This is a genomic window from Hungatella sp. SL.1.14 (genome assembly GCF_024460495.1).
Classification (GTDB): domain Bacteria; phylum Bacillota; class Clostridia; order Lachnospirales; family Lachnospiraceae; genus Hungatella; species Hungatella hathewayi.
On sequence record NZ_JANFYJ010000011.1, the window covers coordinates 1 to 189,597 of the forward strand.

General features: G+C 49.3%; 154 protein-coding genes, 8 tRNA genes and 1 rRNA gene. 128 read left to right on the forward strand and 35 right to left on the reverse strand.

The features are described 5' to 3' along the window. From NE473_RS13190 to NE473_RS13225, 8 genes are all read left to right on the forward strand, one after another. A 23S ribosomal RNA gene (locus tag NE473_RS13190) occupies positions 1-112 on the forward strand; the annotation flags it as partial. Between the two features lie 106 nt (positions 113-218). Then, positions 219-291: transfer RNA gene (locus NE473_RS13195), tRNA-Asn, on the forward strand. A gap of 49 nt (positions 292-340) precedes the next feature. Continuing rightward, positions 341-412: transfer RNA gene (locus NE473_RS13200), tRNA-Glu, on the forward strand. A gap of 38 nt (positions 413-450) precedes the next feature. Beyond that, a tRNA-Thr gene (locus tag NE473_RS13205) sits at positions 451-523 on the forward strand. A gap of 37 nt (positions 524-560) precedes the next feature. After that, a tRNA-Ile gene (locus NE473_RS13210) sits at positions 561-634 on the forward strand. A 28-nt stretch (positions 635-662) separates the two neighbouring features. Beyond that, positions 663-736 (forward strand) — tRNA-Asp (locus tag NE473_RS13215). 72 nt (positions 737-808) lie between these two features. Continuing rightward, positions 809-881: transfer RNA gene (locus NE473_RS13220), tRNA-Val, on the forward strand. 22 nt (positions 882-903) lie between these two features. Beyond that, a tRNA-Leu gene (locus tag NE473_RS13225) sits at positions 904-989 on the forward strand. 99 nt (positions 990-1,088) lie between these two features. On the opposite strand, the gene NE473_RS13230 is transcribed toward NE473_RS13225, so the two are convergent. Further along, positions 1,089-1,913 carry a C45 family peptidase gene (locus NE473_RS13230; protein WP_055649841.1) on the reverse strand — a complete coding sequence of 275 codons (825 nt, stop codon included), beginning with the start codon at positions 1,911-1,913 and terminating at the stop codon, positions 1,089-1,091. A 231-nt stretch (positions 1,914-2,144) separates the two neighbouring features. Continuing rightward, positions 2,145-2,543 carry a PaaI family thioesterase gene (locus NE473_RS13235; RefSeq protein WP_055649842.1) on the reverse strand — a complete coding sequence of 133 codons (399 nt, stop codon included), beginning with the start codon at positions 2,541-2,543 and terminating at the stop codon, positions 2,145-2,147. A gap of 250 nt (positions 2,544-2,793) precedes the next feature. On the opposite strand from NE473_RS13235, the gene NE473_RS13240 reads away from it, so the two are divergent. The 9 genes from NE473_RS13240 (at position 2,794) to NE473_RS13280 (ending at position 13,405) form a co-directional block, all read left to right on the forward strand. Beyond that, positions 2,794-3,978 (forward strand): acyl-CoA dehydrogenase family protein, encoded by a 1,185-nt coding sequence (locus NE473_RS13240; protein ID WP_022032660.1) that lies wholly within the window; start codon positions 2,794-2,796, stop codon positions 3,976-3,978. Positions 3,979-4,100: 122 nt separating this feature from the next. Beyond that, entirely contained in the window at positions 4,101-5,327 is a 1,227-nt protein-coding gene (locus NE473_RS13245) for a CaiB/BaiF CoA transferase family protein (protein ID WP_055649843.1), read from the forward strand. Positions 5,328-5,366: 39 nt separating this feature from the next. After that, positions 5,367-6,509 (forward strand): acyl-CoA dehydrogenase family protein, encoded by a 1,143-nt coding sequence (locus tag NE473_RS13250; RefSeq protein ID WP_022032658.1) that lies wholly within the window; start codon positions 5,367-5,369, stop codon positions 6,507-6,509. Between the two features lie 21 nt (positions 6,510-6,530). Next, positions 6,531-7,319: an electron transfer flavoprotein subunit beta/FixA family protein gene (locus tag NE473_RS13255; RefSeq protein WP_055649844.1), complete on the forward strand. Its 789-nt coding sequence runs from the start codon at positions 6,531-6,533 to the stop codon at positions 7,317-7,319. 25 nt (positions 7,320-7,344) lie between these two features. Beyond that, positions 7,345-8,355: an electron transfer flavoprotein subunit alpha/FixB family protein gene (locus NE473_RS13260; protein WP_022032656.1), complete on the forward strand. Its 1,011-nt coding sequence runs from the start codon at positions 7,345-7,347 to the stop codon at positions 8,353-8,355. Positions 8,356-8,443: 88 nt separating this feature from the next. Continuing rightward, positions 8,444-10,138, forward strand: coding sequence for an AMP-binding protein (locus NE473_RS13265; protein ID WP_055649845.1), 1,695 nt, complete (start codon positions 8,444-8,446; stop codon positions 10,136-10,138). After that, positions 10,131-10,688 carry a hypothetical protein gene (locus tag NE473_RS13270; protein ID WP_055649846.1) on the forward strand — a complete coding sequence of 186 codons (558 nt, stop codon included), beginning with the start codon at positions 10,131-10,133 and terminating at the stop codon, positions 10,686-10,688. The genes NE473_RS13265 and NE473_RS13270 overlap by 8 nt, the downstream gene beginning before the upstream one ends. An 84-nt stretch (positions 10,689-10,772) precedes the next feature. Next, positions 10,773-12,083: an SLC5/6 family protein gene (locus tag NE473_RS13275; RefSeq protein WP_242866105.1), complete on the forward strand. Its 1,311-nt coding sequence runs from the start codon at positions 10,773-10,775 to the stop codon at positions 12,081-12,083. A 20-nt stretch (positions 12,084-12,103) separates the two neighbouring features. Further along, a complete protein-coding gene (locus NE473_RS13280; protein WP_006770739.1) occupies positions 12,104-13,405 on the forward strand; it encodes a GntP family permease in 1,302 nt (433 codons plus the stop codon). A gap of 117 nt (positions 13,406-13,522) precedes the next feature. Here the strand turns inward: NE473_RS13280 and NE473_RS13285 are convergent, their stop codons facing one another. After that, positions 13,523-14,410 (reverse strand): LysR family transcriptional regulator, encoded by an 888-nt coding sequence (locus NE473_RS13285; protein WP_006770743.1) that lies wholly within the window; start codon positions 14,408-14,410, stop codon positions 13,523-13,525. A 224-nt stretch (positions 14,411-14,634) separates the two neighbouring features. On the opposite strand from NE473_RS13285, the gene NE473_RS13290 reads away from it, so the two are divergent. Then, complete coding sequence (locus NE473_RS13290; RefSeq protein ID WP_070102782.1) at positions 14,635-15,636, forward strand: MBL fold metallo-hydrolase; 1,002 nt, start codon at positions 14,635-14,637, stop codon at positions 15,634-15,636. Between the two features lie 281 nt (positions 15,637-15,917). Continuing rightward, a tRNA-Arg gene (locus tag NE473_RS13295) sits at positions 15,918-15,991 on the forward strand. A gap of 78 nt (positions 15,992-16,069) precedes the next feature. Here the strand turns inward: NE473_RS13295 and NE473_RS13300 are convergent. Beyond that, positions 16,070-16,780 (reverse strand): ATP-binding protein, encoded by a 711-nt coding sequence (locus tag NE473_RS13300; RefSeq protein WP_055649847.1) that lies wholly within the window; start codon positions 16,778-16,780, stop codon positions 16,070-16,072. Positions 16,781-16,920: 140 nt separating this feature from the next. On the opposite strand from NE473_RS13300, the gene NE473_RS13305 reads away from it, so the two are divergent. From NE473_RS13305 to NE473_RS13350, 10 genes are all read left to right on the forward strand, one after another. After that, positions 16,921-17,571, forward strand: coding sequence for a Crp/Fnr family transcriptional regulator (locus NE473_RS13305; RefSeq protein ID WP_006770748.1), 651 nt, complete (start codon positions 16,921-16,923; stop codon positions 17,569-17,571). 280 nt (positions 17,572-17,851) lie between these two features. Further along, entirely contained in the window at positions 17,852-18,670 is an 819-nt protein-coding gene (locus tag NE473_RS13310; RefSeq protein ID WP_256265276.1) for a serine hydrolase, read from the forward strand. A gap of 2 nt (positions 18,671-18,672) precedes the next feature. Further along, positions 18,673-19,758 carry a dipeptide epimerase gene (locus NE473_RS13315; RefSeq protein WP_006770751.1) on the forward strand — a complete coding sequence of 362 codons (1,086 nt, stop codon included), beginning with the start codon at positions 18,673-18,675 and terminating at the stop codon, positions 19,756-19,758. A 66-nt stretch (positions 19,759-19,824) separates the two neighbouring features. Beyond that, on the forward strand, positions 19,825-21,780 hold the full coding sequence (locus NE473_RS13320) for a peptide ABC transporter substrate-binding protein (protein ID WP_256265277.1): 1,956 nt from the start codon (positions 19,825-19,827) through the stop codon (positions 21,778-21,780). 171 nt (positions 21,781-21,951) lie between these two features. Next, positions 21,952-22,893 carry an ABC transporter permease gene (locus tag NE473_RS13325; RefSeq protein WP_039890261.1) on the forward strand — a complete coding sequence of 314 codons (942 nt, stop codon included), beginning with the start codon at positions 21,952-21,954 and terminating at the stop codon, positions 22,891-22,893. Then, complete coding sequence (locus tag NE473_RS13330) at positions 22,890-23,903, forward strand: ABC transporter permease (RefSeq protein WP_256265278.1); 1,014 nt, start codon at positions 22,890-22,892, stop codon at positions 23,901-23,903. Before NE473_RS13325 ends, NE473_RS13330 begins: the two co-directional genes overlap by 4 nt. Before the next feature lie 39 nt (positions 23,904-23,942). Continuing rightward, positions 23,943-24,995, forward strand: coding sequence for an ABC transporter ATP-binding protein (locus NE473_RS13335; protein WP_006770755.1), 1,053 nt, complete (start codon positions 23,943-23,945; stop codon positions 24,993-24,995). After that, positions 24,992-25,924: an ATP-binding cassette domain-containing protein gene (locus NE473_RS13340; RefSeq protein WP_256265279.1), complete on the forward strand. Its 933-nt coding sequence runs from the start codon at positions 24,992-24,994 to the stop codon at positions 25,922-25,924. The genes NE473_RS13335 and NE473_RS13340 overlap by 4 nt, the downstream gene beginning before the upstream one ends. 169 nt (positions 25,925-26,093) lie before the next feature. Continuing rightward, positions 26,094-27,083 (forward strand): C40 family peptidase, encoded by a 990-nt coding sequence (locus tag NE473_RS13345; RefSeq protein ID WP_022032644.1) that lies wholly within the window; start codon positions 26,094-26,096, stop codon positions 27,081-27,083. Between the two features lie 76 nt (positions 27,084-27,159). After that, positions 27,160-28,005 carry a serine hydrolase gene (locus tag NE473_RS13350; RefSeq protein WP_055649852.1) on the forward strand — a complete coding sequence of 282 codons (846 nt, stop codon included), beginning with the start codon at positions 27,160-27,162 and terminating at the stop codon, positions 28,003-28,005. Here the strand turns inward: NE473_RS13350 and NE473_RS13355 are convergent. Further along, the gene (locus NE473_RS13355; protein ID WP_256265280.1) at positions 27,996-28,889 is read right to left on the reverse strand and encodes a tocopherol cyclase family protein; all 894 of its coding nucleotides are present in this window, start codon (positions 28,887-28,889) and stop codon (positions 27,996-27,998) included. The genes NE473_RS13350 and NE473_RS13355 overlap by 10 nt on opposite strands. Before the next feature lie 195 nt (positions 28,890-29,084). Here NE473_RS13355 and NE473_RS13360 point away from each other — a divergent pair, with 195 nt between their 5' ends. The 15 genes from NE473_RS13360 to NE473_RS13430 all read left to right on the forward strand — a co-directional run bounded on the left by NE473_RS13360 (position 29,085) and on the right by NE473_RS13430 (position 44,968). Continuing rightward, a complete protein-coding gene (locus NE473_RS13360) occupies positions 29,085-29,852 on the forward strand; it encodes a M48 family metallopeptidase (RefSeq protein ID WP_318273034.1) in 768 nt (255 codons plus the stop codon). After that, positions 29,818-30,993, forward strand: a complete 1,176-nt coding sequence (locus NE473_RS13365) for an MCP four helix bundle domain-containing protein (RefSeq protein ID WP_006770762.1) — start codon at positions 29,818-29,820, stop codon at positions 30,991-30,993. Before NE473_RS13360 ends, NE473_RS13365 begins: the two co-directional genes overlap by 35 nt. Next, complete coding sequence (recJ, locus tag NE473_RS13370) at positions 30,944-32,656, forward strand: single-stranded-DNA-specific exonuclease RecJ (RefSeq protein ID WP_256265281.1); 1,713 nt, start codon at positions 30,944-30,946, stop codon at positions 32,654-32,656. The genes NE473_RS13365 and recJ overlap by 50 nt, the downstream gene beginning before the upstream one ends. Before the next feature lie 25 nt (positions 32,657-32,681). Further along, on the forward strand, positions 32,682-33,809 hold the full coding sequence (locus NE473_RS13375; protein WP_256265282.1) for a Gfo/Idh/MocA family protein: 1,128 nt from the start codon (positions 32,682-32,684) through the stop codon (positions 33,807-33,809). A 270-nt stretch (positions 33,810-34,079) separates the two neighbouring features. Next, complete coding sequence (glyA, locus tag NE473_RS13380) at positions 34,080-35,327, forward strand: serine hydroxymethyltransferase (RefSeq protein ID WP_006770765.1); 1,248 nt, start codon at positions 34,080-34,082, stop codon at positions 35,325-35,327. Between the two features lie 197 nt (positions 35,328-35,524). Next, complete coding sequence (locus NE473_RS13385; RefSeq protein ID WP_256265283.1) at positions 35,525-36,601, forward strand: MerR family transcriptional regulator; 1,077 nt, start codon at positions 35,525-35,527, stop codon at positions 36,599-36,601. A gap of 479 nt (positions 36,602-37,080) precedes the next feature. Further along, entirely contained in the window at positions 37,081-37,260 is a 180-nt protein-coding gene (locus NE473_RS13390) for a hypothetical protein (RefSeq protein ID WP_006770768.1), read from the forward strand. 138 nt (positions 37,261-37,398) lie between these two features. Continuing rightward, the gene (locus NE473_RS13395; RefSeq protein WP_055649982.1) at positions 37,399-38,262 is read left to right on the forward strand and encodes a PhzF family phenazine biosynthesis protein; all 864 of its coding nucleotides are present in this window, start codon (positions 37,399-37,401) and stop codon (positions 38,260-38,262) included. 52 nt (positions 38,263-38,314) lie between these two features. Next, positions 38,315-39,004, forward strand: coding sequence for a hypothetical protein (locus NE473_RS13400; RefSeq protein ID WP_055649859.1), 690 nt, complete (start codon positions 38,315-38,317; stop codon positions 39,002-39,004). Positions 39,005-39,103: 99 nt separating this feature from the next. Beyond that, positions 39,104-39,619 (forward strand): GH25 family lysozyme, encoded by a 516-nt coding sequence (locus NE473_RS13405; RefSeq protein WP_055649860.1) that lies wholly within the window; start codon positions 39,104-39,106, stop codon positions 39,617-39,619. A 98-nt stretch (positions 39,620-39,717) separates the two neighbouring features. Next, the gene (locus NE473_RS13410; protein ID WP_055649861.1) at positions 39,718-40,278 is read left to right on the forward strand and encodes an RNA 2'-phosphotransferase; all 561 of its coding nucleotides are present in this window, start codon (positions 39,718-39,720) and stop codon (positions 40,276-40,278) included. Between the two features lie 13 nt (positions 40,279-40,291). Further along, positions 40,292-41,173, forward strand: coding sequence for an SDR family oxidoreductase (locus NE473_RS13415; RefSeq protein WP_055649862.1), 882 nt, complete (start codon positions 40,292-40,294; stop codon positions 41,171-41,173). 280 nt (positions 41,174-41,453) lie between these two features. Then, entirely contained in the window at positions 41,454-42,218 is a 765-nt protein-coding gene (locus NE473_RS13420; protein ID WP_055649863.1) for an FAD binding domain-containing protein, read from the forward strand. Between the two features lie 3 nt (positions 42,219-42,221). After that, the gene (locus NE473_RS13425; RefSeq protein ID WP_006770775.1) at positions 42,222-42,683 is read left to right on the forward strand and encodes a (2Fe-2S)-binding protein; all 462 of its coding nucleotides are present in this window, start codon (positions 42,222-42,224) and stop codon (positions 42,681-42,683) included. An 8-nt stretch (positions 42,684-42,691) separates the two neighbouring features. Then, on the forward strand, positions 42,692-44,968 hold the full coding sequence (locus tag NE473_RS13430) for a xanthine dehydrogenase family protein molybdopterin-binding subunit (protein WP_055649983.1): 2,277 nt from the start codon (positions 42,692-42,694) through the stop codon (positions 44,966-44,968). Between the two features lie 195 nt (positions 44,969-45,163). Here NE473_RS13430 and NE473_RS13435 read toward each other — a convergent pair whose 3' ends face one another. The 4 genes from NE473_RS13435 to NE473_RS13450 form a co-directional block, all read right to left on the reverse strand. Then, positions 45,164-46,069: a glycine betaine ABC transporter substrate-binding protein gene (locus tag NE473_RS13435; protein WP_070102779.1), complete on the reverse strand. Its 906-nt coding sequence runs from the start codon at positions 46,067-46,069 to the stop codon at positions 45,164-45,166. Positions 46,070-46,150: 81 nt separating this feature from the next. Next, complete coding sequence (locus NE473_RS13440; protein ID WP_006770780.1) at positions 46,151-46,873, reverse strand: ATP-binding cassette domain-containing protein; 723 nt, start codon at positions 46,871-46,873, stop codon at positions 46,151-46,153. A 28-nt stretch (positions 46,874-46,901) separates the two neighbouring features. Then, a complete protein-coding gene (locus NE473_RS13445) occupies positions 46,902-47,546 on the reverse strand; it encodes an ABC transporter permease (RefSeq protein ID WP_006770781.1) in 645 nt (214 codons plus the stop codon). 190 nt (positions 47,547-47,736) lie between these two features. Then, a complete protein-coding gene (locus NE473_RS13450) occupies positions 47,737-49,155 on the reverse strand; it encodes a cell wall-binding protein (RefSeq protein ID WP_006770782.1) in 1,419 nt (472 codons plus the stop codon). Between the two features lie 381 nt (positions 49,156-49,536). On the opposite strand from NE473_RS13450, the gene NE473_RS13455 reads away from it, so the two are divergent. The 7 genes from NE473_RS13455 (at position 49,537) to NE473_RS13485 (ending at position 55,808) form a co-directional block, all read left to right on the forward strand. Then, entirely contained in the window at positions 49,537-51,435 is a 1,899-nt protein-coding gene (locus tag NE473_RS13455) for a BglG family transcription antiterminator (protein WP_055649865.1), read from the forward strand. Beyond that, entirely contained in the window at positions 51,429-51,881 is a 453-nt protein-coding gene (locus NE473_RS13460) for a PTS sugar transporter subunit IIA (protein WP_006770786.1), read from the forward strand. Before NE473_RS13455 ends, NE473_RS13460 begins: the two co-directional genes overlap by 7 nt. Then, positions 51,878-52,141: a PTS sugar transporter subunit IIB gene (locus NE473_RS13465; RefSeq protein ID WP_006770787.1), complete on the forward strand. Its 264-nt coding sequence runs from the start codon at positions 51,878-51,880 to the stop codon at positions 52,139-52,141. The genes NE473_RS13460 and NE473_RS13465 overlap by 4 nt, the downstream gene beginning before the upstream one ends. 41 nt (positions 52,142-52,182) lie before the next feature. After that, positions 52,183-53,466 (forward strand): PTS ascorbate transporter subunit IIC, encoded by a 1,284-nt coding sequence (gene ulaA / locus NE473_RS13470; RefSeq protein ID WP_006770788.1) that lies wholly within the window; start codon positions 52,183-52,185, stop codon positions 53,464-53,466. Positions 53,467-53,537: 71 nt separating this feature from the next. Then, positions 53,538-54,455 carry a phosphotriesterase family protein gene (locus tag NE473_RS13475; RefSeq protein ID WP_055649866.1) on the forward strand — a complete coding sequence of 306 codons (918 nt, stop codon included), beginning with the start codon at positions 53,538-53,540 and terminating at the stop codon, positions 54,453-54,455. An 11-nt stretch (positions 54,456-54,466) separates the two neighbouring features. Beyond that, entirely contained in the window at positions 54,467-55,087 is a 621-nt protein-coding gene (locus tag NE473_RS13480; protein WP_055649867.1) for a bifunctional 4-hydroxy-2-oxoglutarate aldolase/2-dehydro-3-deoxy-phosphogluconate aldolase, read from the forward strand. A 4-nt stretch (positions 55,088-55,091) separates the two neighbouring features. Further along, complete coding sequence (locus tag NE473_RS13485; protein ID WP_055649868.1) at positions 55,092-55,808, forward strand: creatininase family protein; 717 nt, start codon at positions 55,092-55,094, stop codon at positions 55,806-55,808. A 69-nt stretch (positions 55,809-55,877) separates the two neighbouring features. Here NE473_RS13485 and NE473_RS13490 read toward each other — a convergent pair whose 3' ends face one another. Further along, entirely contained in the window at positions 55,878-60,128 is a 4,251-nt protein-coding gene (locus tag NE473_RS13490; protein WP_055649869.1) for a 2-hydroxyacyl-CoA dehydratase, read from the reverse strand. 269 nt (positions 60,129-60,397) lie between these two features. On the opposite strand from NE473_RS13490, the gene NE473_RS13495 reads away from it, so the two are divergent. The 6 genes from NE473_RS13495 (at position 60,398) to NE473_RS13520 (ending at position 68,725) form a co-directional block, all read left to right on the forward strand. Beyond that, entirely contained in the window at positions 60,398-61,339 is a 942-nt protein-coding gene (locus NE473_RS13495) for a magnesium transporter CorA family protein (RefSeq protein ID WP_006770799.1), read from the forward strand. A 33-nt stretch (positions 61,340-61,372) separates the two neighbouring features. Further along, a complete protein-coding gene (locus NE473_RS13500; protein ID WP_006770800.1) occupies positions 61,373-62,218 on the forward strand; it encodes a rhomboid family intramembrane serine protease in 846 nt (281 codons plus the stop codon). Between the two features lie 18 nt (positions 62,219-62,236). Beyond that, a complete protein-coding gene (gene pyk / locus NE473_RS13505) occupies positions 62,237-63,673 on the forward strand; it encodes a pyruvate kinase (RefSeq protein ID WP_055649870.1) in 1,437 nt (478 codons plus the stop codon). Between the two features lie 35 nt (positions 63,674-63,708). Next, positions 63,709-64,977 carry a diaminopimelate decarboxylase gene (locus NE473_RS13510; RefSeq protein ID WP_006770802.1) on the forward strand — a complete coding sequence of 423 codons (1,269 nt, stop codon included), beginning with the start codon at positions 63,709-63,711 and terminating at the stop codon, positions 64,975-64,977. A 407-nt stretch (positions 64,978-65,384) separates the two neighbouring features. Continuing rightward, complete coding sequence (locus NE473_RS13515) at positions 65,385-66,095, forward strand: Bax inhibitor-1/YccA family protein (RefSeq protein WP_022032621.1); 711 nt, start codon at positions 65,385-65,387, stop codon at positions 66,093-66,095. Positions 66,096-66,256: 161 nt separating this feature from the next. Beyond that, the gene (locus NE473_RS13520; RefSeq protein ID WP_055649871.1) at positions 66,257-68,725 is read left to right on the forward strand and encodes a transporter substrate-binding domain-containing diguanylate cyclase; all 2,469 of its coding nucleotides are present in this window, start codon (positions 66,257-66,259) and stop codon (positions 68,723-68,725) included. Between the two features lie 87 nt (positions 68,726-68,812). Here NE473_RS13520 and NE473_RS13525 read toward each other — a convergent pair whose 3' ends face one another. Then, entirely contained in the window at positions 68,813-69,973 is a 1,161-nt protein-coding gene (locus NE473_RS13525) for a M20 family metallopeptidase (protein ID WP_155521581.1), read from the reverse strand. Between the two features lie 99 nt (positions 69,974-70,072). On the opposite strand from NE473_RS13525, the gene NE473_RS13530 reads away from it, so the two are divergent. After that, positions 70,073-70,963 carry a S8 family peptidase gene (locus NE473_RS13530; RefSeq protein ID WP_022032618.1) on the forward strand — a complete coding sequence of 297 codons (891 nt, stop codon included), beginning with the start codon at positions 70,073-70,075 and terminating at the stop codon, positions 70,961-70,963. A 98-nt stretch (positions 70,964-71,061) separates the two neighbouring features. On the opposite strand, the gene NE473_RS13535 is transcribed toward NE473_RS13530, so the two are convergent. Together NE473_RS13535 and NE473_RS13540 are read right to left on the reverse strand one after the other, a co-directional pair. Next, entirely contained in the window at positions 71,062-72,360 is a 1,299-nt protein-coding gene (locus NE473_RS13535) for a DEAD/DEAH box helicase (RefSeq protein WP_022032617.1), read from the reverse strand. A gap of 191 nt (positions 72,361-72,551) precedes the next feature. Further along, a complete protein-coding gene (locus NE473_RS13540) occupies positions 72,552-74,015 on the reverse strand; it encodes an SLC13 family permease (protein ID WP_006770811.1) in 1,464 nt (487 codons plus the stop codon). Positions 74,016-74,190: 175 nt separating this feature from the next. Here NE473_RS13540 and NE473_RS13545 point away from each other — a divergent pair, with 175 nt between their 5' ends. The 3 genes from NE473_RS13545 to NE473_RS13555 all read left to right on the forward strand — a co-directional run bounded on the left by NE473_RS13545 (position 74,191) and on the right by NE473_RS13555 (position 77,359). Further along, positions 74,191-74,871, forward strand: a complete 681-nt coding sequence (locus NE473_RS13545) for a Crp/Fnr family transcriptional regulator (RefSeq protein ID WP_256265284.1) — start codon at positions 74,191-74,193, stop codon at positions 74,869-74,871. A 32-nt stretch (positions 74,872-74,903) separates the two neighbouring features. Then, a complete protein-coding gene (locus tag NE473_RS13550; protein ID WP_006770813.1) occupies positions 74,904-75,359 on the forward strand; it encodes a hypothetical protein in 456 nt (151 codons plus the stop codon). A gap of 134 nt (positions 75,360-75,493) precedes the next feature. Beyond that, the gene (locus NE473_RS13555) at positions 75,494-77,359 is read left to right on the forward strand and encodes an aryl-sulfate sulfotransferase (RefSeq protein WP_256265285.1); all 1,866 of its coding nucleotides are present in this window, start codon (positions 75,494-75,496) and stop codon (positions 77,357-77,359) included. Here NE473_RS13555 and NE473_RS13560 read toward each other — a convergent pair. Then, complete coding sequence (locus tag NE473_RS13560) at positions 77,349-78,218, reverse strand: AraC family transcriptional regulator (RefSeq protein ID WP_055649873.1); 870 nt, start codon at positions 78,216-78,218, stop codon at positions 77,349-77,351. The genes NE473_RS13555 and NE473_RS13560 overlap by 11 nt on opposite strands. Before the next feature lie 151 nt (positions 78,219-78,369). Between NE473_RS13560 and NE473_RS13565 the strand changes: the two genes are divergently transcribed. From NE473_RS13565 to rny, 4 genes are all read left to right on the forward strand, one after another. Continuing rightward, the gene (locus NE473_RS13565; protein WP_055649874.1) at positions 78,370-81,447 is read left to right on the forward strand and encodes a glycoside hydrolase family 2 TIM barrel-domain containing protein; all 3,078 of its coding nucleotides are present in this window, start codon (positions 78,370-78,372) and stop codon (positions 81,445-81,447) included. A gap of 380 nt (positions 81,448-81,827) precedes the next feature. After that, positions 81,828-82,928, forward strand: a complete 1,101-nt coding sequence (gene recA, locus NE473_RS13570) for a recombinase RecA (RefSeq protein ID WP_055649875.1) — start codon at positions 81,828-81,830, stop codon at positions 82,926-82,928. Between the two features lie 39 nt (positions 82,929-82,967). Then, entirely contained in the window at positions 82,968-83,585 is a 618-nt protein-coding gene (locus NE473_RS13575) for a regulatory protein RecX (protein WP_022032611.1), read from the forward strand. Positions 83,586-83,733: 148 nt separating this feature from the next. Continuing rightward, positions 83,734-85,293 (forward strand): ribonuclease Y, encoded by a 1,560-nt coding sequence (gene rny / locus NE473_RS13580; RefSeq protein ID WP_006770821.1) that lies wholly within the window; start codon positions 83,734-83,736, stop codon positions 85,291-85,293. An 85-nt stretch (positions 85,294-85,378) separates the two neighbouring features. Here rny and NE473_RS13585 read toward each other — a convergent pair whose 3' ends face one another. The 5 genes from NE473_RS13585 to NE473_RS13605 all read right to left on the reverse strand — a co-directional run bounded on the left by NE473_RS13585 (position 85,379) and on the right by NE473_RS13605 (position 90,515). Beyond that, positions 85,379-87,154, reverse strand: coding sequence for a cache domain-containing sensor histidine kinase (locus NE473_RS13585; RefSeq protein WP_055649876.1), 1,776 nt, complete (start codon positions 87,152-87,154; stop codon positions 85,379-85,381). Next, a complete protein-coding gene (locus NE473_RS13590) occupies positions 87,138-87,941 on the reverse strand; it encodes a response regulator transcription factor (RefSeq protein ID WP_242866106.1) in 804 nt (267 codons plus the stop codon). Before NE473_RS13590 ends, NE473_RS13585 begins: the two co-directional genes overlap by 17 nt. A 79-nt stretch (positions 87,942-88,020) precedes the next feature. Further along, positions 88,021-89,181 carry a peptide-methionine (S)-S-oxide reductase MsrA gene (gene msrA / locus NE473_RS13595; protein WP_055649878.1) on the reverse strand — a complete coding sequence of 387 codons (1,161 nt, stop codon included), beginning with the start codon at positions 89,179-89,181 and terminating at the stop codon, positions 88,021-88,023. Positions 89,182-89,205: 24 nt separating this feature from the next. Then, the gene (locus NE473_RS13600; RefSeq protein ID WP_055649879.1) at positions 89,206-89,796 is read right to left on the reverse strand and encodes a redoxin family protein; all 591 of its coding nucleotides are present in this window, start codon (positions 89,794-89,796) and stop codon (positions 89,206-89,208) included. 20 nt (positions 89,797-89,816) lie between these two features. Beyond that, the gene (locus NE473_RS13605) at positions 89,817-90,515 is read right to left on the reverse strand and encodes a cytochrome c biogenesis CcdA family protein (protein WP_055649880.1); all 699 of its coding nucleotides are present in this window, start codon (positions 90,513-90,515) and stop codon (positions 89,817-89,819) included. A 240-nt stretch (positions 90,516-90,755) separates the two neighbouring features. Here NE473_RS13605 and NE473_RS13610 point away from each other — a divergent pair, with 240 nt between their 5' ends. The 3 genes from NE473_RS13610 to NE473_RS13620 are packed head-to-tail and all read left to right on the forward strand — an operon-like array spanning position 90,756 to position 92,946. After that, positions 90,756-91,061 (forward strand): hypothetical protein, encoded by a 306-nt coding sequence (locus tag NE473_RS13610; protein WP_022032605.1) that lies wholly within the window; start codon positions 90,756-90,758, stop codon positions 91,059-91,061. A gap of 50 nt (positions 91,062-91,111) precedes the next feature. Then, on the forward strand, positions 91,112-91,795 hold the full coding sequence (locus NE473_RS13615; protein WP_055649881.1) for a response regulator transcription factor: 684 nt from the start codon (positions 91,112-91,114) through the stop codon (positions 91,793-91,795). Further along, positions 91,789-92,946, forward strand: a complete 1,158-nt coding sequence (locus NE473_RS13620) for a sensor histidine kinase (protein ID WP_055649882.1) — start codon at positions 91,789-91,791, stop codon at positions 92,944-92,946. Before NE473_RS13615 ends, NE473_RS13620 begins: the two co-directional genes overlap by 7 nt. Positions 92,947-92,966: 20 nt before the next feature. On the opposite strand, the gene NE473_RS13625 is transcribed toward NE473_RS13620, so the two are convergent. Together NE473_RS13625 and NE473_RS13630 are read right to left on the reverse strand one after the other, a co-directional pair. After that, positions 92,967-94,397 carry a GntR family transcriptional regulator gene (locus NE473_RS13625; protein WP_055649883.1) on the reverse strand — a complete coding sequence of 477 codons (1,431 nt, stop codon included), beginning with the start codon at positions 94,395-94,397 and terminating at the stop codon, positions 92,967-92,969. A gap of 42 nt (positions 94,398-94,439) precedes the next feature. Next, positions 94,440-97,292, reverse strand: a complete 2,853-nt coding sequence (locus tag NE473_RS13630; RefSeq protein ID WP_187383015.1) for a response regulator — start codon at positions 97,290-97,292, stop codon at positions 94,440-94,442. 168 nt (positions 97,293-97,460) lie between these two features. On the opposite strand from NE473_RS13630, the gene NE473_RS13635 reads away from it, so the two are divergent. From NE473_RS13635 to NE473_RS13690, 12 genes are all read left to right on the forward strand, one after another. Next, entirely contained in the window at positions 97,461-98,375 is a 915-nt protein-coding gene (locus NE473_RS13635; RefSeq protein WP_055649885.1) for an AraC family transcriptional regulator, read from the forward strand. A 119-nt stretch (positions 98,376-98,494) separates the two neighbouring features. Then, a complete protein-coding gene (locus NE473_RS13640) occupies positions 98,495-98,734 on the forward strand; it encodes a hypothetical protein (protein WP_022032600.1) in 240 nt (79 codons plus the stop codon). 247 nt (positions 98,735-98,981) lie between these two features. Beyond that, positions 98,982-99,944, forward strand: a complete 963-nt coding sequence (locus tag NE473_RS13645) for an AraC family transcriptional regulator (RefSeq protein ID WP_055649886.1) — start codon at positions 98,982-98,984, stop codon at positions 99,942-99,944. A gap of 102 nt (positions 99,945-100,046) precedes the next feature. After that, positions 100,047-100,925, forward strand: coding sequence for a helix-turn-helix domain-containing protein (locus NE473_RS13650; RefSeq protein ID WP_055649887.1), 879 nt, complete (start codon positions 100,047-100,049; stop codon positions 100,923-100,925). Positions 100,926-101,146: 221 nt separating this feature from the next. Beyond that, positions 101,147-102,811, forward strand: coding sequence for a methyl-accepting chemotaxis protein (locus NE473_RS13655; RefSeq protein ID WP_055649888.1), 1,665 nt, complete (start codon positions 101,147-101,149; stop codon positions 102,809-102,811). 18 nt (positions 102,812-102,829) lie between these two features. Further along, positions 102,830-103,195: an ACT domain-containing protein gene (locus NE473_RS13660; protein WP_006770858.1), complete on the forward strand. Its 366-nt coding sequence runs from the start codon at positions 102,830-102,832 to the stop codon at positions 103,193-103,195. A gap of 492 nt (positions 103,196-103,687) precedes the next feature. Beyond that, on the forward strand, positions 103,688-104,185 hold the full coding sequence (locus NE473_RS13665) for an RNA polymerase sigma factor (RefSeq protein ID WP_055649889.1): 498 nt from the start codon (positions 103,688-103,690) through the stop codon (positions 104,183-104,185). After that, complete coding sequence (locus NE473_RS13670; RefSeq protein ID WP_148510141.1) at positions 104,163-105,158, forward strand: zf-HC2 domain-containing protein; 996 nt, start codon at positions 104,163-104,165, stop codon at positions 105,156-105,158. The genes NE473_RS13665 and NE473_RS13670 overlap by 23 nt, the downstream gene beginning before the upstream one ends. Before the next feature lie 87 nt (positions 105,159-105,245). Further along, positions 105,246-105,932 carry a response regulator transcription factor gene (locus tag NE473_RS13675; protein WP_055649891.1) on the forward strand — a complete coding sequence of 229 codons (687 nt, stop codon included), beginning with the start codon at positions 105,246-105,248 and terminating at the stop codon, positions 105,930-105,932. After that, positions 105,919-106,956: a sensor histidine kinase gene (locus NE473_RS13680; protein ID WP_055649892.1), complete on the forward strand. Its 1,038-nt coding sequence runs from the start codon at positions 105,919-105,921 to the stop codon at positions 106,954-106,956. The genes NE473_RS13675 and NE473_RS13680 overlap by 14 nt, the downstream gene beginning before the upstream one ends. Positions 106,957-107,038: 82 nt before the next feature. After that, a complete protein-coding gene (locus NE473_RS13685) occupies positions 107,039-107,719 on the forward strand; it encodes an ABC transporter ATP-binding protein (RefSeq protein ID WP_022032593.1) in 681 nt (226 codons plus the stop codon). Positions 107,720-107,721: 2 nt separating this feature from the next. Continuing rightward, on the forward strand, positions 107,722-110,325 hold the full coding sequence (locus NE473_RS13690; protein WP_055649893.1) for an ABC transporter permease: 2,604 nt from the start codon (positions 107,722-107,724) through the stop codon (positions 110,323-110,325). A gap of 77 nt (positions 110,326-110,402) precedes the next feature. Here the strand turns inward: NE473_RS13690 and NE473_RS13695 are convergent, their stop codons facing one another. Continuing rightward, positions 110,403-111,425, reverse strand: coding sequence for a PTS sugar transporter subunit IIC (locus NE473_RS13695; RefSeq protein WP_039890294.1), 1,023 nt, complete (start codon positions 111,423-111,425; stop codon positions 110,403-110,405). Positions 111,426-112,107: 682 nt separating this feature from the next. Here NE473_RS13695 and NE473_RS13700 point away from each other — a divergent pair. The 11 genes from NE473_RS13700 to NE473_RS13750 all read left to right on the forward strand — a co-directional run bounded on the left by NE473_RS13700 (position 112,108) and on the right by NE473_RS13750 (position 123,323). Next, positions 112,108-113,601 (forward strand): YjjI family glycine radical enzyme, encoded by a 1,494-nt coding sequence (locus NE473_RS13700; protein WP_055649894.1) that lies wholly within the window; start codon positions 112,108-112,110, stop codon positions 113,599-113,601. Beyond that, on the forward strand, positions 113,598-114,467 hold the full coding sequence (locus NE473_RS13705) for a YjjW family glycine radical enzyme activase (RefSeq protein WP_055649895.1): 870 nt from the start codon (positions 113,598-113,600) through the stop codon (positions 114,465-114,467). Before NE473_RS13700 ends, NE473_RS13705 begins: the two co-directional genes overlap by 4 nt. Positions 114,468-114,515: 48 nt before the next feature. Further along, positions 114,516-115,622, forward strand: coding sequence for a BMP family ABC transporter substrate-binding protein (locus tag NE473_RS13710; RefSeq protein ID WP_148510139.1), 1,107 nt, complete (start codon positions 114,516-114,518; stop codon positions 115,620-115,622). Positions 115,623-115,656: 34 nt separating this feature from the next. Further along, positions 115,657-117,192 carry an ABC transporter ATP-binding protein gene (locus tag NE473_RS13715; RefSeq protein ID WP_055649897.1) on the forward strand — a complete coding sequence of 512 codons (1,536 nt, stop codon included), beginning with the start codon at positions 115,657-115,659 and terminating at the stop codon, positions 117,190-117,192. Beyond that, positions 117,185-118,309 (forward strand): ABC transporter permease, encoded by a 1,125-nt coding sequence (locus NE473_RS13720; protein WP_006770878.1) that lies wholly within the window; start codon positions 117,185-117,187, stop codon positions 118,307-118,309. Before NE473_RS13715 ends, NE473_RS13720 begins: the two co-directional genes overlap by 8 nt. Continuing rightward, the gene (locus NE473_RS13725) at positions 118,302-119,222 is read left to right on the forward strand and encodes an ABC transporter permease (protein WP_022032586.1); all 921 of its coding nucleotides are present in this window, start codon (positions 118,302-118,304) and stop codon (positions 119,220-119,222) included. The genes NE473_RS13720 and NE473_RS13725 overlap by 8 nt, the downstream gene beginning before the upstream one ends. Before the next feature lie 585 nt (positions 119,223-119,807). Continuing rightward, positions 119,808-120,527 (forward strand): Crp/Fnr family transcriptional regulator, encoded by a 720-nt coding sequence (locus NE473_RS13730; protein ID WP_050797730.1) that lies wholly within the window; start codon positions 119,808-119,810, stop codon positions 120,525-120,527. A gap of 26 nt (positions 120,528-120,553) precedes the next feature. Then, entirely contained in the window at positions 120,554-121,336 is a 783-nt protein-coding gene (udp, locus tag NE473_RS13735) for a uridine phosphorylase (RefSeq protein WP_055649899.1), read from the forward strand. 40 nt (positions 121,337-121,376) lie between these two features. Then, positions 121,377-122,084, forward strand: a complete 708-nt coding sequence (gene deoD, locus NE473_RS13740) for a purine-nucleoside phosphorylase (RefSeq protein ID WP_055649900.1) — start codon at positions 121,377-121,379, stop codon at positions 122,082-122,084. A gap of 74 nt (positions 122,085-122,158) precedes the next feature. Beyond that, a complete protein-coding gene (gene deoC, locus NE473_RS13745) occupies positions 122,159-122,827 on the forward strand; it encodes a deoxyribose-phosphate aldolase (protein WP_055649901.1) in 669 nt (222 codons plus the stop codon). 46 nt (positions 122,828-122,873) lie between these two features. Beyond that, positions 122,874-123,323: a cytidine deaminase gene (locus NE473_RS13750; RefSeq protein ID WP_022031331.1), complete on the forward strand. Its 450-nt coding sequence runs from the start codon at positions 122,874-122,876 to the stop codon at positions 123,321-123,323. A gap of 95 nt (positions 123,324-123,418) precedes the next feature. On the opposite strand, the gene NE473_RS13755 is transcribed toward NE473_RS13750, so the two are convergent. Beyond that, positions 123,419-123,991 carry a DNA-3-methyladenine glycosylase I gene (locus NE473_RS13755; protein WP_055649902.1) on the reverse strand — a complete coding sequence of 191 codons (573 nt, stop codon included), beginning with the start codon at positions 123,989-123,991 and terminating at the stop codon, positions 123,419-123,421. A gap of 107 nt (positions 123,992-124,098) precedes the next feature. After that, a complete protein-coding gene (locus NE473_RS13760) occupies positions 124,099-125,022 on the reverse strand; it encodes a LysR family transcriptional regulator (protein ID WP_055649903.1) in 924 nt (307 codons plus the stop codon). A gap of 214 nt (positions 125,023-125,236) precedes the next feature. Here NE473_RS13760 and NE473_RS13765 point away from each other — a divergent pair, with 214 nt between their 5' ends. The 13 genes from NE473_RS13765 (at position 125,237) to NE473_RS13825 (ending at position 139,521) form a co-directional block, all read left to right on the forward strand. Then, complete coding sequence (locus NE473_RS13765; protein WP_055649904.1) at positions 125,237-126,070, forward strand: alpha/beta hydrolase; 834 nt, start codon at positions 125,237-125,239, stop codon at positions 126,068-126,070. A 21-nt stretch (positions 126,071-126,091) separates the two neighbouring features. Beyond that, entirely contained in the window at positions 126,092-126,925 is an 834-nt protein-coding gene (locus NE473_RS13770) for an alpha/beta hydrolase (RefSeq protein ID WP_055649905.1), read from the forward strand. A gap of 116 nt (positions 126,926-127,041) precedes the next feature. Next, positions 127,042-127,806, forward strand: coding sequence for an alpha/beta hydrolase (locus NE473_RS13775; protein ID WP_242866115.1), 765 nt, complete (start codon positions 127,042-127,044; stop codon positions 127,804-127,806). Positions 127,807-127,819: 13 nt separating this feature from the next. Further along, positions 127,820-128,656, forward strand: a complete 837-nt coding sequence (locus NE473_RS13780) for an alpha/beta hydrolase (RefSeq protein WP_055649907.1) — start codon at positions 127,820-127,822, stop codon at positions 128,654-128,656. Between the two features lie 20 nt (positions 128,657-128,676). After that, complete coding sequence (locus NE473_RS13785; RefSeq protein ID WP_055649908.1) at positions 128,677-130,032, forward strand: hypothetical protein; 1,356 nt, start codon at positions 128,677-128,679, stop codon at positions 130,030-130,032. A gap of 26 nt (positions 130,033-130,058) precedes the next feature. Continuing rightward, complete coding sequence (locus NE473_RS13790; protein ID WP_055649909.1) at positions 130,059-131,696, forward strand: ABC transporter substrate-binding protein; 1,638 nt, start codon at positions 130,059-130,061, stop codon at positions 131,694-131,696. A gap of 11 nt (positions 131,697-131,707) precedes the next feature. Further along, positions 131,708-132,667 carry an ABC transporter permease gene (locus tag NE473_RS13795; RefSeq protein WP_055649910.1) on the forward strand — a complete coding sequence of 320 codons (960 nt, stop codon included), beginning with the start codon at positions 131,708-131,710 and terminating at the stop codon, positions 132,665-132,667. A 6-nt stretch (positions 132,668-132,673) separates the two neighbouring features. Then, positions 132,674-133,546: an ABC transporter permease gene (locus NE473_RS13800; RefSeq protein WP_055649911.1), complete on the forward strand. Its 873-nt coding sequence runs from the start codon at positions 132,674-132,676 to the stop codon at positions 133,544-133,546. 18 nt (positions 133,547-133,564) lie between these two features. Continuing rightward, the gene (locus NE473_RS13805; protein ID WP_055649912.1) at positions 133,565-134,551 is read left to right on the forward strand and encodes an ABC transporter ATP-binding protein; all 987 of its coding nucleotides are present in this window, start codon (positions 133,565-133,567) and stop codon (positions 134,549-134,551) included. Beyond that, positions 134,551-135,510 (forward strand): ABC transporter ATP-binding protein, encoded by a 960-nt coding sequence (locus tag NE473_RS13810; protein ID WP_118040711.1) that lies wholly within the window; start codon positions 134,551-134,553, stop codon positions 135,508-135,510. Before NE473_RS13805 ends, NE473_RS13810 begins: the two co-directional genes overlap by 1 nt. A gap of 69 nt (positions 135,511-135,579) precedes the next feature. Then, complete coding sequence (locus tag NE473_RS13815) at positions 135,580-136,725, forward strand: lactonase family protein (RefSeq protein WP_055649914.1); 1,146 nt, start codon at positions 135,580-135,582, stop codon at positions 136,723-136,725. A 29-nt stretch (positions 136,726-136,754) separates the two neighbouring features. Next, positions 136,755-138,134 (forward strand): MATE family efflux transporter, encoded by a 1,380-nt coding sequence (locus tag NE473_RS13820; RefSeq protein ID WP_055649915.1) that lies wholly within the window; start codon positions 136,755-136,757, stop codon positions 138,132-138,134. Between the two features lie 310 nt (positions 138,135-138,444). Then, positions 138,445-139,521, forward strand: coding sequence for an ethanolamine utilization protein EutH (locus tag NE473_RS13825; RefSeq protein ID WP_055649916.1), 1,077 nt, complete (start codon positions 138,445-138,447; stop codon positions 139,519-139,521). Between the two features lie 108 nt (positions 139,522-139,629). Here NE473_RS13825 and NE473_RS13830 read toward each other — a convergent pair whose 3' ends face one another. After that, the gene (locus NE473_RS13830; protein ID WP_055649917.1) at positions 139,630-142,695 is read right to left on the reverse strand and encodes a lectin like domain-containing protein; all 3,066 of its coding nucleotides are present in this window, start codon (positions 142,693-142,695) and stop codon (positions 139,630-139,632) included. A gap of 165 nt (positions 142,696-142,860) precedes the next feature. Between NE473_RS13830 and araA the strand changes: the two genes are divergently transcribed. The 7 genes from araA (at position 142,861) to NE473_RS13865 (ending at position 161,148) form a co-directional block, all read left to right on the forward strand. Next, positions 142,861-144,363 carry an L-arabinose isomerase gene (gene araA / locus NE473_RS13835; RefSeq protein WP_148510138.1) on the forward strand — a complete coding sequence of 501 codons (1,503 nt, stop codon included), beginning with the start codon at positions 142,861-142,863 and terminating at the stop codon, positions 144,361-144,363. A gap of 65 nt (positions 144,364-144,428) precedes the next feature. Next, a complete protein-coding gene (locus NE473_RS13840) occupies positions 144,429-146,048 on the forward strand; it encodes a xylulokinase (RefSeq protein ID WP_055649985.1) in 1,620 nt (539 codons plus the stop codon). A gap of 41 nt (positions 146,049-146,089) precedes the next feature. Beyond that, entirely contained in the window at positions 146,090-146,779 is a 690-nt protein-coding gene (locus NE473_RS13845; protein WP_055649918.1) for an L-ribulose-5-phosphate 4-epimerase, read from the forward strand. Beyond that, complete coding sequence (locus NE473_RS13850; RefSeq protein WP_055649986.1) at positions 146,766-147,941, forward strand: GntR family transcriptional regulator; 1,176 nt, start codon at positions 146,766-146,768, stop codon at positions 147,939-147,941. The genes NE473_RS13845 and NE473_RS13850 overlap by 14 nt, the downstream gene beginning before the upstream one ends. A gap of 599 nt (positions 147,942-148,540) precedes the next feature. Continuing rightward, positions 148,541-153,256 carry an Ig-like domain-containing protein gene (locus tag NE473_RS13855; protein WP_055649919.1) on the forward strand — a complete coding sequence of 1,572 codons (4,716 nt, stop codon included), beginning with the start codon at positions 148,541-148,543 and terminating at the stop codon, positions 153,254-153,256. A 13-nt stretch (positions 153,257-153,269) separates the two neighbouring features. Continuing rightward, positions 153,270-160,025 carry a polysaccharide lyase family 8 super-sandwich domain-containing protein gene (locus NE473_RS13860; protein WP_172682246.1) on the forward strand — a complete coding sequence of 2,252 codons (6,756 nt, stop codon included), beginning with the start codon at positions 153,270-153,272 and terminating at the stop codon, positions 160,023-160,025. 76 nt (positions 160,026-160,101) lie between these two features. Further along, complete coding sequence (locus NE473_RS13865) at positions 160,102-161,148, forward strand: hypothetical protein (RefSeq protein WP_022030050.1); 1,047 nt, start codon at positions 160,102-160,104, stop codon at positions 161,146-161,148. Between the two features lie 91 nt (positions 161,149-161,239). Here the strand turns inward: NE473_RS13865 and NE473_RS13870 are convergent, their stop codons facing one another. Further along, positions 161,240-162,481: an MFS transporter gene (locus NE473_RS13870; RefSeq protein ID WP_022030049.1), complete on the reverse strand. Its 1,242-nt coding sequence runs from the start codon at positions 162,479-162,481 to the stop codon at positions 161,240-161,242. Positions 162,482-162,816: 335 nt separating this feature from the next. Here NE473_RS13870 and NE473_RS13875 point away from each other — a divergent pair, with 335 nt between their 5' ends. After that, positions 162,817-163,650, forward strand: a complete 834-nt coding sequence (locus NE473_RS13875) for an AraC family transcriptional regulator (protein ID WP_006774209.1) — start codon at positions 162,817-162,819, stop codon at positions 163,648-163,650. Positions 163,651-163,680: 30 nt separating this feature from the next. Here the strand turns inward: NE473_RS13875 and NE473_RS13880 are convergent, their stop codons facing one another. Further along, complete coding sequence (locus NE473_RS13880; protein WP_242866107.1) at positions 163,681-165,051, reverse strand: MATE family efflux transporter; 1,371 nt, start codon at positions 165,049-165,051, stop codon at positions 163,681-163,683. Between the two features lie 581 nt (positions 165,052-165,632). Between NE473_RS13880 and aspS the strand changes: the two genes are divergently transcribed. From aspS to NE473_RS13935, 11 genes are all read left to right on the forward strand, one after another. Further along, on the forward strand, positions 165,633-167,045 hold the full coding sequence (gene aspS, locus NE473_RS13885; RefSeq protein WP_055649921.1) for an aspartate--tRNA(Asn) ligase: 1,413 nt from the start codon (positions 165,633-165,635) through the stop codon (positions 167,043-167,045). A 53-nt stretch (positions 167,046-167,098) separates the two neighbouring features. Then, a complete protein-coding gene (gene gatC / locus NE473_RS13890) occupies positions 167,099-167,428 on the forward strand; it encodes an Asp-tRNA(Asn)/Glu-tRNA(Gln) amidotransferase subunit GatC (RefSeq protein ID WP_055649922.1) in 330 nt (109 codons plus the stop codon). An 11-nt stretch (positions 167,429-167,439) separates the two neighbouring features. Continuing rightward, positions 167,440-169,023 carry an Asp-tRNA(Asn)/Glu-tRNA(Gln) amidotransferase subunit GatA gene (gene gatA / locus NE473_RS13895; RefSeq protein ID WP_055649923.1) on the forward strand — a complete coding sequence of 528 codons (1,584 nt, stop codon included), beginning with the start codon at positions 167,440-167,442 and terminating at the stop codon, positions 169,021-169,023. After that, the gene (gene gatB, locus NE473_RS13900; protein WP_055649924.1) at positions 169,024-170,454 is read left to right on the forward strand and encodes an Asp-tRNA(Asn)/Glu-tRNA(Gln) amidotransferase subunit GatB; all 1,431 of its coding nucleotides are present in this window, start codon (positions 169,024-169,026) and stop codon (positions 170,452-170,454) included. 81 nt (positions 170,455-170,535) lie between these two features. Continuing rightward, positions 170,536-171,825 (forward strand): aspartate aminotransferase type Ic, encoded by a 1,290-nt coding sequence (locus tag NE473_RS13905; protein WP_055649988.1) that lies wholly within the window; start codon positions 170,536-170,538, stop codon positions 171,823-171,825. A 210-nt stretch (positions 171,826-172,035) separates the two neighbouring features. Further along, on the forward strand, positions 172,036-174,309 hold the full coding sequence (locus tag NE473_RS13910; protein ID WP_148510137.1) for a helix-turn-helix transcriptional regulator: 2,274 nt from the start codon (positions 172,036-172,038) through the stop codon (positions 174,307-174,309). Between the two features lie 204 nt (positions 174,310-174,513). Continuing rightward, entirely contained in the window at positions 174,514-176,592 is a 2,079-nt protein-coding gene (locus tag NE473_RS13915; protein WP_022030349.1) for an alginate lyase family protein, read from the forward strand. After that, entirely contained in the window at positions 176,589-178,304 is a 1,716-nt protein-coding gene (locus NE473_RS13920) for a type 2 periplasmic-binding domain-containing protein (RefSeq protein ID WP_055649926.1), read from the forward strand. Before NE473_RS13915 ends, NE473_RS13920 begins: the two co-directional genes overlap by 4 nt. A gap of 66 nt (positions 178,305-178,370) precedes the next feature. Then, positions 178,371-179,321: an ABC transporter permease gene (locus NE473_RS13925; protein ID WP_022030351.1), complete on the forward strand. Its 951-nt coding sequence runs from the start codon at positions 178,371-178,373 to the stop codon at positions 179,319-179,321. Positions 179,322-179,332: 11 nt separating this feature from the next. Further along, positions 179,333-180,226, forward strand: a complete 894-nt coding sequence (locus NE473_RS13930; protein WP_022030352.1) for a carbohydrate ABC transporter permease — start codon at positions 179,333-179,335, stop codon at positions 180,224-180,226. 47 nt (positions 180,227-180,273) lie between these two features. Further along, positions 180,274-181,431: a glycoside hydrolase family 88 protein gene (locus NE473_RS13935; RefSeq protein ID WP_055649927.1), complete on the forward strand. Its 1,158-nt coding sequence runs from the start codon at positions 180,274-180,276 to the stop codon at positions 181,429-181,431. Positions 181,432-181,447: 16 nt separating this feature from the next. Here the strand turns inward: NE473_RS13935 and NE473_RS13940 are convergent, their stop codons facing one another. From NE473_RS13940 to NE473_RS13955, 4 genes are all read right to left on the reverse strand, one after another. Further along, positions 181,448-182,326, reverse strand: a complete 879-nt coding sequence (locus tag NE473_RS13940; protein ID WP_055649928.1) for a LysR family transcriptional regulator — start codon at positions 182,324-182,326, stop codon at positions 181,448-181,450. A 128-nt stretch (positions 182,327-182,454) separates the two neighbouring features. Next, positions 182,455-183,003 (reverse strand): GNAT family N-acetyltransferase, encoded by a 549-nt coding sequence (locus tag NE473_RS13945; protein ID WP_055649929.1) that lies wholly within the window; start codon positions 183,001-183,003, stop codon positions 182,455-182,457. Positions 183,004-183,166: 163 nt separating this feature from the next. Further along, a complete protein-coding gene (locus NE473_RS13950) occupies positions 183,167-184,363 on the reverse strand; it encodes an NADP-dependent isocitrate dehydrogenase (RefSeq protein ID WP_006774195.1) in 1,197 nt (398 codons plus the stop codon). Positions 184,364-184,476: 113 nt separating this feature from the next. Further along, a complete protein-coding gene (locus NE473_RS13955; RefSeq protein WP_055649930.1) occupies positions 184,477-184,896 on the reverse strand; it encodes a metal-dependent transcriptional regulator in 420 nt (139 codons plus the stop codon). 202 nt (positions 184,897-185,098) lie between these two features. Between NE473_RS13955 and NE473_RS33135 the strand changes: the two genes are divergently transcribed. Together NE473_RS33135 and NE473_RS13965 are read left to right on the forward strand one after the other, a co-directional pair. Further along, positions 185,099-185,470, forward strand: coding sequence for a FeoA family protein (locus tag NE473_RS33135; protein WP_055649931.1), 372 nt, complete (start codon positions 185,099-185,101; stop codon positions 185,468-185,470). Continuing rightward, a complete protein-coding gene (locus NE473_RS13965; protein WP_243110866.1) occupies positions 185,461-185,625 on the forward strand; it encodes a FeoB small GTPase domain-containing protein in 165 nt (54 codons plus the stop codon). Before NE473_RS33135 ends, NE473_RS13965 begins: the two co-directional genes overlap by 10 nt. Positions 185,626-185,645: 20 nt before the next feature. Here NE473_RS13965 and NE473_RS13970 read toward each other — a convergent pair whose 3' ends face one another. The 4 genes from NE473_RS13970 to NE473_RS13985 all read right to left on the reverse strand — a co-directional run bounded on the left by NE473_RS13970 (position 185,646) and on the right by NE473_RS13985 (position 188,625). Continuing rightward, positions 185,646-187,037 (reverse strand): recombinase family protein, encoded by a 1,392-nt coding sequence (locus NE473_RS13970; RefSeq protein ID WP_256265287.1) that lies wholly within the window; start codon positions 187,035-187,037, stop codon positions 185,646-185,648. 179 nt (positions 187,038-187,216) lie between these two features. Continuing rightward, a complete protein-coding gene (locus NE473_RS13975; protein WP_147348788.1) occupies positions 187,217-187,519 on the reverse strand; it encodes a hypothetical protein in 303 nt (100 codons plus the stop codon). A gap of 75 nt (positions 187,520-187,594) precedes the next feature. Next, complete coding sequence (locus NE473_RS13980) at positions 187,595-188,122, reverse strand: ImmA/IrrE family metallo-endopeptidase (RefSeq protein WP_182283937.1); 528 nt, start codon at positions 188,120-188,122, stop codon at positions 187,595-187,597. 167 nt (positions 188,123-188,289) lie between these two features. Continuing rightward, on the reverse strand, positions 188,290-188,625 hold the full coding sequence (locus tag NE473_RS13985) for a helix-turn-helix domain-containing protein (protein ID WP_256265288.1): 336 nt from the start codon (positions 188,623-188,625) through the stop codon (positions 188,290-188,292). 159 nt (positions 188,626-188,784) lie between these two features. On the opposite strand from NE473_RS13985, the gene NE473_RS13990 reads away from it, so the two are divergent. The 3 genes from NE473_RS13990 (at position 188,785) to NE473_RS14000 (ending at position 189,467) form a co-directional block, all read left to right on the forward strand. Next, a complete protein-coding gene (locus NE473_RS13990; RefSeq protein WP_118078077.1) occupies positions 188,785-189,000 on the forward strand; it encodes a helix-turn-helix domain-containing protein in 216 nt (71 codons plus the stop codon). A gap of 122 nt (positions 189,001-189,122) precedes the next feature. Beyond that, positions 189,123-189,272 carry a hypothetical protein gene (locus tag NE473_RS13995; protein WP_155521547.1) on the forward strand — a complete coding sequence of 50 codons (150 nt, stop codon included), beginning with the start codon at positions 189,123-189,125 and terminating at the stop codon, positions 189,270-189,272. 39 nt (positions 189,273-189,311) lie between these two features. Beyond that, on the forward strand, positions 189,312-189,467 hold the full coding sequence (locus NE473_RS14000; RefSeq protein ID WP_182464868.1) for a hypothetical protein: 156 nt from the start codon (positions 189,312-189,314) through the stop codon (positions 189,465-189,467). The last annotated feature ends 130 nt before the right edge of the window (positions 189,468-189,597 follow it).

Below are 189,597 nucleotides of genomic sequence, written 5' to 3' on the forward strand. Positions count from 1 at the left end.
TATCCCATCGCAAGAGTAAGACCCCTTGAAGACGACGAGGTAGATAGGGCAGAGGTGGAAGTGCGGTAACGTATGGAGCTGACTGTCACTAATAGGTCGAGGGCTTAACCAAGTTGGTTTAGGAAAAAGAGGAAATAAGAACGGATGAAAAGATATGTACAATGTGTGGTTTTGAGGGTATATGCCTTGCCAAAAGGATTATCTTCATGGTATAATAATCCTCGATAGCTCAGTCGGTAGAGCACGCGGCTGTTAACCGCGCTGTCGTAGGTTCAAGTCCTACTCGGGGAGTTTAGAAATACTGATAAGTATTTCTAACGCATCAGATGCGAATTAATAAGGCCCCATGGTCAAGCGGTTAAGACATCGCCCTTTCACGGCGGTAACACGAGTTCGAATCTCGTTGGGGTCACTTATTCCACCGGATATCAGTGAGGCGGAATGGAATATGCCGATGTGGCTCAATTGGCAGAGCAGCTGATTTGTAATCAGCAGGTTATCGGTTCGAGTCCGATCATCGGCTTTGTAACAACTAAATAGTAATCAGATTACAATATTTAGGACCTTTAGCTCAGTTGGTTAGAGCAACCGGCTCATAACCGGTCGGTCCTGGGTTCGAGTCCCCGAAGGTCCACTAACACTGAACTAAATATTTGAAATCTGGCCTGGTGGCTCAGCTGGTTAGAGCGCCGCCCTGTCACGGCGGAGGTCGTGGGTTCGAATCCCATCCGGGTCGTTTGCATGAAATCGTTGATGCAGCATTTATTACCAGCATATGTTGTATTGTTTCAATGCATGTTACAAAAAAGGGATCTTAGCTCAGCTGGGAGAGCATCTGCCTTACAAGCAGAGGGTCACAGGTTCGAGCCCTGTAGGTCCCATTTTCATGAGAAATCATGATATGCCGGCGTGGCGGAACTGGCAGACGCACAGGACTTAAAATCCTGCGGGCCTAATCGCCCGTACCGGTTCGATTCCGGTCGCCGGCATGAATTAAAAGCTTGAAATTCTCTGTTTCAGAGGGTTTCAAGCTTTTTTGTATTTGGCGGGCCATGCCCTGTTATTCAGGAATTTCCATGGTATGGTTTTCACTTATATAAGCGAAGAAGATCATTCACAAGTACTTCTTCCTTTGTAAATGGAATTTTATGATTGCTTAAGAATCCATCGGTTGACTGGATTGTTTTTTCGATAACAGAGATTTTCCATTTTTTGCTTAAATCTTTTTTAAAACTGATATAAATTTCGTTTTTTAATGGTTCATATACGATGGAACACAGCGTATTCTTCTGACTGGTTCTACTTAAAACTTCAAAGGCTTCATTTATTCCAAAGCTTTGAATATGCTTCTGTATAGATTCATAGGCACAAACATATCTGTCAGCTCCGATCCCGGACACTTTACGATAATCTTCGTCTTTAAAATTCCCATTTGGAAAATTAGTCATGACAATAAAATCATCAGAAATAGGGCTTATTCTATTTGTATCCCCTCCTTCTTCCAGAATAAATGCATCACCACTTTTATCAGCAATCATAGTATGCAGCCCTAAATTGGGGTACAGTGGATTTCTGGGATACGAGATCACTCTTTTATTGAGAATTTCGAAAGAATCAGATGATTTTTTTGCTTTCTTTAGTACTTCATCGAGAAGATCAAAGGCATACCAATCATTTTCATCACAGCCTGATTGAAAGTCCGGACCATAATCTACTGCCTGTGTGCAGATAAAAAGGCCTTCGCTGTTAAAACCGGCGATATCCCTGTATTTGTTTTCTAACAGGGCTGAAAAGTAAAATAAGTCCCTGTCGTGATAACGATTGATTTTTAGTTTTAAAGCGATTTCATCGGTATCGAAATTCATACCGTAAATTGCCTTTTTCTGATGGTATACTGCAAAACTTGTACACATTTTAGAGCCTCCTTTTCATACATAAGTATGTCATATAATATGCTTAGAGCATTTTGAAATTATTACGCTGTTTTACCATTGGATTCACCACTTTCTTAAGTTTCTATCTATATGATATCATTGGCATCTTACTGGTTCAACCTACAACATGTTTCTGAAGCGAAAATGCGCTGCTTAAGCTTATATGGTGTACTAATTTGGTTCTGAAATGTATGACAGCCGGATGGAGTACTAGACCGGTGCGATTAAAAACATCGTAAAGTTTGCGGATGCCACCAGCTTGTCGGCGTCATTGGTGACGGTTACCTGATTGACAACGGTTTTCCTGCCTTTGTGTATGGCGTTGGATTCTATATAGATGGTTCCGGTATTTACCCCTCTTAAAAAATTGATGCTGCTGCATTCCGTGACATTGGTGGTCTCATAGGCGTAAGTGGACATTCCTGCGGCCATATCGCAGAGAGAGAATAAAAATCCACCGTGAACATTTCCGTAAAGGTTTAAGGCTTCCTGAGTAATTTCCATGGAGAGTTTCGCATGGCCCGGAGAGATCTCCAGAAGCCTGGCGTTTTCTATGCCTCCGATTGGATGAATATGTCTCAGGATGCCGTCCATTATCTCTGATCTCATATATGCATACCTCCTCGTTATGAGCACTTAGCGGACGTCTTTTCGAGCTTAGTGCAGTGACTCCAAGCTATACTATATCATTGCAAAAATCCATTTACAACGGAAAAAAGGAATTATAGGTTTTAACTATCAATTATCGGAATTATCGCGGTCAGGACCGATTGGATATTTCCTTCGCTGCAGGCTATAATGGATTTATCAAGATTGTTAAAAAAATATTTAACAACAATAAAGAAGGAGGATATATCAAATGAGCAAATTATCCAATGAAGAATTCCAGGCGTATTTAAAGCAGATCCGTGAGCTGGCAGAGGGGCCCCTTGAGGAAATCCAGAAGGAAGTGGAAGTAACCAATAAGTTTCCTCAGGAGTTCTATGATTTGGCAATCCAGAACGATTTATACCGTTGCTCCCTTCCGGAAGAGTACGGCGGATACGGATTGAATGAACTGGAAATTTTACAGGTTCAGGAAGAGTTCTCCAGAGGACCGGGCGGAATGAGAATGCATCTTCACTATGCAATGGATTTGAACTGGAGAATTCTCGATGATTACGGCAGTGAAGAAGTAAAGGCAGAGTATATGCCGAAGTTCCAGAACAAAGAGGTATTTACCTGCTTCGCACTGACAGAGGCGACGGGAGGTACCGGCGCTGACTTACATACCATTGCAGTGAAAGACGGCGATTCCTACGTTTTAAACGGTGAAAAGACACTGATTTCCCATACCGACTGCTGCGAATTTGCTTACGTAATCGCGGTGACTAATCCGGAGTCCGATAAGAATGACAGACTGTCCGCATTCTTTGTACCGATGGACGCTCCAGGATTTGAGGTAATCAACATGCCTCATATGATGGGATGCCGCGGAGCCGGCCATGGCGAACTGAAATTTACTGACTGCCGCATCGATAAGAAGTACCTCTTAGGCAAAGAGGGTCAGGGACTGGAGATTGCCATGCACTCCTTATCCGTATCCCGTGCTCATATCGCTGCCAGCAACTTAGGTATGGCACAGAGAATGCTGGAACTGTCCTTACAGTATGCCGCTGACCGCGTAACCTTCGGAAAGCCGATCGGAACCCGTCAGGCAATCCGCTGCAAGATTGCCGATATGTCCATGATGGTACACGCTCTTCGCTGCATGGTTTACGATTTTGCTAAATCATACATGGAGAATCCGACTGGAGAATATATCGAAGAAAAAGCTGCCATGTGTAAGCTGTACAGTATCGATACAACCAGAAGAGTCAGTGATGAAATGCTGGAAATCTTTGGTGGTGTCGGATACTTTGAAGACTGCAAGTACGGCCCGGTTGAACGTCTCTACCGTGACTGCCGCGCGATGTGGTTAGAGGAAGGGGCCCCGACCGTACAGAGAATTACAATTTCCAGAAATACCATTAAGCACGGTGCTCATATCGAATACGTAATCTAACCCTTACCGAACGATGCTCCGGGCAAACCGTTTTGACATCGAAGATATCTGACACAAAAGGGTCATCAGGTTCAACATACTCCGGACCTGGAGACCCTTTTCCCATATATGGAGGAAGAAGAATGAAACCATTAGAAGGCGTAAAAGTAGTGGATTTAACCACGTATCTGGCGGCTCCTACGACGGTTCGCGTACTTGGCGAATGGGGAGCCGACTGTATCAAGATCGAATCACACAAAGGAGATCCTGCCAGGACTCAGGGCGCCGTGTTTAATATGCCGTTTACCGATGACGAGAATCTGGCCTTTGATGTGGCAAACTTAAATAAGAAATTTATCACTCTGAACCTGAAGACAGAAAAGGGGCTGGAGGTTTGTTATAAGCTTCTGGAGGAAGCCGACGTATTCGTGACCAATACGAGAACGAAGTCCCTGGTAAAGCTGGGACTGGACTACGATACCTTAAAAGAAAAGTTTCCGAAGCTGATATTTGCCCAGGTTTTAGGATACGGCGAAAAAGGGCCGGAGAAGGATACGGCGGGCTTTGATGTGACCTGTTACATGGCGAGAGGCGGCGTATTCGGAACTACGGTAAACCGCGGTGACGCACCTATGATACCTACCAACGGGTTTGGCGATTTTCAGGTAGCTATGGCGCTGGCTTCCGGTATCTGTGCGGCTCTGTACCGCAGGGAAAAATCCGGAGAGGGAGACAAGGTCACCATCGGACTGCATCACGCGGCTGTTTATGCGCTGAGCACCGGCCTGATCTCCGCACAGTACGGAAACCAGTACCCGAAGAGCAGAAAAGAAGTTCCCAATCCATTTAACAATGTGTTCCGAACCAGGGACAACAAGTGGGTCTGCATCTGCTGTCCGGAGTACGACCGTGATTATGAAAAAATGTTCACGCTTCTGGGCTGTCCGGAAATGCTGGAAAAAGAGCAGTACCGTCACTGCGCGGATGTCAACAACAACCATTTAAATAAAGAAGTGACCGATGTGCTGGATGCAGCCATTGCAAAGATCGACAGAGAAGACTTAATGAAGATGTTAAAGGCGAATGATATGCCGTGTGAAGCCGCCTATGAACCATTGGATATCTATGAGGATGAGCAGGCCTGGGCCAACGATGTGCTGACAAAGATTCCTTATCCGTCAGGCGGAAAGATCATGCCCACCAACCCCGTAGGCTTCGCATCTCTGGGCAAACCGGACTATGTGATCGGAGGCATGCAGGGCGCCCATACGGTGGAGATTATGAAGCAGCTGGGATACAGTGACGAACAGATCGGGGAAATCATTGCATCCGGAGCAGCAGAAGGCGCGACAGGACTGAAACCACTGTAATGTAAAACGACCAACCAGAAAGGGGAAAGTGAAAATAACATGAGCTTACTTTACACCGATGAACAGAAAGCACTGCTTGCTCTCGTAAGGGAGATGGCGGAAAATGAAATAAAACCTCATGTAAAGGACGCGGACGAGAAAGGGGAGTGTCCGAGAGAGCTGTTTCAATGGGGATTTGATATGGGACTTCACATGCTGGAAATCCCGGAGGAATACGGCGGAACCGGTTTAAGCTATGAGACCACCGCCATGATTTTTGAGGAGCTGGCAAAGGTGGACGCGGGCTACGCCATCACCTTTGTAACCACGTTCGTGGCACTTAGAAATGTAATCCTTGCAGGGACAAAGGAGCAGGGACAGTATTTTGCGGATAAGATTGCCCCCGGCGGATTTGCCGGATTTGCCCTGACGGAGCCCAACGCCGGTTCCGATCCTGCGGCGATGCGCGCCACCGCTGTGAAGGACGGGGATGAGTACATTTTAAACGGTACAAAGACGTTCATCACCAACGGGGCCCTGGCAGATGTCTTTGTGGGATTCTTTAAGACGGATCCGGCGGCAGGCCACAGAGGAATATCAGCATTTATTGTTGACGCGGATGCAGCCGGTGTTACTGTGGGAGCACACGAGAATAAGATGGGACTCAGACTGTCGAATACAACGGATTTGATCTTTGAAAATGTCCGGGTCAGGGCATCCGCCATGGTAGGCCCTGAGGGATCAGGCTTTAAGCTGGCTTTAAACGCTCTCAACTTATCCAGAGCCTTTGTGGCAACCCTGGCTGTCGGAATCATGCAGCGTGCACTGGATGAATCCGTGAAGTATGCCAGAGAAAGAAAGCAGTTTAATACTCCTATTATTAAATTCCAGATGGTACAGCAGATGCTGGCTGACATGGCAATCAAAATTGAAGCATCCAGATGCCTGGTCAACAATACCATGCGGATGATGGATCAGGGAATCATGGTGCAGAAGGAAGGCTCCATCTGTAAGACCTTTGTGTCCGACTGTGCTCAGGAGGTGACCTCCAATGCGGTCCAGATCTTTGGCGGATACGGCTACAGCAGGGAGTATCCGGTAGAAAAACTGATGAGGGACTGCAAGGTATTCCAGATTTTTGAGGGAGCAAACCAGATTCAGAGGATGACCATTGCAGGTGTGTTGGAAAAGGAATATAAGTAAAAACTGCCAGGAGGGATGAAGATGAATATCGTTGTTTGTATAAAACAGGTTCCGGATACCACTGAGATCAAGATCGATCCGGTGAAAAATACGCTGATTCGTACCGGCGTACCGAGTATCATGAACCCTTTTGATAAAAATGCACTGGAAACAGGCCTTCAGCTGAAGGACCGCTATGGTGGAAAAGTGACCGTGATTTCCATGGGACCGCCTCAGGCGAAGGCAGTGCTCCGGGAAGCGCTGGCCATGGGCGCAGATGAAGCGTATCTCGTTACCGACCGCGCCTTCGGCGGTTCTGATACGTACGCCACCAGTTATATTCTGTCTCAGGCGATTCAGATGCTGGGTGAATTTGATGTAATCCTGGGCGGCAAACAGGCCATCGACGGAGATACGGGACAGACGGCCCCCAGTATTGCAGAACATTTGGGCGCGGTCAGGCTGACGTATATTCTCGATATGGAGGTCGAGGGCGATAAGGTGATCGCCAGGCGCCAGGTGGAAGAGGGCGTGGAGATCATAGAGGCCAGCCTTCCGGTGCTTTGCACTGCGACAAAGGAGAGCAATAAGCCCAGATATGCTACCATCAAAGGCGTTCTTACTTCCTTAAAAGCAGAGATCGGAGAGATCACTCTGGCGAGCCTGCCAGGGTCCGATACGACCAAGATGGGGTTAAAGGGGTCCCCCACAAAGGTAAAAGCAACTTTTACACCAAAGAGAAATGCTAACTGTATGAACATTGAAGGCAGCAGCCCGGCGGAGACCGCAGGGACCCTGATTGACAGGCTGGCAGAGGCAAAGGTACTTTAAGGACGGCAAAAGGAGGTCGCGAGAGATGAGTTTTGATACATGTAAGGACGTATGGGTATTTATCGAATGCTTCCAGGGGCAGCCTAAAAGCGTGGGCCTTGAGCTGCTTGGCCAGGGGCGAAAGCTGGCGGATGGCTTAAAGCAGAAGTTATGTGCCGTAGTCATCGCAAAGGATGTGGATGAGGCGGTGAAGGAGGCCGGAGAGTACGGCGCGGATAAGATTTATGTGGTAAAGGGGGACGAATACGAAAATTACTCCGCTGACGCTTATGGAAATGTATTCTTAAAGCTCTGCGAAAAGTATGAACCCAATACGATTCTGGTGGGGGCAACCGTAAACGGCAGGGATTTGGGCTCGAAGATTGCAGTCAGCCTGCGTACAGGGCTGACTGCAGACTGTACGGCGCTCAGCGTCGACGAGGAGAGCGGTAATGTGGTCTGGGAACGGCCTGCATTTGGCGGAAATCTTTATGCACAGATCCTCTGCAGCGAGACAAGACCGCAGATGGGAACCTGCAGACCGGGGGCGTTTAAAAAGCCGGAAAAGGTGATGGATAACAGACCGGAGATCATTGTGGAGCCCATCCACACACCGGAAAGCGAGATCAGGACGAAGGTGGTTGATTTCATAAAGGCGTGCGAGGACAACGATATCCCGCTTCAGGACGCGGAGGTGATCGTATCCGGCGGCCGCGGTATGAAGAATGGAGAGAATTTCAAAGTATTAAAGGAACTGGCTGACGTGCTTGGCGGAACGGTCGGATGCTCCAGAGCGGCAGTCGATTCAGGGTGGATGCCGCAGTCTAAACAGGTAGGGCAGACGGGCACTACGGTAACTCCGAAGATCTACTTTGCCTGCGCCATATCCGGCGCTGTCCAGCATGTGGCGGGCATGAGCGGTTCCGGAACCATTGTGGCGATCAATAAGGATGATACGGCGCCGATCTTCGAGGTGGCAGATTACGGCATCGTAGGCGATGTGTTTGAGATTGTTCCGGCTCTTGTGAAGGAATTAAAGGCGAGACAGCAGGGGTGATGGAACGGATCTCCGGACATCCCGCAGTACATGCGCGGATGGCGTGCGGTCCGGCAGGAGGCGCACAAAAAGGGATAGGAGACGGGTCATGACTGATGAGATTAAGATCAATGCCATCCAGCGGGAAAAGTATCTTTCCAAAGGTTACTGGAAGGATATTACGCTGCTGGACTGTTGGAGAGAATCCGTGACGAAGTATTCCGAACGGGAATATGTGGTGGATGACAGGGGAAATCGGTATACCTACCGGCAGATGGACGAGGCCGCATCGAAAGTGGCGGCCTTTCTCCGGGAACAGGGGGTTTTGCCGGGAGACGCGGTATCGTTCCAGCTCCCCATCTGGAGCGAGTTCGCGGTGGTGACGATCGCCTGCTTTATGACCGGAGCCGTAGCCCATCCCATCGCCATGTCCTATGAGGAAAAGGAACTGATCCGGAGCATGAATTTAACAGAGTCAAAGGTTTACTTCGGCCCCTCCTTTTTTCATAAGACGGATTATGCGAGCCGGATTCTGGCTGTGAGAGAATCCATTCCGTCGCTGTCCTGTGTCGTCATTGTGGGCGGTGAAAAGCCGGATGCCGGAGCGATCGCCTCGTTTCAGGAAATACTGGACAGATGTGATGCGGGGACCGGGAGTATGGAGACAGACCAGGCGGAGAGCGGGCCGGCAGACTTGGACCGGGCGGAGACCAGGCGGACCGGAGAGGATCTGGCGCTGATACTCTGCACCTCCGGGACGACCAGCGGGACGAAGGGAGTTCTGCTCACCCACAATAATATCCGTTACAGCGAGGAGGTATTTACCAGGGAACTGGGGCTGACCAGTGAGGACATCATGTTCATGCCTGCGCCGTTAAATCATGCAACCGGCTTCCATCACGGGCTGATCGCTCCCATGCTGATCGGAGCGAAAGTGGTGCTTCAGCAGAAGTACCGCTGCCGTGAGGCCATTGATCTGATGAATCGGGAGCGCTGTACTTTTTCTATGGGAGCTACGCCATTTATCTATGATATTCTCCGGGAACTGGAGAACGGCGGCGGAGAACTGCCGTTCCTGAAGCTTTACCTCTGCGGCGGCGCTCCGGTGCCGGGCTATATGGTGCAGAAGGCGTGGAGCTTCGGAATTCTGCTCTGTGAGGTCTACGGTTCGACGGAAAGCGTTCCCCATGTGTTTGTACGGCCCGAGGAGGCGCTTACATTAAACGGAACCACGTCCGGCCGGCCCATCGAAGGCGTTGAGATCCGGGTTGTGGATGACGAGGGTAACGACGTACCGCCCGGGGTACCGGGAGAGGAGCTTTCCAGGGGACCCAATGTGTTTGTGGGATATCTAAAGGATAAAAGAATCACGGACGGCGCGCTGGACGATGACGGCTGGTTTCACAGCGGTGATTTATGCGTCATGGATGAGGCGGGTAATATTCATATTATTGGAAGAAAGAAAGATATGATTGTCCGCGGCGGAGAGAATTTGAATTCCAACGAGATTAATGACCGGCTGGAAGGCTGTCCGGGAATGGGCGACCACACGGTGATCGGAATGCCGGACGACCGGCTGGGCGAGAGAATCTGCGCTTTTGCCGTTCCGCTGCCGGGATTTGAACATTTAAAGCTGGAGGATGTGACCGGATGGCTTTGCCGGAACGGCGTCCCGAAACGGTTCTGGCCGGAGAGACTGGAACTGATCGACCGTATTCCCCATACGGGCAGCGGGAAAGTAAAGAAGTATCTGTTGAAAGAGGAACTGGAAAAGAGAATGGAGGGGCCGGAGCACAATGATTGAACAGAAATTTGGACCGAAAAGATGCCGGGATACCAGAAAACCTCGCGCGGATCAGTGTCCGGAGGTCGTGTTTTACCGCTGCAGAAGCTGTAACAGCTTATTTCCAGTTACCGGGGGCCAGGCGCTTGAGGAGAAGAAGATTTTCTGCTGCAGTGAAGAAGCAGAGCGCCTGGTGCCGACAGACGCCGGGGAGGCAAAGGAGATTTTAGAACTCAGTTACCAGATTACCGGCGGCTATAACGACAACGCGGTAAAGGTATCGTGGAAGACGAAAAAACAGGATTGCGTACCGGAGTGGATCTATTTGAAGACCTTTACGGGCGGTTATTTAAAATATGTGAGGAAGGAAAAACGTTCCCCCATGGTATTTGCACTGGCAGATACGGATGCGTTCTGCTACTGCGATGAAGATCCCTGTCTGGAATGCGTGTTCCGCTGTAAGAGGGGCTTTGCGGTTTACGCATATTCTGAGGGGACCGGACTATTGGAAATGCCGCTGGACAGAATGACGGCACACTGGCAGACACGGGAAAAGGAAGCGGAGAGGTAGGGGATTTTTTTAGATTCTTTTGTTAATAAATTAACAGAACTCATGCAATGATGTCTGTTAAATATAAGCGAGGAGGGTTTACGTATGAAAAGCGAAAATGTTGGAAGCGGTGGGACAGCTGTAGACTGGAGAGCTGTGCTGGTGTTTGTATCCATTGCATTCAGCTCGCAGTGCGGAGGCGGTTTTGCGTCAGGCTCCACACCCTGGACTTATTTTTTCCGGAACACAGGATTTTACGGTATGCTTCCGGAGGTGACACAACCGTACTTCTGTCTGCTTATGCCTCTGGTGGTGGCGGCGATCAACTGCTTTATCATCTATTTTTTCATGAAGTTCGCCATGGATTTCAGAACCTTCGACTATGGGAATTTCCTTGAAAAATACGGCTCCAGATTCTGGGGAGGCGTGCTGGCAAAACCGATGCAGATCGTGTATGAACTGAATTTTAACTGGCTGCTCATCGTATGTATGGCACTGGCCTATTCCACCTCCGGCTCAGCCCTTAAGGAGCTGACGGGGATTCCGTACATATGGACCACATTTATTGTGGGAATTATCATGTTTCTTCTATGTATGAAAGGTACGGAGCTGGTACGGAAAAATGCGGTCTTCATGAGTTCTGTTATCTTTATCGCCCTGGTTGTCGTTCACGTTCCGAACCTTATTTTCAATATCGGAAGCGGAAAACTGGCAAACGAGATGGCTGTTATGAGCAGCAGCATGGAGGCCGGGATCGCATCGGGCGCAGGCAGCTTTTTCAAATATCTTTTCATTGCATTTGTATGGGCCTATATCTTTTCCGGTCAGAATCTGGCTGGATTCGGCGCGTACGTCAATCATGCGCAGCTGTTTGATAATAAGAAAACTCTGCGATGGGCGGTGATCCTGTCCGTGATTGTAAACTGGGTATTCCTGGAGATGAACGCCATAAACCTGGCGGGAAACTACAGTGCGGTTTACGATGGATGGGCAAACGGAAAAGCCGTGTATACAATCATGGTGGTACAGAACGGCTGGGCGGGCGGCGCCGTCAGGGCAATTTCCCTGACGCTGCTTACCATAGCAATCTTTTTTGCAACGATCTCCACGGCGATCAACTATGCACAGGGCTTTAATGACCGCGTTCTGAACTGGTATCAGAAAAAGACCGGGGAAGATCCGAAGGTCTCCGAAGCCAGGCGCAACCGGCGGGGAGCTGTCCTTACTTTTGTCTATATCTGTCTTACCTGGGTGATTTCCCAGGCAGGGCTTACGACCCTGGTATCGAAAGGACTGACTGCGGCATCCTATATCAATTTATTCACCCTCATCCTTCCCACGGTGATGAATGTGATAATCGGATGGCCGGACAGAGAGTATGACAGCGGCAGGAAAGTGCAGGCCGGAACTAAATAATAAATGATGGAGGTGTTTTTATGTTAGCAACAATGGGGCTTATCTTTGCCATTGCGCTTTTAGTAGTCATGATCATCAAGGGGATTGACATGATCTGCGCCACCGTGATAACGGCGGTAATTATCTTATTAAGCAGTCAACTTAGCCTGTCCGACGGTCTTCTTACCACATTTTCCGGCGGTGCCGGAGGTTTCGTAACTTCCTGGTTTCTGATCCTGGGTATGGGAGGTATCTTCGGACAGCTGGTGCTGGAAACCGGACTGGCCACCAAAATTGCCAAATGGCTGACCCAGAAGCTGGGAGCCAGGATGGTGGGCCTGGTCATCCTGATCTGTACCTTTTTTATTACTCTTTTAGGCATCAACGGCTATATCATGGTGTTTGTACTGTATCCGATCGCTGACAATCTGCTTCGTGAAAATAAGATGGACCGCCGGCTGCTTCCGTTTATGCTGCTGGGCGGCGGAGCTTCTGCCAATGGATTTATGTATACCCTGGATATCTGTAATGTCCTTCCCAGCGGATATCTGGGAACGTCACTGGGATCGGCGCCGTTCTTATCCCTGGTATTTACCGCGATTGTGGCTGTGTGTTATTTTGTATATTTCAACTATGCCCAGGCCCAGAGCCACAAGAAGCATACGAATGAGGAGCTGCTGGCCATGTATACCAGCTCCAATAAGGTTATGAGTGATGAAGAGCTGCCCGGCATCGGAATGTCGGTACTGCCGTTTATTGTGGTATTCGGCATCGTAGTGGCCACCTCCAGCTGGGGAACCTCCACGAGTATTCTGTTTTCTTTGACCGTGGGAATCCTGCTGATCATGGCGACCCAGTTTAAACATATCGAGAACATCAAGGCCTCCGCTAAAACGGGCGCGGGATCCGGACTGAATTCCATGCTGACTGTGGCGGCGGTTATGGGACTTTCCAAGGTGCTCAGCCTGTCGCCTGCGTTTCAGGCGCTGCAGCAGGCCGTGTTATCCATGAATATGCCGGTGTACTTAAAGGCGTATTTCGGAACTGCTGTTTTGACCGGTCTGACCGGGTCTGCGATTTCCGGGGAAACGATTTTCCTGGAGAGCTTTGGCCAGGCGTTTGTGGATATGGGGGTCAATGTCCAGGCCCTGCACAGAATCGTGACAGAGTCAGCCCTGATTTTAAATAAGCTGCCGAACTCCTCCGTGGCAATACTAACCATGTCCATCTGCGGTTGCAGCTTAAAAGAAAGTTATAAGCATGTGATTCTGGGGACTATGATCCCGGCGGCAGCAGCAGGTTTGGTGATTGCTTTGATGGCTACCTTTGGTATTACATTTTAGAAAATTGTGAGTATGAGAAAAGGAACCGTTCCTCTGTTCCGAGAGCAGAGGGCGGTTCCTTTTTTGCGTGACAGGACGGTGATCAGGGCAGAACAGAAAGCAATTTTCAAATACGCTCTAGTCCGGCATGTTTAAGCAATTGGCAACCATAAAGTTTGCAAAGGCCTCCACGGCGGAGGTGATGAAGTTTTTCCTGCTGTATACCATGTAGATCATGCGGGTATCTTTGGGGACGTCGAGGAGCCGGACTTTGGAAAGGTTGTTAAACTGCCTTAAATAAGGGGTGTCGGCTACAATGGCTACCTTCGAGGATTTGGATATTCTGCCTGCAATGGAGATTTCATCGTCATAGGAATAGACAGCCTCCACTCCCTTTTCTTTCAGCAGCCTGCGGACGACCTTGCCGATGGGAATCGTATCCCGGTAGGTGGTCAGCCTGTAATCCTTTAAGTCGGACAGATACATGGCGCCCCGGTCTGCCAGCGGGTGGTTGTCCTGGACAATGGCGATCAGTTCCTGATAGGTAATGGGAACAAAGACCAGATCGGGCATGTCATCCACCATGGAACAGAAGCCGATGTCATATTTGCCGCAGGAAACGCCCTGTGCCACCTCAATGGACATTCCGTGGTAGATATTAAGCGTGGCAAGAGGATTCTTCTGCTGATAAAGATCCAGGGCCTCCGGTAAAAAGTCGCCTAACAGGGTAGGAATGCAGCCAATATCGATGGAGCCGCTGATGTGACCGGATTTCTCCTTGATCAGGGAGATGCCGTGTTCCAGGATACTCAGGGATTCGCTGACGTACTGGTAAAACTCTTCTCCGTATTTGGTGAGTTGGATATTACGTCCCTTTTTCTGGAAAAGGGATACCCCGAGTTCCTTTTCCAGAGATGCGATGGAGTCGCTTAAGCTTGGCTGAGTGATGTAAAGCGCTTTGGCTGCCTCGGTGTAGTGCTGAACTTCTGCCAGTTTTCGAAAATAGTACAATTGTGGTAAATTCATAATCCCCTCCAATTAATCGATATATTTATTATACAGGATTAACAATGGAAAAGCCAGTACCTGTATTGGCACCAGCAGCAGTTTTGAAGGTATTGGTAAACCAGAGCCATTGAAAAATCAGGAGAGACCGTGGCAGTCCGGAATTCTATTTGACATTTGTCCGGAAAGTTTTTACAATGGAGATTATTAACGGTAAACAGCAGCGATGTGAGGGGGAGAACGATATGCAGGAAATTTACCACAATATATTTCAGGAGACGATTTCCTATTCTGACCGTCACATGAGTCCGCGCAATCTCTATCTGATCCGGCAGCCGGGACGCAGTCTGATGGTGGATACCTCCTTCCGGTTTGAACGGGACTGGGAGATTCTGCGCAGCATGGTGGAGACGCTGGGAGTCTCCTATAAGGACCTGGACGTGTTCATTACCCACGACCATCCGGATCATACGGGGCTGGTACCGGCTTTGCAGGAGCTTGGAGCCAGCGTGTTTATGAATCCGGAGGAGACCAGGAAGCGGGCAGATCTGCTTCACTGCTATCTGGCGGATGAAGCGTCGCGCATTCAGAATCTGCGTATCGTGGGTGTGACAAAAAAGGATACGCCGGAGGTCTATCAGGCTATTATGGAATATACCGGCCGCGCTTATGCGGAACGTGGAAAAGCCCAGGATTTCAGCTTTATCCCGGTCCATCCCGGCGAGACCCTGGATTATGGGGAGTATGTATTCGATGTCGTTTCTTTAAAGGGCCATACGTTCGGGCAGTGCGGGCTCTATGAGAGGTCACATGGATTCCTGTTTTGCGGGGATCAGATTATGACGACCATTGTGCCGATTGTGGGCAGCCAGCAGAAGGATCTGGGACTTTTAAAATGCTATATGGAGTCCCTTGGCTATATGAAACACCGGTATGCGGACTGTCGGATTCTGCCGTGCCATTACGGTCCCATAGAGGATGTGGGAAAGGAAGCCAACCGGATTATTCTTGGCTATCTGGATAAATGTGAGATCATGAAGAGGATACTGGAAGAGGATGGGGGGCTTATGACCACCCGGGATGTCGGCGTCCGGGCCTACGGAAGAAGCCAGGGGCCGCCGGACTACCGCCATTTCGTCTCCTGTACCCAGATTTGGGCGAAGACATTCTCCTGCCTGGAATTTATGTATGGCGAAGGGCTTGTGGAGAGAATCGCGCGCGATGGGATTATTTACTGGAAATTATGAAAAACGATTGTAAATGTCCCATTTATTCCAATTTTCTTGTCAGCAATGAGTCCTTTGATCCTTGAGGGTTCTAATGAAAGCCCAGATGTCAATGAAAACCGTAAAACAGCCATCGCCATCGGGGAAGCAGCATACCCAATGGCTTTCTCATTATCTACAAGTTTTCTCGGTATAATCGGGACATTTTCATTTGTGAATCACAAAAAATAAAGAAAAAAACAAAAACCAGTTGACAAAATGATTGCTATCGGCTATACTTAATACCGTTGCGAAAGCAATATGCGCCGATAGCTCAGCTGGATAGAGCGTCTGGCTACGGACCAGAAGGCCGCGTGTTCGAATCATGTTCGGCGCATTAATAAAATCAAGGGTTTTAAGTAAAAAAGACATCCGGTTGCGGGTGTCTTTTTTCTATGGTATCTTTAATCTGTCTTTACAGCAAATTCCCATCAATCCCTATGGTAAACACATTACAGGGAATATCTTTCCCGCTGTTTTCGACTGCCCGTTCTACCGCGAACGTTATTCCGCCGCAGCAGGGAACTTCCATGCGGGTTACCGTTATGGAGCGGATGGTATTTTCCCGCAGGATTTCCGTCAGCTTATCGGAGTAATCGGTGTTGTCTAATTTGGGGCAGCCGATCAGGGTGATGTGGTTCCGGATGAAATCGTGATGAAAATTCCCGTAGGTAAAAGCGGTGCAGTCCGCCGCGATCAATAAGTCGGCATTGTCAAAATAGGGAGCGTGGACAGGCGCCAGTTTGATCTGAACAGGCCATTGGGACAGGCAGCCCGGGACTTCTTTTATTCCTGATGGATTCTGAGCGGTGCTGCCGGATAAGGAGCGGGAGGCAGCAGAGGGACAGGCGCAGCTGCTTTCCCGGCCTGCCTGTCCTGCCTGATTCCGGGCCAGTTTGGCCTTCTGTACAGCCGCGTGGTCGTAGGCAGGCGCTTCGCGCTCTGTAAAGGAGATAGCCCCTGCAGGACAGGCCGGCAGACAGTCTCCCAGACCGTCGCAGTAATCCTCTCTTGTCAAAACTGCTTTTCCGTCTGTCATCTGAATCGCGCCCTCGTGGCAGGCTTCGGCACACAGCCCGCAGCCGGTACAGGCATCTGTATCAATGTGAATGATTTTTCTTATCATAGTTTTTTCCTCCTTGACTCGATAGAGGTATCATACTATACTGAAACATAAAAGTATGTTGTTTTTGCAACGAAATAGAAAAGAAATTGTAAAACAGACGGGAAGTAATCGAATAAAAAAGATTGGTGTGGAGGAGTACGATGGTTTCACTGTTTGACGGAATTGAAAATGGGGAACTGGAGCAGCTGCTTCCGTGTCTCGGCGGCAGAAGAGTCCGGTTTGATGAGGGAGATTATATTTTTATGGCAGGAGGCCGGGCGGATCAGGTTGGCATGGTCTTATCGGGCAGTGTGCTGGTGTTTTCCGATGATTTCTGGGGAAACCGGACGATTATGGCCCATGTGGAGCGGGGCGGTCTGTTTGGGGAGGCGTTTTCCTTTGCTCGTGTGGAAGCCCTGCCGGTCAGCGTGACTGCTGCGGAGAAGACTGAGGTGCTCTTTATAAACTGTGAGCGAATGATTACGGTATGTCCGTCCGCATGTGAGTTCCATAACCGTCTGGTCCGTAATATGCTTAAGATCCTGGCGGAAAAGAATATGGCTCTGACACAGAAGATCGGCCATATGGGAAAACGTTCAACCAGGGAAAAGATTCTCTCCTATCTCTCGGAGCAGGCAGGGAAGGCGGGAGGGGAATCCTTTTCTATCCCCTTAAACCGGCAGGAAATGGCGGATTATCTGGCCGTGGACAGGAGCGCCTTGTCGAAGGAGCTGGGGCGGCTTGAGAAGGAAGGGCAGATATCGTTTCACAAGAATCAGTTTCAGCTGTTGAAAGCGCAGCTTCAGGAGTAGTCTCCCCACAGCGGTGCAGGAGGAGAATCCTGCGGAAAATGGCTGTAAATTACCGGAAGAACGGGAAATATTGCTTGCTTTTTTTGTGAAATTTATTATACTTATACATAAGATTATATTTCATAAAGAATACGGATCGGTCGCAAAATCAGGTGCAATGAGGTAGCTGTAGGTGGTAGGTGCAGTGCCTCTTTTTTTCTATATGAAATGTTGACTGCGGCCGCGGCCCGCGCAGTGCGGATGCGGACCGGAACAGACAGGAGAGGGGACTGGAAGCGGTATGACAGAGGGCATAAAGCCAGAGGCGTCAGGGCTGGATACAATAGAACTCAATGTGACAGATCAGATAAAAGGTCTTCCGGGAAAGACGGGATTTTATTATGAAAATCTTGTGACCGGTGAACGGGCGGCGTATCACGAGGAGGAACGGATGATGGCAGCCAGCGTCATCAAGCTGTTTGTGATGACAGAGGCATTTACAAGGTTTGAAGAGGGGACTCTGAGTCCGGACAGGATCATCCGCATGAGGCGGGAGGACTGTGTGCCGTCCTGCGGGGCACTTACGTATCTCCATGACGGAATCGAAGTGACGGTTCTTGATCTCGTGACACTGATGATTATTTTCAGCGATAATACGGCGACGAATGTGCTCATCGATCTTTTGGGAATCGAGGAGATTAACCGCACCATCAGGCAGCTGGGATACCGCGATACGGTGCTCCGGCGGAAGATGTACGATACGGAGAAATCGAAGCAGGGAATCCAGAACTACATAACGGCGGCGGAGACGGGACGTCTTCTGCGGGAGATGTATCAGGGACGGCTGGTGAGCCGGACGGCCAGCGAAGCGATGATTTCTATTTTGAAGAACCAGCAGCTGTGCAGCAAAATACCGTTTTATTTACAGGCGCTGCCGGAGGAACCGGAAATCGCCCACAAGACGGGGGAGGACTGCGGAATTACACATGATGTTGGAATTATATATGCAAAACAGCCATTTATCGTGTGTTACTGTGGAAACGATACCGACACGCCGGCTTACGAGCGTGTGATGGCGGAGACGGCTCTGTGGCTGTATCATAGAAATTCGGAGGTTTGAGTATGAGAATAGCGAAGATCGAGACGGCGGAGGTGAATATTCCGCTTGTGACACCGTTTAAGACGGCTCTGCGGACCGTGAACAGCGTGAATGATATTGTGGTCAGAGTGACCGCGGATGACGGCAGAATGGGCTTCGGAGAGGCCCCTCCCACAGCTGTGATAACCGGGGATACGAAAGGATCGATCCGGTGTGCCGTGGAGGAATTTATCGCTCCGAATCTGATTGGAATGGAGATCGATAACCTGGACGGCATGATGAAAAAGCTTCACGGCTGTATTGTGAAGAATACGTCGGCCAAGGCGGCTGTGGATATGGCGCTCTATGATCTGTATGCCCAGTCCTGCAGGAAACCGTTGTATCGGGTTCTGGGAGGCAGCAGGACAGAAGTGGAGACGGATCTGACCATCAGCGTCAACGGTGTGGACGAGATGGTGGAGGACAGTTTAAAGGCGGTTAAACAGGGCTTTCGGATCCTGAAAATCAAGGTGGGAAAAGAAGGCGTAAAAGATATTGAAAGAATCCGGGAGATTCGGGCGGCTGTAGGCCCGGAGATCCGTCTGCGCATCGACGCCAACCAGGGCTGGACGGCCAAGGACGCTGTTCGCATTATCAGGGCCATGGAGGATTCGGGAATTGAGATGGATTTAGTGGAACAGCCGGTGAATGCCCACGATTTTGACGGGATGAAGTTTGTGACGGCCAATGTGGCCACGCCTGTTCTGGCGGATGAAAGTGTGTTTTCACCGGAGGATGCGGTGCGGATTATCCAAAACCGGGCGGCGGATCTCATTAATATTAAGCTGATGAAGACCGGCGGAATTTATGAAGCGCTGAAGATCTGCGCCATAGCGGAAAGCTATGGTGTGGAGTGCATGATCGGCTGTATGCTGGAGAGTAAGATCGCGGTCAGCGCGGCGGCTCATCTGGCGGCGGGGAAGGGGATTATTACCCGCGCGGATTTGGATGGCCCATCGCTCTGTTCCGTGGATCCTTATACGGGAGGGCCGGTTTATGAAGGCGCGATGATCCGAATGAACGAGAATGACGGGATCGGCATTACAGGAGTTCCCGGGTTTGAGCCGTAACCGGCCAAAGTGTATAAGAACTAATCCCGAAAGGGTTAGAAATATTAGGAACATGGAGGATAACTTATGAAGAAAAGAAGATTGACTGCGGCACTGCTCTGTGCCGTTCTTGCTGCTTCGACCGTGCTCAGCGGATGCGGCGGTAAAAAGACGACGGAAGGCGGAAGCACCGCCCAGGCCGGAAATGAAGCCGGGAAAAATGAGAACGGGAATGGCGAAGACGGGGGAAAGCCGGTCGTGTATAAGGAGCTGTACTCGGGGGAGGTTGCGACATTAAATTATCTGGTCTCTGCGTCAGAAGCCGATTTTAAAACGGCAGCTTACTGTATCGATACTCTGATCGAGTATGACAGTGAAGGCAAGATTCGGCCGGGCCAGGCGACGGAGTGGGAATATGACGAGCCGTCTAAGACGTGGACCTTTCACTTAAGAGAAGCCAAATGGGTGGATAACACGGGAGCACCGGTAGCCGATGTGACGGCACAGGATTACGTCGACGCCATCAAATACCAGCTGACACCGGAATATGAGAGCGGTATTGTACAGAATCTGTTCGGTGTGATTGCAAATGCCAAAGAATATTACAACGGTCTTGTTTATAACGGCGGAGCCGATGATGACGGTGTGGTATGGAATGCCATTGATTTTTCAGAGGTCGGAGTGAAGGCTGTGGATGACCATACGCTTACCTATACGCTGGAAACAGAAGTTCCGTATTTCCTGTCTTCTCTGGCATATATCGTCTACATGCCTGCTTATGGGCCTCAGCTGGAGGAACTTGGCAAGACGTTTGCAACGGATGCGGATAAGATGTACTACAACGGCTCTTACTATATGTCGGAATTTTCTCCTCAGGAGCGCCGGATTTACAAAAAGAATACGTTAAACTACGATGCAGATATCGTTTATATTGATGAAATTCAGAAGATATACAATGCGGAAGCAAATACCATTGGGCCGGAGATGATCAAGCGAGGCGAGATCGATTACGCGATAATCACAGCTGATATTCTGGACGACTGGCTGAGCAACGAGGACACAAAGAACCTGATCAGCCGTGAGCGGCCGAAAAACAGCTACTCCTATTTCTACTGCTTCAACTTTGATCCGCAGTTCGATGCGGAGTATGAGCCGGATAACTGGAGAAAGGCTGTAAATAATGAGAATTTCCGGAAGGCCCTTTCTTCCGCGCTGAATAAGACCAAGGAAGTAGCCGTGCTGGAGCCGAACGTTCCGGAAGATTACGTGATCCATACCATCACTCCGGCGAAGTTTACCTATAATGCAGATGGAACTGATTTTACTGAGATTGGCGATATGGCGGCTCTGGGAGATACCTTTAATGAGGCAAAGGCTGTGGAGTACCGTGACTTAGCAAAGAGTGAACTGGCGGCCGAAGGCGTTACCTTCCCTGTTAAAGTTCTTCTGCCGTACAATCCAACCGAGGTCAACTGGGATAAGGAGTGTCAGGTAGTGGAACAGCAGATGGAATCACTGCTGGGAACTGATTTTATCGATATTATCGTGCAGACTGGTCCAACCGACGGGTTCCTGACTGAGATCCGCCGCAACGGAAAGTACGCAATGTTAAAGTGTAACTGGGGCGCCGACTACGCGGACCCGGAGACCTGGACCGATCCGTTCTACCAGGCGAAAGGCGAAAATGGCTACGATCCGGGCTACAAGTACGCCAATCTTGCGAAAGCCATCGAGGATGGAACACCATCTGCGAATGCGGTGTTAGAGTACTTTACGACGATTGAGGAAGCCAAGGACATCAAGGTGGATATCAACGCCCGTTATGAGGCATTCGCCAAAGCGGAAGCCGCTCTGATTAATCATGCGCTTGTCGTGCCTTTCAGCATCAGCGTAAGCAAGTATCTTGCGACGAAGATCAATGTGTTTGAAGGCCAGTATGCGCCGTTTGGTGTGTCCAACTTAAAGTATAAGGGCCAGCATCTGCAGGATCATTACATCTCAATGGAAGAGTTTGAGGCGAATAAGGAAAAAGCAGGCCAGTAAAACCAGAAAGAGCGGATACTTGCCGGAATTTTACATTCTGGCAGGCATCCGCATCACTGCGGAAATACGTAAAAATGTTCTCGGAAATAGATGTAGTTTACGCATTTGCCGATGACATCTGCTTCCGAGAGGGTTTTTAGAAAAAGAAATTACAAAGGAGTTATGTTGCTGATGCTAAAATATCTAGGTAAAAGAATTGCCCGATCATTTCTTACTCTGATCATTATTCTGACTGTCGTTTTCTGTCTGCTGCGTCTGATGCCGATTGAAGGCTATTTCACCAATTTTGATAAGCTGACCCCACAGCAGATCCAGGTAAGCTTACAGGAGATGGGACTTACGGATCCGCTTCCGGTGCAGGTGGTACGCTTCTTTAACGACCTGGTGCACGGAGACTTAGGGGTATCCAGAATTTACCGGGCGAATGTGCCGGTAGCGGAGATTCTGGCCGATAAGGTTCCGGTGTCTATTAAGCTGGGCGTCCTGTCCATGATTGTTTCGCTGTTTGTCGGGCTTCCCATGGGAGCGCTGATGGCCAGGTACAAGTACAGATGGTTTGACAAGCTGGGGACGTTATTTATCGTCTGTATCCAGGCGGTTCCTGCGGCGGTCTACTTCCTTTATATCCAGCTGTACGGAACGCAGGCGCTGGGAGTCGGTCTGCTGTTTCAGATCGACGATCCGAAGTACTGGATTCTTCCGGTCGTCTCCATGTCTTTAAATAATATCGCATTTTACGGCATGTGGCTGAGACGCTACATGGTGGATGAGAGCAATAAGGATTACGTAAAGCTGGCCAGGGCAAAGGGCATGTCCGAGGGCGGCGTCATGTTTAAGCATATTTTCCGAAATGCCTTTGTTCCGCTGGCCCAGTACATACCGACCGCATTTTTAAATACGGTCATCGGCTCCATCTATATCGAATCCCTGTACAGCATTCCGGGAATGGGCGGCCTGCTCGTCACAGTGATTAAGAAGCACGACAATACCATGGTTCAGGGAATTGTGCTTCTCTATGCCTGCGTCGGTGTTATGGGTCTGCTTCTCGGCGATATCCTGATGGTTCTGCTTGACCCGAGAATCAGCTTAAGCAAAAAGGGAGGTGACAGATGATGAAGCAGTTTTCTTACCGCCATACGAAAGAGGCAGAGCTGATGGACAGCATGGAACGGGCGGCAAAGGGCGCTCCACAGACGGATGAAGAGCTGTTCTCCTTCGCCGGTTTTAACGAAGCGGAGGTGGAGCGGACCGGCTACAGCAACTACTCCTACTGGAGCAGCACGTTCCGGGCTTTCTTAAAGAATAAGGGGGCGGTTGTTCTTCTCGTTCTCCTGCTCCTTCTTCTGGCCTTTACCTTTATTCAGCCGCATCTTCCGGGCCAGTATGACCCGAATACGATCGTCAATGATGAGGCGGGAATGCAGTATCGCAATATTCCGCCCGGAGACCAGTTTATTCTGGGAACCAATTCCATCGGCCAGGATCTGTGGGCCAGAATCTGGGCGGGAACCAGGACGTCCCTGCTGATCGGCTTATCGGTGGCGCTGGCGGAAGCGCTGATCGGCATCACGGTCGGCGTCATCTGGGGGTATGTGCGGAAGGCTGATTTTATACTGACTGAGATTTATAATATTATCGACAACATACCGAATACCATTGTTCTGATTCTGATTTCCTATATTTTGAAGCCGGGTGTGAAGACACTGATCTTCGCCATGTGCCTTACGGGATGGATTCAGATGGCGCGTTTTATCAGAAACCAGATTCTGATTATCCGCGACAGGGATTACAATGTGGCCAGCCGTTGTCTCGGCACGCCGACGGCGAAGATTATCATAAAAAACCTGCTTCCTTATCTGGTGTCGGTTATTATGCTGCGTATGGCGCTGACGATTCCGTCCGCCATTGGAAATGAGGTTTTTATCACGTACATTGGTTTGGGGCTTCCGGTCAACATTCCAAGCCTTGGCAACTTAATCAATGAGGGCCGCGCCCTTATCACCAGCCCGGCGCTTCGTTACCAGCTGGTATATCCCACCATCATTCTTTCGTTTGTCACTATTTCGTTCTATATTATCGGCAATGCGTTTTCCGACGCGGCTGACCCGAAGAACCATGTATAGAAGACAGGACAGAACGGATCGATCAGAAGGAGGAACGGAATGCCAGAGAAGATACTGACGGTAGAAGATTTAGAGATTAAATTTGAACTGAGGGGAAAGACTCTGCATGCAATCAGAGGAATTTCCATGGAATTACACAGAGGAGAGATCCTGGCCATCGTGGGAGAGTCGGGAAGCGGGAAATCCGTGTTTACCAAGTCCTTCATGGGACTTCTGGACCAGAACGGCCATGTGACGGCGGGAAAAGTCACGTACTACGGTGCGGACAACAGGGAGCCGGTGGAGCTGACTTCACTGAAAAAGGAAAAGGAATGGCTGAAGATCCGGGGACGTGAGATCGCCATGATCATGCAGGACCCCATGACCAGCTTAAGTCCGTTAAAAACGATCGGTGTGCAGATCATGGAGGCGGTGCTGCTTCACCAGAATGTGAACCGCGCCGAGGCAAAGGCCAGAACACTGCAATACCTGGCGGATGTGGGAATCAGCGAGCCTGAGAAACGGTTCGGCCAGTATCCCCATGAGTTTTCCGGCGGCATGAGGCAGCGTGTGGTAATCGCCATCGCCATTGCCTGCAATCCGCAGATTTTAATCTGTGACGAGCCGACGACGGCGCTGGACGTGACGATCCAGGCACAGATTCTCGATCTGATCAAGGAACTGCGCCACAAATACCATTTATCCGTCATCCTGATTACGCACGATCTGGGCGTGGTCGCCAATATTGCGGACCGTGTGGCCGTGATGTATGCGGGAGACATTATCGAGATCGGGACGGGCGAGGACATTTTCTATGACGCGAGACACCCGTATACGTGGGCGCTGCTCTCGTCGCTTCCGCAGGTGGGAGTGAAGGGAACGGATCTCTTCTCGATACCGGGGACGCCGCCCAACTTATTTACGGAGATAAAGGGGGACGCGTTTGCACCGAGAAATCCGAAGGCGTTAAAGATCGATTTTATAAAACAGCCGCCGTATTTTGACGTGTCACCGACCCATAAGGCCAAGACCTGGCTGCTCGATCAACGGGCACCGAAGGTGGAACCGCCTTCCGTGGTTGAAAAAATCCGAAACGGAGGTCTGTTTTCATGAAAAGAGAAGTATTATTGGATGTAAAGGATTTGGACGTCACGTTCGGTGAGCGGAAGAAACGGTATGAGGCGGTCAAGAAGGTCAATTTCAAGATCTACAAGGGAGAGACCTTCGGACTGGTGGGAGAATCCGGTTCCGGTAAAACGACCATCGGCCGGGCAGTCATGAGAATTATCCCGTCTTCCGGCGGGGATATCATCTATAAAGGCGAGAAGATCAACGGCAGAATCTCCAGAGAGCTGGACAGGAAGGTCATGGGGGAAATCCAGATGATCTTTCAGGACCCTCAGGCTTCGCTGAATGAGCGGGCCAAGGTGGATTACATCATCAGCGAAGGCCTGATGAACATTGAGAAGGGGATCGGCGAGAAGGAACGGAAGAAACGGGTGGACCAGGCCCTCCTCGATGTGGGTCTGCTGCCGGAGTTTGCCAGCCGGTTCCCCCACGAGTTTTCAGGAGGTCAGCGGCAGAGAATCGGTATTGCCAGGGCACTGATTATGAATCCGGAGTTTATCATTGCGGATGAGCCTATCTCTGCACTGGACGTGTCGGTCCGGGCGCAGGTGTTAAACCTTCTGGCGGATATGCAGAAGAAGAGGGGGATCACCTATCTGTTTATCGCACACGATCTGTCGGTCATGCGGTTTATCACGGACAGAATTGCGGTCATCAGAAAAGGGGAGATCGTGGAAATGGCTGAGACGGAGGAACTGATTACTCACGCCATTCACCCGTATACGAGGGCGCTGCTGTCGGCGATCCCCATGCCGGATCCGCGGCATGAGAAGGGAAAGAAGCTTCTGGTCTATGACGCCTCCATGCATCACTATGAGACGGATAAGCCTTCCTGGCGGGAGGTGAGGCCGGAACACTATGTGCTGGCTAACGGCAGTGAGTATGAAGCTTATAAGAAGTTGTACCGGGATTAGGCGCGGAGGAGACCTTCGCAGAAATCATAGAAAAGGACTATATGGAACGAGAAGAGAGGCAGCAGGAAGGCGGCGTGCAGAAGGCGGAAATGAATTTCCAAACAGGCCCTGGCGCTGCCTTTCCTGTGGCTCGGGGAAATATGTGAAGTCCGGAACAGGAGATGGAACGATGCAGTATGGAATTGTGATACAGCCGGTTGCGACTATTTATGAGATTCCGGCAGAGACCGTAGTGAAGGATGGGATGGTGCTGTCCGCCATTGCGGATGAGGCGATGTATGGAACGGGGCTTGCGATTACCGGGGCGGAGGTTATTGAACCGGAGGTTACCGGGGCGGCGGTTAACGGTCCGGAGGCTGCCGGGATGGCGGTTATCGGGAGGGAGACCGATGAGACGGGGCAGAGGACGGAGATGAACCGTGGATATCTGCCGGTGCGTACGTTTTATGGTTATACGGGCTATGTGCGGAAAGAAGCGGTGCGGCTGGTCTCTTTAGAGGAAATGATGGCATGGGAGGAAGGCGGTCTCATGGTGACCACGGCTTTCTGCGTCGATGTGGTGTCAGTGCCCAAAGTGCAGGGAGTCAGGCTCGTCAGCCTGTTCCGTGGTTCGCTGGTGAGTGTGATACCGTATGAATGCGGCATAGAAGGCTGGGGGAAGGTGAAGCTGGCAGACGGCCGTTTTGGATACATCAGGGAGCAATTTCTGGAAAACAAAGAGTTTTCGCAGGCCGGTTTGTGGACAGAGACGCTTCCGCAGAAGAAAATTGTGGATAAGGAGGCGTTTCGCCGGGCCGTGGTGGAGACTGCAAAGACGTATCTGGGGATTCAGTACCGGTGGGGCGGCCGTTCCACCGCCGGGATCGACTGTTCCGGGCTTACCTCGGTAAGTTATATGATGAATGGAATTCTGACCTGGCGGGATGCGAAAATCGTGGAGGGATATCCGGTCCGTGAGATCGCAAAGGACGAGATGAAAATGGGGGATCTGCTCTATTTTCCGGGACACATTGCCATGTATATGGGAGATGGAAGGTATATTCATTCCACCGGAAAGGCGGGAAGCGGCGGAGTGGTGATCAACAGCCTGAATCCGGAGGACGCGGATTTCAGAGCCGATCTGGCGGAGAGCCTGTATGCGGCAGGAAGCATTTTCTGACAGGACCATGCGTTCCGGGAGCGGATAAGCAGCGCAGCACGGGTCTGCGGCACAGAAACGGAAGAGGAGAAAGAGAATGGATAAGAGACTGACGATAGAAAAACGAATTGAAGCGGAGCTCATGAGTTATGATGGAACAATGGGCATTTACGCCGATGATTTACATGGAAATATAATTGCCATCGGCGCGGATGAGGCGTTTGAGACGGCCAGCACCATAAAGACGTATATTCTGGCATGTCTGTTTGATCAGGTGGAAAAGGGGAAAGCCAGCTTAGAGGATATGGTGGAATTTAAGGAGGAACACACAGTAGACGGAAGCGGAGTTCTGTGTGCTCTGGAGCCGGGAGCGGTACTGAGGGTGAAGGACGCCGCCACCCTGATGATCATTGTAAGCGACAATGTGGCGACGAACATGATGATTGACTATCTGGGGCTGGATACGATCAACGCCTGCATCCGCGGACTGGGCTGCAGGGACACCGTGCTGTATAATCCTCTTCATTTTGAGCGGTATGACAAGCTGGGAACTTCGACTCCCAGGGATTACGCCAGCATTTTTACGAGGCTGGCGGCGGGGACTTTAATCAGCCCGGAATCGGACGCAAAAATGCTGGAGATCTTTAAGAAGCAGCATTACAACAGCATGATTACAAAGGATTTCCCGGCAGTTTACATGGACAGCGACAATACGGATGACGTGATGGTGACTGTGGCTTCCAAGAGCGGCAGCATGAATGCCTGCCGAAATGACGGCGGAATCATATACACTCCGTACGGTCCGTATGTGCTGGTGATGTTCAACAGGAAATTCAGCGACGCCATGTACTATCCGGCGCATCCGGCGACGGTATTCGGAGCCAGAGTGAGCCGGCTGCTGTTTGATCAGTTCATTGCGCTGGAAGGCCGTTTTCAGCCGTAAGACTCAAAACCCGCATGGTGGCACAGGATATCAAAGATCTTTTTTTCCTGACAGAAGAACTGGCAGCGGACCTGGCAGGCCGCACTCTCTTTTATGGTGCGGCTCATGCTTCCGAAGGAGGGAGCGGCCAGGGACAGAGGCTGGTCCTTGATCAGGTTGACGTGAAGCATCAGGCCGCCCTGGCTGACCAGAAGCTCGCGGGCGGTGAATTCCAGGATTTTGAGCCCCTTGTAGGTGGCCAGGCGGTATTCTTTTCCGCGGAAGAAGACCGAACCGACAGAGCCGGTGAAATGTGTCCCGGCAAAGGGAATATCAGCAACGGAAAGCATGACGCAGCAGGGCGCTTTCGTCTTCTTATCAGTCCAGGTACACTGGGTCCATACGTACCGGGAGGGGAAGGAACGGCCCCAGTCTTTTTCGATGTAGCCGAGACCTCCGTCAAAATTCAGCTTTTTCCCGTTCAGGATCAGCTGGCCGGACAGGCGGTGGGAGAGACTTAAGACGCCGTGGCGGCACTGCATGAACGGAACGGCGCAGAAAGGCCCCATAATATCGTAACCGGGTGGTGTAAACGGCCCGTAAGAGAGGTGACCGGTCAGCGTCACCTCTTTTGCGGCAATATCCAGATGGATGCCCTGTTCAGAAAAGGTTGAGGTGCCAAGGTTTACATAAAAAAGACTGGAGGCCGCCTGGAACTGGCCGGCGGAGAATCGGATAACCCACGATTCGGTATTGGTGACAATCTGAAGAGAAGCGGAGGGGTTTCCCTGCCTGTCGATGTGGTATGCCGGAATCAGTGCGAGTACGCCGTCAGGAGACTGATGTTTTAAGTACCAGCCTTCGAAGAAGGAATGTTTTTTATGATAACCGTGAAAATATTTCATAAGGGGAACCTCCGTATGTTTTCGTTATTTTGGCAGATAGTACCATGTTATAGTCTGTCCAGGCACGGCGGAAACATTCACACTTGTTTCTTTTGACATTATCCGCTATAATGTGACATACAGGCCGTGAGAATGCGGTATGTACCGAAGGAAAATGCAGGACTGAAGCATGACAGAAAAGAATGTGAAAATAAAATGAAAACTGAAAAACAGGCGCTGCCTGACCAGGGGATACTCATCTGTGAAGATGGGGATTTTTTCCCTTACAGGATCGTGAAATCCGCCAGGCGCACGATGGCGGTCTCCGTAACCAGGGCGGGAGAGATTGTCGTGCGGATACCGGAACGGCTATCGTGGAAGACCGGCCATGAGTTTGCGCAGCGGAATCAGGAATGGATCTTTGCGCACGCTTCCAGAATCAGGGAAGATTTGGAGAAACGGGAGCAGTTTCACTGGACGGAGGGGGCGGAACTGCTCTTTCATGGAACTTTAAAAAAACTTCATTTTGAACAGGATTATGAGACGGAACGGTTCCGGGTATGCGATACCGGCGATAAATTTCTGGTATCCGGCCCTTTTTCGGGCAGGGATGATGACGAGCCGCTTGTGAAGGCGGCCATGGAAAGCTGGTATCGGAAACAGGCGAGGCGTTTCCTGGAGGAGAGAACTGCCTGGTGGGCGGATCAGATGGGAGTTTCGTATCTGCGAATCGCCATACGGGATCAGGCCACCCGGTGGGGAAGCTGCAGTGTCCGGGGAAATATCAATTATAATTGGAAGCTGGTGCTTCTTCCAGTGGAACTGACGGATTACGTGGTAGTGCACGAACTGGCTCATCGCACGGAGATGAATCATTCAAAGGACTTCTGGAAAATCGTTGAGAGAGAACTGCCGGATTACCGGCAAAGAAGGAGAAGACTTAAGGGTTATGAAAGTGAAATCAATCAGAAATATCAGTATTAAAACAAAGCTTTTGTTTCTGGGAGGAGTCAGCATTCTGGGACTCGTGTTTATCGGAGCGGAGTCCATTATCACGGCGAGACAGATTAACGAGGCCAGCACGGAGATTTCCCAGTCCTGGGTTCCGGCGATCATCATCGCGGAGGAACTGAACACCGAGACATCGGATTACAGGATCAAGGAATTTTACCATGCCATTACCCACGACCAGGAGACCATGGATCATCTGGAAAAAGAGATGATGGCTGTCCGTGATGAGATCGACGCGGCATTTACGGAGTACGAGCAGTTTTATATTACGGATGAGACGGACCGAACGCTGATGGAGAACGCCAGGGCGTACTGGGATAAGTATCTGGAATACAGTGACAGGCTTCTCCCCGTCAGCCGGGGCAATGATAACCAGGAATCGCTTAAGATGATTATCGGAGAGTCCAGGCTCTTATTTGACGAGGCCAGCAGCAACTTTTTAAAGATGGCGGAATTTAACCGTCTCGGAGCCGAGGCGGCCAGTGTCCGGGGCGACCAGCTTTACGTCAGACTGGCCAGGGTGAAGATCGTGTCCATCTGTCTGATTGCTTTGGTGATTACACTGCTTGTCATCTACATCATTATTGCGATTGACAAGCCGGTGAAGGCGATCGTTGAGGGGACCAGAAGGGTTTCCAACGGCGATTTAGACGTGTACCTTCCCTACGATTCTGAGGATGAGATCGGAATTCTGACGGATTCCGTGAACCAGCTGATTGAACGGCTGAAGAATATTATCGACGATGAGAAATACCTTTTCCGCGAGATCGGAAGTGAGAACTTTGAAGTGAAATCCACCTGCGAGCAGGCCTACAGGGGGGATTTTGCCCCCATTCTGTATTCGATTGCCAGCCTGATGAGCAGACTGGATATCGCGAAACAGAAGAAGGAAGAGCTGAAGAAGCGGCTGGAAGAACAGGTCGCGGCAGAGATGCTGGCAGAGAAGAAGCTGAAGGAAGAGAAAACGCTGGCGGAGGAAGGAAAGAAGCTGGCGGAAGAGAAGACACCGGCAGAAGATAAGAAAACGCCTGATGCAGATCAGGCTGGTGAGGAGACGAAAAAGGATGGCAGCAGAACGATGGATGCTTCAGACGAAGAAGGCAGACTTTCATGAGATGGCAGGAATCCATCATATTACGCCGGTAACAGCGAGAATTATCCGAAACAGGGATATTGTGGGAGCGGAAGCGGTAGAGAAGTATCTCCGCGGATCGCTGAAGGATCTGTACAGTCCTCATCTGTTAAAGGATATGGATCTGGCGGTGGAGATTCTGAAGGGAAAGACAGAGCAGGGAAAACGAATCCGCATTGTTGGAGATTACGACATAGACGGTGTATGCTCTACCTATCTGCTTTACCGGGCGCTTACAAGAATCGGGGCCAATGTGGATTATGAAATTCCGGACCGGATTAAGGATGGTTATGGAATCAATGAATCCATCATCCGCGCCGCGGCTGATGACGGTGTCGATACCATCCTGACCTGTGACAACGGAATCGCCGCTGTAGAGCAGGTCAGACTGGCGAAGGAACTGGGGCTTACCGTGCTGATTACGGACCACCATGATATCATGCAGGAGGAGGGGGGCGACGTGCTTCCGCCTGCGGATGCGGTGGTCAATCCCAAGCAGAGCGGATGCAGTTATCCATACCCTGAGATATGCGGCGGAATGGTAGCCTATAAGCTTGTAAAGGCTCTCTACGAGGCGTTTTCCGTTCCGGAGGAGGAGTGGCTGTCCATGCTGGAATTTGCGGCGATCGCCACGGTAGGAGATGTGATGAAGCTGCGGGACGAAAACCGTATCATTGTCAAAGAGGGCTTAAAAAGAATTGCGGATACGAAGAGTATCGGCCTTTTAAAGCTGATTGAGCGGAACGACCTGGATAAAGACCATATTTCTGCGTATCACATCGGGTTTGTGATCGGTCCCTGTTTAAATGCCGGAGGAAGACTTCAGACAGCCAAGCTTGCGCTTGCGCTGCTGCTGTGTGAGGACGGGGAAGAGGCGGACCGGCTGGCTATGGAACTGAAGGAGTTAAATGACCAGAGAAAAGATATGACGAAACAGGGAACCGAGGAAGCCATTGCTCAGGTGGAACAGTGTTACCGGGCTGATAAGGTGCTGGTGGCATACCTGCCGTCCTGCCACGAATCGCTGGCGGGAATTATTGCCGGACGGCTGCGGGAGCAGTATCAGAAACCGGCCTTTGTGCTGACCGATGGGGAGGGCTGTGTGAAGGGCTCCGGACGTTCCATCGAGCAGTACCATATGTTTGAAGGACTGGTGAAGGTCAGGGATCTTCTGCTTAAATTCGGAGGTCATCCCATGGCGGCAGGGCTCTCGCTGGAAAAGGAGAACATCGATGAATTCCGCCGCAGGCTCAACGAGGATGCAGAACTGACAGAGGATGATTTTGTCCGAAGGATCTGGATTGATGTTCCCATGCCTTTCGACTACATAAGCGAGCCTCTGATTGAGGAGCTGGAGCTTTTAGAACCCTTTGGACAGGGCAATGAAAAGCCGCTGTTTGCACAGAAGGGGCTTCACATCAGAAGTGTGCGTGTGCTGGGAAAGAACCGGAACGCCGTGAAGTTCTCACTGGCTGATGAAAAGGGGAGCCCGATGGATGCCATGCTGTTTACTGACGGCGATACATTTTTAGAGGAACTGGGAAACCGCAGGGTTATTGATGTGATTTATTATCCGACGGTGAATGAATACAATGGCAGCAGAACGCTGCAGGTTATAATCAAAAACTACAAAATACCGGTATAGTCAAAAGGAGCAGGGGTGCAGGACGATGGAGAAAATCAGGGCCGCAGTGGTTGGATTCGGCGGTATGGGCCGCCAGTACGTACAGATGCTTGATAACGGTGAAATCGATGGTATGGTACTCGCTGGAGTATGCTGCCGGAATGAAAAGGGGAAGAACGAGATTAGGACAGCTTATCCGGGAGTGTCGGTCTATCCGAATGTGGAGGCGATGTTTGGCTGTAAAGATGAATTTGACGCGGCAGTTGTTGTGACGCCTCACGCCACCCATGTCGAGATTGGAAAAATGGCGGCCGCTGCGGGAAAACATATTTTGCTGGATAAACCCGCAGGAATATCGACGAAGGAAGTGAAGGAACTGTTAGACGCGGCAGAGCGCGCAGGGGTCAGTCTGGGTATGATTTTTAATACGAGGATGAACCGCGTGTTTTTCCGGGCCAAGGAGATGATTGAGCGTGGAGAACTGGGACGGCTGAACCGTGCCGTGTGGATTTCCAATATCTGGTTCCGGACTCCGGCCTATCATAATTCTGCTTCCTGGCGCAGCACGTGGGCAGGGGAGCACGGAGGTCTTCTGATTAATCAGAGTCAGCATTTCCTCGATGTCTGGCAGTGGCTTTTTGGCATGCCGGATCACGTCCTGGCAACCGTGGAATGCGGAAAGTACAGCGATATTACGGTAGATGACAGTATGGATGTTCAGTTTTTCTATGACAATGGGCTTCACGGAACCTTTATTGCCTCCAGCGGGGAGTATCCGGGAGTCAACCGGCTGGAAATCTGGGGGACAAAGGGACGACTGTGCATCGAGGACAGCAGCCAGATACTTTTTGATGAAAATGTGGTGCCAACGGATGAATTCAGCAGCCGGAATCAGGAAATCTACGGGATGCCGGAACACCATGCTAGGGAGATTACGGTGGAGAAAAAGGGCGCTGAAGGGTATCAGAAGATCTTCCAGAATTTTACGGATCATTTGAGATATGGGGAACCGCTGCTTGCGACGGGGGAGGATGGACTGCGCGGGGTGATGATTGCGAATGGGGCGTATCTCTCCTCCTGGCTGAAGAAAAAGGTGGACTTCCCGATCGATGACGAGCGCTATGCAGCGATGCTGGAGGAGAAGGCAGCGGAAGAACGAAGGGCTGGGAAATAGTACGGTGGCTGCTTTCCAGTTAAGAGAAGAAAAAGGCCATCCGGGTTTGATGCAAATATCCTCTGAACAGGGCCGTGCATGAAGCTGTGATAGGATTAGAGGAGTTACGATCCTCAAAGATGATAACGGCCCGGAAAGAACTTGACAGCCTCATTAAAAATGTTTTATAATCAACCTCAACGGAAAGAGGCGCTGGTGCAGGGAAGAGTCCCTCTGCCAGCGTCTTTGTGCAACTGTTAAATTGAAAGGGAAAAGAGAGGGAAAGTGGACATGGTCAATGAAGTAATGAAGTTTATCACCAGCTATGACAAGGAAGTGGGCGAGGCCATTGAACTGGAGTGTGCGCGCCAGAGAAGAAACTTAGAGCTGATCGCGTCGGAGAATATTGTATCCGAGCCAGTCATGATGGCGATGGGAACCGTTCTCACCAACAAGTATGCGGAAGGTTATCCAGGAAAGCGTTACTATGGCGGCTGCGAGGACGTGGATATCGTGGAGAATATCGCTATCGAGCGTGCGAAGAAGCTGTTCGGCTGTGATTACGCCAATGTACAGCCGCATTCGGGCGCGCAGGCCAACATGGCGGCGTTTGTAGCCATGGTACAGCCGGGCGATACCGTGATGGGCATGAATTTGAACCACGGCGGTCATTTAACACATGGAAGTCCAGTCAACTTTTCCGGTCTCTATTTTAATATTGTTCCTTATGGTGTTAATGACGAGGGATTCATCGATTATGACGAGATGGAGCGGATCGCCATTGAAAACAAGCCGAAACTGATCATCGCAGGCGCAAGTGCTTACGGAAGAACGATTGATTTTAAGCGGTTCCGTGAGGTTGCCGATAAGGTGGGCGCTTATTTAATGGTCGATATGGCTCATATCGCGGGCCTGGTGGCAGCAGGACTTCATCCGAGTCCGATCCCGTACGCGGATGTCGTGACGACTACGACCCATAAGACTCTTCGCGGACCGAGAGGCGGAATGATTCTGGCGAATAAGGAAGCTGCTGAGAAATTTAATTTCAACAAGGCTATCTTCCCAGGTACCCAGGGCGGTCCTTTAGAGCATGTCATTGCAGGCAAGGCAGTATGCTTCGGGGAGGCACTTAAACCGGAATTTAAAGAGTATCAGGAGCAGGTAGTGAAGAACGCGAAAGCGCTGGCCGCGGCTCTTGTGAAGCAGGGCTTCAACATTCTGACCGGCGGTACGGATAATCATCTGATGTTAATCGACTTGCGCGGTATGGAAGTAACCGGTAAAGAGCTTCAGAACCGTTGTGACGAGGTTTATCTGACTCTGAACAAGAACGCGGTTCCGAACGATCCGAGAAGCCCATTCGTGACCTCCGGCGTCCGCGTCGGAACTCCGGCTGTAACGTCCAGAGGACTGAAGGAAGAGGATATGGAGAAGATTGCAGAATGCATCTGGCTGGCTGCGACTGATTTTGAGAACAAGGCAGACTATATCAGAGCGGAAGTGACGAAAATCTGTGAGAAATACCCGATTTATGAATAATCGGTATCTGATGAAAAAAGACAGATAAATGAGAGAGAGGCAGGCCGGAGGCGTGCGGGTTCCTGGAACGGGGATCTGTGTGGCTCCGGCCCGTTGTATTATGGGCATCAGGTTAACTGCCCGCTTGACATTCACCCTGGGCGAAGCTCTATACTTACGTTGTCACCGGGAAAACGGTTGTTAAGGAGGATAAAACGATGTTTAAAATCAACGAGGCGGCTGATATGCTGCATGTGAATCCAAACGCACTGCGTTTTTATGAAAAGAAGGGAATTATCGCACCACACAGGGATGAAAATAATTATCGAATGTATACAATGGATGATATTACAAGGATCCAGATGATACTGCTGTACCGGCATATGGGATTTTCCATAGAAATGATCCTGAAGCTGCTGGAGCAGGAGGAAAGTCCGGTCGATCTATTCTTCCGGCAGTATGATATTTTAAACCGCCATGTTCATTCCATGAGCCTGATCCGGAATTCCCTGGCAGGCTGCATCGACCGGATGCTGGAGGAGATGAGCGAACCGGAAGCGGAATGTACGGGTGCTGACACCTTAGTTTCTGCAGGCGCAGTTGCGGAATTGGAGAAAACCGCGGCGCTGCTGGCTGGCATGGGGAAGTGGGAGGACCGCTGGAATTTTGACAGCTCCGCCAGCCATTATGACGATATGGTAAGGCGTGGGGTAAATGGGCTTGCGTTTTACGAAAATTATGAAACGGTTTTAAATGAGACTGCACGTCTGGCTAAGGAACACGGGGGTATGATGGCGGAAATAGGAGTCGGCACGGGAGAACTGGCAGGACGGCGGCTTTCTGATTGTGATATTACGGGGATCGATCAGTCGGTGAATATGCTTAAGGAAGCAAAAAAGAAGTTTCCCAGACTGAAGGTGAAGCTGGGAACATTTTTGCAGCTTCCATTGGATTCCGGGAGTGTGGATACCGTGGTATCGTCCTATGCGTTCCACCATTGCAATGAGGAGGAGAAATTCCTGGCGGTCAGAGAGATGGTCCGGGTTTTGAAACCGGAAGGGCGTGTCGTGATAGCGGATCTGATGTTTGCCGATCAGGAGGCAATGCAGAAATTTGCAGAGCGCTGTTCTGACTCGGAACGGGAAGATTTGGAGGATGAGTATTTCGCATGCGTGGACCGGCTGGAGGTCATGTTGGAGGCGATGGGATTTGATGTCAGACATGAACAGGTGGACGCGTTAATATGGATTGTGAGCGGCGATCTGAAGGAAAAGGATCATCAGAAAGGACAATAGAGGGCGGGGCGGAGCAGCTGTGGTTATCTGCTGCAGCGGATTGAGATGGCGAAACTCTGTGCAGACTAACAATAAATAGTTTTGCATCAAACGTGGTAGTAATATATTAAAAATTACGGTAGAATGGATTTATAACAGCCAATGAGGCCGCGATGCAGTGAAAACGGTATAACCGGCGTTTGCAAAGAAGTGAGACGAGATGGGCAGATATCATGCAGTATGGAAATATGTATACGGAGCAGACCGTTATTTTTTGAGAAAATCAGCCTGCCTCACTCCGCTTTAAGCGAAAGCACATTTTAACAAAGTAAGCAAGGATTTTCCTATCCTCTAGGGTGGTGAGATGAATTGCCAGAAACAAATGAAACGACAGTGGTGGGGGGAGAGAAATCACTATCCTCCACTGCCATGAGGTCGATTATGCGCAAACATAATGTGCGGTCGTACTTCGACAATATACCTGGTGAGGAGTGAAACAAATGAAAAAAGTGGAGATAATGAGCATAGCTGTTTTTATTGTTACACTGTTAATTATGGGGATAAACATGTTTATCAGGCCTCTCTCGGACTGGCTTGTGAGAGTGGATGGGATTGTCATGCTGATCAGTGCAGCAGTCGTCGTTTACATGGCTGTCCAGAGTCATAATGAAAAAATATGATTTTTCATGTTTTCTGCCGGAAGCCGGACGTATTTCTGCGGAATGACAGAAGCCGGAAGGAATATGGCTGGCGGAACGCTCAGCAGGCCGGATCAGGCTGCGTATTCAGCACAGTGTTTTAACGAGAGGGAAAGGATTATGCATTTCATAGATGTCTGCGTTGCAAGTGCATTCAGCAAAAACAACAGGGGAGGCAATCAGGCCGGTGTAGTATTACAGGGAGCCAGTTTAAACAGGAAAGAAAAAATGAGGACAGCACATCAGCTGGGATACTCTGAAACCGCCTTCCTTTCTCAGTCAGAGCTGGCAGATTACAAATTGGAATATTTTACACCGACGGGGGAAGTTCCATTGTGTGGACATGCGACAATTGCAGCGTTTGTTGTTTTAAATTATTTCGGACAGTTGAAAAAGTGTGAGTATACGATAGAGACGAAGTCAGGAATATTGAGCATAGCAGTTAAAGACGGCGGGGTAATTTTTATGCAGCAGAATACCCCGGAATTTTACGAAACGCTGGAATTGGCTGACGTTGTGGACTGTCTCGGTTTCAACGCAGACACCGCTCCCGGGAATCTGCCTGTTCAGATTGTATCAACAGGTTTAAGGGATATCATCGTTCCGGTTGAGAATCCGTTGGTATTGGAGACTATGGTTCCTGATTTTGCTGCTGTATCAAAACTCAGCCAGAAATGGAACTGCGTTGGGATTCATGCATTTTCTCTTGTGGAAGATGGAAAACTAACTGCTGTATGCAGAAATTTTGCACCCCTGTATGGAATTGACGAGGAATCTGCAACCGGAACTTCCTGTTGTGCGCTGGCCTGTTATCTGTATCAATACGGGGTGAAGCGAAATCAGTATGTGTTTGAACAGGGACACAGCTTAAATCGTATATCGGAACTGTATGTTTCTGTGAATGCCGGCGATGATACTGTTGACGGCGTTTGGATAGGCGGTTGCGGATATCTGGAATCACTGAAAACGATTGAAGTGGAATGAAAATGGGATTGATGCGGCGGGAAGGTGAATACTCCCGGGAAAGGAAACGGATATGGCAGCAGGTTTCATGCTTACGGTAACACTCTGTCTTCTGATTCTGTCTGCCGCTGTGTTGTTTGTCTTGATACAGCTTGTGAAACGGCGCGCAGCTGCGGCGATTGAGGATATTATGGGAGTGGAGGAAGGTGAATGTGTCCCCAAACTGGAACAGGTACGGCTTCTGAAAGAATTGGGGATATCCATTGTTCCGGAAGAGGGGGAACAGGAGTTTATCCTTGGGCTGACACCTTCTGAAAATGAGTATCTGGCCAGTCATCCGTACTACGGCTTCTGTATTCTGGCCGGAAGCAGGAATGCTCTGAACTGTGTCTTCTCCACCGGAGACAGGGAATGCATCTACCAGTGGGATTCTTATGGAAAGATTTTAAAGGGACTTAAGGCAGTTTCCGGACTGCCGTTTGAGGAAATCAGCGGAATGGAGCGTTATGCGGTTACATTCCGGCTAAACGGACGTGATTACAGTTGGAAGGCCAGGAAGAACGGTGACTGGATGGATACCGGAATGGCAGGATATTTAAACCGGATTCTGGACCGGCAGAACTGTTTTGGAGACCGGAGGTTTTATCTGGATAACAGCCATGAAGCGCCATTGTATTTATATGCCTCCGGAGCCATGGCGGACGAGGTTAACAGGAAAACAGGCCTTAAGTTCCGGCCGGCACGGACGGCTCATTCCCACTAAGGCAAAAGAGGAGGATGGAAGTGGGATCAGAAAAATCCGACACAGCAGAGATGGAATATGGAATGGTTAAGAGCAGAAGAATAAAAAAACGGTTAAAACTTGCAGGAGCGGTTTGCGGAGAACTGGGAAGCGGCGAAAAAGACGGAACTGAGGATCGGCGCATACCATTTTTTCAGTTTTGACAGCCCCGGAGAGAGTCAGCTGAAACATTTTACTGAGACAGTACCGGCCTTTGATAAAATGCTGCCTCCGGTGGTCGACTTCGAATTTTATGGCGATAAGAAAGTTAATCCTCCTGATCAAGAGGCGGTTTGTACACAGCTGGAGGTGATGCTGCAAGGGCTTGAAGCGTATTATGGCGTAAAACCGGTGATCTATGCGACGGAAGATACTTTGCAGTTTTATCTGGAAGGGCGATTTGAGGAGTATCCCCTCTGGATCAGAAACGTGGTAAAGAAGCCGGATACCGGTAACCGCGACTGGCTGTTCTGGCAGTATACGAACCGGAAGCGGCTGGATGGATACGAGGGAGATGAGACGTATATCGATGTCAATGTGTTTTGCGGCAGCCGGGCCGATTGGGAGCTCTGGTCAGGGAATTTTAAAATGGAGTGAAATTTACAGGATGGGCTGTGAATGTTTCCGCTATGAGCCGCAGTCCGGCAGCGACGGCCGGTATCAGACGGTTCTGGAAGTACAGGAGAGAGTAAGCAATGGATAAGAAAAACGATAAAATGAAGAAAATGAGTGTATTTTTAAGTCTGGTTCTCCGTCATCAGCCCGATGCGGTCGGCATTACGCTGGATGAACACGGATGGGCTGATGTGGAGGCACTGATCGAGGGATTTCAGAAGACGGGAAGGCCTCTGGATCTGGAGATGCTGAAGGAGATTGTGAGGACGGATGAAAAGGGGCGTTACAGCATGAGTGAGGATGGAACGCTGATCCGGGCAAATCAGGGACACAGTATTCCGGTGGATGTGGAGCTTAAGGAAACCAAACCGCCCAAAGTGCTGTTTCATGGAACAGCAGAGCGATTTCTTCCCTCCATTATGACACAGGGATTAAAATCCATGAGCCGGCTGTATGTCCATTTGTCGGCGGATTATGATACCGCGGTAAAGGTTGGGAAAAGGCATGGAAAACCGGTGGTACTGAGCGTCGATGCGGAAAGAATGGCGAGAGACGGAGCGGTATTTTATCTGTCTGAAAACGGGGTGTGGCTGACCGGACCGGTGGACAGCAGATATCTGGAAGTCATGGCCGGAGAATGAAGAAGGAGACAACATGGAGAGATGGATGGTGACAGGAACAAACGGATTTTTAGGCTCCAGGATTATGGAATATTATCAGGATAAATACGAAATAACAGGGGCAAACCACGGAAATCTGGATATCACGGACGAGGGGGCGGTGACGTCATTTGTGAAGAAGGCCAGGCCGCGGCTGGTCATTCATTGCGCGGCCATATCCAATACCGGAACGTGCCAGGAAAATCCGGGGTTATCGGAGGCTGTCAACGTGAAAGGGGCCGTGAATCTGGCCAGAGCATGCCGGGAGACGGGAAGCTGTCTGATTTTTATGAGTTCGGATCAGATCTATGCGGGAAACCGGACCATGGAACCGGGGAAAGAGGAGAATACTCCGGAACCGGTCAATGTATACGGCCTTCACAAGCGGCAGGCTGAGGACGAAATCATGGCAATACTCCCGGAGGCAGTGTGTCTCCGCCTGCCGTGGATGTATGATTTCCCGTGGCGGGGGTTAAAGAGCAACAGCAATCTTCTGGGAAATCTGCTGAAGTCGCTGATTCATAACCGTCCACTGACGCTTCCTGTTTATGATTACCGGGGAATTACCTGGGCCATGGAGGTCGTGAAGCATGTGGAAGCGGCGGGAGCACTGCCCGGCGGTGTCTATAATTTTGGAGGAGGCAATACGCTTTCCACGTATGAGACGGCGGGAAAGGTGCTGTTGATGGTGACAGAAGGGGAGGACAGAAGCGGACTTCTCATTCCGGACCGGGAACGGTATGCCGGACAGCCCAGGAATCTTCTGATGGATACGGAAAAAATACGCGGCTTCGGGATTATATTTCCAGATACGGTGGAAGGATTTCAGAGATGTTTTGAGGAGAGTCCGGAATATATGCTGGGGATGATCCGGTAGCAGGACAATGGCTTTGCGCGGGAAAAAGGCAGCAGGACGGCGATGAGGGCAGGCGCTGGCGGAAAAGTGACTGAACATCACGGTGAATCCTCATGGAAAAGTCAAAAAATGTAGAAAAACAGCGGAAAACAGAAGAATTGATTGTCAAAGCCGGAGAGAGTATGATATACTTTTTGCGGCTTTGTGTCTGTGGGTCGTAAGACAGCGCGAAGCCGGATGCGGAATATTGCATTGTGAAGCTGCAAAAGAGGGAAAGCTTTGGAGTCAGGAGGAAATTCTGGTGGTAAGGTTTAAAAATTACGTAAAGGCAGGAAGCCTTTCAGAGGCCTACGAACTGAATCAGAAAAAGAGCAGTATTGTAGGCGGCGGTATGATGTGGCTGAAGCTTCAGAACCGCGTGAAAATGACACTGATCGATTTGTCGGGACTGGGGCTCGATACGATCGAGGATACGGAAGAGGAATTCCGGATCGGCTGCATGTGCACTCTGCGCATGCTGGAGACACATGAAGGACTGAATACATATTTTCAGGGAGTTTTTAAGGAGTGCACGCGGGCGATCGTGGGCGTTCAGTTTCGGAACGGGGCGACTGTCGGAGGCAGTGTGTTCGGAAGATTTGGCTTTTCCGATATCATGACCTGTCTGATGGCGCTCGATACGTATGTGGAGCTCTATCAGGGCGGTGTCGTGTCCCTGAAAGAGTTTAACCACATGAAATACGACCGCGATATTCTGGTGCGCATTATCATAAAGAAAGACGGCAGAAGGGCTGCTTACGCGGCTCAGAGGCGGTCTGGGACTGATTTTCCGCTGATTGCCTGCTGTGTGGCGGAAAAAGAGGGGACATGGTACGTATCGGCAGGAGCCAGGCCTTCCAGAGCGGAGGTGGTGGAAGCCGCGGCAGTGGACGGAAGAGTGGACTGCCGCGCTGTGGCGGAGCGTTTCCGGTTCGGAGACAATACGAGAGGAAGCGCCGAATACCGGAAGCATCTGACGGAAGTTTACACAGGGCGGCTGATCAAGCTGCTCGGAGGGGAGGTATAGACCGTGGAGATAGAATTTACGTTAAATGGAAAAGTGACCTATGCGGAGATTAAGGACGATACGTCCCTCTTCGATTTACTCAGGGCCAAAGGGTGCTACAGTGTAAAATGCGGCTGTGAGACGGAAAACTGCGGCCTGTGCACCGTTCTGGTCGATGGGAAATCGGTGCTCTCCTGCTCCATGCTGGCGGCCCGTGTGAATGACCGGGATGTGGTGACGCTGGAAGGCGTTCAGAAGGAAGCGGAAGAGTTTGGAATGTTTCTGGCCGGAGAGGGAGCAGAACAGTGTGGATTCTGCAGCCCGGGCCTGATCATGAATGTGCTTGCAATGGAAAAGGAACTGAACCATCCGGGAGAGGACGAGATCAAAGAGTATCTGGCAGGCAATCTCTGCCGGTGCAGTGGTTATATGGGGCAGATGAGGGCCATCAGAAAGTATCTGGCGAGGGGAGGAGAAGCGAGATGAATATGGAAATGCATGCGGTAAATTCCCCCGTTATCAAGGTGGATGCAAAGGCGCTGGTAACAGGTAAGCCTGTCTATACGGATGATTTAGCGCCGAAGGACAGCCTGATTGTCAAGGTGCTTCGGAGTCCTCACGCTCATGCGCTGATTCGGGAAATCGATGTGAAGGCTGCCTCCGAGGTGGACGGGATCGCCTGTGTACTGACTTATAAGGATGTGCCGGATCAGCGTTTTACCATGGCGGGGCAGACGTATCCGGAGCCCAGCCCCTATGACAGGCTGATTCTGGATCAGAGGCTGCGTTTTGCAGGCGATGCGGCTGCGATCGTGGCGGGAGAGACAGAGGAGGCGGTGGACCGCGCTCTCCGCCTGATTAAGGTGGAATATGAGGTGCTGGAACCTGTTCTCGACTTCCGGCAGGCAAAGGACAGTGAGATTCTGGTTCATCCGGAGGATAACTGGAAGAGTCTCTGCCCGGTAGGCGCGGATAACAGACGCAATCTGTGTGCCTGCGGCGGCGAGGAAAACGGCGATGTGGACGGCACACTGGAGAAATGCGAGGTTGTGATCGACCGCGTCTATCATACCAAGGCGAATCAGCAGGCGATGATGGAGACGTTCCGTGCATATACGTATCTGGATACATACGGCCGCTTAAATGTGGTGGCCTCCACCCAGATTCCGTTTCATGTGAGAAGAATTCTTGCCCATGCGCTCGACATTCCCAAATCCATGGTGCGTGTGATCAAGCCGAGAATCGGAGGCGGATTCGGAGCGAAGCAGACCGTGGTGGCGGAAGTTTACCCGGCGATCGTGACGATGAAGACGGGAAGGGCGGCAAAGATGGTCTATACCCGCTATGAATCGCAGATCGCCTCATCTCCGCGCCATGAGATGGAGATTCATGTACGTCTGGGGGCGGACGCGGAAGGAACGATCAAGGCGATTGATGTCTACACTTTATCCAATACGGGTGCGTATGGAGAACACGGTCCGACAACGGTAGGCCTTTCCGGCCATAAATCCATTCCGCTTTACCGGACTCCGGAAGCGTTCCGGTTCCGTTACGATGTGGTCTATACGAATGTCATGTCCTCCGGTGCTTACCGCGGATATGGAGCGACACAGGGAATATTTGCAGTGGAATCAGCGGTTAATGAACTCGCTGCCGCGCTTCACATGGACCCGGTGGCACTGCGGGAGAAGAACATGGTGAAGGAAGGCGACGTAATGCCTGCCTACTACGGAGAGAAGTTAAACAGCTGTGCGTTGGACCGCTGTATGGCGAGAGCGAAGGAAATGATCGGATGGGATCAGAAATTCCCGCGTGTGGACATGGGAAATGGTAAGGTTCGCGGAGTCGGCGTCGCCATGGCCATGCAGGGCTCATCCATTTCCAATGTCGATGTGGGCTCTGTAGAAATCCGCGTGAATGATGACGGTTTCTATACCCTGATGATCGGGGCTTCCGATATGGGGACCGGTTGTGACACGATTCTTGCGCAGATGGCAGCAGACTGTCTGGAATGTGACATGGATCAGATCGTCGTGCACGGTACTGATACAGACGTATCCCCCTATGATTCCGGCTCTTATGCCTCCAGTACTACGTATCTGACTGGTATGGCGGTGGTGCGGGCCTGTGAGGAATTGAGACGGAAAATTGTGGATAAAGGCGCGGAATATTTGAACTGCTGTGGAGAAACACTGGAATTTGACGGTAAACGGGTTTATCAGCCGGATGGAGAGTTGGAAATATCCTTAAAAGATATCGGAAACCGCGTTATGTGCTTTAATGAGAAAATGCTGTCAGCCGGTTACACCCACACATCTCCGGTATCCCCGCCTCCGTTCATGGTGGGAATGGCCGAGGTGGAAGTCGATACGGAGACGGGAGACGTCAGGCTGATTGATTATGCGGCCGTCGTTGACTGCGGAACCGTGATTAATCCGAATCTGGCCAGAGTTCAGACGGAGGGCGGAATCGCCCAGGGAATCGGCATGGCGCTCTATGAGGATATTACCTATACAGAGAAGGGAAGACTGATTGAGAATTCTCTCATGCAGTATAAGCTTCCGACCAGACTCGATGTGGGGAATGTCCGGGTGGAATTTGAGAGCAGCTATGAGCCGACCGGCCCGTTTGGAGCGAAGTCCATCGGTGAGATTGTGATTAATACTCCGTCACCGGCCATCGCAGGCGCGGTGGCGAATGCGGTGGGCGTGCAGATACGGGAGCTGCCGATTACTGCTGAAAAGGTGTATAAAGGAATGCGTGAATTGTAAAATAAAAGAGAAGCCGGGGCGGAATATGAGAGGTTTTCCATGTTCCGGCCCGGTTTTTTGATTTTATTTTTGAAAAGTATGGCATGGAAATTTTCCGGTATCATAAAATCTGGTATGTGGCAAAAGGCAGCTTCAGTGTCAAAAACCCCGCCGTTAACGGCGGGGTTTTTGACTGATGATTGTGAATTCCTGAGTCTAGTTTAAAAGTCCTTTTTCTGTTAAAAAGTCTTTCGCAACCTCTTTTTCATCCTTCTGTTCTACTTCCACAGCATAGTTCATGGCGCGCATCTCATCGTCGGAGATCTGGCCGGTCAGCTTTTCCAGGGTTTCGCTCAGTTTTGGATATTTCTTTAAGGTATCCTGGCGGACTACAGTGGCGCCGTAATAAGTGGCGAAAATATGCTGGTCATCTTCAAGCAGGGATACATCAGCCACACTTAACTGGGCATCGGTGGTGTACGCATTGGTGACATCGATCTGCTTGTCGGCCATGGCCGTGTACTTTAAGGCGATATCGATATCCTTGACATCCTTAAAATTCATGTTATAGGCGGAAGCAAGATAGTTAAATCCATCTTCCCGTTCCATGTAGTCGGGATTCCCGCCGAATACCAGCTGATCGGATGCAGCAGCCAGATCCGAGAAGGTCTTAAGGGAATACTGGTCGGCAGCTTCCTTTCTGACAGCCAGGACGTAGGAATTCTGGAAGCCGTAGAGGCCGGTCCAGTGAAGCCCCATCTCTTCATAGCCCTTCTGGAGATTCGCGTAAAGAACATCGGGATCGTTCTCCTGTTCCTTCTTTAATACGGTGAGCCAGCCGGTTCCCGTGTATTCCGGATATAAATCAAAATCACCCTTTAACAGCGCCGGCTGAATGTTGGTGGTTCCGCCGCCGACCCCTTTGGTAATCTCTACTTTTACACCGAGATCATGCTCGATTAACTGGCCGATAATCTCGGTCAGAACATACTGCTCCGTCATGGGCTTGGATGCGATCTTTATGGTCCCCTGTTCCTTTTTTGCGCATCCGCCGAGAGACAGCGCCGCGATGGCTGCGGTACCTATGACTGCTGCAGCAGCTATTTTTTTCCATTTTTTCATTTCTGGATCCTCCTGTGATCGTTCTGTCATTTCTGCCCCTCAAGACTCACGGGGGCTCTATATAAACGCAGCGGCCTTTCCCTAACCGGCTACCAGCCGGCGGACAAAGTCCGTTGCAGGATGTTCTAAAAGTTCGGTGGGAGACCCGTCCTGAATGATGTTTCCGTGATCCATGACGAGGACACGGCTGCCAAGCTTTAATGCTTCCTTGATATCGTGTGTGACAAAGACGATGGTTCCGCCCAGTTCCTCGTGGATTCGAAGGATCTCCTCCTGAAGACGCCTGCGGGTGATCTCATCGACTGCGCCGAAGGGCTCGTCCATCAGGATGATCTTCGGTGAATTCATCAGCGCCCTGGCGATGCCCACTCTCTGACGCTGACCGCCGGACAGCTCGCTGGGATAGCGCTTCAGCATATCCGTATCCAGACCAACCGTCCCGGCAAGCTGCCGGGCACGGGCGGCGATGGCTGCTTTGTCCGGAGACTTATAGAGATTCGGTACGTAGCTGATATTCTTTTCAATCGTCATGTGGGGGAAGAGGCCGATCTCCTGGATGACGTAGCCGATGCCGCGACGGAGTTCATTGATATCCGTCCGGGATATATCCGTGCCGTTGATGGTCACGGTTCCCTGCTCCGGTGTCAGCAGGCCGTTCATCAGCTTCAGCGCAGTGGTCTTGCCGCAGCCGGAGCTGCCGATCATGGTTAAAAATGTGCCCTGTTCCACACTTAAGTTAAAATGTTCCAGGATCCTGTTGGGTCCATAGGACATGGTGATATCCTTTAATTCGATGACGTTCATACGATAATCCTCCTTACGGCCATCTCCTTTATGGAGCCAGATGCCACTTCTTCCGAATATGACGTTCAATATAAGCCACCAGCTGATCGGAGGCCAGTGCCACGATGGCGATTAAGATACTGCCGGCATACGTCATGGCGGCGTTGTTCGTGGTGATGCCGCGGTAGATGGCCACCCCTAAGCCGCCTGCCCCGATGTAGGAGGCGATACCGCTGAGTGAAATCGTCATGACTACCATACTGCGGAGTCCCGCTACGATGACAGGAAGCGCCAGCGGAAGCTTGACCTTGTAAAGAATCTGCCAGGGCGTGCTTCCCATGCCCTTTGCCACCTCGATGGTGGAGGCTTCAATAGTGGTGATGCCGGTGTAGGTGTTCCGGACCATGGGCAGCAGCCCGTAGATGGTAAGCGCGATGGTGGCCGTCTTATTGCCGATGCCGGTAAACGGGATTAAAAAGCCCAGCATGGAGATGGAGGGAATCGTATAGGCCACGTTGATGATCCCGATGATCCATGTGGCGAATTTCCTGTGTTCACTGATTAAAATACCGAGAAACAGGCCGATGGTACCCGAAATAAGAATCGCTGTCGATGCAATCTTTATATGCTGGAGAATCAGCTCCTGGAAGAACGGCCAGCGTTCCACATAGAGAGAAAAAATTCCGTGAATCATGAGATAGACCTCCGTTTGTCGTTGGTATGAGTCCTGTATGCAGCAGAACACACGTTCTAAGTATTATACTACAAAAGTGGTGGGGAAGCAACCAGATTCTGGAAAAAATAACAGGATGAAAAATGAGGTCTGCCGGATTGGCAGACCCCGTTTCTATTTAGAAAAGAGTGCTTGTGATGGCGGAATTTCGTTATTCTTTTTCATAACCTTCATAGGTGACAATACCCTGCTTATTGGTGCTGAAGTACTTGTCGTCACCGTTCTTTAAGTTCTTTTTGCCTTTGGCAAGTTTTCCGGAGGTACCGATTAAGTAATCCTTGCCGTCATATTCGACAACTTCGTATTTTGCGTCACGGTCAGCCTTCAGCAGGCGGCCCTTGATGTAGATGGAATCGTCGTAGATACCGTTGTAGCCGGCGCCCTTGTCACTGCCGGACTTGCGGAAGTTGTAGGTGTATTTCTCACCGTCGATATCGATCGTGGTCTTGCCGGTAGCCATAACGCCTTCCTTAGGAGAATCTCCGAAGTAGTAAACGTCACGCTCGTCGTCGGTATCCGGAAGGTCGCTTTCTGACTCGATCTCTTCATAGGTCTCGATCTTCTTGTTGTCATCGAAGGTCAGCATATAGAGGCCGTGAAGCATTTCGCCCTTTTCGTTGAATGCGTAGCGGTAATTGTTGATTGTCTTAATCTGGCTCTTAACGAGTTCGCCGTTATTCTGGGCGTAGAACCAGTATTCGGTGCCGTCGTCGTAAGCTTCAGGATCTACTTCGACGCCTGGGATAGTCTTAAACCAGCCCTTTGCCAGCCAGCACTGCTCAGGCAGGTTGTAATATAAGTTGCTTCCGCTTGCAGCTGAGGTAGAAGCCTTGGCGTACCATTCAGATTCTGCCGCACCGTTTTCGTTGAAGCGGTACTTGAGACCGTTGATGGTTTTTGTGGTCTCTTTTGTTTTCTTGCCGTTAGAGCCGAAGTAGAACCAGTAGGTTCCGTTGAAATTATCGTCTTCCGTGTCGGGATCCTCTACTTCCTGCAGGCTCCATGCGTTGATGACCTGCGCACCGTCGTCAGAGTTGCCGCAGTAGTATACGCCCTCTCTCCATGCATCATCACCGGTGATTCGTTCGGAATCCTCGCCGACCCAGCCGAAGAGCATTCTTCCTTCTGAGTCAAATGCATATTTTTTCCATTCTCCATTGGCCTTGCGGATCGACTTAAACGAGGTCTTTCCGGAACTGGAGGCCTTGTAGGCTTTTCCATTGTTCTGGAAGTAATACCAGTAGGTATCCGGTGAATCTTCCTCTTCATAATCAGAAGCGATTTCACGCCATTCGTTGGAAACCATGGCGCCTACGGAGTTGACGTAGTAATAGTTGTCGTCATCCTCAATCAGGCTGCTTTTTGCCATGTCTCCGTTGGAGTCGAGATAAAACCAGTTGTCACCCGACTTCTTCCAGGAATCGGTAACTCTGTTTCCGCTGGAATCTAAATAGACCCAGTTGTCGCCTTCCATGGACCAGCCCTGGGCTGCGAATGCTGTCATAGATGCGCCTATGGTTAAGAGCGCGGCAGCGCATGGAATAATCCATTTTTTCATCTGTCTCTTCATAAATTAATTTCCCCTTTCAAATGAAAATCATATCCTTTCATCAGCGCTCCTGCTGATAACACGACTTTAAACCATGGACTTACTCCAAGGTCAAGCGGAGTAAAAAAGGCGTAAGAATGCGTAAGAAAATAAGAGAAAATTAAGGGAAATGAAGCTTGACACTGGAGCTGCTCCATCGTTTAAAATAAATGTTTTTTCTTTCTTCCTGCCGGTCTGGTTCCAGAATTCTCTCCATAAAATTCTAGTTCCTTTGTGTTAAGATAGATTTATAATCATGATGTCACTTACTAACCGTCATTTGTTGAAATCGACATCTTATTGTCAGATTATTATAATAATGATACAGGAGACAGGCAGGGCTGCAACAGAGAGGAAAATAATATGTACACAAAAACATTTCAGGTTGTCCAATACCTGGCAGACACTCTGGAGAGTTATGTCACCTCCGGACAGCTGGGAGCCCATCTTGGAGTCAGCAGCAGGATGATTCTTCGCTATATCAAAGAAGCAGAAGCTCTGGGAAAGGAAAACGGTTTTGAAATCCGTTCCTATAAGGGAAGGGGGTATCAGATAAAAATTACAGATCAGGCGCGCTGCCGGACATTTTTTAAGGATATGGGAAGCCATGCAGGCAGTCAGGGGGATGAGCTGATTCGTGAAATGGTGAGACGTATCCTGATCAGTGACGGATGCAAGATGGAGGAGCTGGAAGAGCTGTTTCATTACAGCCGGTCCAGTATGTCCAGAATTACAACGCTGTCGAATTCCTATCTGGAGAATTTCGGCCTGGAGCTGTTCAGTAAAGCCTATACGGGACTCTACATCAGCGGAAATGAAATCAGCATCCGGGACTGCATGTATCATCTGCTGGAGAAGGCAGGGGATGAAAAGATCTGGGACTCTCTGGACATCCGGGAAGTACCGGAGAAAGACATCAGAAAATGGATCGGCAGATGCCTAAAAAAATACGGAATATCCGCAAAGGAAAAGGAAGAACAACAGTTTTTCAAATACCTGGCCATCACCATCAAGCGAATCTCTCTCGGAAAGGAGATTTATTTCGGCTATCTGGCTCATCTGGACGGAAAAGAACCGTTTAAGGAGCAAATGAAGACGACGCGATTTCTGCTGAAGAAGTACTTTCCGAAAAACAGGCTGGAAGGGGAGTGCATGTATTTAACCCTGATCTGGATGCAGACCCTTGGCGGAAACTGCCGGTTCAACCAGATTGATGAACACAATCTCATGTTTTTCCATGGCCTGGTTATGAAGGGGATGAAAAAAATCCGGAATAACTACGGTGTGGATTTGAGCGGCGATGAAGCGCTGGTCAACGGTCTGATCCTCCATGTGGCATCCAGCTACGGGAAGTATCTGGTACATATGGAGACGGAGAATCCGTTCTATGAGGAACTTCAGAAAATATACCCCACTGCTTACTACTATGCCATTGAACTGGCGGAATGTATTACGGAGTATACAAAACAGAATCTCTCTGTTGGAGAACTGGGATTTCTCACCATGTATTTTGCGTCTTCCCTGGAGCAGGAGAATAAAATCCGTAAGTTTAAGACCGCTTTCATCAGTGAAACCATGCCGGGAGCGGCACGCCTCTTAAAGAGCCGGCTGGAACAGATCTATGCCGGACTGGAAGTCCTGGACATCGGAGAGGCAGGGGAAGGAAATGCGCTGCCGGAGGAGGCGGATTTTTATATCACGATGCTTCCCACCGGCAGGGAGAACGTCCTGGGAAAGGAAGTGGTTACCGTCAGTCCGTTTCTGAATGAAAAGGACCAGATGAGGATCAATGCGGCCCTGACGCGGTTGAAAAGGAGCGGTAGTCTGGAATCCCTGTGCGGGAGGGACAGCTTTTTTCTGTGGGATAAGCCTGTAAGAAAAAAAGGAGTGCTTACGAGAATCTGTGATCTGATGATTGAGCAGGGGAGGCTTAAGGAAGAAGAAAAGAATGCCGTTATGAAGCGGGAAAGTCTGGTATCGACAGAGATATCGCCGTTTGCGGCGCTGCCTCACTGCCTGATTGACGGAGAGAGCTTTTTTGTATTCGTACTGATGAAAAACCCTGTTCCATGGGGAAAGGCCAATGTGAAGCTTGTGATTCTGGGCTGCTTTAAAAGAGGAGATGAAAAAATCAAGGAAGTGCTGGAACGGTTGTTCCTGATGGTATCGGATGAACAGTGGATCAATAAACTGGCCGGCAGTAAATGCTATGAAGAATTTGTTACATATTTAAAGGAATTTGATGGAGGGTACTTATGCTGACAGACATATTGACAAAGGACGTAGTCCGGCTGGATGTGGAAGGACTTACAACACCGGAGGAAGTAATTCATTTTAGCGGTCAGCTATTAGTGAACAGCGGGAAAGTGAAGGAAACTTATATTGTAAAAATGGAAGAGGCATTCCATGACCTGGGTCCATATATGGTTATGGCACCGGGCATTGCAATGCCTCATGCGAGACCATCGGGAGATGTGTCTGAGCCCTGCATCAGCTTCATCAGGCTCAAAGATCCTGTATCGTTTCATCACCCCTTTAATGATCCGGTAAAACTTGTATTTACACTGGGCGGTGTGGAAAATGACAGCCATCTGGCGTTACTTCAGGAACTGGGGAGATTTCTGGAGGATGATAAGGTCAGAGAACGTCTTTTAACAATCACTTCCTATGAGGAACTGGAAAAATTAACCGAAAAGGAGAGTTTATGAGAGTTATAACAGTGTGTGGAATGGGATTTGGAACCAGCCTTATGCTTCTGATGACCATAAAGGATATCGGGAAGAAGCATCATGTGACAGTGGAAGGGGAAGCAGTGGATTTAGGCTCTTATAAAGGAAAGACCTGTGATCTGATTGCGGCTTCCTCGGAGATCGCGAAACAGATCGTGGCCGATGTGCCCGTTCTGCCGGTTACAAATTTACTTGATAAAAAGGGGATTGAGGAATTGATTCTTCCTTATATGAAATAACCTGTGAAATGACTGCGGAAAGATAAAAGGAGAAGAACAGTATGATAAAATTTTTAGTTGATTTCTTAAGCCAGCCTACGGTTGTATTAGGCCTTGTAGCGATGATCGGTCTGATCGCCATGAAAAACAGCGTATCAGACGTTATTTCAGGAACCTTTAAGACAATTTTGGGATTTCTGATACTGAGCGCGGGATCAAATGTCATTGTGGGGGCCCTGGTTCCGTTCAGTTCCATGTTTAACAGTGCTTTCGGCATGGCGGGGATCGTGCCCGAGGATAATTCCCTGGTAGCAGCAGTACAGACAGTATTGGGATTTGAGACTCCTCTCATCATGTTGTTCTCATTCTTAATCAACCTGCTGCTGGCGCGTATTACGCCCTTTAAGTACATTTTCCTGACTGGCCACATGATGTTTTCCTTTGCGGGAACTATGGCAATCGTTCTGGACCAGATGGGGATCCGGGGCTGGGAGGCTGTGGCCATCGGCTCAGTCGTCCAGGGAATTTCCATGATTGTATTTCCGGCTATTGCCCAGCCATTTGTCAGAAAGATTTTAAAGACGGATGAAGTGGCGTTTGGCTTCTGGGGAAGCTCCCTTGTCTGTCTCAGTGGATTTGTCGGCGGCCTGTTCGGGAAAAAAGACCGTGACCCGGAGCAGGATACGTGGGAAAAGGTCCATGTATCCGAAAAATTTAATTTTCTGAAGGACATGTCAATTCTTATGGCTATTGTCATGATTGTCGTGTACATCCTGACCGCACTGATTGCAGGCCGCGAGACGGTGACGGCGCTGTCCGGCGGACAGAACTACATCATCTATACCCTGATCCAGGCTCTCACCTTTGTGGCGGGCGTACTCGTCCTCTTACAGGGGGTCCGCATGTTCTTAGGTGAAATTATTCCCGCATTTAAGGGCATCAGTGAGAAGCTGGTTCCCGGAGCCAGACCGGCTCTCGACATCCCGATTTTCTACAGCGTCGGACCGATGGCGACCACGGTTGGTTTCCTGGCGGCGATGGTGGGCGGTATCATCAGCACCATGATTACGACCAGGATGAACGTAGTCGTGCTTCCGGGAGTGATCGGCCTCTTCTTCATGGGCGGCGCGGCAGGCGTGTTCGGCGATAAATTAGGCGGCAAAAAGGGCGCTGTGGCAGCAGGCCTCTTCCTCGGTGTTTTCTTCACGCTGATTGTGGCGGCTGCATACCCCTTCGTCAATGTAGGTGCTTACGGAGTGGAAGGCTTATGGTTTGCTTCGACGGATGCCATTATTGTGTCGGTGCTGATGCGCCTTGTGGGCATGGTGTTTGGAGTCCCGCTGTAATTTAGAACGCAGTACTGCTGTATGGAAAGAACTTAAATTTGGAAAAAAGGACTTGGAAAGAAGGTCGCAGAATGGAAAAATTTGCAAGAACAGTTTTAGGTGACATAAAGGGAGAGGATATGGGATTTACTTATCCTCATGAGCATCTCCACGCGGTTCCGCCGCCATGCCAGAAGGACAGGGATTTAGAGCTGAGCAGCTATGAAAACAGCGTGCAGGAGCTGTTTCATTTCAAGGAAGTCGGGGGAAGCACCCTGGTGGAGGCCTCTACGCTGGACTATGGCAGAGACTTAAAGGTTCTGAAACGGATGGCACAGGAGACAGGGGTCCATATTATCGCAACCACTGGTTTCAATAAGCATATCTACTACCCGCCGTGGGTGGCGGAAACGTCTATGGAAGAGATCGCGGGCATGCTGGCAAAGGATGTGATGGAAGGGGGCGACGGATCGGATGCGAGAGCCGGCTTCATCAAAATCGGCACTTATTACAATATGATTCATCCGCTGGAGAAGAAGACGGCAATTGCGGCGGCAACCGCCCAGAAACTCTGCAATGCACCGATCTGGGGCCATACGGAGGCCGGCACCATGGGAATGGAGGTGCTGGACATCCTGGAAAATGAGGGCGTGGATTTAACCACTGTGGCCCTGGGCCATCTGGACCGCAATCCGGACGAGTACTATCTTCTTAAGCTGGCCGACCGGGGAATCTATATTCAGTTTGACGGACCCGGAAAGGTGAAATACCATCCCGATTCCACGAGAGTAGCCCTCATCCGCTCCCTGATCGGGCATGGTTACGGCAGGCAGCTGCTGATATCCGGAGATATGGGACGCGCCTCCTATTTAGAGGCTTACGGCGGAGGTCCGGGATTCCGCTTTATCAGGACAAAATTTATCGCCCGTCTTCTGGACGAGGGAATCAGCCAGCAGGATATTGACACGATCTTTATCGAGAACCCGAAACGGTGGCTGGCCGTATTTTAAGGAGGACGCACATGATTGAATCTATAAGGCTCATGGCAATTATCCGGGATGTGGAGCCCGTTTATGCGGCTCCGATTGCAGAGACGCTGTTGAGTGAAGGAATCACCGGTATTGAAGTATCCTTAAGCGACCCGGAAAAGGGATTTGGCTGCATCGAGCAGATTCAGAAGAAGTATTCACCGGGCGGAATCTGCTTAGGGGCAGGGACGGTTACAAAGAAAGAGGAGGTGGACCGGCTGGCGGCCATGAAAATCCCTTTCTTTTTAACGCCGGGCTACGATGACGATCTGGTGGCTTACGGCCTTTCAAAGGGGCTGGAGGTTCTGCCCGGTGTTCTGACGCCGGGAGACGTCCAGAAGGCGCTTAACAGAGGCGTCAGGCGTCTCAAGCTGTTTCCGGCCGATGCCTTTGGAATGTCTTATATTAAAAGTCTGAAGGGACCTTTTCCGCAGGCAGAGTTTGTGGCTGTGGGAGGTGTGAATGAGACTAATGTGTCCCAGTTTCTGAAGGCAGGTTTTGTCGGCGCGGCCGCCGGCAGCAATCTGGTGCCAAGAGGAGCGGCAGATGGGGATCTGGAGCTGATCCGGCAGAAAGCCCGGCTGTACGTCCAGGCAATGAAAAGGGAGGTATAAAGCGATGGCATTTATCGTCCAGAATATGACCTGGCCCATGGTGAAAGAACGGCTGGAGGTGTGTTCCACCGCCATCGTACCCATAGGCTCCACGGAACAGCACGGCTATCACCTCCCTCTGGGAACCGACGTTTTCCTGGCGGAACATCTGGCACGGCTCATATCCGACCGTACCGGGGCGCTGGTATTTCCAACACTCAATTTCGGCTACTCCTGGGTATGGCGCGACCGGATTGGCACCGTATCCCTTCCTCAGGACCATTTGCAGCTTGTTTTAAAGGACATCGTGAAATCCGTGGAGCGGTACGGCGTGACGAAACTCGTCTTTTTAAACGGCCACGAGGCCAACGGCGCTTCCATGAAGTATGCGATCCGCGATATTCAGGATGATACCCCGGTAAAAGTTCTGGGAATGTTTTATCCTGGACTGCAGGCCATTTACGACAAATATATGGAGAGTCCCACCTGGGGAGGCATGTTCCATGCCTGCGAATTTGAGACGTCACTCATGCTGTCTGCCAGGGAGGAGCTGGTCCACATGGACTTAGCTCAGGCCGAGTATCCGGACAGGCCGCCCCTTTACGGGATGGACAATACCTCCATCGGCGACTTGAGTGTGTCCGGTACATACGGCGATCCCACGGCAGCGGCCAAGGATAAGGGGGACCGCATGTTTGAGGAGTTTGCCGCGAAAGCAGCGGAACTGATTACCGGGCAATAAAGAATAAGATGTGTAGCATCGAAAAAAAAGGCTGCAGCAGGGATTAAAAACTCTGCTGCGGCCTTCTTTTTATTTCGTATCCTGCACCCGCATATTCTTCTGCGCAGTAGACAGCATCAATTTAATTCTGTTTAACTGATTCACTTCACTCGCGCCGGGGTCGTAGTCCACAGCGATGATGTTGGAATTCGGATATGCCTTTCTGAGCTCTTTGATGACGCCCTTACCTACAATATGGTTCGGGAGGCACCCAAATGGCTGCGTGCAGACGATGTTGCCGACGCCGCTGTGGATAAGCTCCAGCATCTCTCCGGTTAAGAACCAGCCTTCGCCGGTCTGGTTGCCGATGGAGACGAAGTCTTTGGCCATTTCCGCCAGGTTCGCAATCCGGGCGGGGGCGGTAAAGTGTTTGCTCTTCATCAGCTCCCTGCGGGCGGCCTTGCGGAAATACTCCAGAAGGGAGATGCCCATGTTGCAGAGGCTGGCGCTCGATTTTTTTCCGCCTAAGTTGGCTGCCTTAAAGTTGCTGTTGTAGAAGCAGTATAACAGGAAGTCCATCAGATCGGGCATTACGGCCTCGGCACCCTCAGATTCCAGCAGCTCCACGATGTGGTTGTTGGCCAGCGGTGAGAACTTGACGAGGATTTCCCCGACGATTCCCACCTTCGGCTTCTGAAGTCCTGATATCCTGGGCAGCTCATCGAAATCCCGTACGATTCCCGAAATATTGCGGGAAAACTCCATCATGTTCGGAACGCGCTTCGATAAGGATTTGATGCACCGCGCCTTCCATTTCTGGTGAAGCGCATTGGCGGAGCCGGGCTCCTTCTCGTATGGCCTTGTGGCATAGAGCACCCTCATGAAAATGTCGCCGTAGACCACAGCCTGCATGGCTTTAGTAAGCAGCGGCAGCGTGATGGAAAAGCCGGGGTTCGTCTCCATGCCGTTGGCATTGACGGAGATGACCGGAATCTGTCCCATTCCGGCGCGCTCTAAGGCACGGCGGATAAAGCCGATATAGTTGGACGCGCGGCAGCCGCCTCCGGTCTGGCTCATGAAAATGGCCGTATGGTCTAAATCGTATTTGCCGGACAGCAGGGCGTCCATGATCTGGCCGACCACGATTAAGGACGGGTAGCAGGCGTCGTTGTTGACGTACTTTAATCCTGTGTCGATGGCGGAACGGTTGTCATTCTGCAGGACCTCCACTTGATAGCCGAAGGAGCGGATGGCCGGTTCGATTAAGTCAAAATGAATCGGCGACATCTGCGGGCAGAGGATGGTGTAGTCCTTCTTCATGTCCTTCGTAAACGTGATGCGGTGGTAGGCGCTGGAAACCACCTTCCGCTCATAGTGCTTCTTATCGCGTACGCGCAGGGCGGCAATGAGAGAGCGGATACGGATTCTGGCGGCCCCCAGGTTGTTGACCTCGTCGATCTTGAGCACTGTATAGATCTTTCCGGAGCCGGTTAAGATATCATTTACCTGGTCCGTGGTGACGGCATCGAGGCCGCATCCGAAGGAGTTTAACTGGATCAAATCCAGGTTATTCTGCGATTTTACGTAGCTTGCGGCGCGGTAGAGTCTGGTATGGTACATCCACTGGTCAGTGACCACCAAAGGCCGTTCGATCTCACCCAATTGGGAGATGGAGTCTTCTGTCAGAACCGCAAATCCGTAGGAGGTGATCAGTTCCGGGATACCGTGGTTGATCTCCGGGTCCACATGGTAGGGACGGCCCGCCAGTACGATGCCGCGGCGGTCGTTTTCTTTCATCCACTGAAGTGTTTCCTCGCCCTTTTTCTCCATGTCCCGGCGGGAAGCAAGAAGCTCCTCCCACGCCTTGTGGGCGGCTTCCTTCACCTCATCGGCGGGAATCTGGAACTCTTCGTTAAAGACTTCAATCAGCCGCTTCGTCAGCACCTCTTCGTTGGTAAACGCCATAAAAGGATTGAGGAAACGAACGTTTTCCGTATCCAGCTCCTCCACGTTGTTTTTGATATTCTCGGCGTAGGACGTGACGATCGGACAGTTGAAATGGTTGCCGGCGTCAGGCGTCTCATTGCGCTCGTAGGGAATGCAGGGATAAAAAATCGTCTTAATCCCCTGCTTGATCAGCCATTCGATATGGCCGTGGGTGATCTTGGCCGGGTAGCATTCCGATTCGCTGGGGATAGATTCGATTCCCAGTTCGTATATTTTCCTGGTGGACTGCGGAGAAAGGACCGTGCGGAACTTCAGCTCCTTTAAAAAGACAGCCCAGAAGGGGTAGTTTTCATACATGTTGAGTACCCGGGGGATTCCCAGGACGCCTCTGGAGGCTAAATCCGCGCTCAGCGGCTCGTAGTCGAACATGCGGTGATTCTTGTAATCAAACAAGTTTGGGATTTCCCTCTTGGCGCGCTCCTTGCCTAACCCTCTTTCACAGCGGTTGCCGGTGATGAACTGCCGCCCGCCGTCGAACCGGTTGATCGTCAGAACGCAGCTGTTGGTGCAGCCCTTGCAGCGCGTCATGGAGGTCTCGTAGTGGAGACTTAAAATCTTTTCCATACTCAGCATGGACGTGGCTTTCGTCTCATCGTACCGTTCCCTGGCAATCAGCGCAGCTCCGAAGGCGCCCATGATGCCCGCAATGTCGGGTCGTACCGCGTTGCACTCAGCGATCTTCTCAAAACTTCGTAATACTGCGTCATTGTAAAAGGTGCCGCCCTGAACGACGACGTGTTCTCCTAAATCGGAGGCGCTGGTGATCTTGATTACCTTAAATAAGGCGTTCTTGATGACAGAGTAGGCGAGACCGGCGGAAATGTCGGCCACGGACGCCCCTTCCTTCTGCGCCTGCTTTACGTTGGAGTTCATGAACACGGTACAGCGGGTTCCAAGATCCGTGGGATTCTTTGCGAAAAGCGCTTCCTTTGCAAAGTCTTCCACACTGAAATTCAGGGAATTGGCAAATGTCTCGATGAAGGAGCCGCAGCCGGAGGAGCAGGCCTCATTTAACTGGACGCTGTCCACGGTGCCGTTTTTGATGCGGATGCACTTCATATCCTGGCCGCCGATATCCAGAATGCAGTCTACGTCCGGCTCGAAAAATGCCGCGGCGTAGTAGTGGGAGATGGTCTCCACTTCCCCCTCGTCTAACAGGAATGCGGCCTTTAACAGCGCCTCGCCGTACCCGGTAGAACAGGAGTATACGATCCGGCTGTCTGCGGGAAGACGGCTGTTTATCTCACCCATGGCGCGAATTGCCGTGGCCAGCGGGCTTCCGTTGTTGCTGCTGTAAAAGCTGTAGAGGAGTGTTCCATCCTCACCGACTAAAGCCACCTTGGTAGTGGTGGAACCGGCGTCGATTCCCAGGAAGCATTTCCCGTGGTAGGAGGACAGATCACTCTTTGTCACGCAGTGGTTCTCGTGACGCTTTGTGAATTCATCGTAGTCCGCCTGGTCCGCAAACAGCGGCTCCATGCGCTTTACCTCGAATTCCATCCGGATTCCGGAGGATAAACGGGTGATCAGTTCTTCCATGGACAGAAGCGCGCCGCGCTCTTCTGCGTTTAAGGCCGCGCCGATGGCGGCAAATAAATGGGAATTCTCAGGGGCGATAATCGCATCTCCGCTTAAGTGCAGCGTGCGGATAAATGCCTTCCGGAGCTCCGGCAGGAAATGAAGCGGACCTCCTAAAAATGCCACATTGCCTCGGATGGGCTTTCCGCAGGCCAGGCCGCTGATGGTCTGATTCACCACCGCCTGAAAGATCGAGGCGGCCAAGTCTTCCCTGGTAGCGCCCTCGTTGATGAGAGGCTGGATATCAGACTTTGCGAAAACGCCGCAGCGGGCCGCAATCGGGTAGATCGCTTTGTAATCCGCCGCGTATTCATTCAGTCCGGCAGCATCCGTCTGCAGGAGCGCAGCCATCTGGTCAATAAAAGAACCGGTGCCGCCTGCGCAGATTCCGTTCATACGCTGGTCAATGCCTCCGGTAAAATAGATGATTTTTGCATCTTCTCCGCCAAGTTCGATTGCAACATCGGTCTGTGGGGCATAATCAGTAAGAGAAGCGGCTACCGCAACGACTTCCTGAATGAATGGAATCTCCAGGTGCTTCGACAGCGTAAGGCCGCCGGAGCCGGTAATGGCAGGCCGCAAGTCCATGGGACCGAGTAAATCGCAGGCTTTTTTCAAGAGGGCTGCCAGAGTTTCCTGTATATTGGCAAAATGCCGTTCGTAATCAGCGAACAATATGTGATGATCACCGTCCAGTATTGCAATCTTAACGGTGGTAGAACCGATATCGATTCCTAGCGTGTTATATGTATTCATATGCGCGGGGATTCTCCCCTGCCTCCTTTGTGTATAAGTAAGTTGTCGGTCACTGTTCACGGAGTAAACAGTAACAGTTGTCGGGCTCACCGCACCCAGTTTAACATAAAATAAGAAATAATACAATCGCAGCTCTGTGTTAAAAAGTGTTAAAATATAGTAAAATTTGTGTAAGATCGCCAAATCTGTTTAAAGTTCGTTTGACAAAAAAGGGATCGGACTCTATAATGTATAAGTCTAAGTATGCCAAATAAAGGGGGAAGTAGCTCATGATTCGTATTTTTAAAACAGAGAACGGTCTGATTCACCAGAAGGATGAACTGTCACCAGGATCCTGGATCGCGCTTACCAACCCGACGGCAACGGAGATTCTGGAGATTGCCAATACGTACGGGATCGATCCCGATGATTTAAGGGCGCCTCTGGATGAGGAAGAGCGTTCCCGTATTGAAACTGAGGATAATTACACCCTGATTCTGGTGGATATTCCCAGCATTGAGGAACGAAACGACAAGGACTGGTATGTGACGATCCCCATGGGCATCATCACAACGGAAGAGGTCATCATCACGGTCTGCCTGGAAGAGACACCGGTACTGGGGGCGTTTATGGACGGCCGTGTGAGAGATTTCCATACGTATATGAAGACCAGGTTCATTCTGCAGGTACTGTATAAAAACGCATCGCTTTTCCTTCAATATTTAAGGATTATTGATAAGAAGAGCGGCGTGATCGAGGAAAAGCTGCATCAGTCCACGAAAAACCGGGAACTCATCGAGCTTCTGGAGCTGGAGAAGAGCCTTGTATACTTCACGACCTCCTTACGGTCCAATGAAGTCGTCCTGGAAAAACTGATGAGAAACGAGAAAATCAAGAAGTATCCGGAGGACACGGATCTTCTGGAGGACGTTATCATCGAGAACAAGCAGGCCATCGAGATGGCCAACATTTACAGCGGAATTTTAAGCGGCACCATGGATGCATTTGCTTCCGTCATTTCCAACAACTTAAATATCGTCATGAAATTCCTGGCGACCATCACCATCGTCATGTCCATACCGACCATGGTGGCCAGCTTCTACGGAATGAACGTGAACTCAAGGGGAATGCCGTTTGCGGACAGTCCTTACGGATTTGTCATTGTCATGGGATTTACGCTGGTGCTGACGCTGATCGTAGCCTGGATCTTTTCCAAAAAAGATCTGTTCTGATCTGTTATCAATGTATGTGAGAAGGATGGAAGAATGAAATTTTTTTACAATTTTGAGCGGAAGTTTAAACGTTACGCAATTCCCAATCTGATGTATTATATTATCCTGATGTATGGCGTGGGTCTCTTAATGGAGATGTTTGCCCCGGGATTCTACTGGCGGTTTTTGTCGCTGGATGCGCAGGCAATTCTGCACGGTCAGATCTGGAGAATTGTGACATTTATGATTTACCCGCCGGGCGGCGGGATATTTGGAAGCCTGATTGCCATGTATCTGTACTATATGGTAGGAAATACTCTGGAACGTGTATGGGGGGCATTCCGGTTTAATGTGTATTTCTTCATGGGAATTATCGGCCATGTGGCGGCGTCGCTGATTCTTTATGTGTTCTTTGGCACGCCGGTGTATCTGACAACTGAATTCTTAAACTTTTCCCTGTTTTTCGCGTTTGCCGCGACCTTCCCGGATCTGGAATTTCTGCTGTTTTTCGTGATCCCGATCAAGGCCAAATGGCTGGCCCTGTTTAATGGAATCTATTTCCTGTACGGCTTTGTCAAAGGTGGAACGAGCATTCGTGTGACCATCGTACTGTCTCTGTTAAACTTCATCCTGTTCTTCTTCATGACGAGGAACTTTAACCGGGTGAATCCGAAAGAGATCAAGCGCAAACGGGATTTCCAGAGGCAGACGAAGATCATGCCCCAGGGAAGCACCCATCACAAATGCGCGGTCTGCGGAAGAACGGAGAAGGACGATCCGAATTTAGAATTCCGTTACTGTTCCAAATGTGAGGGCAGCTATGAATACTGTTCCGAACATTTATATACACATAAACACGTTACCCGGGAGGAAGACGAAGCCCGGAAAACCATGAATTGATCAGTTTGGAGGAAATCAATGAAAAAAACGAAAATTATCTGCACCATGGGACCGAATACCAATGACCGCAATTTAATGAAGGCACTTGCCGAGAATGGCATGGATGTTGCAAGATTTAATTTTTCCCATGGAGATTACGAGGAGCAGAAAATGCGCCTTGATATGTTAAAGAGTGTCAGGGAAGAGCTGGATTTACCGATCGCAGCCCTGCTGGACACAAAGGGACCGGAGATCCGTACCGGCGTCTTAAAGGACGGAAAGAAGGTAACCCTGAAGGAAGGCCAGACGTATACGCTTACTACCGACGACATCATCGGAGACGAGACGATGGGACATATCACCTATGAGCGTCTTCATGAGGATGTAAAGGCAGGCAACAAGATCCTGATCGACGACGGACTGATCGAACTGGATGTAGTAGAAGTGAATGGAAACAACATCGTCTGCACCGTTGTCAACGGCGGCGAGCTGGGCGAGAAAAAGGGCGTGAATGTACCGAATGTAAAGGTAAAGCTTCCGGCGCTGACAGAGAAGGATAAAGCCGATATCTTATTCGGAATCGAGCAGGGCTTTGATTTCATCGCGGCGTCATTCGTCAGAACCGCAGCCGCTATTCTTGAAATTAAGGAAATCCTTTCCGAGCATGGTTCCAACATGGCTGTCATCGCGAAGATCGAAAACGCGGAAGGCATTGAGAATCTGGATGCGATCATCGAGGCCAGCGACGGCATCATGGTAGCCCGCGGCGACATGGGCGTGGAGATTCCGGCTCAGGAAGTACCGTATATCCAGAAGATGATCATTGAAAAATGCAACGTGGCCTGCAAGCCGGTTATCACCGCAACCCAGATGCTGGATTCCATGATCCGCAACCCGCGTCCGACGAGAGCCGAGGTTACCGATGTGGCCAATGCCGTATACGACGGAACCGATGCGGTTATGTTGTCCGGCGAGACCGCCATGGGCAAGTATCCGGTGGAAGCGCTGTCCATGATGGCGTCAATCGTGGAGGAGACGGAGAAACATCTCGATTACTCCGCATACCGGCAGCGCCGCGTTTCAGCTGCCAATGTACACAATATTTCCAATGCAGTCTGTTCTTCTTCCGTGGGAACCGCCCACGATTTAAATGCAAAAGCCATCGTTGCACCGAGTATCACCGGCTTTACGACGAGAATGCTTTCCAAATGGAGACCGGAGGCCCTGGTAATCGGTCTGTCCCCCAGCTCGTCCGCAGTGCGTCAGATGCAGCTCTACTGGGGCGTTAAGCCGTTCCATGCGAAACGTGCAGAGTCCACCGACGTTCTGATCTACTCCTCTATCGAGCTGTTAAAGGCTAAGAATATCGTGAAGGAAGACGATCTGGTCATTGTTACAGCCGGGGTTGTAAGCCCGACGAGCAAGCATGAGCCTGCAGCGCATACCAATATTCTGCGGGTGGTAACGGTAGACTAATCCGGTTACAGGCAGCAGAAGGAGGTAACGAGGCTTTGGAGAAAAGACCATTTGTAACGAAAGAGAAACTGGAAGAGATTGTAAAACAGTATCCAACCCCATTTCATATTTATGATGAAAAGGGAATCAGGGAGAATGCGAAGAAGCTGAAGGAGGCGTTTGCATGGAACCCTGGCTATAAAGAGTACTTTGCGGTGAAGGCAACCCCGAATCCGTTTATATTAAATATTCTGAAGGAATTCGGCTGCGGAACAGACTGTTCTTCCGAGACGGAGTTAATGATGGCGGATGCCCTGGGATTTTCCGGCTCTGATATCATGTTTTCGTCCAATGACACGCCTGCGGAAGAGTTTCGGTTTGCCCATAAGATCGGAGCGATCATCAATCTCGATGATATCACCCATATCGAGTATCTGGAGAATGCCATCGGGGAGATCCCGGAGACCATCAGCTGCCGTTATAATCCGGGCGGCGTGTTCAAGATCAGCAACGATATTATGGATAATCCCGGAGATTCCAAGTACGGTATGACGACGGAGCAGATGTTCGAGGCGTATCAGGTGTTAAAGGAAAAAGGCGCGAAGCATTTCGGAATTCATGCATTTTTAGCCAGCAACACAGTGACGAACGAGTATTACCCGCTGCTTGCCAAAATCTTATTTGAGCTGGCGGTGAAGCTCAAGGAGGAGACCGGGGCCCATATTCAGTTTATCAACTTATCGGGCGGAATCGGAATCCCGTACCGTCCGGATCAGGAGCCGAATGATATCATGGCCATCGGCGAGGGCGTTAGAAAAGCGTACGAGGAGATTCTGGTGCCTGCAGGCATGGATGATGTGGCAATCTATACGGAGCTGGGCCGCTACATGCTGGGTCCCTACGGCGCGCTGGTGACAAGGGCCATTCATGAGAAACACACGCACAAGGAGTACGTGGGCGTGGACGCCTGCGCAGTGAACTTAATGCGCCCGGCCATGTACGGGGCGTACCACCATGTGACGGTCATGGGGCGTGAGAACGATCCGTGCGACCATAAGTATGACGTGGTCGGCTCGCTCTGTGAGAATAATGACAAGTTCGCCATTGACCGGATGCTGCCGGAGATTCACAAAGGAGACTTACTCTACATTCACGACACGGGAGCTCACGGGTTTGCCATGGGATATAATTACAACGGAAAATTAAAATCAGCCGAGCTTCTTCTGAAGGAGGACGGTTCCGTGGAGATGATCCGCAGGGCGGAGACTCCGAAGGACTACTTTGCGACATTTGATTTCTGTGATATTTTAAAGGATTTACTTTAATTGATAAAACAACCCCGTGTGCCGGTCCTGGCTTCGGGGTTGTTTTGGATTTTGGAACGGAGTTTAACTGAAAACAGAAAAATCCCTGTGTCTTACGACACAGGGTTGATTTTTCTTTAGGATTTTCGGATTTTCAAAAAGGGTGAAAGGATAATTTGTTACTTTGTGCATTTCTTATGTACTTAGTATAGCATACTGATCCTGGAAATGTTTGTATATTGTTTGAATAGATTATGAAGATTTTCTTAATTCCCATCCCATTTCCATAAATCCCGGATACCCGGGAGTGCGGCATCTCCCATCGCATTAAAAATGAAAAGTTAAAAAAGATAACGGTTTTTTTACAATTCATAGACATTTCCTATGAAATATAGTAAACTATAAAAAAAAGAGAGGGGATTATACATATGGATTATAATTCAACAAATCAGCCTTACGTTTATTCCGACAGCACCAGCGCAGAACCGCTGGGGAAGTACACTGCAAAGACCTTCGGCTGGATGTTTGCCGGACTTCTCATCACATTCCTGGTGGCCGCGTTTGGATATACGACTGGAACGATCATCTATGTATTTGCGGTTCCTTACGCGTATCTGCTTCTGGGTGTGGCGGAGATCGCGGTCGTTTTATTCTTATCTGCGCGAATCCATAAGATGTCCGTCGGCACGGCGAGAGCGCTGTTCTTCACGTATGCGGTTTTAAACGGCGTTGTTTTTTCGGCTTACTTTCTCATGTACGATATGGTTGATCTGATTCTGGTATTTGGCGCAACCTCCATTTTCTTCGGTGTTATGGCTGTGATTGGATACGTAACCAATGCGGATTTCAGCCGTATCCGCAACTTCCTGATGGGCGGACTGATTTTCCTGGTTGTATTCTGGCTGCTGTCCATGTTCATCAATCTGGGACAGTTTGAGATGATCGTATGCTACATCGGTATCTTCATTTTCCTTGGATTTACCGCGTATGACACACAGAAGATCAGGGCTTACCACCAGTATTACGCGCAGGATCCGGAGATGGCGGCAAAGGCGTCTATCTTTTCCGCACTCCAGTTATATCTGGATTTTGTGAACCTGTTCCTGTATATCATCAGAATTGTGGGCAGACGTAAATAAGAATCGTATCAGTCAGGCGGTCCTGTGAGGGCCGCCTGTTTTCGTATTTTGCCCGTTTTTCGGCTTAGACGGAGGGAAAATTCCGGAAGTGTTTGACGATCCGGCAATTCTGACTTATGATTGGATATAAGAATAACGTTTGATGTGCAGGGGGAAAAGACATGGGTGGCAGAAGATGGCGCGGCAGGATAGGAATACTGTTTACGGTCCTGTTCTGCCTGCTCCTGTTTTCCTTTACAGCCAGAGCTGCAGAGAACGGCTCCAGGGTTGTGCGGGTAGGGTATCCGGTCCAGCAGGGATTTACGGAGATCAGTGAAGATGGGACTTACAGCGGATATACGTATGAGTACCTGCAGGAGATTGCGCGCTATACCAATTGGGAATATGAATTTGTTACAGTGGAGGGGTCGCTGGATGAGCAGTTGTCCGGACTGCTCACCATGCTCAGGGACGGGGAAATTGATTTGCTGGGGGCCATGAATTATTCGGAAAGGCTTGCAGAGCTCTTTGACTATCCCGAATACAGCTATGGAACGGCTCATAAGACGATATCCGTCCTGAAGGATAATCTGGAGTACACGGAATTTGATTACGACTCATTTGATGACATCCGGGTTGCTGTGGTCAGCTTTGACGGTCAGGAAGATGAAAAGTTAAATGGTTTTGCAGACATGAACGGCTTTCGTGTGAATCAGGTGCTGTGCAGTACCGGGGAAGAACAGATGGAGCTGCTTAAGACGGGGAAAGCGGATGCGGTTCTGAGTATGGATGTCAGCTTAAGCGACCGCGAGCTCCGTGTGATTTCCAGGTTTGATTCCCGTCCTTTTTACTTCGGGGTGACGAAGGGAAATCAGGCGGTGGCGGGAGAACTGAATAAGGCCATGGAGATTATTACCTCCACCAATCCGTTTATGACTGCGGAGCTTAACAGAAAATATTTTACCGGAGAGGACGGGCTGGTACTTTCGAACTCGGAAAGGGAGTACATCAGCCGGAGGGGAACCGTCAGGGCTGGCGTAATGCTGGGACGGGCACCGCTTCAGTACCAGGCAAAAAACGGGGAGATCAGGGGGATTTCCATCGAGGTGCTTAAGTACATCGAGGAGCAGACCGGATTGTCTTATGAGATTGTTCCCTTTCATAACTGGGAGGAGTATTCCAGAGCAATGGAGGACGGTGCCGTCGATCTGGTGGTCGGCATCGCGGGTGACTATGAGGTAACCGGGGCCGAAAGCTGCGCGCTTACGCTTTCCTATCTGTCTGTCCCTCTGCAGCTGATTATGAATGAAAATGTAAAGGCGCTTGCGGACTTATCGGGAAAAAAGCTGGCGCTTCAGAAATCACTGCTGACGGAGCAGAGCCTTCAGGGAGAACTGCATTATTATGACAACGTAGAAGAATGCATGGAGGCAGTCCATAAGGGGGAAGCGGATTACTGTTACGGCAACAGCTATGCGGTTCAGTATTATATGGCTGACCACAATTATAAAAATTTATTCACGTTTGCACAATCGGAAAACTGGACGCAGAAATACTGTTTCGGAATCAGGAGACCGGTGGATATTACGCTGCTTTCAATCATGAACAAAGTGATCCGGGTACTTCCGGAGGAACAGGTAAACCGTTTCCTGTATCAGAATGCGTATGATGCGGGAAATCTGACCTTTTCCGAGTATGTGATGAGAAATCCGGAGCAGAGCATCCTCTATCTGGTGCTTTTCTGGCTGCTGGTTGTCACCGCGGTGCTCATAACCGCTGAGATCCTGAGAAGAAGAAATATGGCCAGGAAGGCGCTGGAGAACCAGCGGTATGAACAGCTCAGCCAGCTGTCCAACGAGTTTCTGTACGAGTATAATATCAGGGAAGGCTGTTTAAACCTGACGGAACAGACGGCCGGATTTTTAGGGTGTGAGAAGAAGATACGCCGTCCTGAGGCGTTGAAGCAGAAGTATCCGGTCTTTGGCTATATGATATCGCAGGAGGAGAACCATACGGAGCATGAATGCCTGCTTCCGGGAGGAAATGTGCGCTGGCTGAAGGTGATCTCCAAAATGGTTACCGATACTTCTGGAAGGCCGTGGTACGCGGTAGGGAAGCTGGTCGATATTCAGACGGAGCGGGAAATCAAGGAACAGCTGGAAGCGAAGGCACAGACGGACAGCCTGACGGGAGTATACAATTCGGCCACCAGCCATCAGCGGATGAGGCAGGCGCTGATGGCGGAGGGACGGGATGGTTCGGGAGCCATGATCATCATGGACATCGACTATTTCAAGCAGATTAACGACTATCTGGGGCATTATACGGGGGATCAGGTGCTGAAGGAGACGGCCGGGATTCTAAAGGCCTGTTTCCGGGCGGATGATATCGTCGGAAGGCTGGGAGGCGACGAATTTGTGGTCTTCCTGATGGAAGTGAACGACCCGGATCTGGTGAAGCAGCGCTGTACCGAGGTGCTCGACCGTGTGAAGAACGTGACGATGGAGAAACACGGGCAGGAAGTGACACTGAGTATCGGAGCGGCCATGGCAGGCGGTGAGACGGATTATGACGTGCTTTACCGGAAGGCGGACCAGGCGCTGTATCAGATTAAGAAGAATGGCAGAAGCGGAGTTCTGGTCGTTGAATAAAAGAGAGACGGGCCCGCTGAAATCCTGATGAAAACAGGGGATTTCAGCGGGCCCTTTGCGTGAAAACAGTCTGATGCCGCTCGGATATCAGAACAGCAGGTTATCAGCCAGCCTCGTAAGGACCTCCTCGCAGCGCAGAATATCCTCACACGGTACGTATTCATCCGGTTTATGTGCCAGCTCCAGATCACCGGGGCCGTAGGACATGCAGTTGTGATTGCCGAGTGTTCCGGCGATGACTGCGGTATCCGTGTAGCCGGGGAAAAAGCTTACCGGTGCCGGTTCGCCGGTAACCTCTTCACAGGCTCTGGACAGTGCATTTAAAAGAGGAGACTGCTCGTCTTTTTCGACATAGGGGCGGTTGCCGGTGATCTGATACGCTGCGGTGATGCCCGGAATCTCCTTTATGGCGGCAGCGATGGCGTCTTCCACGATCGCTGCCGCACCTGCCGTGTCTGTCGGTGGAACGAGACGCATGTCAATCCAGACCCGGCAGGAATCGGGAACCACATAGGGGCGGTAGCCGCCCTCAATCTGTCCGAAGGTCACGGTGGAAGCACCGAGATCCGGATGAACCGGGCAGGCGGCGATCCGGCGGCGTATGGCGGCAATGATCTCTGCCATGGCAGCTATGGCGTCTGCGCCTTTCCATGGGGTACTGGCGTGAGCCGTGATTCCGTTCACGGTAATTTCAAACCAGGTGCGGCCCTTGTGGGCGACTTCGATCTGTCCGTTTGTGGGTTCGGTATCCAGAACCCAGGAGTCTTTGGAGACCCAGCCGTCTGCAATGGCGGCCTCAGCCCCGCGCATGAAGTCTTCCTCATCCACGGTTCCGATGAAGACGAGGGAACGTCCGGGCTTTTTCCCGTTTCGGGCTTTGAGGGCCATGGAGGTAAAGGCGGACAGTGCACAGGCAAGGCCGGATTTCATGTCGCACGCGCCCCGGCCGTAGATGCGGCCCCTGATGACTTCGGCGCCGAAGGGGGAGACGGTCCAGCCCTCTCCCGTGGTGACGGTGTCCATGTGGCAGATGTAGACGAGAGCGGGAGCGTCCTCCTCTCCCTCCACCTTCGCCATGATGTTAAAACGGCCCGGAAGGACCTCTTTTTTTATGACGGGGACGCCCAGATCTTTCAGGTACTGGAAGATAAAGGTCCCGATCTCACCTTCACAGGCGCCGGGATCGGTGCTGTCGATGCGGACCAGCTTCATGGTCAGCTCCATGGCGTCAGAATTGTGGTTATCCATAATACGATTCTCCTTTTTTTCAGTTATTTCCATTATAGGGGTGAAACATGGGAATGTAAATGGAATATCCTAATAAAAAAGGAATCAGGTAAATGGACTGTGAACCATGCGAGAGAAGTAATCCGATGTGAAGCGGCCTACCGTATGGGCCTGACGGGCCGCGGAATCGGTGTGGCCGTGCTGGATACGGGAATTTATCTTCATGAAGATTTTGAACATAGAGTAGCTGCGTTTGCGGATATGGTACACCGGAGACGGGAGCCGTATGACGACAACGGTCATGGAACGCATATTTCAGGAATTATCGGCGGAAGCGGGACTTCCTCCGATGGAAGATATCAGGGGGTGGCGCCGGAATGCCATATCATTATGGTCAAGGTGCTGGATCAGAAGGGAAACGGATACGCCTCCGATGTCCTGGCGGGGATCAAATGGATCCGGGAGAACCGGGAACGGCTGGGAATCCGGATTGTGAATATATCGGTCGGCTCTTTTACGAAGAAGGGCATGAGCGAAAACTCTGTCCTGGTGCGGGGCGTCAATGCCGCCTGGGATGACGGTCTGGTGGTCTGTGTGGCCGCCGGCAACATGGGGCCGGGAAAGAACACCATAACCACTCCGGGAATCAGCCGGAAGGTGATTACGGTGGGCTGCTCCGACGACTATAAAGAAGTAAATGTAATGGGAAACCGTATGATCGACTATTCCGGCAGAGGCCCCACAGGAGCCTGTATCTGTAAGCCGGAAATCATTGCTCCCGGAGCCGGAATCATCAGCTGTGCCCCGGAAACGGGGGCCTACCAGTCCAAAAGCGGTACCTCCATGTCCACGCCTCTGGTATCAGGGGCGATTGCACTTTTACTGCAGAAATATCCTTATATGAGCAACCGGGACGTAAAACTCAGGCTGAGAGAGAGGGCGGTGGACTTAGGACTGCCCATGAATCAGCAGGGCTGGGGAATGCTTGATGTGGAACGGCTGATTGAATAGACGGAACGGCCAGGAACCGATAAAACAGAGACCGGACAGATGGCGAATGCCTTCTGTCCGGTCTCTGTTGTTTTATTCTGGAACAATCAATACGGGACTCATTTAGCGGCGGTTCGTTTGCCGGCGGAGGCGTTCACGGAAACTCTCGTTCGGGGCCTGGCCGTCTGAGCAACCTTGCTTTTTTGCGGACGTTTTGCATCGTTTCTTCCGGTGTTCTTTACCGGCCGGGGCTTCGTCTCTTTCTGGGGAACGGTGAATACGGTCATGGGGAACGGATGGTCTTTTACGACCGGAATCTTTTTTCCAATCAGCTTTTCGATATCCTCCACGTATGCTTTTTCTTCGATGTCGCTGAAGGAGATGGCCCGTCCGCCGAGACCTGCCCGTCCGGTTCTGCCGATCCGATGGACATAAGTTTCGGGAACATTAGGCAGATCAAAGTTGATCACGCAGGAAAGCTCTTCGATGTCAATACCCCTGGCGGCGATATCAGTTGCGGCCAGCACCCGTACCGTTCCCGCCTTAAACTGGCTGAGCGCTTTTTGGCGTGCGCCCTGAGATTTATCGCCGTGAATGGCGGCGGCATTGATCCGGTTTTTTGTTAAAAATTTAGCTATTCGGTCAGCACCGTGTTTGGTGCGGGTGAAGACAAGGGTCGAGGTGATGGCTTCGCGTTTCAGCAGGTGGACCAACAGCGCACGCTTATTCTCTTTATCCACATAGTAGAGGGAATCTTCTATCAGATCCACGATGGAGGAGACGGGAGTCACTTCCACGACGGCCGGATTGTGCAGGAGCTTTTCGGTCAGTGCCTGAATCTCGGGGGGCATGGTTGCCGAGAACAGCAGAGTCTGCTTTTTGACCGGAAGCAGTGAAATAATTTTTTTAACGTCATGGATAAAGCCCATATCCAGCATGCGGTCCGCCTCGTCCAAAACGAACATTTCCACATGAGACAGGCTGATCTCGCCCTGATGAATCAGATCATTCAGACGTCCGGGGGTGGCTACCAGAATGTCAATGCCGCGCTGCAGCTCTTTGATCTGGGGAACTGCGGAGACTCCGCCGAATATGACGGCGCATCTTACCGGAGTATGGGAACCGTATTCTTTGAAATTTTCTGCAATCTGCAGCGCCAGTTCCCGCGTCGGGGTGAGAATCAGTGAGCGGATCACCCGTTTTGAATGTTTTTTGTCAGATGGCTTCATCAGGTTCTGGATAATCGGAAGGGCAAATGCGGCGGTCTTTCCTGTACCTGTCTGGGCGCAGCCCAGAACATCCTTCCCGGCCAGAACGTGTGGAATTGCTTTTTCCTGAATGGGGGACGGGGTGGTATAGCCCTTCTCCTCCAGTGCTTTTAACAGTGGTGCTGATAGTTGTAAGTCTTTAAATGTCATGTATTTATAGTTTCCTTTTCTTCTATGACTGATAATGGTGAACGCCTAATATTATCACAGATCGGTGGAAAATACCAGATGTAGTGAAAAAAAAAGAAAGACGGGAAGCGCTGCAGAGCCGCAGGATTCCCGTCTTTCTCATAATTCCGGCACTGTACTGTACTGCACAGTGCCGGATTCGTCAGCTGTCATTACCGAATCAGCATATTAGCCACCGGCATGCTGACTAGCAGCACAATTGCCAGTTCTATCGCGACAAATATGGTCGTATATTTATAAATTTCCCCGGATTTCAGCCAGTCCTTGTTGCCGAAAAGCAGTGCGGCGAACGGAGATGCTGCCGGTGTGACGGCCGCGGAGGAGAGTACGAATAATATCATCATGGACACCACCGGAGCGGAGTTCATTCCCGTCGCCATACAGAAGGTTGCGATAACCGGCTGCATTAAGAGGCCGATTACGAAGCTGTTGCACACATTGGTTAAGACCACGGTAAGAATCATGATGATCACGGCGAAGGCGGAAGCCGGAACGTTCTGGAGCACAGGCATCAGCACGGTGTTTAAGAACGCGGATACGCCGGTGCTTTCATTGGTCAGCGCATTTCCCAGCAGGATTGCGGAAGCGATGAGGAAGTAGGTACTCCAGGAGAATCTTTTCATGGTGCTGGAGAAATCCATCAGCGGTTTTTTTGAAATCCGGATCGCGCATAACAGGAACACGTAGAAAGCGGCGATGCCGTATGTATTTGCTTTTACGAAGCGTCCCACCGGATGAGCGGGAATTACACTTGGAATTAAAAGGATCAGGATGAACACGGTGAAGGAGACTGCAATGAATTTCTGACGCAGGCTCATTGGCGGAAGCGGATTCTTGTTTAACGTTTCCATCTTTAATTCTTTCAGTTTGCTGGTATCCGGTCTCAGTACAAACTTGCAGAACAGGACCAGTACGATGATACAGACGGTTGCGTGGATCAGACCGGTAAGCAGATAGCCTGCGTTATTGATCTCGATTACCGCCCCCATGTTGCCGGTTACGGAAGCGTAATTGCTGATGAGGGCGAGTCCGTTGCCCATGAACGGCGGGATCGGGAAGCCCAGCAGAGTTGCTACCGTGACAAGAATCAGCATAATAGTCGGGAACTTGTCGTGTTTCTTGAGTCCAACGGTTTCAAAAATATCATAAAGGATGGGGCAGAATAAGAAGATCGGGGTAAAACCGCCCATGAACGCACCCATGAGCATGGAGCCCAGCATGATAAAGAACGCCAGCACCCAGGGACGGCCGAGACAGATCTTCCTGGTCAGGAAAAAACGGCCGCAGTATTCTGTCAAGTTGTTTTCGATGAGACAGTTGATCGCTGTCAGCAGGAAGAGGACCTGAACGAGAATCGGATTGCCAAATGTAGCGGTCAGCACTTCGTTCATGGTACTGTACCCGGTAAGCCCCACCAAAAAGATAGAGAGAATACTGGAGATAATCGGGTCAGACGTCGTCCATAAATACAGGGTGCCGATGAAGATACCCAGAATCTCCATGCCGATCGGCGTAATACAGGGCAGCTGGATCGGAAGAAAACGGAACAGCAGCATGATGCCGATTCCGATTACCAGATGAATGGAATAAAAATCCTTTTTTTTCGTTTGTGCCATAATGGACCCCCTAGTGTTATACTTTATTGTTTTATATTTCTTAAAAATATGATAATATATTAACAAACAGTAAAATATAGTCTTGGTTATATTTTTATTCCAATATTTGTAAAAAGATATAATTAGGAAATCATCATACAGAAAAGCGACAAATTGACGGGAGGGCTTCGGCGGTATGGATCAAAACGGAGTAAAACAATATTTTGAACGCTACGGCATGAGAATTGAAGTGAAGAGGGAGACATCGATCTGCAACCCCAGACTGTCCGACTCCTATATCTATTATCTGGTGGAAGGCATCGCCAGCCTGACCTCTCTCACCATGGACGGAGAGGAGAAAGACTTTATCTATTTCCCCCACGATCATCTCCTGGGGTTTGCTCCGGCCCTGATGCGCCACTACAGAAAAGTCCGCGGAGAGGATTATACACTGTCCGGGGACGACTGCGTACAGGAAAAAATTCCGTTCGGCATCGATACAAAGACGGACTGTGTCTTCTACCGTCTGGATGAGAGAACCTTTGAAACCCTGCTGGAGGAAGATGCCTGCTTCCTTTCCTACATCATGGAGGCGGTGACCTGCAACTACGTCACCCTGGTCCGCAAATTCCACGATACCCAGGAGGAATGTGCCTCAAAACGTCTCTACAAATGGTTCCTGGCCTTCAGCAGCCGCGAGGGCCAGTACCGCGCCGTTCCCCACGGCTTTACCTACGCCGAGATTGCCAAATACCTGGGAATGCATCCGGTCACCGTCTCCAAACTGTCATCTGCCCCGAAAAAATCGGGGATCATCAAAAAAGAAAAAGGCCGTATCCTCATCATTGACGAGGCACGCTTAAAAGCTCTTATATAACTATATTTTTATCCCGAAGGAGGAATCATCATATGCAGGATTTTATGAAAGCCCTGACCAGCGAAAGAAAAAGTACGGCGCTGCCTGAAGAGTTTGATTATTTTGGGAAACTGATCGGCAGCTGGCAAATTAACTATGTTGAGAGTGACTCTTCGCGCGTAATCAAAGGCGAGTGGCATTTTTCCCGGGTTCTTGAGGGGATGGCAGTACAGGACGTTATTATTCTGCCTGATTATGAATACGGAACCTCACTTCGTATCTTCAATCCCGACACACACGCCTGGGATGTCGCTTATGGTTATACGGGAAACATAATACGGCTGGAAGCAAGAAAGCAGGGGGAAATGATCGTTCTTACTTTCACTGGTGATGAAAGGAGAAAGTGGGTTTTTACTGAGATTGGTGAGCATAAATTTCACTGGCAGAATATTACTGTAAAAGATGACGGTGAATGGCTTATCAATGCAGAGATAGATGCGGAACGATAAAACCGGTTTTCAGGAGCTCAGGCAATAAAAAATCCCAGGAATATAGTCAAGGCTAAATTTCTGCCTTCTCCCTGTATGTTATACTTTTGTCAAACAAAAATCCGGCAGAGGCCGGAAGAAGGAGAAGAGAATTTATGGCAGGAGCAGTCTACTCATTTGAAGAACACATGATTAAAAAACAGGCCAGAGCGGAGGAGGCAATGCTTAAAGAACTCCGTTCCGGAGCGTATACCATCGACAATCCGCTGGTATCGTACAACCTTTATCTGATTAATCCGCTTTCCGCGGTAATCTCCTTTTATACAGAGGAAGAGACCGCCGTTACAGTGACCGTACTTGGCAAGGCGAAGGAAGGCAATATTACACATACGTTTCCGCGGGCAAAGGAGCATGTGCTGCCGGTGGTGGGGCTTTATTCCGGATATGTAAACCGGGTGGAGATACGGGAATACCGCGGAAAGGTACATACGGTAGAGATCGAGGTGCCGGATGTATTTGACGGAGATTCACCGCTTGAATCCATGGATACGACACCGGAATACTTACAGGATGACTGTATTTTCCTATCGCCGTCGGGGGCAGAGCTGGCGGTGGCCTTTGACTATGCGGGAGATGTCAGGTGGTGCTTAAACATCAAATGCGTCTTCGATATGAAACGACTGAAAAACGGCCATATTCTCATGGGAACAGACCGTCTTGTGCAGATGCCGTACTATATGTCCGGCATGTATGAGACCAGTGCCTGCGGAAAGATCTATCACGAATACCGCCTGCCGGGAGGTTCCCACCATGATGCGTTTGAGATGCCGGACGGCAGTCTTCTCTGGCTGACCGAGGATCTGACATCGGACACCGTGGAAGATATGTGCGTGCTGATTGACAGGAACACGGGCGAGATCTTAAAGACCTGGGATTATAAGAATTTTCTGGAGCCGGGACTGGGAAAGAGCGGCAGCTGGTCGGAGAAGGACTGGTTCCATAACAACGCGGTGTGGTACGATGAGAAGAGCCACAGCCTGACATTTTCCGGCAGACATATGGATTCCATCGTGAATATCGATTTTGAGACCGGAAGGCTTAACTGGATTCTGTCTGATCCGGAAGGCTGGCCGCAGGAGTGGGTGGACCGTTATTTCTTCAAGCCTATCGGAACCGACTTTGAATGGCAGTATGAGCAGCACGCCTGCTTAATCACGCCGGACGGCGATGTGATGTGTTTTGACAACCATCACTGGGGTTCCAAGATCAGGGAGAACTACCGCGCCGCTAAAAATAATTATTCCAGAGGCGTGCGCTACAGAATCAATACAAAGGATATGACGATTGAGCAGATCTGGCAGTACGGAAAGGACCGGGGGGCGAAGTTCTTCTCCCCATATATCTGCAACGTGGAATATTATAATGAAGGCCATTACATGGTTCATTCCGGTGGAAGCGCCTACAATAAGGACGGCGAGATTTCCGAATCTCTGGGTGCGCTGGAGCAGAACATGGGCGGCACGCTCTTTGCCACAACGGTGGAACTCTGTGACGACAAGAAGATGCTGGAGCTGCATACCAAGGGCAATTATTACAGAGCTGAGAAGATGAAGCTGTATGCGGAACAGGGGAATTTAGAACTGGGTGAAGGTTCTGTTCTGGGAGAAATGGGCGTGACGAAGGAATTTGACACAGACATCCCTGCGCCGGTGAGCAGCGAACTGATCCCGGACCGCTATGAGGCAAGAATTGAGGATGAGGACGACCGCTTCACCTTCCACGCGAAATTCGAGAAGGGTCAGCTGGTCATGCTCATGCTGGAGAAGGGCGAGGAGAAGCACCGTTATTATATTTCCACTACAGCGGTTTCCCACAAGGCCATGTGCTGCGGAACGTTCCTGGAGTCCGACGAGCGCGTGACAAAGACCAATGTGAACAAGGCCGGAATGAAGGGGACGTACGAAGTGTTTGTAGTGATTGACGATATCAAGTATCCGTGCGGAGTATCCATTAAGTGCTAGTGTGTGCAGATGGCAGGACTTTCCGGTAGGCAGCCGGTGAAAGTCCTGTCTGTTTTTTAAAGATTCTGCTGAAATACAGCGGATTTTCATAGCCGATGATGGAGCCGATCTCACTGACCGGGCAGTCGGTGCTTTCCAGAAGCTCCTTTGCCTTATTGATCCGTATGGAGGTCAGATACTGAAGCGGCGGGACGCCCACGTACTGCTTGAAACTCCGGATAAACCAGCAGGTGCTCATGTGAAGACTGGCCGCGTAATCGGATATATCGATGTCCGCAGAGAAATTTTCATGAAAGAAATGGACCGCGTGCTCCATTTCTTTTTGTATCTGCGGTTTATTCTTTCCGCCCTCCGCGATCTGGCGCTCCACGGTCAGAAGAAGCTCTTTAAAATACAGCGAGGAGAAATCACCGCTCAAGGGGCGCGGCAGCTGCAGCTCACGGATCATGGAGAGAAAGAGATCCTGATAGCGGGAGGCGCATCCGGTGCGCAGAATGCGGCAGTCTTCGAGGCTTAAGCCGGTTCTGGAAAGAAGGTCTGCCGCCTCGTATCCCGTGAAATGAACCCAGAAGACTTCCGGTCTGTCCTCCAGGAGATACGTATACTGCTGATATTCTCCAGGACCATATAAAACCATGTTCCCCGCGGGAATGGTGACGGCGGCGCCGTTTAAGACGAATTCGGCTTTTCCGGAAGCAATGTAGAGAAGCTGGTAATCGGGGCGGCCGGTGGCCCTGATGGTGGTCAGGGAGAGACGGGTCAGCAGGCGGTAGACACCGCAGCAGTTGATCCGCAGGGGGATCGTATCATCTTCCAGATCCGCGTCGGCGATGTCTAAATATCCGGTATTGGTATACATGCGTGTGTTCTCCTTTCGGGGGCGGTGGCTCTTTGCTTTTTGTTTCTACAATTGTATCATTTTGTGCATGTTTTGTCTAACGAAGGATATGGATTTTTCAGCCTTCTATTTTATAATAAAAGAAAGAATGAAGGAGGAGGATTGAAAATCCATGATAATACCGAGACATTACGAAAATCTGCATGTGCTGCATGAGAATACGGCGGCGAACCGGTCCTATTATATTCCGGCTGAAGAACGGTTTGACGATCTGGTGGAAAACAGGGAGCATTCCGGACGCTTCCAGCTGTTGAACGGAATGTGGGGGTTCCGGTATTTTGACAGTATATATGATTTAAAGGATGAATTTTACAGGGAAGGATATGGGGAAGAGGGCTTCGGAGAGATACCGGTGCCGGGCTGCTGGCAGAATTACGGTTTTGACAGCCATCAGTACACGAACACGAGATATCCGTTCCCCATGGACCCGCCTTACGTTCCTGAGGAAAATCCCTGCGGCGCTTATATCCATCATTTTGTCTATGAGCCGGATGAGGCGGCGCCAAAGGCGTTTTTGAATTTCGAGGGTGTGGATTCCTGTTACTATGTATGGCTGAACGGAAGCTATGTGGGATACAGCCAGGTGTCCCACGCTACCGGTGAATTCGATGTAACCCCCTATATCCGGGCCGGGGAAAATAAGCTTGCGGTTCTTGTCTTGAAATGGTGCGACGGCAGCTATTTAGAGGACCAGGATAAATTCCGCATGAGCGGTATTTTCCGGGATGTCTATCTGTTAAAGAGGCCGGAACAGGGGATCTTTGATTATTTCCTGAAAACGCGGATTGACGGACAGCAGGCAGAGATCAATGTGTCATTTACGTTCTTTGATGAGAAGATGCCGGTCAAGTGTTCTGTATACGATCAGGAGGGAAGTCTTTCAGCACTGGCGGAAGATGTGCCGGGAGATGATGGATTATCCCTTACGTTAGATCAACCGGTTCTGTGGAACGCGGAACAGCCCTTCCTTTACACGGTGGTTTACGAGTGCGGCGGAGAGGTCATCACAGACCGCCTGGGAATCCGGGAAATCAAAGTGAAGGATGGAGCCGTGCTGGTCAATGGAACGAAAATCAAATTTCGCGGTGTAAACCGCCATGACAGCGATCCGGTCACCGGATTTGTGATCAGCCTGGATCAGATGAAGAAGGATTTCCAGGTGATGAAGCAGCATAACGTCAATGCCATCCGCACCAGCCATTATCCCAACGCCCCGCAGTTTTATCAGCTCTGTGATGAGCTTGGATTCTATGTGATCGACGAGGCGGACAATGAGAGCCATGGAACCAACGATATCTACATGGAAGACGACCACGAGGCAGGAAGAAGAGAGCGGTGGAATCATGCGGTTTCCGACAATCCTGCGTTTACAGAGGCCACGGCAGACCGTGCAAAGCTTCTGGTGGAGCGCGATAAGAACCGTCCCTGTGTCCTTATCTGGTCTATGGGAAATGAATGCGCCTACGGCTGTACCTTTGAGGCGGCTTTGGCCTGGACAAAAGCGTTTGACTCTACGCGGCTGACTCACTATGAGAGCGCACGATACAGAGACAGCAACAAAACGTATGATTTCTCTAATATTGATTTATACAGCCGGATGTATCCGCCTCTGGAGGACATTCATGAATATTTTGCCGGGAATCCGGAAAAGCCGTTCGTGATGTGTGAATACTGCCATGCCATGGGCAACGGGCCTGGGGATTTTGAGGACTATTTTGAAGTGATCGAACAGTACGACGGCCTCTGCGGCGGATTTGTATGGGAGTGGTGTGATCACGGAATTTACCAGGGCAGAACCCCGGAGGGGCGCGCCATGTATCTCTATGGCGGCGACCACGGCGAATATCCCCACGACGGTAATTTCTGTATGGACGGACTGGTCTATCCGGACAGAACGCCTCACACGGGCCTTAAGGAACTGAAAAATGTAAACCGGCCGGCGAGAGTCGTTTCCTTCTGCCAGGAGAAGCGGGAAGCCATCATTCATAACTATCTGGATTTTACCAGTTTTAAGGAATATGCGTCTGTCGCGTGGGAAGTGACATGCGACGGAGTGTGCATCGCAGAAGGGACGCTGGAGGGAGACGCAGTGCCGGATATTCTGCCCCACGGGGAAGCCGCTGTCCGTCTGGATTTTGAAGTGCCGGAGGCAGGAAAATGTTTCTTAAAGCTCCGTTATATCCGCAGAGAGAGCACCAGACTGGTGGCTGCCGGTACGGAGCTGGGCTTCGATGAAATCCCGCTGAAGAACGAAGACGGAAGAAACCAGACCGTTCTGCATCTCCTGAAACGGTGCGGGGAAACATGTACGGGCAGTAGGGAGCCCGGCCTGTTTGCGGTAAAAGAGGACGATCGCCGTCTCTATGTGTCCGGCCCGGATTTTGCTCACGTCTACAATAAGCTGACCGGCGTTCTGGAAGAGATGAATGTCAATCAGTGCCGTCTTCTGGAACGGCCCATGGAATACAATCTATGGCGGGCACCTACGGATAACGACCGCTATTTGAAGCTGAAATGGCAGAAGGCCCATTACGACCTGACGTATTCGAGGGCGTATCAGACGGATTACGCTGTCACTGCAGAAGGCGTGCGCATCCATTCGGTGATTGCGATTCTTTCACCGGTGATCCAGCGGATTTTAAACATGGAGGCAGACTGGCTGATCGGGGCGGACGGAAGAGTGGATATAAACTTAGCTGTGAAGCGTGATACAGAATTGCCGGAACTTCCGAGATTTGGTCTCCGTTTATTCCTGCCGAAGGACATGGAAGACGTTACCTACTGCGGACTGGGACCGGTGGAGAGTTACAGGGACAAGAGGAGAGCCTCCAGCCATGGACTGTTTACCGCAAATGTGGCCGCGCTTCATGAAGACTATATCCGTCCCCAGGAAAACGGAAGCCACGATGACTGCGATTTTGTAACGCTGACTGGCCGGAGAGCCGGCTTAACGGCAGCAGGAGATCAGACCTTTTCCTTTAACGCCTCCGTGTATACCCAGGAAGAGCTGACAGAGAAAAATCATAATTATGAGCTGGTCCGTTCCCCTTATACCGTGCTGTGTCTCGATTACCGGATGAACGGCATCGGCTCCAACAGCTGCGGCCCGAGGCTGCTTGAGAAATACCGGCTGGATGAGGCGGAATTTACCTTTGGAATCAGTCTGATTCCGGAAGGCAAAGCGGAATGATGGGATTTAAAGAGAAATAACAGATAACAGAGATGATACCGGAACAGTCCAGGCTGTTCCGGTATTGTTTTGGCATGAGAAAGATTTCAGAAAATACCGATTGCGCGAAGAACGCGGCTATGGTATAGTAGAGGGGTATCGGAGAACGTTCCGTTTTCCATTTCTGCAGTTCACCGGCAGTTCGCCGCAGTTTCAGAGAAGCTACAAAAGAGAAAAGAAAACAGGGGGAGTGATGTGTTTTGAGGGGAAGACAGTAGGGATTTTTTTGTGCTCAGCGGCAGAAAAACGCGGGAATTCAGGAAAATTCCAGTTGACATTTAGGGACAAGTATACTATGATTATAGACAGGAAAAGAACGTTTGTTCGCATTGGAGGATAACATGAATAAAGATGATAAATTAAAGGCGCTTGATGCCGCCATTACACAGATTGAGAAAGCGTATGGCAAGGGTTCCGTGATGAAACTGGGAGACGGCAGTGTGAATATGAATGTGGAGACGATCCCTACCGGTTCCTTAAGCCTTGATATTGCTTTGGGACTCGGAGGAATTCCGAAGGGAAGAGTCGTGGAGATCTACGGTCCGGAATCCAGTGGTAAGACGACTGTGGCGTTACATATGATTGCAGAGGTACAGAAGCGCGGCGGTATCGCAGGTTTCATCGATGCGGAGCATGCCCTCGATCCGGTCTATGCGAAGAAGATCGGTGTGGACATTGATAATTTATACATCTCTCAGCCGGATAACGGAGAACAGGCGCTGGAGATCACAGAGACGATGGTGCGTTCCGGTGCGGTAGATATTATCATCGTGGACTCGGTTGCGGCCCTCGTTCCGAAGGCGGAGATTGAAGGCGACATGGGTGACTCCCATGTAGGCCTGCAGGCTCGTCTGATGTCCCAGGCGCTGAGAAAGCTGACCGGTGTCATCAGCAAGTCTAACTGTACCGTGCTTTTTATCAACCAGCTGCGTGAGAAGGTGGGCGTTATGTTCGGTAACCCGGAGACGACGACCGGCGGCCGTGCGCTTAAGTTCTATGCATCTGTCCGTATGGATATCAGAAGAATCGAGTCCTTAAAGCAGGGCGGTGAAGTCGTTGGTAACCGTGTCCGTGTGAAGGTTGTTAAGAATAAGATCGCTCCCCCATTTAAGGAAGCAGAGTTTGATATCATGTTTGGCAGGGGAATTTCCAAGGAAGGCGATGTCCTCGATCTGGCGGTGAAGGAAGATATCGTGGAGAAGAGCGGTGCCTGGTTTGCCTACGGCGGAGCGAAGATCGGACAGGGCCGTGAGAATGCCAAGATTTATCTCCAGGATAACCCGGCTGTCTGCGAAGAGATTGAGAATAAGGTGCGCGCCCGTTACGGACTCGGTGAAGACGGTGCGGCTCCGGAAGGTGCTCCGGCAGACGATGCCTCCACAGGGGAAGCAGCTCCGGAAAAAGAGAGCAAGAGGATTAAGGCCGAACCAAAAGAGTCATAAAACCGGCGAATAAATTAATAAGAAGAGTAAGGGGCAGGCATGACAGTTACGGAGATCATACCCCTTGATAAGCGCAGGAGTAAAGTCATTCTGGATGAGGACTTTGCTCTTGCGCTTTATAACGGGGAAATAAAAAGGTATCACATGGAAGCAGGAGAGGAGCTGCCGGAGGAGACGTATCGGGAGATCCTGGAAGAGATTCTGTTAAAGCGCGCGGTGGAGCGGGTCTGTTACCTGTTGAAATCTTCCGATAAGACGGAACAGGAGCTGCGTCAGAAACTGAAGGACGGATATTATCCCGGGGAAGCCATCGATTACGCCATCGAATTCCTGAAGAAGCACCGGTACATCAATGATGAAGAGTATGGAAGGCGCTATGTGGAGTACCATTCTGCGAAGAAGAGCAAGCGGCAGATTCAGTACGAGCTGCAGAGAAAAGGGCTTACAAAGGAGGCGGTTTCCGATATTTTGGAGGAACACCCGGTGGATGAGGAAGCCCAGATCAGAGATTATATGAGAAAGAAAAGGCTGGAACCGGAGGCCATGACGCAGGAAGAACGGAGAAAAGCCATGGCAGCGCTGGGAAGAAAAGGATTTTCCTTTGAGACGGTCAACCGGGTTTTAGGCAGCAGATACAGTGATGACGGAGCATTTTGAAGAGAAAAAGAGGCGTGACAGGGCAGTTACAAAAATATGTATAAGTATACTGGAAACAGCGGTTAAATACTTGACATAATGTATAAAACAGTTTAAAATTGTAGTGTTGTATTGATGTACAATGAAAATTAAATAAGGAGGTGCTCCTGTGTCAGTATCAGTATTCACGGCTGCATTGATTGCAATCGTCGCGTCAGTTGTAGTTGCTTTTATTGCCTGGACTGCTGCCATCGCGTATCGTACCAAAACGTATGAGAGCAAGATTGGTTCTGCAGAAGAAAAATCCCGGGAAATAATAGATGAAGCATTAAAAACCGCTGAGACAAAGAAGCGCGAAGCTCTCCTTGAAGCAAAAGAAGAGTCTTTGAAGACTAAGAACGAACTGGAAAAAGAGACCAGAGAAAGAAGAGCTGAGCTTCAACGTTATGAAAGACGAGTACTAAGCAAGGAAGAAAACCTGGACAAGAAGTCCGACGCAATGGAAAAAAGAGAAGCAGGTCTTGCTGCTCGAGAGGAAGCCCTGAATAAGAGAAACGCCGAAGTAGAGTCTCTCTATGAAAAAGGGATACAGGAACTGGAAAAGATTTCCGGATTAACCTCCGAACAAGCAAAAGAATATCTTTTAAAATCTGTTGAAGATGATGTAAAACATGACACTGCGAAATTAATCAAGGAACTCGACAACAAAGCAAAAGAGGAAGCCGATAAAAAGGCAAGGGAATATGTGGTGACAGCCATCCAGAGATGTGCTGCGGACCACGTTGCAGAGACGACAGTTTCCGTTGTACAGCTTCCGAACGATGAGATGAAAGGCCGAATCATCGGACGTGAAGGGCGCAACATTCGTACGTTAGAAACCCTGACGGGCGTGGAACTCATTATCGATGATACCCCTGAGGCGGTTGTATTATCCGGATTTGATCCGGTTCGAAGAGAAGTAGCCAGAATCGCATTGGAACGGCTCATTGTGGACGGACGTATTCATCCGGCCAGAATTGAGGAAATGGTAGAAAAAGCACAGAAAGAAGTGGAGACCAACATGCGTGAGGAAGGTGAGGCCGCGGCCCTTGAGGTCGGTATTCACGGTCTGCATCCGGAACTCATCAGACTGCTTGGTAAACTGAAGTACAGGACAAGCTACGGACAGAATGCATTAAAGCATTCCATCGAAGTGGCCCAGTTATCCGGCCTTCTCGCCGGAGAGATCGGGCTTGATGTCCGTATGGCTAAACGTGCCGGTTTATTACATGACATTGGGAAAGCCGTTGACCACGAGATGGAAGGTTCCCATATTCAGCTGGGAGCGGAGCTCTGTAAGAAGTATAAAGAGCCTGCGGTTGTGCTGAATACAGTAGAATCCCATCACGGTGACGTTGAACCACAGAGTCTTATCGCCTGCATCGTACAGGCGGCGGACACGATTTCTGCCGCAAGACCGGGTGCAAGAAGAGAGACCCTGGAAACATATACAAACAGATTGAAACAGTTAGAAGATATTACAAACTCCTTCAAGGGAGTCGACAAGTCCTTCGCCATCCAGGCGGGACGCGAAGTTCGGATTATGGTAGTACCGGAACAGATTAACGATGACGGAATGATCTTATTGGCGCGCGATATTTCCAAGAAGATTGAAGAAGCCCTGGAATATCCGGGACAGATTAAGGTCAACGTAATCAGAGAGTCCAGAGTTACCGATTACGCGAAGTAATCGTTCGGAGTGAAAGATAAATGCCCTAAAACCCGTAAGAATGTAGTGTTCATGCGGGTTTAGGGCATTTTTTATGTCCAGACCATTACTGCTGTTTAGGCTGTCTATGAGAAGAACTGTTTGATGAAGAGACCGGACTGCTGAACAGCTGCTTTCCGACCGTAAGCTCCACCCGGCAGCCTGCCCCGGGGGCGGAGTGTATGGTCACCCCATATCCCGGTCCGTAGTAAAGTTTGAGTCGTTCGTCTACATTCTTAAGCCCTACTTTACCAGGACGCGAGGGGTTATCCGCCGCAGCCGCATCCGGGCGGCAGCCTGCACCGTTGTCTGAAACTGTAAAGATCAGCTTTTCTCCTTCTTCCTGCACGGTTATCGTGATCTGGCCGGGTCTGTCCAGCGGTTTGATTCCGTGGTAGATACTGTTTTCTGCAATGGGCTGGAGAATGATTTTGGGAACCGTGTAGTCCAATACCTCTTCGGGTGCATGGATTGTATAGTTCAGTTTGTCTCCATACCGTTCCTTCTGTATATACAGATACTGCCGAACGTGTTCCAGTTCATCCCCCACGGTAATCAGTTCCCGGCCTCCGCTTAGCGACAGACGGAAAAAGGCGGCCAGAGACTTGGTAAGGGCAATGACCCTGGTGCTGTCGTTGAATTCTGCCATCCAAACGATGGTATCCAGAGTATTATAAAGAAAATGAGGATTAATCTGGCTGACCAGGGCGTTAAGCTCGGCATGGCGCAGTGTCTTTTCCTTGTCCGATATCTCATCCATCAGGACGCGGATCCGGTGAATCATCCGGTTATAGTTGCCGGCCAGCAGTTCCACTTCATAAAAACTGTTTTTCCGAACACGCACTTTTGCCAGCTTTTCAATCTCGTTCATCCCTCGTTCCAGGTCTGCCATAGGGGTAGAAAGACGGCGGGTGAAGAGAATTCCAATTAAAAGAACTGCGATAAAAAGCAGACCGCCCGTCAGAAGGACCGCTTCAAAAAGCTGCCGTTCCAACATCTTTAAGGTGTCTAATGACACCACACCAACCATGGTCCAGCCGGTTTTTTCGATCTGGGTCTGGCAGGTGAGAAGATTCGACTCTTTATCGTAACCGTCTCCTGCGGACTGGATTTCCAAAAGCTGCACCTGCTTGTCAGGATCAGAGAAATAGCTGGTATCCTTATGATAGACCGGCTCCCCTTTGTCATTCAGGAGGAAGACGTAGCCCTCCCTGCCTAAATCCAGGCTGCGCAGATGGTCTTCGATGACGCTGTATTCCATATCCATTAGGAGAACCCCCAGATTGTCACCGGAATCTCCGGTGATTTCAGTGCTTACAGAGATTACCCAGTTATCTTTGTCAGAAGAGAAGCTCTGCATCCTGGCACCGGTGAGAACCGGCATTGTATTGTGGATGGACTCGATATACCAGTCTTCCTTCATCATGTCACTGGAGACGGACATATCTAAATTTTTCTCATTGGAAAGGATTCGCCCGTCCTTGGATACGACAACGATGGATTTGATGGAGGAATCGTTTTGAAGCAGTGTATCAATCTGGGACAGCAGTCCGGTACGCAGGCTCTCTTCATCGTCTGACAGATACTGTCGGAGCGATGGACTGCCGGCGAAGACGTTGGATTCCCCTTTGACACGTGCAATGTATGTTCCGATATTGGCGCCGCTCATCTCCAGCAAGTCATGGGTTTTGGAGATTGTCTCGCTCATCAGCAGATTTGATGCGAACCAGTAGACGGCTCCGCTGAGAAGCAGTATGACAGTCAACCCTGCGCCGAGGAAGAACAGGGAGAGCTGAACGCTGAAGCGGCGGCTCCAGTCCCGGAGCTTAAATTGTTTCCCCATGCCCGGCCTCCGATCTGAATTCTTTTGGAGTTTTCTTGTATTTGCGCCGGAAACATACGCTGAAGTAGTTGGGATCGTCAATGCCAACTGCCGCCGCAATCTCATAGTTCTTCATCTGCGTGGACAGCAGAAGGATTTTTGCGCGCTCTAAACGGAGGTCGAACAGATAATCCCTGAAATTTTCGCCGAAGCACCGTTTGAAAAGCGTACTTAAATAACTGATATTATATCCCAGCTCTGCAGCCATGGTGCTGAGGGAAAAATGGGAATCGGACAGGTGTTCTTCCAGGATACCGGCCATCTGGGTGCGGATGCCGGAGTCATCTTCCGTACCGGCATTTCCGGCCAGTTTATCGACGGCCTGACGTACTGCTGCGAAATTGTCCGCCTCTTTTTTCTTTTCGACGAGATGGAAGAGCAGCTTCTGCACATCGTCGCGGGACAGGGGTTTTAACGCATAGTCATCCACTCCGATTTTGATTGCGCGTATGGCGTAGTCCAGGTAATCGTAACCGGTGAGGATGGCTATTTTTATGGAAGGATCCAGCTCCTTTGCCAGCCGGCAGAAATCGAGGCCGTTCATCTTTGGCATATTGATGTCTGCCAGAATTAAGTCGATACGATGGCTGCGGACGGCCTCCAGACCCTCCTCGCCGTTCTCCGCCTCAAAGAACTCATCTATTCCGAGACGGTCAAAATCAATAAAAGCCCGTATGCCACGGCGGATAAGACTTTCGTCCTCTACTACCAGGAGATGATACATGGCGCCGCCTCCCTTCTTTTCCATTCTGTATTTGTATCATTATATAGCGCCGGGACGAAGATAGCAAGTCTTCCGGTCCCGGCGTTATCGTTCTATGGCCGTATTACATATCAAACAGTGATTTAAGATAGCCGTAGCCTTCCGTCTCCAGATCGTCGAAGGGGATGAAGCGGATCGAAGCACTGTTGATACAGTAGCGAAGTCCGCCCAGATCTTTCGGTCCGTCATCAAAGACGTGGCCTAAGTGGGTATCTCCGGCACGGCTGCTTACCTCTGTCCGCTTCATATTAAAACTGGTGTCGGTATGTTCTGTTACGACCTCAGGAATGATTGGTTTTGAAAAACTTGGCCACCCGCAGCCGGATTCAAATTTGTCCTCGGAACTGAACAGCGGTTCCCCTGTGACCACATCTACATAGATCCCCTTGTCAAATGTGGCGGCGTACTCGTTGGTATAAGGGCGCTCCGTGTCATTATTCTGAGTCACCTGGTACTGGATATCAGTCAGTTTTTCTTTCAATACCTGATCGTCAGGAACCGGATAATCTTCAGGCCGAATCAAGACGGAGAGATCATCGGACATGCCAAGCCCTTCTTCCCCGATGAATTCATCTGCGGCGTTTAAGTTGATGTGGCAGTAGCCGCCCGGATTCTTATCCAGATAATCCTGATGATAGTCCTCTGCCAGATAGAACTGATTCAGGGGCAGGATTTCTGTGACGACCGGATCCTTATAGTTCTCCTTCTGGCGGGCAGCTGCAGACTCGACGATGGCTTTATCTGCTTCATCCACATAATAGATGCCGGAGCGGTACTGGCTCCCGCGGTCATTTCCCTGACGGTTGATACTGGTCGGGTCAACGACTTTGAAAAAACCGTCTAACAGCTGTTCTGTGGAGATAAGGGCAGGGTCATAGACGACCTTGACCGTCTCCGCATGGCCGGTATTGTCATAGCAAACCTGCTCATAGGTTGGATTTTCCGTATTTCCATTGGCGTATCCTACGTCGGTATCACGTACTCCGGGCAGTTTTTTCATGTAGGCCTCGATGCCCCAGAAGCAGCCGCCGGCCAGGTAAATGGTGTGTAAATTGTCGTTGTTCATCATGGGTTCCTCCTGTTTTTGTTCCATGGACATAGTATCTGCTGTTTTCCCTGTATTAACAGCGCCGGTATTCAGCGTGGAGGCAGAACAGCCTGTGAGCAGAGCCATGGCGGCAGCCATAATGCCCATGCCCATTGATTTTTGCCAGTTTTTTTTCATGATACATGCTCCTTTCTATCCCGATTATTTTACAGATTCGAAAACTGTTTTAATCGTCTCATTGTCCGCATGGCTTGGAACTAACCTGACCATCACACCGTCAGAACCGATATATTCTGATGTGGGATAGCCGCGCACACCGGCCTGTGTCCCGTAAGCCCCGTCTGTGTCGAACAGAACTGTGATATGTTCGGTGTTTTCAACACCGGAAAACCATTTTTTGAAATCTTCGGTATTCTTTTCCCCCTTCTGCCCGGGGGCTACAATGGTTAAAACTCTAAAATCATTTTCTTCCGAGGAGAGCGTGTTGATATCCTCTAAGCCGCCCAGGCAGATCGGGCACCAGGAAGCCCAGTATTTCAGATAAACTTTTTTCCCATTAAAATCAGAGAGCTTAACCGTATTGCCGTCCAAATCCATCATTTCAAAGTCAGGCGCGGGGGTTTTCGGATTCAGCATTTCGGAAGTACTTTCCTTCCTCATCTCTGATTCCTCTGCCCCCATGGATTGAGAGGCAGCAGACCCGGTTTTTACCACAGTTCCGGCGCCGCAAGCGGTTAGAGAAATCAGTAAAAATACGGAAACAGCACCTGTTAATAAATTTTTTTTCCTCATAGTTTCTCCTTTCTGCTGTGTTAAACAAAGACAGTCAGAATACTGCCCAGATGATCCGTCATCAGTAAAAATCCCATCAGAATGATGATAACACCGCCGGCAGTCTTAATTTTTCCAAGGTGCCGATGAAGTCTTGTGACCTTCGCCAGCAGTACATCGGAAAAGAGAGACAGTGCCAGAAATGGGATCAGGAATCCCAGGGAGTAAACCGCCATTAAGAGAGCGCCGTAGAGCGGCTGGCTGCTGGTGGCAGATAAGCCCAGAATTGCACCCAGAACCGGACCGATGCAGGGGGTCCAGCCAAAACTGAATGTAAGCCCTAATAAAAATGCTCCGATATAGTCACCTCTCCGGGAGCGTTCCAAATTGACTCTTTTTTCCCGGTACAGCCATTTGATGGGAATCAGTCCTGTCTGATGGAGTCCCAGGATCATGACAATGAGTCCCATTACAGTCAGAAACGATTTGCTGCGGATGACTGATCCCAGCGCCCCTGCGCCAAAGCCCAGAAGGATAAAGCATACGGAAATACCGGCAACAAACAGAACGCTTTTTAAGAATACACGAAGCTTTCGTCTGGCTGCGTCTTCTTTTGACGCAACTCCGCCAGATGAAAAAAGGGAGAGATATACCGGCAGGAGCGGGAGGATACAGGGGGAGAAGAAGGAAACAAGTCCTGCGGCAAGCACTGTACTGATGGAAAGGAAGCTGGGGGTCATGGCGTCACCTCTTTCTTGATTGATGACTTTATTTTACCTCCTGTGAACCGTTATTGTAATGGAACGGCTTTCGGTTTTTCTTTGATTTCTTTAGGTTAATGGCACAGAAGCAGGGTTACAAAGGAAGCGCTGAAATGTTATAATAAAGATTCTAACCGTACTTTAACCTTGACTCCTGTATAATAAGCGTGTGATCACATAACACGGCAAAAATAAAATAATCAATCACAGGAGGCAATTATGATGTTAAAACACAAAACAGCAGCCGGTCTGGCTGCGGCAGCCATGATAACCACGTCGCTGGCGTTTACCGCATCTGCGGAGGGAAAAGACGTACAGGCGGATACCAGTAAATCCATCGTACTCGATTCTGCAGTGATAAGCAGTGTGGAGGCACAGCCGGGATTTACGCCTGAACTCATGACGGATGAAGACGGAAAAACGTATTTTATCGCGGAAGACGGCTCCAGAGTGTATATCAGCTGGACGGAAGATGGAGTTAACAGCGACGGCAGTATTCTGTTCAGTGTCGTTGCAGCTGACTGACCGGATTTACATTTGGATGTTTGAAAAAGAATGAGAGGATTGGAATTACCATGAGACTTTTGATTGTGGAAGATGAGGAAGATATGCGGGAAGCGCTGTGCTATGGCCTGCGTAAGCGCGGGTATGCAGTGGATGCTGCGGGTGACGGCGCAGATGCGGTTGAACAGTGCGGGATCAATGAGTATGATCTGGTAGTGCTCGACTTAAATCTCCCTGGTCTGGACGGCATGGAAGTGCTGAAGCATATCCGGTCCATGGAGAAACCGGCGAAGGTGCTGATTCTCTCGGCCCGCTCAGAACTCACAGACAAGATCAGGGGACTGGACAGCGGAGCCAGCGACTATCTCACCAAACCGTTTCATTTTGAAGAATTAGAGGCACGCATCCGTATGCTGCTGAGAAGATCCTTTATCCAGACAGAGGCCGCCCTGACGAGGGGAGGTCTCTGCCTGGATTCCAATTTAAAGACGGCATCTTTTCAGGGAAGACCGCTGGAATTCTCCATGAGGGAGTTCTCGATTCTGGAATATTTAATGATCCATATGGGCAGACCGGTCAGCGCCGAGGAACTGCTGGAGCACGTGTGGGACAGTGAGGCAGATCCCTTCTCCAACCAGGTGAAGGTCTATATCAGCGTCATACGGCGCAAGCTGCAGGCGGTTACGGATGAGGAGATCATCCGGAGTATCCGCGGAGCCGGCTATCTGATCGATAAGGAGGAAGAGAAATGCTGAAAAACATATCGCTCCGCATGCGTCTGACTCTGTTGTCGGCTCTGGTAATGGCCAGTGTGGCGGTGATTCTGACCGCCATGTTTCTCTTTGGGGCGGACCGTATTTTTGTCCGTGATTTAGGGCAGCAGATGACATTTCAGACACAGGATATTATTGTCACCAGCGTTAAGGCGGAAACTGCCCTGGACGACGATTCGAATATACAGTCAATTACCATATCTTTAAAAAAGGCTGGCACCCAGTTTAATCTTTGGGGGCTGGCGGCTCTTTTTCTGGTTCTCCTTCTGGGAACCGGGGCGACATGGCTGATGGCAGGCCATGTACTGAAGCCGCTGGAAGAACTGTCCTCCACCATTGAAGAGATTGGCGGCAGCGATTTATCGAGCCGTGTGGAGATAAAGGGCAGACAGGATGAGATCGGACGGCTTGCCCGGTCTTTTAATCATATGATGGACAAAGTCAGCGCCTCGTTTGAACGGCAGAAACGTTTTTCCGCCAGCGCTGCCCATGAACTGAAGACGCCGCTTGCCACAATTCTCGTGAATCTGGAGGTGCTGGAACTGGATGGAAAGACATCTCCGGCCCGAATGGAAAAGGTGCTGTCCATTGTCAAGGCAAATACGGAGCGGATGATCCGCCTGGTCGAGAATCTGATGCGGCTGACTTCAGAGGAGGCTCACGAGATGGATGAGGAAGTGCCGTTAAGTGAAGTGTTTGCCATGACATTGGATGAGCTTTCACCGATGATTCAGAAAAAGAATCTGACTGTCACCATAAAGAACACGCCGGATATCAGCCTGACAGGCAGCCGCATCATGCTTTACCGCGTCATGAGTAATCTGCTGGAAAATGCGGCGAAATACAACCGGGAGCATGGATCTGTCACGGTTGTCACAGGCAGGGACGGCGATGCTGTGGTGGTGGAGATTACAGACACGGGGATTGGAATCCCGGAAGAAGAGCTTTCACATATTTTCGAGCCGTTTTACAGAGTGGACCAGTCGCGGTCCCGCGCCGTGGGAGGCGCAGGTCTGGGACTGTCGCTTGTTAAGGATATTGTGGAGAAGCATGGAGGAGAGATTACGGTGAAGAGCGTAATCGGAGAGGGAACGACATTTATGCTGCGATTTCCCGGGAGGGAGCGGTCCTGATTTGCCGCAGCGGAATCAATCTAAATACCGGCTACCTCGGCGGCGCCATGAACTCCAATATCGATAAGGGCCAGCCGGGTGTCAGTGAAAATCATTTGAAACAGCTGCCGGTATGCGCCTGCCAGCCGTACTCCGTCTTTTTTACTGCAGCTTTCCTGAAGCTCTGCGGATACGAAAGACCAGCCCGGAACCTTCTCGGCCCCCGTCTCCTCCAGCCGCAGAATACTGCCCTTTAAAAGAAGAAGCGTGAGTTTGCTGTAGATATCGCGGACGGCAGCAAGCGGGCAGTAATGGACAACCGCCTGCATCCCGGCGCTGATGACGGCCACCATGGAGCTTTTTTCTTCCGGAATAGCGGCGGCACCGGCTATGGCCGCCAGTGCTTCCTCTGGAATCCATGGAAAGGTGTAAAGAAAGACCGGTTTCCCTGTAACCGCCAGCAGCTGAAGCGCTTCCAGGAAGGCTTTTAAATTGCCGTCCAGCATCAGTTCCTTTAAGCGATAAGGGATCGAGGCATCTCCGGGGCCAATGACTCTGGTTCCTACGCCATTGATGGTCTGAACCACACCCAGAGTGTTCAGGAGGCCGATGGTCCGGCGGATCGTAATCTCGGAAACGTGATACGTATCTGCCAGAACCGGCCCTCCGGGAAGAAGTGTTCCCAGGGGATAAATACCCTGATTAATCTTACATATCATATCGATAGCCACGATATCACAGTAGCGGGTGCGGCCTTTGTTCGGTTCCCAGACGAAGGCCTCCGGTTCGATGTCCGGCGGAAGTTCCAGTTCGGCCAGATACTCTTCAATCGGTTTCCGGAACGTCTCAGACAGATGCTCCAGACGATGCCCGATGGACTCGGCAGACTCTTTTGTGAAATCTTCGAAGCAGCTGGTATATTCCAGAGCGGCAGCATGCAAAAATGCTTCCGCTTCTTTTTTTCCCAGTTTCAAACAGAGGATATCGAGGAGAGCGCTTTCAGCGAAGGAACTGATATCGTAGTAAAGGCTCAGCGCAGTCTGACTGCCCAGCGAATGGAGCGAACGCTCGAACTGCTGATACAGGCTGCGGCCGGGAAGGGCCTTCTCCTTTTTTAAAGCGAGTGATTCCCGGCAGTGAAGCAGGCTCTGTAAGCATATGGCCGGTGACAGAATATGGAGACTCTTTAAGAGGTCTGACAGCGCCGCGGCCCGCCGCTTAAAAATGTCGCTCTCCAGGTAGTTCTCGTATGGTTTTCCAAGAATAATTGTGTTTTTACCGCGGTTAAGCTGAATCAGGCCGTCGCGTTCCAGCATTTTGAGCGCGCGCTGGGCAGGACAGTAGGAGACCCGGAACCGTTCGGCGATTTCCTTCGCGGAGGGAAAACGTTCGCCGTCATCAAAAAATCCAAGTTGTATTTTGCCTGCCAGACTGCGATAGATCGTTTGTTCCTTACTGTTGGTATTTGACATGGTATCCTTCCTTTTTAACGTAAGTTCATGGGACAGAGTCCGCTATGCGTTCATACACCGCTCTAAAACGGTAATTAACCGCTCCACATCGATCGGTTTTGCAATATGATCGTTCATCCCCACGCTGTATGCCTTTCCGATATCTGTGGTGAAGGCGTTGGCGGTCAGCGCGAGTATCGGGACAGACGGGGCGTCTTCCCGTTCAAGGCTCCGTATGGCTGCCGCAGCGTCATAGCCGTTCATGACAGGCATCTGGATATCCATCAGAATAGCATTGTAATAGCCAATGGGGGAGGAACGGAAGGCTTCGACGGCCTCCTGCCCATTCTCAACGGCTTCAACGATTATTTCCTGCATTTCCAGAAGCTCTATGGCGATCTCCCTGTTCAGCTCGTTGTCCTCGGCAAGAAGAATCCGTTTGTCTGCCAGCGCCGGGCGGCTCTGTTCCTCTGCAGCGCCGGAACCGGTGGAATGGCCGGACTCCAGAAACAGCTGTAATACGTGGAGCATTTTGGACTTAAACAGCGGTTTTGATATGAAGGCGTCGGCGCCGGCCTGCAGAAATTCGGCCTCTATGTCGGAATAATCATAGGCGGATATAATAATGATGGGGACATCGTTGCCAAGCCTCTTTCTAAGCACCTTGACGGTCTCCAGGCCATCCATCTCCGGCATCTTCCAATCCAGGATCACGGCAAAGAAGTCATCTCCGCATTTGTGCGCTTCCTCCGCACGGGTCACTGCCTCTGCACCCGACAGTACCCAGCAGCCGCGCATGCCAAGTTCAGTTAAAAGCGCGGAGGCGCTTTCGCATACAATCTGGTCGTCATCCACGACGAGAACGGGAAGACCGTTAAGCTCTTCCGTATCGGTTACCTCTTCGTTGACGAGTTCCAGCTGGACTGTAACCGTAAACTGGCTGCCTTCTCCCAGCCTGCTGGTTACTTCAATGGAGCCGTTCATCATGCGCACGATGTTCTCTGTTATGGCCATACCCAGGCCGGTTCCCTGTATTTTGCTGATTCGGGAATCCTCCGCGCGTGAAAATGGCTCGAAAATGTGGGGAAGGAACTCTTCCGACATACCGATTCCCGTATCGGTTATGATAAATTCAAATTGCGCCTTCTGTGAGGAGAGGGAAAGAATCTCTTTAATACTCAGGCTGATCTGGCCGCCGTTGGGCGTGTACTTGACGGCGTTTGTCAGGAGGTTTATGAGAACCTGCTGAAGACGGTCCCCGTCGGTTATGACCGTCTCATGCCGGACTTTAGAGGCGCTGATCTGAAACTGCAGATCTTTTTCGGAGATCAGAGGCTTACACATGGCAAACACATTTTCAATTAATTCCGGAAGCTTTACTTCTTCCGGCGTTAGATCGATCTTCCCGCTTTCGATTCTTGACATATCCAGAACCTCATTGACCAGGCTGAGGAGATGGCGGCTGGATACATTGATTTTGCTTAAACAGTCGCGGATTTTCTCCGGTGAAGAAAGGTTGGCCTGGGCGATGGCGGCCATACCCATGATCGCGTTCATGGGAGTGCGTATGTCGTGGGACATGGAGGAGAGGAAGTTTGTCTTGGCCGAGTTGGCTACCCGTGCCGCCTGATACGCCTCCTCCAGGGCTTTCTTCTGCCGTTCCTGTTCTGCCCGGTCCTTCGTCAAATCGATGCCGATGCTGTAGAACGAGGGAATGCCATCCCAGCTGTTCTCCCCGCTGGCATAGCAGAAGGTCATGGTCAGAATTTTGACCTGACCGTCCCGCGTGATAATCCTGCTTTCAAAGGCAGTGCTTTCACCGGTAATCCGTATCTGTTCCAGCAAAAGCTGTAAGCGGGAGAGGTCATCCGGATGGATGTAGGTACACTGCCGTCCCAGTTCATTCTCAAACTGTTCTTCCGTATATCCAATGATATCTAAAAAATTGGCTCCATACCACATGATGGTGCTGCAGTCTCTGGCATCCAGCCGGGCAAGACCGCCGGGAATAGTCCGGATCAGGGCATCGCGTTCCCGGTCCTTTTTTGCCAGCTTATATTCCGTGCTGAACATATCGTGGGAAAGCTCGAGCCGGGCCCGGTGTCCGTTCCAGTCGATAATCCGGTTCTTAATCATGAACGTCCGGTTCAGCAGAGGATTGTCGAATTCCCATTCGTAGAATTCATCTGTCCGCAGGCGGCTGTTCGTACAGAAGGGGCATGGCTCGGTCCGTCCCTGGATGATCTCGTAGCATTTATGGCCCAATGGAGCTTTTTTGGTGCACTGAAGTGTATCAGCGGCTGTCTGGTTTATATAGAGAAGTTCGTAGCTGTCCATGTCACTGATATAGACATTTCCTATGTATTCATCCATCATCCACTCAAAATACTGTACCTTCTGTTCTGCCTGGTCAACGAGATCGCTGATATCGGTCAGAGTCATGAAAACTGTGGGACAGCCAGAGGGGGTTTCCTCTGTGATGGTACCGTGAATACGAACGTGAAGAAATGTTCCTGTCTTTACCGGAATGCGGCAGTCTGCAGAAAAAAGGTTCTGCCCGTGTTCTGCCGCGGCAGACAGGGCCTGGCTGATGATGTCAAATTCACCGGGGTGCTGGTGAAGGTATTGGCGCAGTGTGGGGCAGGATAAGTTGAATTCCTCTTTTGAATAACCGGAACTCTTATAAAAAGAAGGATTGGCACACAGGAGAGTGAGTTCCTGGTCAAAGATACACTGGCAGGCGGGACTGCCAATCATTTCCAGCATGGAGAGTAAACCGTCCATGCCCATTCCGGCAGCATCGGGCCGCTCCGCTTTCTGTTTTACCGCGTCTTGTAATTCCATAATCTGATAACTCTCCTTTGTTATACATTCCATTTGATATTCAAATATAATATGATAAAGCACCTGGTTCATATTATATCTGAATGAAACGGTAAAAGCAATACTGAGACGTGTATGAAAAAAGGAAATACGGGGAGGATCCGTTTGACACAGAGGAAAGGAGCGGTTAGAATGAAGGAAAAGAAGGGGCTATGAAAGTAAGACAGCGTCCGTGGGGACGATGGCGGACAGGAGTTTATCATGAAAGTAATTCATACCGTGGAGCTAAAGCCGGGAAGTTATGAGGAGATGCTGCCTGATTTTTCCCTGGACTTCCCGTATATTGCGTCTTATGTGGAACTGGAAAAGCATCTGGGCAGACAGTCGCCCTGGCACTGGCATAAGGAGGTCGAACTGTTCTATATGAAAGAAGGGGCGCTGGAGTATGACACCCCCCAGGGGAAAACTGTGTTTCCGCAGGGGTCAGCCGGTTTTGTCAATTCGAACGTACTTCATATGTCAAAGGTGAGACAGGGAGAGAAAACTTCGGTTTCCATGATTCATATTTTCGATCCCCTGCTGGTGAGCGGGCAGACGGGAAGCCGGATTGACCAGAGATACGTGCGTCCGCTCATCACAGCACCCGGGATCGAGATCCTCGGGATGTACCCGGACCGTCCGGACCATGCGGAATTTCTGGAGATTCTCAGAGAATCGTTTGAACTTCCGGAAGATGGATACGCCTACGAGATCCGTCTGCGGTCGCTTCTCTCGGAGCTGTGGTGCCGGCTGCTTGCCATGGCGGAGCCTCTCTGCCATGAAGACGCTCAGGGCAGCAGGTCGAGTGAAAAGATGAAGATGATGATGGCGTTTATCCATGAACACTGCGCGGATAAAATTACGGTGGCGGAGATTGCTGCGGCCGCCTATATCAGTGAACGGGAATGCTTCCGGACGTTTCAGGACTGTCTTAAGATGACGCCGGTGGAGTATATGACGGATTACCGTTTACAGAAGGCGTGCCATATGCTGGCGGAAGGGAACGACTCCATCACCAGGATCTGCCAGTCCTGCGGGCTGGGCAGCAGCAGCTATTTCGGTAAGGTATTTCGGGAGCACATCGGATACAGTCCCATGGAGTACCGACGGAAATGGCGGAATCGTGATATATACTGACAGAAATATGATAGTTTCCTGAATAAAACTGCACTATAATGATATTGTAAAACGAGGATAACAGCTTAACCGGTGCAGGGGTCCGGCAGGCCGGACTGTTTTGTTCAGGAGGGATGGATATGATGAAACTCAGGATATTAAATATGAAGGAATTTTTGAAAACTGTCAACGGATGCGAGGGTCCCGTCTATCTGGTGGACTCTGATGGAAGAAGAGAAAACGTGAATAAAGAGTACGGAACCCAGGTCAGACTGCAGGCGGAATATCAGAGAAACCGGAATACTCTGGTGCTGTGTCTTGCGGTTCCAGTCCCCAGGGATTACTTAAACATCGTGAATTATTATGCGGGCGACTGCTGAACGCCGGCTAAGAATTCATCAGAACGGCCCGATGTGTTGAAATGGCACACCGGGTTTTTTTTGATTGTCGTGGAGGTTTCGGTGCAGCGCGTGAGAACGGCTGATCCGCAGAATGGGAATATCCCGGTTCAAAAACGGACAAAATGTGAAGATACCCCAAAAAGGGCACTGGATGGAAAGCGTGCGGACGGTCTGCATGGTAAAATAAGCACAGCAGTTGAGAGGAAAATTGAAAGGAGACAAAAGGATGCATGCATGGGAAGCGATCGACGGGGTGCTGGATTTTATGGAAGAGCATTTGAGGGAGGAGATGAATACGGAGGCGCTGGCACAGTCGGCCGGCCTTTCTCCCTTCTATTTTCAGCGCCTGTTTAAACGGCTGACAGGACGGCCGGTGCTGGAATACGTTAAGATGCGGCGCCTGGCCCTTGCCGCCTCGGCGCTTGAGGACAGGGAAAAGAGGATTCTGGATATTGCTGTGGATTATGGATTTTCCAGCCACGCTTCATTTACAAGGGCGTTTAAGGAGGCGTATGGCATCTCGCCGGAGAAGTACCGGAAGGACAGGCCCATGCTCAATATGTGCGAAAAGCCGGAGCTGTCCATGAGATACCATCTGGTGGATGAGGGGGTGCCGCTGATTGCGGGGGATATCGTTCTGGAGATCCGGCGAATGCGGCTCACGGAACCAGAATGGTATCTTGGATTGGAGACTGCTGTGGAGATTAAGAAACAGGTGCCTGCAGGCGAGAGTACCGGAATCGATGTTCCGGGTCAGTTGTGGAAAGCATTCCATGAAAAGAAGCCGGCTGTGGATGGACTGGCACAGGAGGGACCGGAAATGGGGATGTCCCATAAGGCAGACCCGGAAATGGGGACGTTTTTGTATTTTGCAGGAGCCCTGGCAGAGAGAGGAACGGAGTACGCAGGTGCAGAAGAAAAATCGGCGGAAGACGGGTTTCCCCTGGTAAAGCGGGAGCTGCCTGCGGGAGAGTATCTGGTATGCAGAATCGAGGCGGAGACATTTGAAAAACTTGTGACTGCTGCGCTGGATCAGGCAGGAGTATACTTATTCGGGACGTGGCTTCCGGCGCACGGTCTGACAGTCCTGCCATTTTCTGCGGAAAAGTATTTTTCGAAAAATGAGGATGATATTTATATGGAAATATGGGTAATGCCGGCTCCAGCCAAAGAGCAAGATGCGAAGTAAGGGAAGCTGCAGAACGGGAATACCGGACAGCAAAAAACGTCGAGAGTTATTTTCTGATTTTTTGTATGATCATTGTGTCAGCATAACAGGGAGGTGATGGAGATGAAGGAACAGGTGGAAGCGGTTCAGAGGATGCAGGACTATATCCAGGAGCATTTAAGGGAGACGGTTACTCTGGCTGATTTATCCAGGGTGTCGCTGTTCTCGCCGTGGCATTCCTACCGGTTGTTCCGGCAGTGGACGAACCAGACTCCGGCCGACTATATCAGGCGGCTGCGTCTTTCCGAATCTGCGCTGAAGCTGAGAGATGAGCGGTGCAGAATCGCAGATGTGGCGTTTGAGTACGGGTTTGGCAGTGTCGATGGGTACCAGAGGGCATTTTTCCGGGAATTTGGCTGCAATCCCCGCGAATATGCCGGGAATCCGGTTCCTCTGTATCTGTTTACCCCGTATGGCGTCAAATACAGAGAGCTCAGAAAGGAATGGAACGCGATGGAAAATGTGAAAAATGTGTTTATCCAGGCAATCGACAAACCGGTGCGCAAGGTGATTATTAAGAGGGGGATTAAGGCGGAGGATTACTTCCCCTACTGTGAAGAGGTGGGGTGTGATGTCTGGGGGCTGTTAACCAGCATGAAATCCCTCTGCGGCGAACCGGTATGCCTCTGGCTTCCGGAGGCATACCGCAGTCCGGGGACATCGGTCTATGTACAGGGCGTTGAAGTCGCTGCGGATTACGGCGGACCGGTTCCGGAGGGCTTTGACGTGATCGAGCTTCCGGCGGCGAAGTACCTCATGTTTCAGGGGGAACCGTTTGAGGAGGAAGATTACTGTGAGGCGATTGAGGCGGTGAGGACGGCTGTCCAGAGGTACGAGCCGTCTGCTGCGGGATACCAGTGGGATGAGGGGAATCCCCGGATTCAGCTGGAACCAGTCGGTACCAGAGGCTATATCGAACTGCTTCCGGTGCGAAAACTGTAAAAAGAACTGTAAAAAGACGGACAAAAAGGTGACACACAGCTGCTGCCTTTTTGTCCGTCTTTTTACGATTCTTCTGCGGCAGGTTTTTTGATGGATTGAGCTCTGCCCAGTACCCGTTAGAGGCACTCCAAAGTTCTTGACAGACATATGGCATCGTGTTATGTTTAAGCAGAATGTGTTATGACTTAGAGTATTTGGGAATGAATTCCGGGAGGGCAGAGATGGCGCGGCATATAAAAACACTTAAATTAGGGACCAGATTCAGTATTCTGGCCGGTCTTCTGCTGTGTATCAGCACGGCCCTTATCATCGTATTCTGTGGAGCTGTTTTCCGTGCCCAGTTTATGGATATGCTGACAAAGGAGTGTGTTCAGGGAACGAATCTTCTGGATTATGAACTCTCAAAGGAGGATTACACGGATCAGGACAGGACTCGGCTTCTTGATGAGCTGAAAGCCCGGACTGGTTACGAGTATACGATCTTCGAGGGAGATAAACGGGTGGCGACCACCGTGATGAAGGATGGAACGCGTGCTGTGGGAACAACATTGGATCCGGCCATAGCGGAAATTGTTCTTTCTGAGAGAAAATCATTTGTGGGGGAAACCTCCATCCTTGGTATTCCCCATGTCTGTTCGTACGTACCGCTGTACGATGCGGACGGAACCGTTGGCGGGCTTATTTTTTCCGGAGTGTCAAGCTATGAAGCGAAATCCGCGATGCATCGGGCACTGTGGACGATGGGGATCGTGGGACTGCTCTGTGCGGCGGCCGGAGTGTGGCTGATTCTGTTTTTCACAAAAAGAGCCATAACGGTTCCTTTTGCCAGGCTGAAAAGGTTTGCCCATACGGTGGAACAGGGGGACTTCGGGATTGCTTCAAAGACTCCGGTGACATCGGGAATTGTATCGGGAGATGAGATTGGTGAACTGGCAGGAACCTTCGAACTTACGGTGAAAAGGCTGAGAGAGTATATCGGAGAACTGTCTTATGTGCTGGGGCGGATTTCGAACAACGATCTGACGGCAGGCCCGGTTCTCGATTATGTCGGGGATTTCAGTTCAATACGGGAATCTCTGGATCATATCACCACGCGGCTGAATGATACGCTGGAAGAGATCGTTCAGTCGTCGGCCCAGGTGGCTGAGGGGGCCGGTATGGTGGCTGATGGAGCCATGACACTGAGTCAGGGGGCGCAGGAGCAGGCGGCTTCCGTGGAAGAGCTTGCCGCGACGCTGGAAGCTGCATCAGAAGAGGTTGACAGTACGGCCCGCAATGCGGGAGAGGCAAGCCTCGTCTCACAGGAGGCAGTCCGGGTACTGGAGGCGGGAAAGGTTCAGATGGAACAGCTTACCGATGCCATGAATGATATCACCCAGGCCTCTGATGAGATAGGGCGGATCACAAAGGTAATTGAAGATATTGCGCTGCAGACGAACTTACTGGCGCTGAACGCCGCTGTCGAGGCTGCCCGGGCAGGTGAGGCAGGAAGGGGATTTTCCGTGATAGCGGAGGAAGTGAGAAGTCTTGCGGGAAAAAGTGCAGAGGCATCCAGAGATACGGTAGGGCTGATTGAGAATGCAAACGCGGCGGTCAGCAAAGGCAGACAGATTGCGGTTTCCACTGCCGGGGCCCTGGATCAGGGCGTGACGGCTTCCAGTCAGGCGATGGATCTGGTGCGTGGAATATCGGCCGCGTCAGCACAGCAGGCGGAACATATCAGGCTTTTACAGGGCGGCATGAACCAGATTGCCGAAATTGTTCAGTCCAATTCCGCCACTGCCGAGGAGGAAGCGGCGGCCAGCCAGACGCTCTCCGATGAGGCGGGAAGACTGGACAGTATCGTGGCGTCTTTCAGGCTCAGACAGAGAGCCAGGACGGAATAAGAGGAAGGAGGCAGAACCATGGAAATAAAGCTTTTGGAGGATGATTTCTCAGTCTGTAAAATCCGGGATCTGTCAGGTGTAAACCTGACGGATGCGTTTTATTTTATCGGAAAAACCGATGAGGAGTTATCGCTGGTATGCAGAACGGAACATGTTCCGGAGGAGACGACGGACAGGGAGGATGGCTGGAAGGCATTTCGAATCGAGGGAGTGCTGGATTTTTCGCTGATCGGAATTTTGGCGGAAATATCGGCGGTTCTGGCGGAGTGCTCGATCGGTATTTTCGTTGTTTCCACGTTCAATACGGATTACGTTCTGACGAAGAAAGAAGATTTTATGCGGGCGGCACAGGCGCTCTCGGAGAAGGGATACGCGGTGAAATAGAAAATACCACAGTACAATGAAAAAGGACCAGCTGGGGGAGCTGGTCCTTTTTTCGGAGAAGGTATTTCGTTTCTTATGGGGTGTAGCAAAAACTATATAATGTATTGGGGGGGTTTACGATTATTAATATACACCATAACCCATACAAAAGTGTTCACAAACTTAAAGAAATTTAAAGAATAAAATTGTGCGATTTACCAGTAAAAAAATATTGATTGTTGGAAATGGATAAAAAACAACTGGTTTTACGGAAGCTGTGCCGTCATTTAGCCGTTTTAAAGGAGCAATAAAATTTGGCAATCAGTTGCTTATCCATAGGGAGTGTGATATTCTGCTCGTATCATAACTATGCGAACCTTCGCGTAAACACCGGAGGAACCGGAGTACATGCATCAGAGGACATGCTGAATGGCTGAATGAAAAAAATTGTGACCGGCCTGTAACGAACCGGGATTCTGTAACACTAATTAACAGAGAGGAGGAAATACATGTATGGATTCCATGGAACAGATTTATTTATCACACGCGAGAACAGTATATGCCTTTCTCCTGACGAAGACGCAGAATCCGGATCTGGCGGAGGAACTGACCCAGGAAACCTTTTATCAGGCGGTAAAAAGCATCCATAGATTTAAAGAGCAGAGCAGTGTATCCACCTGGCTCTGCGGCATTGCACGGAACGTATGGTTCGATCATCTGCGGAAGCAGAAGGGCAGGGCTGATTTTAAAGAAGCGGAGGAAATCGCAGTCCCCTCCGCTGAGGAGGAGGTATTCTGCTCCTGGGATCATCTCTCGGTCATGAAGCAGCTTCATGGTCTGGAGGAACCCATGCGCGAGGTGATGTATTTACGCCTGTCCGGCAGTCTCACCTTTGGCCAGATCGGAGAGATTATGGGAAAGAGTGAGAACTGGGCGAGAGTGACGTTCTATCGGGGAAAGGAAAAAATTGTAAAGGAGGCGAAGGAACGTGAAACAGAACATACCCTGTGAAATGATTCAGGATCTTCTGCCGCTGTATGTGGATGGGCTGACGTCCGATGAGAGCAGCAGGCAGATTGAGGCACACTTAGAGACCTGCGGCGACTGCCGCAGCCGGTATCAGCGGATGAAAGAGGACCTTGAACGGGAAACGCAAGTGAAGCAAAAGGAAAATGAACGGGAAATCGATTATCTGAAAAAAATCAGGAAGAGCAGCATACGAAAGGTGTTTTTGGGAATTTTCTCCGCCTTTGCCGTAATCCTGCTGGCCCTGTTCCTGAAATTGTTTGTCATCGGATATCCGGTGGATTCCTACCTTGTGACGTATGCCAATGTAAACGGGAACATGCTGTCGGTTGGGGGAATCTTATACGATTCCTCCCCGGTATACCGGCGGTATAAACTGATCGGAGAGGAGGATGGAAATACAAAACTGGTGATCTACGGATGTCTGCCATCCGTCTGGAACCGGAATGGAGCATTTAATTTGGACATTGATTTGACGGAAGTGGGAACGGATCTTACGATCAACGGGATGACCGTGAAGCAGGATGGAACCATTGTCAGCAGACAGGCCAATGAACTGTTTGCCGCAAAGCATCCGTATGTGGGGGATATGTCCGCCAACGGCAGAGCTGCGCAGCTGCTTGGAATCGGGAATACGCTGGGAAGCTTTAAAAATGAGCTTCAGACTTCGGCAGAACCGTATGGCTGGACTCTGAAGTTCGAAAACAATGCTGCCAATTCGGCTGTATTCGATGAGCAGATGAAGGGATACGCCTGCGTCCTGATGGCCCTGACCGGAAATCTGGGAGAGGTCACCTGGACGTATACGGTGGAGCTGGAGGAGGGGCCGGCAGTAAGACAGCGAACCATGACCCGGGAGGAGTGCTCCGAGTGGGCTGGAGAACCTGTGGAGACATTTGCGGAGAGTCCGGAAGCGGTTCAGAGGCTGCTTGACCTTATTGGAGAGAAGATGAAGTAAAAATAACGCATTTTATCAGGGACGGCAAACGGTATACGACGGCGGTGAAGGACCTTTGGAGCCGCAGACAGAATGGAGGGACAAACGATGACGCGAATATGTTTGGTCGAGGATGACAGGGAGATTGCAAAGAACCTTGTGCTTTTGCTTCGCTCGGAAGGCTTTGCGGTTACGCACGCTCCCACGCGGGAGGAGGCGTTTGCCGCAGCGGAGGAACATAAATTTGATCTGGCACTGATCGATATTGCGCTGCCGGATGGGAATGGTTTTACGGTATACACGAAAATTAAGGAGACTCAGGATATTCCTGTGATCTTTCTGACCGCGTCGGGCGATGAGACGAGTGTCGTCACAGGTCTTAACATGGGGGCGGATGACTATATTACCAAGCCCTTCCGTCCGCGTGAGCTGATTGCGCGGATCGAGGCTGCCCTGAGAAAAAACGGGCGGCTGGGGGCAGTATTTGAGATCTGCGGGCTTTTTGTAGATGTGGCGGGAGGTGTGGTGAAGAAGAACGGCAGCGAGGTTTTTCTTTCCGCGTTAGAGTACCGTTTACTTCTGGTGTTTGTCAATAATCCCAGGAGTATTATTACCAGGGGAAGACTGCTGGACGAATTGTGGGATGCAGCAGGCGAATATGTCAATGACAATACATTGACCGTGTACATCAAGCGTCTGCGGGAAAAGATAGAAGACGATCCCGCAAATCCGCAGATCATTCTGACGGTCCGCGGGACCGGATATCGACTGGGAGGCGGCTATGCTTCGGAATAGGGAATTTCGGCAGTTTGCTGTGGTATACGCCTTCACAGCAGCTGTCACAGTCATACTTGGATTTATCATTCACTGGGCGGCCGGAATTCTTGCGGTCTTTTCTGCAGCCGCCTTTGGCACGGCGTTTTTGTTGTTTACCAGAGCCAGATACAGAAGTATTGCGCGCCTTTCCGGTCAGATTGATCTCGTGCTGCATCATGCGGACCGCCTGGATCTGGATGAACTGGAGGAGGGAGAGCTGTCGATTCTCCACAGTGAGATAACCAAAATGCTGCTGCGGATTCGGGAGCAGAATGAGGCGCTGAAGAAAGAAAAAATGCATCTTGCCGATTCACTGGCCGATATTGCCCATCAGCTCCGAACGCCTCTCACATCAGCAAATCTGATTCTGTCTTTGCTGGAGAAGGATCCTGACGAAAAGGAACGGAGAGCCTTTGTACGGGAAACGGAGGAGCTGCTGGTGCGAATGGACTGGCTGCTTACCTCCCTGCTGAAGCTGTCCCGTCTGGACGCGGGGGTCGTGGTATTTCAGAAGGAACCGGTTGACGGCTATGATCTGATCAACGCAGCGCTTCGCCCTTTACTGATCCCAATGGAACTGCATGGAATCGTGGTGCAGACGGATGTCCGGAAATCGGCGCCGTCAAAATCGGCGTCTTCCCAACCGGACTCCCCTGTGGTCATACAGGGGGATTCGGGCTGGCTGGCGGAGGCAGTTCAGAACATCCTGAAAAACTGTATCGAGAGCATCGGGGATAACGGAAAGATTGAGATCGGGCTGACGGATACGGTGCTGTTTACTGAAATTTCGATTCATGACAGCGGGCCGGGATTTGAAAGCGCAGAGCTGCCCCGCATCTTTGACCGGTTTTACAGTGGAAAACGCACGGGAAGCACAGGAAGGGCGGGATACGGGATTGGACTGGCTCTATGCAGGATGATTATCATCCGGCAGGGCGGAACGGTTACGGCAAAGAACCACCCGCAGGGCGGCGCAGTTTTTGTGATTCGTTTTCCAAAGTGACGGATCTCTCACCTGAAAGTCACAGGAATGTAAGAGTAATTTTCTATTATATGAGTATACCATGTGGAAGGAGGCTCACATAATGGAGCTTATAAAAATTGATGATCTGTGCAAAGTATACGGCAGAGGTGAAAATCAGGTTGCCGCCCTCGACCATGTGTCGCTCACCATCGAAAAGGGAGAGTTTACTGCGATTACAGGGCCGTCCGGGTCCGGAAAATCGACACTGCTCCATATCATCGGCGGTGTGGATATGCCTACCAGCGGAAAGGTTTTTCTGGACGGTCAGGATATCTATGCGGGCGGCCATGACAAGCTGGCTATTTTCCGCAGACGGCAGGTAGGGCTGATTTACCAGTTCCACAACCTCATTCCGACCCTGAATGTGGTGGAAAATATAACGCTGCCTGTTCTGATGGACAGACGGAAGGTCAATGAGGAACGGCTGAACGAACTGTTGGAAATGCTTGGGCTGGAAGACCGCAGAACACATCTGCCCAACCAGCTCTCCGGCGGCCAGCAGCAGCGGGTATCCGTCGGGCGGGCTCTGATGAACGCCCCGCAGGTCTGCCTGGCCGATGAACCGACCGGAAGCCTGGACAGCCGCAACGGGCAGGAAATCATCAGTCTGCTGAAATTAAGCAATAAGAAATACGGGCAGACCCTCATCGTCGTCACGCACGATGAATCGATAGCCCTGCAGGCAGACCGGGTGATCGGGATATCCGACGGCAGGGTGGTACGGGACGAGAGGATGGTGTGAGAATGAATATTTTCCATAAGGTCACCCTCCAGAGCATGAAAAAAAGCCGTACAAGGACGGTTGTAACCATCATCGGGGTTATTCTGTCAACTGCCATGATTACGGCTGTCACGACGTTTTCCGTTTCACTGCTGAACTATATGATAAAAGGAGCGACGGTAAAATATGGCGGCTGGCACGTAGAATTTGTGGACATCGATTCTGCGTTTGCTGAGGAACAGGCCAGGGACCGCGATGTGGCTGATACGGCTGAAATTGATAATATCGGCTATGCGTACTTAAATGGCGGGAAAAATCCCGACAAGCCCTATCTGTTTATAACAGGATTCAGTAAAAAGGCTTTTGACACCGTGCCTGTCAGCTTAGTCTCCGGCAGGCTGCCGGAAAACAGCGGTGAGATTCTGGTTCCGGCCCATGTCGCCGCAAACGGAGGTGTTAATTTTTCCGTGGGGGATACGCTGTCCCTGACCATCGGAGGCCGTATGGCAGAAGATGGAAGTCTGGGTCAGCACGATCCTTTCCGCTCCAGGAATGAGCAGGGGAAGGCAATGGAAAAATTTGTGCCGCGGGAAGAGAGAACCTATACGGTTGTCGGGATCTGTGAAAGACCGGCTTTTGAAGAGTTTACCGCGCCGGGCTATACTCTGATTACGGCAGCGGATCCGGCAGATCAGACGGGCAGCTGCAGTGTTTTTGTCACACTGAAAAAACCGGGGAAGGCTGCTTCCTATATCAGCAGAACTGCCGGACAGAACGCTTATGTCCTGAATGACAATGTGCTTCGTTTTCTGGGAGTATCCAGCGATCGGCTGTTTAATACACTCCTGTATTCGGTGGGCGGGATGCTGACTGTGCTGATTATGACAGGCTCGATTTTTCTGATTTATAACTCATTTACCATCTCTTTAAGCGAACGGACGCGGCAGTTTGGCATTCTCGCATCCGTGGGAGCTACGGCAGGACAGCTGCGTAACTCGGTGCTGTTTGAAGGTCTCTGTATCGGTGCGGCCGGTATCCCCACAGGCATGATTATGGGCATTGGCAGCATCAGCCTGGTGATATCTGCTGTAGCGGAGTATTTTAAAAATTTTGGTTACAGCACGGTGACGCTGTCTTTGACGGTGTCCGGCCCGGCCATAGCGGGAGCAGCGGTGATCAGCCTGGCAACTATTCTGTTCGCCGCCTGGATTCCGGCCAGGAAAGCGGCGGCCAGGCCTGTGATGGAAAGCCTCCGTCAGACCAATGAAATCAAAGTCGAATCCAGGGACGTGAAAACGTCAAAAGCGGTGCAGCGCATCTATGGCCTGGAGGGAACACTTGCGCTGAAAAATTTTAAAAGAAACAAAAAACGCTGCCGCAGCATTGTGCTTTCACTCACCTTAAGCGTTGTACTCTTTGTGTCAGCCAATGCCTTCAGCGCCTGTTTGAAACAGGGGGCGAACCGGTCTGTTGTAAATTCGGATTATGACATCTGTTTTACGTCTCAGAATATCGACGAAAATGAATTGTTCCGGCTTTACGGCAGATTGAAAACCGCGGAGGGAATCAGGGAAAGCTCTTATCAGGCGCTGATGACGTATTCCTGCGCGGTAAAAGCCGGTGATTTATCGGACGATTACCGGAAATCTGCAGGGGCTGGGATACAGGAGGAGACAGTAAATCTGCCGATGGATATTCAGTTTATCGAGGACAGGGAATTTTACAGCTTTATCGAGAGTCTGGGGCTGTCTCCGGAAGAATACACCGGACAGAATGCCAAAATGATCGCTGTGGCCAAGGAGAAGACGAAACAGAAGAACAACGGACAGAGCGGGCTGGAGGATCTGTTTGCAGAACGCACCATGCAGGTGTCGGTGACTCCCGGAGAAGAACACCTTGCAAAGCTGCAGGATTCAGCTCCGTCCAGATCAGAGAAACAGATAAGTCTTACATTGGTCGATACGATACCGCTGGATACGCTTCCCAGGAATGCTTCCGGGAAAAAGTCCTTTGTTTTTATGATTGTTGCGCCCTGGCAGTTAAGGGAATCGTTTGAAGCTCCCGATGCCGGAGAGATAATGGGGCTGACTTTTCGGTCGGATACCCCCTCACAGTCGGTGGCTGAGATGAGAGAGATCATTCAGGAATCAGGCATTGTGGTGGATTACAATCTGTATAATGTGAACAAAATGTTTGAAGAAAACCGCAGCATTCTGTTTGTCATTCACGTATTTTCGTATGTGTTTGTGATGATGATTTCCCTGATTGCCGCCGCCAATGTATTCAACACGATTTCTACCAATATCAGGCTGCGCAGACGGGAACTGGCACAGCTGCGGTCGATTGGTATGGCTGACCGTGCTTTTGATAAGATGATGAATTTTGAGTGTATTTTTTACAGCCTGCGGACTCTGGGGATTGGGCTTCCGGCAGCGGGGATCTGCAGCTGGCTGATCAGCAGAGGCATGATTGCCGGCGGAGCGGACGTAAGCTTCGCGGTTCCGTGGGGCAGTATGGCAGTGAGTGCATTGAGTGTGTTCTTTATCGTGTTTTTTACAGCGAAGTATGCGGCTGGAAGAGTAAAAAAAGAAAGTATCATAGACGCGCTTCGGGATGATATTACCTGAGTAAAAGGGCCTGGCGGTAACGCCAGGCCCAGATTCGTTATTTTCTGATTGTTCCGGTTCCGCGAACCGTTTATTTGCTACAGATCCAGTTTTAAATCCCCCTCTTTAATCCAGCCGGCTTTTCTTAAACACGCTCCGAAAACCAGTGTCAGAACGGCGGGCAGCAGGAAGCAGACAAACAGTATCCCGGTCCACATTCGGGCTCCGCCGCCCATGGCGGTATAGATGCCGATGGGGCCGACCAGGCCGCAGGTTCCCATACCGGAAGCCGTTTCGATATTTTTCATCTGGAATACTACGGTGGCAGCCGGACCGGTTATAAGGGAGGCCAGTGTGGGGGCGATCCAGATTTTCGGATTCTTTACGATATTGCCCATCTGAAGCATGGAGGTGCCAAGCCCCTGGGCCAGCAGGCCGCCCCAGCCGTTCTCACGGAAGCTTAAGACGGCAAAACCGACCATCTGGGCGCAGCAGCCGGCTGTAGCCGCACCGCCCGCCAGACCGTCGAGCGCCAGCATGATACAGATGGCGGCGCTGCTGATGGGCAGCGTTAAGGCGATTCCGATGAGGCCGGATACCAGAATGCCCATGAAGAAGGGCTGCATCTCCGTGGCCGTCTTAACCAGGTTTCCGAAGGCTGTCATAAAGGCGGCCACACCGGGGCCAACAAACTGGGCGATCAGTACGCCGGAGATGATGGTGACACCGGGGGTTACGATGATGTCGACGCGGGTTTCCTTTGATACAATTTTTCCCAGTTCCGCAGCCACGACGGTGGCGACCAGTGCGCCCACCGGTCCGCCCAGCTCGTTGCCGGCGATTCCGACTGTAGCGGCAGAGAATAAGACCAGCTGCGGCGCCTTCAGCGCATAAGCGATCGATACTCCCAGCGCCGCGCCGGTCGCACTTTTTGCGTAGGCCGCGATGGTGCCGAATAATGCGACACCGGTCTTGTCGCCCAGTGTTGCAAAGATCGTGCCGATCAGCAGCGAGGCAAATAAGCCAAATGCCATGGCACCCAATGCATCAATGAGATAGGTCTGGACGGTGATGTTGACGTTTTTTCGTTTCAAAAACTCTTTCACGCCTGTTTTTTCCATGTTAGAAATCTCCTTTATGTATTTGTCTGTTACAGGTGCACACATTTGGCGGAAATGCCAAAGCAGTTAGTTATGTATTTTACCATAGAAATGGGAAAATGCAAGAATAATATGAAAAAGGATCAGCCGGGGGAGCTGATCCTTTTTTCGGAGAAGGTATTTCGTTTCTTATGGGGTGTAGCAAAAACTATATAATGTATTGGGGGGGGGGTTACGATTATTAATATAACTCATCCGTACAAAAAAGTGTTCACAAACTTTGAAAAAATAAAAAAGAAAAATTGTGCGTTTTACCAGTATAAAAGTATCGGTTATAAAAAATAGATAAAAGCGGCAGCTCTCTGTTCTGAGTTTTGCATCAAGTCATCACCCCTCATGACTACGAAAAATGTCCTGAATGACTGCAGTTCCCATCTGAATCCTTTCATTTCCGATCATTCTTTTCATAAAAAAACGCTGCCTTATACGAGAAAAAACCGAAAAATGAGGACTTGTGTCCTTTTTGTCTCTGCTATTTGCCTAAAAATCGTCTCATAAAAATGTGATATTTTCACAAAGTGGATAATAATTCCTCGTAAAAGGACATAAGTCCTTTAAAAAAGAAAAAACCATTGCTACAATGAGGATATTCCAAAACATAAAGAGACATAAGCACCATTGAAAAAAGAAAGAGGTGGAATACATGAATAAGGTTTTAGACATTGTCACATCGAAGGGGCTGACGTATGAACAGAAGGTGGTAGCCCTGGCACATGCTGCGGAGAACAGTCTGGAGGTACTGGATATACCGGATAGGACCAGGCACTATATGGAGACCGGAGCGATCTGTGATCTGGACGAGGGACATGCCCCGTACCGGCCGAGATATATCATGCCGGATTACGAGAAGGCTGTAAAGAACGGATGTGAATTTCTGCAGCTGGATCCGCCGAGGGATCTGGACGAGGTACTTCAATTCCTGGAGATTTTTTACCGCCATGTTCCTTCTATTACCAGCTATCCCGTTTTCCTGGGAAATATCGATAAGCTGATCGAACCGTTCCTCGAAGGCGTGAGCGATGAGGAGGCGGAGAAGAAGCTTAAGCTGTTTCTCATCTATCTCGACCGGACGATTACGGATGGCTTCTGCCATGCGAATCTGGGACCGGAGGAGACGAGAACCGGACGGATCATCTTAAAGCTGGAAAAGGAACTTCAGAATGCGGTGCCGAATCTGACCTTAAAGTACGATCCGGACATCACGCCGGATTCCTACGGAGAACTGGCTCTCTATACTTCCCTTTACTGTGCGAACCCGGCGATCTGCAATCACCGGATGCATAAGGACACGTATGAAGATTACGGCATTTCAAGCTGCTACAACATACTTCCCATTGGCGGCGGTTCCTACACTCTGACGAGGATCGTACTTCCGAAGCTTGTGCCGGAGGCAGAGAGCAGGGAACAGTTCTTAACAGAACTCCTTCCGGACTGCTTAAGCCATATGGGAGATTACATGAATGAACGGATCCGGTTTCTTGTGGAGGAATCCAATTTCTTCGAGACATCATTTCTTTCCCGGGAGGGATTGGTTGAAAGGGATAAATTCCTTGCCATGTTCGGAATCGTCGGGCTGGCGGAATGCACCAATATGCTGATGGGCGACCCGAAAAAAATCTATGGTCATGATAAAGAGGCAGATGATCTGGCTGACCAGATCATGCAGGTGATCGCAGATTATGCAGAGCACTCGAAGGCCCTTTACTCGGAGGTATTCGGCGGCCGCTTCGCACTTCACGCCCAGGTTGGCATTGATTCGGACCACGGCATCACCTCCGGGGTGAGAATCCCGGTTGGGATGGAGCCGGAACGCATGTATGACCACCTTCGCCACAGCGCCAGGTTCCACCGCTTTTTCCCAACCGGCTGTGCGGATATCTTCTCCTTTGATCCGACAGGAAGAAATAATCCGGCTGCCATGCTGGACATCGTAAAAGGAGCGTTCTCTCTCGGTGATAAATACATAAGCTTTTACGCCTCGGACAGCGATCTCGTCAGAATCACCGGATATTTGGTAAAGCGCAGTGAGATGGAGAAATACTACGAGGGAGAAGCGGTACTTCAAAATACCGTGTATCTCGGCGGCGACAATTACCGGAATGCACATCTGGAAAACAGGAAGGTGAGGGCGTTATGACCCGGTTTTCTCCCGAGGCGCCGATCAACAAAATTATCCCGCTGAGTGTCGTGGATGGCCCGGGCTGCAGAACTTCCGTATTTGTACAGGGCTGCAACATTGCCTGCGCCTACTGCCATAATCCGGAGACACAGCAGTTATGCCGCGCCTGCGGAATCTGCGCCGGGCAGTGCCCGGCCGGAGCGCTTTCCATGGAAGAGGGAGGCGGGGAGTCATCAGAAAAGCGGATTGTATGGAATGAGAAATTGTGTATCCAGTGTGACAACTGTATTCGTGTCTGTCCCTATTTCGCTTCCCCGAAGGTACGCCGGATGAGTGCAGAGGAAGTGTGGAGAGAGATCGAAGATAATATGCCGTTTATCCAGGGGATCACGGTCTCCGGCGGCGAATGTACGCTGTACCCGGAGTTTTTGACGGAACTCTACCGGAAGGCGGGGAAAGCGGGGCTTACGTGTTTCTCGGACAGCAACGGCTGTGTCGATCTGTCTGAATATCCGGAACTCATGGCGGTTACGGATCAGGTGATGCTGGATGTAAAGGCATGGGATTATGAGGTCTTTAAACGGCTGACAGGCGGCGACGGTTCCGTTGTAAAGAAAAATTTAATATACCTGGCGGAACAGAAAAAGCTGTATGAAGTGAGACTGGTCTGTCTGGATGGTGAGACAGATATGGAAGCGGTTATCGCCGGTGTGGCTGACGCGGCAGCCCCGTATTTAAAGGAGTTCCGGCTGAAGCTGATTACGTTCCGTAAGTATGGCGTGAGGGGCAGGCTGGAGAAACGGAACAGCCCGCCGCCGGAGCGGATGGAAGAACTGAGAAATCTGGCTGTCAGATGCGGATTTCAGGAGATTCAGGTGGTATAAAAACTATTTAAAATAAAACTATAAAATGTAAATGGAGGAATTGATATTATGAAGCTCAGAAGAGGAATTGTATTCGGATTAACAGCAGTAGTGGCACTGTCTCTTTCAGCATGCGGAGGTGCAAAAACAGGAAGTACGACGGCAGAGAGCGCGAAGACAGAAAACACGAAGACAGAAAATGCAGAAAACGCAGACAGCGGGACATCGGAAGGCAAGAGCAGTTTTTCCGTTGCCATGATCACGGATACAGGCGGAATTAACGATCAGTCCTTCAACCAGTCTGCGTGGGAAGGCCTGACCGAGTTAAAAGAAGAAAAAGGCGTGGAAGTAAACTATATTGAATCGAAACAGGCCTCCGATTTTGTTACGAACCTGGAGAGACTGGGGGACAACGGCGCCAACCTTTTGTGGGGCGTGGGTTATGCCTGTGCAGACGCAGTTCTGGAAGCTGCAGACAGTAATCCGGATATTCAGTATGCAATCATTGATAACGCCTACGATGATACGCCGGACAACGTAACGGGGGTTATGTTCCGGGCGGAGGAGCCCTCTTTTATGGTTGGCTACGTAGCGGGGCGCATGACGGAGACCGGAAAGGTCGGCTTCGTGGGAGGAATCTCCTCCGGTCTGATCGACCAGTTCCAGTACGGGTATGAGGCTGGCGTCAAGTATGCGGCAAAGGAGCTGGGCAGGGATATCGACATATCCGTCCAGTATGCGGAGAGCTTCAGCGATGCGGCAAAAGGGAAGGCCATTGCCACAAAGATGTATTCAGACGGATGTGACGTGATCTACCATGCGGCAGGCGGAAGCGGAACCGGCGTTATCGAGGCCGCCAAGGAAGCTGACAAATGGGTGATCGGTGTGGACAGAGATCAGGCTTACTTAGCTCCTGAGAATGTTCTGACCTCAGCGCTTAAGCTGGTAGGAAAAGCAGTTAAGGAAGTTTCCATCGAAGCCATGGAAGGCAAAACGATCGGCGGACAGACTCTGACCTTCGGTTTAAAGGAAGACTGCGTGGGCATTCCGGAGGAACACGGCAACATGGCCGACGGCGTCTACGAGGATACATTAAAGGTAGCGGAATCCATCAAGAATGGGGAACTGGTTCCGCCAACGACAAAAGAAACGTACGAAGCATTCACAGCAGAATAGGGACTGCGGTGTAAATTTGAAAGGAGAAATCGAGATGGCCACGGTGAGCAGCGACTATGCGGTTCAGATGCACGGGATCACGAAGCGTTTCGGGGCGTTTTACGCTTTAAAGAATATGAATCTGGACGTAAAAAAGGGCAGCATCCATTCCCTGCTGGGTGAAAATGGGGCGGGAAAAAGTACACTGATGAATGTGCTGTACGGTCTGTATCAGGCCGACGAGGGCGAGATTTACATAGGCGGTAAGAAGACGGATATTAAAAATCCCAATGCGGCGATAGCAAACGGCATCGGCATGGTTCACCAGCATTTTATGCTGGTAGAGGATTTCACGGTGACACAGAACATTATTCTTGGAAATGAGACCACCTCCCATGCAGGAATCGTGGATATGAGGAAGGCCAGAAAACAGATTCTGGGAATCGTTGAAAAGTACGGTCTGGAAGTTGATCCGGATGCAAAAATCAGTGATATTTCCGTGGGAATGCAGCAGCGTGTGGAGATTTTAAAGGCGTTATACCGGGGAGCCGAGCTGCTGATCTTAGATGAGCCCACCGCGGTTCTGACCCCTCAGGAAATCGAGGATCTTCTTTCCATCATGCACAATCTGGTGGATGACGGAAAGGCCATCATCATTATCACCCACAAGCTGAAGGAAATCAAGGCCTCCTCCGACACCTGCACCATTATCCGCCGAGGAGAGTACATTCGCACGATACCGGTCGAAGAGGTGACGGAGCAGGAGCTGGCGACGCTCATGGTAGGCCATGAGGTAAAGCTGGTGGTAGACAAGACGCCGGCAAAGCCGGGGAAAGCCGTGCTGGAGATTAAGGATCTGGTGGTGAGAAATGAAAGGAAGCTGGACGCGGTAAAAGGCTTAAACTTAACCGTGAGGAAAGGGGAAATCGTGGGAATTGCCGGTATTGACGGCAACGGCCAGAAGGAGCTGATCGAGGCAATTAACTGCCTCGTTCCCGCAGAGAGGGGAACCATTACGGTAAATGGGAAATCGGTTGGCAACACCAATCCGCGCAGCGTCATTGACAGCGGCATCAGCACAATACCGGAGGACCGGCAGAAGCGCGGCCTGGTCCTGGATTTCTCCGTCAATGAAAATGCCGTGCTGGAGCGATACCGCCAGGAACCATTTTCCAGAAAGGGCATCCTGAATAAGAAAGAGATGGAGCAGTTTACGAAAAAGCTGATCGAGGAATTTGACGTGAGGCCGGAGGACTGCGGTTCGAAACGGGCGGGCGGTTTATCCGGCGGAAATCAGCAGAAGGTGATCATTGGCCGTGAAATCTCCATGAATCCGGATGTACTGATTGCAGTTCAGCCGACACGGGGACTGGACGTGGGAGCCATTGAGACGGTGCACAGGACGCTGATCCGCGAGAGAGACAAGGGAAAAGCGGTGCTCTTAATCTCCTTTGAGCTGGACGAGGTAATGAATGTCTCCGATACCATCGCGGTGATTTACGATGGAAAAATCCAGGATACGTTTCCGCAGGGGACCGTGGATGAAAATACGATAGGCCTGTTGATGGCAGGAGGGAAGAATCATGGATAAAACTGTTCATATTTTGAAGAAGCCGCTTACGATGACTCTGATTGCCATCTTCTTTGGTTTTGTGGTAGCCGGAATCATCCTGGCGGCAGTCGGGTATCCGCCGGTTCGCTCGCTGGGAGTCCTGCTGAACGGCGTCTTTTCCAGCCCCAAGCATATGTCCAACGTGATTATCAAAAGTACGCCGCTGATTCTGACCGGAATCGGAGTGGCATTTGCATTCAAGACCGGACTCTTCAACATCGGTGCGGAAGGCCAGTTTATTATGGGCTGTGTTGCGGCTACGGTAGTGGGAATTGTCTGTGATTTCCCGCCGGTCATTCAGATTCCGCTTGTTCTTTTCGCTGGAGCTGCGGCGGGGGCGGTGTATGGAGGAATCGCCGGATTTCTGAAGGCAAGATTCGGTATCCATGAGGTTCTCACCAGTATCATGCTCAACTGGATTGCACTCTATTTCTCCAATTATGTGTGTGGTCTGGAGCGTTTCCATAAGCCGGATACCATCGGTACGTATGCGATCAACCGCTCCGGCTATACGATGATTCTTGGAAATTACAAGGCGACGGAAGAAGGGAAAGCCGCCCTGATGCAGAATGAGTTCCTGCGCAATACGATCTTAAAGACAGACGTCAACGCCGGATTTATCATTGCCGTCATCCTGGCTGTGCTGGTGTCCTTTCTTCTTTATAAGACTGCAAAGGGATTTGAACTTCGCGCGGTGGGGGCCAACCGGTTTGCGGCAGAGTTTACGGGAATTAATGTGAACCGGAACATTCTTCATTCCATGCTGATTTCCGGTGCGATCTGCGGGCTGGCGGCGTCGCTTTATATAACTGGCAACTCTCCCCATGGAATCGCTACGCTGGCGGCATTTGAAAATACAGGCTTTAACGGGCTGGCAGTCTGTCTGATCGCGGCAAGCTCCCCGGTCGGCTGTATCTTTGCGGGACTGCTGTTCGGCGGTCTTATCTACGGCGGCCAGACACTGCAGTACGAGGTGGGCGCGCCCTCTGAGATCATCAACATTGTCATCGGCATCATTGTGTTCTTTGTTGCGCTGACCCATATTATTCCGCCGCTGGTGGAACGTTTGTCGAAGGGAGGAAAAAAACATGATTAACAGTCTGACGCTGTTTATCGGCATTACACTTATGTATTCAACCCCTCTGGTTTTCGCCGCATTAGGCGGAGTCGTGTCTGAGCGGTCCGGAGTGACAAACCTGGGTATTGAGGGAATGATGACGATTGGAGCAGTTACGGGAGCCACGGTGGGCTATTACTCGGGAAGCGCCTGGGCGGGATTTATTGCCGCAGGGCTGGCCGGCGGACTGATCGCGCTTCTTCATGCGTTTGCTGCGATTACCTGCAAAGCGGATCAGACAATCTCCGGTATCGCCATTAACTTAATCGGACCGGGCGTGGCGCTCTTCGTCTGCCGTCTTTTATTTGACGGCGCGACCATGTCACAGCCGGTTCCGAATAAGATTCCGAAGCTGTTTGGAGGACTTAAAGTACAGGGGGCCCTTCAGAATTTAAATGTGGACGTAACGGTTGTCATTGCGTTTCTGCTGGCGGTGTTTATCTGGTTCTTTCTGTATAAGACGAAATGGGGGCTTCACATCAGGGCTGTGGGGGAGCATCCGGCGGCCGCGGATACCATGGGCATTCACGTGTACGTGATCCGCTATCTCTGTGTTCTGGTTTCAGGAGTGTTGGCGGGATTTGGCGGAGCCGCCATGACTCTGGCTATTATTCCCCAGTTTACACCGACCGCCATCAGCGGCCAGGGATTTATCGCACTGGCGGCGGTTATATTTGGTAAATGGACTCCTCACGGGGCGTACGGTGCCTGCCTGCTGTTCGGGGCGGCTCAGGCGCTTACGGTCACTCTGGGAGGCGGAAACTTTGCGGTTCCGTCACAGATTCTGGCCATGCTGCCGTATTTTATTACAATTGTGATCCTGATTCTGTTTGTGGGCAGGTCCTCTGCGCCGAAGGCGAGCGGGCAGCCGTATGAGAAGGGGGCAAGATAAAGATCGAAGGGGACGCCTCCCGCCAGTCCAATCCGCCTGTGATGGGAAGTGGACTTTGCAGAGGAGGTGAGGAAAAAGCCGGAAGGCGGCGGGCAGGAGACGGCTCATGTTTCCGGAGCGGACGGGACTAAGGGCGGACAGAAGCCAAACGGGGGTACCGGGCAATTCGACCGAACTCTTGATGAGTTCGCTCTCAGTGCCCTCAGATTTTCGTCCTGTAAACGAAAATCTGCCCCCCGTTTGGCTCCTGTCCGCCCTAAGTCCCGTCACACTCCGGAAAAAATCGCCGTCTCCTGCCCGCCGCCTTCCGGCTTTTTCCGGCGAGGGTACTGGAAGGTCCACTTCCCGTCACAGGCGGATTGGACTGGCGGGAGGCTGGGGGATGGATAGAATGCGTGGATGGGTAGAGTGTGTGGCTGGATAGAATGCGTGTAATGGGTAGAATGTGTGGATGGGTAGAATGTGTGGATAGGAGAAATGGGGAATAAAATATTGTAAAATTTGTGGGGGAATGGTAGACTTTTTGGGTGAAATGATGCAAACTAGAGGGAGAGGACAGTGAATACGGAGGAAAGGGGGGAGACTATGAATGATGTTGTGGCATTGATTAATGAGCTGCGCAGTGAGGAACGGGATTATTTGAATAATTATCTGGCGAATGCGCCGAAGTGGCTGCTGGAAGCGTTTCAGATCGTGCGTCTGAAAAAGGGAACCACGTTTATCCATGAAAACGCGCATGTGGATACTGTATATATTCTGGTAGAGGGGATTGTGAAAGCAACGGACTACCGGATTCAGGAGGTGGCGTACGATTATACCCGCTTTTATCCGATTGAGGTGTTTGGAGCCATGGAATTTCTTATGGGGTATGATCTGTATAAGACGACTTTAATGACGGAGACGGACTGCCGGTTCCTCTGTGTGTCCAAGGACCAGTTCAGCCGGTGGATGCTGACGGATATTCACGCGGTGCTGGAACAGGTGAAGGCCATGAGCGTTTATCTGGTAGAACAGGTGAGGAAGGAACGTCTCTTTCTCTTCCTTCAGGGTATTGACCGGCTTTTTCTTTTGTTTATGCAGATTTACCGGGATTCTGCCAGACGGGGAGTCTGCCGGATCCATTTGACGAGAAAGGATTTGTCCAACAGCACGGGGCTGTGTGTGAAGACGGTGAACCGGTGCATCAGCCAGATGGAGGATGAGGGATACATTTCCCGGGAGGGAAGAGGAATTATCATCAGTGAGGAACAGTATCAGAGAATTAAATCGGCCATGGCGGATAAGATCGATGAGAATGATATTTAATTTGCAAAGAGAAAGGGAGGTTATTTATGACAAATTATTCGGAAAATGAAGGAAAACAGTATCACATCCAGGTAGGAAAGGGTGATGTGGGCCGGTATGTGATTATGCCGGGTGATCCGAAGCGGTGCGCGCTGATAGCAAAATATTTTGATGATCCGAAGCTGATCGCGGACAACCGGGAATATGTAACGTATACCGGAACGCTTGACGGGACGCCTGTCAGCGTTACCTCCACAGGAATCGGCGGACCGTCGGCTTCCATCGCCATGGAGGAACTGGTGATGTCGGGGGCGGATACCTTTATCAGGATCGGTACCTGCGGCGGTATGGATGTGAATGTAAAGAGTGGTGATCTGGTGATTGCAAACGGCGCCATCCGTATGGAGGGCACCAGCCGGGAATATGCGCCGATTGAGTTTCCGGCGGTACCTGATTTTGATGTGACCAACGCGCTTGTGGCGGCGACAAAAAAACTGGAAAAACCGTACCATGTAGGGGTTGTGCAGTGCAAGGATTCATTCTATGGCCAGCATTCGCCGGAGACGAAGCCGGTATCGTATGAGCTGCTGAATAAATGGAACGCCTGGCTGCAGCTGGGCTGCAAGGCTTCCGAGATGGAGTCGGCGGCGCTGTTTATCGTGGCCAGCGCGCTGAAGGTGAGAGCTGGATCAGTATTCCTGGTTTTGGCTAACCAGGAGAGGGCGAAGCAGGGGCTTGAGAATCCGATCGTCCATGACACGGATGCGGCGATCCGGACAGCGGTAGAAGCGATCCGGCTGATGATTCAGGAAGAAAACGGGAAAAAATAAGGCGCGGTTAAAGCGCAGCAAATGGAAAAGGAGACGAATTATGAGTGTGACACCAACCGCCCACAATGGGGCAAAACAGGGAGAGATAGCGAAGACGGTTCTGATGCCGGGCGATCCGCTGCGGGCCAAATATATTGCAGAGACGTATCTGGAAAATCCGGTGTTAGTGACATCGGTGCGCAACATGTTCGGTTATACCGGAATGTATAAGGGAAGAGAGATTTCCGTGATGGGCGGCGGTATGGGAATGCCGTCTGTCGGTATCTACACGTATGAACTGTTCCATTTCTATGGTGTGGAGCAGATTATACGGATCGGCTCTGCCGGAGCGCTGCAGGATGGAGTGAAGCTGATGGACGTGGTAATCGGTATGGGAGCCTGTACGGATTCCAATTACGCGTATCAGTACGGTCTTCCGGGTACATTTGCACCGATTGCCGACTACGGTCTGCTGGCGAAAGCGGTGGATACGGCGAAAGCACAGGGAACGAATGTGGTAGTAGGCAATATTCTTTCTTCCGACATTTTCTACAATGCGGATACTACCGTGAATGATAAATGGAGAAGCATGGGCGTGCTGGCCGTAGAGATGGAAGCGGCGGCGCTGTATATGAACGCGGCAGCGGCGGGAAAGAAAGCGCTCTGTCTGCTGACAATTTCGGATCTCATCTATGGAGAGGAGAAATTAAGCGCCGAGGAGCGTCAGCTCGGTTTCGGGAAAATGATGGAGATTGCGCTGGAACTGTAGAACGCGTCCAGACATTGTTTTCCGGCAGATGAAGCGTCACACTTTGCGGTAAAATTAGTTTACAGGAGGAAATTATGGACGGAAAAGAAATGTTAAAATATGTGGATCATACTCTGTTAACCCAGACAGCCACATGGGAGGAAATCAAAAAAATATGTGATGAGGCTATGGAATACGGGACCGCATCGGTCTGCATTCCGCCTTCTTATGTGAAGGCGGCAAAAGAGTATATGAAGGACCGCATGGCGGTCTGCACAGTCATCGGTTTTCCCAATGGTTATGCAACTACCGCAGTCAAGGCATTTGAGACGAAGGACGCTATTGCAGACGGAGCCGACGAGATTGACATGGTCATCAACATCGGCTGGGTAAAAGACGGAAAATATGACGAGGTGGAAGAGGAAATCCGTACTTTAAAGGGCTGCTGCGGAGATAAGATATTAAAGGTTATCATCGAGACCTGCCTTCTTACGGAGGAGGAAAAAATTAAAATGTGCGAGGTGGTGACCCGTTCCGGCGCCGACTTTATCAAGACCTCCACCGGATTTTCCAAAGCCGGGGCGACCTTCGATGATGTGGCCCTCTTTCGGGCACACGTGGGCAAGAATGTGAAGATTAAGGCCGCAGGAGGAATCTCTTCCATCGAGGACTCTGAAAAATTCCTGGAACTGGGCGCGGAGCGCCTGGGAACCAGCCGGATGATTAAGCTGGTGAAACAGGAGAAGAGTGACGGGGGTTATTAATAACGGTAGGAATACCGGACTGTTTGGAGAAGAAAAGGAGGCCGTTATGGATCGTACGGAGGAACTGGCTGCACTTAAGGAAAAGCTTCCGGTGGAGGAACTGATATCCCAGGCATTTTCGGCCATGGCAAAGGCATATACACCCTATTCCGGCTTTCAAGTCGGAGCAGCGCTTCTTACGGCTGACGGAGTGATCTATCAGGGATGCAACATTGAAAACGCGGCGTATACACCCAGCAACTGTGCGGAGCGGACTGCATTTTTCAAAGCTGTCAGCGAAGGTGTGAGAGAGTTTCAGGCGATCTGTATCGTTGGCGGGAAGGATGGGATTCCGTCTGGACTGACGGCTCCCTGCGGCGTCTGCCGCCAGGTCATGATGGAATTTTGCGACCCGGAGACATTTCAGATTATACTGCCTTCCGGCAGGGAAGAGTATGAGATTTATACGCTGAAGGAATTGCTGCCGGTTGGATTTGGACCGAAGAATCTGCTGTAGAAGGTGAAAAAGGTAAATTATTTGGGCCGGTATAGAGACAGAAAGACCATAAATACATGCGCTATCATGTATTTGTGGTCTTTCTGCTTTTTTCGTTATGCTTTCCGCTCATAACAGAAGCAGGTAGTCAAGTGATCGTTCACCATACCGATAGACTGCATATAGGCGTATAGAATGGTGGGCCCCACAAATTTAAACCCCATCCCTTTTAAATCTTTGCTGATCTTCTCCGCAAGAGGTGTACTGGCAGGGATTTCATCCATAGTTTTCCATGCGTTTTTTATAGGTTTTCCATCTACATAAGACCATAGGAAATGGTCGAGGGAACCGTATTTTTCACACAGTGAAAAATAAGCATTTGCATTGGTAATGGCAGCGTTGATTTTTAAACGGTTTCTGATAATACCTGTGTTCTGCATCAGTTCTTCAACCTTTTCTTCACCATAATTTCTGATAATAGAAGGATCGAAGTCGTCGAAAGCTTTAGTAAAAGCTTCTCTTTTCTTTAGTATAGTGATCCAGCTCAAACCCGCCTGCATACCTTCCAGAATCAGCATTTGGAAAAGCGTTTTGTCATCATGGACGGGTATCCCCCATTCTCTGTCGTGGTATTCCCGGTTCCATTCATCGTGGGCAGCCCATTCACATCGTATAATTTCGTTCGCCATTGTACTTACCTCCTTCTAATTTTCCCTTTCCTAATTATAATAGAAATCCGCATTATCCGCAATCGTCAGCCAGGAAGAATAAATAACTGATCGGTTAATTGTCACTGTCATTCCTTAAGACTGGCAGTTTTGATGATATTCCAAAAATCATTTATATAAGGCCGGTTTAGTACATGGGAATTGCAGTAGCAGTAAAGAGATATTGCGGTATCCGGTTCAATTACTGGAAAACTAAAAAAATCATCAGACTCTGGTTCGGGATCTCCCGATACAAAATAACACATGGCATGCCTGCACATATTTAGTGCTCCGGCCCTGGAATAGCATTCCCCCATTTTACTTTCTATCAGATTATTTTTACGTAAATAATCATTCATGACATCCATTTTATTATAAGATTTCGTTTTGGTTAAGGAGAAGTAAGGAACCCCATTCAGCTCCCGTAAAGCGATACCGGATTTCCAACAGGCTATTTTCTCCTCCAGATTTTCTGGAAAATACTGCAGTAAAAGATCGACATGAATCAGTACGTAACAGTGATCTTTTCGCATGGTCACTCTTAATAAAGAGGAATCGGAATCACAATTTACATAACTCGAGGAAAAAGCAAAGTCAAGAGCCCCTTCCTGAACTTTTTGAATTGAAAGAGAGGACGTGTATTCTGTGAAAATAAATTTCACCTGGGGATGTGCAGCTTTATATTTTTGAAGCGGAAGTAAATCCACATAATCATTGGGATGAGCCGCTCGGCAGCCTAATCGCAATTCACAGTTTGAGGTATAGCTTTTCTTGGAAACATCAATACGTTGATAAATATTTTGTATTTCCAATGCTTCCTGATACAAAATTTTTCCGAATTCTGTAAGTTCAAACTTGGGATGACGCGTAAAAAGTTCCAGACCGTAATACGATTCCAACCGTTTTAGATAAGAACTCAAATTTTGCTGTGTTACAAATAGTTCTTGTGATGCTTTGGTCAGGCTTTTGTATTTTGCGATAACCAAAAAGAACTCTAAAGATGGGTAAGCCATGATATTACCTCTTTCTGAACAAATTTCATTTGTAAGTACCTGTCGATCTATTTGTTGTACAAATGGACGACATGTTTGTATAATTTGTATATAATGATGGGGCGATATAAAATCTTATAACACAATTTATATACAATAAAAATTTGTACCTGTCAATCTGTTTGGCAAAAAGTATGATGACAAATAATGGTACTGACAATGAAAGGAAGGGAATATGGCGCTATTAACCTTAAATTTTGAAAGTGAATTTCTAAAGGGGAATACAGAAATTCATGTTATCATGCCTGATCGTGAACAGGAACTTGATGCAAAAAAATTTTATACGAGCGGAAAGCTGTACCCGGTACTCTGGCTTCTACATGGAGGTGGCGGGGATTACTCAGATTGGATCCGAAAAACTAAATTAGAATTGTATGCATGTGAAAATGAACTGGTGGTGGTTACGTTCTCGGGATGCAATACAATGTATGCGAACTGGAAGACCTTTGCCGATGGGATGGATTACGAACGTTTTTTCTTTGAGGAGCTGATGCCTTTCATCTACGGCTGGTTACCTGTCTCACCTGCGAAAACTGATAATTTTATAGCGGGACTATCCATGGGAGGCGCCGGGGCATTAAAGTTTGCGATATGGCATCCTGAGCTGTTTTATGGCTGTGCCTGCCTTTCCTCATCAGGAAAAAAGTATTCACTGCGGGATATGGATTTTGAAACGGAAGTCAATCCGGTAGAAAACCAGAAACGGAATGCTGTCTTAAACGCTGGAGGATCAGAGAAATTTTACTATTCATGGGATAATATTCGCTTACAGCTTAAAAGACTGGCCGAACGCCGGGAACTGGGGATCCTTCCGGATCTGTTTATCAGCTGTGGTAAGGCAGACCATCATTATGAAGAAGTAAAGGACTTTATGGAGTATACCAGTCAATTAGGGGTGGCCGTCGAATATGAATTTATTCCTGAATACAGACATGAGTGGAGATTCTGGGATCTGGCTGTCCAGCACGCTTTGAAACATTTCGGTTTTTCGACAAGGATTCAAGAATAATGAGACAGGAGGCAGATCACTATGGCATTAGCAGTATTTGATTTTGAAAGCCAGTATTTAACAGGGAATACAAAAGTAGGGATTATCATGCCGGATAAACCGCGTGGGGTGTCACCGGGACAGTTCTACTTATCAAAAAGGAAATATAAAGTTTTGTGGCTGCTCCATGGAGGAAGCGGAGATTATTCTGACTGGATACGCAAAAGCAATGTAGAATTATATGCATGTGAACATGAACTGATTGTAGTTATGCCATCAGCTTCAAACAGTTGGTATATTGACTGCCCCGGTTTTGGTAATGGCTATTACTTCGAAAAATATTTTGTGGAAGAATTGATGCCGTTGATACATCATTGGTTTCCGGCATCGGATAAGAGGGAGGACAACTATATTGCAGGTTTGGCCATGGGAGGACGCGGCGCTTTTAAGCTGGCCATCGAGCATCCGGAAAAGTTCTGTGCAGCAGCTAACTTTTCGGGGGATATACCGGACTGGGAAAAAGCATTTGAAAGCAATAATCCGAGAATAAAGAAGAGAACCAGCAATATGACTGCACAGGAGGGAAGCAGAGAAAACCTTCTGAAATCAGGAATCAATATACGCCGGACTCTGAAGCAGATTTCAGAAGCCGGACGGTTAGATGAGATGCCGAAGCTGTTTTTTGCAGGGGGAAAAGCTGAAAGAAGGTATTCTGATTTTATTGACAGCATTGCTTTTGGCAGAAGCCTTGGATTTACCATATACCAGGGAAACTCTGAAGGCGGACATTCTTGGGAATATTGGGATAAAGAGCTGGAAGAAGCCCTGCAGTTTTTTGGATTCGATACAAAAGAGGAATTAGGAAATGTTTATTAACTCATACTTAATGGGAACAGGAGAAAATTATGTCATTGGCGGTTTTTGATTTTGAAAGTCAATATTTACATATGAATACAAAGGTGGGTGTGATACTTCCTGATTTGCCTCAGGAGATGGAGCCCGAAGATTTTTATATAACCTCAGGTGTAAAATATAAGGTTTTATGGCTGCTGCATGGGACTTATGGAGATTATTCCGATTGGATCAGGAAAAGCAAAATCGAACTGTATGCCTGCAAATATCAGCTGATGGTTGTAATGCCGTCTGCCTTAAACAGCAATTATACAAACTGGCCTAAGTTTGGTCAGGGATTCTATATGGATGATTACCTTATAAAGGAGCTGATGCCTCTCGTTCAAACGTGGTTTCCGGCATCGGAAAAACGGGAGGACAACTATATTGCAGGACTATCCATGGGGGGAAACGGCGCATTAAAGTATGCGGTTAATTACCCGGACAGATTTGCTGCCGCCGCTGTTCTATCGTCAGGAGCTAGACAATACTCTGAAGGCTTTTTTCTTAAAGAGCGGGAGAAAGGAAAATGCCGATTTGATAATCTGATTGACAACTTTGACGGATTGGAAAAGTTCTTGAATTCAGATGTGAACATTAGAAATCAACTGAGTAAGCTTTCTGCCGGCGATGGTCTGGAAATACTTCCGTCCCTCTTTTTTGCATACGGAGATAAAGATCATGGTTATGAAAATTTTTTGGAATTTATTGATTATATGAAAACTAACGGGATACCAGGGGTTTATGAAATAATACCCGGATACCGTCACGAATGGAGATTTTGGGACATGGCCATCCAGGATGCACTTTCCTTTTTTGATATCGGTAAACCAGCCGGAAGAGAAAATACCTGGGAAGAAATTTAAGGAGTATACGAATATGGCATTTTTAACATTTAACTTCGAAAGCCGTTATTTAAACGGAAATACAGAAATAGGCATGATTCTTCCAGAGTGCAGCAGGCGTATGGAGGCGGCGGAGTTCTATCGGCCGGGAAAAAAATATAGGGTATTATGGCTGCTGCATGGAGGGCGAGGAGATTATTCTGACTGGATACGAAAAAGTATGATAGAAGTATATGCGTGCGAGCATGATCTGGTGGTAATCATGCCTTCCGCCATGAACAGCGCTTATACAGACTGGCCCTCCTTTTCCGTAGGATATGATATGTATGGCTTCTTTTTGAAAGAACTGATGAAGATGGTTTACAGTTGGTTTCCGGTTTCTGACAGGAGGGAGGATAATTATATAGCCGGACTTTCCATGGGAGGATGGGGGGCTGGGAAATTTGCAGTCAATAATCCGGAATTGTTTGCCGGGGCGGCCATTCTCTCATCAACAGTCAGAAATTACGATTTTATGTTTGAAGAAAAGAGTCCGGAGGTCTGCCTGCAGTATGGAAATCTGATCCGGAATTCTGGCGGACTTGAGGCATTCCATGAATCATTGGATTACTGTACCAGGGGGATTTTGCAAAAAACAGTAGAGGAGGGAAAGAAAAAAAATCTGCCGAAGCTGTTTATCGGGTATGGAGACGAGGATCATCACAGAGAGGAATTTGAAGATTTTGTTGATTTTTGCCGGAAGATAAAACTGCCTTTCGAACTCAAGATTTACTCCGGATATGGCCATGAATGGCGCATGTGGGATTTGGGAATTCAAGATGCACTTTCTTTTTTGGGATTCGGTATGCTGGAACACAGAGAGATTAATTAACATTATTTGGAGGTGGATTTATGGGAAAGTTAAAAGCTGGCGCAGTAAAGAAATGTATTACACCGACAGCGGATTTTTATCCAATGACAGGATTTATGGGAATGCGTGGGGCGGAAGAAGTTTTGCATGATTTGTATATAAGAATCGTCGTGCTGGAAAATGAATATACAAGATTCCTGTTCTTGAATATTGACAGTGGACCGAGCCCGGACGCCGAAATAAAGGAGGAGATAAGTGAAAAATTTCAGATTCCAACTGGCCATATGGTTGCTGTCTGGACTCATAATCATTCTGCGGGGATTAAGTGGAGCAATGATCCTGCCAAGGAAAAGGAGTATAAGTATTTTAAGCAGATTGTCGAACCAGCCATTTTTTCGGGTATAGCAGAAGCGTTAGAAAGGTTAATACCAGCCAGATACGGCTTTGGAGAAGGAAAAAGCTATATCAACGTATGTCGTGACCGGCAGTTTGAGGATGGACACTGGATGCAGGCACCCAATTTCGAAGGGCCTTCAGATAAAACACTCGCCGTTATGAAATTTGAGGATTATGAAGGAAACCTGATTGCCGCTGTTGTAAACTATGGGTGCCATGCAACTGCAGCGTTTATGACTCCTGATTTTGACGGGAAGATTAAGACAACTGGCGGATTTCCAAGTATTGCAGGAGATTATGTCGAGGAACGTTATGGAAACGATGCTGTATGCCTCTGGACAAGCGGTTCAGCAGGAGATCAGAATCCTGTAGCGGCAATCGGTTTTCTGCGCAGGTACGAAGTGGATGGATACAATGAACCTCTGCAGTATCCTCCGGGAGTTGCCTATCTGCTGCAGCGTTCTATCGCCCAGGAGCATGCAGTAGATATCATCAGGACCCTGAAGACAATTAACCGTATGAAAGATCATATGGAAATTATGGGGACAACTTCAGTTCTTGATATGCCGGGGCATCATCCGGAGGAGGGGGCTAATGTGCGGATTACGTGGCAGATAACAGAAAATAATATTCGCAATACAAAGCCGGAATTATTGGTAAACGACCGCTCGCCATTAAAGAGCACACGGTGCAAAATGATACAGGAGGGACAGTCGCATATGCAGATGCAGGTATCTGTTCTGGGAGATGTTGCCTGGGTAGGTGCTTCTGGAGAACTGTATTCGGAGATTGGCATGAAATTAAAAGATGCCTCTCCCTTTAAAAATACAGTCGTCGTTACACATACACACGGAGATGCCATGTTTAACGGCGGATACATATTAAGTGATTCTGCGGCAGATCACGATGTTTTTCAATTTTACAGTTCAGAAACACATCCGGGGCATAACGATGATGCCATCGTAAACAATATGATGAATATGTTTGATCAACTGATTTGACATAGAAAAAAAGGAGGGTTTTAAAAATGAAGAAAGTTATGGGGGCAGCTTTAATCATGGCAATGGTTGTTTCGCTGGCAGCATGTGGTTCGGAGAAAACTGCAGATGAGACGAAACCGACAGAAGGGAGTATGCCGGTACAGACGGAGGCAAAAAAACAGGATCCCCCGTCTGACAATGGAAGAATTGACGTTGTTGCAGGTGTAAACGCTGATTTTGGCGGACTGGATCCTTTCGGTACGGCATCAAATGTGAAGTCGACATGGACACCGGGCGTGTATCAGACTCTGTTTGTTCTGGAGGAGTACGGCGGAGAACCGGTAAGTGTTATGGCAGACCACTATGAAAGAGTGGATGATACAACCTTTGATATTACAATATACGATTATATTTACGACAGCCAGGGAAATCACATTACTGCGGAAGATGTGGTTTACAGCTACGAATACGCAAAAGACTGCGGAACCGTTACGAAGATGTATTATGTGGATTCTATTGAACAGACGGGGGACTACAGTGTACAGCTGAAAACATCTTCCAACAGCCTGGGAGTCTGGGAATACGCACTCACTAACGTATATATTGTCTCTAAGACAGCTCATGAAGCAAGCGGCGACAGCTTTGCTACTTCCTCCTGCGGTACAGGACCTTACGCGGTGGGAAATTATATTGCCTCATCTACATTAGAATTAATTAAAAGAGATGATTACTGGCAGAAGGACGAGAGTCTGAGTCCGGCAATGTATTCGGCCAATGCAGACCGCATTGTTTTTAATGTGCTGACGGAATCAACACAGATGGGGATTGCCATGGAAAATGGAAGTATAGACATGATTGCAGGCATTACAGGTTCTGAAGTAGACCGCTTTGTTGAGGCAGACGGTTTAACTGCAAAACAGGGCTATCATGTATCCAACCAGCTGAATTCACTGATCGACTGTATGTTTTTAAATATGGATGAGGGAAGCGTATTTGCAGATAATCCCCAGCTCCGCAAAGCTGTTCTGTATGGAGTTGATTCAGAAGCGATGGTAACTGCGGCACTGGAGGGTAAAGGGGAGTCCTGCAAAACGTTTGGAAGCCGGATTTACTCCGATTATCTGGATCAGTGGAACAATGAAGATTATTACGGATATGATTTCGATAAGGCACAGCAGCAGCTGACGGATTCCGGTTTTGTTCAGTCTAAGCCCTTCCGGATTTTATATCAGAACAGCGGACAGTACAAGGCAGAAGCAGAACTGATTCAGGCGTATTTACAGATGATGGGGCTGGAATGTGAACTGCTTGGATATGATACCTCCCTGTTTAATGATTATAAGTATAATCCGGCAGAGTGGGATATCAAACTGGATCCCTGTAAATCACCTGATATACTGCCAAACTTATGGGGATATTGCCTGAACAGTGATAACTACGAAAATGGGACGACTAACTTTATTCATAATGACACTCTCCAGGAAATGACAATAGCAATAGCCACGGAGACGGGGCACACGGAGGAAAAACTGGATGAATATCATAAGTATCTGCTTGATAATGCCTGGTTCAGAGCGCTGATTAATCCTTATAATTATATTATAACAAAAGATAGTATAACGGAGATAATGGTAAATGCCAAAGGCTATCCGGCAGTATGGGCCTGCACATTTGCAGAAAAATAAAGGAGTAGGAAATGACTAGGTATATTGGAAAACGCTTATTGTTAATGATTCCGGTGGTCTTAAGTGTCGCAGTTATCATATTTACCATAATGTATTTTGTACCTGGAGATCCTGCAGAAATTATTTTAGGCGTTACGGCCACTCAGGAGGAATTGGAGGCCTGTCGGGAATCACTGGGCTTAAATCAGCCCTATCTGATTAGGTTGGGTAAATTTTTAGAGGATCTGTTTCTTCACTTTGATTTTGGAACCTCCTATATAGACGGCACTTCTGTAAGAACAAATATTATCAACAGACTGCCTAATACTCTTATTATCAGCCTTGGTTCCATGCTGGTGGCCATGGTACTGGGAGTGTCACTGGGAATTAATGCTGCGATTCATCAAAATGGAATTGCAGACAGAATCTCGATGCTCATCGCTTTAGTTGGTATCTCAATGCCGGGATTCTGGCTGGCACTAATGCTGGTCCTGCTGTTTGCGCTAAAGCTGAATTGGCTGCCTTCCTATGGTACCGGAGGCATCAAATATTTTATATTGCCGTGGATTGCAGCAGCGCTGCCTGAAATGGCCAGGCTGGCAAGGCAGTCGCGTTCCAGTATGTTGGAAGTGATTCATTCGGATTATATTACCACGGCGCTGGCCAAGGGCGTAAAAAAAAGAGATGTTATTCTAAGGCATGCCCTGCCCAATGCTCTGATTCCTATTATAACAGTCTTTGGAGGTGGACTAGCCCACGGAATGGGGGGCGCGCTTATTATTGAGAGCGTCTTCTCAATTCCGGGATTAGGGCTGTACATAGTAAACTCTATCAATAATCGTGATTATCCTTCTGTGCAGGGAACCATTGTTTTCTTCTCTATTTTATTTAGCATTATTATGCTTCTGGTTGATTTGGCGTATGCAGCAGTTGATCCGAGAATTAAGGCGGCTTTCAGCCGGAGCAGTGTGGGACACAGGAAAGTGGGGTGAAAGCAGATGAATAAAAAAGAAAACGATACCGGCAAAGGCCAGAGTAATTTCAGGCTTGTTATGAAACGGTTAATGAAAAATCCTAATGCTGTGGCCGGAATGGTTATTTTGGCGGTAATCCTTGCGGTTGGATTATTCACGGAAGTAATAGCACCTTATGGGTATGCGGAGATCAATATGGCTGACCGCCTTCAGGGACCTTCACTAAGACATTTCTTTGGCACAGATGAAATGGGAAGAGATTTATTCAGTCGGATTATATATGGTACCAGGTCCACGCTGATGATCAGTTTTGGAACCGTAGCCTTTGGAACAGGAATTGGAATTATTTTAGGTTCTGCAGCCGGTTACTTTGGAGGCAGGGCAGATAATATTATCATGCGATTCCTGGATGTGATATCCGCAATTCCCGGAATTTTACTGGCCATCTGTATATCTGCAGTGCTTGGAAATGGGATGGTTCCTACAATCGCGGCGTTGGGAGTCGGTGGTGTAGCTGGGGCTGCGCGTATCCTCAGGGCATCAATGATTAGTATCCGGGAACAGGAATATGTGGAAGCAGCTGTCTCTATTAACGCAGGAAATTTACGGATTATAGCAAAACATGTATTTCCTAATGCAATGTCACCATTGATTATATCGGCCTCCATGAGTCTTGCCAATGCTATTATTGTTGCTTCGAGTTTGAGTTTCATTGGATTGGGTATTCAGCCGCCTAATCCTGAGTGGGGGGCGCTGCTGGCAGCCGGACGCAATATGATTCGTGACTATCCGCATCTGGTTATGTTTCCAGGGGTGATGATTATGATTACGGTACTTGCCATGAATCTTTTTGGCGATGCGCTGCGGGATGCGTTGGATCCGAAACTGAAGAGATAGAGGGGGATAATAGCTGTTATGAATAGAGAAAAAGATAAAGAATCACTATTGTCCGTCAAAGATTTATATGTGGAATATACTTCAGAGGGGATAGGGATTCACGCTGTAAACGGCGTATCGTTTGATTTAAAACGGGGAAAAACGCTGGGACTTGTGGGAGAAACAGGAGCAGGAAAGACTTCTATTGCAAAAGCTGTGTTACAGGTATTGCCGGAGTTTTCCACTAAACATTGTAGTGGAATAATTGAATTTGAAGGTAAAAATTTGATGAATCTGTCGGAAGATGAAATTTATAAAATCCGTGGTAAGAAAATCTCTATGATTTTTCAGGATCCAATGACTGCGCTGAATCCGGTTATGCGTGTGGGCGATCAGATTGCGGAGGGAGTGAAGCTGCACAGTAATATTTCTAAAAAAGAGGCAAAGGCAAGAGCAGTAGAGATGCTTGAAATGGTTGGTATTCCGGCGGAGCGGTATGTAGAATATCCGCATCAGTTTTCCGGCGGAATGAAACAGCGGGTTGTCATTGCAATTGCTCTTGCATGTAAACCGGATCTTCTGCTTGCAGATGAACCGACGACGGCTCTGGATGTTACGATTCAGGCTCAGGTGCTGGATATGATTGTAAAACTGCGGAATGAAATGGATATGTCCATGATTATGATTACCCATGATCTGGGCGTGGTCGCAGAAGTCTGTGACTATGTGGCGGTGATTTACGCCGGAGAAATCGTTGAATATGGAACGCTGGCTGAAATTTACCACAATCCTTCTCATCCCTATACAAAAGGGTTGTTTGGAGCTCTTCCGGATATCAATGGAAGGGCGGAGCGTCTACAGTCTATCAGTGGAATGCCTCCGAATCCGGCCAGACTGCCAGAGGGATGTAAATTTGCGCCAAGGTGCCCATATGCGTCTGACAGATGTACGTCTGCACCGGTTTCTCTCACTGTGATAAGTGGAGAACACAGCTGTCGATGTATGCAGTACGAGGAGGAAAAATAATGGCTGCCGTTATCGAAATCAAAGGATTAAAAAAATATTTTGATACGCCAAAGGGGAAGCTGCATGCTGTCGATGGTGTTTCCTTTAAGATTGAAAAAGGAAAAACAATGGGGGTTGTAGGGGAATCCGGCTGTGGAAAATCAACGCTGGGACGCACAATCATCCATTTGCTGGAAAGCACAGGCGGGCAGATTTTGTTTCAGGGAGAGGATGTAACTCACGTTTCCGGAAAACAGCTGCGAAAAGTGAGGGAAAATATGCAGATTATATTCCAGGACCCCTTTTCCTCATTGAATCCAAGAATGACGGTGAGCGAAATGATTCAGGAACCGCTTCTTCTTTCTGGCAGATACAGTAAAGTACAAATTGTGGAAGAAACCAGGAAATTAATGGATTTAGTGGGGATAGAAAACCGTTTGAGAAACGCCTATCCGCATGAACTGGACGGAGGCAGAAGGCAGCGTGTTGGAATCGGACGGGCTATCGCATTGATGCCGGAATTTATAGTATGCGATGAACCGGTTTCGGCATTGGATGTATCAATTCAGGCACAGGTTTTAAATCTCCTTCAGGACTTACAGAAGGAATATGGGTTGACTTATATGTTCGTAACCCATGACTTATCGGTGGTCAGACATATATCTGATCATATCTGTGTCATGTATCTTGGTCAGATGGTGGAGACATGCGCTGCCATGGAATTATTTGAGGCACCGCTGCATCCTTATACGAAAGCGCTGCTCTCCGCAATTCCTTCCGTAGATATTGATCATCGTCGCGAGCGGATTATTCTGAAGGGAGAACTTGTTTCACCGGTTAATCCGGCACCAGGATGCCGTTTTGCTGCAAGGTGCCCGTATGCCCGTGAGGAGTGTTACAGGGAACAGGAGCTGGAAGAAATACTGCCGGGCCATTACGTATCCTGTAACCAGGTAAAGGAAATTAATAAATTAACCTGAAAGAAAAGCAAGTGCATACAGGACCGTATTATGAAGGTCTGTGGTCCTGTAGTCTGCTGAGGAGTTATAATGCCTAAAATATACGCTTACATAGGAAGCTGGGGTGGTCCTAGAAGTAATCATGATCAGGGAATCAGTATTGCCCGTTATGATATGGGAAAGGGTACATTTCATGTATTGAACCGTGTTTTACCGGAGATTAACTGCGGCGGAATGTGTCTTGATGATGAAAAGAAAATTTTATACTGTGTAAATGAACGAAGGCAGATCGCAGGAAAGCCTCCTGGAGGGGAAGTCTATGCTCTGAGTATAAACAGTTCTAGCGGTAATTTGAAAGTTTTAAGCTGTGAACCGTCTTATGGTCTGCTGCCCAGCTACTGTGCTGTAAACGGTGATAAAAAATACTTAATAATTACGAATCATTCCAGCGATGATACGATACTCGAAACAGTAAGGACTGAGAGTGGCTCATACCAGCTGGCAGAGAAATATTCAGAATCGTCAGTGGTCATGTATCAATTGAGGCCAGACGGAACAATCGGAAAGCTTTGTGACATCGTAAAACATATCCCGGTAAAAAAGAAGGGGAATTCTCATGTGCATAGTGTGTACTGCTCTCCTTCAGGAAAACTTTTGGCAGTCTGTGATAAAGGAAATGATACAATATCCTTTTATCGGATCGACAGCCAAAAGGAGAAACTTGTACTTTGTGACCAGATGTCCGCAGCGGAAGGCAGCTCCCCGAGATATGCGGCATTCCATCCTGCAGAGCCATATCTGTATTTTAACAATGAAACAAAAACAATTGTTAATATGGTTAGATATTCGGCAAATGGAAAAATGACTCCGATTTGTCTGGTGAGTTGTCTGGCAGATAAAAATATGGAAAGAACTGGCTGGCAATCGGATATTAAAATTCATCCGTCGGGAAAATACATCTATGACTTACTCCGTGAAGACAGCATCATTACAGTATATCGGATTGATAATGCATTGGGAATTCCCCAACTGATTCAGACGATTGCATGTGGCAGCAGCCATGGGGGCAGAGGGATGGCGATATCACCTGATGGAAAATTTCTGCACCTGGCGGCTCATCCAGAAGACTCCATTTATACATTTTTAATTGGTGAAGACGGGAGGCTGGAGGCAGTCAGGAGAGTTGATCATATTCCGGGGCCAGGCAATATTGTTTTTTTTAAGACCGATAATTGATTTAGTATGGGAATAGAAATGAGGGACTTATGAAAATAACAGCAGGAAAACAGAATGTAGGAATGAATCTGACTGAAGGTCCGGTTTTTCAATCACTGGTGCTCTTTGCAATACCAATTATATTGACAAATCTAATACAGCAGCTTTATGGTATGGTTGATCTCATGGTAATCGGACAGTTTGTGGGGAGCACCGGAACCGTGGGCGTATCAACGGGCGGAGAAATGTCAGATATGGTGACACCTGTGGCGACTGCGTTTGCAATGGCCGGACAGACCTTTATAGCACAGTTGGTAGGCGCCAAAAAGGATCAAAAGATTAAGGATGCGATAGGTACGTTTCTTACTTTCATGTTGATTTTATCAATCTTACTGGCGTTTCTGGTAATCTTTTTCTGCCGTCCGATTCTGTCACTGCTGAATTGTCCTACAGAAGCCTTTGGACAGGCAGAAACGTATTTGATTATTACAGCTGTCGGCTTTCCCTTTATTTTTGGATATAATGCGGTATGCGGTATTTTGCGGGGAATGGGGGAATCAAAACGTCCGTTGATGTTTGTTTCTGTTGCTGCCATCGTTAATATTGTACTGGACCTTCTTCTTGTCGTTGTATTTGATATGCAGGCGGCAGGGACTGCTATTGCAACTGCTTTTTCTCAACTGGGGTCTTTTCTGGCAGCATTCATTTACATGTATAAAGTAAGAGATAAAGTTGGATTTGAATTGAAGCCAGGTTATTTTACAATTAAATTTGATATATTGCGGGTAATTCTACGACTGGGAATTCCATCAGCAATTCGTTCGTTGCTTGTCCGTTTTTCCCTGCTTTGGGTAAATTCCAACATCAATGCTTATGGTCTGGTGGTTTCTGCAACAAATAGTGTGGGAAATAAAATCCAAAAATTTATGGAAGTTTTTATGCAGGGAGTCGATACTGCTTCAGCTGCTATGGTAGGACAGAATTTAGGGGCGGAAAAGACAGAACGAGCGGGAAAGGTAACCTGGTCAACGTTAGCCATGACATTGGTGTGTGCGGTTTTTGCATCATTTCTGTGTTTAAAAATACCAAAAGAGATCTATGGCATTTTCACTACGGATGAGGCAGTAAAAGAATTAGGCGTACTATATTTACAGATTATGGTGATTCATTTTTTTGCCTCTTCATTTGTAGGTGCTTTTCAGGCAATGGTAAACGGCAGTGGATTTGTAGAATTGGGCTTTATCATAGGTATTTTAGATGGAATTATCTGTAAAATAGGTCTAAGCATAATTTTCGTGTATATATTTCATATGGGTTATATTGGATATTTCTGGGGAATTGCGTGTTCCCGAATCCTGCCTGGATTGGTATGCTTTATCTATTTTATAAGTGGAAAGTGGAAAGTGAGAAAACTGCTCATAGAAAAATAGAGGGGTACCGTTCATACTTCCTGTCAATAAACGGGAATAGCAGAGAACATAAATTGAAAGACATAGAGTGTGAAATATTGGAATTGATATAGACGCAGGAAATCATAACAAGGTTTGATTTCCTGCGTTTGTTTTAAACACATCATCTATGAAAGATCGCCATGGCGGTTGTTGATGCTTTTGAATGTGGATGTGGGCCACCGGTAATATTTAGATAAACATTTATATTCTGTCGTATCTTACGGATAAAAACTATCATCATGTGAGCGTTTATGATATACTAGTTTGAAAAAAGCTGGAGAGAAGTAAAATGATTAATCATATGATCATGATCATTATGGCGCTTGGCGCTGTGGCTGGCGGAATTGACCGCATCATGGGGAACCGCTTTGGATATGGAAAAAAATTCGAGGAAGGCTTTCAGTATCTGGGACCTACCGCGCTGTCGATGGTGGGGATCATCTGTCTGGCTCCGCTGGTATCCGGGACGTTAGGGAAGCTGATCATTCCGGTTTACCGTTTTTTGGGTGTGGATCCGGCCATGTTTGGAAGTCTTCTGGCGATTGATATGGGCGGATACCAGCTCTCTATGGAACTGGCTGAGAATCCGATGATCGGAAGGTATGCGGGAATTGTGGCGGCTTCCGTGTTTGGCTGTACGATTGTTTTTACTGTTCCGGTGGGGATGGGACTGATCGAAGAGAGAGACAGGACTGTATTTGCCAGAGGAATCATGCTGGGGCTGGCAGCCATGCCGGCGGCGCTGATTGCCGGAGGGGCTGTGTGCGGCCTGGGGTTTTGGGAGATTCTTCATCAGAATCTTCCTGTTCTGGTTCTGGCACTTTTGTTGGGAATTGGTCTGTACCGTGTCCCCGATGGCATGGTGAAGGGGTTTGAAGTGTTCGCTGTTTTAATCCGGGCAGTCATAACTGCAGGGCTTGTGCTGGCAGCGGTTACATATATGACTGGCTTTGTGGTGATACCCGGTATGGCTCCTGTCGAGGAGGCCATGGCGGTGGTATCGTCTATCGGTGTAGTGCTTCTGGGAAGTCTTCCGGTGACGGAATTTCTGCAGAGAATACTAAAGAGGCCGTGTACGGTCCTGGGAGCAAAAATCGGACTGGACAGCATCAGTGTATTAGGACTTTTGGTAAGCATTGTGAGTCCCATTCCGGCACTGGCCATGATGAAGGATATGAATGAGAAAGGAAAGCTGGTCAATGTGGCTTATATGGTAAGCGCGGCCTCCATGCTGGCGGCTCATCTGGGATTTACAGTGAGCACGGAACCGGATATGCTGCCTGTGCTGCTGATCTCAAAAGCGGCCGGCTGTACAGCAGCTGTTTTGCTTGGACTGGTTCTCCCGGAGGCAGATGGTGTTGGGTAAAGATATACCGGCGGTTAGCCGCAATCGTTTCTCTTTGTCAATGGAGAAACGATTGCGGCTATACTTTTATCCCGCGATATACTGATATACTGTGCCGGCGGCTTTCGTTTATTCTGTTTTAGCCCCGTCTTTCCCTACGCGGGTTCCGTCCTCTAAAACTGTATCTTCAGCCATCCGGCCTTTGGTACCATCGGATACGGGGTTAAAATAATATTGTTTTCCGTCAATTGTATTCCAGCCTGTGACCATGGTGCCCTCCGGTTTCAGATAGAACCAGCCTCCGTATGCCGGATCGAAAATCCAGCCGGTGGCCATCTGGCCGCAGGAAGGAGCATCTTCGCTCAGATAATACCAGAAGCCGTTTTGATTGATCCAGCCGGCGGCGATATATCCGCTCTCTTTAAAATAGTACCATTTCCCGTTAATCCTTTCCCAGGAGGAAGATGGATATGTTCCGTCCTCTCTCTGAAGCCACCAGCCTGTGCCGTTCAGAATCCACGTACCGCTTGTGGTATCAGATGTAATAGATGTGCTTGGAATGAATCCTGAATAGCTGCCGGGGCCAGCCGGAGAATAGGAATTCCCGCTGCTGCTGCCAGAAGAGGAGGAGCGGCGCGTAACGGTCACGGTACAGGAGGCATACCCCTCGCCGGCCCTCGCGGTGATGACGGCAGTTCCGGGACGGAGGGCCAGTATTTCTCCCTCAGGGCTGACATCGGCAATGGATGGATGATCGGAGGAGAAGAATACGGTTACCTCCTCGTCTGATTCTACCGTTACCTGAAGCTTGCAGGTCTCCCCCTGAGTCATTGTGAGAGATTCCCTGTCTAAATGTACCTTCGCTGGAATCTTCTCTGTGATTTCAACGGTGCAGGAGGTTCGAAGGCTGTGGTCAGCCAGACTGACTGCGGTTACGCGGACGGTTCCGGCCGACCTGGCAGTCATTACATGCACGGATTCCCCGCTCTCTGAGAGGATATCCCCAGTCTCGATACTGCTCATATCTCCGGCAATTTCCCAGTAAATCTGGTCAGTGCCGGGGTTGAAGTATTCGCTGTCAGAGAACAGCGTAGCAGTGAAATCAATCGGAAGCTCCTCACCAGGAGCTAATGCCAGTTTGATTTTCCCGTTTTTTACAGCGCCGTCCTCAGAATACAGGTTCAGGCCGCCAGGGTAATTTACCATGTTTGAGCCGCCCTTTAAATACCCGCTCTCCATGGCCGCTGCAGCCGCAAAGGTCCAGCACAGACTGCTGATTCCCTGATGCTTTGGAACTGTAACCTGGTTTTCATCCCTTAAGTCATAGGAGGAAGGAAGGTTTACATGAAGCGGAGCCGCAGCAATACTGAGAGGATTTGGCAATGTCCTCATTCCATCTTCGGACAGTGACGGCCTTTTGGCCGCATTGGAACCGGAAGAGATCATGCGTTCTGTTTGATTCGCATTGGCCGGGCTGGATAAAGGTTCACGGATATTGGTCAGGGTGATCTTCTCCTTCATGGAAGGAGCGTTGGTATAAGCAAATATGGAGGGGTAAAGTCCGTTTTCCGAGATATCATGCCTCTCCCACGTACCATCCTCCAAAAGTTCGTACTGATAGGAGATTCCCTTCTGGCTTTTAATCCCGTCAATCCACCCGGGCGTGTTGTGTGCAAAAAAGAAACGTAATATATTTTGCCTGTCTTCCGGAATAAGGATTTTGACAATGACTTCAAACTCGGTTTCAGCGGGAAGCAGAATACCGGTATCCAGGCGCTCCGTATGAAATCCTCCGTATTTTTCATATCCAGATTTTGCTAAAAAAGGTTTATCTTCTCCGATTCTTACATAGATCCGATAGGAGAAATCCGGGTTGGACAAGATAAAACCGGCAGCCCGCAGCATTTCAGGGGCATGTCCAGTATGGAATACCTGTGACAATATCAGTTCTGTATAATCCTCCAGAGGCAGATCGATGGATCCATTGGCGGAATTGCTGTACATATGGCTGTAGTTATCAATACGTTCACCGGCTGGATAGACAACAGCCAACATTCCGGGATATCCGAGAAAGGCATCCTCATAGGAAATATAATAGTATCCTGTTCCGTCCGTTAATATTGGATCTGTTCCGTAAGAGTCTTTGCAGATCCAGGCCCCGTCCTCCTCAGGAGTCCATGCATTGCTTCCGGAACTGACCGTAAATTTTTCTTTGGGTACAGAATCGTCCCAGCCGACAATCGTAGTTGCATGGCCACCCATTAGTTCATCTGAAAGTTCAGGTGGAAGATAAAGATATCCGGGTTCAGCGGACGTATAGTAAGGGGGCAGGAAATACAGTCCGGAGTGAATTGCGCTGTAAGTCATAATGGCATTCTTCCAGTGCTCTTTATATCCTTTGGTATCGCTGGTCGGCAGCATATAAGCGTTCGGAATATGGTATTCCCGGGAGGTCCGGGAGGCATCAACATATTTTATATAATTGCTGGGTGTCTCCATGTAGCTTCCATCATTGGGATAGGGAGCTGCGGAATTTTTTACAGGCCCCTGCCAGTGGGCCAGGTAATTGAGTACTTCTATGGAACTGCCGCCGCGGTCCAGTTCATCGTCTTCCAGATCCATCCAACGGTAAGGAGAGCGTTTATTGAAGGTGACTCCGGCGATATGTGCCTCCGAATAATCCGGCATTACAGTTTTGTCGGTCTGGCGCCGTATCTTAAGCTCATATTCCGCGTAGTCTGTTCCGGGCTGAGGACTTACTGTTACTGTGTATGTACCTGCGGTGAGACCGGCTCTTTCAATACTCTGGTCATGAGGCAGGCTGGATTCTTCCACCACAACTCCATGATCAGACAGTACAACCTGGCAGGGCGCAGACGATTCCAGGGTAAGTATCACGTCCTCCGGGTCCTCCAGCGTAAAGTTAAAAACGTCTGTGTCTTCCGGGGAAGAGATCGTAGAATGAATCTGGCTTGGAAAGGTCAGAAGCACATCTCCGTGGGCTTCTATTTTTTCCCACAGGTCTTCATCTTCTGAATCGTAGAATGATGAAAGGATGCGGGATTCTGTGGGAATGGCCATAGCCTCTAAGACAGGCGTTAACGGCAGCACCTCACTGGAAAAGAAGACGGACAGCAGTATGACTGCTGTCAAACGTCTGCTTTTAAAAGAAAATCCACGAAACTTTTTTTTCATTGTTACCTCCTGTATCTGAATTTGCTGTGAAGCCTGCTGTTATTTTAACTTATAACTGAGAAGAAAACAACCAGATTAACAACTGGAAAAAAACAACTTGTTCACACTATGGTACAAGTGCTACTGTTATAGTATAATAATATCAGTGATAAGGAGGATTTTTTTATGGAGATGAAAGCATACAAGTTTTGGTTTGCCACGGGTTCCCAGGACCTTTACGGAGACGAGTGCCTGAGAAAGGTGGCCGAGCATTCCAGAATCATCGTGGAGGGGCTGAATCAGTCGGGACTTCTTCCCTATGAGGTGGTCTGGAAGCCGACCCTGATTGACAATACCTCGATCCGCACGCTGTTTAACGAGGCCAACCGGGACGGGGAGTGCGCGGGTGTCATTACGTGGATGCATACATTTTCACCGGCCAAATCCTGGATCTTAGGGCTTCAGGAATACAGAAAACCGCTCCTTCACTTACATACCCAGTTTAATCAGGAAATCCCTTACGACACGATCGATATGGATTTTATGAATGAGAACCAGTCCGCTCACGGCGACCGGGAGTTCGGTCATATGGTGACGAGAATGGGCATCGAGAGAAAGGTCATCGTCGGTTTCTGGGATGACAAAACGGTTCAGACGGAAATCGGTTCCTGGATGAGAACTGCGGTTGGCGTCATGGAAAGCAGCCATATCCGTGTGGTCCGTGTAGCCGACAATATGAGAAATGTGGCTGTAACCGAAGGTGACAAGGTGGAAGCCCAGATGAAGTTTGGCTGGGAGATCGACGCCTATCCGGTCAATGAGATCGCAGACTATGTAAAAGAGATTCCGGCTGGCGATGTAAGCGCTCTGGTGGAGGAGTATTACGACAGATACGATATTCTTCTGGAAGGAAGAGACGCCGCGGAATTTAAGCGCCATGTGGCGGTACAGGCGCAGATCGAACTGGGATTTGAGAAGTTCCTGGAAGAGAAGAATTATCAGGCAATCGTTACTCATTTCGGAGACCTGGGTTCCTTAAAACAGCTTCCGGGTCTGGCAATTCAGCGTCTGATGGAAAAGGGCTACGGCTTCGGCGGAGAGGGAGACTGGAAGACAGCCGCCATGGTCCGCCTGATGAAAATCATGACGGCAGGAATGGAAGGGGCGAAGGGAACGTCCTTTATGGAGGACTACACCTACAATCTGGTTCCCGGAAAAGAGGGAATCTTACAGGCGCATATGCTGGAGGTATGCCCGTCCATCGCCGGCAGCCGCATTGCAGTCAAGGTATGCCCGCTCTCCATGGGAGACAGGGAGGATCCGGCCCGTCTCGTATTTACGGCGAAGGAAGGCAGGGCGGTGGCCACGTCGCTGGTAGATTTAGGCAGCAGATTCCGCCTTATCATCAATACCGTGAACTGCAAAAAGGTGGAAAAGCCCATGCCGAAGCTTCCGGTTGCCACGGCGTTCTGGACTCCGGAACCAAACTTAAAGACAGGAGCCGAAGCATGGATTCTGGCAGGCGGTGCCCACCATACGGCATTCTCCTACGATTTGACGGCAGAACAGATGGGAGACTGGGCTGCTTCCATGGGGATCGAGGCTGTCTTCATTGACGAGGACACAACGATCCGCGGTCTCAAAAACGAACTCAGATGGAACTCAGTTTTCTATCGACAGATGCTTTAGAGCGTATCTGAATCATGAAGGGGTGTAAAACTATGACAAGTGTTTTTAAGGAAAAAGAAGAAGCGATGCAGGAGGAAGTATGCCGGAACATGATAAATGGCAGAACGGCGCTGGGGATTGAGCTGGGATCTACACGGATCAAGGCGGTGCTGGTGGATGAGCACCAGAAGCCAGTTGCCTCCGGAAGCCATGACTGGGAGAACCGGCTGGTGGAAGGTGTCTGGACGTATACTCTGGAGGACATCTGGGAAGGTGTTCAGGACAGTTTTGCAAAGCTTAAGGAGGACGTGAAGGCGCGGTACGGTGTGACGCTGACCACCGTAGGTTCCATCGGAATTTCTGCCATGATGCACGGTTATATGGCTTTCAACAGGGCAGGGGAAATTCTGGTTCCATTTCGTACCTGGAGAAATACCATGACGGAAGAAGCTTCGGAAAAACTGACGGAGCTGTTTCAATATCACATTCCACAGAGGTGGAGCATCGCCCATTTATATCAGGCAATCTTAAAAAAAGAGCCGCACGTGCCGGAGATCGATTACTTAATCACGCTGGAGGGCTACGTACACTGGAAACTGACCGGACAGAAGGTTCTGGGAATCGGTGACTGCGCCGGCATGTTTCCGATTGACACCGGCAAAAAGGATTTTCATGAGAGGATGATTGCACAGTTTGATGAACTGACAGCCGGAGAACAACTGCCGTGGAAGCTCCGTGATATCCTTCCGAAGGTTCTGACTGCAGGGGAGGAGGCTGGAGTGCTGACGGAAGAAGGCGCGAAGCTTCTCGATCCGTCCGGGGCGTTAAAGCCAGGTATTCCTCTCTGCCCGCCGGAGGGAGATGCCGGAACCGGTATGGTGGCTACGAACAGCGTCGCGAAGCGCACCGGCAATGTATCCGCAGGCACCAGTGTGTTCGCCATGGTGGTTCTGGAACATGAACTGAAAAACGTTCATGAGGAACTGGATCTGGTGACGACGCCGGCCGGTGATCTGGTTGCCATGGTGCACTGCAATAACTGTACTTCTGATTTAAATGCATGGGTGAATTTGTTTGAAGAGTTTTCCCTGGCTATGGGAATGAAGGTGGACAGAAACCAGTTGTTTTCCACCCTTTATAATCTTGCCCTGGAAGGGGATCCGGACTGCGGCGGCCTGCTGGCCTATAATTATTTCTCCGGAGAGCATATCACACATTTTGAAGAGGGACGCCCTGCATTTGTGCGTCTGCCCGACAGCCGGTTTAACCTGGCAAACTTCATGCGCGTACATTTATATACGTCGCTGGGAGCGCTCCGTGTCGGTATGGATATTCTGTTTAAGGAGGAGGGCGTGAAGCTGGACAGTCTGCTGGGCCATGGCGGATTATTTAAGACAAAGGGCGTAGGCCAGCGGATTATGGCGGCGGCAGCCGGCGTTCCGGTGACCGTTATGGAGACAGCCGGTGAAGGCGGTGCATGGGGGGCAGCAATTCTTGCATCCTATATGCGTTACAGAAGAGACGGAGGCAGCGCCGCCCTTGACCAGTACTTAACGGACTGCGTCTTTGCGGACGAAGAAGGTGTGGTTATGGAACCGCAGGAAGAGGATGAGCGTGGTTTCGAGGCATTTATGGAGCGGTATATAAACGGTCTGCCGATTGAGCGCGCCGCTGTCGATTGTCTGGGCGGAACGGCCGGTAATTGATTAAACAGAATTGAAACAATTAGAAAAGAGGAAATGGCACGATGCTGGAAGAATTAAAAAAAGAGGTCTATGAGGCTAATATGGAACTGCCGAGAAGGGGGCTCATCACTTATACCTGGGGGAATGTCAGCGGAATTGACCGGGAAAGGGGACTGTTTGTCATCAAGCCAAGCGGTGTGGATTACGGTCAATTAAGACCGGAAGACATGGTGGTTATGGATCTGGACGGAAATAAGGTGGAGGGAGACTTAAATCCCTCCTCCGACACGGCCACTCATTTAGAACTGTATAAAGCGTTTGGGGAGATTGGCGGAATCGTTCATACCCATTCTCCCATGGCTACGGCCTGGGCCCAGGCAGGCCGCGGGCTGCCTTGCTACGGTACGACCCATGCGGACTATTTTTATGGGGAGATTCCATGCGCCAGGAATTTAACGCCGGAGGAGATCGAAAAGGGGTATGAAAAGAACACCGGCCTGGTGATTATTGAAACCTTCCGCGGCAAAGATCCGGTTCATGTGCCGGCGGTGCTGTGCAAAAACCACGGACCGTTTACCTGGGGAAAGGACGCTGCGGGAGCAGTTCATAATGCCGTGGTGCTGGAAGAGATCGCAAAGATGAATTTTGTGACTGAGATGTTGAACCGTGATGCAGAGCCTGCACCACAGTCCATGCAGGATAAGCATTTTATGCGCAAGCATGGGCCCAATGCGTATTATGGGCAGAGATAGCGGCCGCCCGTTAAGCCGGGAAGAGAACGAGGGCGGAAAGACAAAGTACTATATTCTGATGGAGGAGTTAAAGCGCGATATGATATCCGGCAGGTTTCAGCCGGGGGACAGGCTTCCATCGGAGAATGAGCTGTCTTCATCCCACCATGTGAGCCGCCATACCGTGCGAAAGGCGCTGTCCATCCTGGAACAGGAGGGATTTATCGAGGCGGAGCACGGCAGAGGTACCTTTGTCTCCAGGAAGCCGGGAAGGGGAAAGTCCCTCTCACCAGCCTTGGGCGGAACATATCGAAAGGGGTCCGGCAATATCGCGGTGATTACCACATACTTATCGGATTATATATTTCCCCGGCTGATTCAGGGAATTGACAGCGTGCTGACAGCGGAGGGCTACAGTATTATCCTGAAAAATACCGGCAACAGCCGCGTGAAGGAGAGCCGTTGTCTGGAGGAAATTCTGGAGAAAGATATCGACGGACTGATCGTGGAACCCAGCAAAAGCGAGATTCTCTGTGCCAACAGGCCACTGTATGAAAAACTCGATTTTTATCAGATTCCCTATGTCTTCATACAGGGATACTACGCACAGATGAAGAATAAGCCGCACATTCTGATGGACGACTGTCTGGGCGGGTATCTGGTGACAAACTATCTGATCAAATCAGGGCACCGCCGGATCCTGGGGATTTTTAAGGCGGATGACAGTCAGGGAAAGGAACGCCATAAGGGGTATGTGAAGGCACTTCAGGAGGCTGGCTGCGCCTACGATCCCGATATGGTGATCTGGTTTCATACGGAGGATCGTGCGGTGAAGCCGGCGAAGGTGCTGGAGCTCATACTGGAAAGCGGCGTCACCATGGACGGGATCGTCTGTTATAACGACCAGATTGCCCTGGAGGTGATAAAGGCGCTTCAAAAGATGAAGATCCGTATTCCGGAGGATATCTCTGTAACAGGATATGACAACTCCTTTATAGCGGAAAACGGTGCGGTGAAGCTGACGACCATCGCCCACCCGCAGGAAAAGCTGGGGGCCATGGCGGCGGAACTGCTGCTGGAAAAGATAAAAGGCGTGCCGGATGAAGAGAGCCGGGTGGAGCGGATCCTTAAGCCGGAACTGATTGTGAGGGAGTCATGTATGAAGAGAGAGGCAGGAGAGTAATTTACTTTTCTGCTTCTTTTTTTGTGCGTAATGCATAACTTTTTTTGAATGAAAAGGGGAGAAAAAACAAAAAAAGTATAAAAATATGAAAATATTACATCTTTAAAAAGCAGAAATCTTGAAATATTACTATAATTCAGCAAATTATTTATTTTTGCCAGTATTTCCCAATGTTATACTTTTGGTGTAAAATCTAAACTTTAATTATCATTGTCATACTCTGCTTTGCTGTGATTTTACAGGCATTTTCTGCCGTAAATCGTGGAGAAACAGTTTTGGATACTGCCGATAATACTAATTATGTAAAGTATTATCGGTATTTTTGTGTTGAAATTAAGGTATCTTTCTATTTGCGTTCTGACTATTCAACTTCTTTTATCAAAAGAAATTTTTTCTTCTATGCGTACAGCAGCCGCTATTCCCCAATACCGAAAAATTAAGTCTACCATAATTAGTATTATACTTTCAAAATCGAAAACTGGTATGACCAGGATAAGATAATTTAAGAACAGGGAGGATAAAAAAATGAAAAAAAGAAGATAAAGCAGAAATGATTTTACAAAAAAGAGGTCAAAAAACAGCAAGGGGGAAATATCGTTATGCAAAAAACAAGCAAATTTTTCAAACGAAAAGCCGCGGGCATGATGGCGGCAGTCATGATGATGAGTGCGATTCCTGTCAATATGGTTGGATTTGCTGATACATCAGTGAACAACTCGGACAGATATGCCGCAAATGACCGCACTGCGACAGATTCCAATGCCAGTCTTTCAACCGCGTCCAATGCGTTAAAGATGCAGACGGAAGGGACAACCTACTACGTGGATGCCAGAGATGGAAATGATACGGCAGATGGAAAGACAGAGGATACCGCCTGGAAATCCTTTGACAGGGTGAATTCCAAAACATTTCTTCCCGGAGACAGAATTCTCCTGAAGGCAGATTGTATCTGGAACCAGCCGCTGAATCCAAAAGGAAGCGGTCAGGAAGGGGCTCCCATAACCATCGATATGTACGGGGAAGGAAGCCGCCCTGTGATTAATGGAAATGGTACCTCCGGTCCGTCGATTACCGGAGCTGTTACTATATATAACGAGGAATACTGGGAGATTTATAATCTGGAAGTTACAAACCTGGAGAGTACTGATAAGATGGGGGAGGCCATGGACAGCGGAACCAGTGAACGTGCCGGCATCTTAATCTATTCCTCCAATCAGAAAGAGATTTATAAGCACATTGTGGTTAAGAACTGTTACGTCCATGATGTAAACTCCAATTTTAAGGGAGGAAAAACCTCCGGTGGTATTATCGTCATGGGACACTATCTCGATAAGGATGGAAACCGTGTTACCATTGATGATAATGGCAATATGACAGCCAAGGCCATGGGGCGCGCTGCATTTGAAGATGTCCTGATTGAAGGAAACTACGTGAAGAACGTGGCGATTGAGGGAATCCGGAACAAGTGCAACACGGATATCGGAAGCAGCGGATGGGGAAAGAATGAATTCCTCAAAAATTATTCCAACGTAACAATCCGAAACAACTATCTTGAAAATGTTGTCGGAGACGGAATTGTACTGACAGAGACGAAAGGCGGTCTGGTGGAAGGGAACATGGTCAATTCCTCCTGCGGACTGGACCGGGGAACTGTGAACTATGCCCAGTGCTGGACCATGTTTGCCGACGATGTCATTGTACAGTACAATGAGGCGTACGGAAATAAATACGGCTATGATGACGGCGAAGCATTTGACTCCGACATGATGAACGTGGACAATATTTTCCAGTATAATTTGAGCCACGACTGCGGCGGCGGCGCCATGCTGTTCATGTCCAGCCAGAAAAATACGATTTTCCGTTATAATGTCAGCATCAATGACGGAACCGGCACGTATCCGAACGGAAGCAGGATGCAGCAGCAGACCTTCCATTACGATAACACCAGCTCTGCCGGACCAAATGTCGGAAAGATCTATAACAACACGATTGTGGTGTTTGGGGAAGGAAAGAATACCTCCCTGTTTGGCGGGAAGAGTAAGCGTACCTGTTTTGTGGACTTTAAGAACAACATCGTTCTGGCCAAAGACGGCGCTTCCATTGATTTTGCAGTGCTGGAGCAGGGGTCTACGATACATGAGGACAGTATAATCGAAAACAACTGTTTCTATCCGGATACCATTGCCAATACAGCGGCCGGAAGTGTTCTGGATAAGAACTCGTTAATGGAAAAAGGCAATATTTTTGCAGATCCGATGCTGAAGAACTATAAAGCGGGAGAGACGTATTCCAACTATCAGTATCCATTAGAGGATCTGGAAGAGCTGATTGATTCCGATTTCACGAAAGAACGAATTCAAAGTCTGGTGGAGCCGTATCAGCTGACCGGGGAGTCTCCGTGTATCCAGGCCGGACAGCGAATTGAGGGTATGCCAACTGAAGATATCATGGGAAATACCATTGCCGGACGTGTGGATATCGGAGCGCTGGAATACTCAAACCAGGATGAAGAGGCGGAAGAAGTAGAGACTGTCAATCTGGTTACCACACTGGGCGTTGTACCGGAACTTCCGAAGACCTTAAAAATAGTCCTGGATGGGGAAACGTATCAGTATCCGGTGGAATGGGAAGAACTGACAAAGGAGGACTGCATGGAATCCGGTGTCATTGAACTTCCGGGTGTGCTTCCCGGTCTTTCCAACCAGGTTACAGCGACGATTGTAGTGGCCGATGCACCGGAGAGCTACGAGCGTGTAGAGGTTACGACGTTTGCCGGAATTTATCCGGAGCTTCCGGACCGTGTGAATGCTGTATTTGCCGGCGGACTTACGATGGAGCTGGATGTCCGGTGGGATAAGGTGGCTCTGGATCAGTACTCTCACGAAGGTGAATTTACCGTAGAAGGCCGGGTGGCCGGATTAAAACAGACTTGTACGGCTGCCGTTAAGGTAATCGGTGAACTTGGCGACGGCAAGACGGTAAAAGAGAAAAGGGCAGCCAAGGATGCTTATACACAGGAAGCAGACGGGAACAAGGCTTACGGCAAATCCGATCCGAACGTCATCAAGGTAAAGACAGCCAATAATGCTCCATCCTATACGAGAAGAGGTATCATTGGATTTGACTTATCCGAAGAGACGGAAATGCTTAAGTCAGCGACAAACATTACCGTTAAGCTTCAGATGACCAGACCGAACAGCGAAGATGACTATAAAAAAATTAACAATCATTTCTATCTGAAGGTATATGAGGTAAGCGATGAGTGGAAGGAAGATGAGGTGACATGGAACTCGACGCCTGATTTCTCCGCAGATAACCTGGTAATAAAGGACAAGAAGATCGTTTATACAGATATCAGAGATAATCATGACAATATTGTAGAACTGGATGTTACCGACTGGGTGAAGAAAGCATATGCTAAAAATGGACAGACATCATTTTCATTTCTGATGGTGACCGATTATTTTGGAGAGTATGCGACCGGTGACAACGGAGGCATAGACTTTGCATCCAAAGAGGCAGCCGGAAAGATGGCGCCGACAATTGTTCTGAGTAATGTGTATGAGACGAAGGTGGAGGCTGTGTCTGTATCCACTCCGGCAGGAAAGAAACCGGTTCTTCCGGAAACGGTAACGGTTACGTACTCAAACGAGGAAACAAAGAATGTGACTGTCGAATGGAATTCCATGAACCCTGCCAGCTATCAGACAGAAGGAACCTTTGTCGTATATGGAAAAGCAGACGGAATCAATCTGCCGATCGCCTGTACCGTCAATGTCATGGAAGCGCTTCACAAAGTGGTGAAGGTAAAGGATTTCGCCGGAATTATCCAGCTGGTGGGAACTCCGTGGGAGGAACTGGGACTTCCGGAGATGGCAGCCGTATTACTGGATAACGGTCAGGAGGCAGAAGTCGGCATTCAGTATTGGTTCCCGGATAACGCCTATGATCCTGAAAAAGAATTTTCTTATACCTGTATCGGTTATCTGGACTTGACCAACCATGATTCCATCGAAAATCCGGATCAGAAATTTGCAACCGTTTCAGTCAGCATTATTGAACCGGAAGATAAGAATGCGCTTCTCGTACTTTATACGGAAGCGGCGGAGCTGATCAACAATGGTGATGCAGCACAGCTGACAGAAGCGGCAAAGAACCGTTTCATGAAGGCATTTAATAAAGCTGCTGAGGTTCTGGTAAATACAAAGGCTACAGAACTGGAAGTACATACCGCCTATACAGAACTGATGGAAGCGATATGGAGTATGGATTCTGAAGAGAACCAGAAGGCGGATACCGATGCGCTGAGAGATCTCGTTCTGATCGCTGAGTCAAAGAAGAAAAAAGATTATACCGAAGAAACGTATGAGGCGATGAAAGAAGCATTATCGGAGGCGAAAGCAGTATTAAGGGATAAAACGCTGACGAAAGCAGACCAGCCGGTGGTAGACATGGCATATGAAAACCTGAAGGAGGCTGTCGACGCACTGGAATACAGCGGAAAGACAGATCCGGTAACGAAGGTCATGACCGGAATTAAAATCACATCACTTCCGACAAAGACGGAGTATAAAACCGGTGAACGTTTCAGCTCAGCAGGGCTGGTCGTAGCGGCCGTATACAGTGACGGAAGCACGAAGAACATAAGCGGATACGAGGTTGGAGATGTGAATACCGGAACAGCCGGAACGAAGGATGTAGTTGTTACCTACCGGGTAGCAGTCAATGATGCAATTAAAGTATTTACAGATACGTTCCAGATTACGGTTGTGAAAAAATCTTCCTCAGGCAGCAGTACAGGAAGCAGTTCAGGAAGCGGCTCCGGCTCTGTGAAAGTAAACCGTGCGCCGGTGAATGTAAGCGGCCAGTGGCAGAAGGCAGAGAATGACATCTGGAAATTCCAGAAGAGTGACGGAAGCTATGCAACGAATGAATGGGCCAGAATCAATGACAAGTGGTACCACTTTGATGGAAACAGCCACATGCAGACAGGATGGATTCTGGATGGAGACAAGTGGTATAAGTTAGGCAGCGATGGCTCCATGCACACAGGCTGGGTAAAGGAAGAAGCTGACGGCCAGTGGTACTATCTGGATGAATCAGGAGCAATGATGACCGGCTGGGTACTTGTAAATGGAAAATGGTATTACTTAAATCCGGTTACCCAGGGGAATACCGGATGGCAGAATGGGGAAAACGGAAAATGGAATCGTGGAGCTGCAGAGAGCGGCAGCCGTTCCGTTGGCTCGCTCTATACCGGCACTACAACGCCTGACGGATATCAGGTCGATGAAAACGGAGCATGGATTCAGTAGGGGGAACTGTTTTATGAAATTAAAATGGAAAAAACTGTGCGCGGCAGTGCTGGCAGTGACCATGACGATGGGAAATTTAACGTATGGCGCACCGCTGAATTCAGGGACAGCCTCGGTAAAATCCGTTTCGGATGAGGGGCTTGTATATTATTCTGATTTTGATGACAATACAGCCAGGGACTTAAGCGGCAGCGGAAACGATGGGACGATTAACGGCGGTATTACCTTTGTGGACGGAATCAAAGGAAAGGCGCTGTATGTGAACAATACGGGAAGCCAGGCAGGAAGCGACAGCAACGAGGCAGGCCAGTATGTGGATCTGGGCAGCAAGCTTACTTTTGGGAAAGAAGATTTCACGATTTCCCTTTGGATGAAGACAGACGGCCACGGAAGTACCAACTCTGCAATTTTGGGCAATAAAAACTATGCCAACGGCAGCAATGTGGGATTTGCCATCGGCAATTTTACCGGAGCATCCTATGGTCCGGATGTGAGAGCCAATTTTTCAGGAACGGGTTCAAGCCGTGTGGAGATCAAGGAGATCAAGGCCAATGACGATGCATGGCATCATCTGGCAGTGGTTTTCGACCGGGACGGGGAGATGACGGTCTATATGGACGGTACCAGGACCTCATCGGTCAGCATGGCAGGCCATGCCGGAAAAACCGTGGACACCGGCATGCCGGTGATCCTGGGAGCAGGAGGCAACAAAAAGAATGGGATGGCCAGATGCGCATTAGATGAAGTGAGAATGTATACAAGATCCTTAAGCGCTGCGGAGATTGAGAGGCTTTACCGTGACATCATGGATGAGAGCGGGACGGAAGCGCTCTTAAAGGATGGTCTGGTCATGCATTCCACCTTTGATGAGGAAAGTGTAACTGCGGCTCAGATTACCGATGTAACCGGAAACGGAAATAATGGAACCGTGGTTGGAACACCGGCGTATGAAAAGGGAATCCGCGGAAATGCCATCTCATTTGACAATGGGGAGTCTGCGGGTCAGGGAAATACAAAAGCAAAGCAGTATGTAAATTACGGCAAGCCGAAGGACCTGATGTTTGGCACCTCAGATTTTTCTTTATCCTTCTGGATAAAGACGGAGAATCACGGACAGAACAACGGCACCATACTCTCCAATAAAAATTATTTAAGCGGCAGTAATGTGGGATGGGCGTTTGGCAATTACGACAATGCCAGCGATACCGACGTGCGTATGAATTTTTCCGGAATATCGGGCAAAAGAGTGGAAATTAAGAAAATTTCCGCCAATGACGACCAGTGGCATCACATAGTCGGTACGTATGACCGGGATGGCAATATGACCGTTTACATGGACGGAGAGAAGTATTCCTCCGTTTCCATGGCGGAACACAGTGGAAAAACCGTGGACGCAGGATTCGATTTTGTCCTGGGAGGGGACGGAAGAGGCTGCTACGGGATGAGCCGCTGCATGGTGGATGAACTGCGGGTTTACAACAAGGTGCTCGCGGATTCCGCAGTAAAGACGATCTATGAGGCGGAGGGCGCTGCGGTGATCGTGGATCAGATGGCTGCCCAGCTTGCCGCAGTAAAACCTGGTTCCGAATATCCGCAGGACAGAATCGATGCAATGGCAGAAGAGATAGCGAAAACGAAACGCGCAGTGGAGGAACTGCAGGCAGCTGCTGCCATGGCGGCGGTCAAAGCACTGAGAGAGAAATATAATCAGTTCCTGGAGGGCAGCGAGCCTCTGGCAAGTTTTCAGGTAGTGTCTGACGTACATATCAAATCAGATGATTTGACGGAAACAAACGCAGCAAATATGATTGCGGGACTGAAGGATATTAAGGCCATGGATCCGGATACCCTGGGCATTATGAATCTGGGCGATTTCACCCAGAGCGGTACAAAGGCCCAGTACGACGGGATGTATAAGATCATGGACCAGTATTCACCGGTTTCCGATGACAAAGTTATGATAACGCTGGGCAATCACGATGTGCGCGGAACCAGCTCCGCGGACTGGAACAAGGATGAGACGGTGATCAGCAAGTACTGGCCGACCGCGAAGGCGCTCTATCTGGAGAGAAATGCCAGATATATGCCCAATACTGACGGGAAGCTGTATTTTGACCGCTGGCTGGGCGGCTACCATTTTATCGCGATCAATACGGAAAACGGCATCAAGGATGCCATGTATTTATCCGATGAACAGCTGGAGTGGCTGGATCAGACTCTGGCGGAAAATGCCAGCCCGGATAAACCGATCTTTGTCATGGGCCATAACGCGCTGAAGGACACCCACTGGAGAAGCAACATTTTGAATGATTTCGGCAACCAGGATGGACGCGTGAAGGAAATCTTCGCAAAATATCCGCAGGTGATCTACATGTCCGGCCATATTCATAATGGTTTCGGCGTTGTGGAGGCAATCGACCGGGAATTCGGCACGATGGTGGATCTTCCATCCTATAACGATTCAGAAAACGGAGTAAAGGAAACCGGAACCGGTTATCATGTGAAGATTTATGACGACAGTGTGGTATTCAAGGCAAGAAACTTTAAGACTTCGACCTGGCTGCCGGAATATGACATCACGGTGACGACGCCGAATCTTCCGTCTGTATATAAAGAGGCAAAGAAGCTGAATGCAGACGATTATACGGCGGATTCCTACCAGAAGCTGGAAACTCTTCTGAAGGAAGCAGAGGCTTTCTTTGCAACTGAGTATGATCAGAGTGATCTGACCTATGAAAAGGTGGGACCTCCTTCCAAAAGTCTTTTTACAGATGCTGTAAGAACCAGGATCAATGAACTGGCTGCGGAGATAACGGCTGCGATGGCGGAACTCAAGTCCGGTGAACAGGCGGTGACGGCCAGCCAGGATGTCTACCTTCAGGCAGGTAAGGATGCCGGAACGGTGAGCACGTCATTCAGCAATTACGATGCTTCCAAGCTTCGTGTGAAGTATTCAGACGGAGATCAGTCGTTTACCAGGAGGGCGCTGCTGAAGTTTGATCTGTCTGCGGTCGGAAGCGATACAAAGGAGGCGGAGCTGGTACTCCAGCTGACCGGAGGGATCAGCAATTCCAATCCGGCTAAGGACTTTACGTCGGCAGAGGTGCGGCAGATCGGAAATCAATGGGAAGCAGGTTCCGTTACATGGAACACCATACCCGCGAGAACAGCCGAAAAGGCGGCAGGGATTATTACCAAAGCGGAAATTTCCGGTGATCTGGTGACGGTTGATGTCAGTGAAGCTGTAACAGCGGCTCTGGCGAAGGGAGAAAAAGAGATTTCCTTTGAGATCAGCTGTCCAACGGAAGCCAACGATAACATGATTGATTTCTATTCCACCAGAGCAGAAGGAAAACAGGCGCCAAAGCTTGTAACCCGCAATTCCAGCACGGATAAGCCTGTAAATCAGGAGTTTGCACAGCTGAGAGAGAAATGGATGAACAACCTGCTGGGAGGGACCCTGGATACCGGTAATGCGGCGGTGCGTACCTATATAGCCGGATTGAATGAGAAGGCGCTGGAGTACTGGGACACCATGATAAAGAGCGGAGACGCATCCCGGACGAATCTCTGGAGCGACCTGGATATGAGCTATATATCAGGAACAGGAGCATCGGCAAAGGTGCATTCCGGAAATGTGGCTGAGACATTTAAGCGCATGAAGGAAATGGCAATTGCGTGGGCAACGGAAGGTTGTGAATTATATCAGAACGAAGAACTGAAGCAGGAGCTGATAACGGCCCTTGACTTCATGAATGAGAACCACTACAGCAGCAGTGACAGCCAGACACCGTTCTTTGGAAACTGGTGGCACTGGGAGATCGGCGGGCCGATTGCATTTATGGACACCGCACTGATTCTCTACGATGATCTGACATTGAAACAGATTAACAGCTATGCGGCGGCAGTCAACCGCTTTACCAATGTCTGCGACAAGCCGTCGGGATACCCGGGTTCTCCGGCCATGACGGGAGCGAATCTGATTGACAAGGGCATGGTTGTTGCCCAGGTCGCACTCCTGACAGATAACGGAAGCAAGCTGGAACACGTGAAAAAGGCCTATAAGACCGTGTTTGAGTATGTGACGACAGGAGACGGATTCTATGAAGACGGTTCGTTCATTCAGCATCAGGCGCTGGCCTATATGGGCGGATACGGTTCCCAGCTGTATGAGAAGCTGAGTATTCTGTTCAGTGTACTGGCGGGGTCCGATTATGAACTGACGTATGACGATCATGCGGAACAGCTGATCTTTGACATGGTATTTGAAGGAATCGAGCCGTTTCTTTACAATGGGCTGTGTATGGATATGATTTCCGGCAGGGACATTACCAGAAATACCTCCAGTGATAAGAAGAGAGGCGCCGGGATCATGGATGCCATGATGCTGATCGGAGATGCGATGCCGGAAGAACAGCAGCAGCGCTTTAACAGCATGATGAAATACTATGTTGGCATAGATGAAGAGTATTACTATAGCCGGAGCAGCCATATAGCTTCTCTGATGAAGGCGAATCAGATCATGAATGATGATACGATAGAGCCCAGAAGTGAATACGTGCTTCATAAGCTGTTTGCAAGCATGGATAAACTGGTGCATATCATGCCGGGGTACGGTTTTGCCTTATCGATGCACTCAAGCAGAACGTATGGGCATGAACTGATTAACGACGAAGGAAAGCGCACCTGGAACATTTCAGACGGAATGACCTATCTTTATAATGGAGACAGGGAGCAGTATGGAGAGGGATACTGGGCTACAGTAGATCCCAAACGTCTGGCCGGTACGACCACAGAGTATGTGACACGTCCCAATGGAGCCGGAGACCGAACGAAAAATGTCTACAGCTGGGTGGGAGGTTCCAGTCTGGGCGATTACGGAACCGCCGGAATGCACTACAAGACACTGGGCAGCAGTGGAAGTACGAGAAACGGAACAGATGCAAAGAAATCCTGGTTCATGTTTGACGATGAGATTGTTGCGGTAGGAAGCGGGATTACATCCTCCACCGGAAATTACGTGGAAACGGTAATTGATAACAGAAAGATCAAAGCGGATGGAAGCAATCAGGTTTTAATTGATGGAAATGAGAAATCCATCCGGGACGACGGCGCGGAAAGCGCAGAAAAGGGAACGAAGATTCCGGATGCCTCCTGGCTCTATCTGGAAGGAAATACCGAAGATTCAGATATTGGCTATTACTTCCCGGGAAAAGCCGACATCATGGCTTTAAAAGAAAAGAGGACCGGTAACTGGAGCGCGCAGGGGACTACGGAAGGACAGGAGACGAATCAGTTTGCAACGTTCTGGTTCGAGCATGGAAAGAAACCGTCCGGCGCGGATTACTCCTACGTCATTCTTCCTGGAAAAGACGCTGCGGGAACCGAGAGCTACGCCGCCAATCCTGATATTGAAGTACTGGAGTGCAGTGAAGACGCTCATGCAGTGAGGGAAAATTCCCTGGGGATAACCGGTGTGAATTTCTGGAACAGCAAGGGAAAAGCTGTGGCAGGCATCACCTCCAGCAAGCCGGCTTCCGTGACCGTGCAGGTATCAGATGGAATGGTGACGGCAGGCGTGGCGGATCCGACACAGGAGAATAACGGAACAATTGAACTTTCCATTCCTTATGCGGGCGGAGACATTGTAGAAAAAGACGGAAATGTCGAAGTACTTCAGAAGACACCGTTTATTAAACTGTCTGTGAAGACAGCAGGAACTACCGGCAGTACGAGCCAGGTAACTTTGAAGCTGGCGGACACCGGGCAGATCGAGCTTGTAGGTCTTTCGGAGGAGTTTGACAGAATAAAGGTGGCGCCTGGAACGAAATTTGCCGATATCAAACTGCCGGAAACGGTGAAAGCTTACGATAATGCCGGAAATATACATACGCTGGAGCTTACCTGGGAACGCGGTGAGTATCAGAAAGATGTGTACGGTGTTTATACACTGACAGGCGTTTTGAAGCTGCCGGAAGGCATTTCTAATTCGGCGGGAATTACAGCCTCTGTCGAAGTGCAGGTGGGAGACGAGTCCTCTGCCTCCATGGATGACGTGTATGTGCAGGGAGGAACCGATGGGGACAAGAACTTTAGCGGATCCACCAGTCTGATCGTTAAATACGATCTGGGCGCTCAGAATTATACGAGAAAATCCTTAATGAAGTTCAGCCTGGCTGAAGTGCCGGAGGACGCAGAACAGATTTATCTGACGTATGAGCTGACTGGAACCCCAAGTGCAGATTTTGAGGCCGCCAATATTTACCGTGTGGGCAATGACTGGGAAGGAAATTCAGTGACCTTCAACAGCTTCCCGGATCGAAAGAGTACAGAACCGGCTGCTGTTATGACGAAGCGCATGACCTCGGAGAGCCTGATCCAGCATCTGGATGTGACGGAGGCAGTGCGGGCGGCTGTGAGAGATGGGGAGAGCGAAATATCTTTTGAAATCAGCATCCCGACAGCGGCAGGAAACAACTATGTGGGAATTCATTCGTCCAGAACAGCGAAGGAAGGAGCAGTAAAACCGGCCTTAACATGGAAGACGGATTATGAACCGGAAAAAATTGTGAAAAAGAATCTGAGCTTTATCAAGGATCTGGCTTCCGCAATCAACACATCGGAATTCAGCAATGTGGATGAGGCGAGGCTGAAGCAGCTGATCGCAGACGCGGAGCGTATCCTTGCGGATGAAGATGCTTCCATGGAAGAAATTCACGAAATCGAGAGACTTTTGACACAGGAAATGGTAAAATACAGAAAGTATTAGAAAAACTGTCACGGGGCCGGGCGGAAACTCTCTGCCCGGTCCCGGATAAAACGGACGAAAAGGAGCGGAGGGAATCATGAGACTAAAAGCGTTTGGATTAAATCCGAAAAAGCTTTCCCGCACCGGTATTGCAGTGAGGATCTTACTGGGGCTGGTGCTGATCGGAATGCTGGTGGGAGCAGGAATCTGGCTGCATGGAAAAACGGATAAGCCCGTTATGCGGATTGGAACGTATGCAATCACTCAGGAACATTTGGCGCTTTATAAGGCAGATCTCCGCGCGTCAGTGAGTTCGTATTTTTATCAGACGTACCAGCAGGATCCCAACGAGGAGGGCTTCTGGGACACGGCCTTTCAGGGCGAAATTCCTTCCGCGGTTCTCCAGGAGGAAGCGATGAATGCGCTTCTGTCTGATACGGTGGAGCGGATTGAGGCGGCGAAGTACGGAATTGTCGTGGATGTTACGCTGGATGATATAAAAAAATCACTGGAAAAGGAAAATAAGCGAAGGGCAGAGCCGGGCCAGACCGCCTATGGGCCGAAAACGTATGGCCTGATGGAATATATCTCCAGGACACAGATGGAAGTGAGAGATGCTTTAAAGGAAAAGCTGCTGGAGACCCGGCTGAAGCCAACCAAAGAGCAGCTGGAAGAGCTGTATGACCATGCGGACCCCTCTTATTTTGACAGAGGCTGCAAGGCCAGAGTCGGCATTTATATGTATTATGGTATGAAGGTGGGAGAATTTCCGGAAGAACTGGATTCCGTATGGAGCTTTGTCAGGGAAGAACTGGAAAAGGGGACGGAACCGGAAGCGATCATCGAGGCGGCCGGAGAACGTTTTTCCTCTCCTGTCGAATACGAAGAAGTGGAATATGATACGAATCAAATGCCGAGAGACAACGAAGAACTGGCCTGGCTCGCAGAGCAGACCAGGGAATTGTCTGCCGGGCAGTGCAGCGGCGTATTGGATTACGGTGCTTCTCAGGGTATTTTAAAGGTACTGGATAAAACGGATTATGAGAAAGCCGGTTTTGAAGAATCTGAGACGATTCTTACTAACCTGTGGATCAATGAGGAGTATCCCAAATATTTGAACCAGTGTATGGACGCATATCGATAAGAAAAAAGAATCATGCAGGTTTCCACAGAACTGAGTGGGGCCGCTTCAAATCTGTTGAAGCGGCCCCTTTTTATATAATATGAGAGATATGTTAATGACTAAGCCGTCTCATATACCTTACACACAGGATAATCAACACTCCGGACAGTGCAAAAATCATCTGCATCCCGGACACCGGAAAGCCCCCGATCTGAAATTCCGGAAGAATTTTTAGCAGGGAGGCGCCCAGCAGCGTTGCGAAAAAGCCGCATAGCCCAGCGTAAGAGGAGTTGGCGCTCACGTAAGATACCCGCTTGTCGGCCGGGGCGTACTGATACTGGAGGCTGAAAACTGCGATGGCAATTCCACCCCATGCGGCTCCTGAGAGAGCCTGCAGAATGGGCTGCAGAATCAGGCAGGTTGCGGGCGTCATGAACAGCCAGGAAGTATGTACAAAGCCAAGCAGGAGCATGGAGCAGCGCGCCGCATGAAGCCAGGAGGTGGCGTCAGCCAGCCGTCCCCAGAAACAGGCCGCCACCACGCGGACGGAGGAGGCGATCAGTCCAAGGAAGGTGATATAGGTGTAGTCCAGAGAAAGCCCTGTTACCATGTATACACTGAAAAATGGTCCGGCTACCTGCAGCGCCAGATTCCAGAACATGTAGAGGCCGATGATCTTTCGGTATTCGCTGTCGAAAAGCGGATCGATGACAGCGGCCTTTAAGCTGCGCCGGTGAGGTTCAGAAACCGGCTCCCGGATTGAGGAAAGGCACCAGAAATCCGTGAAGGCGGTGGATAATACAATCAGGCCAATGATATAATACCCGGTCAGGTCCTGATGCGAACTTCTCATCCAGTCTAAAACACGGCCGCAGACCAGGCTGAGCACCGTGGTGAATGCAAATGCAAACGCATCCTTCCGCCCCAGATACGTTCCGCGGATGTTCTCAGGAACCAGGGAAAGAAGCCAGCTTCCGGTACCCGTACCGATAAACGCGCCGAAGAAGTGGGCGACTACATAGATGGCGACGACTGCCGCCAGGCGGCCCGCCTGGTTTTCGACCAGCAGCGGGACGAAAAAGAGAGAGGAGAGCAGAAGCCTGTGGATCAGTGCGAAGCAGGCGATTAAAAATTTCTTCTGTCTCAAGTTCTCCAGGACGACGGAAGAAAACATCTGCAGGGTGCACAAGAGCACCGGAACAGAGCCGATGATTCCGTTTAAGGAATCATCAGCGCCGAGATAGCCTGCGTAGCCGGACAGAAACGCCCCCGTTGTCAGGGTGACGACGCCGTTGGCGCAGCAGCCTTCGGCAATAAACAGCTTCCGGCCCCTGGAATAATCCGTCTCCGTCATGACAGTATCCCCGAAATACGCCTGGGACACCATTTGCTTTAATTGCAGAACTGTAACCATAAGCCAATATTTGCGGCGGAATTGCCGCAATCCCCTTTTCATTTATTGATTTTTCTGGTATTCTTGTGTTGGTAAGACGGGAAATTGACCGGTTTTTCCACGTTTTTAAGAGCTCTTATCTTCTTCTATATTGCCAGTTTGTGGTTGATTATACAAGAGGAGAAAGAAGAGAATAACTGGAGGATTCCGACTGTGGGTGCGGGATTCCGGCAGAAGCGAACCAGAGCACGGCGCCGCGGGGAAGAACCGGTAATCCGCAGAGGGAAAAGAAAAGGATGGAACATTTTCTGCATTTGAAGGCACTGCTGCCGGTACAGGCGCTAAATGCCGGTTATCTGGTGACAAAGGGATGGGGACGCCATGTGGAGCGTACCATGGATACATTTGAAATTATATACGTCAATTCCGGGACTTTGGGGATATTTGAGGAGGACGTGGAGTATGATGTGGAAAAAGGGGAGGCGCTGATCCTGTTTCCTGGGCGGCATCACGGAGGAACCAGGGATTTTGACGCGGATCTGACCTTTTACTGGCTCCATTTTACCATGGAGGAGGAGGCTCTCCGTATGGGAAGCGATATTATGGCGCTGCCTCAGCTGATCCGTCTGGCGAAGCCGGAGGCGTTTGAGGAGCTGTTCCGGCGTTTTATCCGGAGACAGAATGTGTGCCGCGATGACAAGACATTTTTGAATCTGGTGCTTTTGGAGCTTCTGTGCGAGCTTTCCGATTCCCTCTCTCCGCTGGAGGTCAGCGGACAGAAGGTTTATCTGGCCAACCAGGCGGCCAGATATATCCGGGAGCACTGGAAAGAACCGCTGTCCGCATCATTTCTGGCTGATAAGCTGGAATGTAATCCGGACCATCTGGGCCGGGTCTTTCACGCCGTGTACGGCAGAAACTTAACGGATGCTATCCATGAGGCCAGAATCAACCGGGCCTGCCGCCTGTTGATAGAAACGAATCTGACCGGCAGCGAGATCGCCTACGAGTGCGGGTACACGGATGTCGATTATTTTCGCAGACTGTTTAAGAAATACATGGGAATCACGGCGAAAGAGTACCGGCAGGCGTACTGCCTGGTGCTTCCGGAGGATCGTGTGGGAAAATAACTGAGCCGGCGTAAAGCCGCTGCTTTACGGTTATAACAACTGAATCTTTTTCTGATAGATCCGGCGGAATAAGACAGTCGTAAGGACGACGGAGATGATTTCCGCCAGAGGGAACGCATACCATACGGCATGAAGGCCGAATTCCGCTGCGAAGAACCAGGCAGCGGGCAGAATACATACCAGCTGTCGGGCTGCCGAAGTGATCAGGCTGTAGACTCCGTTGCCCAGAGCCTGGAATACAGAACCAATCACGATGCAGTACCCTGCGAACAGGAAGCTTAAGCTGATGATGCGGAGCGCTGGAACGCCGATTCCCATCATATTCTCTGAGGCGTCAAACAGATACAAAAGCTGCTCCGGGAATATCTGGAATATGGCCAGTCCCACCAGCATAATTGCGACTGCCGCAGTCACGCTGGCCCGGATGGTTTTCATAATGCGGTCTTTCTTAGCGGCTCCGTAGTTGTAGGCGACGATCGGAACCATCGCATTATTTAAGCCGAATACAGGCATGAAGATGAAGCTCTGAAGCTTGAAATAGATTCCGAATACGGATACCGCTGTCTCGGAGAACAGCAGCAGGATCTTGTTGACGCCGAAGGTCATGACCGAGCTGATGGACTGCATGATGATGGAAGGCAGTCCAACCCTGTAGATTTCAGCGATAATCTCCGCATTCGGGCGGAAGCTGCGCATGTTTAAATTCACGTCGGTATTTTTGGTGATATTGAAGTAGAGCAGCAGGAGCATGGCGGCAATCTGACCGATTACCGTGGCTGCCGCGGCACCCATGATTCCCATCCGGGGGAATCCCAGCAGTCCGAAGATCAGAATGGGATCCAGAATAATGTTGATGATGGCTCCGAGACCCTGCGTGATCATGTTATAGATCGTGCGTCCGGTAGACTGCATGATCCGTTCCAGCGCAATCTCTAAAAAGATACCAAAGGAAAAGATGGAGCAGATCGATAAGTAAGTGGTACCCTGCCGGATGATCTCCGGATTGGAGGTCTGAACCGTAAAATAGATTCTGGCAAAAAAGATGCCGAAGACGGCGAACAGCAGATAGCTTAGGAAGAAAACAAAGAGTCCGTTGACAGCCGCCAGATTGGCATTTTTCTGGTTCTTCTCTCCCAGAGAGCGGGACAGAAGCGCGTTGACGCCAACGCCGGTGCCGGTGGATACCGCGATAATTAAGTTCTGTACGGGAAATGCGAGCGATACGGCCGCCAGCGCGGTTTCCCCGAGCCGGGCGACAAAGATGCTGTCGATGACATTGTATAAGGCCTGTACCAGCATGGAAAGTATCATGGGCAGAGACATGGTGAACAGCAGACGGCTGATGGGCATGACGCCCATTTTGTTTTCGGCCGGTTTCCCGGAAATGGTCATATTTGACATGTAAAACCCCCCTGTCTAACATAGTAAACATGCAGATAATTGTACCCTGTTCGACAGGAAAAGTCAAGAAAAGAGCCGTGGATGCACAGAGCTGTTTCTGCGCAGATACAGCTCATTTGAATGGAATTTCACCAGAAAAGGTGCAGGATTCAGAAATATTTTATGTAAAATAGATATTGCAAAGAAAAAAAACGTGTGCTATCATATATGAAATTCATCGTAGTGCAGTGGTGAATTACAGATAAGACGAAAGGCTGAGAAAGAGACTCTGATTTAAGAAACTTGACAGGAAGAGGGCGTCACCGACTGAGAGCGCCGTCATGAGGGACTGAATTAAGGGAACACTCTGGAGCCGGTATGCCGAAGCGGCCGGAAGGATCTCCGGTGTCAGAGGTAGGTTTACCCGTGACACGCGTTAAGTGAAAGAGTGGAGATAGAAGTATAATATCTCAAAGCGGGTGGTACCGCGGGATCTTATGATAATAAGAGCCCCGTCCCGGAATATGTAACTGTATTCCGGGACGGGGCTTTTCCTGTTTCCGGAATCCAACCAATCTACATCTGGTAAGGAGCGTGCAGACATGGAATTTATGAAAGGTATCCAAAGAAAAGAAACTGTAGAACTGGCCGATTTGCTTTCCGGTGATTACACCGGAAAAACCGTGAGCCTAAACGGGGCGGTCCACACCATCCGCGACATGGGCGAGGTAAGCTTCGTGATCCTGAGAAAAGCGGAGGGACTTGTCCAGTGTGTCAGAGAGCGCTCTGTTCCTGTATACAGGGCAGGGGAACGCGGCGCGGGAGCGGCGCAGGAAGCAGTGGACGGCAGGCTGGAATTTGCGGACAACGGGCCGGAAATCCCTTCGGCAGAATTAAAGGAGGAGTCCGCCGTCACCGTCACAGGAATCGTATCGCCGGAGCCCCGTGCTCCCCACGGCGTGGAAATCCGTCTGACAGAGATCAAAGTACTGTCAACACCGGCAGAGGTTCTCCCCATCGCTGTCAGCAAATGGAAGCTGAACACGTCGCTGGAGACGAAGCTGGCCCTTCGCCCCATCACACTCCGCAATCCCATGGAGCGGGCGAAATTCCGGATTCAGGAAGGAATTGTCCGGGGATTCCGGGATTTTCTTTATTCGCAGGGATTTACCGAGATTCGCACACCGAAGATCGTGGCCCGCGGCGCAGAGGGAGGTTCCAATGTGTTCCGTCTCGATTACTTCAACAAGAAAGCAGAGCTGGGGCAGAGCCCGCAGTTTTACAAGCAGACCATGGTTGGCGTCTATGACCGGGTATTCGAGGCGGCTCCCGTGTTCCGGGCTGAGAAGCACAACACGACGCGCCATTTAAATGAATACACCAGCCTAGACTTCGAGATGGGATATATCGACGGCTTTGAGGACGTGATGGCCATGGAAACCGCCATGCTCCAGTACGTGATGAAGCTTCTTTCTGAGGAATACGAAAAAGAACTCCGGATGTTAAAGGTTACACTCCCGGACGTGACAAGAATTCCTGCCGTAACATTCAAACGGGCCAAGGAACTCGTTTCAGAGAAATACAGCCGTCCAATCCGTAATCCCTATGATTTAGAACCGGAAGAAGAACACTTAATCGGCCGGTATTTTAAAGAAGAATACGAAAGCGATTTCGTATTTGTCACCCATTACCCGTCAAAAAAACGTCCGTTTTATGCTATGGACGATCCCCATGATCCAAAATATACGTTAAGCTTTGACCTGCTGTTTAAGGGGCTGGAGATTACCACCGGAGGCCAGAGGATTCATGATTACGATACCATCATAAAGAAGATGGAGAAAAGAGGTATGGATCCGGAAGAACTTGCTTCTTATTTAATGATATTCAAATACGGAATGCCGCCCCACGGAGGTCTCGGAATTGGTCTGGAGCGGCTGACCATGCGGTTGTTAGATGAGCAGAATGTACGGGAAACGACCATGTTTCCGCGTGACGTGACTCGTCTGGAACCATAGTGTATATTTATATTGGCGGCACGGCTGCGTGCCCGGAATGAGGAGGGAATGAGATGGCATACAGGATTGATGATGCAACAATCGAATACGTGGGAATCCTGGCGAAGCTTGAATTGTCTGAGTCCGAAAAGGAAGATGCAAAAAAAGACATGGGACGTATGCTGGATTATATTGATAAACTGAACGAACTGGACACAGACGGGGTGGAACCCATGACCCATATTTTTTCGGTGACAAACGTGTTCCGCGAGGATACGGTGAGAGAAGCTGCTGACTCTTATGACACTACAGGGGAACACAGCAGTGATGGCAGGGAAAATACACTGAAAAATGCACCGGAACAGAAGAATGGCGCATTTAAAGTCCCGAAAACAGTGGAATAAGGAGGGAGCCCATGACGGAAAAAGAAATCTTATCATTGACCGCGGTACAGCTGGGAAAAAAGATAAAAGAAAAAGAAGTGACGTGCGAAGAGGCTCTGACAGCCGTATTCGCCCAGATTGAGAGGCAGGAATCCAGCCTTCACTGTTACGTAACTCTGGAAAAAGAAAAGGCTTTAAAACAGGCGCGGGAGATACAGAAAAAGATCGATGAAGGCCAGCTTGCCGGGCCTCTTGCAGGTGTTCCCGCTGCGGTAAAAGACAATATGTGTATAGAAGGTATGCGAACCACATGCAGCTCGAAGATTCTGGAGAACTTCGTCCCCACCTACACGGCGGAGGCAGTGGAAAACTTAAGGAAGGCGGGAGCCGTGATCATCGGCAAGACCAACATGGATGAGTTTGCCATGGGAAGTACGACGGAAACATCGGCCTTCGGTGTCACGAGAAATCCCTGGAATACGGATCACGTTCCCGGCGGCTCTTCAGGCGGTTCCTGCGCCGCAGTTGCGGCAAACGAATGCTTCTATGCGCTGGGTTCCGACACCGGCGGCTCCATACGGCAGCCCAGTTCTTTCTGTGGGGTGACCGGTTTAAAACCAACTTACGGGACCATTTCCCGGTATGGGCTTATCGCTTACGGCTCCTCTCTGGATCAGATCGGGCCGGTGGCGAAGGATGTGACGGACTGTGCGGTTATTCTGGAGGCATTGGCAAGTCATGACGCGAAGGACAGCACATCGGTGGACCGGGAAGCCGTGATGCGGCAGAAGATGGAACAGGGAGCAGCCGGCTGGACTTCAAATGGAGGCTGTGATTTCACATCTGCTTTGGTGGATGATGTAACGGGGATGAGAATTGGAATTCCCGGCGATTACCTGGGTGAAGGGCTTGATCCGGAGGTAAAAGAAGCTGTTTTAAAGGCGGCGGAGGTATTGAGGGAAAAGGGCGCCTCTGTGGAAGAGTTTGATTTGGGCATGGCAGAATATGCGATTCCGGCATATTATGTCATTGCCTCTGCGGAAGCCAGTTCCAACTTATCACGCTTCGACGGCGTTAAATACGGTTTTCGCGCAAAGGATTATGACGGCCTTCATGATATGTATAAAAAGAGCCGTTCCCAGGGATTCGGACCGGAAGTAAAGCGGCGTATTATGCTTGGCTCGTTCGTTTTGAGCTCCGGTTACTACGATGCCTATTATTTAAAAGCACTTCGGACCAAGGCATTGATTAAAAAGGCTTTTGACCGTGCCTTTGAGAAATACGATGTGATTCTCGGGCCGGCTTCACCGGCCACGGCGCCGAAGCTGGGAGAAAGCCTGAGTGATCCTTTAAAGATGTATCTCGGCGATATTTATACAATTTCCGTCAATCTGGCCGGGCTTCCGGGGCTTTCGGTGCCCTGCGGAAAAGATTCCGGAGGACTTCCCATCGGCCTTCAGCTGATCGGAGACTGTTTTCAGGAAAAGAATATCATCCGCGCCGGTTACGCGTTTGAGAGAAGCCGTTCTTATGAAATGCCGCCTTGTGCAGTGCCGGAAACGGCTGAGTCTGTGACGGTACAATCCGGCATGGCGGCCGGAAAGGAGGCGGAGTAGATGAGCAGACAGTATGAGACAGTCATTGGACTGGAGGTCCACGTGGAGCTTGCCACGAAAACGAAGATTTTCTGTTCCTGCTCTACGGAATTCGGCGGAGCACCCAACACCCACACCTGCCCGGTCTGCACCGGAATGCCGGGGGCGCTTCCTGTTCTGAACAGACAGGTGGTGGAATACGCCCTGGCGGTGGGGCTGGCGGTCAACTGTGAAATCAACCAGTACTGCCGGTTTGACCGGAAAAACTATTTTTATCCCGACAATCCCCAGAATTATCAGATCTCCCAGCTCTACCTCCCCATCTGCCACGACGGTTTCGTGGAGATCGAGACAGCGGCCGGTAAGAAGAAAGTGGGGATTCACGAGATCCACATGGAGGAGGATGCCGGAAAGCTGATCCATGATGAATGGGAAGACTGTTCCCTGGTGGATTATAACAGAAGCGGCGTTCCGCTTATCGAGATCGTCTCGGAACCGGATATGCGAAGCGCAGAGGAAGTGATCGCGTATTTGGAGAAGCTGCGGCTGATCATCCAGTATCTCGGGGCATCGGACTGCAAGCTTCAGGAAGGTTCCATGCGGGCGGATGTGAACCTGTCCGTTCGGGAAGCCGGAGCTCCGGAATTCGGTACCAGGACGGAAATGAAGAACTTAAACTCCTTTAAGGCCATTGCCAGAGCGATCGAGGGGGAACGAAAGCGCCAGATCGAGCTTCTGGAGGAAGGGAAGAAGGTGATCCAGGAGACACGGCGCTGGGATGATAATAAGGAAAGCTCCCGTGCCATGCGCTCCAAAGAGGATGCCAAAGATTACCGTTATTTCCCGGATCCCGACCTGCCTCCGGTGTTTATAAGCGATACCTGGATACAGGAGATAAAGGATCGCCAGCCGGAGTTTAAGACCGGGAAGATGGCGAGATACCAGGCTGAACTGGGGCTTTCCGAATATGATGCGGATATCATTACAGGATCAAAGCGCATGGCGGATATCTTTGAAGCAACCGTTTCCCTGTGCAAAAAGCCGAAAGAAGCGGCCAACTGGCTGATGGTAGAGGGTATGAGGCTGTTGAAGGAGGAGGCCCTGGAACCGGAGGCCATAAGATTTTCACCGGAAAATCTTGCAAAATTAATTGTTTTGGTGGATAATGGTACTATTACCCGCACGGTAGCGAAGGAAGTATTTGAAAAAATATTCGCTGAAGATATTGATCCCGAGGCCTATGTAGAAGAAAATGGGCTGAAGGTGGTAAATGACGAGGGAGCGCTCCGCGCCGTGATAGAGGAGGTTATAGCAGCAAATCCACAGTCTGTGACAGATTACCGTAATGGGAAAGAGAGAGCCAGAGGCTTTTTAGTCGGGCAGACGATGCGGGCGATGAAAGGGAAAGCGGACCCCGCCATGGTAAATAAGATGATAGAGGAACTGCTGTAATCCGGCAGCTGGCTGCCGTCTTGGGAGAGAAAACTCCCGGAAACGAATGAAGGAGATAATATGAGGAGGAAGAAGAAAGCGATGAAACCGTATGCAGAGATGACGAAGGAAGAGTTACAGGAACTTAGAAAACAGCTTTCCACCAAGTACAGGGAGTATCAGGGCAAGGATTTACGCCTCGATATGTCCAGAGGAAAGCCAAGTGTGGATCAGCTGGATTTATCCATGGGAATGATGGATGTGCTGAGCAGCGATGATGATTTAACGTGTGAAGACGGTACGGACTGCCGCAACTACGGCGTGCTCGACGGCATCAAGGAAGCGAAAGAACTGCTCGGCGACATGATGGAGGTTCATCCGGACCAGATCATCATCTACGGCAACTCCAGCTTAAATGTCATGTATGACACGGTTTCACGTTCCATGACACACGGTGTGATGGGAAATACCCCGTGGTGTAAATTAGATAAGGTAAAATTCCTCTGCCCGGTTCCGGGATATGACAGACATTTTGCCATTACGGAATACTTTGGCATTGAGATGATCAATGTTCCCATGACGCCAACAGGCCCGGATATGGATAAGGTGGAAGAACTGGTTGCAAATGACGAATCCATCAAGGGGATCTGGTGCGTGCCGAAATACTCCAATCCTCAGGGAATCTCCTACTCCGACGAGACGGTACGCCGCTTTGCCAGATTAAAACCGGCTGCTCCGGATTTCAGAATCTACTGGGATAATGCCTATACGATTCATCATTTATACGACCACGACCAGGATCATTTAATCGAAATCCTGGCGGAGTGCAAGAGAGCGGGGAATCCGGACCTGGTTTACAAGTTCGCTTCCACCTCCAAGGTAAGCTTCCCGGGTTCCGGTATCGCGGCTATCGCCTGCAGCCAGAACAATCTGGTAGACATCAAGAAGCAGTTAAAGATTCAGACCATCGGCCATGACAAGGTAAACCAGCTGCGCCACGTGCGTTTCTTCGGGGATATCCACGGAATGGTAGAACATATGAGAAAGCATGCGGATATCATGAGACCGAAGTTCGAAGCTGTAATCGAGATTCTGGAGAGAGAACTGGGCGGCCTTGGAATCGGTTCCTGGACCAGTCCAAAGGGCGGATATTTCATTTCCTTTGATTCACTGGATGGCTGTGCGAAGTCTATCGTAGCAAGATGTAAGAAGGCAGGTCTTATCATGACCGGTGCGGGCGCAACCTACCCATATGGAAAGGATCCGCATGACAGCAACATCCGTATCGCTCCGTCCTATCCGCCGTTATCTGATTTAATTCTGGCGATGGAATTATTTGCACTGTGCGTGAAGATTGTGAGTATTGATAAATTGCTGGCTGAGATGAATTAATAATAGAGATCGAAAATAAAAGAGAGCCATACAGTGAACGCTCTGAGTGAGAATGCTGTCAAAGCCAAATATTGGCCTTGGCAGCATTTTACTTATAAAGGTTATTTTTTTGCCTGAAAAAAGCAGCTGCAGGGGATTTCTTTACAGGGACTTAGGGCTATGATATGATAAAGCAGTCAGAGTATAAATGAAGCAGGTGAATACGTGAATATGAAATTTACAAAAATGCTGATGCATTACATAACAAAATATTTTCTGGGTTTTCTGATTGTTTTCCTGAGCAGTATTCTGGTGGCTTTCGTCGCTGGCCGAAGTATTGAGGCTTATATTATTGAGAAGGGAGAGATGAAAAACCAGGAGGGAATCAATGGTATTTATGAAATGGTAAATAAAATGGAACTGATAAATGAAATGATGGCCAAGAACCAGACATTCAGCACGATTGTTTACCAACAGGGAAAGATTCCCAAGGAGGATGTTTTAAAGCTGCGGGAGGCTAATAAAATGTTCAGTGAGATTGGCTTTGTAGCAGATTACACGCCATATGTGTTTATGCTGTTCAAAAATAATGACCTGTACCTGTCTACCAGCCAATGCAGCTTTAATTTTCAGGATTATTACAATAAATTTCTTCGGATTCGGCGGGAAGGTGTGGATTTATCAGACTCAAATGCAGTACATGACGAACTGTTCGGGAGGTATGCGCAGCACAATCAGTTTGTCAGAGTGGATCAAATAAAGTTTATTTATAATGAAAAGGAGCGCTCATTGGATGATGCAATTCTTTACCTGACGAGCAGCGAATTTACGCGGCTGAACCCACAGTATTTGTCTTGTTTTGTCATAGACAGAGATTATCTGATTAAAAGCATTATGATGCCGGAATTAGAGAAGGATGGATTTCTTTATATTCAGGATTCCAGGACCGGAGATGTTTTATTGAAGTATGGGAATGTTCCAGAGGGGATTGGGGCATATGAAAATGGCCAGGTAATCGAAGATGAGGGAAATTACCGACTGATTGTGAATCATCAGGAGGACTTACAGTGGAAGATTATTACCGGTATTCCAATGGCATTTATCAATAGTCAGATGTGGCCGGTAAACAGACTTCTTATTATTTATCTTTGTATTGGTATTCTGTTGGTAATCGGGTTGACTGCATTTTACAGTTATCAGCATTATTCCGGTATGAAACGGGTTCTGTTTGCCCTTCCTGCAGAAAATGAAATAGAGAACAGTAAAAAGAAATTTGACGAATATGGGCTTCTGACAGATAATATCATGGCGTTGAAGAAGAACGGTAATGAATACCGCATGAAGATGGAGGAACTGGCGAAACAGAACGAAGCCATGATGTTGGAGCATTTAATCGTCATGGGAATCTGGTTGCCAGAGGAACGGCGGGTATTCGAAAAATGCTTTGAGAAAGTGCCGGAATTTTTCTGTGTAGCAGTAGTACGCCTTCAACAGAAGGAATACGGAAATTCAGACATCGTAACACTTGCTATGGTAGAGTATGTGAAAAAGCATTATCCCGGAAAATTTACGAATGTGTACAGCGGGCTTTCCGACGAACTGTTCCTTTTTGAATTGAATCCGGAACAAGAGGCCAATGTTTTGGGAATCAAGAAGTTGTTTGAGGAGGTGGTCACCATGGTTACCGCTGCCTATGATGTGATTCTCCATGTTGGCATCAGTGCGATCGGAACAGATCTTGCAAATGTGAATAAATGTTATGAACAGGCTCGTCAGATTGTTCGGGCGCAGTACGCCTGCAGCAATGAAAATGTGATAAAGACATACGATATTTCTGCCAACGCTCTATATGCAAACCCGGTTAATATGGAATTTTTGAATCATCTCTATACGCTTCTAATCTGCGGTCAGCATGAGGAGATATGCATGCAGTTGAATAAGGTTGAGAACTACTACAGCAGGATGCCGTACTTATATGAGGCACAGAAGGAACAGATTTTTTACTCGATCCGCAATATCCTGTACTCGGCTTGGCTTCATCTGGACGGAGAGACGGATTCCAGGAAAAATTTTCCTGTGTTTCAGAAGAATTTAAAGTGTGGAGAAATGATGGAGATGCTGCGGAAAAGCTCAGCCGAACTCTGCGATTTTATCAGTCAGACGAAGAAAAGCAAGAACGAGGGGCTGAAGGAGAAGATTACTAAATATTTGAGCAGCCATTACGAGGAAGCAGGTCTCTCTGCCTACCGAGCCAGCAGCGAGATCGGAATTTCAGAAAAATATCTGTCCCAGTTTTTGAAGGAGCAGACTGGTGAGACATTCTCCTCTTATTTGTTGCAGCTGCGGATTGAAAAGGCAAAGGAACTTTTGGCGACTACGGATTACAGCAATGATAAGATTGCGCAGATGACCGGATTTGGGGCAGTTAATACCTTTTACCGGAATTTCAGCAAACAGGTGGGGGTTACACCGAAGGTCTATAAGGAAAACTGTGAAGGCCGGTAAAAACAACGGTTTTCCAATCATATCTCAGTACTATCTCATTCGTATTTTCATAAAAATCTTACCATATGAGAGGGCAGGAAAAATGTGAGACACCATTTTCTTACCCTCTGGTATTCTTTTTAATCTTTGACAGTATCCAAATAACAGTATAATGTGGTACGATACGTCCATCGAAAAACTACATATTGGAGAGGAGGCATAAAGATGCAGGAAACAGAAAAAGGTCCTCTTCTTACGGATGAGACATTTTTTCATAACTGTCTTGATTTAGGCAGGCAGGAAATGAAAGAAGTGCGTTATTTTGCGGAGAACCATGATTATGTTCAGGCAAGAAGAGCTCTGGCAGCGGTGCTGCGGTCCGGACTTGCCAGCCGGAAAGAACGTTTTTTTGCAATTCCGTATGAGGAACCGGAGAATGTCTGGAAATATCCGTATGAAACGGATAGAGAAGTGTGTGAACGTCTGCAAAGGCACGTTCTGGTATCAGTAGGAGTTCCCTGCGATTTTGGGGCTATGGGTGAGATTAACTGGAAAGCCAACCCTACCTATAATCAGTATAAAGAATGGACGTGGCAGCTGAACCGTCACCACGAGTGGAAAATACTGGCTCACGAGTATAACCGGACAAAGAATGTGGAATATGCTTATCAGGCTGTTCAATTCTTTCAATCCTGGGTCTGTCAGGCAGTGTGTCCGGATGCTTCTGTATCCGGGTACGATACCGAATGCTGGCGGACCATCGAGTGTGGAATCCGAATGGGAGCGAACTGGCCGTATGTGCTGTATACATTTTTCGATACGGAGGCATTTACCGACGATCTTCTGGTGGAATGGTATCAATCGGTATGGGAACATGGACAGAGACTTTACAGAAACAGGACACATGGAAACTGGCTGATTATGGAGATGAACGGGCTGGCTCAGACAGGAATACTTTATCCGCAGTTTAAACAGTCAGTAACGTGGCTGCAATCTGCGTTTTCTGCACTGGATGAGGAACTGGGGCGTCAGATTTATCCCGATGGATTCCAGTATGAATTATCCACCGGATATCATGATGTTGTTATCAATAATTATGAACGGTTGATTCTGGTGGCCCGCGCGTTCGATGTCCCGATTCCTGAGCGTATGACGGAGCGGCTGACAACCGCCTGTGAGATCGACGTGAAGCTTATGATGCCAAACGGCTGTCTGCCGGATATCAATGATGGCAAGATGGAGGAAACCCGGAAACTGCTGGAACCAAAGCTTACATTGATAGGAGAAGAGGCGGAACCCTCCATCCTTTGGGCGGCCAGTGGCGGAAAAAGGGGAACCTGTCCCGATTATCAGTCAATCGCGCTTCCATACTCGGGCTTCTTCGTTATGAGAAATGGCTGGGAGAGCGGCAGTGTATGGGGACTTCTGGATGCCGCGCCCTTTGGGCGGGCCCATCAACATGAAGATAAGCTGAATTTACTTATCTACGCGCAGGGAAAGTATCTGTTGACTGAAGGCGGAAATTATGCCTATGATGATTCCGAGATGCGCCGCTATGTCCTGTCGTCCAGAGCTCACAACACAGTCCTGGTGGATCAGAAGGGGCAGAACCGAAGAGCCTCATACACCTGGGAAGACAGCGATATCAAAAAGCTTTCCGGGATGAAGTGGGGAATCGGAGATACTTATGACTGGGCAGAAGGCTGCTATGATGAGATGTATGGCGGTATGGAATGCTGGAATTGGGGAAAACCCGGAAAGAATGAAGAAAACGCGGAAAATGAAATTCCGTCTCCGGAGGCAGGAGTGCGCCATACAAGATCGGTTTATTTTGTTAAAAAAGCACCGGAGGGCTTAAACCCGTTTTTCCTTGTGTCAGACCGTCTGGAATCTCAAAATTTCCATACATACGATTTCCTGTGGCATGTAGACAGTGAGAATCCTGTGATTACAAAGGCTGGGGTGGATTTAAAAAATATGGCCGTCTGTGTTTCAGGGAGCGGGAAAACTATGGAAGTAATCTGTGGGAGAGAGGAACCGGAGTGGCAGGGATATGCGGCCACCGGTACGGAGCAGGGGAGGTATCGGGAAATCAACTGTATCGTTGTCAGGGTAAAGTCTGACAACATCAGAATTATAACGGTTTTATATCCGCACAGCGCAGGGGAGATCACAGCCTGCCGCGTTTGTGGGGGTGAAAACATAGAGGATGGGAATATCGAAGTGGCATTTTCCGATGGTCGGACATATTCCTTCCTGGAAGCAGCAATGAGAAACGAGAATGAAGGAGGAGAAGTTTCATGAGAAAAAAAGCAAAGAGAACAGCCGCGTTGGGTATGGCCGCGTTGATGACCGCAGCCGCATTATCAGGCTGCCAGAGCAAAAGTAGTGAGACGGCAGGCGGTACAGCAGATACAGGAGGTAATACCACGGCGGCGGAAGCAGAAACACAGGGCGGTGGTGACAATAAGCTGGTGGTCGCAATCCAGACGAATAGCTATGTGACAGATTATGATAACAATTACTTTACAAAATACCTGGAAGATAAGCTGGGAATTGAGCTGGAATTTTATCAACTTCCGGCGGCAACGGACGAAGTTAGAACCAAGGTATCCCTGATGGCCACTTCCAATGATAATCTTCCAGATGTACTGATTGTAGATAATGCGCTGACACCGGAAACAATTTTGGAATACGGCAGCAGTGGAGTGTTTCTGCCTTTGAACGAATATATGGAAGATTCTTCTAAAATGCCGAATTATAATGCAATTCCAGAAGAAGACAAGAAGGTGATGGAAGCGGCCCAGACGATGGCGGACGGAAATATGTACAGCTTATCCAAATATGAACCGGAGACTTGGAATGTGACCCCGAATCGCATGTTTATAAATAAAGCATGGATTGACAAGCTGGGACTTTCCATGCCTACGACAACCGATGAACTGAAAGCCGTACTAAAGGCGTTTCATGATCAGGATCCTAACGGAAATGGCGTTCAGGATGAGATCGGAGTTTATGGATACCAGGCGGGCGGATACGGCCAGAATATTACGGCAGCGCTCATGAATTCTTTTGAATTCTGGAATGGAGGCAGCTTAAACGGCGGTCTCGCCCTTGATAAGGATGGGAAAACAGTCATCGCACCATTTACGACAGAAGGCTGGAAAGCCGGACTGGCATACATGAATGATCTCTATAATGAGGGGCTGCTCTCACCGGCAATTTTTACCGATGACGATACGCAGTTTAAGGCCACATTAAATGAGGATACCAATGTGGTGGGACTGGTGTCCTTCGGCTCCCTCTCCAACTATCCGGATGCTGCAAACAACAGTAACTACCTGGAAATGGAGATTATGAATCCAGTTAAGGGACCGGATGGAACGAATTATACCCCATACACAGAATATTCCCCAAACCAGGAGTTCTTCATCTTTAACGGATGCAAAAATGTAGATCTGGCAGTGAAATTTGCGGATGCATTCTACGATCATGAGACCTCCACGGTCGCGAGGTTCGGTGAAAAGGGAGTTGATTATACCGACGATCCGGCACAGATGGAAAAGATGACGAATGCCTATGTGGCGGCCGGCCTTTACGACAAGGTAACCCTGGCTTACATCTCAAACTACTGGCTGGAGCCGTCAGCACAGACATGGCACGGAGTATCACCGAGATATGCAAGCCTTGAGGAAATGAATACCGTTGCAAACGGCATGGTGCCATACGACCCGGAAGACAAGACACAGTTAAATGCCAAGAGTTATGAGTATTATTTTGACAAGCATCCGGAGAAAGTTCTCCCACTTCTTCATTATACTGAGGATGAGGCAGGTCAGATACAGGAAGCACTTTCTAATATACCAACTTATGTTAATCAGACAATGGCAGAATTTATCACTGGAGCAAGGGATATTGAAACAGGATGGGATTCTTATATGTCAGAATTAAAGGGAATGGGACTCGATGAGTGGCAAAAGAGCGCCCAGGCGGCTTATGACCGTTCTGTAGAATAGACAAAACATGGCCTGTTTGAATATTGTTTTCAAACAGGCCGTAATACAAAAAGGAGGAATCTGATTGTGGCAGGAAACAGAAAAGACAGCCCGATCACGGGAAAGAGAGATTTAAAGAGACAGCTTCTCGCCCGATGGCAGTTGTACCTGATGCTTTTACTGCCGCTGATCTACATTGCGGTGTTTGCATACGTCCCGATGGGCGGACTGGTGATTGCATTTAAAAAATATAATGTGAGGCAGGGGATCTGGGGCAGTGCATGGGTAGGATTTGATAATTTTATCAAATTTTTCACTTCATACAAATTTCCGATTATCATGAAAAATACGTTGGTGATCTCCTTATACAGTCTCGCAGTTTCATTTCCAATCCCCATTATCTTTGCGCTGCTGTTAAATGCAATGTTGGGAAAACGGTATAAGAAAGCGATACAGACGATCACATATGTGCCATACTTCATCTCGACTGTAGTAATGGTAGGATTGATTTTCCAGGTACTAAATAACCGGAGTGGAATTTACGGGAGCCTCTATACGATGATAACCAACAGGACGGCACCAAATATTCTGGCCAACGGAAAGCTGTTTAAGCATATCTATGTCTGGTCGGGAGTATGGCAGACCACAGGATACAGTGCAATTATTTATATTGCTGCGCTGGCTGGTGTGGATCAGTCGCTTCATGAGGCAGCCGAAATCGACGGAGCAAGCAGGTTCCAGCGGCTGCGTTACATCGATGTCCCGGCCATTCTCCCGACAGCCAGCATTATGCTGATTCTGGCGGTTGGAAATATCATGAATGTGGGGTTTGAGAAAGTATTGCTGATGCAGAACAACCTGAATCTGAACTACAGCGAGATCATATCGACTTATGTATATAAGGTAGGACTTGCCAGTGGAATTAATGATTTTTCGCTGTCGACGGCCATTAGTATGTTTAACTCGGTGATCAACTTTATCCTCCTGATGATAGCAAACTGGGGGAGTAAGAAGCTGAGCGGCAATGGAATCTTTTAGGGAGGGCGGATATGCATAAATTCAAGAATTACAGTCTGAATGACAAACTATTTTACATTGTGATTACAGCCCTTCTGACGATGTTTTTTATCCTTGTGCTGTATCCCTGCATCTATGTGATCAGCGCGTCGTTTTCGTCCGGAACCGCGGTACAGAGCGGAAAGGTGGTTCTGTTTCCGGTGGATTTCAGTCTGGAAGGTTACAAAACCGTGTTTCATACGAAGACGGTATGGACGGGCTTCCGCAATTCGTTGTTCTATACATTTGCAGGAACGGCAATTAATATTGTCATGACACTGACGGCTGCTTACTGTCTGTCGAGGGATGATCTTCCGGGGCGGAATGCGGTCATGCTGATTTTTACGTTTACCATGTTCTTTAATGGCGGAATGATTACATCCTACATACTTGTGCAGAATCTGCATTTGCTGAATACGGTGTGGTCGCTGCTGCTTCCGGGAGCCATCGGGGTCTACAACCTGATTATAGCAAAGACATTTATTCAGAATTCTATCCCGGGAGAACTTCTGGAGGCGGCCAGGATAGATGGCTGTTCGGATTTTATGTATTTTATTCGAATCGTTCTGCCTCTTTCTAAGGCAATTGTGGCGGTGCTTGTGTTGTTCTATGGAGTGGGCCATTGGAATGCGTATTTTAATGCCATGATCTATCTTCACGATAAAGCGTTGTATCCACTGACACTGTTTTTACGGGAAATTCTGATGGCAGATCAGATCGATCCATCCACGGTAACGGATCCGGAACTGCAGGCACAGCTTGCTCAGGCTGCAGGTGTCATCAAGTACGCGCTGATCGTGGTGAGCATGGTTCCTGTGCTTTTGATATATCCTTTTATTCAGAAATACTTTGTAAAGGGAGTCATGATTGGATCGGTGAAAGGTTAAGTGCATCTGGTAACGGCGTTATTTACTAAAATGAAGGAGATAAAAGTATGTCAGAACAACTATTACTAAAGGCAGAGGAGCAGGCCTGGGCCAGTGAAACTCTGAAGAAAATAGAAAAAAAATTAAAGAAAGTGAGCGTACGCTCCGCACACAAGATCCCATATACAACGGTTGAGGGTGTTCATGATGACCGGTCTGGGGATGATAAAATAGACTGGTGGACCAATGGATTTTGGGGCGGTATGATGTGGCTGTTGTTTACATTGACGCATGATGAGGAATATAAGAAGATTGCCGTGGAAACGGAAGAAAAGATGGATAAAAATTTAATGTGTGCGGAGGGACTGACCCATGATAATGGATTTAAATGGTTATTGACTTCAGTTGCTGATTATCGGCTGACCGGTGACGGAAAGTCGAAGAATCGCAGTATGCTGGCTGCCTGTAATCTGGCCGGTCGGTACAATCCGCGAGGCCATTTTCTGCGGGCTTGGAATGACGGAATGGGATACCGGGATGAGGATAACCGCGGTTGGGCAATTATTGATTGTATGATGAACCTTCCTTTGCTTTACTGGGCGTTTGAGGAAACCAAGGATCCGAGATTCTATGAGATCGCTGTGGATCATGCGGATACGGCCATGAAGGCTTTTGTAAGAGATGATGGATCTGTAAGGCATATTGTGGAATTCAATCCTGAGACGGGTGAGATGGTAAGAGATTACGGTGGACAGGGATACGGGGAAGGATCTTCCTGGACCAGAGGTCAGGCATGGGGCTTATACGGTTTTGTAATAAGCTATTTGCATACGAAGGATAAAAAATATCTTAATACTGGCAAGAGAATTGCCAATTACTTTATAGCTAATATTCCGGAGGACAATCTGATTCCGGTGGATTTTAGACAGCCGGAGATTTGCAGTCTGGAAGATTCCACCGCTGCCGCCATTGGGGCCTGCGGACTTATTGAGATAGCTAAGCAGGAGAAGGGGCGGGAAAGCCGTGTCTATTTAAACGCGGCTTTCCGTCTGTTGAGGACGCTTGCTTCGGAGCGGTGCAGCTGGAATGAAGAGGAAGATCAACTGTTAGAAAAATGTACGGCAGCTTATCATGACAAGGAACACGAATTCTCGATTATATATGGGGATTACTATTTCCTGGAGGCATTGATGAAACTGACGGGAGACGAGTTTTTTCTGTGGTAAACCAGTGAGGTCATGGTCAGTCAAACAGCACCAGATTAATAAATGCCTGAAAACTCTCGCTTTGGAACTTGTCCTTATGAAACACCACGTGGTTCATGCAGCTGACATCGAAGTCCTTCACATCAATCTCCACAATCTCCCCGCGCTGAATGTAAGGATCGGCAAAGATCCGGGGAACGACGCCTATGCCCAGATTTTCACGGACAGCCTGGACGATCACGTCAGAATTGGTGCTGGACCACAGCGGAGCGGCGGTTAAGTTATGCAGGGTCAGAGCGCAGTCAAAGGCGTCCCGGATTGTACAGCCCTCCTCCCGCAGGATGAGAGGCTCTTCCAGGAGGCGTTCTAAGGATACGGGCTGACTGGTTTGCCGGGCAAATGGATGGTCGGGAGCGCAGATGACGGCCAGCGGGTAGGAGGAAAATGGGATTTTCTCCAGCTGCTCGTCGGGGACCACACCCTCGATCAGACCGATATCCAATTCGTTTCTAAGGAGAAGCTGAGCAATCTCTTTGGAATTGTTCACAGTGACTTTTATGACGGACTCCGGATTGCTTTTCATAAAACGGGAAATCACACCGGGGAGCAGGAAGCTGGCCAGAGTCACGCAGGAGCCGACCCGGAGCGGAGTCTGGCGGTTTAAGGCGCCGGAACAGGTTTCAAGATCGTGATAGAGCTCCAAAAGCGGTATCACTTTTGAGAGGTAGAATTTGCCGTTCTCATTGATGACGATTTTCCGGGAAACGCGGTCGAAGAGGGAGGCCCCTACGGATTCTTCCAGTTCGTTGATCGCGTGAGAAATAGCCGGCTGCGTCATGGACAGCGTTTTCGCCGCTCCGGTGATACTGCCCTCTTCACAGACGGTTTTGAAGATAGTAAGATGTCTTAAGTTCATGATCAGGATCCCTTCCATTACCAATACAACATATGATAATAGATATTATATCATTCTGATAATGAATTGAACAGAGATTTTTGTCTTTTTTTGAAAAATAATAGCAAAATAACAGCGAACCCTGGCGATCAGAGCGTTAAGAGCATGAGATACTCATCCGCATAGCTGCCATCCCGGTATTTAAACGAATGGGGGCGGCTGCCATAGATGCGGAAGCCGTATTTTTTATAAAGGGCGATCGCACGCTCATTTTCGCAGACTACCTCCAGTTCGATCATCTCGAGATCCATTTCTCTGGCGCATGTGATAATGGCCGACAGCAGCAGCGAACCGATTCCGAGCCCCCAGTACTCTTTCCGGATGGAAATACCGAAGGCGGCGCGGTGGCGGTACCGCTCCCTCTGGGCGATGGGGCTCAAGCCGGCGTTGGCGACGATGGTTCCATCCACAACAGCACAGATCATCAAGTCAGCGGGACTGTTCAGTGTGGTTTCCAGAAACTTTTCCTCCCGCTGGGGCGGCATGGTAATTTCATCGGAGTATCTGGCCATGAAGTCCGTCTCGCCGGAGGTAACCTTCATGAGATGAAGGATGGCGGCCGCGTCGGCGGGAAGAGGGCTTCTCAGACGGCAGACAGCACCGTTTTTCAGTATGTGATCTTTGGGTTTGTATCTCATGGACAGAACCTCCTGATATGAAAATTAGTTGTTTAAGAAAATCCCTCCGGTACCGTGAAATGACTCGCGGTGCGGAGGGATTTTACAGCAGCCGTCTGATTCCGTCAAAGACGGAGAGGGGGGCTTCCATTCCCTGCTTCAAACGAAGCAGACGGAACTTCCCTTAAAGACGGGCAGCAATTGCCTTGATAAAATCTTCGCTGTTTAATACAGTAGGATTGGGTATGGTAGTGATGAGCGCAAGGTCTTTCGTCATCTCGCCATTTTCAATGGTATCGATGGTAGCTTTCTCCAGTCTGTCTGCAAAATCCATCAGATCTTTGTTGCCGTCCAGTTCTCCCCGCTTTCTCAACGCACCGGTCCAGGCAAAAATGGTGGCCACAGAGTTGGTGGAGGTCTCTTCTCCCTTTAAGTGCTTGTAATAGTGACGCTGTACGGTTCCGTGGGCAGCCTCATATTCGTAATCGCCATCCGGAGATACGAGAACGGAGGTCATCATGGCGAGGGAGCCGAACGCGGAAGAAACCATGTCGCTCATAACGTCGCCGTCATAATTCTTGCAGGCCCAGATATAGCCGCCTTCAGATTTCATGACACGTGCAACCGCATCGTCGATCAGCGTATAGAAATAGGTGATTCCCGCTTCCTCAAACTTACCTGCGTATTCTGCATCAAAAATATCCTGGAAAATATCCTTAAAGGTATGGTCATATTTTTTGGAAATGGTATCCTTGGTGGCAAACCATAAGTCCTGCTTCGTATCCAGCGCGTAATTGAAACAGCTTCTGGCAAAGCTTTCTATGGAATTATTCAGGTTATGCATGCCCTGTACAATACCGGCGCCTGTAAAGTTATGTACCAGTTCGCGGGTCTCGCTTCCGTCTTCTGCCGTATAGACTAACTCGACTTTACCGGCTCCCGGAATCTTCATCTCGGAACCCTTATATACATCGCCGTAGGCATGTCTTGCGATGGTGATAGGCTTTTTCCAGTTTTTTACACATGGTTCGATTCCCTTCACTACGATCGGAGCACGGAATACGGTGCCATCCAGGATCGCACGGATGGTTCCGTTGGGGCTCTTCCACATTTCTTTTAAATGATACTCTTTTACACGGGCAGCATTGGGGGTGATGGTGGCACATTTGACTGCAACTTTATATTTTTTCGTGGCGTTGGCGGAATCGACGGTGACCTGATCGTCCGTTTCGTCGCGGTATTCCAGGCCGAGATCATAGTATTCGGTTTTTAAGTCGATGTAGGGAAGCAGTAAATGATCTTTAATCATCTTCCAGAGAATCCGTGTCATCTCGTCGCCGTCCATCTCGACGATGGGGGTTGTCATCTTAATCTTATCCATGTGTCTGTTCCTCCTTGTTATGAACACTCAGCAAGCGTACTCTGACCGCTTATGTGTGATACTCTTCATGTAACCTATAGTATACGACGAATTACGGATTCGCACAAGACTGTCTATGTAATTTTATCCATCCATTTTTTCAGATTATACACTGTTTTCGGATCGATGAAGTGTTCCACTTTTTCGGCCTGCTTCAGCTCATTGGTGGTTTGATTGATAAAGCAGAAGAAATCCTGCAGCACCGTATGGCGGAACAGGAGATAGCGCCCAAGCTGAAGCCCCGCTTCCGTCAGCGTGACGGTACCGTATTTCTCAAACCGCACAAGTCCGTGGCTGCGCAGGTTTCCAGCCATCTTTGAGGCGGATGACGGCCGGACATGAAGACATTTGGCAAGGTCCCCGATCCGGACCGGGGTGCCGTCCTGGCTGAGGCGGCAGATCATTTCCAGATAGTCCTCCATGGAGGAGGTGATCTGGATGTGCTCCAGAAGGGAATAGCCTTTTAGTGTATAAAAATTATCTTCCTGATCCATTTGTTTACCTCCGTTACGTCTCTGCATATCAGTTCAATATATTCCGGATGAGAACAATCTATGACGGCCGCGGCGGGGACTTAAAAATAATTGCCGTCAGGGAAACAGTCTGCCGTCAGGAAAGAAGGAAAAAATCTCCCGGAACCACTGTACCAGCCTTCGCATATGTTAGGATATGGAAACATTTACGGAGGTAAATTTAATGACAGAAGTAATCCAGTTAACAGACTTGAAAAAGGGTCAGAAAGCGGTAATTTCCGAACTGGCCGTTTTTGATGATATGAGACGGCGGCTTCAGGACATCGGTCTGATTGAAGGAACTGTAGTGGAGTGTGTGGGAAAGAGCCCGCTGGGTGACCCCTGCGCCTACATTATCCGGGGGGCGGTCATAGCCCTCAGGAGCGAGGACTCCGGCCGTGTGATGGTATATAGAAAGGAATCAGAACACCAGGGAGCGAGAGAGGGGAAGGAACAGCGTGATGAGGCCCCGGATATGGCTTTAGCCGCAGATACCGCCTCAATCTGTGAGGGGAAGGCAGGACAGGAGGAAACGGAGGACGTATTATGGGGTTAAGCAGAGATTCTGTGGGGATCAAGTCTGTGGACTGTGGACTTGAAATCAAAAAACGCCGGGAAGATGATAAGGTCATCGCGCTGGCAGGTAACCCGAATGTGGGGAAGAGTACGGTATTTAATGAAATGACTGGAATGAATCAGCATACCGGTTGATTAAGTTAACGGTAAAACAACTACAAAAAAATAATCTGATATTTCCTGTTCCGTTCAACACTCTTCGATATACGGATTTCTTTGATAATTGACCGCCAGAAAGCCCTTCTTTCTTCGTTACTCAGTTTGTTGTAAATAACCTCAAAATTGCAGTCCAGGACCTGTTTAAGGGGTTCTAAATTCTTGATGGGCTGTTCCATGTCTGGAAGCGCCGCAAGTTGCTCCTCATATTCTATGCGATCCTTTTTGTATTCATCTAAACTGATTACTTCATTTAGATATAAGTCTTTTAGTCGGTCTAACTTTCTGCGAAGTTTGTTCTTTTTGGCACGGTTATCAATTCTCTTTGTCTCCCCTGTCTCGAAATCTACCAGGTATCCGCTTAACTCTTCACGGACGTGTTTCAATAAGTATTCTTCAATCCGCACTTCGCGAATCTCGCCTCCGTTACTGCATTTCTTGTATGTCCGGTATTGCAGGCATTCATAGGCCGGATATTTATACCGGTAAACCTTTCCGCTGGTTCTATGGCTTGTCACCGTGATGTGACAGCCGCACATTTTATGTCCGCATTGATCGCAGACCAAAATCCCAGAAAATATGTAAGGGTACTTCTGATTGGATCTGATAGTGCTGTTGTTATCGAGAACTCGTTGTATGTCATGATACATCTCATCAGAAATCAGACGAGGACAATAATTTTCATTGCCACGATAACGACCGGTGTATTTCTCGTTGCGCAGTATACTGTTTTTAAGGTTCTGGATACTCATGATTATTCCGTGAGTCTCCCGCATGTAGTTTATGGTTTTGGCAAGTCCCTGTTCCCGATGGAAGTACTGAATACTATCCAACATCGCGGGTGCCTCGTCAGAAAAAACTAAATGCTTATTTTGAATCATGTAGCCGCGCGGCACCTTTCCGGTTATAACTTCGCCATGCTCTACCTTGCTTCGGAACACGTCGGCAACACGAAGACCGCCGTTCTGTGCCTCCAGCTCCGCCCAGGTCATAGACTGGGCCACGAATGCTCGCCCGTAAGGCGTGGAGGTGTCAAAATAAGGTTGGTCAATGGCTGTCCAGGCTACGTTGTATTTATCTAATATAACCTGAGTGTTAAGATAATGGCGAAGACTCCTGAACCATCGATCTAATTTCGTAAATATGATGAGATCGACCAGGCCGGCTTTGACATTCCCGATCAGGCGGGTAAAATCATCACGGTCCAGCTTTTGGCCGGAAACGCCGTCGTCGATATAGGTATCTTGAAGGATCATGTTCTGGTGATCATCGATATATTTAGTTCCGCGTTCCTTTTGGTCGCGGATAGAATCACCACGTTCAGCCTGCTCATCTGAGGATACACGGATGTAGAGGGCTACGCGCTGAAGGGCGGTCTGTGGTTGTGCCATGATATCATCTCCTTGGTCTAGTGTATTAATTTGGCGTATAAAAAATACACCTCTTGTCAAGACATTCTGGAAATGATATAATCAATTTGCGAGAAAGACATATCTTTCCGGAATGATCCGGCAAGAGAATCTATGTGAAAAGCTCTTGGAGTTGGTAGCTCCTGGGGCTTTTTACTTTATTAGTTTTTAGATTTCCAATTAACCCTTAAAACAAAACCTACAATCCAATAAATTCCACCTGTAAAGCAACCTAAGATAAAAATCCAAAACCACTTTAGATACCATGGCAGCGCTCTTTTCCCGCCACCAGATACAGATGCAGCAGCGCTGGCACTGGAACTGGATGAAGATGAATTATTAATAATAATTGGGGTATCCTTACCACTGCTTAATTGTTCCACCTGTTTACCACATTTTGGACATACGACACAGTCGGCGTCAATGACCTCTCCACAATGTTTGCAGAATTTAGTACTTTCCATACATTAATTCTCCCTCTTTTTATTCATTTTTATTAAAAAGCCACAGGCTATTTTAATCTGAAAATTTTATGTTACTCATCTTAAAATATAATTCTGTAACCGTTCAGGAAAATATCTCTCAAGCATATCGTGATACTCTGCCCATGCGGTGTGTTTTTCTTTAGGCTCTTTCTGCTCAAGGATACGTTTGGGTTTTGGCACCGGCATTTCCGGTATAATAACAGGGAAAAACCAGTTATGTATTTCCTGATTTATTTCTTTGCACTCACTTAAATGACACATCTTATAATCTTCGTATATTCGATTCGCGGCCATGCAGGATACTCCATAAGTACGACAAATACCTCTGACACTATCCGATCGCATATGCCAGATGGTTGCACGAGGTACGAGAATGTTACTGGCGAAATAGTCGGCGAGATCTTCAAATGATTTATCTGTTGACGGAAGATCCATGATATAATGCCCTAACTCATGCATTAGCGAAAAACGGATCCGTTCAGATGTGTTTTTTTCATTATACGCAATAATTTTTTCGTAAGTAAAAGCGTCTTCTGTGCAGCTCTGGCATATCGTATATAACTCAAAGTTGATCTCCTTCAACTCTGAATAACTCAAAACCTTAAAGCCATAATGCCTAAGTATCGAAAAGCAATCAATTGGAAAAGTAGTTATATTGCATTCCTTGTAGACAGTTAATACATAACTGAGCAATCTTTTAAGTCCAGCTCGGTTAAAATCGGTGCAGCATAAATAATTTCTCAATAAAATCAGTCCTCAAATTCAATTTCGGACAGGAGCTGTATCAGGCGCATTTTCTGTTCAACAGACATTTTCTTTCCGTTTCTGGCTACAAGTTTTTCTACATCAGCATAGGTGGGCTGAGGAACTGCTTTGGAGCCATCATTTGCCATTGCTTCGAGCTCGTCGGTACTAATTCCTAACGCATCGCAGATTTTGCAAACATTTACATAACTTGTTTTTTCAATACCATTTTCTAGCATAGATTTAATGGTTGAATAAGCAATACCTGTAATCCGTACTAAATCAGCAACTTTCATGTTTTTTTCTTCCATAATATTTCGTAAAATCTGTGCTCTCTCCATATGATCACCTCTAGTTTGATAATACACTATTTTTTGCAATATGTAAATAATAAATTGCGAAATACTGCAAAAAGTTATTGACAATTGCGATATAATGCAATATAGTATATTTATAAATTGCGGTATATCGCAAAACCAGAAAGAGGGTGAATAAAAACTGTGAAAATTAACTGCAAGAACTTAGAAGCAGAAATGAAAAGGTATGGCATATCCAGGAAAGAAATAGCTGCAATGCTTGATTTGTCTTACAGCACAATTCACACAAGGTTTAACGGAACAACACAATGGCTCTATGAAGAGTGTGTGCGAATCCAGCAAACATACTTTCCTGATTCAGAACTTAAGGACCTTTTCACGGTTGAAAATGATGCCTAAAACAAACTTATGTTCGATATGGCAAATATACCACTATCGAACATGCATGTCAATGGAAAATGAAGGACAACGCAAGTAGTACAACCAGTCAGACATACAATCTATCAGAGAGGGGTGGTGATATGAAAGATACTGTAATCGCAGTAAATAGCCTTAACGTGGAAAAGGCATTTGAAGCCCTTGCAAGAATTTTGACTGCACGAGGAGAAGCAACAGTGACTGTAAAATCTATTAAAAAGAAAGACGAGGTACAGAAAGATGAAACCGCTTAATAGCGGTACCGATGGACAAGCAGTGGGAGGTGATTCAGAATGCAGAAATACATTGACAACCTCGACGACTTCGAGGACGACAGCCGATCTCGCCTGCTGGAAGTAACGGAGCGGTGGCTGATGCCGGCGGTTATCTTTGTGGCTGGAGTGATTATCATTTTAGCAGTTTGCGCACGATTGGAGGCGCTGCGATAGGAGGTGAGAAAGTGGATGAGCTAATGAAAATAAGCTATGAGAGCGGACAACCTACGGTGTCGGCAAGGGATTTATATGATCTGCTTTCCGAAGACGGAGGAACAAAAGGAACCGAACGTTTTAGTAAATG

Excerpts from the sequence above, each read along its gene's own strand:
- NE473_RS13230 (WP_055649841.1), bottom strand. The coding sequence starts at position 1,913 with ATGTGTACAAGTTTTGCAGTATACCATCAGAAAAAGGCAATTTACGGT.
- NE473_RS13235 (WP_055649842.1), bottom strand. The coding sequence starts at position 2,543 with ATGAGATCAGAGATAATGGACGGCATCCTGAGACATATTCATCCAATC.
- NE473_RS13240 (WP_022032660.1), top strand. The coding sequence starts at position 2,794 with ATGAGCAAATTATCCAATGAAGAATTCCAGGCGTATTTAAAGCAGATC.
- NE473_RS13245 (WP_055649843.1), top strand. The coding sequence starts at position 4,101 with ATGAAACCATTAGAAGGCGTAAAAGTAGTGGATTTAACCACGTATCTG.
- NE473_RS13250 (WP_022032658.1), top strand. The coding sequence starts at position 5,367 with ATGAGCTTACTTTACACCGATGAACAGAAAGCACTGCTTGCTCTCGTA.
- NE473_RS13255 (WP_055649844.1), top strand. The coding sequence starts at position 6,531 with ATGAATATCGTTGTTTGTATAAAACAGGTTCCGGATACCACTGAGATC.
- NE473_RS13260 (WP_022032656.1), top strand. The coding sequence starts at position 7,345 with ATGAGTTTTGATACATGTAAGGACGTATGGGTATTTATCGAATGCTTC.
- NE473_RS13265 (WP_055649845.1), top strand. The coding sequence starts at position 8,444 with ATGACTGATGAGATTAAGATCAATGCCATCCAGCGGGAAAAGTATCTT.
- NE473_RS13270 (WP_055649846.1), top strand. The coding sequence starts at position 10,131 with ATGATTGAACAGAAATTTGGACCGAAAAGATGCCGGGATACCAGAAAA.
- NE473_RS13275 (WP_242866105.1), top strand. The coding sequence starts at position 10,773 with ATGAAAAGCGAAAATGTTGGAAGCGGTGGGACAGCTGTAGACTGGAGA.
- NE473_RS13280 (WP_006770739.1), top strand. The coding sequence starts at position 12,104 with ATGTTAGCAACAATGGGGCTTATCTTTGCCATTGCGCTTTTAGTAGTC.
- NE473_RS13285 (WP_006770743.1), bottom strand. The coding sequence starts at position 14,410 with ATGAATTTACCACAATTGTACTATTTTCGAAAACTGGCAGAAGTTCAG.
- NE473_RS13290 (WP_070102782.1), top strand. The coding sequence starts at position 14,635 with ATGCAGGAAATTTACCACAATATATTTCAGGAGACGATTTCCTATTCT.
- NE473_RS13300 (WP_055649847.1), bottom strand. The coding sequence starts at position 16,780 with ATGATAAGAAAAATCATTCACATTGATACAGATGCCTGTACCGGCTGC.
- NE473_RS13305 (WP_006770748.1), top strand. The coding sequence starts at position 16,921 with ATGGTTTCACTGTTTGACGGAATTGAAAATGGGGAACTGGAGCAGCTG.
- NE473_RS13310 (WP_256265276.1), top strand. The coding sequence starts at position 17,852 with ATGACAGAGGGCATAAAGCCAGAGGCGTCAGGGCTGGATACAATAGAA.
- NE473_RS13315 (WP_006770751.1), top strand. The coding sequence starts at position 18,673 with ATGAGAATAGCGAAGATCGAGACGGCGGAGGTGAATATTCCGCTTGTG.
- NE473_RS13320 (WP_256265277.1), top strand. The coding sequence starts at position 19,825 with ATGAAGAAAAGAAGATTGACTGCGGCACTGCTCTGTGCCGTTCTTGCT.
- NE473_RS13325 (WP_039890261.1), top strand. The coding sequence starts at position 21,952 with ATGCTAAAATATCTAGGTAAAAGAATTGCCCGATCATTTCTTACTCTG.
- NE473_RS13330 (WP_256265278.1), top strand. The coding sequence starts at position 22,890 with ATGATGAAGCAGTTTTCTTACCGCCATACGAAAGAGGCAGAGCTGATG.
- NE473_RS13335 (WP_006770755.1), top strand. The coding sequence starts at position 23,943 with ATGCCAGAGAAGATACTGACGGTAGAAGATTTAGAGATTAAATTTGAA.
- NE473_RS13340 (WP_256265279.1), top strand. The coding sequence starts at position 24,992 with ATGAAAAGAGAAGTATTATTGGATGTAAAGGATTTGGACGTCACGTTC.
- NE473_RS13345 (WP_022032644.1), top strand. The coding sequence starts at position 26,094 with ATGCAGTATGGAATTGTGATACAGCCGGTTGCGACTATTTATGAGATT.
- NE473_RS13350 (WP_055649852.1), top strand. The coding sequence starts at position 27,160 with ATGGATAAGAGACTGACGATAGAAAAACGAATTGAAGCGGAGCTCATG.
- NE473_RS13355 (WP_256265280.1), bottom strand. The coding sequence starts at position 28,889 with ATGAAATATTTTCACGGTTATCATAAAAAACATTCCTTCTTCGAAGGC.
- NE473_RS13360 (WP_318273034.1), top strand. The coding sequence starts at position 29,085 with ATGAAAACTGAAAAACAGGCGCTGCCTGACCAGGGGATACTCATCTGT.
- NE473_RS13365 (WP_006770762.1), top strand. The coding sequence starts at position 29,818 with ATGAAAGTGAAATCAATCAGAAATATCAGTATTAAAACAAAGCTTTTG.
- recJ (WP_256265281.1), top strand. The coding sequence starts at position 30,944 with ATGGCAGCAGAACGATGGATGCTTCAGACGAAGAAGGCAGACTTTCAT.
- NE473_RS13375 (WP_256265282.1), top strand. The coding sequence starts at position 32,682 with ATGGAGAAAATCAGGGCCGCAGTGGTTGGATTCGGCGGTATGGGCCGC.
- glyA (WP_006770765.1), top strand. The coding sequence starts at position 34,080 with ATGGTCAATGAAGTAATGAAGTTTATCACCAGCTATGACAAGGAAGTG.
- NE473_RS13385 (WP_256265283.1), top strand. The coding sequence starts at position 35,525 with ATGTTTAAAATCAACGAGGCGGCTGATATGCTGCATGTGAATCCAAAC.
- NE473_RS13390 (WP_006770768.1), top strand. The coding sequence starts at position 37,081 with ATGAAAAAAGTGGAGATAATGAGCATAGCTGTTTTTATTGTTACACTG.
- NE473_RS13395 (WP_055649982.1), top strand. The coding sequence starts at position 37,399 with ATGCATTTCATAGATGTCTGCGTTGCAAGTGCATTCAGCAAAAACAAC.
- NE473_RS13400 (WP_055649859.1), top strand. The coding sequence starts at position 38,315 with ATGGCAGCAGGTTTCATGCTTACGGTAACACTCTGTCTTCTGATTCTG.
- NE473_RS13410 (WP_055649861.1), top strand. The coding sequence starts at position 39,718 with ATGGATAAGAAAAACGATAAAATGAAGAAAATGAGTGTATTTTTAAGT.
- NE473_RS13415 (WP_055649862.1), top strand. The coding sequence starts at position 40,292 with ATGGAGAGATGGATGGTGACAGGAACAAACGGATTTTTAGGCTCCAGG.
- NE473_RS13430 (WP_055649983.1), top strand. The coding sequence starts at position 42,692 with ATGCATGCGGTAAATTCCCCCGTTATCAAGGTGGATGCAAAGGCGCTG.
- NE473_RS13435 (WP_070102779.1), bottom strand. The coding sequence starts at position 46,069 with ATGAAAAAATGGAAAAAAATAGCTGCTGCAGCAGTCATAGGTACCGCA.
- NE473_RS13440 (WP_006770780.1), bottom strand. The coding sequence starts at position 46,873 with ATGAACGTCATCGAATTAAAGGATATCACCATGTCCTATGGACCCAAC.
- NE473_RS13445 (WP_006770781.1), bottom strand. The coding sequence starts at position 47,546 with ATGATTCACGGAATTTTTTCTCTCTATGTGGAACGCTGGCCGTTCTTC.
- NE473_RS13450 (WP_006770782.1), bottom strand. The coding sequence starts at position 49,155 with ATGAAGAGACAGATGAAAAAATGGATTATTCCATGCGCTGCCGCGCTC.
- NE473_RS13455 (WP_055649865.1), top strand. The coding sequence starts at position 49,537 with ATGTACACAAAAACATTTCAGGTTGTCCAATACCTGGCAGACACTCTG.
- NE473_RS13460 (WP_006770786.1), top strand. The coding sequence starts at position 51,429 with ATGCTGACAGACATATTGACAAAGGACGTAGTCCGGCTGGATGTGGAA.
- NE473_RS13465 (WP_006770787.1), top strand. The coding sequence starts at position 51,878 with ATGAGAGTTATAACAGTGTGTGGAATGGGATTTGGAACCAGCCTTATG.
- ulaA (WP_006770788.1), top strand. The coding sequence starts at position 52,183 with ATGATAAAATTTTTAGTTGATTTCTTAAGCCAGCCTACGGTTGTATTA.
- NE473_RS13475 (WP_055649866.1), top strand. The coding sequence starts at position 53,538 with ATGGAAAAATTTGCAAGAACAGTTTTAGGTGACATAAAGGGAGAGGAT.
- NE473_RS13480 (WP_055649867.1), top strand. The coding sequence starts at position 54,467 with ATGATTGAATCTATAAGGCTCATGGCAATTATCCGGGATGTGGAGCCC.
- NE473_RS13485 (WP_055649868.1), top strand. The coding sequence starts at position 55,092 with ATGGCATTTATCGTCCAGAATATGACCTGGCCCATGGTGAAAGAACGG.
- NE473_RS13490 (WP_055649869.1), bottom strand. The coding sequence starts at position 60,128 with ATGAATACATATAACACGCTAGGAATCGATATCGGTTCTACCACCGTT.
- NE473_RS13495 (WP_006770799.1), top strand. The coding sequence starts at position 60,398 with ATGATTCGTATTTTTAAAACAGAGAACGGTCTGATTCACCAGAAGGAT.
- NE473_RS13500 (WP_006770800.1), top strand. The coding sequence starts at position 61,373 with ATGAAATTTTTTTACAATTTTGAGCGGAAGTTTAAACGTTACGCAATT.
- pyk (WP_055649870.1), top strand. The coding sequence starts at position 62,237 with ATGAAAAAAACGAAAATTATCTGCACCATGGGACCGAATACCAATGAC.
- NE473_RS13515 (WP_022032621.1), top strand. The coding sequence starts at position 65,385 with ATGGATTATAATTCAACAAATCAGCCTTACGTTTATTCCGACAGCACC.
- NE473_RS13520 (WP_055649871.1), top strand. The coding sequence starts at position 66,257 with ATGGGTGGCAGAAGATGGCGCGGCAGGATAGGAATACTGTTTACGGTC.
- NE473_RS13525 (WP_155521581.1), bottom strand. The coding sequence starts at position 69,973 with ATGGATAACCACAATTCTGACGCCATGGAGCTGACCATGAAGCTGGTC.
- NE473_RS13535 (WP_022032617.1), bottom strand. The coding sequence starts at position 72,360 with ATGACATTTAAAGACTTACAACTATCAGCACCACTGTTAAAAGCACTG.
- NE473_RS13540 (WP_006770811.1), bottom strand. The coding sequence starts at position 74,015 with ATGGCACAAACGAAAAAAAAGGATTTTTATTCCATTCATCTGGTAATC.
- NE473_RS13545 (WP_256265284.1), top strand. The coding sequence starts at position 74,191 with ATGGATCAAAACGGAGTAAAACAATATTTTGAACGCTACGGCATGAGA.
- NE473_RS13550 (WP_006770813.1), top strand. The coding sequence starts at position 74,904 with ATGCAGGATTTTATGAAAGCCCTGACCAGCGAAAGAAAAAGTACGGCG.
- NE473_RS13555 (WP_256265285.1), top strand. The coding sequence starts at position 75,494 with ATGGCAGGAGCAGTCTACTCATTTGAAGAACACATGATTAAAAAACAG.
- NE473_RS13560 (WP_055649873.1), bottom strand. The coding sequence starts at position 78,218 with ATGTATACCAATACCGGATATTTAGACATCGCCGACGCGGATCTGGAA.
- NE473_RS13565 (WP_055649874.1), top strand. The coding sequence starts at position 78,370 with ATGATAATACCGAGACATTACGAAAATCTGCATGTGCTGCATGAGAAT.
- recA (WP_055649875.1), top strand. The coding sequence starts at position 81,828 with ATGAATAAAGATGATAAATTAAAGGCGCTTGATGCCGCCATTACACAG.
- NE473_RS13575 (WP_022032611.1), top strand. The coding sequence starts at position 82,968 with ATGACAGTTACGGAGATCATACCCCTTGATAAGCGCAGGAGTAAAGTC.
- NE473_RS13585 (WP_055649876.1), bottom strand. The coding sequence starts at position 87,154 with ATGGGGAAACAATTTAAGCTCCGGGACTGGAGCCGCCGCTTCAGCGTT.
- NE473_RS13590 (WP_242866106.1), bottom strand. The coding sequence starts at position 87,941 with ATGGAAAAGAAGGGAGGCGGCGCCATGTATCATCTCCTGGTAGTAGAG.
- msrA (WP_055649878.1), bottom strand. The coding sequence starts at position 89,181 with ATGAAAAAAAACTGGCAAAAATCAATGGGCATGGGCATTATGGCTGCC.
- NE473_RS13600 (WP_055649879.1), bottom strand. The coding sequence starts at position 89,796 with ATGAGGAAAAAAAATTTATTAACAGGTGCTGTTTCCGTATTTTTACTG.
- NE473_RS13605 (WP_055649880.1), bottom strand. The coding sequence starts at position 90,515 with ATGACCCCCAGCTTCCTTTCCATCAGTACAGTGCTTGCCGCAGGACTT.
- NE473_RS13610 (WP_022032605.1), top strand. The coding sequence starts at position 90,756 with ATGATGTTAAAACACAAAACAGCAGCCGGTCTGGCTGCGGCAGCCATG.
- NE473_RS13615 (WP_055649881.1), top strand. The coding sequence starts at position 91,112 with ATGAGACTTTTGATTGTGGAAGATGAGGAAGATATGCGGGAAGCGCTG.
- NE473_RS13620 (WP_055649882.1), top strand. The coding sequence starts at position 91,789 with ATGCTGAAAAACATATCGCTCCGCATGCGTCTGACTCTGTTGTCGGCT.
- NE473_RS13625 (WP_055649883.1), bottom strand. The coding sequence starts at position 94,397 with ATGTCAAATACCAACAGTAAGGAACAAACGATCTATCGCAGTCTGGCA.
- NE473_RS13630 (WP_187383015.1), bottom strand. The coding sequence starts at position 97,292 with ATGAACCAGGTGCTTTATCATATTATATTTGAATATCAAATGGAATGT.
- NE473_RS13635 (WP_055649885.1), top strand. The coding sequence starts at position 97,461 with ATGAAAGTAATTCATACCGTGGAGCTAAAGCCGGGAAGTTATGAGGAG.
- NE473_RS13640 (WP_022032600.1), top strand. The coding sequence starts at position 98,495 with ATGATGAAACTCAGGATATTAAATATGAAGGAATTTTTGAAAACTGTC.
- NE473_RS13645 (WP_055649886.1), top strand. The coding sequence starts at position 98,982 with ATGCATGCATGGGAAGCGATCGACGGGGTGCTGGATTTTATGGAAGAG.
- NE473_RS13650 (WP_055649887.1), top strand. The coding sequence starts at position 100,047 with ATGAAGGAACAGGTGGAAGCGGTTCAGAGGATGCAGGACTATATCCAG.
- NE473_RS13655 (WP_055649888.1), top strand. The coding sequence starts at position 101,147 with ATGGCGCGGCATATAAAAACACTTAAATTAGGGACCAGATTCAGTATT.
- NE473_RS13660 (WP_006770858.1), top strand. The coding sequence starts at position 102,830 with ATGGAAATAAAGCTTTTGGAGGATGATTTCTCAGTCTGTAAAATCCGG.
- NE473_RS13665 (WP_055649889.1), top strand. The coding sequence starts at position 103,688 with ATGGATTCCATGGAACAGATTTATTTATCACACGCGAGAACAGTATAT.
- NE473_RS13675 (WP_055649891.1), top strand. The coding sequence starts at position 105,246 with ATGACGCGAATATGTTTGGTCGAGGATGACAGGGAGATTGCAAAGAAC.
- NE473_RS13680 (WP_055649892.1), top strand. The coding sequence starts at position 105,919 with ATGCTTCGGAATAGGGAATTTCGGCAGTTTGCTGTGGTATACGCCTTC.
- NE473_RS13685 (WP_022032593.1), top strand. The coding sequence starts at position 107,039 with ATGGAGCTTATAAAAATTGATGATCTGTGCAAAGTATACGGCAGAGGT.
- NE473_RS13690 (WP_055649893.1), top strand. The coding sequence starts at position 107,722 with ATGAATATTTTCCATAAGGTCACCCTCCAGAGCATGAAAAAAAGCCGT.
- NE473_RS13695 (WP_039890294.1), bottom strand. The coding sequence starts at position 111,425 with ATGGAAAAAACAGGCGTGAAAGAGTTTTTGAAACGAAAAAACGTCAAC.
- NE473_RS13700 (WP_055649894.1), top strand. The coding sequence starts at position 112,108 with ATGAATAAGGTTTTAGACATTGTCACATCGAAGGGGCTGACGTATGAA.
- NE473_RS13705 (WP_055649895.1), top strand. The coding sequence starts at position 113,598 with ATGACCCGGTTTTCTCCCGAGGCGCCGATCAACAAAATTATCCCGCTG.
- NE473_RS13710 (WP_148510139.1), top strand. The coding sequence starts at position 114,516 with ATGAAGCTCAGAAGAGGAATTGTATTCGGATTAACAGCAGTAGTGGCA.
- NE473_RS13715 (WP_055649897.1), top strand. The coding sequence starts at position 115,657 with ATGGCCACGGTGAGCAGCGACTATGCGGTTCAGATGCACGGGATCACG.
- NE473_RS13720 (WP_006770878.1), top strand. The coding sequence starts at position 117,185 with ATGGATAAAACTGTTCATATTTTGAAGAAGCCGCTTACGATGACTCTG.
- NE473_RS13725 (WP_022032586.1), top strand. The coding sequence starts at position 118,302 with ATGATTAACAGTCTGACGCTGTTTATCGGCATTACACTTATGTATTCA.
- NE473_RS13730 (WP_050797730.1), top strand. The coding sequence starts at position 119,808 with ATGAATGATGTTGTGGCATTGATTAATGAGCTGCGCAGTGAGGAACGG.
- udp (WP_055649899.1), top strand. The coding sequence starts at position 120,554 with ATGACAAATTATTCGGAAAATGAAGGAAAACAGTATCACATCCAGGTA.
- deoD (WP_055649900.1), top strand. The coding sequence starts at position 121,377 with ATGAGTGTGACACCAACCGCCCACAATGGGGCAAAACAGGGAGAGATA.
- deoC (WP_055649901.1), top strand. The coding sequence starts at position 122,159 with ATGGACGGAAAAGAAATGTTAAAATATGTGGATCATACTCTGTTAACC.
- NE473_RS13750 (WP_022031331.1), top strand. The coding sequence starts at position 122,874 with ATGGATCGTACGGAGGAACTGGCTGCACTTAAGGAAAAGCTTCCGGTG.
- NE473_RS13755 (WP_055649902.1), bottom strand. The coding sequence starts at position 123,991 with ATGGCGAACGAAATTATACGATGTGAATGGGCTGCCCACGATGAATGG.
- NE473_RS13760 (WP_055649903.1), bottom strand. The coding sequence starts at position 125,022 with ATGGCTTACCCATCTTTAGAGTTCTTTTTGGTTATCGCAAAATACAAA.
- NE473_RS13765 (WP_055649904.1), top strand. The coding sequence starts at position 125,237 with ATGGCGCTATTAACCTTAAATTTTGAAAGTGAATTTCTAAAGGGGAAT.
- NE473_RS13770 (WP_055649905.1), top strand. The coding sequence starts at position 126,092 with ATGGCATTAGCAGTATTTGATTTTGAAAGCCAGTATTTAACAGGGAAT.
- NE473_RS13775 (WP_242866115.1), top strand. The coding sequence starts at position 127,042 with ATGGAGCCCGAAGATTTTTATATAACCTCAGGTGTAAAATATAAGGTT.
- NE473_RS13780 (WP_055649907.1), top strand. The coding sequence starts at position 127,820 with ATGGCATTTTTAACATTTAACTTCGAAAGCCGTTATTTAAACGGAAAT.
- NE473_RS13785 (WP_055649908.1), top strand. The coding sequence starts at position 128,677 with ATGGGAAAGTTAAAAGCTGGCGCAGTAAAGAAATGTATTACACCGACA.
- NE473_RS13790 (WP_055649909.1), top strand. The coding sequence starts at position 130,059 with ATGAAGAAAGTTATGGGGGCAGCTTTAATCATGGCAATGGTTGTTTCG.
- NE473_RS13795 (WP_055649910.1), top strand. The coding sequence starts at position 131,708 with ATGACTAGGTATATTGGAAAACGCTTATTGTTAATGATTCCGGTGGTC.
- NE473_RS13800 (WP_055649911.1), top strand. The coding sequence starts at position 132,674 with ATGAATAAAAAAGAAAACGATACCGGCAAAGGCCAGAGTAATTTCAGG.
- NE473_RS13805 (WP_055649912.1), top strand. The coding sequence starts at position 133,565 with ATGAATAGAGAAAAAGATAAAGAATCACTATTGTCCGTCAAAGATTTA.
- NE473_RS13810 (WP_118040711.1), top strand. The coding sequence starts at position 134,551 with ATGGCTGCCGTTATCGAAATCAAAGGATTAAAAAAATATTTTGATACG.
- NE473_RS13815 (WP_055649914.1), top strand. The coding sequence starts at position 135,580 with ATGCCTAAAATATACGCTTACATAGGAAGCTGGGGTGGTCCTAGAAGT.
- NE473_RS13820 (WP_055649915.1), top strand. The coding sequence starts at position 136,755 with ATGAAAATAACAGCAGGAAAACAGAATGTAGGAATGAATCTGACTGAA.
- NE473_RS13825 (WP_055649916.1), top strand. The coding sequence starts at position 138,445 with ATGATTAATCATATGATCATGATCATTATGGCGCTTGGCGCTGTGGCT.
- NE473_RS13830 (WP_055649917.1), bottom strand. The coding sequence starts at position 142,695 with ATGAAAAAAAAGTTTCGTGGATTTTCTTTTAAAAGCAGACGTTTGACA.
- araA (WP_148510138.1), top strand. The coding sequence starts at position 142,861 with ATGGAGATGAAAGCATACAAGTTTTGGTTTGCCACGGGTTCCCAGGAC.
- NE473_RS13840 (WP_055649985.1), top strand. The coding sequence starts at position 144,429 with ATGCAGGAGGAAGTATGCCGGAACATGATAAATGGCAGAACGGCGCTG.
- NE473_RS13845 (WP_055649918.1), top strand. The coding sequence starts at position 146,090 with ATGCTGGAAGAATTAAAAAAAGAGGTCTATGAGGCTAATATGGAACTG.
- NE473_RS13850 (WP_055649986.1), top strand. The coding sequence starts at position 146,766 with ATGGGCAGAGATAGCGGCCGCCCGTTAAGCCGGGAAGAGAACGAGGGC.
- NE473_RS13855 (WP_055649919.1), top strand. The coding sequence starts at position 148,541 with ATGCAAAAAACAAGCAAATTTTTCAAACGAAAAGCCGCGGGCATGATG.
- NE473_RS13860 (WP_172682246.1), top strand. The coding sequence starts at position 153,270 with ATGAAATTAAAATGGAAAAAACTGTGCGCGGCAGTGCTGGCAGTGACC.
- NE473_RS13865 (WP_022030050.1), top strand. The coding sequence starts at position 160,102 with ATGAGACTAAAAGCGTTTGGATTAAATCCGAAAAAGCTTTCCCGCACC.
- NE473_RS13870 (WP_022030049.1), bottom strand. The coding sequence starts at position 162,481 with ATGACGGAGACGGATTATTCCAGGGGCCGGAAGCTGTTTATTGCCGAA.
- NE473_RS13875 (WP_006774209.1), top strand. The coding sequence starts at position 162,817 with ATGGAACATTTTCTGCATTTGAAGGCACTGCTGCCGGTACAGGCGCTA.
- NE473_RS13880 (WP_242866107.1), bottom strand. The coding sequence starts at position 165,051 with ATGTCAAATATGACCATTTCCGGGAAACCGGCCGAAAACAAAATGGGC.
- aspS (WP_055649921.1), top strand. The coding sequence starts at position 165,633 with ATGGAATTTATGAAAGGTATCCAAAGAAAAGAAACTGTAGAACTGGCC.
- gatC (WP_055649922.1), top strand. The coding sequence starts at position 167,099 with ATGGCATACAGGATTGATGATGCAACAATCGAATACGTGGGAATCCTG.
- gatA (WP_055649923.1), top strand. The coding sequence starts at position 167,440 with ATGACGGAAAAAGAAATCTTATCATTGACCGCGGTACAGCTGGGAAAA.
- gatB (WP_055649924.1), top strand. The coding sequence starts at position 169,024 with ATGAGCAGACAGTATGAGACAGTCATTGGACTGGAGGTCCACGTGGAG.
- NE473_RS13905 (WP_055649988.1), top strand. The coding sequence starts at position 170,536 with ATGAAACCGTATGCAGAGATGACGAAGGAAGAGTTACAGGAACTTAGA.
- NE473_RS13910 (WP_148510137.1), top strand. The coding sequence starts at position 172,036 with ATGAAATTTACAAAAATGCTGATGCATTACATAACAAAATATTTTCTG.
- NE473_RS13915 (WP_022030349.1), top strand. The coding sequence starts at position 174,514 with ATGCAGGAAACAGAAAAAGGTCCTCTTCTTACGGATGAGACATTTTTT.
- NE473_RS13920 (WP_055649926.1), top strand. The coding sequence starts at position 176,589 with ATGAGAAAAAAAGCAAAGAGAACAGCCGCGTTGGGTATGGCCGCGTTG.
- NE473_RS13930 (WP_022030352.1), top strand. The coding sequence starts at position 179,333 with ATGCATAAATTCAAGAATTACAGTCTGAATGACAAACTATTTTACATT.
- NE473_RS13935 (WP_055649927.1), top strand. The coding sequence starts at position 180,274 with ATGTCAGAACAACTATTACTAAAGGCAGAGGAGCAGGCCTGGGCCAGT.
- NE473_RS13940 (WP_055649928.1), bottom strand. The coding sequence starts at position 182,326 with ATGAACTTAAGACATCTTACTATCTTCAAAACCGTCTGTGAAGAGGGC.
- NE473_RS13945 (WP_055649929.1), bottom strand. The coding sequence starts at position 183,003 with ATGAGATACAAACCCAAAGATCACATACTGAAAAACGGTGCTGTCTGC.
- NE473_RS13950 (WP_006774195.1), bottom strand. The coding sequence starts at position 184,363 with ATGGATAAGATTAAGATGACAACCCCCATCGTCGAGATGGACGGCGAC.
- NE473_RS13955 (WP_055649930.1), bottom strand. The coding sequence starts at position 184,896 with ATGGATCAGGAAGATAATTTTTATACACTAAAAGGCTATTCCCTTCTG.
- NE473_RS33135 (WP_055649931.1), top strand. The coding sequence starts at position 185,099 with ATGACAGAAGTAATCCAGTTAACAGACTTGAAAAAGGGTCAGAAAGCG.
- NE473_RS13965 (WP_243110866.1), top strand. The coding sequence starts at position 185,461 with ATGGGGTTAAGCAGAGATTCTGTGGGGATCAAGTCTGTGGACTGTGGA.
- NE473_RS13970 (WP_256265287.1), bottom strand. The coding sequence starts at position 187,037 with ATGGCACAACCACAGACCGCCCTTCAGCGCGTAGCCCTCTACATCCGT.
- NE473_RS13975 (WP_147348788.1), bottom strand. The coding sequence starts at position 187,519 with ATGGAAAGTACTAAATTCTGCAAACATTGTGGAGAGGTCATTGACGCC.
- NE473_RS13985 (WP_256265288.1), bottom strand. The coding sequence starts at position 188,625 with ATGGAGAGAGCACAGATTTTACGAAATATTATGGAAGAAAAAAACATG.
- NE473_RS13995 (WP_155521547.1), top strand. The coding sequence starts at position 189,123 with ATGAAAGATACTGTAATCGCAGTAAATAGCCTTAACGTGGAAAAGGCA.
- NE473_RS14000 (WP_182464868.1), top strand. The coding sequence starts at position 189,312 with ATGCAGAAATACATTGACAACCTCGACGACTTCGAGGACGACAGCCGA.